Source organism: Paenibacillus sanfengchensis, from assembly GCF_036864765.1.
GTDB lineage: Bacteria > Bacillota > Bacilli > Paenibacillales > Paenibacillaceae > Fontibacillus > Fontibacillus sanfengchensis.
The window spans coordinates 115,344-346,029 of sequence record NZ_JBAGJC010000006.1 but is presented as its reverse complement, the minus strand read 5'-3'; the positions used below and the strand labels follow the sequence as shown (position 1 = coordinate 346,029).

188 protein-coding genes, 1 tRNA gene, 1 pseudogene and 5 riboswitches (2 of these 195 only partly in view) are annotated in these 230,686 nt (G+C 54.2%); of the genes and pseudogenes, 137 read left to right on the top strand and 53 right to left on the bottom strand.

Annotation, left to right across the window (positions count from 1 at the left end; translation table 11 throughout):
* Both V4U84_RS15845 and V4U84_RS15840 read left to right on the top strand, forming a co-directional pair.
* Window positions 1–296, top strand: the 3' portion of a protein-coding gene (locus tag V4U84_RS15845; RefSeq protein WP_334074315.1) for a LacI family DNA-binding transcriptional regulator. Its footprint begins 721 nt before the window's first position; the window shows 296 of its 1,017 coding nt (coding positions 722–1,017); its start codon lies beyond the left edge, outside the window; its stop codon occupies window positions 294–296.
* Between the two features lie 43 nt (window positions 297–339).
* Window positions 340–2,259, top strand: coding sequence for an LTA synthase family protein (locus V4U84_RS15840; RefSeq protein ID WP_334077514.1), 1,920 nt, complete (start codon window positions 340–342; stop codon window positions 2,257–2,259).
* 324 nt (window positions 2,260–2,583) lie between these two features.
* Here V4U84_RS15840 and V4U84_RS15835 read toward each other — a convergent pair whose 3' ends face one another.
* Complete coding sequence (locus V4U84_RS15835) at window positions 2,584–3,000, bottom strand: hypothetical protein (protein ID WP_334074317.1); 417 nt, start codon at window positions 2,998–3,000, stop codon at window positions 2,584–2,586.
* 217 nt (window positions 3,001–3,217) lie between these two features.
* Between V4U84_RS15835 and V4U84_RS15830 the strand changes: the two genes are divergently transcribed.
* From V4U84_RS15830 to V4U84_RS15810, 5 genes are all read left to right on the top strand, one after another.
* Window positions 3,218–6,310 carry a copper amine oxidase N-terminal domain-containing protein gene (locus tag V4U84_RS15830; RefSeq protein ID WP_334077513.1) on the top strand — a complete coding sequence of 1,031 codons (3,093 nt, stop codon included), beginning with the start codon at window positions 3,218–3,220 and terminating at the stop codon, window positions 6,308–6,310.
* A gap of 167 nt (window positions 6,311–6,477) precedes the next feature.
* Complete coding sequence (locus tag V4U84_RS15825; protein ID WP_334077512.1) at window positions 6,478–7,500, top strand: phosphotransferase; 1,023 nt, start codon at window positions 6,478–6,480, stop codon at window positions 7,498–7,500.
* A 20-nt stretch (window positions 7,501–7,520) separates the two neighbouring features.
* Entirely contained in the window at window positions 7,521–8,519 is a 999-nt protein-coding gene (locus V4U84_RS15820; RefSeq protein WP_334077511.1) for a glycosyltransferase, read from the top strand.
* A gap of 122 nt (window positions 8,520–8,641) precedes the next feature.
* Complete coding sequence (locus V4U84_RS15815) at window positions 8,642–9,550, top strand: polysaccharide deacetylase family protein (protein ID WP_334077510.1); 909 nt, start codon at window positions 8,642–8,644, stop codon at window positions 9,548–9,550.
* 24 nt (window positions 9,551–9,574) lie between these two features.
* Complete coding sequence (locus V4U84_RS15810; RefSeq protein ID WP_334077509.1) at window positions 9,575–10,900, top strand: MFS transporter; 1,326 nt, start codon at window positions 9,575–9,577, stop codon at window positions 10,898–10,900.
* On the opposite strand, the gene V4U84_RS15805 is transcribed toward V4U84_RS15810, so the two are convergent.
* Both V4U84_RS15805 and V4U84_RS15800 read right to left on the bottom strand, forming a co-directional pair.
* Window positions 10,861–11,745 carry a GNAT family N-acetyltransferase gene (locus V4U84_RS15805; protein WP_334077508.1) on the bottom strand — a complete coding sequence of 295 codons (885 nt, stop codon included), beginning with the start codon at window positions 11,743–11,745 and terminating at the stop codon, window positions 10,861–10,863. The genes V4U84_RS15810 and V4U84_RS15805 overlap by 40 nt on opposite strands.
* A gap of 178 nt (window positions 11,746–11,923) precedes the next feature.
* On the bottom strand, window positions 11,924–13,654 hold the full coding sequence (locus V4U84_RS15800; RefSeq protein WP_334074325.1) for a putative bifunctional diguanylate cyclase/phosphodiesterase: 1,731 nt from the start codon (window positions 13,652–13,654) through the stop codon (window positions 11,924–11,926).
* A 263-nt stretch (window positions 13,655–13,917) separates the two neighbouring features.
* On the opposite strand from V4U84_RS15800, the gene V4U84_RS15795 reads away from it, so the two are divergent.
* From V4U84_RS15795 to V4U84_RS15770, 6 genes are all read left to right on the top strand, one after another.
* Complete coding sequence (locus V4U84_RS15795; protein WP_334074375.1) at window positions 13,918–14,883, top strand: ABC transporter permease; 966 nt, start codon at window positions 13,918–13,920, stop codon at window positions 14,881–14,883.
* A 39-nt stretch (window positions 14,884–14,922) separates the two neighbouring features.
* Window positions 14,923–15,810, top strand: coding sequence for a carbohydrate ABC transporter permease (locus tag V4U84_RS15790; RefSeq protein WP_334074326.1), 888 nt, complete (start codon window positions 14,923–14,925; stop codon window positions 15,808–15,810).
* An 86-nt stretch (window positions 15,811–15,896) separates the two neighbouring features.
* The gene (locus tag V4U84_RS15785) at window positions 15,897–17,564 is read left to right on the top strand and encodes a type 2 periplasmic-binding domain-containing protein (protein WP_334077507.1); all 1,668 of its coding nucleotides are present in this window, start codon (window positions 15,897–15,899) and stop codon (window positions 17,562–17,564) included.
* A gap of 102 nt (window positions 17,565–17,666) precedes the next feature.
* The gene (locus V4U84_RS15780; protein WP_334077506.1) at window positions 17,667–19,559 is read left to right on the top strand and encodes a cache domain-containing sensor histidine kinase; all 1,893 of its coding nucleotides are present in this window, start codon (window positions 17,667–17,669) and stop codon (window positions 19,557–19,559) included.
* Entirely contained in the window at window positions 19,552–21,159 is a 1,608-nt protein-coding gene (locus V4U84_RS15775) for a response regulator (RefSeq protein WP_334077505.1), read from the top strand. The genes V4U84_RS15780 and V4U84_RS15775 overlap by 8 nt, the downstream gene beginning before the upstream one ends.
* A gap of 281 nt (window positions 21,160–21,440) precedes the next feature.
* Window positions 21,441–22,910 carry a glutamate synthase subunit beta gene (locus V4U84_RS15770; protein ID WP_334077504.1) on the top strand — a complete coding sequence of 490 codons (1,470 nt, stop codon included), beginning with the start codon at window positions 21,441–21,443 and terminating at the stop codon, window positions 22,908–22,910.
* A 730-nt stretch (window positions 22,911–23,640) separates the two neighbouring features.
* Here the strand turns inward: V4U84_RS15770 and V4U84_RS15765 are convergent.
* A complete protein-coding gene (locus tag V4U84_RS15765) occupies window positions 23,641–23,787 on the bottom strand; it encodes a hypothetical protein (protein WP_334074331.1) in 147 nt (48 codons plus the stop codon).
* A gap of 205 nt (window positions 23,788–23,992) precedes the next feature.
* On the opposite strand from V4U84_RS15765, the gene V4U84_RS15760 reads away from it, so the two are divergent.
* The 4 genes from V4U84_RS15760 (at window position 23,993) to V4U84_RS15745 (ending at window position 30,132) form a co-directional block, all read left to right on the top strand.
* Window positions 23,993–24,799, top strand: coding sequence for a formate/nitrite transporter family protein (locus tag V4U84_RS15760; protein ID WP_334074332.1), 807 nt, complete (start codon window positions 23,993–23,995; stop codon window positions 24,797–24,799).
* A 270-nt stretch (window positions 24,800–25,069) separates the two neighbouring features.
* Window positions 25,070–28,144, top strand: coding sequence for an EAL domain-containing protein (locus tag V4U84_RS15755; protein WP_334077503.1), 3,075 nt, complete (start codon window positions 25,070–25,072; stop codon window positions 28,142–28,144).
* Between the two features lie 102 nt (window positions 28,145–28,246).
* Window positions 28,247–29,176: a ribokinase gene (gene rbsK / locus V4U84_RS15750; RefSeq protein ID WP_334074334.1), complete on the top strand. Its 930-nt coding sequence runs from the start codon at window positions 28,247–28,249 to the stop codon at window positions 29,174–29,176.
* A gap of 38 nt (window positions 29,177–29,214) precedes the next feature.
* The gene (locus V4U84_RS15745; RefSeq protein WP_334074335.1) at window positions 29,215–30,132 is read left to right on the top strand and encodes a nucleoside hydrolase; all 918 of its coding nucleotides are present in this window, start codon (window positions 29,215–29,217) and stop codon (window positions 30,130–30,132) included.
* Between the two features lie 550 nt (window positions 30,133–30,682).
* On the opposite strand, the gene V4U84_RS15740 is transcribed toward V4U84_RS15745, so the two are convergent.
* A complete protein-coding gene (locus tag V4U84_RS15740) occupies window positions 30,683–31,864 on the bottom strand; it encodes an ROK family transcriptional regulator (protein ID WP_334074336.1) in 1,182 nt (393 codons plus the stop codon).
* Window positions 31,865–32,101: 237 nt separating this feature from the next.
* Here V4U84_RS15740 and xylA point away from each other — a divergent pair, with 237 nt between their 5' ends.
* From xylA to V4U84_RS15665, 15 genes are all read left to right on the top strand, one after another.
* Window positions 32,102–33,418 (top strand): xylose isomerase, encoded by a 1,317-nt coding sequence (gene xylA / locus V4U84_RS15735; RefSeq protein WP_334074337.1) that lies wholly within the window; start codon window positions 32,102–32,104, stop codon window positions 33,416–33,418.
* A 237-nt stretch (window positions 33,419–33,655) separates the two neighbouring features.
* The gene (gene xylB / locus V4U84_RS15730; RefSeq protein WP_334074376.1) at window positions 33,656–35,152 is read left to right on the top strand and encodes a xylulokinase; all 1,497 of its coding nucleotides are present in this window, start codon (window positions 33,656–33,658) and stop codon (window positions 35,150–35,152) included.
* Window positions 35,153–35,907: 755 nt separating this feature from the next.
* Window positions 35,908–37,737, top strand: coding sequence for a sensor histidine kinase (locus V4U84_RS15725; RefSeq protein WP_416367255.1), 1,830 nt, complete (start codon window positions 35,908–35,910; stop codon window positions 37,735–37,737).
* Window positions 37,730–39,244 (top strand): response regulator transcription factor, encoded by a 1,515-nt coding sequence (locus V4U84_RS15720; RefSeq protein WP_334074339.1) that lies wholly within the window; start codon window positions 37,730–37,732, stop codon window positions 39,242–39,244. Before V4U84_RS15725 ends, V4U84_RS15720 begins: the two co-directional genes overlap by 8 nt.
* A gap of 133 nt (window positions 39,245–39,377) precedes the next feature.
* Window positions 39,378–40,880 carry an ABC transporter substrate-binding protein gene (locus V4U84_RS15715; protein WP_334074340.1) on the top strand — a complete coding sequence of 501 codons (1,503 nt, stop codon included), beginning with the start codon at window positions 39,378–39,380 and terminating at the stop codon, window positions 40,878–40,880.
* 159 nt (window positions 40,881–41,039) lie between these two features.
* Window positions 41,040–41,930 (top strand): ABC transporter permease, encoded by an 891-nt coding sequence (locus V4U84_RS15710; RefSeq protein WP_334074377.1) that lies wholly within the window; start codon window positions 41,040–41,042, stop codon window positions 41,928–41,930.
* 22 nt (window positions 41,931–41,952) lie between these two features.
* Window positions 41,953–42,870, top strand: coding sequence for a carbohydrate ABC transporter permease (locus V4U84_RS15705; protein ID WP_334074341.1), 918 nt, complete (start codon window positions 41,953–41,955; stop codon window positions 42,868–42,870).
* A gap of 27 nt (window positions 42,871–42,897) precedes the next feature.
* A complete protein-coding gene (locus V4U84_RS15700; RefSeq protein WP_334077502.1) occupies window positions 42,898–45,192 on the top strand; it encodes a glycoside hydrolase family 3 N-terminal domain-containing protein in 2,295 nt (764 codons plus the stop codon).
* A 4-nt stretch (window positions 45,193–45,196) separates the two neighbouring features.
* The gene (locus V4U84_RS15695) at window positions 45,197–48,343 is read left to right on the top strand and encodes an alpha-mannosidase (RefSeq protein ID WP_334074343.1); all 3,147 of its coding nucleotides are present in this window, start codon (window positions 45,197–45,199) and stop codon (window positions 48,341–48,343) included.
* A gap of 1,083 nt (window positions 48,344–49,426) precedes the next feature.
* Window positions 49,427–50,746: a glycoside hydrolase family 125 protein gene (locus tag V4U84_RS15690; RefSeq protein ID WP_334074344.1), complete on the top strand. Its 1,320-nt coding sequence runs from the start codon at window positions 49,427–49,429 to the stop codon at window positions 50,744–50,746.
* A gap of 36 nt (window positions 50,747–50,782) precedes the next feature.
* Window positions 50,783–51,778 (top strand): glycoside hydrolase family 130 protein, encoded by a 996-nt coding sequence (locus V4U84_RS15685; protein WP_213509117.1) that lies wholly within the window; start codon window positions 50,783–50,785, stop codon window positions 51,776–51,778.
* A gap of 89 nt (window positions 51,779–51,867) precedes the next feature.
* Entirely contained in the window at window positions 51,868–54,603 is a 2,736-nt protein-coding gene (locus V4U84_RS15680; RefSeq protein WP_334077501.1) for an alpha-mannosidase, read from the top strand.
* 156 nt (window positions 54,604–54,759) lie between these two features.
* Window positions 54,760–55,185 carry a YvaD family protein gene (locus tag V4U84_RS15675; protein WP_334074347.1) on the top strand — a complete coding sequence of 142 codons (426 nt, stop codon included), beginning with the start codon at window positions 54,760–54,762 and terminating at the stop codon, window positions 55,183–55,185.
* A 4-nt stretch (window positions 55,186–55,189) separates the two neighbouring features.
* A complete protein-coding gene (locus V4U84_RS15670; protein ID WP_334077500.1) occupies window positions 55,190–55,738 on the top strand; it encodes a TetR/AcrR family transcriptional regulator in 549 nt (182 codons plus the stop codon).
* Window positions 55,739–55,830: 92 nt separating this feature from the next.
* A complete protein-coding gene (locus V4U84_RS15665; protein ID WP_334074349.1) occupies window positions 55,831–56,157 on the top strand; it encodes a DMT family transporter in 327 nt (108 codons plus the stop codon).
* A gap of 56 nt (window positions 56,158–56,213) precedes the next feature.
* Here the strand turns inward: V4U84_RS15665 and V4U84_RS15660 are convergent, their stop codons facing one another.
* The 3 genes from V4U84_RS15660 to V4U84_RS15650 form a co-directional block, all read right to left on the bottom strand.
* Window positions 56,214–57,074 carry a sugar phosphate isomerase/epimerase family protein gene (locus V4U84_RS15660; RefSeq protein ID WP_334074350.1) on the bottom strand — a complete coding sequence of 287 codons (861 nt, stop codon included), beginning with the start codon at window positions 57,072–57,074 and terminating at the stop codon, window positions 56,214–56,216.
* 267 nt (window positions 57,075–57,341) lie between these two features.
* A complete protein-coding gene (locus V4U84_RS15655) occupies window positions 57,342–58,217 on the bottom strand; it encodes a sugar phosphate isomerase/epimerase family protein (protein ID WP_334074917.1) in 876 nt (291 codons plus the stop codon).
* Between the two features lie 25 nt (window positions 58,218–58,242).
* Complete coding sequence (locus tag V4U84_RS15650) at window positions 58,243–59,301, bottom strand: Gfo/Idh/MocA family protein (protein WP_334074916.1); 1,059 nt, start codon at window positions 59,299–59,301, stop codon at window positions 58,243–58,245.
* Between the two features lie 131 nt (window positions 59,302–59,432).
* Between V4U84_RS15650 and V4U84_RS15645 the strand changes: the two genes are divergently transcribed.
* Window positions 59,433–60,293: a helix-turn-helix domain-containing protein gene (locus V4U84_RS15645; RefSeq protein WP_334074915.1), complete on the top strand. Its 861-nt coding sequence runs from the start codon at window positions 59,433–59,435 to the stop codon at window positions 60,291–60,293.
* Between the two features lie 8 nt (window positions 60,294–60,301).
* Here V4U84_RS15645 and V4U84_RS15640 read toward each other — a convergent pair whose 3' ends face one another.
* The gene (locus V4U84_RS15640; protein WP_334074914.1) at window positions 60,302–61,252 is read right to left on the bottom strand and encodes a helix-turn-helix transcriptional regulator; all 951 of its coding nucleotides are present in this window, start codon (window positions 61,250–61,252) and stop codon (window positions 60,302–60,304) included.
* A gap of 201 nt (window positions 61,253–61,453) precedes the next feature.
* Between V4U84_RS15640 and V4U84_RS15635 the strand changes: the two genes are divergently transcribed.
* The 5 genes from V4U84_RS15635 (at window position 61,454) to V4U84_RS15615 (ending at window position 67,537) form a co-directional block, all read left to right on the top strand.
* The gene (locus V4U84_RS15635; protein ID WP_334074913.1) at window positions 61,454–61,771 is read left to right on the top strand and encodes a thioredoxin family protein; all 318 of its coding nucleotides are present in this window, start codon (window positions 61,454–61,456) and stop codon (window positions 61,769–61,771) included.
* Between the two features lie 140 nt (window positions 61,772–61,911).
* A complete protein-coding gene (locus V4U84_RS15630; RefSeq protein WP_334074912.1) occupies window positions 61,912–63,021 on the top strand; it encodes a hypothetical protein in 1,110 nt (369 codons plus the stop codon).
* A gap of 522 nt (window positions 63,022–63,543) precedes the next feature.
* Window positions 63,544–64,422, top strand: a complete 879-nt coding sequence (locus V4U84_RS15625; protein WP_334074911.1) for a GNAT family N-acetyltransferase — start codon at window positions 63,544–63,546, stop codon at window positions 64,420–64,422.
* Between the two features lie 128 nt (window positions 64,423–64,550).
* Window positions 64,551–65,825, top strand: coding sequence for a glycosyl hydrolase family 28-related protein (locus V4U84_RS15620; RefSeq protein WP_334074910.1), 1,275 nt, complete (start codon window positions 64,551–64,553; stop codon window positions 65,823–65,825).
* A gap of 194 nt (window positions 65,826–66,019) precedes the next feature.
* On the top strand, window positions 66,020–67,537 hold the full coding sequence (locus V4U84_RS15615) for a sugar transferase (RefSeq protein WP_334074909.1): 1,518 nt from the start codon (window positions 66,020–66,022) through the stop codon (window positions 67,535–67,537).
* Here V4U84_RS15615 and V4U84_RS15610 read toward each other — a convergent pair.
* Window positions 67,473–68,780: a glycosyl hydrolase family 28-related protein gene (locus V4U84_RS15610; RefSeq protein ID WP_334074908.1), complete on the bottom strand. Its 1,308-nt coding sequence runs from the start codon at window positions 68,778–68,780 to the stop codon at window positions 67,473–67,475. The two genes, V4U84_RS15615 and V4U84_RS15610, sit on opposite strands and share 65 nt — an antisense overlap.
* A gap of 133 nt (window positions 68,781–68,913) precedes the next feature.
* On the opposite strand from V4U84_RS15610, the gene V4U84_RS15605 reads away from it, so the two are divergent.
* Window positions 68,914–69,897, top strand: coding sequence for an NAD-dependent epimerase/dehydratase family protein (locus V4U84_RS15605; protein ID WP_334077499.1), 984 nt, complete (start codon window positions 68,914–68,916; stop codon window positions 69,895–69,897).
* A 379-nt stretch (window positions 69,898–70,276) separates the two neighbouring features.
* Here the strand turns inward: V4U84_RS15605 and V4U84_RS15600 are convergent, their stop codons facing one another.
* Window positions 70,277–71,593: a hemolysin family protein gene (locus V4U84_RS15600; protein WP_334077498.1), complete on the bottom strand. Its 1,317-nt coding sequence runs from the start codon at window positions 71,591–71,593 to the stop codon at window positions 70,277–70,279.
* Between the two features lie 256 nt (window positions 71,594–71,849).
* Window positions 71,850–71,949, top strand: a riboswitch (purine riboswitch).
* 68 nt (window positions 71,950–72,017) lie between these two features.
* Here V4U84_RS15600 and V4U84_RS15595 point away from each other — a divergent pair.
* Together V4U84_RS15595 and V4U84_RS15590 are read left to right on the top strand one after the other, a co-directional pair.
* Window positions 72,018–73,454, top strand: coding sequence for an NAD(P)/FAD-dependent oxidoreductase (locus tag V4U84_RS15595; RefSeq protein WP_334077497.1), 1,437 nt, complete (start codon window positions 72,018–72,020; stop codon window positions 73,452–73,454).
* A 316-nt stretch (window positions 73,455–73,770) separates the two neighbouring features.
* On the top strand, window positions 73,771–77,220 hold the full coding sequence (locus V4U84_RS15590; RefSeq protein ID WP_334077496.1) for a DUF6359 domain-containing protein: 3,450 nt from the start codon (window positions 73,771–73,773) through the stop codon (window positions 77,218–77,220).
* 78 nt (window positions 77,221–77,298) lie between these two features.
* On the opposite strand, the gene V4U84_RS15585 is transcribed toward V4U84_RS15590, so the two are convergent.
* Window positions 77,299–77,874 (bottom strand): DUF2628 domain-containing protein, encoded by a 576-nt coding sequence (locus V4U84_RS15585; protein ID WP_334074902.1) that lies wholly within the window; start codon window positions 77,872–77,874, stop codon window positions 77,299–77,301.
* Between the two features lie 102 nt (window positions 77,875–77,976).
* Window positions 77,977–78,042: pseudogene (locus V4U84_RS26940) on the bottom strand (zinc-ribbon domain-containing protein); the annotation flags it as partial.
* A gap of 492 nt (window positions 78,043–78,534) precedes the next feature.
* Here V4U84_RS26940 and pulA point away from each other — a divergent pair.
* From pulA to V4U84_RS15545, 8 genes are all read left to right on the top strand, one after another.
* The gene (gene pulA, locus V4U84_RS15580) at window positions 78,535–80,496 is read left to right on the top strand and encodes a type I pullulanase (RefSeq protein ID WP_334074901.1); all 1,962 of its coding nucleotides are present in this window, start codon (window positions 78,535–78,537) and stop codon (window positions 80,494–80,496) included.
* Between the two features lie 98 nt (window positions 80,497–80,594).
* Window positions 80,595–82,634 (top strand): amylo-alpha-1,6-glucosidase, encoded by a 2,040-nt coding sequence (locus V4U84_RS15575; RefSeq protein ID WP_334077518.1) that lies wholly within the window; start codon window positions 80,595–80,597, stop codon window positions 82,632–82,634.
* A gap of 251 nt (window positions 82,635–82,885) precedes the next feature.
* Window positions 82,886–83,926 carry a zinc-dependent alcohol dehydrogenase gene (locus V4U84_RS15570; protein ID WP_334077495.1) on the top strand — a complete coding sequence of 347 codons (1,041 nt, stop codon included), beginning with the start codon at window positions 82,886–82,888 and terminating at the stop codon, window positions 83,924–83,926.
* A 38-nt stretch (window positions 83,927–83,964) separates the two neighbouring features.
* On the top strand, window positions 83,965–85,914 hold the full coding sequence (locus V4U84_RS15565) for an alpha-amylase family protein (protein WP_334077494.1): 1,950 nt from the start codon (window positions 83,965–83,967) through the stop codon (window positions 85,912–85,914).
* A gap of 22 nt (window positions 85,915–85,936) precedes the next feature.
* Window positions 85,937–87,079: a sugar ABC transporter substrate-binding protein gene (locus V4U84_RS15560; protein ID WP_334074898.1), complete on the top strand. Its 1,143-nt coding sequence runs from the start codon at window positions 85,937–85,939 to the stop codon at window positions 87,077–87,079.
* 31 nt (window positions 87,080–87,110) lie between these two features.
* On the top strand, window positions 87,111–87,770 hold the full coding sequence (locus tag V4U84_RS15555) for a RibD family protein (RefSeq protein ID WP_334074897.1): 660 nt from the start codon (window positions 87,111–87,113) through the stop codon (window positions 87,768–87,770).
* Between the two features lie 19 nt (window positions 87,771–87,789).
* A complete protein-coding gene (locus V4U84_RS15550) occupies window positions 87,790–89,151 on the top strand; it encodes an MATE family efflux transporter (protein ID WP_334077493.1) in 1,362 nt (453 codons plus the stop codon).
* A gap of 945 nt (window positions 89,152–90,096) precedes the next feature.
* Window positions 90,097–90,426 carry a hypothetical protein gene (locus tag V4U84_RS15545; RefSeq protein ID WP_334077492.1) on the top strand — a complete coding sequence of 110 codons (330 nt, stop codon included), beginning with the start codon at window positions 90,097–90,099 and terminating at the stop codon, window positions 90,424–90,426.
* An 89-nt stretch (window positions 90,427–90,515) separates the two neighbouring features.
* Here the strand turns inward: V4U84_RS15545 and V4U84_RS15540 are convergent, their stop codons facing one another.
* From V4U84_RS15540 to V4U84_RS15525, 4 genes are all read right to left on the bottom strand, one after another.
* Window positions 90,516–92,834: a glycoside hydrolase family 65 protein gene (locus V4U84_RS15540; protein ID WP_334074894.1), complete on the bottom strand. Its 2,319-nt coding sequence runs from the start codon at window positions 92,832–92,834 to the stop codon at window positions 90,516–90,518.
* 32 nt (window positions 92,835–92,866) lie between these two features.
* Entirely contained in the window at window positions 92,867–93,538 is a 672-nt protein-coding gene (pgmB, locus tag V4U84_RS15535) for a beta-phosphoglucomutase (protein ID WP_334074893.1), read from the bottom strand.
* A 108-nt stretch (window positions 93,539–93,646) separates the two neighbouring features.
* Window positions 93,647–94,684 (bottom strand): LacI family DNA-binding transcriptional regulator, encoded by a 1,038-nt coding sequence (locus V4U84_RS15530; protein ID WP_334074892.1) that lies wholly within the window; start codon window positions 94,682–94,684, stop codon window positions 93,647–93,649.
* A 150-nt stretch (window positions 94,685–94,834) separates the two neighbouring features.
* The gene (locus tag V4U84_RS15525) at window positions 94,835–96,580 is read right to left on the bottom strand and encodes an alpha-glycosidase (RefSeq protein WP_334077491.1); all 1,746 of its coding nucleotides are present in this window, start codon (window positions 96,578–96,580) and stop codon (window positions 94,835–94,837) included.
* A gap of 549 nt (window positions 96,581–97,129) precedes the next feature.
* Between V4U84_RS15525 and V4U84_RS15520 the strand changes: the two genes are divergently transcribed.
* From V4U84_RS15520 to V4U84_RS15500, 5 genes are all read left to right on the top strand, one after another.
* Window positions 97,130–98,449 (top strand): sugar ABC transporter substrate-binding protein, encoded by a 1,320-nt coding sequence (locus tag V4U84_RS15520; RefSeq protein WP_334077490.1) that lies wholly within the window; start codon window positions 97,130–97,132, stop codon window positions 98,447–98,449.
* A gap of 95 nt (window positions 98,450–98,544) precedes the next feature.
* Entirely contained in the window at window positions 98,545–99,846 is a 1,302-nt protein-coding gene (locus tag V4U84_RS15515) for a carbohydrate ABC transporter permease (protein WP_334074889.1), read from the top strand.
* The gene (locus V4U84_RS15510; protein WP_334074888.1) at window positions 99,843–100,688 is read left to right on the top strand and encodes a sugar ABC transporter permease; all 846 of its coding nucleotides are present in this window, start codon (window positions 99,843–99,845) and stop codon (window positions 100,686–100,688) included. Before V4U84_RS15515 ends, V4U84_RS15510 begins: the two co-directional genes overlap by 4 nt.
* A gap of 138 nt (window positions 100,689–100,826) precedes the next feature.
* A complete protein-coding gene (locus V4U84_RS15505) occupies window positions 100,827–102,914 on the top strand; it encodes a methyl-accepting chemotaxis protein (RefSeq protein ID WP_334077489.1) in 2,088 nt (695 codons plus the stop codon).
* 96 nt (window positions 102,915–103,010) lie between these two features.
* Entirely contained in the window at window positions 103,011–104,387 is a 1,377-nt protein-coding gene (locus tag V4U84_RS15500) for an MATE family efflux transporter (RefSeq protein WP_334074886.1), read from the top strand.
* A gap of 331 nt (window positions 104,388–104,718) precedes the next feature.
* Here V4U84_RS15500 and V4U84_RS15495 read toward each other — a convergent pair whose 3' ends face one another.
* Window positions 104,719–104,856, bottom strand: a complete 138-nt coding sequence (locus tag V4U84_RS15495; RefSeq protein ID WP_334074885.1) for a helix-turn-helix domain-containing protein — start codon at window positions 104,854–104,856, stop codon at window positions 104,719–104,721.
* A 303-nt stretch (window positions 104,857–105,159) separates the two neighbouring features.
* On the opposite strand from V4U84_RS15495, the gene V4U84_RS15490 reads away from it, so the two are divergent.
* From V4U84_RS15490 to V4U84_RS15475, 4 genes are all read left to right on the top strand, one after another.
* Entirely contained in the window at window positions 105,160–106,551 is a 1,392-nt protein-coding gene (locus V4U84_RS15490; protein WP_334074884.1) for an L-cystine transporter, read from the top strand.
* A gap of 731 nt (window positions 106,552–107,282) precedes the next feature.
* A complete protein-coding gene (locus tag V4U84_RS15485) occupies window positions 107,283–108,014 on the top strand; it encodes a prepilin peptidase (RefSeq protein WP_334077488.1) in 732 nt (243 codons plus the stop codon).
* 92 nt (window positions 108,015–108,106) lie between these two features.
* Window positions 108,107–108,541, top strand: coding sequence for an NfeD family protein (locus V4U84_RS15480; RefSeq protein WP_334077487.1), 435 nt, complete (start codon window positions 108,107–108,109; stop codon window positions 108,539–108,541).
* Window positions 108,541–109,473, top strand: a complete 933-nt coding sequence (locus tag V4U84_RS15475) for an SPFH domain-containing protein (protein ID WP_334074881.1) — start codon at window positions 108,541–108,543, stop codon at window positions 109,471–109,473. The genes V4U84_RS15480 and V4U84_RS15475 overlap by 1 nt, the downstream gene beginning before the upstream one ends.
* A gap of 47 nt (window positions 109,474–109,520) precedes the next feature.
* Here V4U84_RS15475 and V4U84_RS15470 read toward each other — a convergent pair whose 3' ends face one another.
* Both V4U84_RS15470 and V4U84_RS15465 read right to left on the bottom strand, forming a co-directional pair.
* Entirely contained in the window at window positions 109,521–110,192 is a 672-nt protein-coding gene (locus V4U84_RS15470; RefSeq protein WP_334077486.1) for a PspA/IM30 family protein, read from the bottom strand.
* A 48-nt stretch (window positions 110,193–110,240) separates the two neighbouring features.
* The gene (locus V4U84_RS15465) at window positions 110,241–110,465 is read right to left on the bottom strand and encodes a PspC domain-containing protein (protein WP_334074879.1); all 225 of its coding nucleotides are present in this window, start codon (window positions 110,463–110,465) and stop codon (window positions 110,241–110,243) included.
* A gap of 249 nt (window positions 110,466–110,714) precedes the next feature.
* Between V4U84_RS15465 and V4U84_RS15460 the strand changes: the two genes are divergently transcribed.
* The 3 genes from V4U84_RS15460 to V4U84_RS15450 all read left to right on the top strand — a co-directional run bounded on the left by V4U84_RS15460 (window position 110,715) and on the right by V4U84_RS15450 (window position 113,450).
* Window positions 110,715–111,269: a flavodoxin family protein gene (locus V4U84_RS15460; protein ID WP_334077485.1), complete on the top strand. Its 555-nt coding sequence runs from the start codon at window positions 110,715–110,717 to the stop codon at window positions 111,267–111,269.
* Between the two features lie 224 nt (window positions 111,270–111,493).
* A complete protein-coding gene (locus V4U84_RS15455) occupies window positions 111,494–112,231 on the top strand; it encodes a glycerophosphodiester phosphodiesterase (RefSeq protein ID WP_334074877.1) in 738 nt (245 codons plus the stop codon).
* Between the two features lie 4 nt (window positions 112,232–112,235).
* Window positions 112,236–113,450 carry an SLC45 family MFS transporter gene (locus tag V4U84_RS15450; protein ID WP_334074876.1) on the top strand — a complete coding sequence of 405 codons (1,215 nt, stop codon included), beginning with the start codon at window positions 112,236–112,238 and terminating at the stop codon, window positions 113,448–113,450.
* A 50-nt stretch (window positions 113,451–113,500) separates the two neighbouring features.
* On the opposite strand, the gene V4U84_RS15445 is transcribed toward V4U84_RS15450, so the two are convergent.
* Window positions 113,501–114,235, bottom strand: coding sequence for a YcnI family copper-binding membrane protein (locus V4U84_RS15445; protein ID WP_334077484.1), 735 nt, complete (start codon window positions 114,233–114,235; stop codon window positions 113,501–113,503).
* Window positions 114,236–114,284: 49 nt separating this feature from the next.
* Entirely contained in the window at window positions 114,285–115,988 is a 1,704-nt protein-coding gene (locus V4U84_RS15440) for a copper resistance protein CopC (protein ID WP_334077483.1), read from the bottom strand.
* 254 nt (window positions 115,989–116,242) lie between these two features.
* Between V4U84_RS15440 and V4U84_RS15435 the strand changes: the two genes are divergently transcribed.
* From V4U84_RS15435 to copZ, 8 genes are all read left to right on the top strand, one after another.
* Window positions 116,243–117,220: a diaminopimelate dehydrogenase gene (locus V4U84_RS15435; protein WP_334077482.1), complete on the top strand. Its 978-nt coding sequence runs from the start codon at window positions 116,243–116,245 to the stop codon at window positions 117,218–117,220.
* 712 nt (window positions 117,221–117,932) lie between these two features.
* Complete coding sequence (gene qoxA, locus V4U84_RS15430) at window positions 117,933–118,886, top strand: cytochrome aa3 quinol oxidase subunit II (RefSeq protein WP_334074872.1); 954 nt, start codon at window positions 117,933–117,935, stop codon at window positions 118,884–118,886.
* 24 nt (window positions 118,887–118,910) lie between these two features.
* Window positions 118,911–120,854 (top strand): cytochrome aa3 quinol oxidase subunit I, encoded by a 1,944-nt coding sequence (qoxB, locus tag V4U84_RS15425; RefSeq protein ID WP_334074871.1) that lies wholly within the window; start codon window positions 118,911–118,913, stop codon window positions 120,852–120,854.
* On the top strand, window positions 120,851–121,447 hold the full coding sequence (qoxC, locus tag V4U84_RS15420; RefSeq protein WP_148455435.1) for a cytochrome aa3 quinol oxidase subunit III: 597 nt from the start codon (window positions 120,851–120,853) through the stop codon (window positions 121,445–121,447). The genes qoxB and qoxC overlap by 4 nt, the downstream gene beginning before the upstream one ends.
* 1 nt (window position 121,448) lies before the next feature.
* Entirely contained in the window at window positions 121,449–121,733 is a 285-nt protein-coding gene (gene qoxD, locus V4U84_RS15415; RefSeq protein ID WP_334074870.1) for a cytochrome aa3 quinol oxidase subunit IV, read from the top strand.
* Window positions 121,734–122,360: 627 nt separating this feature from the next.
* Window positions 122,361–122,654: an RNA polymerase sigma factor gene (locus V4U84_RS15410; protein ID WP_334074869.1), complete on the top strand. Its 294-nt coding sequence runs from the start codon at window positions 122,361–122,363 to the stop codon at window positions 122,652–122,654.
* A 151-nt stretch (window positions 122,655–122,805) separates the two neighbouring features.
* The gene (locus tag V4U84_RS15405; protein ID WP_334074868.1) at window positions 122,806–123,159 is read left to right on the top strand and encodes a metal-sensitive transcriptional regulator; all 354 of its coding nucleotides are present in this window, start codon (window positions 122,806–122,808) and stop codon (window positions 123,157–123,159) included.
* A gap of 28 nt (window positions 123,160–123,187) precedes the next feature.
* Window positions 123,188–123,388, top strand: coding sequence for a copper chaperone CopZ (gene copZ, locus V4U84_RS15400; RefSeq protein WP_334074867.1), 201 nt, complete (start codon window positions 123,188–123,190; stop codon window positions 123,386–123,388).
* Window positions 123,389–123,493: 105 nt separating this feature from the next.
* Here copZ and V4U84_RS15395 read toward each other — a convergent pair whose 3' ends face one another.
* The 5 genes from V4U84_RS15395 to V4U84_RS15375 all read right to left on the bottom strand — a co-directional run bounded on the left by V4U84_RS15395 (window position 123,494) and on the right by V4U84_RS15375 (window position 127,414).
* Window positions 123,494–124,090, bottom strand: a complete 597-nt coding sequence (locus tag V4U84_RS15395; RefSeq protein ID WP_334074866.1) for a hypothetical protein — start codon at window positions 124,088–124,090, stop codon at window positions 123,494–123,496.
* A 3-nt stretch (window positions 124,091–124,093) separates the two neighbouring features.
* Entirely contained in the window at window positions 124,094–124,273 is a 180-nt protein-coding gene (locus V4U84_RS15390) for a type II toxin-antitoxin system antitoxin (RefSeq protein ID WP_334074865.1), read from the bottom strand.
* A gap of 18 nt (window positions 124,274–124,291) precedes the next feature.
* Window positions 124,292–125,143, bottom strand: a complete 852-nt coding sequence (locus V4U84_RS15385) for an SPFH domain-containing protein (RefSeq protein WP_334074864.1) — start codon at window positions 125,141–125,143, stop codon at window positions 124,292–124,294.
* 139 nt (window positions 125,144–125,282) lie between these two features.
* Window positions 125,283–125,897 carry a hypothetical protein gene (locus V4U84_RS15380; protein WP_334074863.1) on the bottom strand — a complete coding sequence of 205 codons (615 nt, stop codon included), beginning with the start codon at window positions 125,895–125,897 and terminating at the stop codon, window positions 125,283–125,285.
* 71 nt (window positions 125,898–125,968) lie between these two features.
* Entirely contained in the window at window positions 125,969–127,414 is a 1,446-nt protein-coding gene (locus V4U84_RS15375) for an aminotransferase-like domain-containing protein (RefSeq protein ID WP_334077481.1), read from the bottom strand.
* Window positions 127,415–127,589: 175 nt separating this feature from the next.
* Here V4U84_RS15375 and V4U84_RS15370 point away from each other — a divergent pair, with 175 nt between their 5' ends.
* The 3 genes from V4U84_RS15370 to nfsA all read left to right on the top strand — a co-directional run bounded on the left by V4U84_RS15370 (window position 127,590) and on the right by nfsA (window position 132,415).
* Window positions 127,590–128,207 (top strand): LysE/ArgO family amino acid transporter, encoded by a 618-nt coding sequence (locus V4U84_RS15370; protein ID WP_334074861.1) that lies wholly within the window; start codon window positions 127,590–127,592, stop codon window positions 128,205–128,207.
* An 863-nt stretch (window positions 128,208–129,070) separates the two neighbouring features.
* Window positions 129,071–131,500, top strand: a complete 2,430-nt coding sequence (locus V4U84_RS15365) for a heavy metal translocating P-type ATPase (protein WP_334077480.1) — start codon at window positions 129,071–129,073, stop codon at window positions 131,498–131,500.
* A gap of 168 nt (window positions 131,501–131,668) precedes the next feature.
* Complete coding sequence (gene nfsA, locus V4U84_RS15360) at window positions 131,669–132,415, top strand: oxygen-insensitive NADPH nitroreductase (protein ID WP_334077479.1); 747 nt, start codon at window positions 131,669–131,671, stop codon at window positions 132,413–132,415.
* 289 nt (window positions 132,416–132,704) lie between these two features.
* Here nfsA and V4U84_RS15355 read toward each other — a convergent pair whose 3' ends face one another.
* From V4U84_RS15355 to V4U84_RS15345, 3 genes are all read right to left on the bottom strand, one after another.
* Window positions 132,705–134,030, bottom strand: coding sequence for an MFS transporter (locus tag V4U84_RS15355; protein ID WP_334074858.1), 1,326 nt, complete (start codon window positions 134,028–134,030; stop codon window positions 132,705–132,707).
* Between the two features lie 150 nt (window positions 134,031–134,180).
* Window positions 134,181–134,765, bottom strand: coding sequence for a DUF2087 domain-containing protein (locus tag V4U84_RS15350; RefSeq protein ID WP_334077478.1), 585 nt, complete (start codon window positions 134,763–134,765; stop codon window positions 134,181–134,183).
* A gap of 106 nt (window positions 134,766–134,871) precedes the next feature.
* Entirely contained in the window at window positions 134,872–135,651 is a 780-nt protein-coding gene (locus V4U84_RS15345; protein WP_334077477.1) for a TatD family hydrolase, read from the bottom strand.
* 146 nt (window positions 135,652–135,797) lie between these two features.
* Between V4U84_RS15345 and V4U84_RS15340 the strand changes: the two genes are divergently transcribed.
* Window positions 135,798–136,412, top strand: coding sequence for an HD-GYP domain-containing protein (locus tag V4U84_RS15340; protein WP_334074855.1), 615 nt, complete (start codon window positions 135,798–135,800; stop codon window positions 136,410–136,412).
* A gap of 51 nt (window positions 136,413–136,463) precedes the next feature.
* On the opposite strand, the gene V4U84_RS15335 is transcribed toward V4U84_RS15340, so the two are convergent.
* From V4U84_RS15335 to V4U84_RS15320, 4 genes are read right to left on the bottom strand one after another with little or no spacing between them, the layout of a single operon-like run.
* The gene (locus V4U84_RS15335; RefSeq protein WP_334077476.1) at window positions 136,464–137,270 is read right to left on the bottom strand and encodes an ABC transporter ATP-binding protein; all 807 of its coding nucleotides are present in this window, start codon (window positions 137,268–137,270) and stop codon (window positions 136,464–136,466) included.
* 17 nt (window positions 137,271–137,287) lie between these two features.
* Window positions 137,288–138,058, bottom strand: coding sequence for an ABC transporter permease (locus tag V4U84_RS15330; protein WP_334077475.1), 771 nt, complete (start codon window positions 138,056–138,058; stop codon window positions 137,288–137,290).
* Window positions 138,055–138,348, bottom strand: coding sequence for a thiamine-binding protein (locus tag V4U84_RS15325; protein ID WP_334074927.1), 294 nt, complete (start codon window positions 138,346–138,348; stop codon window positions 138,055–138,057). Before V4U84_RS15325 ends, V4U84_RS15330 begins: the two co-directional genes overlap by 4 nt.
* A gap of 58 nt (window positions 138,349–138,406) precedes the next feature.
* The gene (locus tag V4U84_RS15320; protein WP_416367254.1) at window positions 138,407–139,441 is read right to left on the bottom strand and encodes an ABC transporter substrate-binding protein; all 1,035 of its coding nucleotides are present in this window, start codon (window positions 139,439–139,441) and stop codon (window positions 138,407–138,409) included.
* Between the two features lie 149 nt (window positions 139,442–139,590).
* Window positions 139,591–139,702: riboswitch (TPP riboswitch) on the bottom strand.
* 239 nt (window positions 139,703–139,941) lie between these two features.
* On the opposite strand from V4U84_RS15320, the gene V4U84_RS15315 reads away from it, so the two are divergent.
* Together V4U84_RS15315 and V4U84_RS15310 are read left to right on the top strand one after the other, a co-directional pair.
* Entirely contained in the window at window positions 139,942–140,142 is a 201-nt protein-coding gene (locus tag V4U84_RS15315; RefSeq protein WP_009223993.1) for a cold-shock protein, read from the top strand.
* A gap of 120 nt (window positions 140,143–140,262) precedes the next feature.
* Window positions 140,263–140,472 carry a cold-shock protein gene (locus V4U84_RS15310; RefSeq protein WP_334074851.1) on the top strand — a complete coding sequence of 70 codons (210 nt, stop codon included), beginning with the start codon at window positions 140,263–140,265 and terminating at the stop codon, window positions 140,470–140,472.
* Between the two features lie 453 nt (window positions 140,473–140,925).
* Here V4U84_RS15310 and V4U84_RS15305 read toward each other — a convergent pair whose 3' ends face one another.
* On the bottom strand, window positions 140,926–141,585 hold the full coding sequence (locus V4U84_RS15305) for a response regulator transcription factor (protein WP_334074850.1): 660 nt from the start codon (window positions 141,583–141,585) through the stop codon (window positions 140,926–140,928).
* Between the two features lie 54 nt (window positions 141,586–141,639).
* Complete coding sequence (locus V4U84_RS15300) at window positions 141,640–142,794, bottom strand: sensor histidine kinase (RefSeq protein WP_334074849.1); 1,155 nt, start codon at window positions 142,792–142,794, stop codon at window positions 141,640–141,642.
* Window positions 142,795–143,007: 213 nt separating this feature from the next.
* Between V4U84_RS15300 and V4U84_RS15295 the strand changes: the two genes are divergently transcribed.
* The 4 genes from V4U84_RS15295 (at window position 143,008) to V4U84_RS15280 (ending at window position 147,911) form a co-directional block, all read left to right on the top strand.
* Window positions 143,008–143,943 carry an ABC transporter ATP-binding protein gene (locus V4U84_RS15295; protein ID WP_334077473.1) on the top strand — a complete coding sequence of 312 codons (936 nt, stop codon included), beginning with the start codon at window positions 143,008–143,010 and terminating at the stop codon, window positions 143,941–143,943.
* 12 nt (window positions 143,944–143,955) lie between these two features.
* Window positions 143,956–145,131 (top strand): ABC transporter permease, encoded by a 1,176-nt coding sequence (locus V4U84_RS15290; protein ID WP_334077472.1) that lies wholly within the window; start codon window positions 143,956–143,958, stop codon window positions 145,129–145,131.
* On the top strand, window positions 145,124–146,263 hold the full coding sequence (locus V4U84_RS15285; RefSeq protein WP_334077471.1) for an ABC transporter permease: 1,140 nt from the start codon (window positions 145,124–145,126) through the stop codon (window positions 146,261–146,263). Before V4U84_RS15290 ends, V4U84_RS15285 begins: the two co-directional genes overlap by 8 nt.
* Window positions 146,264–146,441: 178 nt before the next feature.
* Window positions 146,442–147,911 (top strand): sensor domain-containing diguanylate cyclase, encoded by a 1,470-nt coding sequence (locus V4U84_RS15280; protein ID WP_334074845.1) that lies wholly within the window; start codon window positions 146,442–146,444, stop codon window positions 147,909–147,911.
* Here the strand turns inward: V4U84_RS15280 and V4U84_RS15275 are convergent.
* The gene (locus V4U84_RS15275) at window positions 147,908–148,399 is read right to left on the bottom strand and encodes a CcdC family protein (RefSeq protein ID WP_334074926.1); all 492 of its coding nucleotides are present in this window, start codon (window positions 148,397–148,399) and stop codon (window positions 147,908–147,910) included. The two genes, V4U84_RS15280 and V4U84_RS15275, sit on opposite strands and share 4 nt — an antisense overlap.
* A 126-nt stretch (window positions 148,400–148,525) precedes the next feature.
* Here V4U84_RS15275 and V4U84_RS15270 point away from each other — a divergent pair, with 126 nt between their 5' ends.
* From V4U84_RS15270 to V4U84_RS15245, 6 genes are all read left to right on the top strand, one after another.
* The gene (locus V4U84_RS15270) at window positions 148,526–149,017 is read left to right on the top strand and encodes an Rrf2 family transcriptional regulator (RefSeq protein ID WP_334074844.1); all 492 of its coding nucleotides are present in this window, start codon (window positions 148,526–148,528) and stop codon (window positions 149,015–149,017) included.
* A complete protein-coding gene (locus tag V4U84_RS15265) occupies window positions 148,989–150,044 on the top strand; it encodes a lactonase family protein (protein ID WP_334074843.1) in 1,056 nt (351 codons plus the stop codon). The genes V4U84_RS15270 and V4U84_RS15265 overlap by 29 nt, the downstream gene beginning before the upstream one ends.
* A 366-nt stretch (window positions 150,045–150,410) precedes the next feature.
* A complete protein-coding gene (locus tag V4U84_RS15260) occupies window positions 150,411–151,457 on the top strand; it encodes a sulfate ABC transporter substrate-binding protein (RefSeq protein ID WP_334074842.1) in 1,047 nt (348 codons plus the stop codon).
* 77 nt (window positions 151,458–151,534) lie between these two features.
* Complete coding sequence (cysT, locus tag V4U84_RS15255; RefSeq protein WP_334074841.1) at window positions 151,535–152,365, top strand: sulfate ABC transporter permease subunit CysT; 831 nt, start codon at window positions 151,535–151,537, stop codon at window positions 152,363–152,365.
* An 860-nt stretch (window positions 152,366–153,225) separates the two neighbouring features.
* Window positions 153,226–154,092, top strand: a complete 867-nt coding sequence (gene cysW / locus V4U84_RS15250) for a sulfate ABC transporter permease subunit CysW (protein ID WP_334074840.1) — start codon at window positions 153,226–153,228, stop codon at window positions 154,090–154,092.
* Window positions 154,093–154,148: 56 nt separating this feature from the next.
* Window positions 154,149–154,364, top strand: coding sequence for a YezD family protein (locus V4U84_RS15245; protein WP_334074839.1), 216 nt, complete (start codon window positions 154,149–154,151; stop codon window positions 154,362–154,364).
* A gap of 75 nt (window positions 154,365–154,439) precedes the next feature.
* Here the strand turns inward: V4U84_RS15245 and V4U84_RS15240 are convergent, their stop codons facing one another.
* Window positions 154,440–155,351, bottom strand: a complete 912-nt coding sequence (locus V4U84_RS15240) for a hypothetical protein (RefSeq protein ID WP_334077470.1) — start codon at window positions 155,349–155,351, stop codon at window positions 154,440–154,442.
* 148 nt (window positions 155,352–155,499) lie between these two features.
* On the opposite strand from V4U84_RS15240, the gene V4U84_RS15235 reads away from it, so the two are divergent.
* From V4U84_RS15235 to V4U84_RS15220, 4 genes are all read left to right on the top strand, one after another.
* Window positions 155,500–156,207 (top strand): DUF421 domain-containing protein, encoded by a 708-nt coding sequence (locus V4U84_RS15235; protein ID WP_334074837.1) that lies wholly within the window; start codon window positions 155,500–155,502, stop codon window positions 156,205–156,207.
* Window positions 156,208–156,220: 13 nt separating this feature from the next.
* Window positions 156,221–156,355, top strand: coding sequence for a hypothetical protein (locus V4U84_RS15230; protein ID WP_334074836.1), 135 nt, complete (start codon window positions 156,221–156,223; stop codon window positions 156,353–156,355).
* Between the two features lie 68 nt (window positions 156,356–156,423).
* Window positions 156,424–157,056: an NAD(P)-dependent oxidoreductase gene (locus V4U84_RS15225; RefSeq protein ID WP_334077469.1), complete on the top strand. Its 633-nt coding sequence runs from the start codon at window positions 156,424–156,426 to the stop codon at window positions 157,054–157,056.
* Window positions 157,057–157,396: 340 nt separating this feature from the next.
* Complete coding sequence (locus V4U84_RS15220; protein WP_334077468.1) at window positions 157,397–159,064, top strand: NAD(P)H-hydrate dehydratase; 1,668 nt, start codon at window positions 157,397–157,399, stop codon at window positions 159,062–159,064.
* 37 nt (window positions 159,065–159,101) lie between these two features.
* Here the strand turns inward: V4U84_RS15220 and V4U84_RS15215 are convergent, their stop codons facing one another.
* Window positions 159,102–160,001, bottom strand: a complete 900-nt coding sequence (locus tag V4U84_RS15215; protein ID WP_334074833.1) for an SDR family oxidoreductase — start codon at window positions 159,999–160,001, stop codon at window positions 159,102–159,104.
* A 213-nt stretch (window positions 160,002–160,214) separates the two neighbouring features.
* On the opposite strand from V4U84_RS15215, the gene ssuE reads away from it, so the two are divergent.
* The 14 genes from ssuE (at window position 160,215) to V4U84_RS15145 (ending at window position 176,865) form a co-directional block, all read left to right on the top strand.
* Window positions 160,215–160,772, top strand: a complete 558-nt coding sequence (gene ssuE, locus V4U84_RS15210; RefSeq protein WP_334074832.1) for an NADPH-dependent FMN reductase — start codon at window positions 160,215–160,217, stop codon at window positions 160,770–160,772.
* Window positions 160,773–160,867: 95 nt separating this feature from the next.
* Window positions 160,868–161,470 carry a P-loop nucleotide/nucleoside kinase family protein gene (locus V4U84_RS15205; RefSeq protein WP_334074831.1) on the top strand — a complete coding sequence of 201 codons (603 nt, stop codon included), beginning with the start codon at window positions 160,868–160,870 and terminating at the stop codon, window positions 161,468–161,470.
* Between the two features lie 118 nt (window positions 161,471–161,588).
* Entirely contained in the window at window positions 161,589–161,732 is a 144-nt protein-coding gene (locus V4U84_RS15200) for a hypothetical protein (protein WP_334074830.1), read from the top strand.
* 190 nt (window positions 161,733–161,922) lie between these two features.
* A complete protein-coding gene (locus V4U84_RS15195; RefSeq protein WP_334077467.1) occupies window positions 161,923–163,683 on the top strand; it encodes an ABC transporter ATP-binding protein in 1,761 nt (586 codons plus the stop codon).
* Window positions 163,664–165,553 (top strand): ABC transporter ATP-binding protein, encoded by a 1,890-nt coding sequence (locus V4U84_RS15190; protein WP_334074828.1) that lies wholly within the window; start codon window positions 163,664–163,666, stop codon window positions 165,551–165,553. The genes V4U84_RS15195 and V4U84_RS15190 overlap by 20 nt, the downstream gene beginning before the upstream one ends.
* Before the next feature lie 22 nt (window positions 165,554–165,575).
* On the top strand, window positions 165,576–166,295 hold the full coding sequence (locus tag V4U84_RS15185) for an AAA family ATPase (RefSeq protein ID WP_416367253.1): 720 nt from the start codon (window positions 165,576–165,578) through the stop codon (window positions 166,293–166,295).
* Between the two features lie 77 nt (window positions 166,296–166,372).
* Window positions 166,373–167,134 (top strand): class I SAM-dependent methyltransferase, encoded by a 762-nt coding sequence (locus V4U84_RS15180; protein WP_334074826.1) that lies wholly within the window; start codon window positions 166,373–166,375, stop codon window positions 167,132–167,134.
* Window positions 167,135–167,147: 13 nt separating this feature from the next.
* The gene (locus V4U84_RS15175; protein WP_334077465.1) at window positions 167,148–168,332 is read left to right on the top strand and encodes a DUF4272 domain-containing protein; all 1,185 of its coding nucleotides are present in this window, start codon (window positions 167,148–167,150) and stop codon (window positions 168,330–168,332) included.
* A gap of 258 nt (window positions 168,333–168,590) precedes the next feature.
* Window positions 168,591–170,513, top strand: coding sequence for a BglG family transcription antiterminator (locus V4U84_RS15170; protein WP_334074824.1), 1,923 nt, complete (start codon window positions 168,591–168,593; stop codon window positions 170,511–170,513).
* A 15-nt stretch (window positions 170,514–170,528) separates the two neighbouring features.
* A complete protein-coding gene (locus V4U84_RS15165) occupies window positions 170,529–170,867 on the top strand; it encodes a PTS lactose/cellobiose transporter subunit IIA (protein WP_334074823.1) in 339 nt (112 codons plus the stop codon).
* Window positions 170,868–171,176 carry a PTS sugar transporter subunit IIB gene (locus V4U84_RS15160; RefSeq protein WP_334074822.1) on the top strand — a complete coding sequence of 103 codons (309 nt, stop codon included), beginning with the start codon at window positions 170,868–170,870 and terminating at the stop codon, window positions 171,174–171,176. It begins immediately after the preceding gene.
* The gene (locus V4U84_RS15155) at window positions 171,177–172,472 is read left to right on the top strand and encodes a PTS sugar transporter subunit IIC (protein WP_334074821.1); all 1,296 of its coding nucleotides are present in this window, start codon (window positions 171,177–171,179) and stop codon (window positions 172,470–172,472) included.
* Between the two features lie 45 nt (window positions 172,473–172,517).
* Window positions 172,518–173,993: a glycoside hydrolase family 1 protein gene (locus V4U84_RS15150; protein WP_334077464.1), complete on the top strand. Its 1,476-nt coding sequence runs from the start codon at window positions 172,518–172,520 to the stop codon at window positions 173,991–173,993.
* A gap of 283 nt (window positions 173,994–174,276) precedes the next feature.
* Entirely contained in the window at window positions 174,277–176,865 is a 2,589-nt protein-coding gene (locus tag V4U84_RS15145) for a beta-mannosidase (protein WP_334077463.1), read from the top strand.
* Window positions 176,866–177,269: 404 nt separating this feature from the next.
* Here the strand turns inward: V4U84_RS15145 and V4U84_RS15140 are convergent, their stop codons facing one another.
* The 4 genes from V4U84_RS15140 to V4U84_RS15125 all read right to left on the bottom strand — a co-directional run bounded on the left by V4U84_RS15140 (window position 177,270) and on the right by V4U84_RS15125 (window position 183,364).
* Window positions 177,270–178,301, bottom strand: a complete 1,032-nt coding sequence (locus tag V4U84_RS15140; RefSeq protein WP_334074818.1) for a ribonucleotide-diphosphate reductase subunit beta — start codon at window positions 178,299–178,301, stop codon at window positions 177,270–177,272.
* A 61-nt stretch (window positions 178,302–178,362) separates the two neighbouring features.
* On the bottom strand, window positions 178,363–180,639 hold the full coding sequence (locus V4U84_RS15135) for a ribonucleoside-diphosphate reductase subunit alpha (protein ID WP_334077517.1): 2,277 nt from the start codon (window positions 180,637–180,639) through the stop codon (window positions 178,363–178,365).
* Between the two features lie 257 nt (window positions 180,640–180,896).
* Complete coding sequence (nrdG, locus tag V4U84_RS15130; RefSeq protein WP_334077462.1) at window positions 180,897–181,427, bottom strand: anaerobic ribonucleoside-triphosphate reductase activating protein; 531 nt, start codon at window positions 181,425–181,427, stop codon at window positions 180,897–180,899.
* Window positions 181,424–183,364 carry an anaerobic ribonucleoside triphosphate reductase gene (locus tag V4U84_RS15125; RefSeq protein ID WP_416367252.1) on the bottom strand — a complete coding sequence of 647 codons (1,941 nt, stop codon included), beginning with the start codon at window positions 183,362–183,364 and terminating at the stop codon, window positions 181,424–181,426. The genes nrdG and V4U84_RS15125 overlap by 4 nt, the downstream gene beginning before the upstream one ends.
* 232 nt (window positions 183,365–183,596) lie before the next feature.
* Window positions 183,597–183,839, bottom strand: a riboswitch (cobalamin riboswitch).
* A gap of 495 nt (window positions 183,840–184,334) precedes the next feature.
* On the opposite strand from V4U84_RS15125, the gene V4U84_RS15120 reads away from it, so the two are divergent.
* The 3 genes from V4U84_RS15120 (at window position 184,335) to V4U84_RS15110 (ending at window position 185,655) form a co-directional block, all read left to right on the top strand.
* Window positions 184,335–184,643, top strand: a complete 309-nt coding sequence (locus V4U84_RS15120; RefSeq protein ID WP_334074814.1) for an MTH1187 family thiamine-binding protein — start codon at window positions 184,335–184,337, stop codon at window positions 184,641–184,643.
* 107 nt (window positions 184,644–184,750) lie between these two features.
* Window positions 184,751–184,822 (top strand) — tRNA-Thr (locus V4U84_RS15115).
* A gap of 245 nt (window positions 184,823–185,067) precedes the next feature.
* Window positions 185,068–185,655 (top strand): hypothetical protein, encoded by a 588-nt coding sequence (locus tag V4U84_RS15110; RefSeq protein WP_334077460.1) that lies wholly within the window; start codon window positions 185,068–185,070, stop codon window positions 185,653–185,655.
* A gap of 422 nt (window positions 185,656–186,077) precedes the next feature.
* Here V4U84_RS15110 and nrdF read toward each other — a convergent pair whose 3' ends face one another.
* The 3 genes from nrdF to nrdI all read right to left on the bottom strand — a co-directional run bounded on the left by nrdF (window position 186,078) and on the right by nrdI (window position 189,535).
* A complete protein-coding gene (gene nrdF, locus V4U84_RS15105; RefSeq protein ID WP_334074812.1) occupies window positions 186,078–187,037 on the bottom strand; it encodes a class 1b ribonucleoside-diphosphate reductase subunit beta in 960 nt (319 codons plus the stop codon).
* A 67-nt stretch (window positions 187,038–187,104) separates the two neighbouring features.
* Window positions 187,105–189,189, bottom strand: a complete 2,085-nt coding sequence (nrdE, locus tag V4U84_RS15100) for a class 1b ribonucleoside-diphosphate reductase subunit alpha (protein ID WP_334074811.1) — start codon at window positions 189,187–189,189, stop codon at window positions 187,105–187,107.
* Window positions 189,176–189,535 carry a class Ib ribonucleoside-diphosphate reductase assembly flavoprotein NrdI gene (gene nrdI / locus V4U84_RS15095; RefSeq protein WP_334074810.1) on the bottom strand — a complete coding sequence of 120 codons (360 nt, stop codon included), beginning with the start codon at window positions 189,533–189,535 and terminating at the stop codon, window positions 189,176–189,178. The genes nrdE and nrdI overlap by 14 nt, the downstream gene beginning before the upstream one ends.
* Before the next feature lie 368 nt (window positions 189,536–189,903).
* Between nrdI and V4U84_RS15090 the strand changes: the two genes are divergently transcribed.
* From V4U84_RS15090 to V4U84_RS15050, 9 genes are all read left to right on the top strand, one after another.
* A complete protein-coding gene (locus tag V4U84_RS15090; protein WP_334074809.1) occupies window positions 189,904–190,842 on the top strand; it encodes a ring-cleaving dioxygenase in 939 nt (312 codons plus the stop codon).
* Window positions 190,843–190,988: 146 nt separating this feature from the next.
* A complete protein-coding gene (locus V4U84_RS15085) occupies window positions 190,989–191,588 on the top strand; it encodes a nitroreductase family protein (protein WP_334074808.1) in 600 nt (199 codons plus the stop codon).
* A gap of 172 nt (window positions 191,589–191,760) precedes the next feature.
* On the top strand, window positions 191,761–192,402 hold the full coding sequence (locus tag V4U84_RS15080) for a TetR/AcrR family transcriptional regulator (protein WP_334077459.1): 642 nt from the start codon (window positions 191,761–191,763) through the stop codon (window positions 192,400–192,402).
* A 35-nt stretch (window positions 192,403–192,437) separates the two neighbouring features.
* Entirely contained in the window at window positions 192,438–193,448 is a 1,011-nt protein-coding gene (locus tag V4U84_RS15075) for an ABC transporter permease (RefSeq protein ID WP_334077458.1), read from the top strand.
* Between the two features lie 28 nt (window positions 193,449–193,476).
* Entirely contained in the window at window positions 193,477–194,307 is an 831-nt protein-coding gene (locus tag V4U84_RS15070) for an ABC transporter permease (RefSeq protein WP_334074805.1), read from the top strand.
* Window positions 194,308–194,336: 29 nt separating this feature from the next.
* Complete coding sequence (locus V4U84_RS15065; RefSeq protein WP_334074804.1) at window positions 194,337–195,950, top strand: ABC transporter substrate-binding protein; 1,614 nt, start codon at window positions 194,337–194,339, stop codon at window positions 195,948–195,950.
* Between the two features lie 68 nt (window positions 195,951–196,018).
* Entirely contained in the window at window positions 196,019–197,008 is a 990-nt protein-coding gene (locus V4U84_RS15060; protein ID WP_334077457.1) for an ABC transporter ATP-binding protein, read from the top strand.
* Window positions 196,992–197,960, top strand: coding sequence for an ABC transporter ATP-binding protein (locus V4U84_RS15055; protein WP_334077456.1), 969 nt, complete (start codon window positions 196,992–196,994; stop codon window positions 197,958–197,960). The genes V4U84_RS15060 and V4U84_RS15055 overlap by 17 nt, the downstream gene beginning before the upstream one ends.
* A 22-nt stretch (window positions 197,961–197,982) precedes the next feature.
* Window positions 197,983–198,402 carry an OsmC family protein gene (locus V4U84_RS15050; RefSeq protein WP_334074801.1) on the top strand — a complete coding sequence of 140 codons (420 nt, stop codon included), beginning with the start codon at window positions 197,983–197,985 and terminating at the stop codon, window positions 198,400–198,402.
* A 137-nt stretch (window positions 198,403–198,539) separates the two neighbouring features.
* Here the strand turns inward: V4U84_RS15050 and V4U84_RS15045 are convergent, their stop codons facing one another.
* Entirely contained in the window at window positions 198,540–198,977 is a 438-nt protein-coding gene (locus tag V4U84_RS15045) for a hypothetical protein (protein WP_334077455.1), read from the bottom strand.
* Window positions 198,978–198,991: 14 nt separating this feature from the next.
* A complete protein-coding gene (locus tag V4U84_RS15040) occupies window positions 198,992–199,483 on the bottom strand; it encodes a hypothetical protein (protein ID WP_334077454.1) in 492 nt (163 codons plus the stop codon).
* 147 nt (window positions 199,484–199,630) lie between these two features.
* A riboswitch (cyclic di-AMP (ydaO/yuaA leader) is annotated at window positions 199,631–199,802 on the bottom strand.
* A gap of 508 nt (window positions 199,803–200,310) precedes the next feature.
* Window positions 200,311–200,474, top strand: a riboswitch (cyclic di-AMP (ydaO/yuaA leader).
* Window positions 200,475–200,589: 115 nt separating this feature from the next.
* Between V4U84_RS15040 and V4U84_RS15035 the strand changes: the two genes are divergently transcribed.
* The 7 genes from V4U84_RS15035 (at window position 200,590) to V4U84_RS15010 (ending at window position 208,240) form a co-directional block, all read left to right on the top strand.
* A complete protein-coding gene (locus V4U84_RS15035; protein ID WP_334077453.1) occupies window positions 200,590–200,994 on the top strand; it encodes a hypothetical protein in 405 nt (134 codons plus the stop codon).
* A 127-nt stretch (window positions 200,995–201,121) separates the two neighbouring features.
* Window positions 201,122–201,199 (top strand): K(+)-transporting ATPase subunit F, encoded by a 78-nt coding sequence (gene kdpF / locus V4U84_RS26935; RefSeq protein WP_416367251.1) that lies wholly within the window; start codon window positions 201,122–201,124, stop codon window positions 201,197–201,199.
* A 55-nt stretch (window positions 201,200–201,254) separates the two neighbouring features.
* Window positions 201,255–202,934, top strand: coding sequence for a potassium-transporting ATPase subunit KdpA (gene kdpA / locus V4U84_RS15030; RefSeq protein ID WP_334077452.1), 1,680 nt, complete (start codon window positions 201,255–201,257; stop codon window positions 202,932–202,934).
* Between the two features lie 23 nt (window positions 202,935–202,957).
* Window positions 202,958–204,991 (top strand): potassium-transporting ATPase subunit KdpB, encoded by a 2,034-nt coding sequence (gene kdpB / locus V4U84_RS15025; RefSeq protein WP_334077451.1) that lies wholly within the window; start codon window positions 202,958–202,960, stop codon window positions 204,989–204,991.
* A 53-nt stretch (window positions 204,992–205,044) separates the two neighbouring features.
* Window positions 205,045–205,659, top strand: a complete 615-nt coding sequence (gene kdpC, locus V4U84_RS15020; protein WP_334077450.1) for a potassium-transporting ATPase subunit KdpC — start codon at window positions 205,045–205,047, stop codon at window positions 205,657–205,659.
* Window positions 205,660–205,754: 95 nt separating this feature from the next.
* Window positions 205,755–205,901, top strand: coding sequence for a hypothetical protein (locus V4U84_RS15015; RefSeq protein ID WP_334077449.1), 147 nt, complete (start codon window positions 205,755–205,757; stop codon window positions 205,899–205,901).
* The gene (locus V4U84_RS15010; RefSeq protein WP_334077448.1) at window positions 205,898–208,240 is read left to right on the top strand and encodes a histidine kinase; all 2,343 of its coding nucleotides are present in this window, start codon (window positions 205,898–205,900) and stop codon (window positions 208,238–208,240) included. The genes V4U84_RS15015 and V4U84_RS15010 overlap by 4 nt, the downstream gene beginning before the upstream one ends.
* 207 nt (window positions 208,241–208,447) lie before the next feature.
* Here V4U84_RS15010 and V4U84_RS15005 read toward each other — a convergent pair whose 3' ends face one another.
* Both V4U84_RS15005 and V4U84_RS15000 read right to left on the bottom strand, forming a co-directional pair.
* On the bottom strand, window positions 208,448–208,906 hold the full coding sequence (locus V4U84_RS15005) for a hypothetical protein (RefSeq protein ID WP_334077447.1): 459 nt from the start codon (window positions 208,904–208,906) through the stop codon (window positions 208,448–208,450).
* A 61-nt stretch (window positions 208,907–208,967) separates the two neighbouring features.
* Window positions 208,968–209,411 (bottom strand): hypothetical protein, encoded by a 444-nt coding sequence (locus tag V4U84_RS15000; protein WP_334077446.1) that lies wholly within the window; start codon window positions 209,409–209,411, stop codon window positions 208,968–208,970.
* Between the two features lie 487 nt (window positions 209,412–209,898).
* Between V4U84_RS15000 and V4U84_RS14995 the strand changes: the two genes are divergently transcribed.
* Window positions 209,899–212,169, top strand: coding sequence for a heavy metal translocating P-type ATPase (locus V4U84_RS14995; protein ID WP_334077445.1), 2,271 nt, complete (start codon window positions 209,899–209,901; stop codon window positions 212,167–212,169).
* Between the two features lie 12 nt (window positions 212,170–212,181).
* Window positions 212,182–212,823, top strand: coding sequence for a class I SAM-dependent methyltransferase (locus tag V4U84_RS14990; RefSeq protein WP_334077444.1), 642 nt, complete (start codon window positions 212,182–212,184; stop codon window positions 212,821–212,823).
* A 407-nt stretch (window positions 212,824–213,230) separates the two neighbouring features.
* On the opposite strand, the gene V4U84_RS14985 is transcribed toward V4U84_RS14990, so the two are convergent.
* Window positions 213,231–213,599: an ArsR/SmtB family transcription factor gene (locus V4U84_RS14985; RefSeq protein WP_148455574.1), complete on the bottom strand. Its 369-nt coding sequence runs from the start codon at window positions 213,597–213,599 to the stop codon at window positions 213,231–213,233.
* A 472-nt stretch (window positions 213,600–214,071) separates the two neighbouring features.
* Here V4U84_RS14985 and V4U84_RS14980 point away from each other — a divergent pair, with 472 nt between their 5' ends.
* Both V4U84_RS14980 and V4U84_RS14975 read left to right on the top strand, forming a co-directional pair.
* The gene (locus V4U84_RS14980; RefSeq protein WP_334077443.1) at window positions 214,072–214,614 is read left to right on the top strand and encodes a CueP family metal-binding protein; all 543 of its coding nucleotides are present in this window, start codon (window positions 214,072–214,074) and stop codon (window positions 214,612–214,614) included.
* Between the two features lie 5 nt (window positions 214,615–214,619).
* On the top strand, window positions 214,620–215,105 hold the full coding sequence (locus tag V4U84_RS14975) for an NTF2 fold immunity protein (protein ID WP_334077442.1): 486 nt from the start codon (window positions 214,620–214,622) through the stop codon (window positions 215,103–215,105).
* Window positions 215,106–215,204: 99 nt separating this feature from the next.
* Here V4U84_RS14975 and V4U84_RS14970 read toward each other — a convergent pair whose 3' ends face one another.
* Window positions 215,205–221,114, bottom strand: coding sequence for an S-layer homology domain-containing protein (locus tag V4U84_RS14970; protein WP_334077441.1), 5,910 nt, complete (start codon window positions 221,112–221,114; stop codon window positions 215,205–215,207).
* A gap of 354 nt (window positions 221,115–221,468) precedes the next feature.
* On the opposite strand from V4U84_RS14970, the gene V4U84_RS14965 reads away from it, so the two are divergent.
* The 8 genes from V4U84_RS14965 to V4U84_RS14930 all read left to right on the top strand — a co-directional run bounded on the left by V4U84_RS14965 (window position 221,469) and on the right by V4U84_RS14930 (window position 227,798).
* Window positions 221,469–222,863, top strand: coding sequence for a right-handed parallel beta-helix repeat-containing protein (locus tag V4U84_RS14965; protein WP_334077440.1), 1,395 nt, complete (start codon window positions 221,469–221,471; stop codon window positions 222,861–222,863).
* Window positions 222,863–223,411: a nitrous oxide reductase accessory protein NosL gene (locus tag V4U84_RS14960; protein ID WP_334077439.1), complete on the top strand. Its 549-nt coding sequence runs from the start codon at window positions 222,863–222,865 to the stop codon at window positions 223,409–223,411. Before V4U84_RS14965 ends, V4U84_RS14960 begins: the two co-directional genes overlap by 1 nt.
* Entirely contained in the window at window positions 223,408–224,229 is an 822-nt protein-coding gene (locus tag V4U84_RS14955; RefSeq protein WP_334077438.1) for an ABC transporter permease, read from the top strand. The genes V4U84_RS14960 and V4U84_RS14955 overlap by 4 nt, the downstream gene beginning before the upstream one ends.
* On the top strand, window positions 224,222–224,965 hold the full coding sequence (locus tag V4U84_RS14950; protein ID WP_334074783.1) for an ABC transporter ATP-binding protein: 744 nt from the start codon (window positions 224,222–224,224) through the stop codon (window positions 224,963–224,965). Before V4U84_RS14955 ends, V4U84_RS14950 begins: the two co-directional genes overlap by 8 nt.
* Window positions 224,958–225,512 carry a TlpA family protein disulfide reductase gene (locus tag V4U84_RS14945; protein WP_334074782.1) on the top strand — a complete coding sequence of 185 codons (555 nt, stop codon included), beginning with the start codon at window positions 224,958–224,960 and terminating at the stop codon, window positions 225,510–225,512. Before V4U84_RS14950 ends, V4U84_RS14945 begins: the two co-directional genes overlap by 8 nt.
* A 99-nt stretch (window positions 225,513–225,611) precedes the next feature.
* Window positions 225,612–226,448 (top strand): sensor histidine kinase, encoded by an 837-nt coding sequence (locus V4U84_RS14940; protein WP_334074781.1) that lies wholly within the window; start codon window positions 225,612–225,614, stop codon window positions 226,446–226,448.
* Window position 226,449: 1 nt separating this feature from the next.
* The gene (locus tag V4U84_RS14935) at window positions 226,450–227,121 is read left to right on the top strand and encodes a response regulator transcription factor (RefSeq protein WP_334074780.1); all 672 of its coding nucleotides are present in this window, start codon (window positions 226,450–226,452) and stop codon (window positions 227,119–227,121) included.
* 404 nt (window positions 227,122–227,525) lie between these two features.
* On the top strand, window positions 227,526–227,798 hold the full coding sequence (locus tag V4U84_RS14930; protein WP_334074779.1) for a 2-thiouracil desulfurase family protein: 273 nt from the start codon (window positions 227,526–227,528) through the stop codon (window positions 227,796–227,798).
* 250 nt (window positions 227,799–228,048) lie between these two features.
* Here V4U84_RS14930 and V4U84_RS14925 read toward each other — a convergent pair whose 3' ends face one another.
* Complete coding sequence (locus V4U84_RS14925) at window positions 228,049–228,207, bottom strand: asparagine synthase (protein WP_334074778.1); 159 nt, start codon at window positions 228,205–228,207, stop codon at window positions 228,049–228,051.
* A gap of 213 nt (window positions 228,208–228,420) precedes the next feature.
* On the opposite strand from V4U84_RS14925, the gene V4U84_RS14920 reads away from it, so the two are divergent.
* The 3 genes from V4U84_RS14920 to V4U84_RS14910 form a co-directional block, all read left to right on the top strand.
* Window positions 228,421–229,302, top strand: a complete 882-nt coding sequence (locus V4U84_RS14920; RefSeq protein ID WP_334074777.1) for a carbohydrate ABC transporter permease — start codon at window positions 228,421–228,423, stop codon at window positions 229,300–229,302.
* On the top strand, window positions 229,302–230,138 hold the full coding sequence (locus V4U84_RS14915; protein WP_334074776.1) for a carbohydrate ABC transporter permease: 837 nt from the start codon (window positions 229,302–229,304) through the stop codon (window positions 230,136–230,138). Before V4U84_RS14920 ends, V4U84_RS14915 begins: the two co-directional genes overlap by 1 nt.
* Window positions 230,139–230,200: 62 nt before the next feature.
* Window positions 230,201–230,686, top strand: partial view of an ABC transporter substrate-binding protein gene (locus tag V4U84_RS14910; RefSeq protein ID WP_334074775.1) — the beginning only. The gene runs 777 nt beyond the window's last position; the window shows 486 of its 1,263 coding nt (coding positions 1–486); its start codon is at window positions 230,201–230,203; its stop codon lies off the right edge, out of view.

The following is a 230,686-nucleotide window of genomic DNA, read 5'->3' as shown; positions in this document are numbered from 1 at the left end:
CGATCATCTGCAGCTCGGACATAAGCGCCACAGGGGTGATGGAAGCCGCGGCGGAGGCCGGGCTGTCCATTCCCGGCGACCTGTCGGTTATCGGCTTCGACGATATCGAAATCTCGCGGTATACACAACCTCCGCTGACGACGGTACGGCAGGATCTGCAAACGATCGGCCGCGAGGCGATCGAGTACCTGGACCGTATGATCCGTATGCCCGACGCGCCGCCGCCGGAGCGGGTAGTGCCTACCGAGCTGATCATTCGTGGATCCTGCGGGCCTTGTCCCGAAGAATCCGTCTAGTTTTTCGGATTTACTATGTTATAGAGAAGAGATGATTGGAATCATGAGAAATCGCCTGTCTTCAAATCCGGGCAAATTTATACTGATTTTTATTCTATTGCTGTTCAAAATTGGTCTGATGCGCTTTTTCTTCTACGAAGGCTTCCATTGGAAAGGGCTGCCGTTAGAGGCATTGTCGATGCTTATGCTGCTGGGACTGGTTGATCTGCTGTTCTTTCCTTTGTCCAAAAAGAGTCCGGTTTACTGGAGCTTTAACTTTGTTTACTCCTTTATGCTTTTTGCCGCGACCTTGTATTTTGCCCACTTCGGCACGGTTCCGACCTATGCGGTGCTCAGCGAACTGAACCAGGTGCCGCAGGTGCGGGCCAGCGTCAATGCGCTGATTCGTCCCGAGCATTTCCTGTTCTTTGCCGATTTTGCGCTGCTTGCGATCGTGGCGGTGGTCCGGCGCATCCGCAAATACGCCGGAAGCCGCACGCTCCGTTTCCGCAGCAGTCCGGCCGGACCGGTTAGGAGCGGATGGCCGTGGAAGGCGGCGATGATCGGTATTCTGATCGTGGGGATGGGCGGATCCGCCCTTTCCGTCCGCGCCGGCGAGAAGATCGACAATGAGCTCGTTCGTGCCGAAACGGTGGGATTTTTGAACTTCCAGGCGGACGTCGCCCTCCGCAACTACGCAGAGGAGCGTATGATCGCCGAAGGCAATATCGAGGAGACGATCGGCAAAATCCAAAACCTTCAGGCCGGCTACCCTTACCGGGCGGCTGCCGGTGCTACCGGTCAGCCCGCTTATTTCGGGAAGGCTCAAGGGATGAACTTGATCGTCATCCAAATGGAATCTTTTCAGAATTTCGCGATCGGGTTGAAAGTAAACGGACAGGAAGTTACTCCTGTGCTGAACTCACTGATTAAGGAAGGCTTTTACTTTCCGAAAGTGTTCCAACAGATCGGGCCCGGCAACACCTCGGATGCGGAGTTTATGTCCAATACATCGATCTATCCCACTGCGGCCGTCGCTATGTCCAAGGGGTTCGGAAACCGGGAACTGCCGAGTCTGCCGCGTTTGCTGCAGCGTCATGGGTACGTTGCCAACACGTTCCATATTAATGATGTAACATTTTGGGATCGCAATCACCTGTATCCGGCTTTGAATTTTGACAAGTATTACGACAAGCCGTTTTATGAGAACGATCATTTCAATGACTTCGGGGCCTCCGACGAGGAGATGTACCGGGTGGGCATGGAAAAGCTGACCGAGCTTAAGAATCAGGGCAAGCCGTTCTATGCACAGTTTGTGACGACCTCCAGCCACTCGCCATTCGTCGTTCCGGAGGACAAGGTAAAGATCCAGCTGCCGGATTCCCTGAAAAGCACGAATCTGGGCAACTATCTAACCGCGTTGAATTACACGGATTATGCGATCGGCCAATTGATCCGGCAGTTGAAGGAATCCGGCATGTGGGATCATACGATGCTGGCGGCCTATGGCGACCATTTCGGGGTTCAGCCGAAAGAAACCGGAGCCGCGGAAATCCGGGAGAAGCTAGGTATTCCTTACGACGACGAGATCAGCCGGTTTAATATTCCGTTTATCGTCCATGTTCCCGGTCAGCCGGGGGGCATCGTTTCCGACGTAACCGGCGGACAGGTGGATATGATGCCGACGATAGCCAATCTTGTCGGCGTGTCTCTGAAGGACGAGAAGTTCACCGCGCTCGGACAGGACCTGCTCAATATCGACCAGAATGTAGTCGGAATGCGCTACTACCTGCCGACCGGTTCCTTTTTCAACGATGAGGTCATGTTTGTGCCCGGCCAGGGGTTTGAGGACGGAACCGCCGTGTCGCTGAAAACATTGGAGCCGGTGAGCGATTTTTCTCCTTACCGCCGTGATTACGATTACGTGACCCAACTGATGAAATTGTCGGATGAATATGTGAAACTGCTGCCGAAACGGCATTAAACCGCATAGTTTGGCTCGAATTAAAGGGAATTCTTCCCGTTAATTTGGTGCGTATGCGGCTGCAGAGGCGAATTAGCTGGAGAACCTCCCGCTAATTCGCCTGAAATTGTGTATATCGGCAATAGGGCCGCGAAATAGATGGAGCTTTTCCAGCTAAATCCGATCCAAGAGGCAAGCGCGATACATTAACGGGAGGTTTTCCCGTTAATGTGTAGACTCCGACGGTGGGACTTTATATTACAATTTACTTCAACCTATATAGCGTCATATAGCGTCAAAAAAAGGCCCCCTTAAACAATAGTTTAAGGGGGCCGCTTCTTTTCATCATCCCAATATTCGATAAGACTGCTCCGCACTGGCCCGAATGAGTTCCGGGACTTCCTTCATTTGCTCCAGGTAGGCGGTTTTGCTCAGCTGTCCCCGGGTAAACCGCTCCGTCAACTGCCTCTGCAATTGCTCGGTCTGAAGCCGAATGATGGCTTCGGGATCCGCTTGGCTGCCGGCGGCCACCTCCGTCAGCGACTGCCCCTCCAGCAGGGCGTCGTACAGCTCATGCTCCGTGGGCAAGCCAAGCGCGGCCAGCAGTCCATCTTCATCCGCTTGGCCGGGTTTGCCGCAATCGGTCAGTTTGGTGTAAGCCGCGGCTTGGCCTTGATTTTTGGAGAGGTGGCCGGAGTTTCCGGGAACGATGGTTATGACGCAGGCGATCGTGCCTACAATGACAAAATGTTTTATATTCATGAATTAAATTCCTTTCCCGCTTAAAGGTTTATGCAGCAAATCTTTATCCAGATTTACTACGTTTGAAATTCCTTTCCGTTTCATAATTACCCAGATTCGTTAGATAGCTAACCGGGTATTTTTATGGCGATATAAAAAAGACAGAAACTTTTGCGGGGGTTGTTGCGTCATATAGTCAGTAACATGAAAGCTTTTCATTTGACGGAGGGATGAAACTGTGAAGAAAATCTGGGCAACGCTCTTGGCGGCTGCATTGCTCGTTCCGACGCTGCCGTTAAACACGGCAAATGCGGCGAGGGCTATTTCCATTACAATTAACGGTTCACGCCTGGCGACCGATCAGGCGCCAGTGTCGGTAAAGGGTCGTGTTTTGCTGCCGCTTCGGGCGATTTTTGAAGCGCTGGACGCGTCGGTAGACTGGAATAAGTGGACCCAAACCGTGACGGCCAGCAAGAACGGCACAACCGTTGTGCTGAAGATGAAATCCAAAACGGCAACGATCAACAACGAGAAAGTAACGCTCGACGTTCCGGCGCAGGCCATTAAAGGAAGAACGATGGTTCCGGTCCGGTTTATCAGTGAAGCCCTCGGCGAACAGGTGGACTGGAACTCCAGTTCCAGAGTCGTTTCGATCGTAACGAGCGGAGGATACGAAAATCCCGAGCCGGACACGCTGAGCCCGGTATCCTACGTAACCTTGCGTGATGTAGGCAATGCGGGGGACGGACGCGATTTGGAAGTCAGCTTCTCGCGCTCCTCCACCGAATCCATGGTTGACCATTACCGCATTTTGATCGTGAAGGCGGCAAATGCGTCGAGATTTACCCAGAACGACGCCCAGCGGGTTTCGTCCAGCAATTACATGACGCTGCGGCCGAACGGTACCGACCCTTCCGTAACGCTCTCCTCCGGGGCGCGTGATGTGGATGGGGCAACGATCCAAAACAATCAGTCCTATGTGGCTTTTGTTTTGGCGGTAGGTAAAGGAAACGCCGGCAGTGCGCTTTCCGGCGAATCCGGCAGAATCACGTTGGGTACCGGCGAATCTGCAGATGCGGCCACAAATGTGAGCGCAACGGATATTAGCGACTACGGGGACGGCCGTGATTTAAGCGTAAGCTTCACCCGGCCGCAAAATGAGAGCAATATTTCTAATTATCGGATTTATATCGTAAAAACCAAGGATGCGGGCAACTTCAACCTGTCGACGGCGAATGGGCTGTCCAGCCAGTCTTATACGACAGTCAACAAGACTTCGACAAGCAACCGAACGCTCAGCGGCACGCTGTCTTCCTCAGCGCGGGACAGCTCCGGCGATCTGATCCGCAACGGAATCTCTTATACCGCGTTCGTCTTGTCGGTCAGCAACACCGGCTCGCTTTCCGACAAGCTGTCTTCCGGTTCGTCGTCATTCGTACTGGGAACGGGGAGCGTGGCGGCTCCGGTTATTACGAAGGTCGAGGATCTGTACGATCACGGCGATGGCCGCGACTTGCGGGTCAGCTTCACGAAGGTTTCGGATGAATCCAGAATCTCGGGCTACCGGATTTTTGTCGTCAAGAACAGCAGCAACTGGAACTTTGACCTTGCTCGGGCCAATGGAGTTTCCAGTTCGAATTACACATCGGTAAGCAAGACCGGTTATAACCAGAACCCAAGTCTGTCGTCATCCGCGCGGGATATCGACGGTGACTTGATCCGCACCGGCGTTGACTACCGCGTCTACGTTATGGCGGTCGGCAGCGGCACCAACGCGGGCAGCAACGCTTTGTCGGCGGCATCGAACACCGTTAAGCTGCTGAACAACTACAGCGTCGGCACCGTATCCAATCTGTCCGTGAGCGACGTCAATGACAATAACGACGGACGGGACCTGCTGGTTTCCTACACCCGGGCCTCCGACGAGTCGAACATCAGCCAATACCGCATCATGGTCGTGAAATCGTCCAAGGCCGGAAGCTTTACGCTGTCCAAGGCCAATGCGGTTTCCAGCAGCAACTATACGTTGGCTTATCCGGGCTCGAATTTTAATTCGGTCCTGTCTTCCGGAGCAAGAGATACCGACGGCGACCGCATTCAAAACGGGGTGAGCTATCGCGTATTCGTTCTGTCCGTAGGCCGCGGCAGCTACTCCGGCACCAATACGCTGTCCCGCGAATCTTCGGCGGTTACGCTCGGGAACAACTACAGCGTGGGAGCCGTATCCGGCATCACTGTGAATGATGTGAGCGACTATGGCGATGCCCGGGATATGCGGGTGAACTTCAACCGCGCGAGCGATGAGTCGAATATCGGCCACTATCGGGTGTTTGTGGTGAAGGCGTCGAAGGCCGGGCGTTTCGATCTCTCTGATGCGAATGATGTGTCGAGCGGCCGTTATACGCAGGTGAATAAAGCGGGCCGGGTTCTTGATGTGCCCCTGACGGCCTGGATGTCGGATGTGGATGGCGATGCGATCCGTAACGGAGTTTCTTACCGCGTCTATGTGCTTTCGGTAAGTAACAACAACTACGGTGGCAACAACGCGCTCTCTTCGCAAAACGGAGAAATTACGCTCTCCGACAGCTCGAACGCGCAAGGGGTGAGCGGCTTGTCCGCCGTAGCGGAAACGGCCAACAGCACCGGTACGGCCAGCGACATCAAAGTCAGCTTCACCAAGGCGGCGAATGAAAACAAAATCGCCGAATACCGGATTCTGGTTGTCCCATCGGCCCAGGCCGGCGGCTTCGATCTGCGGGCCGCGAACAATGTGACGGTTCCGGGCAATTACACCTCGTTGGCTCCGAACGGCCGTAACGTGACGGGCTATCCGGTACAGGGCGCGAATGATGTTTACGGCACGCCGATCAACGCGAACACAACCTATCAGGTGTTCGTCCTGTCGGTTGCCAGATCCGGCTCCGCATCGTCCAACGGCTTGTCGGCCGCTTCCAATCAGGTTAAATTGAACGCGGCGGCCCCTGTTCCGGTTCCGCAGGTGCCGAATGCCTTGTCCGTGGTAAGAGCGGCGAGTGACGTTGCCGTCAGCTTCGCGGAACCGGGGAATACGGCGAATATCGCTTACTATGTGGTCTTTGCCGTTCCGTCCGGCACACCGCTGAATGCCGGCACTGCTTTGAAATCGAGCGGTGTTCGTGTGGAAAAGGGCAGCCCTCAGACCGCTTTGAGCAACGATATCTCGGGAACTGCGCTGGATACGACGAGAAACGCCTATGATATTTATGTGCTTTCCGTTCCAGCCGATGCGGCAAAGGGAACTCCGACCTTGTCGGGCAATTTGGGGGCCACTAAGGTAACCCCGGCACCTTAAAACAAATAGCACGGCAAATGAGCGGCCCCGGTTACGGGGCCGCTTTTTTTGATAATGCGAAGATGTCCGAAGAGTACACGGTGAGACGATAGCTTTTACATTCATTTGACAATCCTTGGGATCGTTTTGTACGCTTATACAAACTAATTAAAATTCGAGGTAAATCCATGGTGCAATGGAGCGAATATGTCCGGGCGGACGGAACTCTGGACGGGGAGAAGGTTTGGCGGAGAGAGCCGCTTTATCAAGGGATGAACGGAAGATATGTGGAGCGGTTTTATCCGGAGAAGACGGGGCCGGGCTATATCTTTAAGCCGCTGACGAATGGGAAAAATCCGGAGCGGGAAGCCTGGATCTACCGGCACGTGCTGGATTCGTTCCCGCCGATCTATCCTCGGCTGCTGGCTTCCTCGGAGGAGGGGGCCGGTGAGGCCGGCTGGTCGATTTTCGAGGATCTGGGCCCGCTGCGGCATGAGTTCCGGCTGGAGCTTGCTCTGGAAGTAGTGAAGCGGATGGCCTGGTGGCATGCTTTTCCCGAGACGCACTGGCGGGGGCTGGGCAGCAGCGGTCCGAAACCGCCGATCGAACAGATTGCGGCCGACGTGGGTTCGAGGCGGGAAGAGATGGTCCTCCTCTTGAAAGAGGCCGGTCTTAGCCTTGATCCCGCCGTCCTGGACAAACTCATCTACGGCTTTACGGAGGGCACCTTTCTTTCGACGTTTCGGGTGCTCTCGCACGGCGACTTGCACTTGGGGAATTACGCCAAGGGGGCGAATGGCCGGCTGTATATTTTGGACTGGGAGCATGCGCACTTGAATAGTCCGTTTTGGGATTTGTACCATCTGATCGACATGTCACACCCCATGTTCCCGAAGAGACTCCGCAGATCCGAGCGCGAGAAGCTGCTCGATTACTACATCAAGCAGTCCGTTTACCATGGACGGAAGTGGGACGGGGAAGAATTTATCCAGGGATACTGCCGGTATGCCGCGCTGTTTTCCCTGTGGATGCTGCTGTTGATTAATGGTGATTTGGAGCGGGGAGACAGCGTGTGGCCCAAGGGTCGCTTGCTCGCACAATGGGCGGAAACCCTGGCGAATTTGTCCGGTTGCCTGGACCGGCTTTCCCTTGACGGCGGCGATGTGAAGGAACCGTCCGGCCGCCGCCGGGTCGTAGGTGGAGATATTTAAACGGAAGGACGATCGATAGAATGAAAAAGGTCGGATTAGTCATGCGGAAAATCCAGTTTTCCGAAGCCCAAGGCCCCCGCGTATTTGCGGAACGGCTCCGGAATATCGCCAAGGAGCTCGGCGTTGAGATCATTTTTATTTCGCCCGAGCGGCATGTCAGCGGCCACGACTGGATTCCGGGTTATGAGCACGAAAAAGGCGATCTCGTCAACTACGATATCGTGCTGGATCAAATTTACGCCGAGGGCATCGAGCATGTGATTTACACGGTGTCAGGCTTCACATTCCTCAATCTGTTCCTGCCCAAAAGCGTCCTGTTTCCCCACAGTTTTCCCGACCCGGCGCTGACCGGGTACGAAATGATGAAGCCGTTCTACAGCATCGTGGACAAGGCTATCGTGCAGACGGAGTTTTTGAAGCGGCAGATGGGTACGGTTTTCGGGGTTAACGAGGTGGATGTCATTCCGATCGGGTTCAGCGAGGAACTGGCGGCCAAGCACTACCGGCCGGACGCCGTGGTGGAGAATCGCATTCTCTGGATCGGCAGGGACGAGGAAAACCGGCGCCCGGATCTGGTCCTGGAATACGCGCGGCAAAATCCGGACAAAGAAGTGTTCATGGTGTTCGGAGGGATGCGCTACAAGGAAAGCATGCAGAAATATGAGATTCCCTCCAACGTCCGGCTGCGTTTTGCATTGAGTCAGGACGGAGTGTTCGAGCTGATGAATTCGGCCAAAGTCTACTGGAGCTGCTCGAAGTTCGACACGTTTGCGATGCCGCTGACCGAAGCGCTGGCGATGGGGAAAATCGTCGTGAAGCCGGAGCATCCTTGCTATGATCATATCAACTCCCGGCACGCTTTTGCGGGAAATGAGAAGAACTGGTTCGAACTGGTGAATATGGCTGCGGCCTCCCCCTTGAGGACGTCGACGGATAATCGGGATTACGCGTTTTCCCGTTTTTCCGCTACGGTCATGAAACAAGGGTACCGGGACTTTTTCGACCGGTGGCTGCGCTAAGCAGGAAATAAGGGAAAGGATGGCACATAAGATATGTTATGCGCTTATCGGCGTTCTTTTCCGATCACAAATGTAAGCGTTTTATTAAAGCGCCGATTGCGGCGAAAGCGGAGGGACAGGACATGACACTTGAGCAAAAATTGGGCTATGCGGCCGGGACCAGGCTGCTGATCGTGAACGCCGACGATTTCGGGATGTGTCACGCGGAAAATGCAGCGATCAAGCAGCTATTGGAGGAGGGGGCAATCACTTCCTCGACGCTGATGGTTCCGTGCGGATGGGCGAGAGACGCGGCGCGGTGGTGTGCGGCTTACCCGGATCCCGCCTTCTCGATCGGGGTGCATTTGACATTCACCAGCGAGTGGCAGGGGTATAAATGGGGGCCGGTAACCCGTGGGGGAGAGGTGGGCAGTATCGTCACGGAGGAGGGATTTTTCCCGGCGGATTGCGCCGCTTTCGAGCGTCAGGCCGACCCGGAACAGATCCGCCGGGAGATCGTCAGCCAGATTGAAATGGCCCGCTCCCTGGGCGTAGAGCCCACGCACCTCGACAATCACATGGGAAGCTTGTACGGCCTCGCCACCGGCCGGGGTTTTCTGGATATCGTTTTAGAAATATGCCGGGATTACGGGCTTCCCTTCCGTCTGCCGCGTTCGCTGCCGGGGATCGAGCGCATAGCGGCGAAGGCGGAGGAGTTGGCGGAGCAGGTTGCCGATATGGCAGACCGGATGGGCATCGTCATCCTGGACCAACTGATCGGACTTTCTTTCGGCAAACAGCCCGGGGAGACGTACGAGTCTTACAAAAAAGAAATGATCGGTGTACTCCGCACGCTCAAACCGGGAGTTTCCGAAATTATCCTGCACCCGGCCCTGGCGAATGAAGAATTGCGGGCCATCCACGGAGAATGGGAAAAAAGGCAGTGGGATTTCGATTTGTTCCGCGACCCCGAGATTAAGGAAACGTTGAGTCGGGAGGGGATTGCGCTGATCTCGTGGAAGGAACTGCAAAAGCTGCAGCGGCAGGCGTAATAACCGAAAAAGGGGGGAACTGGAGTGGAAAGGAAACCGGTCACGGGTACGGATATGAATTCGGCTGCAAGCCGCGCAAGGAAGCCGCTGTTCAGAAAGGCGGCCTACAGCTCGGGCAATTTATCGGTCAACCTGATCGCCCAGGCTTTTGCGACCTATCTGGTTTATTATTACGTCGATACGCTCGGCGTCCGCCCGGCCTGGATCAGTCTGGCGATGATCGGCCACGGCATCCTGGGAGCGGTGCTGAACCCCCTGATCGGACATCTGTCCGATCGAACCCGAACCCGCTTCGGCCGGCGGATTCCGTACATTGCCTTCGGTCTTCTCCCGCTCTGTGCGGTGTTCGCCTTGCTCTGGATGCCGCCGTCCGATCCGGCGTGGACGTTTCTCTACTTCGTCGCCATGGTGTTCCTTTACGATATTTTGTTCGTTATGGTGGTGCTGAACTACTCCGCGCTGTTTCCGGAAATGTATCAGAGCATCCGCGACCGGGCCTACGTTTCCTCATGGAGGCAGATGCTGGGCATCGTCGGCATGATCGTCGGCGTGGCGGTTCCGCCCCTGCTCTATCCGCTGCTTGGCTGGGAGGCCATGGGCATGATCTTTGGAGCGGTCGCCGTCTTATTCTTTGTGCTGTCGCTCTGGGGCAGCCGCGAAAATCCCCGGGCGGCTCAAAGCGCCTTTCGGTTAATGGAGGCCGTCAAGCATACGCTGGGCAACCGGGCCTTCGTCATGTACGTGCTTGGCAGCTTCCTGGTACAGTTTACGTTTGTGCTGCTCCCGGCGGGGATTCCGTTCTTCACAAAATATGTGCTGGTCCGGGAAGAAAGCTTCAACACGCTGCTGCTTGGCGCTATTTTTGTGACGGCGATCCCTTTTGTGTTCCTCTGGGGAAGGATCACCGAAAGGTTTGGCCCCCGACGCGGGGCGCTGGCTGCGGTTCTCTGCTACCTGGCCGCTTTGCTGCCGTTTGGCTTCATCCACGGCGGCACCGCGGCGATCATCACCGCGGCGGCGGTCGGGATCGGGCTGGCCGGGTTGATGGTACTGCTCGATGTGATGCTGTCGGAAGTGATCGACGCGGACGAACGAAAAACCGGTTTTCGCCGCGAAGGCATGTATTTCGGCATGAACGGGTTCATTGTACGATGGGGCGTTTCGCTGCAGGCGGCTGTGATGGGCATGGTTCTTGAAATGACGGGATACCGGGCCGATTCTCCCGTGCAGCCCCCTTCCGCCGTGACGGGCATCCAATGGATGCTGGGCGGTATTCCTGCTGCCGCCTTGCTCCTGGCGTTTTGTTTCTTTTATGCGTATCCGATCGGCAAAAAAACGTCCAGCCTGTAATAAGGTAAATGAATCGACGGCACGAATCCGAGATTTTGGGCCAGGGTATAGGAAGCTTCATTTTCTCTTCGGCAGGACCAGACCGGCTCAAGGCCGTTTTCGATGCAGTATGTGATCAAAGCTCGGCATACGCCAATCGCATACCCCTTCCCCCGGGCGTGCTCCAGGGTTTCTATGCCAATTTCCATTTGACGGCCGATGCGGAAGGCGGAGAATGCGGTCGAAACCGGCTCGTCATTCTGCATGAGGCTGAAGCCGATTCCTTCGGAGAGGAAGTGTTCCGCGTCGTTCCAGTAATGCTTCGGGCTGACCGTGCCGTTTAACATCTCGAATATAGCTGCGGATGTAGGCACGATGTCGAATCGTTTAGGAGAAGTTGGACCGGTTGCTTCGAAGGCTTTACGGTCGAAGGTGAAGTTGACTCGCGTGTTTTCCCGAATAGGTCTGAATCCGTCCCGGTCCGAAAGGTTGCCGAAACCGGAATCGAAACCGGAACCGGAACCTTCTTGCTGGGCGGAAGCCTCCGAGTTGATTAGATTCCTGATAAAGCGGTTCCAGCCGTCAGGAAATACCTGGAGCCATTCCGGATGCCTCCGGATATGTTCCGAGTCGATCAGGTAATTTTTCAGCGCCTGGAGAAAAGGAAGATGATCCGTGCTTCCGCAGAGCAGCGACATACCGTAGGGGTGGATGATGTAAAAGGCTGACGGGGAGCTTAAACGATCTACATAAATCGCCCCCTTTATTTTTCTCAAGACCACGGACTGGGCAAACAACGTATTGAAAGGGACCTGGCGAAGCGGCTCCAGCACCTTGTCATATTCCTCCACGTTCAATAGGTACATCCGTCTTTCCTCCTTTGAATAAAGCTATAGTTAAGAATTGATCATAAATAAAAGGCCGTTTCTGCACACCAATATTTATCACAAAACACAAAAACAGGCGTCTGCGGGTGAGCCGCAGGTGCCTGTTTTTATTAACGTATGTAGATCGCCCAGACTAGACCTCGCGGGTCCGGACGGATTAGGCAAACGGGCTTGCTTTGAGCATCTCTTCAACCGCCGCTTTGTCCACGGGACGGCTGTAGTAGAACCCTTGAATCTGATCGCATTCATGTTGACGGAGGAAGTCAAACTGCTCCTTTGTCTCTACCCCTTCCGCCAGCACGGTCAAACCGAGCGACTTCCCGAGCTGAATGATCGACTGCAGCAAGGAGTTGTCCCTTGGCGAGGACGGTGTATTCTCAATGAAGGTGCGGTCGATTTTGAGTACCTGTAGAGGCAATTCCTTCAAATAGTAAATGGAGGAGTACCCGGTGCCAAAGTCATCGATCGACAGGGAGATGCCCCGGTTTTTCAAGGAGTCCAGCCGATCCTTGATGAGAACCGGATCATTGAGCAGCGATTCGGTGACCTCCAGTTCCAGATATTGCGGCTCCAGACCCGTCTGCTTCAGTACCGTCTCCACGGTCCGGACAAATTCGGGGTGCTTGAACTGGACGGCGGATACGTTGACGGAAACCGGCAGCTTCGGATATCCCGTATCCTGCCATTTCTTGTTGGTCCGGCACGCCTCCCAAAGCACCCATTCCCCGAGCTCGACGATGAATCCGCTGTCCTCGGCGATCGGGATAAACGAGGCGGGGGAGATACGGCCTTCCGTCGGGTCGTTCCACCGAATCAGAGCCTCCAAACCGGTGAGGGCACCGGTGGACAAGTCGATTTTCGGCTGGTAATGCAGCTCGAATTCCGACTCGGCCAAGGCTTTTGGCAGCTTCTTCTCGATTTGTACGCGCTCCAGAAGTTTATCCATCAGGTAGTAGTCGAAATAGTGCGGATCGCTGAGCGATTCGCTCTTGGCTTCCTTCATCGCCAGTTCGGCATGCTTCAGGAGCTGCGGGACCTCCTTGCCGTCATCCGGAAATATGCTGACGCCCATGCCGAAGCCCATGCTGATTTCCTCTCCGAACATAGGGTAGGGTTTCTTGAGCCGGCCGCTTAAATCCGTCGCCATTCTATGGATCTGCAGCGGGTCGGAAAGCCGCGACAGCAAGATGATAAATTCGTCGGCAAAGCTGCGGCAGATCAGCGTTCCTTCGGGAAGACCGCCGCGGATCCGATTGGCGACGCCGATCAGCAGCTCGTTGCCCGCCGCTTCCCCGTAGCTTTCATTAATGTATCGAAACCGGTTTAAATTGACCCGTAAGATAGCCGCCGTTTTCTGTTCCTGCTCATTCAGAGCCAGTTCCGATTTGACGAACTCTTTAAAACGGTTCATATTCCAGAGGCCGGTTACCGGGTCGAAATTCGAGAGTTGGTGAATCTTTTGGTCGGAGGCGTTTCGTGCCTCCATCTCTTCAGTCACATCGAACTGAAGTCCGATGAAATACAAGGGCTTGCCGTCCTCCCCAAGGATGGGGCTGATGATAAACTGGTTCCAGAAGGTGGTACCGTCTTTCTTGTAGTTTTTGATCGTGACCGTGTCGGAACGTCCCTCACGGATCGCTTGACGGATGACGCTCAAATGCTCTTTATCCGTTTCCTCGCCTTGAAGAAAACGGCTGTTGCGCATAAGGACCTCCTCCCGGGGATATCCGGTGATCTGCTCGAAGCCCCGATTCACGTACACGAGCGGGTTGTCTTCCAAGTTCGGATCGGTAATGGCCAGGCCTACGCCCATCATATCGATGGAGCGCAGCAGCGCGGAAGAATTGATGATCGACTCGATTCGGGAATGATTGACATCCTTGTCCACTGTAAAGACCCCCTAGTAGTGAACCGTAATAATTAGGTTTGAAACTGATGATGTCCGGCTTACGGGAGTACATCCTATCTCCCATCATACATGCGGGCCAATCAGGAAATCAATGGATACTTTTTGCCCAGCCGAAAAATAAGCCCCCGATACGAAATCTGAAACCTTATCCCCGCCTTCAAATCCCTTTACAATAGATCTCGAGGAATATGTAAGTGCTTACAATTTTAGCGTTTTACCGCTTGGAGGTCAGAAGAATGGAAATGCCGCAATCTGCCCGGCCTGCCGCCGTGCCGCCGAAGGAGGCTCCGCCTTCCGCCGGACGCAAATGGCTGAAGAAGCTGTTCATGCAACGGCATCTGCAAATCATGGCGCTGCTCGGCGTCGCCTGGATGATCGTCTTCAACTATGTGCCGATGTACGGCATCATCATCGCATTTAAAGAGTTCAATATCGTCAAATCCATCGCCTCCGCGCCATGGGTAGGGTTTGAGCATTTTAAAGCGTTCTTTGGGGATGACAATTTCGTGAACGTCATGAGAAACACGCTGGGAATCAGTCTGATCAAGCTGATCATCGGATTTCCGCTGCCGATCCTGTTCGCTCTGTTTCTCAACGAAATCCGCGCCGTCCGGTTCAAAAAGGCGGTTCAAACGATCTCTTATCTGCCGCATTTTTTGTCCTGGGTCATTCTCGGCGGGATACTGACAACCTGGCTGGCGGACGTAGGGATTATCAACGATATTCTGCTGGCCTTGAACCTGATTCAAGAGCCGATTTCCTATCTGGCGGAGCCCAAGTACTTCTGGAGCATCATCATCGCTTCGGATATATGGAAAGAGCTCGGCTGGTCCGCCATCATTTATTTGGCCGCGATCTCCAGCGTCTCTCCGGAAATGTACGAGGCGGCTACGATCGACGGAGCGGGGCGCTTTCAGAAGATGTGGTACATTACTTTACCCTGTATCAAAGCGACGATTTCGATCCTGCTCATTCTGGCCGTCAGCGGCGTGCTGAACTCCAACTTCGACCAGATTCTGGTGCTGCGCAACACATTGAACGAGAGCGCCAGCAACGTGATCGACATCTACGTCTACCAGACGGGGATGCTGTCGGGACGCTATTCGTATTCCACGGCAGTCGGCTTGTTCAAGTCGGTCATTGCCTTGATCCTGCTGCTGCTGGCGAACCGGGTAACGAAGAAGCTCAACAATACATCGCTGTTCTGACGCCCGGAAGAGACCATTTTATGAAGGAGCCCTGAGAGCATGCTGACTTTAAAAAGAAAAACAAAAGGAGAAGCCTTCTTCGACCTGTTTAATACGATCGGAATGCTGATCATCTGTTTCGTTACCCTGTATCCGATCTGGTATGTTATCGTCAACTCCCTCAACGACGGGATGGACGGAATGCGGGGCGGAATTTACTGGTGGCCGCGCGTGTTCAGCTTCGAGAATTATACGGCGGTCGTCAAGAGCCCCGGCATTATGCTGGCGATGGGCATCACCGTGGCCAAGACGCTGCTCGGCACGCTGCTGCATGTGCTGTTTACGGCGATGGTGGCGTATGCCTTCTCCCGCAAAGACCTGATCGGCGGCAAAATCTACATTCTGCTCGGGACGATTACGATGTTTTTCGGCGGGGGACTTATCCCGACTTATCTTCTGATGAAAGATCTCCATTTGCTGGACAATTTCCTTATCTATATCATTCCGGCGATGTTCAGCTTTTTTGATCTCATCATATTTATGACCTTCTTCCGGGAAATTCCGGACGGTCTCGAAGAAGCCGCCAAAATCGACGGCGCCAACGACTGGGCCATCTTTCTTCGGGTCGTCCTGCCCGTGTCCATGCCGGTGGTGGCCACGATCGCTTTATTCCATGGGGTTTACCAGTGGAACGACTATTTTACCGGCGTTATCTACTTGAACAACATGGATCTCCAGCCGATCCAGACCTATTTGTATCGGGTCGTGGCCCAATCAAGCTCCAATCAGATGGTGGCGGCCATCCCGGGAGGCATCAGCAAGACCGTTACCTCGCAGTCGATCAAGCTGGCGACGATGGTGGTCACCACATTGCCGATCGTGTTCGTCTATCCTTTTTTGCAGCGGTATTTTGTCAAAGGGATGATGATTGGGTCCATTAAAGGCTAAGTCCGCCGGCTTTCTCACAGTAACCCCTCTTGCCGGATTCGGCCAGGGTTGCATATAATTTATTTTTACTGAAAAGGGGTAAGTGCATGAATGCGAAGAAGAAGACGAAAAACGTCCTGATGCTGTTATGCGCACTGATATTGGTTCTATCGGCCTGCTCTTCGGGCGGAAAAGAGGGAGCCTCGGGCGGAGCCAAGGGGAGCGCCCAGACGGCGGAGGAAGCCAAATTGACGGAGAACGATCCGGGCTGGAAGGTGGATACTTCGCCAATTACTTTTGACTGGTACATCAACTTCGCCTGGTTTCCGCATAAGTGGGGCGATGATCTGACCTCGCAATACGTCACCAAAAAAACGGGGGTCAGCGTCAATTTTATCGTCCCCGCCGGCAACGAAGCCGAGAAGATGAACGCGATGATCGCCTCCGGCAGCCTTCCCGACTTTATTACGCTGGGCTGGACTGAAGACGCTGTCAAAAAGATGATCGAAGGCGGTCTGGTGCTTCCGCTTAACGAGCTTGCGAAGCAATATGATCCGTATTTCTTTAAAGTGACCGATCCGGCGAAGGTATCCTGGTATACGCAGGAGGACGGCAACGTTTATGGATACCCGAACGCCTCGTCATCGCCGGAGGATTACAAAAAGTTCGGGGATAACATCAACTCCACCCAGACGTTCCTGGTCCGCAAGGATATGTACGAAGCGCTCGGCAAGCCCGACATGCGGACGACGGAAGGTTTTCTGAATGCGCTTGCGGCGGCGAAGGAGAAATTCCCGGATGTGAACGGACAACCGCTTATTCCGCTGGGGATGTACGATTTTCATGAAAAAGGCAACCCCTCGCTGGAGGCTTACCTGCAAAACTTCCTGGCCGTTCCTTACGAGAAGGACGGAAAGCTTTATGACCGGACGACCGATCCCGAATATATTGGATGGTTGAAGACGATGCGCCAGGCTAATGAAAAAGGCCTCCTTGCCAAGGACATCTTTATCGACAAGCGTCCGCAGATGGAAGAAAAAATCGCACAGGGCCGTTATTTTGCCATGCTATATGCCCGTACGGACCTGGCGGCACAGCAGAACGTGCTGTATGCCAACGATCCGAACTCGGTGTACATCGCCGTAGACGGGCCGGCCAACAGCAATTTGGATCAGCCGACGCTGTCCGGACCTTCGATCTCCGGCTGGACCGTGACGCTCATTTCCAAAAATGTCAAAGACAAAGCGCGGGCGATCCGCTTCCTGGATTACCTGATTTCGGAGGAGGGCCAGCGCGACACCTTCCTTGGCGAAAAGGGCGTAACCTGGGATACCGTCGACGGGAAGGATCAACTGCTGCCTGAGGTTGCCAAGCTGCGGGACACGGACCGTGACGCGTTCGACAAGAAATACGGGGCTTCCCATAAGTTCTGGATGCTGATGGATACCAATATTACACCTGCCTGGGAGCCGCCGGCCGTGGAGCCGTTCAAGCAGATGGTCGACTGGACGATCGGTAAAGCGAAAAGCTTCTCTCAGTTTGACCAGCTCGATCCGCAGGGCAATTCCGAGGAAGGTATCATTCATACAAAGATACTTCAGGAATGGGGCAAAGTACTGCCGAAACTCATCCTCTCCAAGTCGGATCAGGAGTTCGATCAAATCTGGAACAATTATCTGAAAAAACGCGAGGAAATCGGATACGCCAAAGTTCAGGAATATAAGCAGAAAAAATACGAGGAGAACGTGGCGAAACTGGCCGATTTCATAAAATAATTTGAAACAGTTTTCCAATAATTCAGGATATAAGCGGGGTTCCTTGTTACGGCTTGCCGGACGGGGGTCCCCTTTGTCCGTATTCCCGGGAGATACAGCGGCATGAAGGAAAGGATCAGCTCGGCCTTGGAGCCTCTTCTATACTGGATCGGAAGAAGATCGATGCAGAGCCGTCTTGTGGCGGCTTACATCGCTGTTTTCCTCTTACCCAGCATTGTGGTGTCCAACTACTTGTTCAATCAGATTCACGAGAATTATATCGAGGATGCGTTGAGAAAAAGCCAATTCACGATCGAGCTGGAGAAGACGCAGATTCAAAAACAGGTCGATGCGATGGAGCTTGCCGCGCAAATTTCCATCTCCAACCGCGATGTGATCGATTATCTGACCCTGGACCGCGAGCCGGGGACGAGCGACCTGATCGACTGGAACCGAGGAGCTTTTGCGGACTTCAGCCTGATTCAGTTCAATACGCCGCAAATCGTCCATTGGCGCCTGTTCACCGATAACCCTCTGGTCAATGAAATCTGGCCGACCGTGTTCCGCGAGAGCCGGATTCAAACCGAATCATGGTACAAGACTGTGAACGAGCTGGATGGCGGCCCGCTGTGGGTGTTTCAGAAGACCGACAAGGACATTATGAAAAGATTTACCTCCGAGCCCACGGAGAACGAGCCGAAGATCTCGCTTTTTCGCGAAATTACCGAAGGGCGCCATATCGGAATCGTCGACGTGGAGATGCTGCTGAAGGATTTTGCTCCCAGGGTGTATACGGAAATTACGGATAACGAGTCGCAGATGCTGCTTGCGGACGGGAGGGGAGAACTGTACCTGGATTCCGGACAGCGCCTGGTCGGAAGCGACAAAGCGATGCGGCGGAAGCTGGGGGAGCTTCTGCAGGGCAGCCTGGGAAGCAAGGGGGGAGAAGCCCGGTTCAAGCTCCAGGGCAAATCGTATCTGATTACGGTTTTGCCCGTCGAACGTATCGATGCCCGCTTGCTGAACGTCGTCTCATTGGAAGGAGCTCTGGACAACATCTCCCGATCCAGGAGCCAGATTATTGCCGCCAATGTCGTGTTAATCACGTTGTTGTCGGTGATCACCTATTTTTTGAATTCCTTTATTCTAAAAAATCTGCGCCGCTTGACCGAGGCGATGAAGCGGGTCCGCAAGGGCGAGTTTCATACCCCTATTCCCCGGATCCAGGGCAGCGGGGAGGTTGGTGAACTGGCGCACCATTTTAACAAGCTGATTCAGACGATCAACGAGCTGATCGCCCAGGGGATCCGCAAACAGGCGCTCACGAAGGAGGCCGAGCTTCGGACGCTGCATAACCAGATCGACTCGCATTTTTTGTACAATACGCTGGAGAATATTAAAATGTTGGCCGAAATGGAGGGCCAGCGGGCGATTTCCGACGCTCTGACCTCTCTCGGCGGGATGATGCGCTACAACTTCAAATGGTCGGGAGAGTACGTGAAACTTCGGGATGAGCTCAGGCATATTGAAAATTATACCGAAGTGATGAATATTCGCTTTGATGAACCGATCGTCTTGAAGGTGGAGGTTCCCGAGCCGTTTCTGGAGCTGGAGGTGCTGAAAATGTCGCTGCAGCCGATCGTCGAAAATGCGGTGAAACATGCCTGGACGGGGGAGGAACAGGAGGAGCGGGAGATAGGGATCCGCGTGGCCGAATGGGGGGACGGCGATGTCCGGATTTCGGTGACCGATAACGGGCAGGGTCTGGAACCCGAGGCCTTGGCGAGGTTGAACGCGGCGCTTGGCTCGGCCGGGGCCCGGGTGAAGGTTCCCGGCAGTTTCGGTCCGGAACCGAAGGATAGGGGCATCGGACTCCGCAACGTCCAGGAACGGGTCCGGATGTTTTTTGGCCTCCACTATGGCCTGGAAGTATTTAGCGAACGGGGAGAATATACGAGCGTAGTCATGATCATACCGAAGGCGCTTTTGACGGGAGGGGGAGGCAAGGATGGCTAAGTTGTTGATCGTCGATGACGAAAAGAATATCCGGTTCGGGCTGAAAGCGATGATCGAGCGGGATTTTCCCGGCAAGCATCTCGTGATGACCGCCAGGCAGGGGGCGGAAGCGTTGGAGCTGTACCGCGCGGAAGAGGCGGACATCATCATTACGGATATCCGCATGCCTGTGATGGACGGCATTACCCTGATCGAGAAGCTGGCGGAGAAAGCCCACCAGGGACCATCGGGCGGACGTCCTATCGTCATCATCCTCAGCGGATATGAGGACTTCGAGTATGCCAAAGCAGCCATACGGTATCAGGTGATGGACTACCTGCTGAAGCCGATTCGAAGAGACGAGTTGTTCGCCGCGCTTCGCAAAAGCGAGGAGGAATTGGGCAGGCGGGCCGAATGGGCCGAGCAGATCGCCGTTACCGAGGCGTACCGGGTCCAGTTGCAGTCCAAACGCCTGCAGGAAGTGCTCCTGCAAGAGGACTCGCCACCCGATACCGAAGTGCAACTTGGTGAGGAAATCGGTTTTGATCGTTACTCCACTCCTTTTGCTGTGGCGGTAATCACATATAAATATGAAGACGGGCTGCGCATGAAACGCGATGAGCTGCAACTGCTGGCGGAGCATATGCTTAGCAGCGTGAACGGGCTGATAAACGCTTCCTTTCAAGACCAGGAAGGGCGGGTCGTGCTGATTGGCGGACCGCAGCGGAAGTTTGCGGAAATGGCGAAGCTGGCCGAGGAAAAAGAACTGGACGGCCTGCTGATGGGCATCAGCGAAGAGGGAACCCGGCCGGAGGATATTTTGACTTGCTACCGCGAAGCCCGGGAGTCGCTGGATTATACGTTTATTTATCCCAAAACGCGGTTGATCTGGTACAGCGAACTTTCGGATGCCCGGATGAACTATCCGGTTCCGGAGGAGGAGATCCGCAAGCTCGGCAATATGCTGGGAACGAATCGGGGAAAAGAGATCGGCGAGCTGCTGCACGACATTTTCAAGCTTGACCGGTTGGCGGGCATCGATCTCGCATACCTGGAAGCTGTCGGCAAGCGCATCAACGAGCAGGTGTTGGATGAGGTGTTCCGGGTTTATGGCGAGGCTTCCGTCGAGGTCTTGAAGCTGTACCGGAAAGTGGGCAATATGGCCAGTTTTCGTCATTTTCATGATTATTACCGCTCGCTTAAACAGTTGCTTCTAAACCTGGATGAATATATCCGGGGCATCCGCTCCGCGCACAGCGGAAACGAGGAGATGAGGGCCGCGGTCGCCTATATCGAGGAAAATTACCATCGGACTTTGAACATGGCCATGGTCAGCAATTATGTTTCTTTGAACTACACTTATTTTAGCGAAGCCTTTAAGGCGTATACCGGAGAGAGCTTTGTGGTTTATCTGAAAAAAATCCGGATCGGCAAAGCCAAGGAAATGATCGGAACCGGGACGCTCAAGCTGTCGGAGATCGGAGCCGCCGTAGGCTTCGAGAATACAAAGCAGTTTTCCAAGGTCTTCAAGGAGCTCGAAGGCATCTCCCCGTACGAGTACAGGGGGAAATTGTTCGCCGGGCAGGAGAGATTGACCGGCTCGCCGGACAGCAAGCTTTAAGCTGGAAACCTTGACGTAATCGACAGGGCCGACCCAAGTCGCGGGGATCGACTTGGGTCGGCCTTTTTTGTGCGCCCGCTGCCGCGGTTGGCCACCTTCATAGGATGGCGGATATCGCTCGCCGGGAGAGGGAGTGATTTTCTTCATTCTGCGGGGACGGAGTTCGATGCTAACATAGTCGTAATTAACATGCGTGGTGATCTTTCATACCCGTAGGTTTTACCGCTTTATAGCAATAACGCAATGCCGAAGGCAAACGGGAAGAGGAGGACGAGGGTGGAATGGGAAAGGCAACGGGTTTTTTGGAGTATGAGCGCGAAGTTCCGGGTGATGTGCAGCCGCTTGCCCGGATTGATTCTTGGGATGAATTTACGGTTCCGCTGGGGGAAGAGCGGCTGCGGATGCAGGGGGCCCGCTGTATGGATTGCGGAACGCCCTTTTGTCATGCCGGGCGCATGCTTTCGGGGATGACCTCCGGGTGCCCCGTGCACAACCTGATTCCGGAATGGAATGACTTGGTCTATCGCGGCAACTGGAAAGAAGCGCTGAGACGCCTGCACAAGGCGAACAACTTCCCGGAATTCACCGGCCGTGTTTGCCCGGCGCCTTGCGAAGGGGCATGCACCGCGGGGAAGCACGGCTTGCCCGTCACGGTCAAAGCCATTGAGCGGGCGATCGTGGACCGGGGCTTCGCCGAAGGCTGGATCCGGCCGGAGCCGCCGGCGGCTCGCACCGGCAAAAAGGTAGCCGTCGTCGGCTCCGGCCCGGCGGGCCTCGCCTGCGCGGACCAGTTGAACCGGGCGGGTCACACGGTGACGGTGTTTGAACGGGCCGATCGGATCGGCGGCCTGCTGATGTACGGGATCCCGAACATGAAGCTGGACAAAGCGCTCGTAGAGCGGCGGGTGGACCTGCTGGCCGCGGAAGGGATCACCTTTGTAACCGGATGCGAGGTCGGCGCGGTGGTGACCCGCGAAGAGCTGACCGCGGATTTCGACGCGGTCGTCCTGTGCGGCGGAGCCACGCGGGCAAGAGATTTGGCGCTGGAGGGAAGGGAGCTGAACGGGATTCACCAGGCGATGGACTTCCTGACCGGGAATACGCGGAGCCTGCTGGACTCCGGTCTGGAGGACGGCCGGTACATTTCCGCCAAAGGGAAGGACGTCGTCGTCATCGGCGGAGGCGACACGGGGACGGATTGCGTGGCGACCGCGATCCGCCATGGCTGCCGCAGCGTCGTTCAGCTGGAGATTATGCCCCAGCCGCCTTTGCGCCGTCAGCCGGGGAATCCTTGGCCCGAGTGGCCGAAGGTGCTGAAGACCGATTACGGTCAGCAGGAGGCCGCGGCCCTCTTCGGCGGCGATCCCCGGCGCTACCTTACTTCAACCCGGCGGTTTGTCGGCGACGGCCACGGCCGTGTCGCCGGCGTCTGCACGGTTGAAGTCGAGTGGCAGGCGGCAGGCGACGGGCGCCCGGTTCCCGTGGAACGCGCGGGAACGGAGCGGGTGCTGCCGGCCGATCTGGTGCTGCTCGCGCTCGGCTTCACCGGCCCCGAGGACGGCCTCCTCGGAGCCTTGGGCATTGAGCGCGACGCCCGCACCAATGTCAAAACCGCGGACGGCCGGTACAGCACCAACGTGCCCGGCATTTTCGCGGCCGGCGACATGCGGCGCGGTCAGAGCCTCGTCGTCTGGGCCATCCAGGAGGGGCGCGAGGCCGCCCGGGAAGTGTGCCGCTTTTTGCAGGCTTGACCGGCCCGCTGTCCGCGGTCTGCTGCCTGTTGCCCGCAGCGTGCTCACAGATTTAACGGGAAAACCTCCCGTTAATTTCAAACTCTAAACCCGCGGCGAACAAATAGCTGGAAAATGTCCAGCTATTTCGTCCATGCGTGTCCAGTTCGGCCCATTTGGCACAAATTAGCGGGAGAAAATCCCGCTAATCCCCTCCCCATGGGCGATTTGAACCGGATTAACGGGAGGAATTCCCATTAATTGTCGGCCTCAGCCGTCTCGGCCGTCTCGGCCCGCTTGATCCCACCAAGAAGATGCGTTTGCACGGATGAGACAGATTAGTTAGTTGGAGTAACATGATAGGTTTGAGTATTAGCGAGCGGCTGAGGGCGTACGAGTTACGTAATGGATACGCGGCCGAGGAGAGATTTAACGGGAAAACCTCCCGTTAATTTCAGCCTCTAAACCCGCGGCGAACAAATAGCTGGAAAATGTCCAGCTATTTCGTCCATGCGTGTCCAGTTCGGCCCATTTGGCACAAATTAGCGGGAGAAAATCCCGCTAATCCTCTCCCCATGGGCGGTCTGAGCCGGATTAACGGGAGAAATTCCCGTTAAATCCCGGCCACTCCCACTCCCCGGCAATCCCCCGCCTCCCAGGCACAAAAAAACATCCGCCAAACCTGGCGCTCTCTCGCCTGGGGTACGGATGTTCTTCGTGGGATTGAAATTTCAATCGGATCCACTTCAATTTATTGGGGCTGCAGGTCGGCCTGCAGATAATTCAGCTTGCGGAGGATTTCCTTCTGCCATTTCACATCGCCCAAAGACGCTGCCAGGTTCAGCAGATCCAAATAATCGTCGATTTGAAGCGAGGATTTGCGGGTAGATAATTTCATGGGCGCCATGCTCCTTTGAGATGAAAGTAATCTGGGATGTTAATCCAAGTTTTTATTAATAATGAGAATCATTATCATATCTTAATTATCATTATGCACAATAATGGGCAAAAAGTAAATATCCATGTTTCATCCGGACATCGGGTGGGTTGACAGCCGCCCGGATATATGGAAAATGGGGAGAAATACTACATAGGGAGGCATTATGGAAACAGAGTCGCTGTTAAAAGTGGAGGAGCTTGCACTTAAAAAGTACAAAATCTTCAAGCAAAGCCAACTCCGTTATATTGCCAGAGCGATGCTGGCAAGCATGTTCATCGGATTCGGGGTAATCGTCGCCTTCAAGACAGGAAACTTTTTCTACCTCGAGCATTCTCCGCTGACGTATCCGATGGCGGCCGTTACGTTCGGAGCGGCGATTATTTTGATCGCCTACGGAGGAGGGGATCTTTTCACCGGGAACACCTTCTATTACACCTACGCAGCTTTGCGCAAAAAGCTGAAGTGGCTACAGGTGGTCAAGCTTTGGGTGCTTAGTTACGCGGGAAATATTTTGGGGGCGTGCACATTTGCGCTGCTCATTTATCTTACCGGTCTGTTTGCCGACACATCGGTCAACAGTTTTTTGTTAAGTGTGGTGGAGCACAAGATGAGCACCTCGACGTCAGAGTTGTTTTTCCGCGCGATTCTGTGTAATTGGTTGGTTTGTCTTGCCTTCTTTATCCCGATGTCCCTGCAGGGGGACGGTGCGAAAATGTTTGCGATGATGCTCTTCGTGTTTTGTTTCTTCATTTCCGGGTACGAGCACAGCATCGCCAACATGTGTACCTTTGCCATCGCGTTGGTGCTGAATCACCCGGGAACCATCTCCTTTGAGGGGGTCGTGCATAATTTGGTTCCGGTGACGATCGGCAATCTGATCGGCGGGGTACTGTTGATGGGATTTATGTACTATTTTGTGAATAAGCCGTTTTTGGAGGCCCAACAATCTTCGGAACCGGGGAAAAAATAGGCAGAATTTAAGGCCGTCCGTTGGCGATTAAGCGATGGGCGGTTTTTTTATGCGTGCCATTTGGCCGAAGTGCAAAGGGCTTACTTGTTTTTTTAATTGGGTAAAATATCCTATTTGTATATCCTTGAATATGTTAAAATTAAATGAAATAGGCGGATTATCCTGAAAAAATGCTTTCAGTTCCTGTTGTTACGGCTTGCAATCTCCGCTCCCTATTGGCTTTTTTTCGGCGGCCGGATGCAAGATCTCTAATATAAAGGGTGCATAATAATGAAGCGGATTGCATGGATGCTTGTTTTTGCGGTCATAATCACCTTTTCCCTTCCCCTTCCGGTCAATGGTTCCAGCAGCCGATATAATGTTTCCTATTCCTCCGAGTTGAACTATCCCCCGTTTAAATTTAACCAGCACGGCTACCCGTCGGGGTTTGATTTGGAACTGACCCGTCTGCTTTTTGAAGATGAGAGGTATTCGCTCTACTATACGTTCACCCCCTGGGATTCGGCCTATAATAAGCTTGTGAACGGGGAAGTCGATACCGTCGGGCTGTTAGCCATAAACCGGGAGCGGAAGCGGGAAATCCTCTTTTCCCGTCCCGTCATGCGTACTTACACGGGCATTTATGCCAAACGATCTTTGTATCAGGGCGAGAGCGAGAACGAGAGCGTGACGCCGAAGACACTGTCTAACTATAAAGTCGGTGTCGCGGCGGGCCATTACACCGAGCTACAGTTGAAAGAAGAGGCCGGACTGAGTGAATACCGTTCTTTTCCGACCGTGGAGGAAGGAATTAAGGCTTTGCGGGCGGGCTCGATCGACTTTCTTTTTGAGAATCAGCATGTTATGAACTACCTGATCGTCAAGGAAGGCCTGACCGGGGAGATCCGGCAGGTTGCCTATGACCTCTACCCCGTGGATATCGCCTATGGCATAAGCAAGGGCAAGCCCGAACTGGTGGACTACATTAATCATAGAATCGGGGATTTGCGGGGAAAGGCAAGTTATGAGACACTGTATCAGCGTTATTTTTTTACGCATTCCGAGTTTTATGCTGAACGAATTCGCAACAACTACATAGCTTTCGCCACGATTGCCGTTTTATTGTTCACAGTTGGTTGTATCCTGCTTAAGTTGTATATCAATCGTCTGCGGAGGACGATCCGCGGGGAACGGGAATTTTCGAGAGATGTGCTCGATCACGCGAATTTATTCGTTTGGGCGGTGCAAGAGGATAAGATGACGGTCCGCCTCAATGCTTATGCCGAACAGCTGACCGGGATTCGGGAACAGGACGCGATCGGCGTGAAGTACGATGAACTGCACGAGGTGAGGGCAAGGTTCGGAGAGCTGGTAGCCTTGCTCGATGAGGCGTTAACGATGAAATTTGTCGAAAATCGGGAGATGACGCTGATCGGCCAGAACGGGGCGTTCCCGCGTGCGTTTTTGTTTAGGACCTCGGTAATCCGCGGCTTGGGCGGAGATGCCGACGTTTTTATTGTGGCGGGGATGGATATTCAGGAGCGTAAAATATTTGAATACAAATTGCAGAACAGCTACGAAGAGTTGGAGGCGATCTACGAGCAGTTGGCGGCGTCCCAGGAAGAGCTTCGCTACAGCTATGATCAGCTCCTGGAGAACCAGCGAATGCTCCGGCGGAATGAAGAGCGTTACCGGCTGGTTACCGAAGCCTCCAACGGGGGGATTTGGGAGATCGATCTGGTTCGCAAGCGGCGTTATTATTCCCCGCGTTGGTTCGAGCTGTTGGGGTATACTTACGAGGATGAGGTAACCAGCGAAATGCTGGAGGATATCGTCCATCCCGATGATATTCGTAACTATGAACTGGAAATAACCAAGGCCAAGGAGAATGACAGGTCCCTGTTTGAATACGAGTACCGGCTGCGGATGAAGAATGGGGAATACCGCTGGTTTTTAGCCAGAGGTAAGGTTGTTTATAATGAAGCCGGAGAACCTTGCCGTATGACAGGCTCCCTCTCGGATATTCATGAGCTCAAGCAGTCCCAGGAGCGCTTGCAGCATTTGGCTTATCACGACGAGCTGAGCGATTTGCCGAACCGTTTGTATCTGCTCGAGGAATTGGAGTCGTTTTTCGCCGGACCGCAGAGGAAGGCGGCGCTCTTTTTCGTGGATACGGACAATTTCAAATACATAAACGATACGCTAGGGCATAAATTCGGAGACCGGCTGCTCAAGGAGGCGAGCTCCCGTCTGACTTCGCTCATTGCGGAAGAGGAGGCCATGCTGTTCCGTTTGGGCGGCGATGAATTTGTGATATTGCACAAAAACATCGAAACGACGGGACGGACGATTCTGCTGGCGGAGCGATTGCTGGAAGGGTTTAAGACCCCGTTTCACATCGACGGGAGCGATCTTTACGTCTCGATCAGCATCGGCATCTCCTTTTATCCGCAGCACGGGAACACCCCCGAAGAAATTTTAAAGAACGCCGATGTAGCTATGTATGCCGCCAAGGAGGCGGGAAAAGGAAAATATATGATCTTCGATCCCGCCTTTCTGCAGGCGTTTAACGACCGGGTGCTGCTGGAGAAGCATTTGCGGCAGGGGGTGAGCAACGGAGAGTTTCTGCTTTATTACCAGCCTCAGGTCAGTCTGAAGACCGGTATCATCGTCGGTTTCGAGGCGCTGATTCGTTGGAACAGCCCGGAGCTGGGGTTCGTTTCGCCGCTGGCCTTCATCAAAGTGGCCGAGGACAGCAGGCTGATCGTTCCCATCGGAGAGTGGGTCATTCTGCAGGCCTGCCGGTTCGCCAAGCGCTTGCAGAATGAAGGGCTGGGCCATTATAAAATCGCCGTCAATATTTCGGTGGTTCAGCTCCAGAAAGAGGATTTTGTCGATAAAGTCATGGAGGCCTTGTCAACAACGGGGCTTGCACCGCAGTATCTGGAGTTGGAAATTACGGAGTCGACGATCATTGAATCGTTCGACCGGCTGATCCCGAATTTGACCTATCTTTGCGCGCAAGGGATTCAAATCGCCCTCGACGATTTCGGCACCGGCTATTCTTCCTTGGGCTATCTGAAGCAGATGCCGATCACGACGCTGAAAATCGACAAAAGCTTCATCGAGCAAGTTCCGGCCAAGGATGACAAGCGTTCGCTGGCCCGGGCTATCGTGCTGATCGGGAGAAAAATGGGACTCCAGGTTATAGCCGAGGGAGTGGAGACCGAACAGCAGATTCGCCATGTGCAGCGCTCCAAATGCGATATGATTCAGGGTTACTTCATAAGCCAGCCGCTGCCTGAGGAAGAGGCGCTGGCGTTAGTGCGGAGTCATCCGGCCTATGATGTAGGCGGCATCGTGTGACGGATACGGCCGGTCTTGGACTGTCCGTCCGGTTGCGGTCAAAGGCCGTAGCCAGTATGATGGCCGTAAAGGGTTTCTATCATCCTTAGGGAGGATCAGGGAATGAGTTCAGAGATTGTGGTCATCGGAAGTTTAAATATGGATATGGTGGTACAGGTCGCCCGCAGACCGGAGCGCGGGGAAACCCTTTTGGGCAGCGGCTTTTTTACTAGCCCCGGGGGAAAAGGGGCGAACCAGGCCTACGCGGCAGGGAGGCTGGGAGCTTCCGTAGCGATGATCGGTAGAGTAGGGGATGACGTGTTTGCCGATCAATTGATACGAAATCTGCAGCAGGCCGGCGTCGACACAACTTGTATAGAGCGAGTGGAGGACGAATCGACGGGAGTCGCCTTGATCAACGTGGACCGGGAAGGGGACAACAGCATCGTCGTCGCGCCCGGGGCGAACTACCGGGTCACGCCGGAGTATGTGAGACGGCACGCAGCCACGATTGCCGCGGCCAAGCTGGTTATGGTTCAACTGGAAATTCCGCAGGAGTCGATTGCGGAGGCTATAGCTATCGCAGGGGAGAATAGCGTCCCCGTCATGCTGGATCCGGCGCCGGCCGGACAGCTTCCGGACGAGCTGCTCGCCAAGGTGCGGTATATCGTGCCGAATGAAAGCGAGATCGCGGTGCTCACCGGCGTGGAGGTCTCCGATGAACCGAGCGCCAGACAGGCTAGCGCGGTGCTTCGGGACAAAGGCATCGGAACCGTGTTTTCCAAGCTCGGCGGCAAAGGGGTCGTTGTGACGGCCGCGGACCAATCTTTCACGCTGCCGGGCTATCGGGTGGAAGCGGTGGACACGACGGCTGCCGGCGATGCTTTCGCCGGAGCCTTGGCGACAGCGCTAGTGGCGGGCAAGGATTTACGGGAGGCCACGGCGTTTGCCAATGCGGTCGGGGCCCTGACCGTGACCCGGGCAGGGGCGCAATCGTCCATGCCCGACCTTTCTGAAACCGAGGCGTTTATGAAAGAGGCCGGCAGTAAATAAGAGAATCGGAGAAATTACATCCTGGGAGGACTTGCACTTTGAAAAAAATCATTTTAGACGTAGATACCGGCGTGGATGACGCGATCGCCATCGCCTATGCGGCGCATTCGCCGGAGCTGGACTTGATCGGTTTGACCACCTGCTTCGGCAATATTACCGCGCCCGAGGCGACGCGCAATACGCTCGCGGTTGTGGAGTCTCTGGGCAAAAGCATCCCGGTCATCGAAGGGGCGAAAGAGACGCTGCGCCGGGGAGAGAAGAAGAAATACTCGCGGCATGTCCACGGGGAAGACGGGCTGGGGAACGCTTTGAAGGGAGAGCCTGCCGGGCGGGCGCAGCAAGGGCACGCCGCGGATTTCATCATCGAGCAGGTGAAGCGGTATCCCCATCAAGTCACGATCATTTCGGTCGGCCCGCTCACAAATTTGGCGCTGGCCCTGAAGAAGGAGCCGGTACTCGTATCGTTGATCCCCGAGGTCATCGTTATGGGCGGCGCCGTGACGGTGCCCGGCAACGTAACCCCATACGGGGAAGCCAATATTGTGGCCGATCCGGAGGCGGCCGCCGTCGTGTTCGGTTCGGGCCTGCCCCTGACGCTCGTCGGACTCGATGTGACGATGCAGACCTTGCTGCCGCGCACCCTTCTGGACGACTGGCGGGCTTCCGGCCGGCGGGACGCTTTGTTCCTGGCGGAGATGACGGAGTTTTACATGGAGTTTTACGAGTCCTGCTATCCGGGCATCGGCGGCTGCGGGCTGCATGATCCGCTGGCGGTCGGGGTGGCGGTCGACCCGTCGCTGGTCAAGATCGAGCCGATGCGGGTGACGGTCGTCACTGAAGGAGAAGAAACCGGCCGCACGGTCGGATCGCTTGAAGGCGGCCCGAAGATCGGCGTATGTACCGGCGTGGACGCCGAGCGGTTTCTCCAGCACTTTGCGGGGAGAATAGTGGGATAGAAGCAAAAAAGGTTGCCCCATAGAAAGGGGCAGCCTTTTTTAAGTTGGCTCAAAGGAGATAGCTGATTTTTGTGCACTTGCGTTGCATTAACCCTGACACATGATTACAACGGATCTTTATGCCTTAATCGACTTTAAAAAGCTTCGCAAAAGTACAGGTCTTTAAACAAGGTCCTGCAGTTAGGAAGTCTAACGGCCGTGAGAGCCGTTATGTTGCGATTGAGTAACGTATTGGGATTTTAACGGTCGTGTGGGCCGTTATTTACCTCCTTTTCGACCAAACCAGCCATGCTTATATGAAATAGGGGCCGTGGCGGCCGTTAAAATTCGGAGTCGGCGTAAACAGGGCAAATAACGGCTGTGGCGACCGTTAGAATGGTTTAGAGGTGAAGACGACGATCTGGTTTCGCCACGTTGCTTGCCGAAGCGGCGGATAGGCCCCAAACGGGTAGTACCAGGGATTGTTCGAAATTATCCGGTTCGGACCCTTCGTCCCTCAAACAGCTCCTTAAAAGTCTCTTCCTCCCGGGGACCATCATATTCCGGCGGGTTATGACGGCTCCCGGACACTGACGTCCGGATCGGTCAGAAAAGCCGTGATGGGCATCGAGGCGGCGCCGAGGGCGGTGGAGCGTATCCCGAGCTTGGCAAAATCGACATGCGTCTTTTTGCGGTGATAGGATAAGCTCCGGTTTTTGATCGTTTGCAGCATCGCCTCTTCAAAAAGCCCCCCCGCCAGCGACAGGCGGTTCCCGATGACGATGAGTTCGGGATTGAGAATGTTCACCAGGTTGGCCAGCCCGACGCCAAGCTGAGAGCCGATTTCGTTCAGCAGGTCAAGCGCCTGCTTGTCCCCTTGTTTGCCGGCGGCCAGGATCTGCTCCAGGCCGGGCGTATTATCTTTCCATACGCCGGCGGCCCGATCGAGCAGCGCCTTCTCTGAGGCGAGCGTCTCCCAACACCCGCGGTTGCCGCAGCGGCAGAGCGGGCCGTCCTCCGCGACGGTCATGTGGCCGACCTCGCCGGAGAAGTTGGAGGTGCCGCGGTACAGTGCACCGCCGACGATAATCCCCGAGCCGATCCCGACGCCGATGCTCAAATAGATCAGATTTTGCGAGTCACGGCCGGCGCCGTAGAGTTTTTCGCCGATGGCACCGGCATTGGCCTCGTTATCGATATGCAGGTTGCCGCCGAATTCCGCCGCAAGTGCCCCGGCCAGATCGACGTTGTCCCAGCCCAGGTTCGGCGCGGAGATGACGCGGCTGGTTTCGTCGACCAGCCCGGGAACCCCGATGCCGATGCCTACGATGCCATAGGGGGAGTCGGGAAGCTTACGGCCGAGCAACCGGATCGTTTTACCGATTTGCTCCACCACGTTCTCGGGGGTGAAATCCGTAAGAGGTACGTTTTTTTCCCGGATCACGTTCCCTTCCAGATCGACCAGGACGGCCAGCAGATCGCTGACCCGGATATCCACGCCAATCGCAAAGCCCGCTTGTTTATTAAAAAGCAGGAGCGTCGGCTTGCGCCCGCCGCTGGATTCTCCCGGGCCGATTTCGGTGACGAGGCGGCTGTCGATCAGCTCCGAGACAAGCGAAGAGACGGTGGCCTTGTTGAGGCCGATTCCGGCGGAAATATCCGCGCGCGACAGGGGCTGGCGCTGACGGATCGTGTCCAGCACGATGCTCTTGTTCATTTTTTTTATCAACTGCTGGTCGCCGGTAATTTTCATGGAAATCCTCCGTAATAGAAAGGCTGATATTTGCCATCATAACATAAAATAGAGTTGCTTACTGAATAACTTAGTTAGTTTACTAGACAAACTAAGTATAACGTGATACGATCTAGTTGAAAAGGGCATGATCCTGGCACAACCGGGTATCCTACCTTTGTCCAACATGAGAAAACTATTGTTGACAAGGTATTGTAAGGGCTTACTAAATTAAAATTATGCAGGGAGGACTCTAAGGTGAGTTATTTCAAGAACATCGGCAAGATCCAGTATGAAGGCGCAGGCTCCAACAACCCTCTAGCATTTAAACACTATAACGAAAATGAAGTGGTGCTCGGCAAATCTATGAAGGAGCATCTCCGCTTCGCGGTGGCTTACTGGCACACGCTGACGATGAACGGCAGCGACCCGTTCGGTCAAGGCAACATGATCCGTCCTTGGGAAACGGTATCGGGTCTGGATCTGGCGAAAGCCCGCGTGGAAGTGAACTTCGAATTCCTGGAGAAGCTTGGCGCACCGTACTATTGCTTCCATGACGTTGACGTGGCACCGGAAGGCGCAACGCTGCGCGAATCCAATCAAAACCTCGACGTGATCGTCGCCAAATTGAAAGAAGGTATGCAATCGACCGGCATCAAGCTGTTGTGGAACACGGCGAACATGTTCTCCAACCCGCGTTATGTCCATGGGGCGGCTACAACTTCGAACGCAGACGTATTTGCTTATGCTGCGGCACAAGTCAAGAAAGGTCTGGAAACCGCGGTTGAACTCGGCGCGGAGAACTATGTATTCTGGGGCGGCCGTGAAGGCTACGAATCCCTGCTGAATACGGACATGGGGCTGGAGCTCGACAACCTGGCGAGATTCTTCCAAATGGCCATCGACTACGCGAAGGAAATCGGCTTCAAGGGCCAATTCCTGATCGAGCCGAAACCGAAAGAGCCTACCAAGCACCAATATGATTTTGACGCGGCAACCACGATCGCATTCCTGCAAAAATATAGCTTGCAAGATCACTTCAAGCTCAACCTGGAAGCCAACCACGCGACCTTGGCGGGGCACACGTTCGAGCACGAACTGCGCGTAGCCCGCATTAACAATATGCTCGGTTCCATTGACGCGAACCAAGGCGACATGCTGCTCGGCTGGGATACCGACGAGTTCCCGACCGACCTGTACGCTGTTACGCTTGCGATGTATGAAATCCTTGAAAATGGCGGCCTGGGTTCCGGCGGCGTAAACTTCGACGCGAAGGTAAGACGTTCTTCTTTCGAGCCAGAAGATTTGTTCTACGCTCATATCGCCGGGATGGACACGTTCGCAAAAGGTCTGAAAGTTGCCGCCAAGATGAAAGAAGACAAGTTCATCGACGGCCTGATCGAAGAGCGCTACGCCAGCTTCAAGTCCGGGATCGGCGCGGACATCGTGGCCGGTAAAGCCAACTTCAAAACGCTGGAAGCTTACGCTTTGGAGCACAGCGATATCCGCAATAAGTCCAACCATCTGGAGCTTGTGAAGGCTCGCCTGAACGAATATATCTTCGGAACCAAATAAGCCCTCCGGCGATATGCCCGGCTGAAAATGACCTTGTAAAACGCAAAATGACAAAAAGGGACGGCTGCCGTCCCTTTTTGTCGATATTGGAGGCACGGGATTCGCGAGGGAAGGCGAAAAAGCCTTTAAGAGCGCCTGAAAAGCCTGATGTCCTAATGTAAGCAAAGGCAATGTAAGCAAAGGCACGAAGAGGACCGAAAAGGATTGAAAAGGAACGAAGGGAGAGCGGATTGCGATATGAAATATGTCATCGGGATCGACCTGGGCACAAGCTCGGTAAAAACGCTGCTGGTTAACAAGGAGGGGGAAATCAAAGGCGAAGCGACCGCTGCCTACCCGCTGATTCACGAGCGGCCGGGTTACAGCGAACAGAATCCGGAGGAATGGGTGAACGGAACCGTGGCTTGCCTGAAGCAATTGCTTCAGGAGAGCGGCGTGGAGCCGGAGGCGATCGAGGGGATTTCCTTCTCCGGCCAAATGCATGGACTTGTTCTGCTGGACGAACAAAATAATGTGCTGCGCCACGCCATGCTCTGGAACGATACCCGCACGACGCAGGAGTGCCGGGATATTGAAGCGAAGCTTGGCGATCGACTGCTCGACATTACGCGCAACGCGGCGCTGGAAGGGTTTACGCTGCCCAAGATCCTATGGGTACAAAAGCACGAGCCCGAGCTGTTCGCCAAGGCGGCGCGTTTCGTGCTGCCTAAGGACTACCTGCGCTACCGCATGACCGGGCGCGTACAGATGGAAATCTCCGATGCCGCCGGCACGCTGCTGCTGAACGTTCCGGAAGGAGCCTGGAGCGATGAGATCGCTCAGGCGTTCGGCCTTCCGGAAGGGTTCTGCCCGCCGCTGCTCGGCAGCGCGGAGGAAGCCGGCACGCTGCTGCCGGAATTCGCGCAGCAGTGCGGGCTGTCGCCGAACACCCGGGTGTTCGGCGGTGGCGCGGACAATGCCTGCGGCGCGGTCGGCGCCGGTATTGTCCGCCGGGGCGATGCGCTGTGCAGCATCGGCACCTCGGGCGTTGTCCTCACGTACGAAGAGGACAAGAGCAAAGACTTCGGCGGCAAGGTGCATTTCTTTAACCACGCTCATCCCGGAGCTTTTTACGCCATGGGTGTCACCCTGGCGGCGGGCTATTCCTTGAGCTGGTTCAAGGATTCCCTTGCCCCCGAGCTCAGCTTCGACGAGCTGCTGGCGCCGGTCGGCTCGCTTCCTCCGGGGGCGGAAGGCCTGCTCTTCACGCCGTACCTCGTCGGCGAGCGCACGCCGCATGCGGACAGCGTGATCCGCGGCAGCTTCATCGGCCTGTCCGGCACGCATCGCCGGGAGCATCTCGCCCGCGCGGTGATGGAGGGCATCACCTTCTCGCTGGCCGAGTCCGTCGAGCTGTTCCGCGAGGCCGGCATTTCCGTCGAGCGCGTCATCTCCATCGGCGGCGGGGCGAAGAATCCGGTCTGGTTGCAAATGCAGGCCGATATTTTCGGCACGCCGGTCGTTTCGCTGAAGAACGAGCAAGGCCCGGCGATGGGCGCGGCCATGATGGCGGCCGTCGGCAGCGGCTGGTTCGGCACCTTAAAGGAATGCGCCGACCGGTTTATCGGCTACGGGAAAACGTACGAGCCGATTCCGGCCAACGTAGAGACCTATGCCCGCCTGTTCAAGGTGTACCAGCAAGTTTACGCGGCAACTCGTTCGCTGAACAAAGGGCTGCAGGAATTCCGCGGCTAGTGCCTCATCAGACATCGTAGTAGGAGATGGGCCCACGGCGATCAAGGTGCCTAGCGCACCTTCCAACACTTCCAACTCCAAAAAGATGCAAATCTGCAGGTATTTAGGCCGATTCACGTGCGGATGCGAAAAAAGATGCAAATCTGCAGGAATTTCCAGCGATTTTAGAGAAACGAGCTGGTTTCGTCGAAAATGCCTGCAGAATTGCAGGCATTTTGAAATTCTTGTTCCGAACAGGAAAAAAACATGCAGATACGCAGGCATTCTATGTTATTAAGGTTTCTATTGGGGCAGCAGTTGCAATCGCATAAATAAAAAACGCGTACCTTGGCTCGAACGATGCCGGGAGTACGCGTTTTTTGAGGCCAGTTCATTAACGGGAAAACCTCCCGTTAATATTGCGTATTTCGCCTATGTGGGTACAATTAGGCGGAATTTCTCCAGCTAATTCGGCTCAAGTGGTGTGAGAGAGAGCCGCAGTTCCAAATTACCTGGAGATTTTCCAGGTAAATGCAAATCGCGTGTCTCCCGGCTCGAATTAACGGGAGTTTTTCCCGTTAAATCTCTCACGCCCGCCCCGGCGGGCCGGACAAAGCCAACGGCGGATTTTTTGGTCAGGTTAGATCATAAGGACGCACTCTGTCGATCTGCTTTGGCATAGCAGCCAATTTATTTCTATATGTGTGAAACCGCAACCTATGCTTGCCAGGCGTGTTATAATGCTCAATAATCGGACCGGCGGAAAGGGGCGCGAAATGATCGCAGGCGGCATTTACCGTAAATATTTTAAAAACAATCTGTTCATGAAAATCATTCTGTTCTTCTCCATGATCATGATCCTGACGATTATTACATTCTCCTATCTGATGTATCAGGTGATGTCGGAGGCCGTGGTCCAGCGGCAGATGGACGTTCAAAAAAGTGCAATCGAGAGCGTTTCCAATTATGTCGCCGGGAAGTACGAGTCGGTTCAGCGGATGCTGCGGGACATTTACCGCGACCGGGAGCTGGCTTACAATACGGCCTATTTTATGGAGCATCCCTATCAGGATTACGTCAGGTATCGGCTGGACCGTTTTTTCAGCGACACGGGGACGGGCTCCACAACGGATACGATCCAGTATTTCCGGAACCAGGTCGAGGATGATCGCGATATTATGAGCCTGATGCTGTACAGCGCGGATTTGCAGCAATTATACGTCTATAACAGCTTCAAACAATTTAAAATCGTATCCACGAACGCATCCCGGTCCTATGTTCCCGACGTCATGTACCTGGATGAGGACGCTAACGTATCGTTGCCGAATATCTGGATCCGCAAAACGATCGGCATGCCGGAAACGCCGATGTACTCGGTGCGGGTTCCCGTCAACAATAACCAGTCCTTGCGCAACATGGGGCAACTGGTCGTCTATTTCGACACGACCCGCGTGCAGAAGAGCCTGGAGCAATATAAGGACAACTTAAAGGGTCAGATTCTGGTCATCTCGGGCAAAGGCGATGTGTTGTTCGACAGCTCGGGGATGTATTACGGCCAGAAGTATCCGTATTTCGAGCAGGTGAATTCCGTTTATGACAACGGCACGGTGGGGAACGGGCTGATCGTGACGAAGCTGATGCAAAGCCAGGGCGGCTTTACCGTCCTTAGCACGGTGCCGGAAGAAGAACTGGCCAAGACGTACCGCGGTTTGCGGAATACCATCGTAACGATCAGCGCGATTTGCATCATGGTGGCGATCATCCTACCATCCCTGTTTATCAGCAATTTTGCCAAACGGACTTACGGGATCGTCCGCTTTACCCGCAAGGTGAGAAATGGAGATCTGACCGTGCGCATCGAGGATGACCGCGATGACGAGCTCGGGCTGATTTCCAAGAGCTTTAACAGCGTGCTCGACAACCTCAACGAGTACATTAACCGGGTATACAAAGCGGAAATCAAGCAAAAACAGGCTGAACTGAAAGCGCTTGAATCCCGGGTGAACCCGCACTTTTTGTACAATACGCTGGAAGTCATCCGTATGAGAGCCGTCTCCCAGGGGGCGAAGGATGTCGGCGAGATGATTTACAGCCTGTCGATGCTGTTCAAAAACTATGTGCAGCAAAAGCGGAACTACACGTTAAAAGATGAGCTGGAGGCCTGCAGACTTTATCTCGAACTGTTTCGGATCCGCTATAAGGACAGGCTGTCCTATAAGGTGAGCTGTGACAAAGAGCTGGAGACGAAGCCTGTGTTAAAAATGTCCCTGCAGCCGATCATCGAAAATTACATTATCCATGGCCTGCGGACAGACAGGGCGGATAACGCCGTTTCGATTTCCGTCGTTCCTTCCGGGGGAGGGATGATTCGTGCGGAGGTGAGGGACAACGGCCGGGGCATTTCGCCGGAAAGGCTGGAGGAAATCCGCCTGGGGCTCCAAAAGCCTGATGAATACGCGGAGTCCTTCGGTTTGCGCAGCATTCATGAGCGTTTGAAGCTGCTGTACGGGGAGGCCTGCGGGGTGGAAGTGAGCAGCGCAGAGGGCGAAGGAACGGCCGTGGTCGTGACTTTTCCCGAACTCGAGGAGGGAGACCGGAATGTATAAAGTATTTCTTGTGGACGACGAGCCTTTTATCATCGAAGGATTATACGATATCGTCGACTGGGCCGAACTGGGGATGGAGATCGTGGGTCATGCCGAGAACGGAAGCGCCGCTCTGCAGGCGCTTCGGGAGAAGCCGGCCGACATTCTCATTACCGATATTTCGATGCCGCAGATGACCGGCCTGGACCTGATTCGCGGGTCCCGGGAATTCAAGCCCGACCTGAAGGTGATCGTACTCAGTGGGTATGACGAATTTGCCTATTTGAAAGAAGGCATGGCGCTGGGCATCGAGAACTATCTGCTGAAGCCGATCAATCTGGAGGAATTCGCGGCTACCTTGACCGCGGTCCGGAACAAGCTGGATCTGACCCGCACTCATGAGGCCCTGAGCGAATACAGCACCCGCATCCTGCGGGACAATGTGATGCACCGGTGGATGTACAACCAGATCGGTACGGAGGAGTTCCAGGAAAGGGCCGATCTGTTGGGACTCAAGCTGGACAAGCCCTGGGTCCTCGTCTCCCTGCTGCGGGTTCGGCAGGCGTCCGCCGATATCTATAGCCGGGTCGAACGGGAGCTTAAGGGCAACCCGGAGATCGTTCCGTTCCGGGACAACGACGGGGATCTGGTGTTGCTGCATAATTTTGAGGAGCCCGACCGGGGGAGACGGGAGGCGGGTGAAGTCATCGACCGCCTGGCCGAAATGCTGTCCCTCTATCGTCCGCAAATCTCGCTCGGCAGCGTCGAAGAGAAGGAGGGATGCGCCTTTATCAGTTATGAGAACGCCAAGAAAGCCCAGGAATACTTCATGGTCTTTCCCGAACTTGAAGTAATCAGCCATGAGGAGCTAAAGGACCGGACCGAAAGGGCCCAGGCGTCCTCAATCGATTGGAGTGAGAGTTCCAGGCTGCTGCTTACCCGGGACAAGGAGGGGCTGGATGCCCTGATCGGCCGGGAGCTTTCCAGGCTTGGCGAACAGGGCGCGGCGACGCCGGCCTTCCTGCAGGAAATCGCCCTGGAGTGGATGCTCCGGTTCAAGATGCAACTGCAGGAAATCCGCCATACGGAAGACCCGGGACTATTTGCGGGCGGAATTGAAAGAATCCGGTCGGCCGATACGCTGGAGGAGTTGGCCGAGATTGTCAAAAAAACCGCCGCATCGGCCATTGATGCTCTGAACCGGGATGTAAAGAGCCCGGTCGTCCAGCAGGTGCTGAACACCATCCATGAGGGCTACAATCAGGACCTTTCACTCAAAACGCTGGGTAATACGTACAAAATTCATCCCGTGTACCTCGGGCAGCTTTTTCATAAGGAAGTCGGGGAGTCCTTTACCGAGTACATCAACCGATACCGCATCGAGAAGGCGAAGGAGATGCTGAAGTCGACGAACCAAAAAGTCCATGAAATTGCCCGTCAGGTCGGCTATTGGGAAGCCGGATATTTTTACAAGCAATTCAAGAAATATGTGGGGATATCTCCGACGGAGTTCAAAGGGCTGAGCTAGCGACCGTGTCGCCGGCAGGCTCTTTTCTTTATTTTGAACATGATTTATTTATTTTCTCTTCTATTTGAAAATGCTTTCATGTCATAAAGTAAAACTAGATTAAATGGTTCCACATCAAAAGGGAGGTTTACTCATGGGCAAAAAAAGAAAAAGCTTCTCCATGCTGCTGGCTTCATTGGTTGCGCTTACGTTAATTGTTAGCGCTTGCGGGGGCGGAAGCAAAACGGAGGGGAACAAAGCCGACAGTGCGGGATCGGGTAATTCGGCGAAAGCCGAGAAGCCGGTCGAATTGATCTGGTACACGATCGGTGCACCGCAAAAAGATTTGGATCGCGTGGTGGAAGAAGTCAACAAGTACACCAAGGAAAAAATCAACGCCACGATCGATATGAAAATGATCGACTACGGCGACTATACGCAAAAAATGCAGGTCATGGCCGCTTCCGGCGAGCCGATGGACATTATGTTCACATGCTCCTGGGCCTTCGATTACGTGCAAAACGCCCGCAAAGGCGCCTTCTTGGAACTGGACGATCTTCTTAACAAGTATGGCCAAGGTATCAAGGAAACGCTCGACCCGGCGTTCCTGGAAGGTTCCAAGGTTGACGGACACAACTATGCAATTCCGGCCAATAAAGAGCTTCCGGCTCAAGAAGTATGGCGCTTTAACAAAGAATTGCTGGATAAATACAAACTGGATATAACCAAAGCGACGACGCTGGAAAGTTTGGAGCCGATGCTTAAAGCGATTAAAGAAAACGAGCCGGACATTACGCCTTATGCGATGAAGAAAGACTTTATGCCGTTAATGCCGTTCGACTATGTCATCGAAAAGATGCCGATGGCCGTGTATCTCAATACCAAGGACTATAAAGTCGTTAACATTTTGGAAACCCCGGAAGCCAAAGCGGCTCTTGAAACCGTTCGCAAATACTACAAAGCTGGTTACATTTCTCCGGAAGTAGCGACCACGACTTCGGTGGAAGATTTGTTTAAATCCGGGAAATGGTTTATGGACCGCGCGTCTACCCAGCCGCTCGCCGATAACCTCTGGTCCGCCAGCTATGGCTACCCTGTCGTTTCCACACCGGCCGGTCAGCCTTACATCTTTAACTGGTCCGTCATGGGTTCCATGCAGGCGATTTCCGCCAATTCCGAGCATCCGGAGAAAGCGATGGAATTCCTGAATCTGCTGAACACCGACCCTTACTTGCGTAATTTGATCGATTCCGGGATCGAGGGCGTTCACTATGAAAAAGTGAACGACACCATGATCAAAAACCTGGCGGACGCCAAAAATTACGATATGCCGACGTTCTCACTCGGGAACATCATGATCACTTATTTGAACGAAGGCGATCCGGACAACAAATGGGATGAGTTCAAAAAATTCAACGCATCGGGCATCAACGCTCCGCTGCTGGGCTTCAACTTCGATACTTCCGCAGTGACGAATGAAATCGCCGCCGTACAGAATGCGAAGGAAGAATTCTGGTCTTCCCTGATGACGGGTACGGTCGATCCGAACGAGTACTTGCCGAAAGCAAACGAAAAACTGAAAGCGGCCGGTCTCGACAAAATCATCGCCGAAGCGCAAAAACAAATCGACGAGTGGAGAGCCGCAAACAACAAGTAAAAGGCATCATGGACTTGGAGGCATTGAAAAGATCGGGCGGGTGAAAAGCCTTACGCCCGGTCTTTTTCACACTCCGCCGCGATAAAATTTTAGCGATCAGGAGGGATTCGCGTGAAAAGGGTAGGCGGTTTTTTTCGGGATATCAATACAAATAAAGTCATGCTATTCATGGTTCTGCCGGGAGCGTTATGGTTCCTATTCTTTTCGTATCTGCCGATGTTCGGCACGATTATCGCCTTCAAGCAATACCGTTTTAGCCGGGACGGCTTCTGGGCCAGCATCGTCAACAGCAAATGGGTGGGCTGGGACAATTTCAAATTTTTGTTCAGCACGAACGATGCTTTTATCATTACGAGAAATACGCTGCTCTATAATATTGTCTTCATTTTCGTGGGACTGGTGTTATCCGTGCTGATGGCCGTGGTTTTGAGCGAGATTGCGAACAAGCGATTGGCAAAAATCTATCAGACGGGTATGTTTCTGCCGTACTTTTTATCCTGGGTTATCGTCGGCTATTTTGCTTTCAGCTTCCTCAGCGCCGACCGCGGGCTGCTGAATCAAGTTTTTAAATCCTTCGGTGCCGAGTCGATGCAGTGGTATTCCGACCCGAAAGTATGGCCATATATTCTGATTCTGGTCTATTTGTGGAAGGCTGTCGGCTACAACAGCGTCGTTTATCTGGCGGCGATCATGGGGATCGACAAATCCCTGTATGAAGCGGCGATGATCGACGGAGCCAGCAAATTCCAGCAAATCCGCAAGATCACGATTCCGCTGCTGATGCCGATCATTACGATCATGACCTTGCTGGCTGTCGGAAAAATCTTCTATGCGGATTTCGGGTTGTTCTTCCAGGTTCCCCGAGACTCCGGAGCACTCTATTCGGTGACGAACGTAATCGATACTTACGTTTACCGCGGGCTCAAAACTACCGGGGAGATCGGCATGAGTACGGCGGCGGGTTTGTACCAATCGGTTGTCGGTTTCATCTTGGTCATGACCTCCAACTATATCGTGCGCAAATACGACAAGGATAGCGCCTTGTTCTAATACACCGGAAGGAGTGAGTAACGTGTCAGCGAGAACTGTTAAAGTCCGCGATTTTCATCAGCTTTCAACGCCATGGAATGTGGTGTTCAATCTCATTGCCGGCATTTTTGCCTTTCTCTGCGTGTTTCCGTTTTTGTTCGTCGTCATTATTTCCTTCACCGACGAGGGCGTGCTGGCGCGCGACGGCTATAAGCTGATTCCGTCCCAATGGAGTCTTGAAGCTTACCGTTATGTGTTTCAAACGGGGGACACCCTGCTTCGTTCCTACGGCGTGACGATCTTTGTCACGGTGGTGGGGACGATGATCAGCTTGCTGTTCATTGCTTTCTATGCTTACGCCATCTCGCGCAAAAGCTTTAAATTCCGCAATTTTTTCGCCTTTTTCGCTTTCTTCACCATGTTGTTCAACGGCGGCCTGGTGCCGACGTACATCATCGTGACCCAATTGCTCGGTCTGAAGGATACGATTTGGGCTTTGATTTTGCCGCTTGCGGTCAACGCGTTTTACATCATGATTCTGCGGACGTTCTACAGCACGAGTGTGCCTGACGCCATTATTGAGTCGGGCAAAATCGACGGGGCGGGAGAATTCCGTATTTTCCTCAAGCTGGTGCTGCCGCTGTCCCTTCCGGGTCTGGCGACGATCGGTTTGTTCAGCACGTTGGGCTACTGGAACGACTGGTTTAACGCCCTGCTTTATATCGATAGCCCGAATCTGGTGCCGCTGCAATCCATGCTGATGCGGATCGAAACCAGTATGCAGTTCATTCTGCAAAATTCGCAGAACAGCTCGCTCAGCCTGGAGTCGCTGCGTTCGCTGCCTCAGGATACGTCGCGTATGGCGATGGTTGTGCTTGCGACGGGACCGATTATTTTTGCATATCCGTTCTTCCAGCGTTATTTCATTCAAGGTCTTACGGTAGGGGCAGTTAAAGAATAAGATCATCCGGAGGAGAGAGTGGAGACCATGATCTACAAAGACAAAACCAAACCGATTGGGGAGCGGGTGGAGCATCTGCTCGGTCTGATGACTTTGGAAGAGAAGGTCGGTCAGCTGATCCAGCCGTTCGGCTGGCAGACCTATGAGCATATAGACGGGAAAATAAAGCTTGCCGAGTCCTTCAAACAGCAGGTGGAGAACGGCGGAGTCGGCTCGCTGTACGGCGTGCTGCGGGCCGATCCGTGGACGGGCGTCACGCTGGAAAGCGGGCTGTCGCCGCGCCTCGGCGCGGAGGCGGTCAACGAGATTCAGCGCTATGCGATTGAGCATTCGCGCCTCGGGATTCCGATCCTGATCGGCGAGGAGTGCTCGCACGGCCATATGGCGATCGGGGCGACGGTATTCCCGGTGCCGCTGTCTCTCGGCAGCACCTGGAACGTGGACCTGTACCGGGAAATGTGCCGGGCGGTTGCCCGAGAAACCCGCAGCCAGGGCGGCGCGGTGACGTATTCCCCGGTGCTGGATGTCGTCCGCGACCCCCGGTGGGGGCGGACGGAAGAGTGCTTCGGGGAAGACGCCTATCTGGTCGGCCAAATGGCCGTGGCTTCGGTGGAAGGGCTGCAGGGGGAGCGGCTGGACGGCGAAGACAGCGTCGCCGCTACCCTGAAGCACTTCGTCGGCTACGGCAGCTCCGAAGGCGGCCGAAACGCCGGACCGGTGCATATGGGACGGCGGGAGCTGCTTGAAGTGGATCTGCTGCCGTTCCGCAAAGCCGTGGAGGCCGGCGCGGCCTCGATCATGCCGGCTTACAACGAAATCGACGGCGTGCCCTGCACGACCAACAAGGAATTGTTGGACGGGGTGCTGCGCGGCGAGTGGGGCTTTGACGGCATGGTCATCACGGACTGCGGCGCCATCGACATGCTGGCGTCCGGCCACGATTCGGCCGAAGACGGGCAGGATGCCGCGGTCCAGGCGATTGAGGCGGGCATCGATATGGAGATGTCCGGCGAAATGTTCGGCAAGTACCTGGTGGAAGCGGTTCGTAACGGCCGATTGGATACCGCCGTGGTGGACCAGGCGGCCCGCCGCGTGCTGGAGCTGAAATTCCGGCTCGGTCTGTTCGAGGCGCCTTATGCCGATCCGAATCGGGCCGAACAGGTCATCGGAAGCCGGGAGCACGTGGAGTTGGCCCGGAAAATCGCGGGCGAGGGCATCGTGCTGCTGAAGAATGAAGGCGGTGTGCTGCCGCTGTCGGCGGCGGGGAAGATCGCCGTCATCGGCCCGAACGCCGACACGGGCTACAATCAGCTCGGCGATTACACCTCCCCGCAGCCGCGGTCGAAGGTCACGACCGTGCTGGGCGGAATCCGCGGCAAGCTGGCGGATGCGCCGGAGCGGGTGCTGTACGCGCCGGGCTGCCGGATTAAAGGCGATTCGCGGGAAGGCTTTGAGCTTGCCTTGTCCTGCGCGGAGCAGGCCGATACCGTCATTATGGTCGTCGGCGGCTCCAGCGCGCGCGATTTCGGCGAAGGCAGCATCGATCTGAAGACAGGGGCCTCCAAGGTCACCGGAAATACCGAGAGCGACATGGACTGCGGCGAGGGGATCGACCGGCTGTCGCTGCGGCTGTCGGGAGTGCAACTGGAACTGATTCAGGAGGTCCATAAGCTGGGCAAGCCGCTGATCGTGGTATACATTAACGGCCGGCCGGTCACCGAGCCCTGGATCGACGAGCATGCCGATGCGATTCTGGAAGCCTGGTACCCCGGCCAGGAGGGCGGTCATGCCGTCGCCGACGTGCTGTTCGGGGATGTCAATCCGTCCGGCCGGCTAACGCTCTCCATTCCGAAGCATGTCGGCCAGCTTCCGGTGTATTACAACGGCAAGCGTTCGCGCGGCAAAAGATACCTGGAAGACGATTCGCAGCCTCGTTACCCGTTTGGTTACGGGCTGAGCTACACGGAATTCGGCTATGCGAATCTGATCGTACAGCCGGAGTGTATCCTGCCGGACGGGACGGCCAAGGTCACGGTGGACGTGACGAACACCGGAAGCCGGGCCGGAGCGGAGGTCGTGCAATTATACGTGACCGACGTGGCCAGCGCCGTGACGAGACCGGCCAAGGAGCTGAAGGGCTTCCGCAAAGTTTACTTGGCGCCCGGCGAATCGCGCCGGGTGGAGTTTACCGTCGGTGCGGAGGAACTGGAGTATATCGGCCGCGATTACAAGCCGGTCGTGGAGCCGGGGGAATTCCGGATTCATGTCGGCAGGCATGTGAATGATACATGGAGCGCCAAGCTCATCGTACGGGAGGGTTAAATCGATGGAACGGATTAAACGGTTTATTCGGGAGCTGTCGGAGTTGCAATGGCTGGAGCAGATCGCGCTGCGCGATTGGAAAATCACTACCTCCGCCTACCAGGTTCCCGGCAAGTACACTGCGGAAGCGGATTATCCGGCAGGCGGACAGTTCGAAAGATTTCCTAGCACGCAGGGGACGACGTATTTCTTTCGGACCCGGCTGTCGATTCCGGCCGGTTGGCGGGGCGGGCACGCCGGCCTGGTGTTTGCTTCCGGGGGCGAAGGACTGCTGCGAATCAACGGCAAATCGTTTCAGGGACTGGACCGGAATCATACGTTTGTAACATTGCCTTCCGAACCGGAGGAGCTCCCGCTGGAACTGGAAATCGAGCTGTTTGACCCGATCCCGGAGCCGGTCGATCCGCTCAACCAACAGGCGGTCATACAGCCGCCGATCTCCGCGATCGACAGCCGGCTTGTGCTGGTCAACCGGCCGGTACAGCAGCTTATGTACACGGCGACGGTGGTCCGCGATTCGGCCGTGCTGCTGCCCGAGCAGGATTTCCGGCGCACCCGGCTCTTTGAGGCGCTCTACGCCGCCATGGATGAGGTTGTGGCGCTGGATGGGGCGGCGATTCGCGAGGGCGGTGCCTTCGCTGGGGTGGAAGAGCGGCTTACCGCGCGCGTTAAAGCGATCGGCGGCAATGCCGAGGGGCTGATCCATATGGTCGGGCAATCCCATATCGATATCGCCTGGCTGTGGCCGGCCCGGGAAACGGTTCGCAAGGCGAGCCGCACCTTCTCGACGGTCGATGCCTTAATGCGCGAATATCCGGAGTACCGGTACGCCCAAAGCCAACCGCAGCTGTTCGCCTACCTGAAGGACAATGATCCCGATCTTTACGCGCGCGTGAAGGAGCGGATCAAGGAAGGGCGCATCGAACTGGTCGGCGGCATGTGGGTCGAGCCGGATTTGAACCTGCCGATCGGCGAATCGCTGATGCGCCAAATGCTGTACGGCCAGCGGTTCTATCTGGAAGAGTTCGGCCGGACTTCGGACATCGAGTGGCTGCCGGACACGTTCGGCTATTGCGCTTCGCTGCCGCAGATTTTGCGTCACGGCGGCGTGCGCTATTTTATGACGACCAAGCTTGGATGGAATGACACGAACGTGTTTCCGTACGATTTGTTCCATTGGGTCGGTATCGATGGGACGCCGATGCTGTCCTACTTGAACCATGGCGTCAATGAGAACACGCTGCCGAAAGATATCCATGATCATTGGCAATCTTACCGGGAAAAAGCCGCCCATCCCGAGCAAATGCTGCTCTACGGGCATGGCGACGGCGGGGGCGGCGTGACCCGCGAGATGCTGGAATATATCGACCGCGCCGGGCTGATGGTCGGCCAGCCGGCCAGCGCGTACAGCACGGCCGCGGCGTTCTTCGCAGGGATGGAGGCGGCGCGGCCGCAGCTTCCTTCCTGGCATGGCGACCTGTATCTGGAGCTGCATCGCGGCACGTACACGACGCACGGGCGAAACAAGCGGAACAACCGTAAAGCGGAAATCCTCTATCGCGAAGCGGAGGTTTGGAACACGCTGGCGGCTCCGGCGATGCCGGAGGAGCGGCGGCGCGAGGCTCAGGCCGCGCTGCATGGCGGGTGGAAGCTGATTTTGCTCAACCAGTTCCATGATATTATTCCCGGATCTGCGATTACGGAAGTGTACGAGACATCCGAGAAGGAATACGCGGAGATTTTCGATAAAGGCCGCGCCGGATTGGCACAGGGGCTGGAGGTCTTGGCCGGACAGGTGGACACGGTCGGCGAAGGCAAGCCTTATGTCATATTCAACAGCCTGGGGTGGGCCCGAGATGCAGTGGTTGAGATCCGGGATCATGGCCTTGGCGGGTATGCTGCCGCCTTTGATGAAACCGGCGGACGGCTTGATGCGGAGCTGGACCGGTTGTCCGGGACGGTTGGCGAAGAAGCCGCTGCCTGGGTCCGGGTGCCGGAAATCCCGGCTTTCGGCTACAAGACGATCTGGCTGAGAAGCGAGGCGGAGTCGGCGGAAGCTGTGGTATCGGCCGCGTCCCGGGAGCTGGGGGCGCAACTGAAGACGCAAACTTTCCCCGGCGTTTGGGAAACGGAGCATTACCGGCTCACGTTCAATGAACGCGGGGAAATCGTCAGCCTGCGGGATAAAGCGGCGGACCGGGAAATCGTGAAGCCGGGCGAAGCGGCCAACCGGTTTCATTTCTTCCATGACCGGCCGACGTTGTGGGACGCCTGGGACATCGACAGCCGTTACGAACAGCAGCCCGCCGGGCAGGCGGAACTGCTGGAGAGCAAGCTGGTTTCCAGCGGGCCGGTTCGGGATGTGCTGCGCTTCCGCTGGAGCATCGGCCAGTCGGAAATGACGCAGGACCTGATCCTGTACCATCATCACCGGCGGATCGACTTCCGCACCAAAGTCAACTGGAACGAAGCCCATAAGCTGCTGAAGGTCGGTTTTCCGATCGATGTCGTGACGGATAAAGCGACCTACGAAATTCCGTTCGGCGCGCTGGAGCGTCCCACCCACCGCAATACGAGCTGGGAGCAGGCGCAGTACGAGGTGTGCGGGCACCGGTTCGCTGACGTTTCGGAGCGGGGATATGGCGTCAGCCTGCTGAACGACTGCAAATACGGCTATGACGTGCAGGGAAGTACGATTCGCCTGTCCCTGCTGCGCGCGCCGAAGTGGCCGGACGAAACCGCCGATCTGGGCGAGCACGAGTTCACTTACTCGCTGTACCCGCATACCGGCGGTTGGCAGACGGCGCATACGGTACGCGCCGCGGCCGAACTGAACCACGAGCCGGCCGTGGTCGCCTGCGAAGCCCGGGAAGGCTCGCGGCCCCCGGTGCAATCGCTGGTCGGCTTCACGGGCGAGCACGCGGTGCTCGATACGGTCAAGCCGGCCGAAGACGGCAGCGGCGTCGTGCTGCGCTTCTATGAGTCCGCCGGCGGACGCGAGTGCGCGGAGCTGACCTGGAGCTTGCCGCACGGGCAAGTCTTCCGGTCCAACGCGCTGGAGCAGGAGCTGGAGCCGTTGAAGACGGACGGAGGGCGGATCAGGCTGGATTTCGCCCCTTACGAAATCAAGACCCTGAAAATAAAAAGCTAGGTGAGTCGAAAACCGGTAGACCGGTAATCAACTTTCCTTTGAAGCCGGGCATGTGGATAACGGCCTGGCGCGACGCTATTTTGTCGAATTTGGCTGATCGGTATGGAATAGCGGATTTTTAGGCACTAGCGATGCACTAACCCTAACATGAAAGAAGAGTATGGTTAAAAATGCGGGCCCTATCTTACGCATGGCGTAGTCCTGCTTTATTTCGGGAAATTTTCTTTTTTTCATCCAATATTCACCTGCATCGATATAATCGAGTATGAATTCCTGCAAAAGGTCAGGCTTTCCGGCTGGTACTAACGCCTGAGAGGAGTCTAACGGCTGTAGGAGCCGCTATTTAACGAAAAGTAGCCCTTTCGAAATTCTAACGGTCGTGAGCGCCGTTATTCCCCTGGATTCTCGCCTTAACAGCCTGTTTATGCGAAATAAGCGCCGTGGCGACCGTTAGAATGGGAAGTCGGCGTTTTTAGGACAAATAACGGCTGTGGCAACCGTTAGCGTTAAAATGCGCCGGCGGTTAGGGAAATGGGGCGCGCCGGATCCAACTCGCCATACCGAGGCGACAAGTTTCAAAATAGACAGCACCATGTCAGGTTTGATACAACTTCAGTGATTTTTAGGACCTTATTTTGGGGAAAAGTAGGCCAGACCCCGGTTTTTGAGCCCGCAACAAGGCAATAAGACTCTTTTGGGCCGCTATTATTCCCGCGGAGCCGAATCGGGCCGAAATAGCGTCTCAAAAAGCCGCTAACGCGGCGTACTAATCTTGAAATAGACAGCACCATGTCAGGTTTGATACTTAACGCAAAATAACGGGAATTCCTCCCGATAATAAGGTGCTCCGGTGGGTGCGGAGGAGAATTAGCTGGAAAACCTCCCGCTATTTTATCTGAAATAGGGGGGATCGGCGGCTGGGGTCGCATAATGGATGGCATTATTCCAGTTAAATCCGATCTAAGGATCCAGATTTGTAAAATAACGGGAGGTTTCCCGTTGAAGAACAACACTTCACCGGGCGCCTCTACACTTGCACTTTTCAATTCAACTTATTAACCACATAAAGGAGCGAACAGCCCCATGGAACAATTCAGACTCCCCAAAATACCGATGCCGCCGCTTGCGCTTCCGGCCGCCGTGCAGGACGTTTTGCGCGAAGCGGAGGAAAAGCTGGCCCACCGGCCCAAGCTGCTGAGGCTATTCAAAAACTGCTTTCCGAATACGCTGGAGACGACAACCAAGCTGCTGGACGACGGTACGACCTTCGTCATTACCGGAGATATCCCGGCTTGCTGGCTCCGCGATTCCGTGGAGCAGGTGATTCACTACGTGCCGCTGGCGAAGGAGGATCCGGATCTACAGCGGATTATCGCGGGGCTGATCAAACGCCATATCGAATACATTCATATCGATCCGTACGCCAACGCCTTTAACGAATCGGCCAATGATTGGCATTGGAATACGACTGATGAGACCGAGATGTCACCCTGGGTATGGGAGCGCAAATTCGAGATCGACTCGTTATGCTTCGTCGTCCGCCTGGCGTACACGTATTGGAAAGAGACGGGGCGTGCGGATATTTTTGACGCCGGGTTTAAAGCGGCCATGCGGCGGATTTATGAGCTGTTCAAAACCGAACAGCGTCACTTCGAACAGTCCCCGTACCGGTTCACCCGGAACAACGGAATTCCCGAGGACTCGCTGCGCAATGGAGGGCTGGGCATGCCGGTCAATTACACCGGGATGATCTGGTCGGGCTTCCGTTCCAGCGACGATGCCTGCGATTTCCATTACAACATTCCGGGCAATATGTTCGCGGTCGTGGCCCTGCGCCAAATGCAGGAGTTTGCCGAGTGGGTGTTCCGCGATCTGGCGTTCCTGGCCAAACTGAAAGAGCTGGAATTTGAGGTGGATCATGGCATTCAACTTTACGGCATCTACCGTCATCCGGAATTCGGACCGATCTACGCCTACGAAACCGACGGGTTCGGCAACTACTGCCTGATGGACGACGCCGGAACGCCGGGGTTAATGTCCATTCCGTACCTCGGCTATGTGGGGGCGGACGATCCGGTTTATCAAAATACGAGACGCTTTGCGCTGAGCAAGGAGAATCCGTTCTATTTCGAGGGCAAGGCGGCCCGGGGCATCGGAAGCCCGCACACGCCGAAGGACTATATCTGGCACATGGCTTTGTCCATGCAGGGCATTACGGCGCAGACCAAGGAAGAGAAGCTGGAGATGATCGCGATGCTGGAAGCGACCGACGCGGATACCGGGTATATGCATGAAGGCTTCCACGCGGACGATCCCCATACATTTACGCGCAAATGGTTTGCCTGGTCGAACAGCCTGTTCTCGCAGCTGGTGTACCGGGCGATGAAGGAAGGCATTGTGTAAGGTCTATAACTATTCCAGGAAAAAGGAGACTTGATCATGAGCAAAATTATTGGCGAATCCCTGAAAAATATCCCTTGGCAGGATAAACCCGAGGGCCTGAACGCCCCGGTTTGGCGCTATTCGCAAAACCCGATTATCGAGCGGCACGCGATCCCGAACTCGAACAGCGTGTTCAACTCGGCCGTCGTTCCTTTCGGTGACGGATTTGCCGGGGTGTTCCGCTGCGATTCCAGATCGGTGAGCATGGACATTTTTGCCGGCTTCAGCGACGATGGCGTAAATTGGACCATCAACCACGACCCGATCGTTTTTGAAGGGGACGAGGAAGTGATCAAGCGGGAGTACCGTTACGACCCGCGGGTCTGCAAAATCGGCGACCGCTATTACATCACCTGGTGCAACGGCTATCACGGCCCGACGATCGGCATCGCTTATACGACCGATTTCAAAACGTTCCACCAACTGGAAAACGCCTTTTTGCCGTATAACCGCAACGGGGTGCTGTTCCCGCGGAAAATCGGGGAGCGCTACGCCATGCTGAGCCGTCCGAGCGATACGGGCCACACGCCGTTCGGGGATATTTTTTACAGCGAGAGTCCCGATTTGACCTTCTGGGGCAAGCATCGCTATGTGATGGGGACGATCAACGGGGACGCTTCCGCCTGGCAGTCCAAAAAAATCGGCCCCGGACCGGTTCCGATCGAAACCGACCAAGGGTGGCTCCTGATCTACCACGGTGTCATCAATACCTGCAACGGGTTCGTGTACCGCATGGGCTGCGCGCTGCTGGACCTCGACAAGCCGTGGATCGTCAAAGCGCGGTCGCGCAACTACATCCTCGGTCCGGAAACGCTGTACGAATGCGTCGGAGACGTACCGAACGTAACTTTCCCTTGCGCCGCCCTGACGGACGCCGACACCGGGCGGATCGCGATTTACTATGGCTGCGCCGATACCGTGACCGGATTGGCCTTCACGACCGTGGATGAGCTGCTGAGCTACATGGAGCAATATCCGCTGGAAGAGGCGTAAATCTTAGCCCGCGGCAAGAAGATGCAAAAGTGCAGGAATTGAACCATACACAAACCAAATTCACGAGAAAGCGAGGGGACTCCATCCACATGGATAAAAAAAGAACGGCCCACCTTATTTCCCACACTCACTGGGACCGGGAATGGTACCTGCCTTATGAGAAGCACCATGTTCGGCTGGTCGCGTTGGTCGATGCTCTTTTGGACAAATTGGATCAAAGCGATGCTTTCAGGAGCTTCTATCTCGACGGGCAGACGATCATTCTGGAGGATTACCTCCAAGTGCGGCCTGAGAACAAGGAACGGCTGGAGAAGCATATCCGGAATGGCCGGATTCTGATCGGGCCCTGGTACATTTTGCAGGATGCGTTTTTGACGAGCGGCGAGGCCAATGTGCGCAACATGCAGATCGGCCGCCGGGATGCCAAAGCGTACGGGGAACCGGCCAAAATCGGTTATTTCCCCGACACGTTCGGTCTGGTCGGACAGACGCCGCAGCTGATGAAGCAGTCGGGCATCGACAACGTCTTTTTCGGGCGGGGCGTGAAGCCGACGGGCTTCAATAATACGGTTTCGGACGGAGGCTATGAGTCTTCCTTCTCCGAGCTGCTCTGGGAAGGCCCGGACGGCTCGAAGGTGCTGGGCATCCTGTTCGCCAACTGGTACTCCAACGGCAACGAGGTACCTGTGGACGAGGCGGAAGCCAAGCTGTACTGGGAGCGCAAGCTGGCGGATGCGGAGAAATACGCCTCCACGGGCGAACTGCTGTTTATGAACGGCTGCGATCACCAGCCGGTTCAGCTCGACCTGCCGGAGGCGCTGGAAACGGCGGCACGGCTTTATCCGGACACTGAGTTCGTGCATTCCAGTCTGCCGCAATATCTGCAGTCGCTGAAAGGTGCGATGGACCGGGAGTTGTCCACGGTCAAGGGCGAGCTGCGCAGCCAGCGGACGGACGGCTGGGGGACGCTGGTCAACACGGCCTCGGCGCGGGTGTATCTCAAGCAGATGAACCAGGAAGGGCAGGCCTTGTTGGAAAAAGTGGCCGAGCCGCTGGCTTCCTTCGCGCATCTGCTGGGTAAGGACTATCCGCATCACTTATTTACGTATGCGTGGAAAACGCTGATGCAAAACCACCCGCACGACAGTATCTGCGGCTGCAGCGTGGACGAGGTGCATCGCGAAATGGTTACGCGCTTTGCCAAGAGCCGCCATGTGGCGGAGGCGATCATCGACGACAGCAAGCGGGCGCTCGCCGAAGCGGTCGATACGTCGGGATTCGCCGCCTTTGGCGAAGATCCGCTCCCGCTGATCGCCATGAATACGACCGGTTGGACCCGGTCGGGCGTGATCGCGGTGGAGATCGATGCCGCCCGCCTGTACCTGCGGGACGGGCATGGCCTGGAGGAGACCGCCCGCCGGATGAGGGCGGTGGATCTGTCCGGCCGCGTCCTGGTGGACGACCGCGGCCGGGAGGTTGCCTGCACCGTGGAGGATCTGGGCCTGCTGTTCGGCTATGACCTGCCGGACGACCGGTTCCGCCAGCCGTACATGTGCCGCAAGGTGCGGATCACGTTCCGTGCAGAGGCGATTCCGGCGCTGGGGCTTCGCGCGTACGCTTGGGTGAAGCGGCCGCAGCGTGAGGAGGCGGTGCACGCCGGTTCGCTGCTTACGGGCCATCTTGTGATGGAGAACGAAGCGCTGCGGGTCGAAATCGCTGAGGACGGCTCGTTCTCCCTGAGCGATAAGGTGTCGGGACGCGTCTACCGGGATTTGGGCATTTATGAGAACACCGGGGATATCGGCAACGAGTATATGTACCGTCAGCCTGAGGCCGAAAGGCCGCTGACCACCCATGGCATCGCCGCGCAAATCCGTGTGCTGGAAGACAAGCCGTACCGCGCTGCTCTTGAAATCGTGCATGCCTGGGAAATTCCGGCTTCCGCCAATGAACTGCTGGACCAGGAGCAGCGGGAGCTGGTGTACTATCCTGAGCGCCAAGCCCAGCGCGCCAAGCGTCTCGTTCCGCTGGAGATTCGCACCGTGCTCTCCCTGGAGGCCGGCGGCAAAGGGGTGCGGATCGAGACGAAGCTGAACAATCAGGCGAAGGATCATCGGCTCAGAATGCTGTTCCCGACCGATTTGTCTGCCGCCAAACACCGCGCCGACTCGATGTTCGAAATTGCCGAGCGCGATAATGAGCCGGCTCCGGAATGGCAAAATCCGAGCAACACCCAGCATCAGCAGGCTTTCGTGGAGTTGAGCGACGGCGAAGCGGGGCTGGTCGTAGCCAATCTCGGCCTGAATGAATACGAGGTGCTGCGGGACGGCCGCAATACGATCGCCGTAACGCTGCTGCGGGCCGTCGGCGAACTGGGCGATTGGGGCCTGTTCCCGACGCCGGAGGCGCAATGCCTCGGCGAGCATACTTTCCGTCTGGAACTGATTCCTTATGGCGGCGGGGAGCAAGGGGCGTATGCCGCTTACGCCGAAGCCTATCAGTTCCAGGTCCCTTGGACGGCGGCCCAGACGGGGGCTCATGCCGGAAGCGTCGCGCCGTCATCGGCAGTGCTTCGCTGGGAAAGTGCGGAGCTGGCCTTCTCCTCGCTTAAAATCAACGAGGAGACGGGAGACATGATGCTGCGCTGGTTCAACATGAGCCGCCGCGGCTCCGAGCTCACGTTCAGCCCGGAGATTCCGGTCAAGCAATTATACAAAACGACCATTATGGAAGATGCGCATGCTCCATTGACCGGTAATCCGGTCGGCGGGCTATCCCTTCCGGTCGGGCCATGCGAGATTGTAACCATCGGCGTAAGGAGATAAGATAAGCCGAAATTGAAGCGTGGGATGTCAGAGGTTAGAGAACTCTTCTGACGGCCCGCGCTTTTTGTATTTCGTTGACAAAGGAAAAAGAAAAAGGTAGGATGGAAAACAAATAAACATTAACGTTTTCTGAGTTTTCCGGAAGGGACGAGAGCGATGCGAAGGAGTTTATCCTGGCTGATGTTGATGACCGACATCGGCTTCCTTATTTATTGGGCGGCCACCTTTTTGAAGTGGATTCCCAAGTCTTACGTTTATCAGGACTATAACAATCCGCTGTTGGTAGCCTGGAACTTGTCTTTTTTGCCGCTGGACTTATTCATATCGGTGACGGGGCTTATGTCGGTTGCGCTTTGGCGCAAAAGACGGCCCGCATGGAAGCCTCTGGCCTTGATCTCAATGGTGCTGACCTTCTGCTCGGGATTGCAAGCGATCGCTTTCTGGAGCTTCCGGGTTGATTTCGATCTGGTTTGGTGGGTGCCGAACTTGTTTTTGATGCTGTACCCGTGCGTCTTCATTCCGGGTCTGGTACGATCGGACCAGGCTGTCGAGAAGCCTACGAAAGAGAGAGGAGCGGCGTAATCCGATGAGGGAACGAATTCTGAGCGCGGCCAGGGAGGAATTGGCGTACCGGGGGCTGAAGTTCTCGGTCCGCGAGCTTACTGCGCGGCTCGGCATCAGCTCCAAGACGCTGTATCAGCATTTTGCTTCGAAGGAAGAATTGATCACGGCGATCACGCTGGCAGAGATCGAAGAGATGAAGAGAAGAGAGCTGGCCATCCGCGAGGATACATCTCTCACGGTTGCCGAGAAGCTGCGTGAGGCCCTGCTCGTGCTTCCCGGCAGTCTGGCGGTGAAGGACTTCCGTCTGCTGGATGATCTGCGGCGGAGCTATCCGGAAGCCTGGGAGCATGCCGAACGTTATCTCGTCGAGGGCTGGAGAGGCGTTGAGCAGCTTGTCGAGGAAGGCGTGCGCGAAGGGACGATCCGCCGTTTTGATTTGGATTTGCTGATTCAGATGTATGTGGGATCGACGCACAGGCTGCTGGAGGTGCGTTCTGAACGCATGACCTCCGGCGAAGCGTTAAGAAATATGGTCGATATTTTGCTGGACGGAATCCGGGTGAAGAACTAAGGCAGGGCGAGCCCCAAACCGGGGAGAAGGACAAACGGGGTAAGCCCGTCGAGGTCAGCAGAAGCAATATCTATTTCGAGGTGAAGGAAATAATGGCTTATATGTGGCTAGCTTTGGCTATTTTATTTGAAGTTTGCGGCACGACGTTTATGAAGCTGTCCGAAGGGTATACCCGAATTGGACCAACCATCGCGGTGGGCGTCTTTTATATTCTGTCATTTGGATCGCTGGGCATTTCACTGAAAAATCTCCAGGTGAGTATCGCCTATGCCATCTGGTCGGGGGTCGGCATGGTGCTGATCGCGGTCATCGGATTTCTGTTCTTTAAGGAGGACTTGAATTGGATGAAGGCCGTATGCTTGATGCTGATCATCGCCGGCGTCATGGGGCTCCAGTTCTCGGGAAATACGCACGGCTAAATAAAAACCGGTCCGGACTCCTCGTGGAAGGAAGCTCCGAACCGGTTTTGCGCGTTTTAGACTTCGTTCCAAATCCGTTTGACATTGTCAAAGGCGATTTTGGTACCGGTCAGACCATCTTCCATGCCTTCGTATTCAATCGACAGGAACCCGTTGTAACCGGAGCTTTTGATGGCCCGAAGAATCTCCCACAAATCGAGATCGCCGTGTCCGGCGATCGCGCCGCGGAGGTAGCTGCCCCCGGCGCTGCGGAACCAGCCCTCTCCCGGATTGCGGTAGGAAGGACGGATGTAAAAATCTTTAATGTGCACCATGGAGGCATATGGCAAATTGCTCTTCACCGCGGTTACGGGATTTTCGTCCACGCAAACGAAGTTGCCGACATCCAGCGTCGTTTTGAAGTTCGGACGGTCTACCGCATGGATCAGCGCCTGAACCCTGTCGCTGGCCTGGACATAGTAGCCGTGGTTCTCCACGCTGGTGGTGATGCCGTACTGTGCCGCATGGTCGGCGATGATCCGGCAGGCCGCCGCGGCCTTCTCCAAGTCCTCGTTAAAACGGACAATGGAAGTGTCTTCGCGGGAAGCGACGTCATGCCGCATCAGCTTGATACCGAGCCGGTTGACGCGGTCTACTTCGGCGATGACCCTGGCGATTTCCGCTTCGTATTCCGCCTCCGTTTTCATGACGAAATTGGCTCCGATGCAGTAGCCCGACATCTCCAGGCCCAAGGCTCGGGTTTTCTCCTTCAACTGCTCTTCCAGTTCCGGGGTACTATCGAAGTCAAAACCGAGATTAGGCACAATTTCAATGTGCTCCGCGCCGATTTCCGCGATCCATTCGGCGGCTTCCAGAATGTTCATCCGACCCTGGTGCATGGCTTGATATAAGCTGTACGAACTGATGCCCAGCTTCATAACGGATTCATCTCCCTGTTCTTAAGGATATTAAGATAGCGATTGAGAATTTCTGCAAATCTGCAGGCTTTTTCGAACGTATGGAGCTGTAATATCAAAATTCCTGCAAATCTGCATCTCTTTTTAGCGAAGAGGTCCCTTGCCGCAGAAATGGCCGAAAATTCCTGCACTTTTGCATCTTTTCGCCTTGCGGACCTTGATCCGGCGGGAAATTCCTGCAGATTTGCATCTTTTTCACTTGCCCGGGGGGAAGTCCGTGTCTCCCGCCTAGCGGAACGAGCGGATAAACGATACCGCCTTGGCGATATCCTCCGCCGGACGCTCGCCCACCTCGCGCTCGATCGTCAGGTAGCCGGTATAGCCGATTTCCTGCAATGCCGCGAAATAAGCCGGGAAATCGACGCTGCCCTCGCCGAGCGGAACCTCTTCGAAGGCGGCCCCGGAGGCGGCCATTTCGGCGATTTTTTGGTGATCCATCGCCTCGTAGCCGAGGTAGCCGTAAACCTCCTTCGGATCCACTTTCCGCAGCCGTTTGCCGTCCTTGACATGAGTGTGGACGATGTAATCGCGCAGCGTTTTGACGCCTTGGACCGGATCGTCGCCGGTGACCATCACCATGTTGGCCGGGTCGAAATTCACGGAGACGCCGTTTGTGCTGAGCGTGTCCAGGAAGCTTTTTAAATGAGCGGCCGGCTCCGGTCCGGTCTCGATCGCGAAGTAAGCGTTCATGCTTTTGGCGTACACGCCGAGTTCCTCGCAAGCGCGCTGCAGCGCCTCGTAAATACGGCTGTTTGGATCTTCCGGAACGATGCCGATATGCGTGGTGACGATGTTGGTGCCGAGCTCGACCGCCAGGTCGAGAATCCGCTTGGATTTTTCCACCTTGGCCGGATTGGCCTCCGCGTCCTGAAAACCGTGGCCGGCCAGATCGCCGCACAGCGCGGAAATTTCCAGGCCCAAGCCCGCGATGTAATCGCGCAGTTCCTTACGCTTGGCGGCGGTCAGAGCTGCGGGGTCCATCTCGCCGGAGACGGCGTAAATTTGCACCCCTTCCGCACCTACCGCTTTAGCCTGCTTCAATCCTTCCTTAACGCCAACGCCGAAGCTGTCCACAATTACGCCGATTTTATTTGGCAATTTCATATTCGTATCGCCTCCTCACCCGTCTCTAAAATTGAATTTCTCGGCCCGTTGCCGCGGACTCGTAAATGGCGTTCAAAATTTTGATCATTTCCACGCCGTCCTCCACCGGGCAGTTCGTCTCGTGCAGGCCGAGGCAGCTGTCGACAAAATGGTTGATCTCCCTGTCGAAACTCCCCTGAAACTCGAAGCCCGGACTGCTGATCTGCGGATCGATATTGATGATCGTGTTGTGCCGCTCGGTCACGATCGCCAACACCGGCTCGATTTCGGCGCCCCCCTTGTCGCCGTAGATGTTGATCTGCGCCGAGTTCTCCCGGGCATGGAGGGAGAAGCTGACGTCGACCAGCAGCGAAGCGCCGTTGTCGAAGCGGATCAGCGCGTTGGCCATATCCTCCACGGTATTGAAGGAAGCGTCGTAATCAGCCGCTTTGTAAAAATCGTAGTTTTCGATATGAGAGCGGTTGCCGAGCTTGTTGTACGTATTGCCGCTCACGGACTTCACTTTTGGTTTCCCCATCAGATACCAGCACAGGTCGATCACATGCACCCCGATATCGATCAGCGGGCCGCCGCCCGACCGTTCCTTATCCGCAAACCAGCCGCCGGGATTGCCCAAGCGCCGGACGAGGCTCGCCTTGGCAAAATAAATCTCCCCGAGATCCCCGGCATCGATAAACTTCTTCAACACGGCGATGTTGGAGGCGTGGCGGCGCACATAGCCGATCTGAAGCAGTTTCCCTGTTTCGCGGACGGCCCGCTCGATCCGGAGGGCTTCCTCCACCGTCTTGCACAACGGCTTTTCGCACAACACGTCCTTGCCCGCCTGCAGCGCCGCAATGCTGATTTCGGCGTGCGAATTGTTCCAGGTGCAAATGCTTACGGCCTGGACCTCCGGGTTGGCGAGCAGTTCCCGGTAATCGGTGTACACATGCGGGATATTGTATTTGGCCGCGGTGTCCCGCGCCCGGTCCTCCTTCAGGTCGCAGACGGCGACCAGCTCCGCTTTGGGGTTGGACAAATAAGCTTGCAGATGGGATTCCGAAATTGATCCATTGCCGATCAGGCCTACTTTCAGTGCGCTCATTGCGATCGCTTACATCCTTTCCTTACTTATGCAAGTCTGCTACAATGATACCGGCTGGATTGCATAAATTTGTTTTATTTGTTCAATTAACCATAATCTATCACAGTCGTAGTAAAGGGAGAATGTGCAGGATGACAAAGTATATGGATTATATGATCAGTCCTCATCCGATACGCGTCTTCGATCCGGCCGTCGATCCCAAGCGCTTGAAGCTCCAATCGCTGTCGATCGTCTCCGCCGGGCATTTGCCCGGAAGAACGTCGCAGCGCAGCGATTCCGAGTTCCGGGACTGGGCGTTCGTCGTCATTACCGCGGGAAGCGGGTATTACCAGGTGGGCGGCGGTGAAGTGAGACGGGTGGAGGCCGGTTCCTGGTTCTGTCTTTACCCCGGAGTGGAGTTCAATTACGGACCGGATACCGGAGGTTTTTGGGATGAGTACTATTTCACGGTAAAAGGGGAGAGGGTGGAGGAGTGGCTCCGGGATTGGCTGTTTGAGGTCGATGCGGTCAAAATTGTCTCTGTCGACGAAACGCTGCTGAACAAAATGGAGATGATGTTTATGCTGATCGACAGCGGCATACCGAGCAACCTGGACCGGGCGGCCCTGCTTCTGGAATCGCTGCTGTATGAACTTGTCTCCCAGGGAGACCGGGCGGAGGCGGGGAATCGGGGCAGGTTCGCCTTGAAAATCATCGAGGACCTGGGCCGCTCCCTATATGAGACCCCGAGCGCTTCCGAGCTTGCCGCCAGGCATCATATTTCCGTGTCCACGCTCCGCCGGGTCGTCCACGAATACACCGGCTACCCTTTGAATGAGTTTATCCACCGGCTGAAAACCGCCGAAGCGAGGAATATTTTGCTCAACACGGACATGAGCGTGAAGGAAATCGGCGAGGCGCTGGGGTACAAGGATATGTTTTATTTTTCCCGGGTTTTCAAACGAATTACCGGGGTATCGCCCCGCAGCTACCGCAGCCGAGTCGGAACGTGATACCCGGGCTATCGGTATTTGGCCGTCAATTCGGCCAGCTTCCGCTTGATTTCCTCGATCAGCTCAGGCGGTTCAAGGACGGTGGCTTCACTGCCCAATCCGATAAAAAAACTCGCCAAAAAAGGCACCTCCCCGAGCGGTATCGTGCCTTGCAGGTAGCCGGAACCGTCTTCCCGGAGATGAAGCGGGATGTGACGGCTCAGCTCGGCCTCGCACAGCTCCGCTCCCGTAGGGCTTAGTTCCACACGGATGTTGGTATCGTGGACTTTGGAGCGGATGCCGGCTTCCCAATTGTCCAGGTGAACTTCGCTTAAATCCAGGGGCGGGATTTCCGATGAAGGGGCGGCGGACAGAATCCTGTCGCAGCGGAACAACCGGAAATCCGCCCGTTGAAAGCAGTAAGCGGGGCAGTACCACAGACCGTTTTTGGCGTAGATGCCGACGGGTTGAATATCCCGGCAGTCTGGTTGGCCGTCGCCCGCCGGGGCGTACTCCACCCGGGTCACTTGCCGACGCACGGCGCTATCCAGCAGCAGCGGGAGGTAAGGGAAGCGGGAATTTCTCTCCGGCGTGACGAAATCGACGCGGTTTTTCATTTCGTCGATCCGGTCGCGGACATCGCCCGGCATGAAATGATAAAATTTCCCGAGCGCGGAGGCCGCCTCCGTCTCAAAGGGAAGATAAGCATAGTGGCGCAGCGCGTGACTGGCGAAAAAAATCGCGACGGCCTCTCCCTCGGTAAAGGCGATCGGCGGCAGCACACGCTCGTTTAACACTTGGTAGCCGCCGTGCGGACCGACCTCGGAGTATAGAGGGACGCCAAGCTCGCTCAGCTCCTGCAGATCCCGCAAAATGGTGCGGGAAGAGACGCCGAATTCCTCGGCCAGTTCACGGACCGTAAATTTGCGCTTCCGGTTGACGGTCATCATCAGCTCCATCAATCGTTTCGATTTGGGCAAGTCGGATCTCCTCCGCTATAGTTGGATTATTGATACGCATTGCAGATATGCAGGAATTCTATGATATCAAGGTTGTCTGAAGGGGCACTGGCTACTTCTTTAATCCAACCTAATAGCGATATTGGTTTTGCTATACGGTGACAATCTTTGTCACTATTATGGCGGTACTTAGACGGATTTGTAAAGAGAGGAGGAATGTGCGTGAACATTCCGGAAAGGTCGGAAAAAGAACTGCTGGCTCATCTCCAACAGGAGGCGGGAAACGATCCGGAAGCGGTATATTTTCATACGCCCCTGTGCGGAACGTGCGCCTTGGCGGAGCGGATGCTCGGAATCGTTCTGGAGACCGGGGCGGCGATGCCGGTCTCCAAAATCAACATCAACTTTGCGCCCGTACTGCGGGAGACATGGCGGATTTCCAGCGTGCCCTGCCTGGTGATCCTCGAAAACGGCCGTCCGGTCCGCATCGAGTACGCGCTTCATTCCGTGGTCGATCTGCACCGTTGGCTCAAGCGCTAAACCGCCTAACAAACGCCGGGTTTCCTTCGCGATAGACTTCTTCCGTGAAATCGGTGCGAGCTGGGCAAACACACAGGGCCGCTATCTCGCATAAGGTGTAAGGTATGAAACACCAGGTTAGGAGAGGAGTTGGATTCCGCATGACAAAGCGGGAGCTTCACTATTTTGCGCGGGGGAATACGGCGGCCGGCCTGTACAGTCTGGTCGATTCGGCGTTTCAGGGACTTTCGGCGATTTACGTATTAAAAGGTGTTCCGGGAGCGGCGGCCGGTTTGCTGAAGCATTTGGCTTCAACCATCGAAGGGAGCGGATGGAGCCTGCAATTGATTCATCAGCCGCTTGATGGCGATCTGCTTGAAGGCCTTACCATCGAGGAGTTGTCGGCGGGTTTTGTGGACGGCGAAGCTTGGCCCGAAGGTTTTGAGCCGGAAGGAGCGAAGCTGTCCTTTATCGATCTTCGAACGGCGTTCCGGGAGGAGATGCTCGCATCCGCCCGCGAAGAACTGCAAAGTCTGGAAGAAGAAATCGCAGGCCTGTACGAGGAGGCGTATGCGACATTTTTGCGGACACTGCGCATTCATGATGAATGGGAGAATTACTATATCGACCAATTGGATCGGGAAAAGATGAACCAATTGGCCGCCGAGTTTGCCGATACGCATTTGCCCGTCTTCGAAAACGCAGGCCCGGCCCGAATGACGCATCGGTTCCTCGGTGCGGCTACCTGGCGGGGAGCGGTCGATTTCGTCCTGAATTTGACGGATCGGCTGCGCACGCGGATTTATGTCAAGGGCCGGCCGGGCTCCGGAAAATCGACGCTGTTCCGGAAGCTCGCCGCGCTGGCCGAGGAGCGGGGGATCGGCACGGAGGTGTACCATTGCGGCTTCGACCCGAACAGCCTGGATATGCTCATCTTTCCGGAGCTGAGCCTGGCGATCTTTGACAGCACCGCGCCGCACGAGCATTTCCCTTCCCGCGAAGGCGACAGTATTCTCGATGTATATGAACTGGCGATTACGCCGGGAACGGACGAGAAATTCGAAGCCCCCCTGCGTGCGATCAAGGAACGCTATTCCGCGTCCATGAAGCAATCGATCTCCTTGCTGGCCGAAGTCAAAACCCGCCGGGAACGGCTTGAGCAAATTTACCGGGATGCTGCGGACGATAAGCTTGTCGCCGGCTTGCGGGATGAACTGAAGCGCGAATTGGACGCACTTGCCGAAGATGCTCCCAGTCTGGCGAAAAAGTGACTATATAGGTTGAACTATTGATTTGCCTATTAGACAAGTGTAAAGGGTTCTTTTCACACTCTTGGCCTACAGCTCATGGTTGGTTCAAATTAAAGGGAATTCTTCCCGTTAATTTGGTGCGTATGCGGCTGCAGAGGGGAATTAGCTGGAAAACCTCCCGGTAATTCGCCTGAAAATGTGTCTATCGGAAATTAGGCCGCGAAATAGATGGAGAATTTCCAGCTAAATCCGATTCAAGAACCAAGAGCGGTAGATTAACGGGAGGTTTTCCCGTTAGTGTGTAGACTCCGACGATGCGAGGGCGCTTTATATCTACAATTGTGGATGTTGGCAACGTATCTCCGAAACCATTTCATATCCTTGCCCAACGCCAATTCTTTAGTTCAACCTAGATAGCCGAAAATCCGCTCCCGCCAGCATGGTCGCTCTCGCGCATGAAGAGCCCGCTATAAACAAGGCGGGCTTTTTGCTATATTTAGGGATATACGGCTATTATCGATAGGTACATAAGGAGGGGTAAACATGGAAGAGCTTCGATATTATCGAGGTACGGAGTGCGAATGGCCGCTTCTGTTTGCCGCGTTTCAAGCGGGATTCTCCGATTATCTCATCCGGTTTCAATTGACGATGGAGCAGTTTGCCGACCGTTTTTTCGGCCCGGAAGGCAATGCGAGAGAGCACTCCTTCGTAGCGCTTAGAGGCGGCAAGCCTGTCGGCCTGGTCCTCGGAGGGATTCGGGAATACGAGGGAGTTCTCACGATGCGATGCGGGGCGTTGGCCGTCATTCCGGACGAACGCGGCCGGGGTGTCAGCCGCCGTTTGATGGAACTGCATCGTGAGGAAGCGGTGCTTCAGGGATGCCGTCAGCTGTATCTGGAAGTGATCGCGGGGAATGATCGGGCGATTGCTTTTTACGACAAACTCGGATACCGGAAAGTGTACGAACTGTCCTACTTTAGTTTGAACGATCCGGGCACTCTGGGACCGGTTGCCGATAAGGAGATGTCGGTCGGGAGAGCGGAGTGGGATACCTTTGAAGCGTGGGTAACGGAGCGGCGGTATTTTCACCTTAATTGGCAGAATGACCTGGACTATATCCGGAAAAGCAACACATTCTCATTTTTTAGCGCTTCCGTAAACGATGAGCCTGCGGGAATGCTGGCGATAAGTGGGGAGGGCCGGGTCTCGGTACTGCTGGTGGACCCTTCCTTCCGGTGCCGCGGGGCGGCAACATTGCTGCTGCGGACGGCCGCTCGCGAGCTGGATCTGTCCAGGCTCAGTGTTTCTATGGCTAATAACGCTTGGATGGAGGGCTTTTTGCAAGGGCAGGGATTTCAGCGAGAATCCCTTTTTCAGTATGAGATGTATTTGACCCTGCCGCCGGCGAGCCGAGTGGAATAATTTAAATTTGAGGTATATGCCCATTGCCCCTTGGTTCTCCCCGTTATTAAATAAGGATAGAGGATGTACAAAAAAATCGTTCTCAAGGGGGCCGGTAAGCCACATCCATGATGTTGGGGGGAAGGGCCATGATTGATGTAACGATGTTGGGAGCCCGGGGCAATGGCCGTACCGACGATTCGGCCGCCATTCAGAAGGCGCTGGATCAGGCGATGCGAAGCGGGGATACCGTTTATTTTCCCGGCGGCGTCTATATGATCCGTCCGGGCAAGGCGCTTCGGGTCTGCGGGAGGACCACGATTCAGGGAGACGGAAACACTTCTATTCTAAGGGCTTCCGCCGGGGGATTCGGTTGGGAACTGATGCGGGCGGCGGGCGATCAAATCGGGATTCGCGATCTCGTCCTCGACGGGAATAACCGGGTTAACCGGGTGCTGGTGATCGGCGGGGGCAGCCGCGAGGTGACGGTGGAGAATGTTGAGGTTACCCGTGCTACGCACAGTACAGATCCCGAAAGTGAGTATTACACCGGGATTGTAGCCGGCATCGTGATTTATGGAAACTCGGAGGCCATTTCCATTTCCGGCTGCAAGGTATCCCATGTCCAAGCGGTGAATCTTACGAGCGGCAGCCTGATCGCCAGAGGCATTTACGTAACGACCGCTTGGGGCAGCGCGGAGCGGGTTGCAAGGAATGTGACGATCAGCGCCAGCCACATTCATCATATCGGACCGGCGGACGACGGCGACGGCATCTATTATGAGGACCCCGCGTTGGACGGCGGACAGGGGAGCGAAGTGGGCAGCGCGATTTCCGGCAACCGGTTCGATCACTGCGCCAAACGGGCGATAAAAATCTATGCCGAAGGAATTACGACCCGCGACAACTTGATTACCAACTCTTATTTGAACAATAATTACTACATGGGCAGCAACAAGGGCAAGCTTGCGCCCGATATGTATTCGGCCATCAGCCTGTACGGCAACCACCAGCTTGTCGAAAGAAATTCGATCAACGGCAGCGGCAGCTTTTACGCGGCGATTGAGGTCGCCTCGGGCCAGGAGGTCCACGACATTAGAATTCAGAACAATCAAATCACTATGGGAGATCGCAGCGCCATAGCCGGAACGACAGGCATTCGCCTCGGAAATATCCGGGATTTTAAAATTCTCAACAACACGGTCAACAACGGGGAACGGGGAATCTGGACCTGGCAGAACGCGACCGGAGGGGAGATCCGGGGCAATATTCTCGTCCATAAAAGAGGCGGAGGCATTGACCTGAGCACCTATCTGCGGGGCTACGTTCAGAGAAACATCACCTGCTCGAACAACCGGATCCGGGCCTCCAAGTTCACCGTACAGACCTCTCCCACGAACCAGAACGTGGTTGTCAAACAATAGAAAATCATGCCTAATCCTTTTGGGAGCGACCCGGGGATTAGGCTTTTTTGCGTCTGGTGTTCCCGTTGTAAATTTCCAGTTTATGTCCATCTGCCGCGTCCGTTGTTGAAGCGAAGTTTTCCCGTTCTTGATTTTCATACCGTGCCGTATAGATAGAGAGAAAGCACCGATCGGATAAATGGAGGGGAAAAAGTTTGATCAAGTCATTGCGCACCAAAGGGCCGCGGGCGGGCCTTATTTTTCTGGACGGCCTATGGATTTACGCAAGCTGGACGGCGGTACTTCGGCTGACACCCGGGGGGGCGGCACCTCCCAGGGAGGAAGTTTTGCTGCTGATATCATGGACAGGGCTGGTTACGCTGCTGACCTTCTACCTGTTCAACTTGTATGACGCAACGGGTCGGCAGAAACCCGCGCATTTGGTGTGGAATCTGTTTCTGTCCCATGCCGCAGCGGCCGCAGGAGTTGTTGTGTTGCAAGAACTGCTGCAGACGGAGGAAGGCTTATACCCGCTGATCCTGGTTGCTTCGAGCCTTCAGCTCCTTCTTTCGTCCGGGTTTCGGGCACTATGGTTCTTTATCGGGTGGAGAAGATCGCGTCATAAAAAGACCGTCCTCCTCACGGGAATCCGCGAGGAGGATCTGGAATGCGCCCGGAAACTTGTACAGGGAGGGCGGCCTTGGCTGGAGATTCACAGCGTATTGCGGACGGGCGGGGAGGGGGACACCGGACGGCCGGGAATACTGCGCCGCCTGGAAGTCCTGCTGCTCGACGGCACCCGGGTGCTCCTGGTAGGTCCGGGCGTTCCGCCGGCCTTGCGCCAAGAAGCGGTGAGGCTGGCCGGCGCCCGGAACGTGGAGGTGCTAATGGTGCCGGAGCTTCTGGAGCTGTCCGTCCGGGGGGCGGAGCTGCAGCAGTTGGATGACCAACTGCTGTATTCGCTGCGGCCGCCCGGGTTGACCCGGACGGAGCGTTTCATCAAGCGCGGCGCGGATCTGGGACTTGCCGCGCTGCTCCTCATCGCGGCTTCCCCTCTGATGCTGCTGCTGCTCGTTGCTGTGCCGCTGACCTCCAAAGGGGGAGCGCTGTATGTGCAGGAACGGCTCGGCCTCCGGGGCAGGCCGTTTCCGCTGTTGAAGTTCCGCAGCATGGTGGACCGTGCGGAGGCGGGCACCGGGCCGGTTCTCGCCGGGGACGGCGACGAGCGCATTACCCGGCTCGGCCGATGGATGCGGGCGACCCGGCTGGACGAACTGCCGCAGCTGGTCAATGTACTGCTTGGCCATATGAGCCTCGTCGGGCCGAGGCCGGAGCGGGAGCATTTCGTCTCCCGATTCAGCGCCGAGCTGCCGCATTATGATGGCCGTATGGCCGTGAAGCCCGGGTTGACGGGATACGCTCAGGTGATGGCTTGTTACGCGACAACGGCGGCCGATAAACTGCGGTACGACCTGGCATATATCCATAATTACTCACTGCTGCTGGACCTGAAAATCCTCGTCCAGACGATCCGCGTCGTCTTGCAGCGGGAGCAGGCCAAGGGAGTGAGCGGGGCCGGGGCATCCCCTGCATCCTCCGCTTCCCCGGCATACGCCCCAACAGGGGCTTCCGCTGGTCTTTCCGCCGAAGTTCCCGGCGCTTCGGCCTTTATGGATTCCCGCGGGACTGTGCGGCTTCCGCCGGATAACGTATATCCGTTTCCGCATCGATAATGTCGTTGCCGCGGAATTGTTCGGCGCGGTCGATGGCGCCGCTTGGGAGAAAGAAGCCCGTATGCATGCCGCGAATCCGGTTTCCCGTCACGCGTGCGCCGCTGATTCGCCCGAGGCGGATGCCGGTGCCGTTGGCAGGAGGCTCGGAGGGGGCGCCGGGGGAGCTCGCGCCAATGTCATTATTTTCGATAATGATCCGGCTGAGGCTTCTTGTCCCGGCGTCCGCTTCGATGGCCGCGTAGAAGGTTCCGGCCCCGTCGATGATATTATTCGAGACGGTCACATCGCTGGCGTACACGGAGATGGCCGCATACATATCCTGGGGGATCCGGTCGGATTCCGGGAAGCGGTAGCGATTATTTCCGCGATAAGGATTCGTGATCACGTTATTTCGGACCAGGACGCCTGGGGCGGCGATTTTGATGCCCCGTTTGGCGCTGTAGGCAATCCGGTTGTTCTCGACAACGGAATCCGACAGCGGGGCACCGGGAGCGGCTTGGTCAAAGTGGATGGCATCCGCATCTTCGCGGGGGGTAATGTGGGAAATGCGATTTCCCGCAATCCGCACCTGGTTCGCCGGCGGGACTCCCGGATTGTTCCACACCATGATGCCGCGTGCCACAGGTGACGGATGGATTGCGGAAATATAGGAGATGGTGGAATTCTCCACCGTAACCTCCCGCGTCCCCCCATAGATCATGATCCCGCTGACTACGGCGGAATACAGAGGGCTGTGGGGATTGTCGGGCTGGCTCATTTGCCGGATGACGATGTCCCGAATCCGCACCCGCTCCGAGCCGGTATGGACGCCGATGCCGCGGATCAAACGGTAAGCGCCGTCAATGGTAATACCCTCGATGCTTATTCGCCGGCCCGTTACCGAGAGGGCTTCGTAGCCGGTTTGATCGGTACCCGGCAAGCCGAAACGAAGCACCGGTCTTCCCTGACCGATCAGCCGGATATGACTGCGCAGGGGCAGGGGGTGTTCGGGGTCGAGCAGGTAAGTCCCGGCCGGGATCAAGATGTCCGCCCCATGTTTGTGATTGGCGGCTTTTTGCAGAATGAGGCGGAAGGCAGCGGTATCGTCTGTGACTCCATCCCCCCGGGCTCCCGCCTCTTTCACATTCAGCACCAGCGGGGCATGAAGGTACCTGAGGACCGCCGGAACCGTTAAGGCCAACGCCGCCAAAAACGACAAGGCTATCAGAGCGGGCAGCCTCTTTGAAATCGGGCGTCGCTTCATATACTCTACCTCCCTCTTTGTTTTATCCCTATGAACCCAACGCATAAATTAGCCCTTCGGCACATAAAGTAGGAAACGGAAATATCGTGAATGGGCGCTTGGCAGCCGCCTATTTTAGAATGGAGAGTAGAAAATGATGAAGGTGCTTGTTACGGGAGGAGCGGGTTTTATCGGCAGTCATACGGTAAAACTATTACGCGAGCAAGGTTATCAAGTGGTCGTTGTCGACCGGCTGGCGGGGGCCCTGGTACCGGGAAAGGACGAGTCCGTCTCAATCTATCAATTGGACCTTGTATCCGAAAAGCTGGAGAGAGTCTTTGAGACGGAACGGCCGGACTGCGTGATCCATCTGGCTGCCCAGATCAGTGTGCAGCGGTCCTTGAAGGATCCTTGCCAGGATGCCGAAAGCAATATCATGGGGACGATCCATTTGCTGACGCAGTGCGTTCGTTACGGCGTGAAAAAACTGGTGTTCGCTTCCTCGGCGGCCGTATACGGTACGCCGGAATCCATCCCGATTCAAGAGACGGATAAGACGGATCCGCAATCCTTCTACGGCGTGTCGAAGCTGGTGGCCGAAAGGTATATTCACTCGTTCGCAGTCCAATACGGACTGGATTACGTCATTTTAAGGTACGCGAATGTCTATGGATTCAAAACAACCCGCTCCGGGGAAGACGGAGTTATTACTGCGTTCGTGGAGCGGATTTTAAGCGGACAGCCGCTGGAGATATTCGGCAGCGGGGAGCAGACGCGGGACTTCGTTCACGTGCAAGATGTGGCCCACGCCAACGTCCTGGCCATTCGAAACGGGAGCCGGGACATCGTCAATATCAGCGGTGGCGGCGGCATTTCACTGCTGGAAATCGTCGGGCTGCTGCGGGAACTGTCCGGTGTGGAGCCGGCGCTGCATTTTCTTCCGCCGCAGCCGGGGGATATCGGCCACAGTGTGATGTGCAACCGGAAAGCGGCGGAGAAGCTGAACTGGATGCCTTATTATACCCTGCGCGACGGTTTGCATACATTGCTCCGCCATGAGGTCCAATACAGAGAAGGACTGAACCGGAACCCCCCCGTCGTCCATCAACCGAAGCTGTCGGGAATTTCAGCCTTGTAAGCCCTCGGAACCGTCCGGTTTTCCGGACGGTTTCCGCCGTGCTATGATGCGGGACAAGGCGCCAAGGCGGTGATCGTCGCGATGGCCGTCCCGCTGGCCGCCGGAGCGGGGCGTTGGCTCGGGGAGAGCCTGCTGCAACTGCTGCGGGTGGTGATCGGCTCGCTGATCCGGCCTTCCGCGGCGGAAAGGCCGCCGCAAACCGTGCGCTGCAATACCTCTGGCCCTACGGCTGCCCGTCGTATTAGCGGCTGGCTTTTGGGCTATTACGTACACTGCCTGAATTTGCGGAAGCTTTTCCCGTTATTCGACCCCGCTCCAACACCAAAAAAGGTTGCCCCACACCAGCTATACGCTGCTGACAGGGCAACCTTTATTTATCTTAATCCTCGAGTTGCGGTGCGAGCTTGATGATTTCCAGCTTCCGGAACCGGTGCGGTTCTTTCTCCAGCAGTTTGAAACGAAGGCTTTGGTGCTCCAGCGTTTCCCCGACTTTCATTTCGGGGTGTCTGCCGTACAGCCAACCGCCGATCGTGTCGACATCCTCCGTGTCCAGGTTGGATAACAGCAGGTCATTGATCTGATTGACCGTAACCTTCCCATCGGCAATCAGATGGGTTTCGCTAAGCTGAACCAGCGGCTGTTCCTCTTCCTTGTCGAATTCGTCACGGATTTCGCCGACGATTTCCTCCAGGATGTCCTCGATGGTGACAAGACCGGCGGTGCCGCCGTACTCATCGATGAGGATGGCGATATGCGTGCCTTCCCGCTGCATCCGCTGCAGCAGTTCATTGACCGGCGTTACTTCCGACACGGCCATGACCGGCTGCAAAATCGAGGCCACTTCCAAGTCGGGATTATCCTCGTAAGCCAGGAAGAACTGTTTGGTGTTGATGGTGCCGATGACATTGTCCTTGCTCTGTTCGACGACGGGGAACCTGGTGTATTGCTGCTCCTTGATAATTTCAAGGTTTTCCTCCCGCGTTTTATCTGTATATAAGCACACCATATCGGTGCGCGGAACCATAATTTCCTTGGCGAGCAGGTTATCAAACGCGAAGATCCGGTTGACGTAACCATATTCGCTTTGATTGATTTTACCGCTCTCGAAACTTTCATTAATAATAATTTGCAGTTCTTCTTCCGAGTGGGCTTCTTCGTGCTCGGAAGCGGGTTTGATGCCGATCATCCTAACGAGTTGATTGGCCGAGCCGTTCAATGTCCAGATGAAGGGACGCATCACTTTAGTAAACAAAATGAGCGGCTTTGCGGTAAACATAGCCACGGCTTCCGCTTTACGGATGGCCACGGTTTTTGGCGCCAACTCACCGACTACAACGTGAAGATAAGTGATTACCACAAATGCGATGATGAAGGAAAGCACACCGCTTAATGCTTCAGGTATATGGAGGCTGTGAAACAGCGGGTGAAGGATTTGCTCCACCGTCGGTTCGCCCAGCCAACCGAGTCCAAGCGCCGTAATCGTAATTCCCAACTGGCAGGCGGATAAATATCCGTCAAGATTGGAGGTGACCTGCTTAACGGCCAACGCCTTCTTATGCCCTTCGGCAATCAATTGATCCACGCGGCTGCCCCGCACCCGGACGATCGCAAACTCCACCGCAACGAAAAATGCCGTCATGGCTATGAGAATCACGACCAAAACCAAATTAAATACCAAAAGCCTGTCACTGTCCATTCGCTACATCTACTCCTTTTTAATTAAAAATATGAATAAAGACATAAGTATATTATAAAGCATGTGAATTATTAATGCGAATGAGCAATGATAATTTCATAGCGAAAATTATGGATTAATGTTCGTGTTTTGGTCGTTTTCGTGGATTTTTATTAATGAAAAATCATATCTTATTTATGATAAACGAATATTGGTCAATTTATCTATTGACTTATTCGGTATTTTAACGCTATTATTACTAGCGTAACAGTGAGAACATAGATTTGCTTTTACGATTCGTATATCCTCAAAAATACGGTTTGAGGGTCTCTACAAGGAACCACAAATTCCTGGCTACGAACGGGTGCTTGCGCATACCTATTCGAAGTCGGGATTTTTTGCGTTTTCTGCAGACCATAACGAATTTCAGGAGGAAATTGAACTGATGAATAAATATGATGTCATCGTAGTCGGGGCCGGACCAGCGGGGATTTTTGCCTGTTATGAACTGACGCGGAAGGCGCCGCACTGGAAAGTGCTGCTGGTGGATAAAGGACATGACATATATCGTCGCCGCTGTCCGATTTTGGAGGAGAAGATTACGCTTTGTCCTCCCGCTGCCGGGAAAAAAGAGTTCGCCGGCTGTCTACCCGCGTGCTCCATTACAGCGGGCTTTGGGGGAGCCGGGGCTTACAGCGACGGCAAATTCAACATCACGACCGAGTTCGGCGGCTGGTTGACCGATTACATCGCTCCGTCCAAAGTGCTGGAGCTGATCCGGTATGTGGACGCGATCAATCTGGAGCATGGCGCCACACCGGTCATTACCGATCCGCTAACGGACGCGGTCAAGGGGATCGAGCAGCGCGGCTATGCCGCGGGCTTGAAGCTGCTCAGGGCTCAGGTCCGCCATCTTGGCACGGAACAGAATCTGGAGATTTTGAAATCGATCTATGAATACTTGAAAACCCGGATCGACATGATTTACAAGGCGGAAGTGGAGGACCTCATTACGGTTAAGGAGGATGGAGGTCATCGGGTTCAGGGCATCCTGCTGAAAAACGGGGATTCGTACGAGGCGAACAAGGTTATGGTAGCTCCGGGGCGGGACGGTTCGGCCTGGCTGACCGAAATTTTGAAGAAGCGCCGCTTGAAAATGTCGAACAATCAGGTCGATGTCGGCGTTCGCGTGGAAACGTCCGATGTGGTGATGCGGGAAATCAACGAGCATCTTTATGAAGGGAAGTTTATTTTCAACACCTCGGTGGGCACTAGAGTCCGGACGTTTTGCAGCAATCCGTCGGGGCACGTCGTCGTGGAGAACCACAGCGGGGTGATGGCCGCCAACGGGCACTCCTATAAAGATCCGGTTCTCGGCTCGCAAAATACGAATTTCGCGCTGCTCGTCTCGCATAAATTCACCGAGCCGTTCGACAAGCCGAACGAATACGCCAGAGAGATTTGTGAGCGGGCGAATGACCTTTCCAATGGCGGCGTGATCATACAGAAGTATGGGGACATTTTGCGGGGCCGGCGCTCGACGGCGGCCCGAATCGCCGAGGGATTTTTGGAGCCGACCTTGAAGGAGGCGGTACCCGGAGACCTCGGACTCGTTCTGCCTTATAATACGATGAAGAGCTTGATCGAAATGGTCGAAGCGCTCGACAAGGTTACCCCCGGAATCGCTTCCGAGCATACGCTGTTCTACGGCGTGGAGGCCAAATTCTATTCGGCCCGTCCGAAGCTGACGGAATCGCTGGAAACGGAAATCGCCGGGCTCTATTGCGGCGGGGACGGGGCCGGAATTACGCGCGGGCTGGCCCAAGCGGGAGCGGCCGGAGTCTGGATCGCCCGGGGAATGATGGAGCAGGCGGGAGTATAGCTGACAGCGCGGAGAAATAGAAGATGCGGGATTTAATGTAAGCGGAGGCGAAGGGGCCTCTGCTTTTTTGTTTTATTATCAGGAGTCCCCCGTCCCCGTTGCCCTCCGTGTTGACTCAATGGCTTGATGAATTACTGCAAATCTGCAGGTATATATGCAATCTTGGAGAAACGTTCGCTGATGATATTCGCGAAATTTGAGTTTGCGGCGCTCTTTTAACATGATTTTTACAAGTAGGAAATAGTGGGCAATTGTTAGAATTTTATGATTGTAAGGGAATTCATCCAACAATTGTTAAGGGAGGTATCGATTACGTATGAAGCGTGCAAGGAAAAGAAGGCGGTTAAACTGGTTACTGGTTATCACCATGCTCGTCACCAGCCTGGCCGGCGCCCTGCCGGCCGCGGCGGAAGAACCTAGCCAGCCTGGCCCGGCCCCGGCAGTAACCGCTCTGGATGCGCTGTCTCCGACGGCACCTGCACCGGAGCAAGGCGGAACGGATTTGTCCGAGTCCTCCGCAGGGACGAACGGCGCTTCTATTAGTGTGGAGGCGGCGATTGCCAAAGGAAACAGCGGGGAGCAGACCGTCGTTACCGGATATATCGTGGGGCATGCCACAGGATCGCTGACGGCGAATTTCAACGCGCCGTTCAGCAATGATTATAATTTGTTGCTGGCGGATACGCCGGAAGAACGGGATCTCGGCAAACTTGTTAATGTCCAGGTCCCATCCGGCCTGCGGGGCGATTTCGGATTGCAGGCCCACCCGGAGCTGATCGGCCGCCAAGTGACCGTCTCCGGTTCCTTGAACGCCTATAATAACTTCCCCGGATTGAAATCGGTGACCAAAATTGAGTTTCCCGGAGGGGAGCAGCCTGGAGGGGAGCAGCCGGGCGGAGAACAGCCGGGTGGGGAGCAACCTGGAGGCGAGCAGCCTGAAACGCCGACGCTTCCGGACGGAACGGGCAAAAAGGTGCTGTTCGACCATGCGCATGCTCAAACGGCGGGCGCAGCGGACTGGGTGATCGACGGCGCATTCTCCGATTTCGCCGACGGTCTCCGGGCGGCCGGATTCAAGGTGGATGCTTTGGATCGCCCTGTGCCTTTTACGTTCGGAGAAGCCGCCATCACCTATGATGTGCTGAAAGATTACGATGTCTTTATTTTGCCGGAAGCGAACATTCCTTTCAAAGCCTCCGAGCAGGCGGCGATCGTTCAATATGTGGAAAACGGCGGGGCCGTATTTTTCATTTCGGACCATTACAATGCCGACCGCAACAAAAACCGTTGGGACGCTTCGGAGGTGTTTAACGGCTACCGCCGCGGCGCTTACGAAAATCCGGCCAAAGGGATGAGCGCGGAGGAAGCGGACTCGCCGGCCATGCAGGAAGTAACCAGCTCCGACTGGTTGGCCGATCACTTTGGAGTGCGCTTCCGTTACAACGCCATTGGGGATGTCAACGCCAATGATATCGTGAGTCCGTCCCAATCGTTCGGCATCACGGCAGACGTGGAAGCGGTCGCCGTTCATGCCGGCTCGACGGTGGCGATTCTCGATCCCGAAAAAGCGAAGGGGATCGTCTATGTGCCGACGGGGATTCCGGCCTGGGGCAACGCGGTAGACAGCGGGGTTTACAACGGGGGAGGCCGTCCCGAAGGGCCTTATGCCGCGATCGGCAAGCTTGGCCTCGGTAAAGCCGCGTTCATCGGAGACTCTTCTCCGGTTGAGGACGCCACGCCGAAATATTTAAGGGAAGAGAACGGTCAAAAGAAGAAAACGTACGACGGGTTCAAAGAGGTCGACGACGGGGTTTTCCTGGTGCAGACGGTCAGATGGCTGGCCCATGACGAGAACTACACCTCTTTTGCCGAGATTCCGGGCATTGAACTGGATCAGCCTACTGTGCTCGGGCCGGAAGAAGAGCCGGTGGCATCCGTGGAGCCTAAGCCTGAGCCTTGGTCCGCGCCGGCGGCGGGGTATAAATGGTACGACCCGACCACGTTTAAGCCGGGTTCCTATGGCTCCAGCGAAACTCCGCAACCGCAGCCGGTGTATGGTTTCGTTCATCAATCCCAACTGCCGTCCAACGCAGAGTTTCAAATCCGGGTAACGGTGGACAATCTTTTGCCCGGACAGACCGTAAACGAGCTGAAAGCAGGGATTTATCTGGCCGGTGGCGCGCAAATTGCCCGCTTCAAAAACGCGGACGGCACGTGGTCGGATTATAACTATAGCCCGGCGTTTTCCCTGACGGGCGATGCCTTGGGCCATGCGGCCAAAGAGCTGACCGTGCAGTTCAAGCCCGGCCAGGCTGGTAATGCCAATCTGCGCCTGAAACAAGGAAGCGGCAATCTGCTGACGAAGGCGGTCACGATCGCCGATGTGAGCGCGGAGCCGCTTCCGGACGACAAGCCGCCGGTGCCGGAACTGGCTTCCATTGCGGAGGTTCGCCAGAAATTGGACGGAACGAAGGTTATGGTCGAGGGCGTGATTACTTCAGAACCGGGCGTGTTTGGCGGACAGGGGTTCTACGTTCAGGATGAAACCGCGGGCATTTACGTGTTCCAAACGGCTTCCGGGTACCATGCGGGCGATCTGGTGCGCATCAGTGCCGAAAAAACGGTTTATAACGGTGAGGTGGAACTGGAAAACCCGATTTTGATCGAGAAAAAAGGAACGGCCCCTTTGCCGGAGCCGATCGTTCAAAGCGGTGTGGACGAGACGAACCAGGGCCGCTTGATCACTTTGGAGAACGTCGCTATTCAAAATCTGGCGTCGGCTTCACCGGCGGGATCCTTTGAGTTTGACGCCGTCAAAGCGGATGGTTCGAGCGTCAAGGTGCGGATCGACGGAAGAACGGGGATCAGCCAGTCGGCCTTCAGCGAAGCTTACCCGGCGGGAACCCGCGTCAAGGTCACCGGGATCGCCGCGATTTTTAAAGGGGTTTATCAACTGAAGCCGCTCAGCCTGGATCATGTGGTCCATTTTGACAATGCGGCACCGGTTACCCGTGCGGAGCATAACGGAAAAGCCGGACAAAACGTATACAATAAAACTCAGGTTACCGTAGAGTGGGTGTCGGAGGACGAGGGCGGCAGCGGCCTGGATTATACGGAATACCGGGTGAATGGGGGAGCATGGGAGCGGGCCGCCGCTCCCCTCCTGCTTAACAATGACGGCAAGTATGTTATCGAGTACCGGTCGGTGGACAAGGCCGGAAACTTAGAAGAGAGCAAGACGCTTTATGTCAATGTAGACCGTCTGGGCCCTGAAGTAAGTATGACCGGAGAGAAGGCCGTGCTGCAGACGGAAGACAGCGTTCCTTTTACGGTATCGGTTGAGGATCGCGCGAGCGGTGTCAAGAAGTCCGTTTATTATCTGAACGGTAAAAAGATCGCGGATCCCAATCGGCTGCAGCCGTATTATCTCTCGGCCGGGAAGCATACGCTGAGCGTGACGGCCGCGGATGAACTGGGTCATAAGTCTTTTCAAAATTTCATTTTTGATGTGACGATGGACATCGACCATCTCGATGAGCTGGTTGACCTGGGGTTGGAGCAGAAGCGGATCAAGAAGAAGGATGTGGCCGATCTGCTGCAGGCCAAAGTAGCCGCGCTCCAAAAGGCGAAGACCAAAACGGAACGGCATATCCGCTTAAATGAATTAAAGCTGATCGTTCTTGCTCAATCCGGGAGAGGCATGAAATCCGAATTCTCCCTTCTGGTCTATGAGGATTTGAGATACATCGGCAAACAAGCGGGTTAATATCCGCAGCTTCGAGAAGCAGCTCTTTCAATATCAAAAACCGCAGCCCGGTTCAACACCGTGCTGCGGTTTTTTAGGCTAAACAGCTTTGGCCGCCACGGCGGTCGTTTCCACAGACTCCATCAGACTTGTCCCCTGCTCCATATTCCGGATTTCCTGGTTGATTTCTTTATAAATATGCGCCGAATAAAGCAGGAAGCTGACGATGCCGATCAGTACGGGAAGCACGGCGAGGGCGATGGGGATGTAAAGGCTGGTTTCGCCGGCGCTTTCGATTTTTTCCTTCCGCAGATCCGGGTATCTGTCGAAGCGAACGTTCAGGGAGCGGATTTTTCGCTGGGCGTGATGCAAATAAATCTGATTGGCAAAAGCCGCAAACACAACCTGCAGCACGAAATGGGCCGCGATGACCGTCCAGACCACCCCATTCGACAAATAATAGGCGGGAAAGGTCAGGGAACGGATCACATTTACCAGTAGGGATAAACAGACTAAGTAAAGCAAAAAGTACAAGTACAACCCTCTGTACAAAAGCCAGTATCCCCCGAACAGAAACGCGGGCCAGTTCCAGTGACGGTCCTCTCTCCATAGGAGCAGATAATCCTCGGCTCGTTTTCCGACAAAAAGAGTATAGTCCTCTTCGGAAGGTTCCACCGTATTCCTCGGGGTGGAATCAGCGTGATGGTGTGAGGGGGCCGAATGCTGGACAGGAGACAATCCGCCTTCCTCCTTTTCAAATTCCCGGGGTTTTACCGGAGTCCCGCAACTGACGCAAAATTTGTCGTCTTCGTATAAACCCTTGCCGCAATTCGAACAGTACATGGCATCCTCCGTTTGTCTAGAAGTAAATGATATAGTTCCAAAGTACTATTAATTGATATCGGAGATAGAGAAGAGAAAATGAAGATTTGGGGTAAAAAAACTTGGTGCATAATCATTTATGCAAACGATTGACCTAATTGAGAGGGCAATGGTATAATGCACCACATACCAGTTGGAGTAAACGTTTAAGTTAACCGGAGCATTCCGGCAAAGTGTCCCCTGGGCGGAGGCGGATGCAGGGGAACGCTCGAGGGGCTTGTTGCCATATGATGGGGGTAGGGGAACACGCGATTATTTCGGCATGTCTTAACGCAGTCCCTATTTTAAACAGCAACCGTTTTCATAGCCTGCTATAGTGATATAGCCCTCTTTGAAGGGGAGAAGCTTGTTCAGTAGATGAATAGTTTATCCAATAAGATTCATGGAAATGGACCTCCCTTACATGAAATAAGCCGTTTCGTGCGACAATTTATACGATTGGAGTGAATCCCATTGTCCGTACAGAAGGAAATTGACATTACATTCGATTACGGCGATCCCGAGGTTACCGAAGGCGTTTCCGTATTCGATCCCGAATTCGATGAGAAATATAATTATAAAGGCGACGATTTGGGGGCTGCGTATACCCGGGAGATGACGGTTTTCCGTCTTTGGGCGCCGACGGCCTCGGAAGCCTGGGTCGTGCTGTACGATTCTTGGAACAGCGAGCCGGATCAAACGATAAAAATGACGCGCGACCGGAAAGGAACCTGGGTTGCCGAGAAAGCCGGCGATCTTCACGGTGTTTACTACAATTACAAGGTGCGGATCGGATCGGATGTGAACGAGGCCGTCGATCCCTATGCCAAAGCTGTCGGCGTTAACGGGGACCGGGGCGTTGTCCTGGACCTCCGCCGGACCGACCCCGAACGCTGGTCCAGGGCGAAGCCGGCGTTTGCCTCTCCGGTGGATGCGGTGATCTATGAACTGCATATCCGGGACCTGTCCATGCACCCGGAGAGCGGGATTCGGCATAAGGGCAAATATTTGGGGCTGGCCGAGGCCGGCACGAAAGGTCCCGGTGGAATTCCCACCGGGCTGGACCACATCGCCGGGCTGGGCGTGACCCATGTGCAGCTTTTGCCGGTGTATGACTACTCCACCGAGAGCGTGGACGAAACCCGGCTGGATGAGCCCCATTACAATTGGGGGTATGATCCGAAGAACTTTAATGCTCCGGAGGGGTCGTACGCCACGGATCCCTACTCGCCGACAGCCCGGATCACGGAGCTGAAGCAGTGCATCCAAGCGCTGCATGACAAGGGGCTGCGGGTGATCATGGACGTCGTATACAACCATGTATACGACGGGTATCTGGTCAACTTCACGAAGCTGGTGCCGGGCTACTATCTTCGCCACAAACCGGACGGCACGTTTTCGAACGGTTCCTTCTGCGGGAATGAATGCGCGAGCGAGCGGCCGATGATGCGTAAATTGATCATTGACTCAATCCTGCACTGGAGACGGGAATACCATATCGACGGTTTCCGCTTCGACCTGATGGGACTCCTCGATGTGGATACGATGAAGGAAATCCGCCGCCGCGTCGATGAGATCGATCCGACGATTCTCTTGATTGGCGAAGGCTGGAACATGGACGGCAGCGTGCTCCCGGACGAACGGCGCGCCCATCAGGGGAACGCCTGGCAGCTTCCGGGAATCGGGCAATTCAACGACGGGATACGCGATGCGATCAAGGGCAGCAACTTTGAGGAGAAGGACAGAGGGTTTGTCAGTCAAGGGAGCGGCCTGGAGGACGGGATCAAGCGCGGGGTGGCTGGAGGCATTCGTTACGGCGAAGGCATCGGGCAATATGCGCGGGAGCCGGTGCAGTGCGTCAACTACGTGGAATGCCATGACAATCACACCCTCTGGGATAAACTGGCGCTTTCGGCCGAAGGGGCTTCCGGGGAGCAGCTCCGGCGGATGCACAGGCTGGCTTCCGCCATTGTGCTAACGAGCCAGGGTATTCCTTTTATACACGCCGGACAGGAATTTATGCGTTCCAAGAACGGGGTGGAGAACAGCTACAAATCGCCGGTGGAAATCAACCGCCTGGATTGGGCGCGCTGTGCGGAGCGGCAGAACGATGTGCTTTATGTGGCCAGCCTGATCAAACTGCGCCAATCCCATCCGGCCTTCCGGCTGCGTACGGCCGAGGAAATCCGGGAGCATCTGCGCTTTGAACCGGCTCCGGTGCAGGCGGTCGCTTACACGCTTCGGGACCATGCCGGCGGTGATCCCGATCGGCACCTGTATGTACTGTATAATGGCAATCCGGAGCCGGTCACCTTGGAGCTGCCGGATCTCGGCGCTTGGCAGGTTCACTATGGCGGCGAGTTTGTTCAAAGTTTGTCGGAGCGCAGTCTGACCGTACACGGCATCGGCATGGTCGTTTTACATGTGACCGACTGAACCGAAAAGGCATCCCCGGAATTCACGGGGGAGCCTTTTCATTACGTTTTTACGTAAACGTTTAAGTCATAAGGAATTGGGAGGAGAAGTTTGTGGGGATGGAAAGGGCTTATGTGTTGGGTAGACATGCCTGGCGTACTATCGAGGAAGGTAATGAACGGGAATGGCTGATCGGTAATGGCATCGGGGGATATGCGAGCCACTCCGTTCCCGGCGGCGGTTTCCGGATGTCCCATGGATATCTGGTGGCATCGCCCAAAGCACCCGTTAACCGGGTGCTCGTATTTACGAGAACCCAGGAACAGGTGACGATCGGCAGCAAAACCTATGATTTGACCTCGCAGCAGTATGTGAATTGGCAAAAAGATGGACAGCGTCATTTAAGACGCTTCGTCCTGAACACCGTTCCCGAATACGATTATCAGGTGGAAGACATCTCGATCCGAAAAACGATTGCTTTGGAATACGGACGCAATACGGCGGTTGTTTGCTATGAAGTTACCGGTGGCCGGGAGTCCGCGCTGCTAAACATCGTTCCGTTGTTCAATTTCCGTTCTCCCGGAGAGATTTCGGAGAAAGGGGGCCTCTCGTTCGAGACGGAGCTGACGGGGAACACATTGAAGCTTGTTCCCTCCAGCCAGCGGGAAACGACGATCTCTTTTATGGTATCCGAAGGAGACTATGTGGACAGATCCACATTCCCGGTGACGATGGCGACACCACCCTATTTATATGAAGAGGCCCACTATTACAAGTTCGAGAACCGGAATGGATTCATGGGGGTGGACAATCATTATACTCCTTATGAAATTCATGTTTCGCTGAAACCGTATGAACGAAAGACGTTTTACATAAAGTGTTCCATCGATTCGCTAGATAACAGAGACGGATTCGCGATCGTCCGCGAATACAGGAAGAGAATGGAAGGGTTGGTGGAACGGGCCGGTTACGGCAACCGGTTTGCCGATCGTTTGGTGGAGGCTGCGGATCACTTTATAGTGCAGCGGGAATCGACGGGCCTCAAAACCGTGCTTGCAGGCTACCCTTGGTTTACGGACTGGGGACGGGACACGATGATCGCATTGCAGGGGGTGACGCTGTCCACCAAGCGGTTCGAAGACGCCAGAGAAATTCTGGAATCCTTCTCGCGGTACCTGCGGAACGGATTAATTCCCAACATGTTTCCCGATGATGGCCAGGAACCGCTTTATAATACAGCCGATGCTTCGCTCTGGTATTTCCATGCCGTTCACGAGTATTTGCGATATACCGGAGGACCTGGGGATTACGACTTTATCGAGCAGAAGATTTACCCGACACTTAAGGAAATCCTCGCTGCCTATAAGACGGGAACCGACTTTTCGATCGGAATGGATGACGATGGCCTGATCCATGCGGGCAGTGGTTTGGATCAGGTGACCTGGATGGATGTGAGGGTCGGCGAATGGGTAGTCACGCCGCGCCACGGCAAACCGGTGGAAATCAACGCCCTATGGTACAACGCTCTCCGTGTCATGGCGGGATTGGCGAAGCGTTTTGGCGACATGGAGCCCTATGACGCCCTGGCGCACCGAGTGCAAGAATCCTTCAACCGCCGATTCTGGAATGAACAGGCGGGGTGTTTGTATGATGTGATCGATGTGAACGGGGACGAGAATGACGGCAAAATCCGGCCGAATCAAATCTGGGCGGTCTCGCTCCCGTATACGGCGCTGCCTCCCGAAAAGCAAAAGGCGGTCGTGGACACCGTTTATAAACATTTGTACACGCCTTACGGCTTGCGGTCGCTCTCTTTTGAAGACAAGGAATACAAGCCCCGATATATCGGCAAGCTTATCGATCGGGATGGGGCGTATCATATGGGAACCGTATGGGCTTTCCCGCTTGGCGCATTTATTACCGCCTACTGCAAGGTGAACGGCCACAGCCGGGAAGCTGTGCTTACAGCCAAAGCGATGTGCGAGGTGTTTGAGGATCATCTGCAGGACGGAGCCATCGGGGGGATTGCGGAAATCTTTGACGGAGAGTTTGCCTGCACGGGCCGGGGATGCTGCACTCAGGCCTGGAGCGTAGGCGAGATTTTGCGGGCGTACACCGAAGATATTCTGCCCTATTTATCCGAAAAAGACAGCAACTGATTCCGATACAGGATCAATGCCGCAAAATAAACTCTTAGTGAGGAGTGGAATTTTGCGGCTTTTTCAATTGGAGAGAAGGACAACATGGGCCACATCCACAATCCGCATTTTTATTTTTCTGATATTTTCTGAAAAAAACGAAATTCGACAATTTTCACCTTACTTTTACAGATATTAGTGATAATATGTGGTCGTAACGATTTGCGCAAACGTTTGAACTAATATGAAGTTACAGGGTGGAGGGGATTTCGATGCAGACGTTGATATGGACAGAACGCGAGCGATTGGAACTTATCGAGCAGGAGGACCCGTCGTGCCGCACTTCCGGGGAGGTAAAAGTAAAAATCGAACTGACGGGAATCTGCGGGACGGATCTCGCCGTAATCGCCGGGAAGGAGCGGGGGATGCCCGGTGTTATACGCGGCCATGAAGCCGTGGGGACCGTCGTGGAAACCGGTGCGGACGTAAAGAGGGTTCGGGTGGGAGACCGCATCGTTATCGACCCGAACCAGAGCTGCGGGGAATGCCGCTTTTGCCGGAAAGGGCAGTTGCATCTTTGCATAGGTCGTTCCGGACAAGGGATGCCAATTGCCGGGTTGAACCTTGCGGGCACGTTCGCCCCCTATTTCGTGACTCATGAGAACTTTGTGCACAGGCTGCCCGAAGGAATGAGCTGGGAAGCGGCCGTTTTGGTGGAGCCGCTCGCCTGTGTCCTGCACAATTTCAGGGCGGCGGGCGTTACCCGGGAAGATCGCGTGCTGGTTCTGGGCTCGGGTCCGATGGGTTTGCTGTGCCAAATCGTAGGTGGAGCGCTCGGCTGCTTCACGGTCGGGACGGAGGTTAACCCGTATCGCCTGTCTTTTGCGCGCCGGTTCTCGGAGCGGGTTGTCTCGCCGGAGGAACTGGGCGGCGCAGAGAACCCACGTTTTCCGCAATCCGGAAAGTTCGATGTGGTTATCGATACGGTCGGGACGCAAATGGACTTGGCCGAGCAATGGGTGGAGCGGGGCGGAAGAATCGTTCCCTTCGGGATTAACGGGAGTTATCAATATGTGCTGACTCCTACCCATTATGTGCAAAATGCCGTGAAAATCATCGGGGCTGGCGAATACCTGCATACTTTTGAGTCGGCGCTGCAGTTTGCGGCAGATCATCGCGAGCTCGCGTCTCTGGTCACCAAGCGCTATCCGCTAACCGAATACGAGTCGGCGATTCAGGAACTTTTGGGATATGAACTCTCCACCGGTGCGCGTCTGCCGGCCGAGACGATGAAAACGGTATTTGTGTTCTAGTCGCCAATATGAAGAATGCTGAAAGGGGATGGGGGGTTATGGCCCGCCAAGAACGCGTGAAATATCTTTACCGGTTTCTGGCTTCACACCGACCTAAGGAAATTCGGCCGATCTGGATACCTGAGATATGGAACGAATGCGGATATGCCGGTATCCTCGACACGAAGCGCGGGGAAATAGAAATAGATCCGGTGCCGTTTCTGTTGCATCATCTTAACTATTTGTTTCAACTGTCCGAATCGTACCCTTTTGAAGAGCAAAGTCTCGACCGCAGTGTCATCTACTCGTCCCTGGTCCGTTATTCCGCCGCATGGGACTACAACCATGACGGCCGCATTCAATCCGGCACTTTTCTTAGATTGATGATCCTGCTTCCGCTGTTGAAGAAGATGGGCGTCAATATATTGTATTTGCTGCCGGTTACAAGATACAGCCAAATGCATTGGAAGGGTGACATCGGCTCGCCCTACGCGATCCATAGTTTGTTCGAGCTTGATCCCGAACTGCACGATTCCTTGTTGGACGGTATCCCCGAATTTACGCTCCACGATGAAATGGCCGCACTCGTTGAAGCCAGTCATCTGCTGGGCATAAAAGTCGTGGTGGATTTTATCCCCAGGGTGACGGCGAGAGACAGCGAGGTTATCGAAGAGCATCCTGATTGGGTGTACTGGATCGGCAAGGAACATTTGGAAGGCTTTCGTCCTCCTCATATTTCCGAACTTGGTTTTTTCGAAGAATGCAGCCCGGACAAGCTCGAAACCATCTATCGCAGCAAGGAAACCGCGGCTTTTTTGTCCAAATTTTCGCCGCCGCCGAACGAATTGAATCCTCTGCTGTGGCAGTGTCTGAAACAACGTGCCCGGCAATCCGGAGAGCCGCTGTTGTCCCTGGTGGAGGAACATATGGGGATTACGACGGCGCCGGCTCATTCCGACTGGGTCAACGATGTTCAACCGATCTGGACGGATATTACGTTTTACAGGCTGTTCAAGGATATTGCGCCGCAAGTCCGGAACCTTGTGCCGCCGAATCAACCGCCGTATGTGTTGTTTGACACGATCAAATGCAATATGTATCCCGGAACGGAACCGAACCGGGACTTGTGGGACATGCTGGTGCAGGCCATTAAATTTAACCTACATGCATACGGTGTCGACGGGTTTCGAATCGATATCGGTCATGTCCTGCCTGTGCCTTTGCTGGAGGAGATGTTCCGGACGATTAAGGAGATCAGACCCAACGCCATCCTCATCAGTGAGGATTTGTTCAACCGCAACCACCGCAAAGCCGCGGGCACCGGCTATAATGTCATGCTCGGGAGCGGCTGGAAGATCATGACGGATATTTCGGTGGAAACGCTGCAGGCTTATCTTCAGGAGCTCCCCGAGCTGGCCATTCATGTATTCGCTTGTTCCGAAACGGCGGATACCCCGCGAATTACCAGTCGTGGAGGGATTCGGCTGGCACGGATGATGAGCGTCTTCAACAGTTTTTTGCCGAATGCCATCCCTTTTCTGACTACGGGAATCGAGATGAACGAAGAGCAGCCTCTGAACTGCGGTCTTGCCGATAATACGGGCGGTGCGGATATCCCGCGGGCTTTTTTCAACCGTCTGGCCATTAACTGGACACACCCGCAGCCCATGATTCCTTTGCTGAGCCGCTTGCATGCCGGCAAGAAGCAATTGGAGCATCTGATCCGTCCCCAAAACTTTTTTCTACCTGATGCCCAGGGAGAAGTATTGATGTACGCCTATCTGAAGGGGAGAGAATTGCTGGTGTGTTGCTTCAATCTAAGTGTCGAGGCTCCGCAGGAAATTCGTCTGAACGCGATCTATCCCGTATCGGACGGCTGGACAGTATGGAGCGATAGTCTGGCCGACCCGGAATTCGCCCTAGTGTCTACTGCCCAAGGCGGACGGGACTGGAGGATGCTGCAGCCCCACCAGGGCATCGTCTTTTACCATCCCCGAATCAAACCGTAAAGACAAAGGAGGTATCGTAAAAATGAGCTCGTACCTGAAAGAATTGGTCATTTGGCATGAATTTGACGGTCCGGGAGACACCTCCATTGAACTGTTGGAGCGCCTATGTCATGAATATTCCCGACAAACCGGTGTTCGGGTCATCCCCGAAGTGATGAATATTGTGGAACTGTCGGCACGGTTGAACCGCATCGGCGAAGGGGGAGCAGCGCCGCAGATGGCCCTGGTTCCGGCGGATATGGCCGGATTCGGGGGGAAAGCGAACTATTCCCGAGTGCCGGAGGAGTTGCTGTCGCTGGCAGCCTCTGACGGTTCGGACCTCTCGGGTTCCATGCGGTCCGAAGGAATCGCCTACGGCCTGCCGGTGCTGACGGGGAATCATCTGGTGTTGTATTGCAACCGGGAGATCTATCCCACCCCTCCGGCCTCGTGGGAAGAGATCGAAGCCGGGGGAAGCAGCTTGATCGATAAAGGACTGATCCCCATTGCCGCCGATCTCCTGGAGCCCTATTCGTTTATCCCGTTTTTGACGGCATTTGGAGGTTGGCCGATGCGGGGAGAAACTCCCTGTCTCGCCAAGAATGAGATGAAACGGGCGCTGCATTTTGTCCGCACACAGTCGGAGCGGGGACTTCTGGCCAGCATGAACGGTTCGACGGAACTGTTGGACAGGTTCATTGCCGGCGAAATCGGCGCGATCATTTGCGGAGAGTGGATCTATAACTATTTGGACCGGCAAATGAAACACAAGCTGGGCGTTGCTCCGCTCCCTTCCGTCCTGGGAAGGCCTTCGCTCTCCATGTCTTCGTCGATTGGGCTCGTTTTTCCCGGCCATTCGCTGGAGTCGGAACTCCGGGAGGAAATCTCCTCGTTTGCCGCCTTCATGCTCGGTGAAGAGAGCCAGACGAGATGGGGCACCGAGGTGCAGCGAATTCCCGTTCACAAGGGGGCGCGGGAGAAGGTGATACGCCAAGCCGGCGCCGATCGGGCGGCCCTGATCCAATTGTTGGAGAACAGCCGTCCCATGCCGATCGAGCCGGCCATGGCTTCCGTTTGGGAAGCGATCCGCGTCGGCCTGTGGTGCTTGATGAATGAAGGAGCTGACTCCGCCTATACTGTGATCGATCGTTATTTTCGGCAAATGGCCGATGTCGTTCAGGCCTAAAAACCAACTAAACGGAAATGAGGGAAAATCCATGAAGACGAGTGTATTTAGCCAAGTTTCAATCGACGGCAAACTGACGTTGGGGCCGGGTCAGTCCAGTAAGCCCTTGTTCAGCCTTTTTGACGGCCGGGATATGGAGTACATTCATAAATTTCGCGGAACCGTAGACGGGATTATGGTCGGAAAGAACACGATTGCTACGGATGACCCTTTTTTGACGAACCGGTATGAAGAGAATAAAAACCCGGTGCGTATCGTACCTACAAGAACGATGGACATCCCGCTGGACAGCCACGTGCTGGCGGATGGGGGACAAACCATACTCGTGACGACAGAACTGGGGAAGGATGAACGCAAGATCGAGCTGCTGCGGGAGCGGGGGAAAGAATGCCTGATTTGCGGTGAAGACAAGGTCGATTTCGTACAGTTGTTTTCCCTGCTGGAACAAAACTACGGGATTCACAGCCTGATGGTGGAGGGCGGCGGATTTCTGAATTGGCACGTGTTCAACGAGGACCTTGTCGACGAGATCATACTGATGCAGCTTCCGATCATTATCGGTGGGGCATCCAATATCACGCTGGTGGATGGTGAGGGCTATTCGCGACTGGATTTTACCAAAAAGTTCAAGGTTGTCGAAGTGCAGCCGAAGGATCATTACACCTTGCTGCGCTATTTGAAGGCGGTATGAATACGGGAGGACAGGTTGGATGAGCGATGAGTTGAGAAAGGATTTTTATAAAAATGTATATAAAATCGCCCTGCCAGTAACTTTACAAAGCCTGATTATGTCTTTGCTCACGCTCACGGACCAGTTGATGGTGGGACAGTTGGGCGATGTGGCCATCGCCTCCGTCGGGATGGCCACGAAAATATACGGAGTGATCTCCGTCGTGCTGGCCGGCCTTGCGGCGGGCGTTTCGATCTACGCGGCCCAGTTTTGGGGCAAACAGGACCGCAAGAGCATCTCCCAATTACTCGGGATCGGATTGGTAGCCGGGTTTGCACTGTCGTTCCTGTTTACGCTGCTTGTGCTTTTTGAGCCCCAGCTTTGTCTGAAATTGTTTACGACGGATGAGCGGATTCTGGGAGAAGGCTATATCTTTCTGCAGATCATCTCGCTAAGTTATGTACCGACATTGTTTACGATGATGTATTCCGCGATTCTCCGAAGCACGACGCACGTTAAATTGCCGATGTTCGTCAGTTTGTTTACAGTAGGGCTTAACATTGTGCTGAATTACATGCTGATCTTCGGTAATTGGGGATTTCCGGAACTGGGATTGAAGGGATCGGCCATCGCCACGTTAACCTCCAGAATCGCGGAGTGTTTGTTGATCATTGGAGCCGTCTACAAGTTCAAGCTTCCGGGTTCGGTCGATTTCGGCAGCCTGTTCGGGATTCCCAAGCCGCTCCTGAAGAAGTTCATTCAAACGACCTATCCCATCATCCTGACCGAATTTATCTGGGTGATGGGCGAGACGGCCTACGCTATGATCTATAGTCGGATGGGAACAACGGAAATGACGGCCATGACGATCACCTTCCCGCTGCAAGGCATCTGTATCGGCTTGCTGTCGGGCCTGGCCAGCGCTGGCGCGGTAATGGTCGGCAACAAGCTTGGGGCCGGGGAGGAAGAAACCGCCATGGAGTACGCCAAGCGTTTCATCGCTTTGGGGATTTCGGTTTCCCTTGCCGTCGGTCTGGTGATCGCCGCAGCTTCCCCTTGGTATGTTTCCTTCTTTAACATTTCAGGGGAGGCCCATCGCTTGGGGATTTACCTGGTTTGGGTATTTGCCGCTTTCTTGTGGGTCAAGGTCGGAAACATGATCATGGCCGGGGGGATTCTGAACAGCGGCGGAGACAGCAAGTTCGTATTCGCCATGGAATCGACGGCGACATGGCTGATCGGAGTTCCGTCAGGACTGCTGCTATCGTTTGTCTTCAAACAACCGGTCTATCTGGTGTATCTTGTGCTGTCCCTGGAGGAGGTTGTGCGCTTCGGGATCGGCATGTGGCGTATCCACTCCCGCAAATGGATCAAAAATTTGGTGAGCGATATTGCCGCGTAAGTAGCCGTTAGATTGCTTTCCCGAATGGGCGATATGGAACAGCCGCAGGATGAACGTGGGCAAGGCCTACATCCTGCGGCTTTTTTTCGTTTCTATATAGGTTGAACTAAAGAATTGGCGTTGGGGAAGGATATGAAATAGTTTCGGAGATACGTTGCCGACATCCATAATTGTAGATTTGAGCCCTACCGTCGGGAGTTTACATCATTAACGGGAAAATCTCCCGTTAATGTACCGCTCTTGGCTCTTCGATCGGATTTAGCTGGAAAAACTCCATCTATTTCGCGGCCCTATTGCCGATATACACAATTTCAGGCGAATTAGCGGGAGGTTCTCCAGCTAATTCGCCTCTGCAGCCGCATACGCACCAAATTAACGGGAAGAATTCCCTTTAATTCAAATGAGTTGCAGATGAAGAGTGTGAAAAGAACCCTCTATATCGCTGCCCATTGCCCCATTAGACATCGTAGTAGGAGAAAATGAAAATCCGCTGCGTCAATTATAATTTGGAGTGAGTGAGATACTCGAAAAGTACGCAGTCTCAAGCCCACAGACATCCAAACCCGTATTAAGCCCACGGCTATCAAGGTGCCTAGTGCACTACCAACTCCAAAAGATGCAAAATCTGCAGGAATTTCTAGCGATTTGGGAGAAACGAGCCTATGTCGTCGAAAATTCCTGCAGATTTGCAGGAATTCTTGTTAGTCAAGGTTGTCTGACGGGGCACTAGTATGCAAATCAATAGTTCAAAGTATATATATAACTCATTTTAGAGCGGAATGAACCTTTTTTATTGTTTGATTGTTATAAAAGTAACGTAACCGAGAGAGGGACGATGCTGAATATCCCGTCGGAAGCCGGAGCGCAGACAACATTGTAGAGGAGGTGGTCATTACCCCTACTCAAATCAGGCTGAACATACGGAATAAAGGACGAAAGGCACAGTTGCCGTATCAAAATTATCAGTTGGAAGTGGGCGGAAAAGTCCTCGAGGGTGGAATTTGGCTATCACCCGAGTCGGATTTGCCCATACTTCGCTTTGAACGAAATGCGGAACTGGTGATCATTCCGACGACCCCGATCGCCTTAATTGGCAAATACAAAGTGTACAGACACGAAGGAAATAAAACGCCGTTTCTTTTGAGCAATGTATCGACGAAACATCAGAATTTGACCACGCAAATCGGTGGATATCCGGTAAAATGGACCGTTTACTTGTTCTATTACACGACTGAAGATCCGGAAAAGGAAACGAGGGTAGAATTGCAGCCCTAGGTCTTGCTGAACCGCCCGGATGTTTATAACTGCGTCATTATTGTAAAAAAGGACAGATCCCAAATTCAACGGGAATCTGTCCTTTTTGCTTATACCGTAACCGACGCTCTTTGCGCCCGGATTTCGCCATGGGCGCCGACGGTGTAGCTGTTGTCGTAAATCCGGATCGCGGCCGGCACATCGGTCTCGTTCGTCACGATGATGCTCTCTTCGGTGACGTTGACATTCAGCGTCGCGCCGCGGAACATAACGTTGAAAGAGAACGACTTCCAGTGCGACGGAATGAACGGCTTGAGCACCAGTTCGTCGTTTCGGACGCGCAGACCCGCAAAGCCCTGAATAACGGACATCCAGGTCCCGGCCATGCTTGTCGTATGGCAGCCGTCCTCGGTGTCGTTGTTGTAGTTGTCCAGATCCAGCCGGGCGGTGCGCAGGTACATCTCGTATGCCTTCTCCTGGTAGCCGAGCTCGCAGGCGATTATCGTATGCAGGCAAGGGGAGAGGGAGGACTCGTGAACGGTGATCGGTTCGTAGAAATCGAAATTGCGTTTTTTCGTTTCCATATCGTATCGGTCGCCCAGGAAATACAGGCCCTGCAGCACGTCGGCCTGCTTGATGTAACAGGAGCGCAGGATCCGGTCCCACGACCAGTTCTGGTTCAGCGGTAGGTTCTCCGGCGGCAGTTCCTTGACCGGTACGATGTCCTTGTCGAGAAAGCCATCCTGCTGAAGGAAGACGCCCCGTTCCTCATCCACCGGGTAGTACATATTATCGATAATATGGCGCCATTTTGCGGTTTCTTCTTCCGTCAGCTTGAGCTTGTCGACCAGCTCCAGGTAGCGGGCGTTTTCGTTGGCCTTGAGGTAATCCAGCACCTCCAGCGTATACTCCAGCGTCCAGACCGCAATCCGGTTCGTGTACCAGTTGTTGTTGACGTTGTTTTCGTACTCGTTCGGCCCGGTAACCCCAAGGATGACGTACTTGCCTTTTGCGTTGGAGAAGTTCACGCGCTCTTCCCAGAAACGGGAGATTTCCGCGAGCACCTCCAGGCCGTACTGGCTCAGGTATGATTTATCCCCTGTATAATTCACATAGTTATAAATAGCGTAAGCGATCGCCCCGTTGCGGTGGATTTCCTCGAAAGTAATCTCCCATTCGTTGTGGCATTCTTCCCCGTTCATGGTTACCATCGGGTACAGCGCGCCTTTAGTAAAGCCGAGCTTGCGGGCGTTCTCCTTGGCCTTTTCGAGATGCTTGTAGCGGTAGATCAACAGATTGCGGGCGATGCCGGAATCCGCGGTGCTGAGATAGAACGGCACGCAATACGCCTCGGTATCCCAATAGGTGCTGCCGCCGTATTTTTCGCCGGTAAAGCCCTTCGGCCCGATGTTTAAGCGGTCGTCTTCCCCGGTATAAGTTTGGTTCAATTGGAAAATATTAAAACGGATGGCCTGCTGCGCCGATACATCGCCTTCGATAATGATGTCGCTGCCTTTCCATTTCTCGGTCCACGCCTCCGCCTGTTCGCGAAGGAGGGTATCGAAGCCGGCGGCGTACGCTTCAAGGAGCGCTTGTTTGCCGGCGTCGACGAGCTGTCCCAGCCCGTGGTTGCGGGAGGTAACGTTCGCGACGTATTTGTATAGCGTAAGGGTTTCGCCCTGTGCAATGTCAAAAGCGGCTTCCGCGGAAACGAATTTCTCGCGTTCGGACAAATACGGTTCAAACTCGAGCTTCTGCCCGTTCTTGAACACATCGAAAGTCATGATGGACGTAACGTGAAAATCCAGCTTCTTCGTCTTCAAGGTCAGATAGGACAGATCGGGTGCGGCCTGCTTCTCCACCTCAAGCCAGAACTTCTCGTCATAGTTGGAATCCTTGTTCTGCACATCCCCATCCAGGTAAGGCATGAAGCGGATACTGCCGGAGAAGTTCAGCGGCGTCACCGCATAGCGGATCGCCCCGATTTCCTGACGCTTCATACTGACGAAGCGGACGGCTTCGACCTGAACTTCTTTGCCGTCTTTCAGAACGGCCACAAAGCGGCGGGAGAGGTAGCCCTCCTTCATATTCAACTGGCGAACGAAGTCCTTTACCTCGCATTGGGCGAGATCAAGCGGGGTGCCGTTGATCAGAACGTGAATACCGATCCAGTTCGTGCTGTTGAGCACTTTGGCAAAATACTCCGGATATCCGTTCTTCCACCAGCCGACCCGGGTTTTGTCGGGATAGTAGACTCCGGCCATATAGCTTCCCTGGAGGGACGGGCCGCTGTACTGCTCCTCAAAATTGGCGCGCTGGCCCATATAACCGTTACCGATGCTGAAAATGCTCTCGGAAATTTCATGCAGGGCGGGATCAAACGACTCCTCAATAATCGACCATTCGTCCATTTTAAGATATTGTCTCATGTGTACCGGCTCCTTTTAAGTCATCTAATGAATTAAGATATGAAAAAAGCGGACATTTCTTGCTGCAGACGGGCAACCGTCATATTCTCCAGTGAAGGGATCACGAGATTGGCCCTGCCCAGCGTGGCCGGCGAACCGATACCGACACTGCGCATACCGGCCCTTTGAGCCGCTTCAATTCCCGCCTCGGCATCCTCAAAGACGACGCATTGTTCAGGCGGTATTCCCAGTCCGGCGGCGCCAAGCACAAACACTTCGGGATCCGGCTTGGCGCTGGACGTCTTGGTTCCGTCGATGATAATGTCGAAGTATGGGGTGAGCCCCGTGTTGTCGAGAATGGTCATGGCGTTTTTGCTGGCGGAGCCGAGGGCCACTTTTAAACCGCTTTCTCGGCAATCTTTAAGAAAATGAAGAGCTCCCGGCAAGATTTCCTCCGGGCCCATCTTCGAGATGGCCTCAACATACCAACTGTTTTTGCGCGCCGCCAGTTCCTGCTTCTCCGAATCGCTTCTTTGCAATTGGCCTATCGAAAGCAAAATATCGAGTGAGGCCATCCGGCTGACACCTTTTAGTCTCTCATTATCGGCTTGCGTAAATGCAAAGCCTAACTCGGCCGCCAGGCGTTTCCACGCTTCGTAATGGTACTTGGCGGTATCGACAAGTACACCGTCCAGATCAAAAAGACAAGCCTTAAGGGTACTCATGTAGTTTGTCTCCTTTCGTTGTGTTTAGCGCAAACGTTTGAACAAGCTGCAAAAAATAAAAGAAGCAAGCAATCTGCTTCAATTATTTTTTCAAGTGATGGTGCCCTATCATTTCTGCTTCGGCATATTGTACATGGACGATTCCCTGATCATTAAGCGATGGGGAATAATATGCCGCTTCCGGTAGCTGTTATCGTTGCTGTTCTTGATCGCTTGAATCAGAACTTGCGAGGCCGTATATCCCAAGTTGTAGATACCGATGTCTATACTGCTGAGCGGTGGCGTGGACAGCTCCGATAACGGAATATTGTTAAAGCTGACCAGACACAGATCTTTCGGTACACTGTAACCCAATTCATGGAGACCGCGCAGAACCCCAAACGAAACCACGTCGTCGATCAGAACGATCGCTGTCGGACGGTCCGGCAGATTCATGAAGAAAGACATGGCCCGGTAACCGCTGTCCTGCAAAAAATCCCCCTCAACAATCCACTCCGCTCGAGATTCCAAACCGGAATCGCGGAGGGCGTCCAGATAACCCGTCAGCCGATCTTGGGATACGATAAGCTCAGGAGGGCCGCTGACGAATCCGATTCGCTCATGTCCTAAGGAAATCAAGTGTTTGGTGGCATCGTAAGAAGCCTGTACGTTATCGTTATCGACCGATAAAATATCGGGATACTGTTCGCTGCGACCGATCAATACAAAGGGATGGCCGCCTTCATGCAGGAAATCGATAACAGGGTCATCTTTTCTCGAATAGAGAAGAATCACTCCGTCTACGCGGCGTCCATTCAGCAGTCTGGATGCACCCTCAACCTCTTCCTTTTCGTTCGCTCCGGAGCTGATCAGGACATCATAGCCGAGACGGCTCGCCTGGGTCACTATTCCGCGGATCAACTCCATGAAGAAAAAGTTGGAGAACAATTCTTCAGCCGACTTCGGAAGCATGATGCATATGCTGTTTGTCGTTTTGGATACGAGGCTTTTCGCCATGATGTTCGGATGGTATCCAAGCTGATCCATGATGTACTTTACTTTTCGCGAAGTTTCAGCACTGATTCTGGGATGATTGGACAGCACTCGGGACACTGTGGAGGGCGATACTCCGGCCTTTTTGGCGACGTCTTTTATAGTTACAGCCATAAAGAACCTCCTTGTGGAACCGTTTGCCTTACATTGTAATATTAATCGATACCTTGCGGAAAGTAAATAGACCCACGGTGGCATGGCCGATAGAAAGAAGGCCTGACCCCACTCGGACAGGAAGGGACAGGCCGTGTTCATTATGGTGCGTTATTTCGCTTCCGTTAATACAGCATACCCGTAAGCCGGAAGCCGGACGCTTAGTTTGCCGTTAAGCGCTTCCCAGGTTTCGCCGCTCAGCGTATCCCGCCATATTTTTGTGTCTGTGGTCAGTTCCAGGGTCTGGCCGGCATCGTAATTGTTCAGCAGCACAAGAACGCGCGCATCGTCGATTCTGCGCTCATAGGCCAGTCTGGACCCGTTTTTCTCCGCGAGAAGGAAACGGATGGAGCCGGTGCGCAGAGGAGTGAGTTGCTTTCGCAGGTCAATCAGGTTCCGGTAAAATGCAAACAAGTCATGGTCCTGCCGCTGCGGATCCCATTCCATGCACTTACGGCAATCGGGATCGGCTCCGCCGTCCAGGCCCACTTCGTCGCCGTAGTAAATGCAAGGCGTACCGTTGTAGGTGAACAGGAACATGGCGGCCAGTTTCATTTTGTTTTTGTTGCCTTCACAAAGGGTCAGCAGGCGCGGAGTATCGTGGCTGTCCAGCAGGTTGAACGTCACTTCGCTCGCCTGAAGCGGATAGCGGGAGATCTGCTGGCCGATGGCATTGGCGAATCCCAGTGCATCCAGTTTGCCGCGTACCACAAAATCGAGTACCGCTTCCGTGAACGGATAGTTCATGACGGCATCGAACTTGTCGCCTTGCAGCCAAGGGGAGGATTCATGCCAGATTTCGCCCAGAATGTAGGCTTCCGGGTTGGCATTTTTGACGACCTTGCGGAAATCCCGCCAGAATTCATGATCCACCTCGTTAGCGACATCAAGTCTCCAGCCGTCAATGCCCACCTCTTTGATCCAGAATTCCGCTACTTTAAGCAAATAAGCCTTAACTTCGGAATTTTTCGTATTCAGCTTCGGCATAAGCGGCTCAAAACCAAAGGTATCGTAGCTAGGAATACGGTCCTTCACCTCGAGCGGATACTGACGGATGTGGAACCAATCCTTATAGCGGGACTGCTCCCCTTTTTCCATGACATCCACAAAAGGGGCGAAGGTTTTGCCGGAATGATTGAACACGGCATCGAACAGAACGCGAATGCCTCGTTTGTGGCAGGCGGCAACCAATTTTTTGACCGTTTCGATATCGCCGAAATGCGGGTCGATGCGCATATAGTCGGCCGTATCGTATTTGTGGTTCGTCGTGGCTTCGAATAGCGGCGTGAAGTAAATCGCCGTAATTCCAAGCTCGCTCAAATGGTCGAGGTGATCGATTACTCCTTGCAGGTCGCCCCCAAAGAAGTTATCGCGCTCCGGTTTGCCGCCCCAGGGCAGCGCGCCTTCGGGGTCATTGCTCGGGTCGCCGTTGGCGAAGCGTTCGGGGAAGATCTGATAGAAGACCGCATCTTTTACCCAATCCGGCACGGTAAATACATCTCCCGGATTAATATACGGAAATTCAAACAACCGGTCCGGAATGACGGGGCGCTCGGGCGTGAATTCGCTTTCAGTCATCCATACCCGATCTTCCCCGGATTTCAGCAAAAAGCCGTACTTCAAACGGCGAAACGGCGGTTTGATCTCACAGGTCCAGTAGTCGAACAGCCCGTCGGAGATAAATTTCGTCATCGGGACCAGTTCTTTTGTCTCATCCCAGGCATATTTATCCCCGGCAAATGCATATACCTCGCTGAGATCGTTCTTTTTGGCCCGCAGGCGGAGATGAATCGTTTCCTGGTCGTAAGCGTAGCACCAGTTCAGTTGGGGACGATGGTAAACCGCTTCAAGAAGCATGAAATAATTCCTCCTTCACTAAGAGAATTTTTTAGCAACCAGAAAACACTGTTACGCAGCCAGGCTTATATCCCGTTATTTGCCGTTAGGATGTGCGAACTTGATTATAATATAAGGGACTAAACTAAACCGGGCACCGCGGAACAAGAAAAGGCACACCCGGGCTATTAAGCGAAGCCGAGGATGTACCTTGTGGATAACAGTGCCTTCAAGTTAGGATCGGTCAAGATTATAGCATTGTTCAAACAATTGCACAAGGCTCAAAACGAATCTTCAATTCGAGTTAAATTGCGATATAGGGAGCAAACAGGAGCATTTTCAAGCTATGCGGATAAAAGATCACAAAAACGATCTGTGCAAACGTTTTTACAAACTTCGCGGTGTGTTGTATGATAGTTTTAGATGTAAAGCGCTTTCCAGTCGAGGGAATCGATAAATCCCGCGAGATTACGACAAAAACTACATTTTTTCTCGACATTATGCGAAAACGTTTGCGCTTTTTCTTGGAAGTGAAAAGTTTCTATACAAAATCAGGAAGGGGTTCGCTTTATGAAAATGAAGAAAATGTTAGCGCTCATCGCATCTTTGTCCATGGTCGTATCCTTTACGGCTTGCAGCTCGGGCAGCAAAGGCGGCAATAGTGAGAGTGCGCCAGCTCCCGCAAATCAGACGACGGAGAATACGGGAGACGGCACAAAAACCGCCGAAGGTGAAATCGCTCCCGAAGAAGGGGCGGAACTGCTCATCTGGGAGAGCCGGGAGGAAAGAGTCTTCGCCGACGAACTGATCAAGCAATTTGAAGCCAAGTATGGCGTCAAGGTGAAGATCGAAGAAGTGGCGCCGACCGACCAGATCGGCCGACTGACGCAGGACGGCTCGGCAGGTCTTGCCGCCGATGTGTTGATCGTACCGCATGATCATATCGGGAATGCCGCGACTTCCGGGCTATTGCTGGCCAATGACGTTTTTGAAGAAGAAACCAAGAAGAATAATACGGAGCTCTCCATCCTGGGCGCGACTTTTGACAGTGTGCTGTACGGATACCCCAGAGCAGCCGAAACGCCAGCGTTGTATTATAATAAATCGCTTGTGAAGGAAGCGCCCAAGTCCTTTGAAGATGTAATCGCCTTCAGTAAAACATTTAACGATGTTAAAAAGAAAAAGTACGGGATTATGTGGGAGACCGGCAATATGTACTTTAACTATCCGTTTATTGCTTCCGGCGGAGGCTACCTGTTCGGGGACAACGGAACCAATAAGGATGATATTGGGGTGAATAATGCCGGAGCCCTGGAAAGTTTGAAAGTATACCAAAGCTTGAAGGAAATTCTCCCCATCAACAGCGGCGACATTAACCCGGACGTGAAGCGCGGTTTGTTTACCGCAGGGGATATCGCCATGGACATCAATGGCCCGTGGGAACTCGCCGGGTATAAAGCGGCTCTTGGAGATAAATTGGGGGTAGCTCCAGTTCCGACGATAGCTGGCAAAAAGGCCGTGACGTTCTCGGGAATCAAAATTTACGTGGTCAACTCGTTTACGAAGTATCCGAACGCGGCCAAACTTTTCGCCCATTTCGCCTCATCGAAGGAAGCACAGCTCTTGTTGAACGAGAAAGTCGGCTCCGTGCCGACGAATCTCGAAGCGCTTGAAACGGAGCAAGTCAAAAATGACGAATTCGTCTCCGCTTTTGCGGCCCAGATCGCATCTTCCCAGCCGATGCCGAGCATTCCGGAAATGTCCAATGCATGGGCACCGTTAAACGCCGCATTTCCTGAAATTTGGGACAGTGGAAAAGATCCTAAAGAAGCGATGGATAAAGCCGCTACGCAAATCAAGGACCTGAATAACGGGGTTTCCGCAGAATAACAGCAGATGCTGCTCCGCGAGAACTGGAAATTACCCGCCGCTGCCAGCGGCGGGTAATTTCCTCGGTTTCCCAAGGAGAGGAGAAGGTGAGGGCTATGAACAAACATCGTAATAACGCTACTATTCTATCGATATTGGGTATGGGATTGGGGCAGATTTATAACCGGCAGTTTATTAAAGGTATCATTTTTTTACTATTTGAAGTTGTCAGCGGATACTATTTCATCAATAACCTGGGCAGAACGTTCTGGGGAATCTTCACATTAGGCGAAGTCCCCAGACGATTGATTAAAGGGAAATGGGTCGACGGGGACGACTCTATCGTTATTTTGGTGACCAGTTTGATCACCCTGATTTTTTTGGCTATTTTTATAATCGTTTATGTGATGAACGTGAAGGATGCCAGAAATGTGGGAGGGGCTAGAGATCGGGGCAAAACGCCGAATAACTTCAAGGAGTCGGTACAATACGTTCTCGATTACAAGTTTGCCCAAGCGTTTTTGACAATTCCGGGCATCGGGATTTTGTTTTTTACCGTTATGCCGATCATTTTCATGGTGATGCTGGCGTTCACGAACTATTCCGCGCCCAAGCACATTCCGCCGGCCATGCTGGTTGACTGGGTAGGATTCGATACGTTCAAAAATCTGGTCGCCCTCAAAACCTGGAGCCATACGTTCTATGGCGTGCTGACCTGGACGATTATCTGGGCGATTTTATCTACCATCACCACCTATTTCGGCGGCATGCTTGTCGCCTTGCTGATCAATCAAAAAGGAATCAAGTTCAAGGGGCTATGGAGAACGATTTTGATTCTGCCGTATGCCATCCCGCAAATGATCTCGCTGCTTGTCATGAGAAATATGTTTAACGGCCAATTCGGGCCGATCAACCAATATCTCCAGTACTTCGGACTGGACGGATTGCCGTGGTTAACAGACCCGTTCTGGGCAAAAGTGACGGTTATCGTCGTGAATATGTGGGTGGGGATACCGGTCTCCATGCTGCTTATCATGGGGGTATTGACCACGATTCCAAAAGATTTGTACGAGGCGGCCGAGGTGGACGGGGCCACCGGATTCCAGAAATTCAGAATCATCACCCTGCCGATGATCCTGTTTACCACCGCACCGATTTTGATTACGCAGTTTGCCGGCAACATCAACAACTTTAATGCGATTTTCCTGTTGACCAACGGGAACCCGGTTAACGGGGACTATCAATATGCCGGCTCGACCGACCTGCTGGTTACGTGGCTCTATAAGCTGACGCTGGATCAAAGAAAATATAATATGGCCTCTGCCGTAGGCATTATTATCTTCCTGATCATCGCCTCACTCTCGATCTACAGCTATCGTCGGACCAAATCATTCAAAGAGGAGGACATGATCCAATGAGTGCGCGGAAAATAGGAAATGCCGTACGGCTAACTTCGAGTTACATTGTTCTGGTTGTTTTAGCGATATGCGCACTATATCCGGCCCTTTGGGTCATCCTAGGCTCGCTGCGGCCCGGAAGGGCGCTGTACAGTAAATCGCTGTTCCCGGAATCTCTTACCTTTGAGCATTACAGGGAATTGTTCACATCGCATACGATTTTGTTCGGGCAATGGTATATGAATACGCTAAAAGTGTCCATCTTCTCCACCATACTTGGCGTATTTCTTACGCTGCTCACAAGTTACGCCTTCTCGCGCTTCCGGTTTCGCGGCCGGAAAAACGGGTTGTCGGTTTTGCTGGTGTTAGGCATGTTTCCGGGTTTTATGAGCATGGTTGCCATCTTCCTGTTATTGCTTTCGATGAACATGCTCGATTCTCATTGGGCTCTCGTTATCGTTTATGCCGCCGGAGCGCCGATTGGAGGCACCTTCATCGCCAAGGGGTTTCTGGATACTATTCCAAGATCGCTTGATGAAGCGGCCAGAATCGACGGTGCCAGCAATTTCATGATATTCTGGAGAATTATTCTGCCGCTGTCCAAACCGATGTTAACCTACGTCGGATTAACTCAATTCGTCGGTCCGTGGGTTGACTTTATCTTTGCGCGTCTGGTGCTGCGTACCAAGGAAAACTGGACGGTCGCCGTCGGTATGTGGGACTTGGTCAATACGAATACAAATTCGAACTTTACGCTGTTTGCCGCCGGAGCGGTGCTGATCGCCGTACCGATTACCATCCTGTTTATGTTCCTGCAGCGGCTGCTTGTGGATGGCCTAACTTCCGGGGCAAGTAAAGGATAATCCAAAAATTTATATCTCCGTACAAATCAGTCATGAGGATATAGCTTCAGCCAAGCTGAGCAGCTATATCCTTTCTTTACATAGTTAAAATTAAATCGGTTCCAGTAACCAGTTCTATTCACTAGGGGGCAGAGACATATGAAGTTTGGCCGATTCCTTCAATTTAAGTCCGTTGGCATGAAGCTGTTTGTTATGGTATTTGGAGTCATTATGATTTTATCGGCAATCCTCGGATTAAGCTCGTACGTTATGTCGAAGGAGATTATCCGGGGCCAGGTCGGATCGGCGGCTTCCCAGGCCATCGAACAGGCTGCGGACAAGTTGGACTTCCTGTTTTCGGGCTATGAATCGATATCAAGGCAGATGGCGGTAGATCAAATCCTGAAGGAGGATTTGGAGACGGTCACGCGGCAAGATGTCGATATTATCCGAAAAACGGAGGCGGAAACGAGAATAAAAAACAAGCTCAACGCCATGAAAGGTTCGGACGAGCGCTTGATTGGCATTCGGCTGGTCAACAAGGATTTTTCCAACAATTACGCGACATCCGGGGCCAGCGGTACGCAGAGAAACGACGGGGTGGAAAGCCGGATCGCTGCGATTGCTCAAGCCGCCGGCAAGCCAGTCTGGATTCCTGGGCTAAAGAAAGGTTTTTTTGATACTTCGAATGAACCGACCATTACGATGGGAAGGGTTCTAAAGAATCTGAATCATCCGGAAGCGGAATTTGTCCTGCTGATTGAGATCAAGAGTGCGGCTTTGACCGAGACGCTGGCCAATTTGAAGCTCGGGGATTCCGGCCAGACCAACGTCCTTACGCCCGATAATACGATTGTACATGCGTCCCGTCCGGAATTGATCGAGACAAAGTCCGCCCTCGATTTGGCGGAAGCGCAGTTTTCCGGCAGTTCGGCCTCGTTCGCCGCGTCAGACGAACACGGGATTCGCCAACTGGTGGTTTACAAGCAGTTGGAGACCGCTCCCTGGCGGCTTATCGGATACGCTCCGGAAAGCGATTTTCTGAGTGCGGCGGACAAGCTGTTGTACGTTTCCTTGTTTGTGATGGGGTTGGCCATCATGGTCGCTTTGGGCATCGGGTATTATTTGTTCCGCAACGTCGGGAAGCCTTTGCAGAAGCTATCCCGGTTGATGGAGGAAGGAGAGCGGGGCAACCTGAAAGTCCGGGCGAATTTTAAAGGCCGGGACGAAATCGGCCGGCTCGGGCAAAGCTTCAATAAAATGTTGGAGCAAATCTCGTGGTTGGTGGAGCGGATTCAGCGGTCGACGCAGGAGCTGTGGCTGACCGCCGATACATTGGCCCAGGCCTCCCGGAATACGGCGACAACGGCAGGAGAGATTGCGGCCGCCACCGAAGAGATCGCCCAAGGATCCTCCAGCTTGGCGGAGGAGGCGGAGAAGGGAAACAGTTTGACGGACGAGATCGGCATGAAGATGGCCCAGGTCATCCATTTAACCGAACTGATGGATACTTCCGCCGGAAGGATCGTCCAGGTGAGTGAACAAGGGCAGGAGAATATGGGACGGCTGGTGGAGAAGACGGAAGACGTATCCCGGATGACCGCAAGGGTCGAGGAGAACTCCGGAAAATTAAGCCAAATCACCCTTTCAATCCGCGGCATTTTACAACCGATGATTGAAATGACCCGTCAAACTCAAATTTTGTCACTTAACGCCACCATAGAAGCTTCACGCGCCGGGGCTGCGGGAAAAGGCTTTTCGGTGATCGCGGAACAAATCCGCAAACTGTCGGTGCAATCCAACGATTCGATCCGGAACGTCTCCGCGATGACTGAAGAAATCCAGTCAGCCATTGAGAATACGGTAAACGTTCTTCAGGAAATAACACCGAAGTTTCGGGAACAACTCGAATCCGTAACATCCGCTTCCTCCATCTTTCGGGGCGTAGGCCGCGAAATGGATGGTTTTGCCCGAGAGCTGCAAAGCGCTTCCGCTTCCGTCGGCGAGTTAATGGGCGCTCAATTGGCTTTGCGGGATTTCGTCGCGAACGTAAGCTCCGTCGTACAGCAGAGCGGGGCTTCTACCGAGGAGGTGGCCTCCATGGCCTCGGGGCAATACCGTGTCAGTGAGGAGCTGGTCGGCCTGTCCCGCCGTTTGAAGGAACTGTCGGAATCGCTTAAGCAATCCTTGAATGTGTTTGAACTGAACTCAGGCGAGCAAGCGGACTCAAAAGATGAAGCCGAATGAGAAATAATGATTTTGTGCAAACGTTTTAACAAAACCGCCTCAATCATAGAATGGATTTAGATTGCATTTTGGGGGAAAGCCGCGGGTGAAGATAATTTGGAGAAAGAACAGGGAAACAAGAAGCTTTCGTTATTTGCTTTGACCTGGCCCATTTTTGTTGAAATGTTGCTCGGCATGCTGATGGGAAATATCGATACTTTAATGCTCAGCCGCTTTTCGGAAGAAGCGGTGGCCGCCGTCGGCGTAGCGAATCAAATTTTGTTCTTTGTGAACTTGATGTTCAACGTGGTGTCCGCGGGTACGAGCGTGCTCATTTCCCAAAATCTAGGGGCTGGGCGGGACAAGTCGGCATTGGAAGTCGCTTCGGTGGCCATCGTGCTCAATTTACTGTTCGGGATGTTGACCAGTTTGCTTCTGCTGGGAGCGGGACGTGCGATCTTTGGGTGGATGAATCTTCCCCAGGAGCTGGCTCCCTCCGCCTGGACCTACTTAATGATCACGGGCGGATTTGTGTTTGTTGAAGCGGTCAGGCTTACTTTAGCCACCATTATGCGAAGCTACGGACTGACGCGAGTTACCATGTATGTCGCTTTTGGAATAAACGCCGTACACCTGGCCGGGAATTATATCGCCCTGTATGGCTCCTTGGGTGCGCCTTTTTCGGGGGTATCGGGGGTTGCCATCTCCACCGTGCTGTCGCGGTTGGTCGGCTTGGCGTTTTTGTTCGTCGTGATCAAACTCAAGACGGACTTCAAGTGGCGGATGCGGGGGATCCATGCGAAAGACCTGCGGGAACATGCCGGAGGATTGTTCAAAATCGGCATCCCGACGGCGGGGGAAAGCTTTTTTTCCACCATGGCGCAAATTTGCATTACCTCTTTTATCGCGCTTTTGGGAACCCAGGCGCTCTCAGCCAAAATATACGCCCAAAATCTCGGAATGTTCAACAACCTGTTTACCTTGTCTTTGGCTTTGGCCACGGAGATCATGATCGGCAGGTACATTGGAGCCAAGCTATTTGACGAGACCTATAAGCGGGGAAAAAATTACGCCTGGTTCGCATCGTTGATCTCCGCGGGCTCCGCTTTGTTGATCGCTTCGTGTTCGGGTTTTCTGGTCGGGTTGTTCACCAACGATACGGACACGATCCGGCAAACGGTTCATTTATTGTGGCTTGCCGTTCTGCTGGAGGCCGGGCGCGCGGGGAACCTCATCCTTATCAACGCGCTGCGTGCGGCGGGCGACGTCAAAGTTCCGGTATATATCAGCGTCTCATCGGTTTGGATCATTAGCGTCTCCCTTTCCTACGTTCTAGGGGTGTATTTAGGCTGGGGCATGATTGGCGTGTATATCGCGTTTATCGCGGATGAGTGGGTGAAGACATGTTTGCTCCGGATCAGATGGAAATCGCGCCGCTGGGAGAGCATGAGCCTCATTGAGCGGGAGAAGGCCGCGGGTTACTCGCATTTTTAGAAGCTCCGTGGGCCAATTCAAGCTAGTAAGGCTCCGCTTCGCGACCCAACCCCCGCTAGAGCCCGCACACTTAGTCGCTTATTGACGGCTATTAACGGGAAAACCTCCCGTTAATTTTCCGCGCCTGGCCCTTGGCTCCGAAATAGCTGGAAAAAATCCAGCTATTTCGCGGTCCAACCGCCGATACACGATATTCCAGCCGAATTAGCGGGAGGTTTTCCCGCTAATTCACCTCTGCAGCCGTATAGAATCCTAATTAACGGGAGGAATTCCCGGTAATTGACTATCCCGCACCCTCCAGCACTTGAGATGTCCATTTTCTGCAACCCAATTATCCAATTCTTTTATATTCGTTGGGCGTCAGTCCGACCTCCTGCTTGAACAGCTTGGAGAAATACGAGTCATTGGCATAGTACGCTCGGTTGGCAATAGTGTATACCGACAAGTCGGTTGTCTCCAGCAGCCGCATGAAAGCCGGGTTTACCGTTTAAAAGGATAAACATAGTCCGAGGCTGACGGGACGCTTCTTGTAGAAGAGGTCCGCCAGCCTCGTTTTTTTGTTCGCGTATCCCACTGTTTTTCTTTGGTTCTTTGGGTAATAATAGTTAAAGTAACGATGTCCAAAAGAGTGGAAAAATGGCGTCCCATCAACGGGTTAGCAGTATACTAAAATTAATCCTATAAATTTACTTGCTTATGTGTTATGATACGTTCTGTAATCCGGGCGAACGCCCGGGAAACCCTTTTATAGACTTATGGGAGGAATCGAACGATGGAAACTTTGCAGATTATTATCAACGTCGCAGTCATGCTCGTATTGCTCGGCGTTCTCATTTGGATGCAGAAGAAGCATATCTCTTTTACGAAACGGGTATTTACCGGCCTCGGCCTGGGGCTCGTATTCGGCGTCATCCTTCAATTGCTTTACCCGGCCGACTCCGAAGTGCTGGCCAAATCGACGGACTGGTTCAACCTGGTCGGACGCGGGTATGTCGGTTTGCTGCAAATGGTGGTCGTTCCGCTGATCATGGTCTCGATCATTTCGGCGATTACCAAGCTGAAAGGCAAGCAGAATCTTGGTAAGATGAGCGCGCTGATCATCGCAGTCCTGCTGATTACGACCGCGATTGCGGCGACGGTCAGCATTGTCACCAGCCTTAGCTTCGACCTGAAGGCGATCGAAATTGAAGCGGGCGAAGCGGAACAAGCGCGGGGGGCGAAACTGGAGGAGCGCGTTGGCGAGGTGGCCGACAAGACGATTCCTCAACAGGTGCTCGATTTCATTCCTACGAATCCGTTTGCCGATATGACGGGCGCGCGCAGCACGTCTACGCTGGCCGTCGTTATTTTCTCCGCTTTCATCGGGGTAGCCGTTCTTGGTCTGGATAAAAAGAAACCGGAACAAGCGGATATGTTCCGCAAAATCGTCGAGGCCGTCTATGCGGTCGTCATGCGCATCGTTACGCTGGTCTTGCGCCTAACCCCGTACGGTATCCTGGCGCTGATTACGAATACGGTCGCGACGACGAATCCGGAGGAAATCCTCAAACTGATCAAATTCGTAGGGGCTTCCTACGTGGCTTTGATCGTCATGTTCATCATTCACCTGATTTTGCTGGCCCTGTTCGGCTACAATCCGGTGCAATATGTTAGAAAAGTGCTGCCTACGCTCGTATTTGCGTTTACTTCCCGTTCCAGTGCGGCTACGATTCCGCTGAACGTGGAGACGCAAACCAAACGCTTGGGCGTACCTGAGGGCATCGCCAACCTGTCGGCCTCGTTCGGGGCGACGATCGGCCAGAACGGCTGCGCCGGCATTTATCCGGCCATGCTGGCCGTGATGATCGCGCCGACGGTCGGGATCAACCCGCTCAGCTGGGATTTCATCCTCACGCTGATCCTGGTTGTCACGGTCAGCTCCTTCGGCGTAGCCGGGGTAGGCGGCGGCGCGACTTTCGCCTCGCTGATCGTCCTGTCCACGATGAACCTGCCGGTAGCTCTCGCCGGCCTGCTGATTTCCGTGGAGCCGTTGATCGACATGGGCCGTACCGCCCTGAACGTCAACGACTCGATCACGGCCGGCGTCATCACCGGCAAGGTGCTGGGCGAGAACGACACCGAAGTGTTCAAGCGCGATGTCGATCTGGACGTGGTTCAAGCGTAAGTTTAAACATAAGCTTGGGCTTAGGATGAGGAGATAGCATAATACAAAACCCCCGGGATAACCGGGGGTTTTGCGCTGTACGCGCATAGGCCAGCGGGAATTTCTGGGCAAGCCGTGCGGGTGAATAAGGACCTGATGCGGCGCTATTTTGGCGAATTCGGCTGGTCGGGGGGGATAGCCGACTTTTAGGCAATGACGTTGCATCGAACTTCCTTGATGCTGCCCATTTGGGGCCATTCCGCCGCTTCGGCAAGCAACATGTCGAGCTTAGATCGTCGTCTCCGCCTCTAAACCATGCTAACGGTCGCCACAGCCGTTATTTGCCCTGTTTGCGCTGAATCCAAATTCTAACGGCCGCCACGGCCCCTATTTCATATAAGTATGGCTGTTTTGGTCGAAATGAAGGTAAATAACGGTCCACACGACCGTTAAAATCCCATTACGTGATTCAATCGCAACATAACGGCTCTCACGGCCGTTAGACTTCCTAACTGCAGAACCTTGTTTAGAGGCCTGTACTTTTTTGCGAAGTTCTTTAAAAGCGATTAAGGCATCAAGCTCCGTTGTAATCATATGTCAGGATTAATGCAATGCTAGTGCCCAAAAGGCTCTTATTCATCTCCCTGGCTTTAAAAGACATCCCATTTACTTTTTTAACGGCTATTTGTCTAAAATAGGTTATAATTGAATTCAGTACATGAATTAAGTTGGGATGAAAGTGATAAATCGCCATGACGCTACTGACATCTATTATCATAATGTTCGCCGGGTATGCGCTAGGCGCATGCTGGAAAGCGGTCGGCCTTCGTCCGCCGCAGGCCAAGGAACCGCCTGGCCGTCCGTCCGTAGCGTCGCCCCCTTCGGCCTCGCCTCACGGCGGGCCGCCGGACCGCAAGCGCCGGCAGGAGGGGACGCGAATTCGGATTTTCCGCGGCTTCCCCGCGGCAGAGCTCGCCACAGCGCTGCTGTTCCTGTGGATGTATGCCCGGTTCGGGCTGACGGGCGAAGCGCTGGTTGGAGCGGCGCTGGTTAGCCTAGCCGTCATCGTGACCGTGACGGATCTGCGGTTCAGACGGATACCGAACAAGGTGCTGCTTGCTTTTCTACCAATACTGTTGATGCTGAGGCTAATCTTTCCGCTGGGTTCGGTTTGGACTCATTTGCTTGGCGCCTTCCTCGGCTTTGGGACGCTGATGATGATTGCCTGGCTGACGCGGGGCATCGGCATGGGGGATGTCAAGCTGTTCACGCTACTTGGCTGGGTGGTCGGCTTTCCTTATGTCATCGTCGCCTTTGTTCTGGCCTTTGTACTGGGAAGCCTGACGGGTGGCATACTGTGGGCGGCGGGTTTGCTGTCCGGCCCCAAATCGATCGCTTTTGCGCCATGGCTGGCGGCCGGAACGCTTGCGGCATTCGGATACGGAGCACAGATGGTGCAGGGTTACGTGACGTATTTCCACTAAATGGGCTCCATCTTCAGGGACGGTGTTGATACCTTTTCCGACCCGTCCCGTATATATAAACTATAATGCGGAAAGGTGGTGCATTTGACGGCATGGATGCATGGGGGCTTTGGTTGATAGCCGCAGGTGTTTTATTGGTTCTGGAAATGGTGACGCTAACATTTTATCTGCTTTGGCTTTGCGTTGGGGCGGTCGTTGCCGCGGGGGTCGCCTGGGTGGCTCCGGAAGCGTTTCTGGCGCAGGTGATCGCGGGGTGTCTGGTGGCCTTGGTGCTTACGATTTTCACTAAACCGCTCTCACGGAAGTTTCGGGCCGCCAAAGGATATGAGGATCCCGGCATCGAACTGATAGGAAGAGAGGGGATTGTGGTCGAACCGATCGAACAAGGCCAGTATGGAATCGTCAAAGTGGGAGGAGACACCTGGAGCGCCACCTCGACCCAAAATCTGGGGAGAGACGAGCGGGTCCGGGTGCTCAGACGAAGCAGTACAATCATCGAAGTCGAACGTTGGGAGGAATTTATTTAATGCAATTAGCGATTATTGCTGTTATCGTCGTCGTCGTTGTCGTATTTATTTCATTGACCGTCAAAATCGTGCCGCAGCAGCGGGTAGGGGTCGTTGAGCGGCTCGGGAAGTTCAACCGGCTGTTGACGCCGGGGCTTAACATTTTGATCCCGGTCATCGACCATGTCCGCTTGTATCATGACTTACGGATCCAGCAAGCGAACGTTCCGCCGCAGACCGTAATCACCAAGGATAATGTTCAGGTTCAGATCGATACGATTATCTTCTATCAGGTGGTTGGACCGGAGCAAGCCACTTACGGCATTTCCGATTACGTTTACGGGGTTCGCAATATCACGACGGCAACCCTGCGGCAAATTATCGGTAGGATGGAGCTGGACGAAACCTTGTCCGGTCGGGAAAAAATCTCGACGGATATCCGGATTGCCCTGGACGAGGCGACCGAAAAATGGGGCGTGCGGATCGAACGTGTTGAAGTTATCGACATCAAGCCGCCGCTGGATATCCAGGAAGCGATGGATAAACAAATGAAGGCCGAGCGGAGCAAGCGGGCTATGATTCTGGAGGCCGAGGCGGCCAAGCAGGATATGATTCTGCGCGCCGAAGGGGATAAGCAAAGTAAAATCCTGAAGGCCGAAGGGGACAAGGAAGCGCGCATCCGCGAGGCGGAAGGTTTGCGTCAGGCCCAAGAGCTGGAAGCGCTCGGTCAGGCCAAAGCGATTCAGGCCGTGGCCGAAGCCGAGCAGGCGCGGATCGAAATGCTGCGCAACGCGGCGCTCAATGAGCAGGTCCTGGCTTACCAATCCTTCGAAGCGTTGAAGGAAGTGGCGAAAGGTCCGGCGAACAAAGTGTTTCTTCCTTCCAGTGCCGTCGACACGCTGGGCAGCATCGGGGCGATCGGCGAACTTTTCAAAAGCAAGGACGGAAAATAAGTTTCTTGAACAAAAACCCCAACCACATCGCTGTGGTTGGGGTTTCTTTATTTATTGCGGGACTCCAGCTGTTCTTTCATCCGCCGCAGTTCTTCGTTCACGGCCGCGTCGGCCGGCTCCGCCGCTTGCGGGGATTTTCCGGCAGGGTAGGCGCGGCCGGAAAGCTGTGCGCCGGCTTCCCATTCGAGGATCTTCTCTTCCATCCGGTCGAAGCCCCGGGCCGCCGCGCCGTAGTCCAGGCCGTGGCTGAAGTTCGGCCGGTCCATTTGCTCGCGTTCCTCGACTTTGCGGGCCCGTACGGCCAACTCGTTGCGTTTCTCTTTGAGCCGGGCATACTCCTCTTTGCCTTCTTGCAGACGGAGCTCCAATTCTGTCACCCGTTCTCTGGCATCCGCGGCTTCGGCGGCGTATTGCTGCGCCTGCTCTTCATAGCGGATTTTAGCCGTCGTCGCCGCTCTTGCCGCAGCTTCGTCGCCGGCTTCCAACGCGGCCAGCGCCCGCAGCTCGCTTTGCTTCGCGTTCTCGGCGGCATCCTCGCTCTGACGCTGGCGGACGCTAGCGTTCATCCGCTGCTCTCGCAGCATATTTTCCGCGATATGGAGATCTTCCTCCAGGTTCCGCAAATACTGTCCGGTCATTAACACCGGATCCTCGAGTTTATTTAATACTTCATGCAGGGAGGCTTTTGTAATATTGGCGATACGGTTGAACAGACTCATAATGAATTCTCTCCTTTGATTTTTGAATGAGTAATTTAGGTTTTAGGATTAATAGTGGGTAAAAGGTTCGTCGAAACCGAATTCGCCGATCGGCTCTTTCGGCACGATCAGGCTGGCGATTAGATACAGGGCTACGGCGCTTCCTACGCTGCACAAGGCCACTACTACCGCAATCAGCCGGACGATGGTCGGATCCATGCCTAAGAACCGCGCTAGCCCGCCACACAGGCCGCTGATCTGCTTATCGGTGACCGAACGATACAATTTTCTCATGATTATAAAACTCCCTTTCTTTTTATGTGATGGTGAATTTGTTTTTCATATCCGTCGTTGATGTCTTTATTGTAGCTGGATTCCGGATGCGGGATAACGGGCCTGAGGCGGTTTGTGAACTGGACCTTGGTCGGGTCCCCCTCTCGGTCAGGGGACTGGGGGGTTATATTTCAGGCGTGGCGCGGCGTAGTATAACAATAAGTTAGAACACTTTGTTGCTGTGGGATATTAACGAAAGGAAGTGCGCGAATGAGTATTTTGCTGCTGCAAGGAAGCACACGGGAAAATGGGAACACGGAGCAATTGGTGCGCCTGGTGCTGGAGGGGATTCCTTACCGGGAAATTGCGCTTCGGGAGAAGCGGATTATGCCCATCCGGGATCAAAGACATGAGGAGGGCGGATTTGACGTTGTGGATGACGATTACGACGAGGTGATTTTGGAAGTGCTTCAGCATGAAACGCTCGTTTTTGCCACTCCGGTCTATTGGTACGGTGTCTCGGGCGTGATGAAAAATTTCATCGACCGGTGGTCGCAAAGCTTGCGGGACCCCCGGTTTGACTTTAAACAGGCGATGTCGCAGAAGAAGGCATATGTCATCGTCACCGGCGGCGATAATCCTCGGATCAAGGCCATGCCGCTCATTCAGCAGTTGAAATATACGTTTGACTTTATGGGCATGCCGCTCGAGGGGTATTTAATCGGCAAAGCGAGCAAGCCGGGAGAAATTCTGCAGGATACCCGGGCGGTCTGCGAGGCCGGATGGCTGAACGCCAGTTTGCAATCCTTGGTCATTCCGAGTTGAGGGTGGGAGCGGCGTGACCTGATATTAGAAATTACCGACTTATTGGGGGACTTTCCGCGCAGGTTGGCGGAGGTCTCCCGTTTTGGAATTAAAGTGTAAATTTTCAGCGGAAATGTATACGATAAGCGTTTTTCTTATATTGCTTTTACATAGCAGGATTATAGTTAGGAGATGGATAATATCTAGTTTGAGCAAAAAATAACGCACCTGAGGAGGACAATCCATTGCCTAATCCCATTAATTTTGCGCACCGCGGAGCCGCGGGGCATCGGCCGGAAAATACGATGGCATCCTTTACTTACGCCCTGGAGCTTGGAGCTACCGGGATCGAGACGGATGTACAGATGACGAAGGACGGACATTTGGTTCTGATTCACGATGAAACCTTGAAACGGACGGCGGGTACGCCGGAGTGGGTCAAGGACTTGACGCTGGAGGAAATTCGCACCCGCGATGCGGGATCTTGGTATCACGAAGATTTCAAGGGCGAGAAGATCCCTACGCTCGAAGAGCTGCTGGAGCTGACCCAAGGCACCGATACAGTGGTCAATCTGGAATTGAAGAACGGGGCGGTGCTCTACCCCGAAATCGAGCGGAAACTCATTGAGACCGTAAGAAAATATAAAATGTCGGAACAAGTCATCATTTCGAGCTTCAATCACTATTCCCTGTTCGAGTGCAAACAAATCGCTCCGGAAATCCGCACGGGGATTTTGTACGGGGAAGGCTTGTACGAGCCTTGGGCTTACGCCAAGACCGTAAAGGCCGACGCGCTTCATGCTTTCCATATGGCCGTCCGCCCGGAATTCGTGTCCGCGGCCGCCGCGGCGGGAATCGTCTACCATCCGTTCACGGTAAACGACAAACCGCTGATGTCCCGGATGATCGAGGCCGGCGTAGCCGGAATCATTACGGACTATCCGGACCGGTTGAATGAACTGTTGAACGCCGAAAGGAAGTGAATGGATGAGGAAAACATGGCTGCTGGGACTTGGCTTTTTCAGCATCAGCCTGACCTGGGCGCTTTATAATGCCTTCGTGCCGCTCTTTTTGGACGATTATTTGACCAGCGCGGCCCTGATCGGGTTTATGATGACGATCGACAATTACTTTGCGATGTTTCTGCAGCCATGGATCGGCCACCGGAGCGACAAAACCCATACCCGGTTCGGCCGCCGAATGCCGTACTTGCTGATCGGGATGCCGCTCGGCGCCGTCTTTGCAGTGTTGATTCCTTTTCATACCGGATTCGTTACCCTGGTGTTGTTCATGATGTTAATGAATCTGTCGATGAGCCTGTTTCGGGCTCCGACGGTGGCGCTTATGCCGGACATTACCCCGGAAAAACAACGCACGCGGGCGAACGGCATCATTAACTTTATGGGCGGCATCGGTTCGGTTCTGGCCTTCGGGGTGGGCTCGAAACTGTACGGGATCGGCTCGTACGTGCCGTTTCTGTTTGCGGGTATCACTATGCTGGTCTGCATGCTCGTCCTGAAAGCCGTGATCAAGGAGCCTGTACTGCTGGAAGCGGACGCGGCATCGGCCAATCCGGCTTCACCGGTGCGGATCAAGGATCAGTTGGATAAGACGACACTGTTTATCCTGGGGGCGATATTTTTCTGGTTTGTGGCGTACCAGGGCGTTGAGGCGCTGTTTACGTTATACGGAACCAAGCATGCGGGGATGAGCGACAGCGAGGCATCCTTTTCACTGACCTTTTTCTCCCTGGCCTTCCTGGTGTTCGCGCTGCCCAGCGGTTGGCTCGGGGCCAAATTCGGCAAGAAAAAAATCATTATGATCGGCGTGGGCGGACTGTTTCTTGTCTTCGGCTCGGTCGTCTTCGTGGAATCGGTGCTGCTGCTCCGAGTACTGCTGATCGTAGGCGGGATATTCTGGGCATGCATCAACATTAACTCGTACCCGTGGGTCATCTCGGCCGGGAAAGAGGAAAGCATCGGAACGCGAACGGGGATCTATTATTTTGTCTCTTCCCTGGCGGCCATTGTATCGCCGCCGCTGCTCGGCTGGGTCATCGATACGTTCGGCTACCCCGCGCTGTTCATCAGTGCTTCAACCGGGCTGCTGCTGGCGTTTCTCTGCCTGCTCGGGGCGGGCGCCGGCGAGAGAGTTAACGGTCATGATCCGGTAGACCAAACACCTATAACAGCGGGAAAATAAAAAATAGCTGGAAATGCTCCAGCTATTTTTTATTTTGTGTGAGCTTTTTGTCAGGACGTTCTCTTGCGCGAGCGAAGCGCCGCAAACAAGGCGGCCAGGGAAACGAGCAGCGCTGCCAACGAGAGGATCAGTGTGCCGATTTCGACGGCGGAAGTACCGCCATCTTGAGCCTCGTCCGGCGCGGCGGCCTTTGTCCCGGCATTTGCACCGGTACCTGCGCCTGTATCGGTATTTCCGCCCGCCGCGCCGGTTGCCCCCGCATCGCTGTCATGCCCATGAACGGCATGATCTTCTTCCGCGGCTCCGGCCGCGTCCGCCGTCACCTTAGTGATCGAGTGGGGGTTATCGGAGTCTTCCTCTCCGATCCATTCCACGATGCTGCCGTCGCTGTAGTATTGAAAAGCGTCCCAGGCGAGTGCGGAATCGCTGTCCGGGTTTTTGCCGACGAATTCAAATTGCTGAAATTCCCCCGGACCAATCCCTTTTCCTTCCGCCACCCAAGCAACTGCGGTGACCTGGCCGTCATCGTTTTTCGTCAGCTCCACCTTCCAATCGGGGACGGGCCGGTACTGCTTGAAATCCAGGCCTTCGGGAATTTTCAGGGAGACTTTGACGGTGGGAATGTCTTTTTCCACCGGCACTTTGATGCTGTACGTTTCCCAGGCGCCCGGCGCAGAGGTTCCGGGTTTAACGGTGACATGCGCGCTGGCCCATCCGGCAAACAGCGTAAAACCGAGCAGGACGGTTGCGCAACTTAACGAGAAACGGGAGAAGAATTTTTTCATGGAATTGAACTCCTTCTGTTCTATATTGAAAAGCTAAATGTATCCAAATTTATATAGGATCGACTTTTAGTGTAAAATCGTGGTCCATCGTGTCCAGGCTTTTAAGCAGAATATGAACGCGAACGTTCCAATTTCCCTCCATCGTGATCAATCCCCGGCCTTCCGGGTGTGCTCCGGGGAGGACAACTTCAATGGTTCCCATGTCCATCTCTTGGGAGGTGAGCTGTAAGGTGATCTGCTCGATATCTTCGATGGGCTGCCCTTGAAGGTCCGTCAGGCTCACTTTAAATTGATTTTGCCCTACGGTGGCAGGAGTGACATCCAGGGTCATCCGGTAGCCGGACACGGCTGCCTCCAGATGCCCCGGCTGCTGAAGCGTGGCCGAGGAGGCGGGCGGCTGGCCGTTTAGCAGGGCGGCAAGCAGCAGAACGGACGCCCCCAAGCCCAACTCGGCCCATAAGGTCGCCTTCGGCCGGCGGGCACGCCGGCGGCCCCGGATGAACCCGGAAAGGGCGAGAAGGAGCATTGGCAGAAGCAGGACGATTTTGGCCAGCAGGGTTCGGCCATAGCTTGTACTCCATAGCGAATTCAAATCCGGAATATGGAGGAAAGCACCGTAGATGCCGGAGGCGAGCAGTACCGTGACGCAGACTGCGGCCGCGGTGGAGAAGCGCTGGAGCGTCTCCCAGTAAAGCCCGGACGGCTGGCCCATACCCGGAGCAGGCGAATTTTCTCTTGCCGCGAGCGGCAGCAAACAGGCGACGGAGAGAAGCCCTCCGAGCCAGAGGGAGGAAGCGGACAAGTGCAGGTAATCGGCCAGAATCGCCAAGCTTTTGGGGCCGACCCCCGCCGCGTGCCCGAGAAACGCTTTGGATAGAAGCAGCGCTTGACTGCAGATGACAGCCGCCCCCGCGAGGAACCGCTCCAATCCCTTTGTGCCGGCCTTGCGTTTGTGCCCTACCTTTATGCCGGTCCATGTAATCGCCGTTAAAAGGAGCAAAAGTAACATTTGAACCTTCCAGACGGTGCCGAAAGCCGTTAGATTCAGCGTCTGCCAGAGTGCTCCGCCATGCAGCAATCCCTGAAAGTCGCCTTCATAAGAAAATGCTTGCAGCGGCAATGTAATAAGAAGGCTGATTCCGCTTCCCGCCAGGCCGGCAACCAGCAGGGACCGGCTCCTTTGAACAAGCCTGGATGCTCCAATATCCAGCGAGCCGCGGGGAAGCAGGGCCAAGTGGAAAAGCAGTGTCCCGGAATAGAGCGTCATACCGATATACCAAAGCCAGCGCACCACAAGGGCAGCCGTCCCCGGCGCGGCGGTGGAAGTATCCGAATTCGGCGGCGTCCGGACGGCAGCGCTTGGTTCATCCCCAACTTGAAATAGAATCGTTCCTTTCACCGGATGGCCGTCGCTGGATACGACCCTCCATTTAAGCGTGTAGGCTCCTTCGGGCAATCCCTGCTTCAGGCTGGCCGTCAGCTTGTCCGGTCGCTTGTTATCCAGTTGTGGGCTGCCTTGAACGGCTTGCTCTCCCTTTGGCCCCAGTACTTCCAGGGACGAAAAAGCGGGCTCGATCGGCTCGTTAAACTGAACATAGACGGATTCTGGAGGAGCTTGCAGCGTGGAGCCCGAGGCCGGATACGAGCCTACGACTGAGGCATGGGCGGCAGCCGGAATCGGGATAGCGCATGCCCCAAATCCGCAAACCCAAATAACCAACAACGTATATTTCCAAAGTTTCGAATAACCCAAACTCACACCACCTAGATTTGTCAGTGATTAATGTCACAATTAATTAGTTTACTATTTCTTTTTGAGTTTTATATAGCTCTAATTTACGTAAAATAACCAGAATTCCCCGTTGATATGTCTAATTTGTGACACATCATCCCCGTTTGAACCGCCAGAGTGATGTTTATTTCTTCACTTGACGTGTTAGATATTTTAAATTTCACTGGAGTGCGTTAAAATGGTAAACATATTTGAATTGGAGGAGGAAACGTTTAGTGGCAGCGAACATCAAGGTGGGTATCGTAGGGTACGGAAATTTGGGTCGCGGTGTGGAAAAGGCGATCAAGCAAAACCCGGACATCGAATTGAAAGCGATCTTTTCCAGAAGACAACCGGATGAAGTGGCAGCGGCGAACGGCGTTGTACATATCTCCGAGATTGAGAAATACAAAGGTGATATTGACGTTATGATTCTTTGCGGCGGGTCGGCTACGGATTTGCCGGAACAAGGACCGGAGCTGGCGGCTTTGTTCAATACGGTGGATAGCTTTGATACGCATGCCAAAATTCCTGAGTATTTTGAGAAAGTGAATGCGGCGGCCGTCAAAGGCGGCAATGTCAGCGTCATCTCCACCGGTTGGGACCCGGGACTGTTTTCGTTGAACCGCCTGCTGGCGGAAGCGGTGCTTCCTGAAGGTAAAGAATACACCTTCTGGGGCAAAGGGGTCAGCCAAGGCCACTCGGATGCCATCCGGCGAGTTCAGGGCGTGAAGAACGGCGTGCAGTATACGATTCCGGTCGAGTCCGCCGTAGAGCGTGTCCGCAGCGGGGAAAATCCCGAGCTGAGCACGAGAGAGAAGCATTTGCGCGATTGTTACGTCGTGGCGGAAGAAGGCGCCGATCTGGCGGCCATCGAACGCGAAATCAAAGAAATGCCTAACTATTTTGCCGATTATGATACTACGGTTCATTTTATCAGCGAAGAAGAACTCAAGAAGAACCACTCGGCGATGCCGCACGGGGGTACGGTGCTGCGCAGCGGCCGGACGGGCGAAAACAGCAAGCAAATTATCGAATTTGGCCTCAAGCTCGACAGCAACCCTGAATTTACGGCAAGCGTACTGGTGGCTTACGCGCGCGCCGTGTACAAGCTGTCCAATGCGGGACAAACCGGGGCGAAAACGGTATTCGACATTCCGTTCGGCTTGTTGTCTCCGAAATCCCCGGAACAGCTGCGTAAAGAATTGTTGTAACGCTGCAAAAAGATGTCAGCCAGCCGGCAAAACCGGTTGGCTTTTTTATGTTGTAGATATAAAGTGTCACCTTCGACGTAGGCGTCTCCACACTAACGGGAAAACCTCCCGTTAATGCACCGCTCTTGGCCCTTGAGCCGGATTTAGCTGGAGAAGCTCCATCTATTTCGTGGCTCAATGGCCGATATGCACAATTTCAGGTGGATTAGCGGGAGATTTTCCAGCTAAATCGCCTCTACAGCCGCATAGGCACCGATTTAACGAGAGGAATTCCCTTTAATTTGAACCAAACCATGAGCTGTAGGCCAAGAGTGCGAAAAGCCCCCTCACCCGACTGTCCAATAGGCAAATCAATAGTTCAATCTATATAGCAAGCATAAATAAGAAAATTTAGTAAGTGATTATTATCACTAACTATCGTATTTATATGACAATTTTGCGAACTGTGACTTGTTTTGAGATCATTGTGAACAATTATCAAAATCGCTGATTTTGCCGGAATTCGAGTTGAAACGGGCTTAAATCGGGATTGTGTTGGCAAAACGCATGACAGGTGCATGTCCTAATTGTAAAAATATTGAAAAAATGTCTAACTCTATGAATTGTTTAAATTTCCGGACTTTCCTAACATAATTCTTAAACGATTACTATTAAAAATCATCCCGCCTGCTCGTGATGAGCTTTACCAATTAGAAAGGGGTATCGGAAACCTATGAAAAGGAAAGGATTGCTGCTTGCTGTATTTACAGCTCTTCTTGTCCTCCTGACCGGGTGTGAGTCTCTAGCGGTCTTAAACCCGAAAGGACCTGTGGCCAAGACACAATCTAACGTCATCATCTTTTCCATGCTTGTAATGGCACTGATCTTGCTGGTTGTTTATGTGCTCTACATTTACATGCTTACCAAATACCGCGCTTCCAAAGCGGCTCCGGACTATGAACCGCCTCATGTCGAGGGAAGCAAGTGGCTGGAGATCACTTGGATCGCCATTCCGGTCATTATCGTTACAATCTTGTCCGTAGTTACGGTGAAGAGCACGGCCGCGGTCGAGACGGTGCCGGAAGGATATGAAGATCAAAAGCCGCTGGTCATCTATGCGGCATCCTCCAACTGGAAATGGCACTTCAGTTATCCGGAAGAGGGGATCGAGACGGTAAACTATGTCAACATCCCGACGAATCGTCCGGTCGAATTTAGATTGTACGCTTACGGACCGATTACAAGCTTCTGGATTCCGCAACTCGGCGGACAGAAGTATGCGATGAGCGATATGGTCAATAAGCTGAATCTGGTTGCCGAGCACCCGGGTTCGTATATGGGCAAGAACTCGAACTTCTCGGGCGAAGGCTTTGCTCACATGGAATTCGAGGCGTTGGCTATGTCGCCCGGCGAGTACGACGAATGGGTGAAGGAAGTCAAAGAGACGGCATCCGCACTGACGGAGCAGGAATTCGATTCGCTCCTCAAGGAAAGCCATGTCGGAAGAAAGACTTACACCTCCACGCATTTGGAATTCAGACCGGCACCTGAGGGCGAAAATGCCGGCCATAACCATGGTGACAGCGAAGAGACGGACCATTCCGATCATTCGGAAATGGATCACTCCGAGATGAATATGGACCATTCGGAAACAGAAGACGCCGGGCATGAATCGCACGGCCACTAACTAACGGAAGGGAGCTAGCTACAGATGAAATGGGACGAATTTTTCGTCACTGGAGAACCGATGATCTACGGCGCCATGGTCAGCATTGTGGTCGCCACGCTAGCGATCATCATCGGGCTCACCTATTTTAAAAAATGGGGCTACTTGTGGCGCGAATGGTTGACGACCGTTGACCATAAGCGTATCGGCATAATGTATATCATCGCCGCCTTATTGATGCTGTTCCGCGGCGGTGTCGACGGACTCCTAATGCGGGCCCAACTGGCGGTTCCGGAAAACGGGCTTCTGGACGGGCAGCATTACAACGAGATTTTTACGACCCATGGGGTTATTATGATTCTGTTTATGGCGATGCCTTTTGTCATCGGGCTGATGAACGTCGTCATTCCCCTCCAAATCGGAGCGCGTGACGTGGCGTTCCCGCGGTTGAATGCGGTCAGCTTCTGGCTCTTCTTCGCCGGGGCGATGCTGTTCAACATTTCCTTCGTCATCGGGGGCTCCCCGGACGCAGGCTGGACCGCTTACTTCCCGCTGGCGAGCATCGAATTTAGCCCCACCGTCGGCAACAACTACTATTCCATCGCGCTTCAGATCGCGGGGATCGGTACGCTGATGACAGGCGTAAACTTTATCGCTACGATTCTGAAAATGCGTGCGCCGGGCATGACCCTGATGCGCATGCCGATGTTCACCTGGTCGGTGCTCATCACTTGCGTCATCATCCTGTTCGCCTTCCCGGTCCTGACCGTGGCGCTGGCGCTTATGATGTTCGACCGCATGTTCGGCTCACAATTTTTCACGATGGCGAACGGCGGGATGGATATGCTCTGGGCCAACCTGTTCTGGGTTTGGGGGCACCCTGAGGTTTATATTGTTATCCTTCCTGCCTTCGGGATATACAGTGAAATTATCTCTACTTTCTCGCGCAAAAATCTGTACGGCTACAAATCCATGGTATGGAGTATGATCGTGATTTCCCTCCTTTCCTTCGTCGTATGGGCGCATCACTTCTACACGATGGGTCACGGGGTTATGGTCAACGGGATCTTCTCGATCACCACGATGGCGATTGCCATTCCTACCGGGGTTAAAATATTCAACTGGCTATTCACGCTGCAAAAAGGCCGAATCGAGTTTACGACGCCGATGCTGTACTCGCTCGCCTTTATTCCGATCTTTACGATCGGCGGCGTAACCGGCGTTATGCTCGCGATGGCGAGCGCCGATTATCAGTACCACAATACGATGTTCCTGGTAGCGCATTTCCACTATGTGCTGATTCCGGGTACGGTGTTTGCGGTCATCGCCGGTTTCTACTACTGGTTCCCGAAATTGTTCGGGTTCCGGCTTAACGAGCGCCAAGGCAAGCTGGCCTTCTGGACCATTGCCATCAGCTTTAACGTAACGTTCCTGCCGCTGTTCTTCCTCGGCCTTAAGGGGATGACGCGCCGGATGTACACCTACTCGGAAAGCACGGGCTTCGGTCCGCTGAACCTGATCGCCTCGATTGGCGCGGTAGGCCTGGCCATCGGTTTTGTGCTGCTGGTGTACAACATTTACTGGAGCTTCCGTTACGCGCCAAGAGATACGACGGGCGATCCGTGGAATGCCCGGACCTTGGAATGGAGTACGCATAGCCCGGTACCGGAGTACAACTTTGCGGTTGTGCCGAAGGTAAACGGACTGGATCCGTTCTGGGAAGCTAAAAAGGGCGGCCCTGCGCTCTACGAAGACAAAATTGAAGAGATTCATATGCCGAATAACAGCGGTCAGCCGGTTATTCTGGGGATTATATTCTTCTTCTTCGGATTTTTCATGGTATTCAGTTGGTGGGTACCGGCCATCGTCGCCGGCATCGGCGTTCTGGTCATGCTGGCGGTACGTTCGTTCGAACGCGACCACGGCCGGCATATCCCGGTCAAGGAAATTCTGGAGACGGAGTCAAAATTGCGGGGTGAACAGGTATGAAATTAGATAATACGCTGCCGTTGGAGTACCGTTCGGAAGAGAACAGCAACCGTATTTTCGGCTTCTGGCTGTTCCTCGGCGCGGAAATCGTATTGTTCTCGACGCTGTTTGCCGTGTACCTTACGCTCTGGAACCGTACCGGCAACGGACCGTCGGGGCATGAAATCTTTGAGATCGGACCGGTGTTGATCGAAACCTTCCTGCTGCTTACCAGCAGCTTCACCATCGGTCTGGCCATCAACAGTATGCGGCAGGGTTTCAAGAAGGCCACCCTGGTGTTTTTCCTGATTACCTTGCTGCTCGGCCTCGGGTTCCTCGGGGTGGAGATCATGGAGTTTGTAACCTATGTGCATGAAGGTGCAACCCTCCAGACAAGCGCGTTTTTGTCCAGCTTGTTCGTATTGCTCGGGACACACGGGGCTCACGTTACGCTGGGTCTGCTGTGGGGCGGAGGACTGATGCTGCAAATCAAGCGCGAAGGGTTCACGCTCGATACGGCGAACAAATCGTTCATCTTCTCGCTGTACTGGCACTTCCTCGACGTGGTCTGGATTTTCATCTTCAGCTTTGTCTACTTGAAAGGACTGATGTGACATGAAAAAACTGTTCCCGCTTCACCACGTCATGGGATATCTGTTCTCGCTGGTCCTGTCCGTGGTCGCGCTGTCCGTCGTTTTCTGGGATATGTCCCCTGCGGTAGGCATGACCATCCTGTTGATTTCCGCCACGATCCAAATGGGCGTGCAACTCTTCCTGTTCATGCACATCGGCGAGAGCGGCTCCAAGAAGGCGTTGTACACCAATATCGCTTACGCCTTGTTCGTCGGTCTGGTCACAGTGTTCGGAACCCTGCTTACGATGATTTGGGGATACCAATAAGATACAAAATCATATCCAAGTTTAAATGTAACGCCGCACCTCTTGGTTGAAGAGAGTGCGGCATTTTTTTTGTGCAAAATCCGTCGGGGTGGGTCGAGTGGGCAATTAACTGGAATTCTTCCCGTTATTTTGGTGGCTATATGGATGAATGGGCGGATTAGCTGGAAAAATACCCGCTAATTTTCCCGAAATATTGACGACCGACGTTTGAGGCGCGAAATAAAGGGAGGTTTTCCCGCTAAATCGAAGCGATGGTCCTAACGCTGAAGATTAACGGGAGATTTTCCCGTTAATATAGTTGCAGGACCGTCTTCATTGCGACGGCTAAGCAACTGTGCCGGGCCAAGGGCGCCTTGATTCCGACATATATCATATGGGTTCGAAATCAGCGACGATCCGCTCCCTTACGGATGAATTTTCGAATTTAAATCCACTGTTCGAAGAAGTATGATTTTGTCATCATAATAATATGACCAAACAAGCGTATTACTTGACACCTTTCGGGGATTTACCTGCAAGGGTGTTTTTTTCATTTTTACCGTTAAAAGGATCCGAGCAGGTGTCCCTTTCCCCGGAGTAGAAGTGTCATATTACCTAAAGGAAAAAAAGCGGGGAGGTCTTGAAAGGTTGGATCCCATCGAAGAGTATATCAGGCGCGTCCGGGCCGGGGAGGTGGATCGCTTTGAGCAGATATATATTTATTGCTGCCGAATGCTCGGCTGCACGCAAGATGCCCAGGATGCGGTTCAGGAAATATTCATCAAAGCGTTTACGAAAATTCGTTCGTTTGAGGCAAAGGCAACCTTCTCATCCTGGTTGTACAAGATCGCCTACCATCATTGCCTCAATATGCTGCGCAAAAGAAACATCCGTCTCCGGATAGGACGCCTGATGTCGTCGGTTTCGACAAAAAAATATTAGGCGGCAAGGGATAACAAACGAAGGTTAGAAAAAAGCCGGAAGGGGAAAATAAAGGGAGAGAGAAAATTAAATCTTTACATACCCCCATAGGGTATTTTATAATAAGTTTGTAAGTACGGGATGAAGACGAACACGGAAAGGGGATGGATGAATGGCTGCGAATACCAAGCCTGAGCATGCCGGCCATGAAGGGGCTGAGGATGCCTGCTCCGGTCATGAAGGAACTGTGCGGCACAGCCATCATTCGGCTGCGGTCAAGAATAATCTGACAAGCCGGCTTAATCGGATTGAGGGCCAGATCCGCGGGATCAAAGGCATGATCGAGAAGGACACCTATTGCGATGATGTGCTGAACCAGATTGCAGCCGTGCAATCCGCATTGAACAGTGTCGGGAAGCTGCTGTTGGAAGGGCATATGAAGAGTTGTCTGATCGAGCGCATTCAGGCCGGTGAGACCGAAGTTGTGGATGAACTGTTAACCACGGTCAATAAATTGATGAAATAAACTACTAATCCATCAGGAGGAATATGAAATGGCAAACATTACTCTGCAAGTTGAAGGCATGTCTTGCAACCACTGCGTAAATTCCGTGGAGGGAGCCGTAAAAGAACTTGGGGCGACGGCCAAAGTCGATCTTTCTGCAAAGAGCGTAACCGTTTCTTATGATGAGAACAAAATCACCCTAGAAGCCATCAAAGAAGCCATCGAAGACCAAGGATACGACGTGGTATAAGGCACACCCGTTCTGTCGCTTGAAATATACCCCTGGCAGGTATTATTGGTGGGGTAAAAAAACTCCCTTGAATCCATCCGATTCAAGGGAGTTTTCAATTAGGTCTCATTTCTCGCGGACAAATCCGTGTTCGTGAAGCGCCTCAATAAAATGCAAAGCCACCTTGACACCTGCCTCAAGAAAGGCGAGATCAGGCTTCTTGCTGAGCCCGGACACGGTCAGTATCCCCCGGCTCCCCTTGATCCGCAGCTTTACGCGGGCGCCGGGGAGGTGCTCCAAAGCCTCGTACAGCCCTTCCTGCTTCAGAATCAGGCGAAGCAATCCGGGATGGGTGGCCTTCGCGTGGTACGTCTTGTTCATGGCCGAATGGGGGAGCGAAGCGGAACGCAATTCCGGATGAAAAGGCAGGGCCAGCGGATGCTTGGAGCGCTTAAGGCTAAACTCAAGTTTCCGCCTTGGCATGAAGCAGAATTTCACGGCGGAGGACCATTGTTTCGAAGAATCAGAGCCCGCATCGGCCAAAGTCACATAGAGTGCTCCGATACCCTGTTTTAACTCTTTGCGGACATGCTGGCCGGTATATTTCCAGCCTTTAAATGAAGTCCGCACGTAGACGCCGCTGTGCGTTTCCGCGTATTGCTGCAGCAAAGCCTGGGATTTCGATACCCACCAAGGTTTGTTTAACTTTTTAACCGTATGCATCGCTTAATCCTCCTTACGGGACGTCCCCTTCGGAGAAGGAAGGCGTCCCTCTTTCCGCAATGCCTCCCGGAGCAGATATTCGATATGACCGTTCACGCTTCGGAATTCGTCAGCCGCCCAGCGCTCCAAAGCTGCATAAAGAGTAGGGTCCAGGCGCAGCGGAAAGCTTTTTTTGGTTGCCATTTGCCTATCGCGCCAGCATTAGTACAGCGTGCTCGTATTGATGACCGGCTGGGCGGAACGGTCGGATACGACGGCGACGAGGAGATTGTTGATCATAGCGGCTTTCCGTTCATCGTCCAACTCAACGAGATTGTCGTTTTGCAGTCTTTGAATCGCCATTTGCACCATGGTCACGGCACCGTCGACGATTTTCTCGCGGGCGGCGATAATGGCTTCGGCTTGCTGACGCTGCAGCATCGCACTGGCGATCTCCGTCGAATAGGCCAGGTGGGTCAGGCGCGATTCAATTACTTTTACCCCCGCGATGGACAGCCTGTTCTGGAGTTCATCCGTCAGCTCCAGGGCGATCTCCTCCGAGTTGGCGCGCAGGGAAAAACCGGTGCCGTCGGGCTGATCGTAAGGATATTTGCTGGCGACGTGGCGCAGCGCCGTTTCGCTTTGAATCTCCACGAACGTTTCATATTCATCCACTTCGAAGAGCGCCTTGGCGGAATCGACCACCGAGAACACGACGACCGCGGCGATCTCGATCGGATTCCCGTTGACGTCATTGACCTTCAGCTTGGCACTGTTAAAGTTGCGGACGCGCAAGGATACTCTTTTGCGGGTGGAAAAAGGCACGGCCAGATAGAACCCGCTCTTCCGAATGACGCCAAGATAGCGTCCGAAAAAGGTGACGACATTCGCCTGGTTCGGCTGCACGATCGTCAACCCGGTCAACAGCACGAAGCCGATCACACAGGCTACAATGCCTGCCACCATCGGCAGAGTGATCTCAAGCGAAATCAGATAAGCGCCCGCGCCCATCAGGGCCAGGATAAGCAGCACCGCGACAAAACCGTTCACGTACGATAATTCCTTTTCTTTCATAACTGACACTCCTTAATGTATATATTGTTTTGATATTTGTATGATATCACTTTTAGTATTTATTGTAAATTGGTAATTAAAAAAACAGGCACCTTCTGCCTGTTCCGGCAGGGTACCCGTTCTTTAAGGGATCATCCTATTAACTGATCCAAGTCATTTCGGACTCGGTAACACTCCAAGCCCCCTCTTTAAGCTCCAGTGTAATCTTTGCCCCGATAGCCCCCTTACCGGACCGGTACTTCGAGCCTTCGATCACGGCGGAGTTCTCCCCGAGCTCCACTTTTTTAATTTTTAGCAAAATACCTTGCAGCACCATTGTTTCCTTGAACTCGGGCTCTTCTTTTTTGAGTTCCTCCATTGTGGCGTCCCGGACGTCCACATCCCCGAAGGCAAACGATGAAAGGAGGTGCTCTCTGTCCGCATCGGTTAATTGCGGGAGGTCGCTCAGATCGAGGGCGATGTACTTCATTTCCGAATTAAGCGCCTCGTCCATGGAAAACATCGCTTCAAAAGCAAGGCGATAGAGTTCACCGGCCGATCTGTGCGTGTCCTGATCGCCGTCGGGAACGGCGGCTGTGGCCGGTTTCGTCCCGCCAGCGGTTTCTTCCGCCTTCGGCTGATGCGTTCTATCCGATTCACCTGCCAATGGCGGAGCCTGGACCGCGGGTTCGGCGGGTTTATCGCCACCGCAGCCGGTCAGCGCAAAAAACAATCCCAACAGGCAGACGGCCGCTCTTGCACGATTTAGGGTCACTGTCGGATCCCTCCTTTTTAGGATAGACGCTTGGAGAGGGGGAGAAGTTGCTTTTGCGTCAGCCTCCAAGCCTATAACTTGGCCACGATGCCGGCAAGGCGGGCGATGCCGCTCTCCAGTTCATCCAAGGAGGCGTACGAGTAGGAGAGTCTTAGGCAGTTGCCGGCTTCCCGGTCATACAGATGTCCGGGGTTTATGAGTATGCCCTGCTTTAAAGCCGCATCGAACAGCTTGCGCGGGGCCGCCGCTTGTTTTAGGCGCAGCCAAATATAGAAGCCGCCGGCGGGCACGTTCCAGTCGGCCAGCCCGGCAAAATGCCGGTCCAACGCCTCGGCGGCGATTTGTCTGCGGAAGCGCAGGGCGCTGCGCAGGCGGTCGAGGTGTTCGTCGTAGATGCCGCTGGACAGCCACTCCGCCGCCATCCGCTGGGAGAAGGCGCTGGAGCCGTAGTCGCTCTGCATTTTGATGTCGGCCAGGCGCTCAATGACCGGCTGGGGCCCGGCGATCCAGCCGATGCGCAGGCCGGGGCTGAGCGTCTTCGACAGGCTGCCGAGGTAAAGGACGCTGCCGCTTGAATCCCCGGCTTTCAGCGGAGCCGGGGGCGGCTCGTCCAGCCACAGATCCCGGTAGACGTCATCCTCCAGCACCGGCAGGCCCGCCGCCTGGCAGGCTTCCAGCAGCCGGGCGCGGCGGGGCTCGCTCATCACGGTCCCCGTCGGATTATGGAACGTGGGAATCGTATAGAGCAGCGAGCCGCCATACTGCCGGGCGTAAGGAGCGACCAGTTCGGGGCGAAGCCCCTGGTCGTCCATCGGCACGCCCTGCAGCCTCATGCCGGCCGATTGGAACACGGGCACGGAGTATAAATAGGACGGCCGTTCGAGCAGGATTACCGATCCGCGCCGCAAAAGGCCGACCGAAATCAGCTGCAGGGCCTGGAGCGCGCCGGAAACGATCAGGATCGATTCCGGGGAGATGGCCAGGCCCTGGTTTTTTAAGCGGGCGGCAAGGATTTCGCGCAGCCCGGGGTCGCCCTTCGGCTCGCCGTAGCCGAGCTCGGGGACGCGGTCCGCCATCCGCTTGAGGAGGCGGCCCATCTCCGGCCTCGGCAGCAGCTCCGGCGCCAGCTCGCCGGTGCCGAGGCGGAGCATGCCCGGGCGGAATTCCGCCCGGTTGATTTCCTGCACGGCCGGCAGGTTGGGACGGTGAATTCCCGCACTGACGTAGGAATTCCAGTCCGGCGGCGGGGCGGAGGTCAGCACGCCCCACGTCCGGTTCGCGACGCGCGTTCCGCCGCCGCGTCCCGTCTCGACCATGCCGGCGGCGGCAAGCTCGTCCATCGCGGCGACCACGGTGCTGCGGTTGACGCCGAAGCGGGCGGCCAGCTCGCGCTGGGACGGGATCCGCATCCCGACCGGCCATTCGCCGCCTGCGATTTTGTCGCGGAGATATTCGAAGATTTGCGTGTGCAGCGGAATCCCGGAGCGGCGGTTCGGCTGCCAGGAAGTAGGCTCCACATAGATCAGCTCCTTTTATGAAGAAGACACGACAGTTTTCTTCATTATACAGTTTGGTTGGTTCAACATCCATCCAAATGGATGGAGCCAGATCATCGCCGGGCGGTTACAATAACCAAGGGGTCTATGATCCCGGGAGGAATGACCATCAAAGAGAGAAGGGAAGAGAGAGGCGATGTTGACGGCGTTCATTCACGGTTTTGTTCTTGCTCTCGGCCTGATTTTGCCGCTGGGGGTTCAAAACGTATTCATATTTAATCAAGGGGCATCCGGAAAAAGGTGGACGCGGGCGCTTCCCGCGGTCATTACCGCTTCGGTATGCGATACGATGCTGATTCTGCTGGCGGTCCTCGGGGTATCCCTGATTGTCCTCACGCTGGAGTGGTTAAAAGTTATTCTTTTCATCGGTGGGGCCTGCTTTATGTTATACATGGGCTGGTCGATTTGGAGAAGCTCTCCTTCGGGGAACCCGGAAGGGAGCAAGGGCCTGCCCGCCAAGCAGCAGGTGTTGTTCGCCATGTCGGTGTCCCTGCTGAATCCGCATGCGATTCTCGATACGATCGGCGTGATCGGAACCAGTTCCCTAAGCTATGAGGGGGGAGGGAAAGCGGTTTTTGCCTTGGCGGCGATCCTGGTATCCTGGCTTTGGTTTGTCGGCCTGGCCCTGGCCGGCCGCCTCGTTGGCGGGCTGGACGGAAACGGCACGCTGCTTAAGCGGATCAATCAGGTTTCGGCCCTGGTGGTGTGGGGTATGGCGATATATTTACTGCTCGGGCTTCTAACTTCTATATAGTTTGAACTATTGATTTGCATACTAGTGCCCCGTCAGACAACCTTGAGCCTTGAGTAGCATAGAATTCCTGCATATCTGCAGGATTTTTCCTGTTCGGAACAAAAATTTGAGGATTCCTGCAATTCTGCAGGAATTTTCGACGAAATAGGCCCGTTTCTCTAAAATCGCTAGAAATACCTGCAGATTTGCATCTTTTGGAGTTGGAAGTGCGCTAGGTACCTTGATAGTCTAGCCGTGGGCTTGATACGGATTTGGATGTCTGTGGGCGTGAGACTACTTAATTATCGAGCACCTCACTCCAAATCATAGTTGAAGCAGCGGATTCTCATTTTCCCCCACTACGCTGTCCGATGGGGCACTAGATAGCGGGGGAAAGGGTTCTTTGTTTCGAATTAAAGGGAATTCCTCCCGTTAATTTGCTGCGTATGCGGCTGCTTAGACCAATTACCCGGAAAAACTCCCGCTAATTCGCCTGAAATTGTGTATATCGGCAATAGGGCCGCGAAATAGATGGAGCTTTTCCAGCTAAATCCGATCGAAGAGCCAAGAGCGGTACATTAACGGGAGATTTTCCCGTTAATAATGTAGACTCCGACGGTGGTGGGCACCATTTCATATCCTTGCCCAACGCCAATTCTTTAGTTCAACCTATATAGGTTAGGGGGCGGGCATACTAAAAGGAATCAGGCAGCTTTTTCTCATTCGGAGACAGGTGCTTTCTTTTTCCGATGGCGATATCGCTCCTTTGAAAAAGTGCTGGGGATGATTAATAATTTATCTGTTGACATACACAGGGGGGGTATAATATGATGGAGACAAATCCTTTATACCCCTCGGGGGTATTATGCGAAGGGGAGTTTGATATGAGTAGCGGTGAAGGTTCAAAACAACAACAAACCACCTTACAGATTACAGGCATGACCTGTGCCGCGTGCGCCAATCGGATCGAAAAGGGGCTGAGCAAGCTGGAGGGAGTTTCTCAAGCCACAGTAAATTTTGCGCTCGAACAAGCGGCGATTACTTTTGATCCAAGCAAAACCGATCCGTCACAAATGGAACAGAAGATTCAGGCGTTAGGCTATGGCACGGTCGGGGAGTCCGCGGATTTTCAAATAACGGGCATGACCTGTGCCGCCTGCGCGGCGCGAATCGAAAAAGGACTGAACAAATTGCCGGGCGTGACGAAAGCGACGGTGAATCTGGCCCTGGAGACGGCGCATGTCGAATATAATCCGGCGGAGGTCACCCCAACCGACATGATTCAGAAGGTTGAAAAGATCGGCTATAAAGCGGCGCTAAAAGGTGAGAAGAAGGAAGCCGGGGATCACCGGCAGAAAGAAATCAAACGCCAGAAACTCAAATTGCTGGTTTCGGCTCTTCTGTCTTTTCCGCTGCTCTGGGCTATGGTCAGCCACTTTTCATTCACTTCGTTCATCTGGCTTCCGGACCTGTTCATGAATCCGTGGTTCCAACTTGCTCTAGCTACGCCGGTCCAGTTTATCATCGGCAGTCAATTCTACATTGGAGCCTACAAGGCGCTCAGAAACGGCAGCGCGAACATGGATGTATTGGTTGCATTGGGGACTTCGGCCGCCTATTTCTACAGTCTTTACCAGACGATCGAAACGATAAACGCGCATGGACATCACCAGGTCGACCTTTACTATGAAACGAGCGCCGTTTTGATTACATTAATTTTGCTGGGCAAGCTTTTTGAAGCACTTGCCAAGGGCAGATCCTCGGAAGCCATCAAGACCCTAATGGGACTGCAAGCCAAATCCGCCACGGTCATTAGAGCGGGTCAAGAGATGGTCGTGCCGGTTGAACAGGTTTTGGCCGGCGATGTTGTTGTAGTGAAGCCGGGAGAGAAGATCCCTGTCGACGGCGAGGTCGTTCACGGTACTTCATCCGTGGATGAGTCCATGTTGACCGGGGAGAGTATTCCGGTTGAGAAGCGCGCGGGGGATAAGGTGATTGGCGCGACGATCAATAAAAATGGGATGCTGCAAATTCAGGCAACCAAGGTGGGCAAAGAAACAGCGCTTGCGCAAATCATTAAAGTGGTGGAAGAGGCCCAAGGCTCTAAAGCCCCGATTCAACGGATTGCCGATATCATTTCAGGGATTTTTGTCCCGATTGTCGTGGGAATTGCCATTGTAACCTTCCTTGTTTGGTATTTTGTGGTGGAACCGGGAAGCTTCGCCAGTGCGCTCGAAAAAGCTATTGCCGTCTTGGTTATCGCCTGCCCGTGTGCCCTTGGCTTGGCAACCCCAACCTCGATTATGGCCGGTTCCGGCCGCGCCGCCGAACTTGGGGTACTCTTCAAAGGCGGCGAGCATCTGGAGGCCACGCATCGGATTGAGGCGATCGTTTTGGATAAAACAGGGACCGTAACCAAAGGAAAACCCGAACTGACCGATGTTATCGCTGAAAATGGGATGGATGAGCGGGCGTTCTTGCGGCTTATTGGCGCGGCGGAAAAAAACTCCGAGCATCCTCTGGCCGAAGCCATTGTTGCGGGGATTCAGGAAAAAGGGATCGAGCTGCCGCCATCGGAGCAATTTGAGGCGATTACGGGCTATGGGATTCGCGCGATGGTCGACGGACTCGAATTGCATATCGGGACCCGCAGGCTGATGCAGAAGTACGGTATCCAGGCAGACAGCGCATTCGGCAAGATGAATCGATTGGAGGAGACGGGAAAGACAGCGATGCTCGTCGCCATAGAGGGTCAATATGCCGGCATGGTCGCCGTGGCCGATACGATAAAAGAGACTTCCAAAGAAGCGGTGAAACGCTTAAAAGATCTTGGTATTGATGTCATCATGATTACCGGCGATAATGAACGGACCGCGAAGGCCATTGCGGCTCAGGCGGGAATCGATAAGGTGTTGGCGGAGGTTCTGCCGGAGGGCAAGGCTGCCGAGGTGAAAAAGCTTCAGGAGTCCGGGAAGAAAGTAGCGATGGTCGGAGACGGCATTAATGATGCGCCCGCCTTAGCTACGGCGGACATCGGTATGGCGATAGGGACCGGTACGGATGTGGCTATGGAAGCTGCGGATGTAACGCTCATGAGAGGAGACTTGAACAGCATTCCGGACGCCATATTTATGAGCAAAAAGACGATGTCGAACATCAAACAGAATTTGTTCTGGGCGTTAGCCTATAACGTCATTGGAATTCCCGTTGCGGCGCTTGGGTTCTTGGCTCCATGGCTAGCCGGGGCGGCTATGGCACTGAGTTCGGTTTCCGTTGTGTTAAATGCCTTAAGACTTCAAAGAGTCAAATTATAAAAGACGGCAAGCGGCCCGTTCATTAGCTTAAAAAGTTAATGAACGGCCGGTTTTTAATAAGGATAATATACACGTTTGCAGAGAAGATATAAAATCATAATGGAATTCATCGGGGCAGTATGAATTTTTGACCTTGATTTATTATGTTGGGATTGGGAGTGAAAGCGAATGAATGAAGTGATTAATCTGCTGAAGAATCATCGTTCGATCCGAAAATACAGCGACCGTCCGGTCGGCCGGGAACAAGTGGAGGAGATCGTCGCCGCGGCGCAGATGGCGTCCAGTTCCAGCAACGTCCAGGCTTACAGCGTCATCGCTGTCACCGAGGAAGACAGGAAGGACAAGCTGGCGGAACTGTGCGGCAGCCAGACCTACATTGCGGAGTGCCCGGTATTTTTGGTTTGGTGCGCGGATCTTTCCCGGTTGAAATCGGCGGCGGAACGCCATCTTCCGGCGGGAACCGAGACCTATGAGGGCGCGGTGGAAAATTTCATCGTAGCGACGGTCGATGCGGCCTTGGCGGCGCAGAACGGGGCGGTCGCCGCGGAATCGCTGGGGCTCGGCATCGTGTACATCGGCGGCATCCGCAACCGGAGTGAGGAGGTGGCCGAACTGCTGGGGCTGCCGGAACTGATCTACCCCGTATTCGGCATGTGCGTCGGCTATTCGGACCAGGAGCCGGGCCTCCGGCCCCGCCTGCCGCTGGAGGCGGTCTTGCACTGGAACGGCTATGACGCCGAACGCTCGGAAGCAGGGGTGAAAGCCTACGATGAGACGATGGTGAAGTATTTGCGGGACCGGACCGGCGGTATGAAGGACACCCCTTGGTCCGTATTGATGGCGGAGAAGCTCGCGCAGCCGGCCCGGCTTCATATGCGGGAGTTTTTGCGGCGGCGCGGCTTTGGACTGAAGTAAAGTCATAATCCCTTTGCTTTGCAACAGCCCTGCTATTTCCCTAGCCGCCCACCGCATTAGCGGCCTTTTGGGGTGCTATTTCGGCCCGATTCGCTTCCGGGGGGACAATAGCGGTGAAAAAAGCCCTTATTGGACTGCTGCGGGCCCCGAAGTCAGGGGTTGGCCCGCTTTTTTCCCAAATAAGACCTCAATAAGCCGCTATTTCACATCGTTCAGCTGAATTCGACAAAATAGCGCCGCAAAGGGCCCCTATTCATCTGCCTGGCGTCAAAGAAATGGAAGAAGCCCGCTAATGTCCGGACGCTCCGGTATCCCCCGTCCTGTCGGCGGAGACGGGAGTGGCGCGGAGCGTACGGGAGGCGCTGTACACGGCGGCGAATATAGCTCCAGTGACCGTAAGCAGCCCCCCTCCTATCAGGCCGAGCATACGGGGGGACAGGACATCCAGCAAAAAACCGCCGAGAAGCATCGCCACCCCCATGATCGTATTTTGCAGCGTGGCCAGCATCCCCATAAATCTCCCTCGAATTTTATCGGGTACGAGCGTCATCAGGATCGTCTGGTTGCAGGCGTTCCCGATTCCTGAGCATATCGCCGTTCCCGCCAGCAGAACCATCAGCAGACCAAACGATCCGCTTTGGCTGATCAATATATGGCATATCCCTTCCAGCAGCAGGGTCAGGACTGCGGCGGCCTTGATCCGCCGGGCAAATCGGCCCGTCAGCGCGGATCCGGCGACCAGCCCGGCACCGAGCGCTCCGTACAGCAGCCCGATCCCGAGATCGCCCATGTGAAACACTTCCACCGCATAGACGCTGAGCAAAATATTGAAGATGCCGTCTCCGACCGGCCAGACCGCAAAAATGATCAGCATCAGCCGGAGGAAGGGCGAGCGGGCGAGCAGCCCGCGGAAGGCGGCGACGGTTGGCGAGGCGGCGGCCGGGGCCGAAGCCGAAGCTGGCGCGGCGAAGCCGTCAGCGCTCTCGTCTGCGGCGGCCTGACCCGGGCCGTGGGCGCAGCCGCTGTCCGGCGAGGAGCCGCTGAGCCGCGGCAGCCGGGCAAGCAGCAGGGCGGCGGCCAGGAAGGACAACGCGTTGAGGAGGAAGGGGACCTCCATGCCGAATTTAGCGGCCACGAAGCCGCCGCTGACCGAGCCTCCGATCAGCACGAGGCCGGTCATGACCTCTTCGAGGCTGTTAACCTGAAGCAGACGATCCTTCCGAACCAGGCGGGGGATCGCCGACATGCGGGCCGGGGCGTAGACGGCTTCCCCTGCGGACAATAGAAAGGAGCTTGCGTAGATCAACCATACGTCCGCGGCCTCGCGGACCAGCAGCGGCGTCAGCGCAAAGACAGCCCGAATCAGGTCCGTGGCGATCATCACCCGCTTATTGGAGAAACGGTCGGCGAGCATGCCGCCGAGCGGCCCAAACATCAAATAAGGGATAAGTCTGACGCCAAAGGTGATGCCGATCGCAAGGCCCGAACCGGTCAGCGTCAACAAGAGGCCAAGCACGGCAACCTGGCTGAAGCGGTCCCCCATGCCGTTCACGATTCCGGCCGTGAACAGTCTTGCATAGTCTTTTTCTTGTCGCAGAACGGTCCAGGGGTTCATAATGATGTTTATCCTCCATAATTGATCGATTTTATTAACATCTAATTTTATGAAAATCTAATTAGTTAACAAAAAAAGAGAGCAGGCAGGCTCCAAGCCGCATATCCCGCTCGATGATCCATCTCTATTCCCGCGCCCGATCGGCACCTGTCAGGGCTTCTCCCACAGTTCCGGCGGATTCAGCTCATAAATGCCGTCTTCCCGGTACATATACTGGTGCATAATGAATTCCCGGCGAATCGTGGCAAAGTCCTCGTGAAATTTTAGAATGTATTCGTTAATTTCCTTCTCGGCATATTTTCGGTGCGGCTCCAAGCCCTGGATCAAATGCTCAAGCACCATGCGCTTCTTCTTTTGCTGAGCGGGCAGATGCTTTAAACGGCCGTCTTTGGTAAAAAAATTGCGAATCACCGCCATGCGGTCCAATGTCTTGTCACCCCCCGGATCCCCGCTTTCGTCGGCGCCCCCGTCTCCGACGGTTAATATGGCCCGGGCCTGCAAAGCGAGGCTTTTTTCGTTGAGATAAAAATAAATCGTATTCTTATCCCGGCGTTCGTAAATTAGATCGGCTTCGCGCAATTTGGTCATGTGGTGGGTTACCGTGGGCGGCGAGACCCCCAACTTGCCCGCCAAAGCTTGCCCGTGAAGCGGGCCGTTCTTGAGAAGCGCGATGATCCGGATTCGCGTCACGTCGCCTACCGCTTTATGAAATTGAACGAGACGGTCGAGCTGCATGTGCGATGGCCTCCTTTTTTTGATGCTCAACTAATTAGATATATATCGAATTATTTCACGCGGAATAGCGATTGTCAATAGTCATCGCTTCCGCAGGTTTTGCTTTTTATATCCGATAAAAAGCCCGGGTGTTCTCCGTTAACCTGTCCGCGGCCTCCCCGTAGGAGAGTCCCAGCAGACGGCCCCAAGCCTTCGCTACCTCGTTAACCATGTCCGGCCGCGTGGTCTGTCCGACAAAAGGACCTTCAAATGGCCAAGGGCCATCGGTTTCGGCCATCACGAGGTCCCGGGGATAGTAGCGGGCCAACTCGGCGATTTCGGCTTCGTACAAAAGGTCGGGGGTAAAAGAAATAAGGTATCCCTGTTCGGCCATCCGGCGAATGGTGGGCTTGGCACCCTTGAACCAGTGAAAGTGCGCCTTGGCGATGCCGTGCCGATCCAGGAGATCGCACGCCAGTTTGGCGTCCTCATAAACGGCATGGAGCACGACCGGTTTATCGAGGCGCTTCGCGAGCCCAAGCAGCCGGTCCAGCAGGGAAATATACGGCTCCAGGGGAAAGGCTTCCCCGCGCTTTTCCTTTTCCTTCCGGGTGTAATAGGGCAGCCCGATTTCACCGATCGCGACCATTCGGGAGGCATGCGCTTCTATCCATTGGACCAGCCTCGCTTCGGCTTCGGGCGAAGGAAGGGGTTGCTCCGGATGAAAGCCGAAGGCGGGGTGGATGAGTCCGGGGTACTGGTCCGACAGAGCCAGGTTGCTCCGGCAGGAATCCAGATGCATGGAGACGCCGACCAATCCGTCGATCCCTCGTTGTTGCGCTTCCCGCAGCAGATCGTCTCTGGCGGACTTCTCATATAAATCCAAGTGAATATGGGCATCCATCATCACGAATTCCTCCTTATTGCCGGTTAATTATGAAAAAATATTATTTTTAGGAATGTTATCACTTTATTCCTAGTCAGTTCGCAACTTTTGACCTATAATGTTAATGATGCATGTCAGGACTTCCAAGTTTTAGGAGGCGTAAGCCGGTGAACGATTCAGACCTACATATTGAACGCTTAAAGCTAGACCAAGAACCGGATGCCGCGATGTGGCTGCGGATATTGCTTCATAAGCACCCGCATGTCTATTATCATTCTTCGAGGGTAGCCATGCTGGCCGAGAAAATCGCGGAGCCTCTTGAATTGAGTGATGAGGAGAAGAGACAGCTGGTAAGGGGCTGTTTTCTTCACGATATCGGAAAATCAGTTATCCCCAGGGAAATCCTGACGCAAAGAGAACCCTTCACCAGCAGCCAGTGGGCTTTGATTAAACAGCATCCGATTATCGGAGCCAGGATGGCGGAGAGCAATCCCGGGTTTTCCAAGGAAATCGTGAAGATCATTCGGCATCACCATGAAAGGTGGGACGGCAAAGGGTATCCCGACGGATTAAGCGGCGAGGAAATTCCTTTGGGCGCCCGCATCTGTGCGGTGATCGACGCTTTTGATTCAATGACCTCCAACAAGGTGTATCGGCGGAGCATCCAGGTGAGCGAAGCCAGGCTGGAGTTGATTCGGTATGCCAATATTCAGTTCGATCCGGACGTCGTTCATGCCATTGTCAAGCTCCCTATTGAAACATTAAGCATCTTTTCGCTCTAATTGCATTTTACATAATAGCTTAAGGCCAAAGTGACCGGAGGAACACCGCCGTCAGTTTGGCCTTTTGCGTTGCTCTTCCCTCATTTGAATGCCAATTTCCTTCCTGAGTCTCAAAAAGGCGGGATCCTCCGTCAGCTCCTCCCGACGAGGCCGGGGAAAAGGGACCTCTATCCGGTGAAGCACCCGGGCCGGACGATTGGAGAGCAAATAAATCGTGTCCGACATCATCAGCGCCTCCTCGATACTGTGCGTGATGAGGATGACCGAGCGGCGCCGGGTCTCCCACAGATCAAGCAGCCAGTGCTGCATCTCCGTACGAGTCAGCTCATCCAGAGAACTGAAGGGCTCGTCCAGGCACATCACTTCCTGGGGAGCCAACAGCCCGCGCAGAAAAGCGGCCCGCTGCTGCATGCCGCCCGAAAGCATGTGCGGATAGGCTTTCTCAAAGCCGCCGAGTCCTGCTTTGACCAGCCATTCCTTGGCTTCGGCCAGGGCTTCCTTGTCAGCGCCGCCCGAAATTTCCCGGGCCAGCAGGACGTTATCGAGCGTAGTCCGCCAAGGGAAGAGGGCTGGCTTTTGCGGCACATAGCTGATCAGGCCCCGCTGCCCGGTGACTTCCGTTCCGCCGGCCATCACGCTTCCCGCGTCGGGCTTCAGCAGCCCGCCGATGACATGAAACAGCGTGCTTTTGCCGCAGCCCGACGGGCCGATGATCGAGACGAATTCTCCTTCGGCCACGGAGAGGGATACTCCGTTAAGGACGGGAAGGCTCTTCCGGCGCTCCCGAAAAGAGAGGGTGAGTTCCCGGACCTCCAGTGCGGGCGGCGGGGAGAGCGGCGATTTTTCCGTGTACGTCATTTGTTTGGCACCTCTTTCTAATTGTCATCGCCCGCGGACTTGTAGCGCACGAGCCATTTTTCCAGCAGGGCGACGAGGGTGAACATGGCCAGGCTGACGGCCACGATAATGGCGATGGCCACGAAAATCCGGTCCGTGCGGAAGGAAGCCTTCTGCAGCATCATATAATAGCCGATGCCTTTCTCGGCGCCGACCCATTCGGCGATGACCGCGCCCATGACGCTGTAAGTGGCGGCTATTTTGATACCGGACAGCATGGAAGGGACCGCATGAGGGATCTCCAGCTTGCGGAAAATTTCGCCCCGGCTCGCCCCCGTCATCCGCATATAGTCGAGCATCACGCGGTCGGTTCGGGTCAGTCCGTCCATCGCCGCCACGGCGACCGGAAAGAAGCAGACGAGCGTAATGACGATAATTTTGGGCAGGATGCCGAAACCGAACCAGATCATAAGTAATGGAGCCAGCGCGATGGTGGGCACATTCTGGCTGAGAATGATGAGCGGGTACAGCGATGATTTTAAAAACGGGACGTAATGGAGCACAAAAGCGACCAGCAGACCGACTCCCGTTCCTATCGCAAAGCCGAGAATCATGAGTTCCAGCGTGGCCCGCGTATGCTCCCACAGTCCCGACGAGTTGGCGGCGGCCTCCCTGGCGATATCGGACGGACTCGGGAGGATCCACTCTTCGATATGAAACAGGGAGGTCGCCATTTGCCACAGGACTAAAAACAGGATGACCGCCACTAAGGGCGGCCATGTGCTGTTCCAGAGCCGGCGAAGCTTCATGGACGATATTTCTCGGTCAGCTTGTCCATGCTGACGCCTTTCGGATTATAGGAAATTTTGATCTGCGAAATAATGCCGGTGCTCCCGAAATCGATAACCGCCTCGTTCATTTGCTTGACGATCGAGAGCAGCTCATCCAGCTCGCCTTCCATGGTCGTTTCGAGCGGGTTGACCTGATACTTGACCCCGGAAGCCTGAATGACCTCGATGGCGCGGTCCACGTAAGGGATCACATCCTCGCCGTTGGGGGTTTTGGGAATGATTTGAATGCTGAGCAATGCGTTTGGCATCATATTTCATCCTCTCCGTTTATTTTATTTATAGGTTGGGTGCTCCTGATTTCCTGTTTTAAGATTCCGGTAAAAACTCGTTCGTAAACGCCTTGTCCGTGTCGAGCGGTTTTTCGAGCAATCCGAATTTCTGCATCCAGTCGGAGTAATTTTGCCAAACCTCTTTCTTTTGTTCTCCCCAGCGGGCGGCATCCTCCTGGTATTTCGGACTCAGCCATTTTTGACTGGCCACAACCAGATCCTTGTCCAGGTCCGGCACGGCTTTCAGCAGCATTTCCGCGGATTCCTCCGGATGCTCGATCGCATAACGGTAGCCTTTGGAGGTGGCGCGCATGAAGGCTTTGACCAGCTCCGGATCATCCGAGATCGTTTTCTCGTTCGTCACGATCACGGGGGTGTAGTAATCCAGCTGTTCCGAATAGTCTTTCACATACTGCATATCCAGCGGTTCGCCGCGCAGCTCGGCTTCAATGCCGGTCCAGGCATAGAAGATCCAGGCGAAATCGATATCCCGTTTGACCGCGGTAAAATAATCGGCTTCTCCCATGTTGACGAACTTGACCTTGCCGACGTCGGCGCCGCTTTGGTCCATAATCGATTTCATGACGGCTTCCTCCACCGGGGAGCCCCAGCCGCCGTAGGTTTTGCCTTCAAAGTCCTTAGGGGTCTTAATCCCTTTATCGACAGGCGCGGCAAAGCCCGAGGTGTTATGCTGGATGACCGCGGCGATGGAGACCAGCGGAACGCCCTGGATTCGCCCTTGGGTAACGTTCTCTTGCACGCTCACTCCGAAAGGGACCTCCCCCGACGCGACCATGGCGTCGGCGCCTCCGGTCCCCGGCAGAACGATATCCACGTTCAGCCCTTCCTCTTTGTAGTAGCCCTGCTCTTTGGCTACGTAAAGGCCGGTATGGTTCGTGTTCGGGCTCCAGTCGAGCACGATTTTGACGTCGCGCGGCTTTTCAGCCGTGTTCGGGCCAGATGCGGCCGAGCCGGTCTTCGCGGTTTTGCCGGCGTTTTGTCCGCAAGCCGTCAGGGCCAGCAGGAGGGCGCATACGGCAAGCAGTGCCCATGTTCTTTGCTTCACAGAAATTCTCTCCTTTATATGGATTTTGAATTTCCGCAGTCACGTTCGTGTGAAGTTCCGAATTATCTGAAATGGTGGCGTCCCAATTTTTCCCACAGGCAGAAAAAAAGCGCCCCGGATCGGGACGCGTAGGTATCATGGCAAATGACGATAAGCCCATGCTAAAGCATTCTTCCTACGCTGGCATTACCCAGATCAGGTTTAAGGGTCAGTATCTTGCGGGATACAATCTCAGCCGGCCTTTTTCCAGCTCCCCTGAACTATAGACTGCGGATTACAATAGTCATTATAGACGCGGGCCCGGTTTATGTCCAGTTTAGGTAAAGGCTTTCTTTTTGATTTGCTTTTTGGTTCGGGTGAGAGTATAATAAAATCAATTGAAGTTTTAAGAAGTGATATTCACGTATTGAAAAGGGTGTCAATTTTTAAAATGAACTTTTTTCAATATGTGAATTTTTTTATGTAAAAAAGGAGCATGTTAATCTTTAAACAGGAGGTAATTTACCATGGAAACTGGAACAGTAAAATGGTTCAACGCAGAAAAAGGCTTCGGCTTTATCGAAGTTGAAGGCGGAAACGATGTTTTCGTTCATTTCAGCGCGATCACAGGCGAAGGCTTCAAAACGCTTGACGAAGGCCAACGTGTACAATTTAACGTTGTTCAAGGCAACCGCGGACCGCAAGCCGAGAATGTCGTAAAACTGTAATGCAGGCATGGGCTGCTCTTAACGCGTGCGTTAAGAGCAGTTTTTATTTTTCCCCAAACGGCATATAGTTTAAAAGTTCCGGGATCTCGCTGAAGCCAAACTAATATCTAGGAGGTAACCATGAACTACCGTAAAAAAACGATTGAAGAAATTCCTGAGGAGAACACACCGGTATGGTCTTGCGTGAGTGAGGATTGCAACGGATGGATGAGGGATAACTTTGCGTTTAATTATGTTCCGGTATGTCCGTTGTGCTCCTCGGAAATGGCGAAAGGGATGAAGATGCTCCCGCAGCTGATCAACACCAATGCCGTGAAAGTGGACCGGTAATTACGTTCCAACCTGATATAGCATGCGATAAAAGCCGCCTCCCGCGGATTTGGGGGAGCGGCTTTTGCGTTTTTGAGTCCGCTGGCTGCCCGCTTCCGCCATGATCAGGGCAGAGGGGCGCTTCCGGCGGCTAGCCTCCTTTGGAAGCCAACCGGGCAGGTGAATAAGGTAGGCCCCGGCTTAGGCCTGAGCCGAAAATTTCTAACGGAAGCCATAGCCGCTATTTCGCCCATGAAGGGGGATTTCAGATTCTAACGGACGCAGCAGCCGCTATTTCAGTAAAATGAGGTCATTTCGGCGGGAAATTGGACAAATAGGCGCTAATATTTCCGTTAGAATTCCGAAAGTGCGGATCCCCGCGAAATAGCGTCTATGATGTCCATTAGAGCCAGCGCGCGGCACGTTGTTCATCCGGCCCTAGTAGGCCGAGATTCGGCTGGGCGGTGTAGCCAGCTAAGCCCCGCTGCGGCCCTTCCAGTACAGGATTGCAAGCTGGGTGCGATCCCGGACTTCGAGCTTGCCGAGAATGTCGGTCACATAATTTTTAACCGTTCCCTCGCTCAGAAACAGCTGGCCGGCGATTTCCTTGTTGGACAGGCCGTCGGCGATCAGGCGGAGCACATTGTGCTCGGTCGCCGTTAAACCGGCACGTTGGAGCCTGTCGTCGGCGGGAGGTGCGGGAGTGGGGCGCAGCAGGCCGGTGAGCTTCCTGGCGATTTCCGGATGGATCAGCATGTTCCCGCCATGAACGGTTTTGATGCCCTGAATGATCCGGTCGGGCGGAATGTTTTTGAGCAGATAGCCGCTAGCTCCGTTGCGAAGCGCCTCCAGAATGAATTCATCATCATCAAAGGTCGTCAGCATGAGTACCGCGACGTCCGGGAAGAGCGCCTTGATTCTTTTCGTTCCTTCGACTCCATTGCATTCCGGCATGCGGATATCCATCAAAACCACGTCCGGAACCGTTCCGCCGTTCCGTAGCCGCTCGACGGCTTCGGCTCCGTTCCCCGCCGAACCGATCACTTCGATGTCCGGATCCATGCCGATGAGCAGGGTCAAGCTTTCCCGGATAAAAGGATCGTCGTCCACAATGAATAAAGTTAAGTTGGCCATATCGGTCCTCCCCTTTTACGATAACTTCTCTTCGGTGTCTATATGTACCGTGCCCTAAACCATTTCCGCCCGCTGCGCCACCGGCAGTTTCGTAATTACCGTGAACATCGGTTCTAAAACGATGTCCAGACTGCCGCCCGCCAAGGCGCAGCGCTCTTTCATCCCCCGCATGCCCAGGCCGCCGGATTGCGGCGGAATCCGTCCGGGAAGGGCGCCGTCGTTGCTTACTGTCATGGTGATTTCGCGGGCATCATAGGTGATTACGATTTCGACCGTTTCGGGCCGTCCATGTTTCAGCGCATTGGTGATGGCCTCCCGGGCGTTTTTGTACAGGATCAGCTCTTGGCTGGGATATAAGGAGTAAGGATCTCCTTCCAGAGTTAGCCGGGTCCGGACTCCGGTTTCTCTGCCGATCTCCTCCAGCATTTGGCGCAAGGAAAGGATTCCTGCGGCTTCCCCGGCGGGCCTGATCCGGCGGACCGCGGCTCTCATCTCATCGAGTCCGGAGGCCAACTGGTCGCGGATTTGCAGCAGCAGGCTCATCCCTTTCTCCGGATTGCCGGGAATGACCTGCAGGGCGGCTTCCATCATCATCTTGGCCCGGATCAGGCGATGACCGACCTCATCATGCAGCTCCCGGGAAATTCTGTTGCGCTCCTCGGTCTGCGCGGCTCCTTCGACCTGCTTGGTGAAGAGCAGTAGGCGTTTTCTCGCTTCGTCCAGTTCATAGTGTTTTTTTCGCAAATCATCAAATTGAAGATCGGCATGCTGCTTAGTCAGGGCGGAGTGCCGCAGGAGGGACAGAAGAACGGCCATGGCGAGCAGAAGCAAATTACCCGTCACGGCCCATTCCAGGGATTGGCCTCTCACGGCGTAGTTGTAGGCCAGCAGGTGCAAGCCCGCCAGCGTATATCGCCATCCGGCGCGAGGCAATTGGAAGTACAGCAGTACCGGGCTAGCGGCGACAAGGCTTATAATACCGCCATAAACATGACCCAACCACGACGCATACAGAATCAGCAGGGTGGAAAGCCCCGTCAGCGGAGTTACCCGGGAGGTAAACCGGGAGGCCACAAACAGGTTAAGCAAGATGAGAACCTGCAGCAAGTACTTGCCGTAGCCCCCTTCCTCGGGCAGCAAGTAAATATGAAAGAAGCAAGGAATCAAGGTGAAGCCGAGGATGAAGATGAACAGGGAGTTTTTTGGCATGCGGTTCCATTCCTATCTTTCGGGATTCCTGCGGATTTCGCTGGCTTCATTATAGCACAGCCGTTTTTGAGGAGAGGCGGGCCGGCATGAATCTGATGAGGAGGTGACTTTCGTCACCCTCAGGTCATGACGATCCGTACCTTCGCGGGGAAAGGGGGGCTGATAGAATAATACTCAAGAAACGGCAACGACACAGGAAGGTAGGGGAGCCGCATGGCATTGGTTGAGGTGAAAGACGCTATTAAGCGTTATGGAGATAAGCTGTCCGTAGACCATCTAAGCTTAACGATCGAGGAGGGAGAGATTTTCGGGCTTCTGGGTCCGAACGGCGCGGGAAAAAGCACAACCATCAATATGATGGTCGGTTTGCTGCGGATGGATCAGGGGGATATCCGTATCGACGGTTTCTCGGTCAAGGAGAAACCGCTTGAGGTGAAACGGAGAATCGGACTGGTGCCGCAAGATTTGGCGCTTTACGAGTCGATGCCCGCCGCCGACAACGTAGCTTTCTTCGGCAGATTGTACGGTCTGCGCGGCCGGGAGTTAAAGGCGCGGATATCGGAGGCGCTGGCCTTCGTCGGTCTGGAAGACCGGGCCAGGGAGCTGCCGAAGACATTTTCCGGCGGCATGAAGCGGCGGCTTAATATCGCTTGCGCGATCATGCACCGCCCCAAGCTGATTATTATGGATGAGCCGACCGTGGGGATTGACCCGCAGTCGCGAAATCATATTTTGGATTCGGTCAGGGAACTGAACCGGATGGGCTCGACCGTCATTTACACGAGCCATTACATGGAGGAGGTCTCGGCGATTTGCGACCGGGTAGCCATTGTGGATCAGGGGCATGTGATTGCTTGCGGGACGCAGAATGAGCTGAGAGAACGCGTCTCCGGCGAGGAGAAGATCAGGATGAAAGCGACCGGCATCGGCGAAGAAGTCCTTGCGGAACTGCGGTTGCACCCCAGAATCACGCGTGTGCTCCACCAGGAGCAGGAACTGGAACTGTACACTTTTTCATCGCAGAACGATCTTCAGGATATTTTGTACATCTGCGCCAAGCATGACGCCGTGATTCATTCCGTGGTTTGCGAACAACCGACGCTGGAGACGCTGTTCCTGAACCTGACCGGGCGCAAGCTGCGGGACTAGGGGGCAACTAGCATGAAATTACTAACGATAATCGCGTTTGAAGTTCGAAAACTGATTCGCGCCAGGGTTGTGCTGTTCAATTTGTTTCTTCTTCCCTTGCTGCTGATCTTCATTTTGGGAAATGCCCTGTCGCCGATGTTCGATTCGGGATCGGATAAAACCCTGGAGCAGGTCAACGTCAAGCTGGTGAGGTCCGCGGCCGAAGGAGGCACGGATTTGGGGCTGGACGCCTTTCTGGTCAATCCGGAAATCAAGGAAACTTTGCGTATCGACAAAGCGGCGAACCGCGCCGAGGCGGAAGCGTCGCTTCGTTCGGGGAATAGCGATTTTGCCGTTGTGATTCCGGGGGATTTTGAAGCGAAGGTCACCCGGGGGGAAGCGGCGAAATGGGAGTATATTTTGGGGAAGGATCAACTGAAGAATCATGTCGCGGAAATGATTTTTGACGCTTATCTGGATGAAGTGAACCGAACGCAAGCTTCGGCGATCGTGCTTGGACCCGAAGCTGTAACGGCGGCGATGAGGCAGGTTCAACAGGCCGGGGACCCAACGTTTGTGGAGATGGCGCCGCTCAGTGAACAAGGGGAGTCCTATTCCGCCTTTCAATATTACGCCGTCTCGATGCTGATCATGTTTCTTCTTTACTCCGGGCTCATGGTCAACGAAAGCTTGCGAAGCGAAATCGACAATCGGACGTTGTACCGTTTGGGCTCCATGCCGATCGGCGGGCTGCCGATTTTTGCAGGAAAAATCATCGGGAACGGATTGGTTACCTCGCTTCAAGCGACGGTGATTATCCTCGGTACCTCCTGGCTCTACGGTGTGGAGTGGGGAAATCATCCGTTCTATCTGGCGGCGATTTGCGGATTGGTTATTCTTTGCTCCATGATGCTCGCTGTGATCGTATCTCTTTGGAGCAAGTCGGGGGCGACCGCCAGGACGCTGGTCCAAGTGGTCGCGATTCTGATGACGTTTTTGAGCGGGGGTTTTCAGCCGATTCCGGTGGATCTGATTCAAAGGCTCGAAGACTTTACGGTCAACCATTGGGCGATGCAGGGTTTGCTCCGTATTATGCTGGGAGCCGACCCGGCGATTATAGGGCATCATATCCTGATGCTCGGCATCTTCGGCGGCGTCCTGATGCTGATCGGCATAATTACGTACCGGAAGGCGGGTTACCATGAATAGTTTGACCATAGCCTGGAATATGATCAGGCAGACCGTCGGGACCAAAAAGGGAATGATCATGCATATCCTTCTGCCCTGCATCGTTATTTCCCTGGCTGTTGCCTTGCTCGGACAAGAGCGGCCCCTCGGCGTTCAAATCGTATATGTGAATCAAGACACCGGTAAAGCCGGAGCGTATTTGCTGGAGGAGTTGGCCGCGAAGCCAAATTATTCGCTGAAGGAAGTGGGGAGCGAAGATGCTTTGCGGGAAGAGGTTACCGAAAATCGGGCGGAGGCGGGCTTTATGATCCCATCCGGCTTTACGGATCTCCTTTTGGCCGGGCAGAAACCGAAATTGCCCATGTATGAATTAAAAATGAGCGAGGGGACATACACGCTCCGGTTGACTTTGGAGGAACTGGCGCGGGGAGCGGCGGCCATGGCCGGACTGGTGTCTGCGTCACAACCGGACGTCTTTGGAGCCGTTTTGGACCAGACGAGAAAACATGCCGTCAGTCCCGACAAGACCGACCTGCAGTTGTATCCCAAGCCCGGTTTGAATGTGGTCACCGGCTTTACGCTGATGTTTCTGATGAGTCTGGTCGGCAGCACCGTCGGCAAGATCCTGGAGGAACGCCGCCGCCGGACCATGGCCAGGATGTACAGCGCACCGGTCAGAGCCTGGGAAATCACACTGGGTCATTTTCTGGGCAGTTTCACCGTCGGTATTTCGCAAATTGCCCTTGTTTTGATCTTCAGCGGCTATGTGCTGAAATATGATTATGATGTGCCTATGCTGCTTCATTTCATCGTGCTGGCCGCCTTTATGCTCGTAGCGATGGGCATTGCCAGCGCGGTGGCGGGAATAATGCGGAATCCGCAAAATGTCGGGATGCTGAACAGCCTGATCATCACGCCGACCTGCATGCTCGGGGGATGTTTTTGGCCGATCTCCTATATGCCGGAATTCATGCAAAAAGCCGCGAATTTCGTGCCGCAAAAATGGGCCATCGAGGCGGTGGAGAAACTTTCGGCGGGAGGGGGGCTGGGCACCATCACATTACCGCTCCTGATTTTAGGCCTGATGGCCCTGATCCTGCTTGCCATTGGCTCCTCGATTCTTCGGCCGGCGGAGGCAAATGTAACAGGGTAGACCCAAAATATGCAGGGCTGTTCGCGCGTTGATTAATCCCGCGCGGACAGCCTGTTTCGGTTATTTTGACCCGTTTGCGGCGATTTGGAGAAAAAAGATTGCAAGTGTTCACAAAATCTACTATCTTGGAACTATTATAGACAACAAAGAACTTGCATCTAGAGGAGGGGGTCTTCCCATGCATAGCGATTTTAAAGTGGGATCCCAGATAACGGACATTCCCTCCAACCGAAATCAGCGGAGGCTTGCCCTGCTGCTGGCATCTTTGATTTCCGTGATGTCCTTGACAGCTCTTCCGTTCGGTACGATGATCCTTCCTTCTTTCGAACCCTTTTTGCCGATCCTGATTTCCTGGTTCATCTTCGGGGATCTGCTGACCGCGTTCATTCTATTCAGCCAATTTCGGGCCTCCGGCGTACCGTCCCTTCTCGTCATTTCCTGCACCTATCTATTTACCGGATTAATTACCGCACTGCATATATTAACCTTTCCCGGCGTGTTTTCGGAGGAGGGGATGCTTGGCGCGAATAACCAATCGGCAGGCTGGCTATGGATTTTTTGGCATGGAGGCTTTCCGGTCGGAATTTTGATATATTTATTTGTAGGGGTTCGATATCCGCAGCCGCTGGAGTCGAAAACGGACATTTCCTTTTATACGGCGCTAGGGCTGTTTTTGACATTGCTATCGGTATGCCTGTCGTTCCAGCTCGCTACCGAAGGAGCCGATTTGATGCCCCGCATTATCGATTTCGGAAGCTACAGGCATATTGTGGATTCGGGGATCGGTCCTGTTTTGGGAGGGCTGAATTTACTTGTTCTGGTGCTGGTGATTTTGCGTTTTCGGACAAGAAGCGTACTGCACCTCTGGATTGCCATTGCCCTGCTGGCGTTGTTCCTCGACATTCTTCTCACCGTATTCGCCGGAACCCGGTACACATTGGGATGGTATTTGGCCCGGATCAATTCGGTGATTTCGGCGACGGTCGTCCTCTGCTCGGTTGTAAGCGAGGTCAACAGGCTGTTCGTCCGTCTCTCGGACCAGCATAAGCAATTGCTCGAATCCGGGAGGCAACTGGAAAGAGCGAATGAGGAATTGTTCCGGCTGTCGAGCCTTGACGGCTTGACGGAGATTCCGAATCGCCGGAGACTGGACGAAATCATTTCCTGGGAGCTGGTGTTTCCCGAGGAGCGGCAGACGCCGCTTTCGCTGCTCATCCTTGATGTGGACTGCTTCAAAGCCTATAACGACCACTATGGACATTTGGGCGGGGACCAGGTGTTGAAGAAGATCGCCCGGACGATTTCGGCGGAAGTGAAGCCTTATTTTGGATTTGCCGCAAGGTACGGAGGCGAGGAATTCGCGGTGTTGCTATCCGGCCTCGATGTCCAGGGGACGTTTGCCGTGGCGGAGCGGATCAGGAACGCTGTGGAACGGCTGGAGATCGGTCATGCCGGATTACCCGCGGGCGGGAGGGTGACGATCAGCATCGGCGGTCACTGTCTTGCCCCGTTTCAAGGCATCGATCAGGACGAACTGATTTACTTAGCCGATCAATGCCTCTACGAGGCAAAAGATGAGGGGAGAAACCGCAGCATCGTCAAAGGGTGGTCCCGGGAGATCGGCGAGGCGCTGAGCGTGGGAAGTTAAGCTTGCCGGGGAGTTCCGGTGATATCCCGGTATTTCTTCAGCATGAATAAACGCCAGCGCAGAATCATTCCGTAAGCGAGAATGAAGAAGACGGAGCCTGTCTGCAATACGGAAATATACTGCTCGACCACTTCGTGCAAGGCGAGGCGCAGCACCAGCAGGCCAATAAGAATATACGCGAATCCGGGAGAGCGCTGGGCATACACTTCGCCGCCGATGACTTCAAAGCGGGTCGTCCGGTTCAGCGGATAGGAGAACACAAACCATCCTACGGCGAAGGCGATGAACGCCCACGAAAGAGGGATGCGCATCTCCGGGGCGACAAACATAGCGAAGCCTGTGGTCATGCCGAGCGGCGGGATGACGATCTTTTTGACCGTCACGGGTTTTCGGCTGGCCTTCAGGCGAATGATCAGGACGGAGACCGCCATCAGGGCGGCGCCGATCGTTAAGACCAAATGCATATAAGCAGAACTGAAAATGTTCATCATATGAAGTTCCTTTCCGTTCTAGTTAAGCCAGAACATTATACCATACTCCCGCCGGTGCAAAAAATCCGCTGCCCCTTTATTCACCGTTCATGTTTCAAATTTGCCTAGGGAGGGGGAAAAAATATGAACAGCGAATTTACCATCGCCGTCCATTGCCTTCTGTTTCTTTACACCAAGGAAGACAAGATGGCCAACAGCGAACAGATTGCCTGCAGTGTATCCACTCACCCCGCACGGGTCCGGAAAGTGCTGAGCTTGCTGCGCAAGCAAGGGCTCGTGGCTACCAAGGAGGGGGCTCGCGGCGGCTACCAGCTGAACAAGACGCTGGAAGAGATTACGCTTGGCGATTTATACCGGTTGTTTGCACGCGGCTCATTGCAGCCGGGCTGGTGTTCGGGCAACGAAAAGTCGCCCTGTCAGGTATCCTCCAATATTCATTCCGCGATGGAGCTTATTTTTAACCGCGGCGAGGATTGCTTGGAGTCCTATTTTAACGGGATCGCGTTATCCGAGGTGCATCGGCTCTTGAACCGGAGCAGCCCGGAGGAAGCCGGCGATCGAATCGAGAGAGGAGCGAAAAGAGAGCATGAATGTTGGGAACTCAAAGAAAACTGAGCTGCTTTTTTATTTGGGGTCTTATGCTGCTGAATCGGAGCCGGGGATTCACCTTGCCGGCTTGAACGCGGAGACGGAAGAATTGCGGTGGATTGAGAGCACCTCGGGAATCCGGAATCCGTCATTTCTCGTATTGAATCCGGAAGGGACGCGGCTGTACGCGGTAAGCGAACAGGCGCAGGGAGCCGTGGTCAGCTATGCCGTCCGGACGGAAGGCGGGCTGGAACAATTGAATTCGGCGCCGACGGAAGGGGCGGACCCTTGTCACTTGTCTCTCTCATCGGACGGCGGCTTGCTCGCGGCCAATTATTCCAGCGGGCATGTGAACCGTTATGCGCTGGATGAACGCGGAGCCGTGGGGGAGTTGACCGCGCTTGTGCAGCACGTGGGCCAGGGATTCCGCCAGGACCGGCAGGAAGCAGCGCATGCGCATAGTGCGGTACCCAGTGCCACGGGCGATTATGTTTATGTATCCGACCTGGGGCTCGATCAGGTAGTGTATTACCGCGTGGAAAACGGAAAGCTCTCCACCGAAGGGGAGATCAAGCTGCCGCCGGGCTCCGGTCCGCGCCATTTTGCGTTTCACCCGAACGGTGTTCACGCGTACGGCATCAATGAATTGAACAATACGCTCACGGTTTATGCGTATAATCCGGTTCAGGGGCATTTGCAGATTTTGCAGCATGTTTCCACGCTGCCTGAAGGGTTTGGCGGTGAGAACTATCCCGCCGATGTGCACCTCTCTCCGGACGGCCGCTATCTGTACGGCTCCAACCGCGGCCATGACAGCATCGTCAAATTTGCGGTCCATCCGGACACCGGAATGCTGGAGGCGCTGGAGTGGACGGAGACCGGAGGCAAGTGGCCGCGCAATTTCGCGATTCTGGAAAACTATGCGCTGGTGGCCAATCAATATTCGGACAACGTGGTCCTGTTTCGCAGAAATTCGGATACGGGGAGCCTGAAGTCGACAGGACGGGAACTGAAGATCAAGCAGCCTTCCTGCATCGAGCCGGTTCGATCGTAATGCACGGAAACGGAAGAGCATAAACACAGACGAAGAAAAAAACCTGGGGCATTGCCCCAGGTTTTTCGCATTTGGACAGGGACAGAAATTCCCATTCTGAGTACATTATGGTATGGGCGATCTTCAAAAAAAGGTTTGACAACCGAACCCCGGGGCATTTAAAATAGCACCATAACATACTAAACAGGTAGGAATAATTAAAAATGGTTCTCGCCGTACGGACGGAGGAACGCTCTACTTGCCAAGGCAGACACGAGTAGCGGCTCGGTCGGACCTAAACGGCGGGAGCGTTTCTCCGCTTTTTTTGCCGAAAAAGAGGGGTTGCCCGGCAGACGAAGGACGGAAATAAAGGGGAGGAGTGATCCGATGAGCAAGGCGAAGACAAAGGGTGTTCTGTTGAGTTTGGTGTTGGCGATGTCGGTATTTCTCGGGGCCTGCGGTTCGGATTCCGGGGAGAAAACGAGCGGTGGAGCGGGGGAGACCTTGGAGCTCTTGAACGTATCCTACGACCCTACCCGCGAGCTGTATGAGAGCTTTAATAAAGCCTTTGCCGCCCACTGGGAGAAAGAGAAGGGGCAGAAGGTGGAAATCAAGCAGTCTCATGGCGGGTCCGGCAAGCAAAGCCGCGCGGTGATCGACGGTCTTGAAGCCGACGTTGTAACTTTGGCCCTCGGCTACGATATCGATGCCATTCAGAAGAGCGGCCTGATCGATGAAGGCTGGCAGAAGGAGTACGACAAGAACAGCGCGCCGTATACATCCACGATCGTGTTCCTCGTCCGCAAAGGAAACCCGAAGGGTATCCAGGACTGGAACGATCTGATCAAGGAGGGCGTGGAGGTCGTCACCCCGAACCCGCAAACTTCCGGCGGAGCAAGATGGAACTACTTGGCGGCTTGGGGCTATGCGCTGCATCAAAACAACAACGACGAGGCGAAAGCCCAGGAGTTCGTGAAGCAGTTGTATGAGCATGTCAAGGTTTTGGATAGCGGGGCACGCGGTTCAACGACGACTTTCGTCGAGCGGGGACTCGGCGATGTCCTGCTGGCCTGGGAGAATGAGGCCTGGTTATCCGTAAAAGAACTCGGCCCCGACAAATTCGATATCGTTTACCCTTCCGAAAGTATTTTGGCGGAGCCGCCTGTGGCGGTCGTGGACAAAAACGTCGACAAACGCGGAAAGCGCGAGGTGGCCGAGGCCTACCTGAAGTACTTGTATTCGGAGGAAGGGCAGACGATCGCAGCGGAGAACTATTACCGCCCGACGCTGGACAGCGTAAAGGCGAAATATGCCGACCAGTTTCCTGAGATCAAGCTATTCACGATCGATGAAGTCTTCGGAGGCTGGGCGGAGGCGCAAGAGAAGCACTTCAGTGACGGGGGGATTTTCTCCCAAATATACTTAGCCAAATAACCGACCGTTGATGACGGAGGTGCGTTCCGGAAGGGAACGTCAAACCCGAGGACGCGAGAAGAAAGGATGAAAATTTCATGCAAACTGGCGCCACCAAGCGCGGCGTGCTGCCCGGCTTCGGACTTTCGATGGGCTACAGCGTACTCTACCTGAGTCTTGTGGTACTCATTCCGTTATCGGCACTGCTGCTGAACTCTACGGGACTGACCTGGGGGAAATTTTGGGAGGTGGCCACCGATCCGCGCGTGCTGGCATCTTACAGGGTCAGTTTACTGACCGCCGCGGCGGCCGGACTGATCGACACCGTACTGGGATTGCTGCTTGCCTGGGTTTTGGTCAGATACGATTTTCCCGGAAAAAAGATTTTCGACGCCATGATCGATCTGCCGTTTGCTCTCCCTACCGCGGTAGCGGGGGTCTCGCTTACGGCGATCTATTCGCAGAACGGCTGGATCGGCTCGCTGTTCGAACCGCTGGGAATCCGGCTGGCTTTTTCACCGATCGGCATCACGCTCGCCTTGATGTTCATCGGCATACCATTCGTCGTTCGAACCGTTCAACCGGTGCTGCAGGATCTCGATGCCGAGGTGGAGGAAGCGGCGGCCACGCTGGGCGCCAGCCGGCTGCGAACCTTCCGCTCCGTCGTTCTGCCGGAGCTGCTGCCGCCCCTGCTGACCGGATTTGCGCTTGCCTTTTCGCGCGGCATCGGCGAATACGGCTCCGTTGTTTTTATATCCGGCAACATGCCGATGAAGACGGAAATCGCCCCGCTCTTGATCATGTCCAAGCTGGAGCAGTTCGATTACGCGGGAGCTACGGCCGTAGCCCTGCTGTTGCTGCTGATCTCGTTTGTACTGATGCTGCTCATAAATACCCTTCAACGCAGGGTGCGTAAAACCGCCCGCTAGGAATGAAGCCGGCGGACGGATGGGGAGAAAAGCCCTCGCTGTCGCTGCAATAGCGGCCTTTTGGGTTCCTTTAGGGCCTTATTTTTGGGAAAAGCGGGCAGAAACCTGATTTCGGGACCCGCACCAGAGCAATATGCCCCTTTTGGGCCGCTATTTTTCCCGCGAAAGCGAACCGGGCCGAAATAACGGCCCAAAACGCACTGGCATTGCAACCTTACAGGGTGCTACTTATTTTGAAACTTGTCGCCTCGGTGTGGCGAGTTGGATCCGGCGTGCCCCATTTCCCTGACCGCCGTCGCATGAGCAGCCTTGCAAGAAAGACAAAAATTAACGTTAACGGTTGCCACAGCCGTTATTTGTCCTGAAAACGCCGATTTCCCATTCTAACGGTCGCCACGGCGCTTATTTTCGCATAAACAGGCTGTTAAGGCGAGAATCCAGGAGAATAACGGCGCTCACGACCGTTAGAATTTCGAAAGGGCTACTTTTCGTTAAATAGCGGCTGACACAACCGTTAAACTCCTCTCAGGCGTTAGTACCAGCCGGAAAGCCTGACCTTTTGCAGGAATTCATACTCGATCGCTAGTGCCCAAAACGCCGCTATTATAGTGGGCGGCAAGAGGGATTGTGGATAGGCAGCACCATGTCAGGTTTAATGCAACGCCAGTGCGTAAAAGGCTCTTATCACGATTCACCAACCTAGCTTTCAAAGGGAAAACGGGCTCCGCCGAATAAGATAAGGTGTTGGTCTGGAATTGCAGATATGCTGCAGAAATTCAATGTAAAAACAAAACAAGGTTGTCTGATGGGGCACTAGTGCATCACTTTTAATTGATTTCTCTACAAAGGAGGTTAAACGCATGGCCGGTTCCGTACCGCTCGCGTCAACGAAGGCGTCCGCCGGAAGAAGCCCGGTGACCCGATCGTCCGGCCCCATGAAATGGGTCCTGATCGGGCTGGCTGTCCTTGTTCTGCTGTGGCTGATCGTTTTACCGCTGGCCGTGGTGTTGATCGAATCCTTGAAAAAGGGCTTCGGCGTTTATATGGAGGCGATCACCGACCCTGCCGCTCTTTCCGCCTTGCGGCTAACCCTGTTGGTGGCGGTCATCACCGTTCCCCTGAACACGATCTTCGGGGTGGCCGCGGCCTGGGCGATCACCAAATTTCATTTTCGCGGGAAGCAGTTGCTCGTAACGTTGATCGATCTGCCCTTTGCCGTGTCCCCGGTGATCGGAGGGCTCATTTACGTCCTCGTTTACGGGACTCACGGCTGGTTTGGCCCATGGCTGCAGGAACATGATTTAAAAGTGATTTTCGCACTGCCGGGGATTATTTTGGCCACGCTGTTCGTGACGTTTCCGTTTGTGGCCCGGGAGCTGATTCCGCTGATGGAGGATCAGGGGCTGCAGGAAGAGGAGGCCGCCGTTACACTGGGGGCCCGGGGCTTTCGTATCTTCTGGAAAGTCACCCTGCCCAATATCAAATGGGGGCTCCTGTACGGCATTATATTGTGCAACGCCAGAGCGATGGGGGAGTTTGGAGCGGTTTCGGTCGTATCGGGACATATTCGCGGCGAGACCAACACGCTTCCCCTCCACGTGGAGATTTTGTATAACGAGTACCAGTTTTCCGCGTCCTTTGCCGTAGCATCCCTGCTGCTTTTGCTGGCGCTCGTTACGCTGCTGCTCAAAAGCTGGTTTACGCGGAAAAGCCGGCATCAGGGCTAACCCCATTCATTGGCTTAAACGTTCAGGACCTTAATCGGGAATAGGAGGGCTGCATCATGGCGAAGCCGTTAAAAGTGGATCAGATTTGGCTGGAACGCATCGCGGGACTGCTCAATGAAATGGAATTCGGGTCGCTGAACATTGTCGTTCATGAAGGACAAATCGTTCAAGTCGAGCGGACCGAACGCAAACGGTATGAGCTGGGGAGCGGGGGGCAGGGCAAATCGGCCCCGGCGCCCCGCCATGCGGCCAAGTCATTGCGCAGATCCTGATTCGGACCCGAATGGAAAAAAGCCTCCTCCCACGTTTGTTGTGGGAGGAGGCTTTTGCTATTGGGGCGAGTTCGTCTATTTCGTATCGTTCCCTGCCGGGCTTTTGGCCGCGGTCTCCGGTTCCGTCTCGGTTGATAGCGATGCCTGCCCTTCCGGCAGCGCCTGGTAATGACCGGCGAACGGACGGGATTTTCGCGGCTTGGTGCCCGTCAAGCGAAACCCCGCCAGAAACAGAAGCAACTGAAGGGTCAGGACGAAAGGGGCAAAGGACGGATTCACAAGATGAAGCAAAAACAGGGCGGAGATCAAAACCGACCATAACCGGTGCAATACCGCCCCCGAGCCCGGACGGTTACCTCCCATGACCACGGGATACAGCAGCGCCAGGGAGAACAGAGCGGATCCGAACAGCGACCATGCGGAAATGACCGCCTCTCCTTCATTCCCGACCGCGATTTCTCCGTTCAAGGCTCGCAGCAGCCAACTGAACAGGTAGAGCAGCGCCGCAGCGAACAAAAACGGAACGCCCGGGCGGACCTGTCGCCAAAACGCCTGCCCCCATCCCGGGCTTTCGGTATGCCGCAGCAGCTTGTCCCGCTCCGCACACATGCGGTCGTTCTCCCGTTCCAGCGTTTTAAGCAGCCGGGGAAGGCGGGCCAGGTCCCGCTCCCCGGCGTATGTGGAGATTTGCGCCATCGCATCCTCCGAAAGGTAGGGGGCGGCGCGGCAGGCGAGAAGCCGATCCAGCAGCAGCCGCTCCTCCGCCTGCGAAAGCTCCGTCCGCGCATGCAGATGGATCAGAGCGCTTTCCGCGGCGGCATAGAGCTTCAGGCTCGCATCAAGCCGGCGCAGCCGAGCCTGCTCCCGGCGCCTGAAGCTAAGCGCCGAGACCCCGTACAGGCCAAGAAAGAGAGCGAGCGCCAAAGATGCGGTTATGGCGGCGGGGCTGAGATCCCGCAGCCAATATAACCAGTCCGACAGTGACAAAAGATATCACCCTTTCGATATTCCTACCTTCCACTATTGCATAGGATTGGGACGAATTTCAAGCGTCATGGAGAAAACGGAGGCCCCTTTTTTACCCGCCCGGAAAAATGGGTAAATAGATGGCATTACCGGTCAGGGGGGATCGCCGATGGAACTGGGACAAATCGCATTAAAACTGGTGGTCGGGTTTATCGGATTATGGCTGCTGACGCGTCTGCTGGGCAAAAAGGAAATCTCCCAGCTCACCCCGTTTGACTTCGTTTCTTCGTTGATGCTAAGCGAGTTGGTGGGGAATACGGTCTACCAGGAGGACGCGAAGTTTTTGCACCTGTTGTTCGCCTTGTTTTTATGGGGAGGCTTGTCCTATTTGTTTGAGAAAATAACGCAGCATGCCAAGCGGGCACGCGGGTATTTGGACGGAAAACCGTCGATTCTGATCCGGGACGGGGAAGTCGATTTGAAGGAGCTGCGCAAAAACAGCCTGGACTTTGACCAGCTCCGGATGCTGCTGAGGCAGCATGACGTATTCTTCATCGGCGAGGTCGCTTATGCTATATTTGAAGCAAACGGAACGCTCAGCGTGATGAAGAAGCCGGAAGAAGAGACCGTGAAACGGGGGGACCTCGGCTTGGAATCGGAGAAGCCCGGTCTTTCTTACGCGCTGGTCGAAGAGGGAGAAATCAACCTCGATACCTTGCGGCTGATCGGCAAGCAGGAGGATTGGCTCCGCCGGCAGCTCCGGCGGCAGGGCTGCAGCGATATCAAACAGGTGGCTTATGCGGAATGGAAAGATGGCGAAGGGCTGTACATTTTGCGGCATAAGCAGGGCTCGTTTCGGGAACCGGCCAAAGAGTAGGAGGACAACAAGAATGGAAGACAAAAAGAAGCTGAAAATCGTTCATGAGGCTCCTTCCCTGGAGGATTATCTATCTGGCATTAAGGCGGCAGGCCGGGTTATCGGGGACGGAGGATGTTTCATTCGCAAGGCATGTATTTATGGTTGAAATCCTGAGGGTTCGGCGCATACTATTGGAGGATTTTTCATAAAGCGAGGAAAGGGCGGTGTTTCGTTATGAAGATTGCTATTTTCGGAAGTACGGGAACGATCGGGAAAGCGTTATTGGAAGAGGCCTTGCAGCGGGGGCATGAGGTTACCGCTGTCGTGCGGGATCCGGGCAAGCTGGCGGCCGGCCGGGAAAGACTGCGGGTGCGGACGGGGGATATTTTGATGCCCGATTCCATCGCGGCCGCGGTGGAGGGCTGCGATGTGGTGATCAGCGCCTACGGGCCGCGCTTCGGCGAGGAGAGCCAGCTGTCGGAGGCGACTCGCTCCCTGATCGAAGGCGCCCGAAACGGCGGAGTCCGCCGGCTAATCGCCGTCGGCGGCGCCGGAGGGCTGGAGGTCGCGCCCGGGATGAAGCTGATGGAAACGCCGGAATTTCCGGAGGAGATCCTTCCGCTCGCCCGCGCGCACGAAGACGCATACCACATATATCGGGACTCCGATATCGTCTGGACGGTGCTCAGCCCCGCCGCGATCATCGAGCCGGGCAAACGGACCGGCCAATTCCGCATCGGCATGAACCAACTCGTCGTGGACGAGCGCGACCAAAGCCACATCTCGGTCGAGGATTACGCGGTGGCCATGCTCGACGAAGCGGAGGACCCGCAGTTTATCCAGGCCCGGTTTACGGTGGCTTATTAGCCGCTTATTCGCTTATTTGGATGTAGGCCGGGGAGAGAAGATCACTGCGTTGAATGAACGGGCCTTGGGTGGCAGGAATGTAAAAAGATGCGAAAATGCAGGGATTTCGGGCGGAAGATAGGCTCGTGAAATGAAAAGATGCAAATGTGCAGGAATTTTTTGAGGATTGGGAGCTATGCGGGTGCTTCGTGTCAAAAACCTGCAGAGGATATGCAGGAATTCCCAAATAATTGGCCGACCTCGCAAAAAATTCATGCATTTTTGCAGGAATTCCGTTCCGCGGCATGTGAGTCTGAGCGGGCAAACGGCAAGAAGTTGGGAGTAAAAAGGGGAGCGAAGGATGAAATTCGTAACATCGGAGCAAATGAGGGAAATGGACCGCTATGCGATGGAAGAGCTGGGCCTTCCGGCTATGGTGCTGATGGAAAACGCCGGGCGGGCGATTGCGGAGGAGGTGCTGCGATTTTGCGTGGAGCGCAGCGGCGGTTCCTGCGGTACCGGCGGCGAAGGCGGTCTCCGGGATGCTTCGCGCCTCCGAGAGACCGAGTCCATCCGGGAGGGAGACCCCGAAACGGGCCTGGACCTGTCCCGGGAGCACTGGCTGATCCTCGTCGGAAAGGGCAACAACGGCGGGGACGGACTCGTCTGCGCGCGGCATTTGGCCGACGCCGGAATGGCGGTCAGCCTTCTGTATGCCGAGCCGCCCGAGCAGCTGCGGGGGGAAGCCGCGGCTCAGTATCAAATCGTCCGGGCGCTCGGGCTGCCGGGGACGGTGTATGACCCGGAGCGCGGCGGGGCGGATTTGCTGGAGTGGGCGCAGGGCGGGGATTCCATGGGCCGGGGAGCCAGAGTTACCGGCCTCGTGGACGCCCTGCTCGGCACCGGCACGAAGGGAGCGCCGCGTGCGGGTTACGCTTCCCTGATCCGGGAAGCGAACGCCAGCGGTCTGCCGATCATCTCGGCAGACCTGCCGAGCGGGCTGGACGCCGATACGGGCGCGGTCCACGATCCGTGCATCCGGGCCCGGGTCACGGTCAGCCTCGCCTTTTTGAAGGCGGGGCTGACGCAGTATCCGGGGGCCCGGGCCGCCGGGGACGTGGTGGTCCGCTATATCGGCATCCCCCGCGCTCTGCCGCCGGGGATGAAGCCGGCGGGCACGGTTTTGACGGAGGCGGTGCTGCGAGGCGAGCTCGGCGCCGACCCGGGCCGCCGGCGCGAGCCCGACGGCCATAAGGGCACCTACGGGCACGTGCTGCTGGCCGCAGGCAGCCTGCCCATGAGCGGCGCCGGCCTGCTGGCCGCCAAGGCCGCGCTGCGCGCCGGGTGCGGCCTCGCCACGTGGGCGCTGCCGGCGGCGCTGCTGCCGCCCCTGCTCGGGGCTGTGCCCGAGCTGATGCTGGCGCCGGTCGCCGACGGCGGCTCCGGCGCTTGGAACCCGGCCGCAGCGGGCGAAGTGCTGCGGCTGCTGGAGGCGCGCGATGTGCTAGCCGTCGGCCCGGGGCTCGGCCGCTTCCCGGGCGAGGGCGCTTACTTGCGCGCCCTGTGGGAGGGCGCGGCGCGTCCCCTGGTCGTGGACGCGGACGCCCTGAACATCCTCGCCGCCTCCGGCTTCGCGGCGTGGCCCCGCCGAGATGCGGCGACGGTGCTTACGCCGCATCCCGGCGAGATGGCCCGCTTGACCGGCCTGACGACGGCCGAGGTCCAGCGGGACCGGATCGGCGTCGCCCGCAGGTTCGCCGCCGGGCATGGCCTCACGCTCGTCCTGAAGGGCGCGCGTACGGTCGTCGCGGCCCCGGACGGCCGCGTGTTCGTCAACGTCACCGGCCATCCCGGGATGGCGACGGGCGGAACCGGCGATTGCCTGACCGGCATCATCGCCGGCCTGCTGGCCCAGGGCCTGGACGCGGCCCAGGCCGCCGCGCTCGGCGTGTATCTGCACGGCCGGGCCGCCGCCCTACGCGCCAATCCCGCCTCTCTGCTGGCGGGCGATATCCTGGACGCGCTGTAGGGGTTTGGCGGCGGCCTGTGCCGCTGCTGCGCCACCCTTACGCGGTGACCATCGCTCCGCCGTTGACGTGCAGCGTTTCGCCGACGGTGAAGGACGAATCGTCGCTCGCCAGGTAGACATACGCGGGGGCCAGCTCGAACGGCTGGGCCGCGCGTTTGATCGGCGCATCCGTGCCGAAGACAGCGACCTCCGAGGCCGGGAAAGAGGCCGGAATCAGCGGCGTCCAGACGGACCCGGGGGCCACGGCATTGACGCGGATGCCGCAGTCGATTAGGGAGAGGGCCAGGGAGCGGGTGAACGTCACGATGGCGCCCTTGGTCGCGGAATAGTCAATCAGCTCTTTATGGCCTTGGTAGGCCGTAATCGATGCCGTATTGATGATTGAGCTTCCCGGTTTCAGGCAGGGCAAAGCCGCCTGGACCATGAAAAAGAACGGGAATACATTGGTTTGAAACGTCTGGTACAGTTGGGCCTCGGAGATCGCGGCGATGCTTTTTTGCGGATACTGCACCGCATGGTTGTTAACAAGTACGTCAAGCCGTCCGAAACAGCGCAGTGTTTCTTGAACGACGGCTTCGCAGTTCCGCTTTAGGCGCAGATCGATTTGCAGAGGCAGGCAACGCTGCCCGAGCTCCTCAATCCTCTGTTTGGTCGCGAGGGCGTCCGAGGTTTCCCACAGGTAGGGAATGACGAGATCGGCCCCTTCCTTGGCAAAAGCGATCGCCACCGCGCGGCCGATCCCGCTGTCTCCGCCGGTTACGATGGCCACCTTGCCCTTCAGCTTGCCGCTGCCGCGGTACTCCGGGTTTTCGGAAATCGGTTTGGGATGCATCAGGCTTTCCAACCCCGGCTGAACGGGCTGGTGCTGCGGCGGGAAAGCGATCGGCTGCTCGGTGCACACCGTTTTCCGGCCGACATAAGGATATACGGGAATCATCGATTTTTCAGGCTCCTCCCTGGGTGGGTTTTTTTGAAGCGAAAACACGCATATGTCTTATGGGTATGCATCCGCCCAGAAAAGGGTGTTCCGACCCGGGTACAATTGACTTTTCATTAAAATATTGATAGCATTTTTTAAAATTATACTGATTTTATCGGATTTATATAGTGCGAGGCATATCTTGGCGCAAAGAAAAGGAGGGCTATGACATTGGCCAAAGTAACGGTGATTAACGGAACCCCTACGCCGGGCTCCAGATTGACGGCGGTCGTTTCCCTGGCGGAGGAACTGCTGGTAAAGGAAGGCTTTGAGGTCAACCATGTGAACGTGTCGGAGCTGCCGCCGGAGGATTTGATACATACCAAATTTGAAAGCGAGGCGATCGTGAAAGCGAACGCGCTCGTTGCCGGAGCCGATGCCGTCATTGTGGCCAGCCCCGTCTATAAGGCTTCGTACACGGGCGTACTGAAGACGTTCCTGGATCTGATCCCGCAAAAAGGCCTGGCCGGCAAAATCATTCTTCCGCTCTTTATCGGAGGAAGTCTGGCGCACCTTTTGTCCATCGATTATTCGTTGAAACCGGTATTGTCGGCGCTGGGAGCCCGGCATATTTTGGGCGGCGTTTACACGGTCGATTCCCAAGTGGCGCGGACGGAGCAGGGCGGTTTTGAGATCGCGGAGGAGTTGAAGGAACGGTTGGAGAACAACGTCAAAGAATTGGCGGAAGAGACGCGGCGCCGGATTGCATCGGCCAACCTCCCTTCGTAGCATCGCCGGTCGATATTATGTTCGTCTGATGCGGACAATGGTCGAAAATGTCCATCCAAATGTGGACAAATCATATACAGGGGGACTATGAGGAGATGCAAAAACCAAAACAAAAACTCGTGTTTTTTGTGGGTGTTGCCGGAACGGGCAAAACGACAGTGGCGAGAAAGCTGGCCGAACGGATGCAGGCGGCTTTTCTGGACCGCGATACGGTTGGAGGACGGTTTGTCGAAAAAATCCTGGAGATGAACGGTCTGGACGTGAATGACCGGGACTCCGATTTTTACAAGAAGCATCTGCGCGATCTGGAATATGACACGACGAAAGACATTTGCATTGAAAATCTCGCCGCGGGACAAAGTGTATTTATGATTTCGCCGTTTACGGCCGAGTTGAAGAATAAGGCCTGGATCGAGGAAGTGCTGGCCGCCGCGGGAAAAACAAAGGAAGACGTGGACGTGAAGGTCGTCGTCGTCGCTTTGAAGGACATGGAGACGCAGAAGGAACGGATCATCGACCGTCAAACCGAGCGGGACACCTGGAAGCTGGAGCATTGGGACGATTTCAAGCACCGCGTGCAATTCGTGCCTGAGGTCAACTGGGATATTCCCGAATCGTCGGTTTTCGTGTTCGATAACAGCGGTGAATTGACCGACGAGAAGGTGGACAGCGTATACGGATTCGTCACCGGGAAGTAGTGCCTGCGGCCCGTTTGCTTTAAAATGTAACGTGCGCCACAAAAATCCTTTTTTGACCTCTGTAATATGGCTATTGGAGCGATTGCTCCAAACCAAAACCAATAGGAGGCAAAAAACGATGAAAATCACCAAAAGGGCAGCAAGCTTGTTGTTTTCCGTCCTAGTATTTATGGCAACCTTTGCGGTCTACGATACAACTAACTATGAAGATTTTGATAGGGATTACGCTTTTACCTTAACTACTCAAACGACCCATCCCTAACTCGAAAGAGGCGGCCAGCTTGACTGGCCGCCTCTTTATTTTACGAAATGATGGAAGTACGCCGGGCGTCGTCCGTACACTTTCGCGTTTATATGATCTATAATAGAACACATATTTAGGGATCGGTTACAGAGATCGGTTACAGTCGGAGAAGGCGCTTTTCGGGCGGGGGCGGCAAGGAGGGGCGTTCATGACATTTATATTTTCCTACATAAAGAAGTACCGGGTGGCCGCGATTTCGGCGATCTGTATGATGTTGATCGAGCTGGCGGTGGAATTGGTCCAGCCGATGATTATTTCCAAAATAATCGATGACGGTATTCGCCAACGCGAGCTTTCCGTCGCCTGGACGTGGGGCGGCATTCTGCTCGGAAGCGCCGTGCTCGCTTTCGCGGCAGGGATATGCAGCTCGTTTTTGGCTTCCCATGCCAGCCAGGGCTTCGGTTACGACCTTCGGGACAGGCTGTACGAGAAAGTGCAGCGTTTATCCTATCCGGTGTTCGGCAAGTTTGCCGCTTCTTCGCTCATCACCCGGTTGACCGGGGATGTTACCCAATTGCAGGAAATGGTCTTTATGAGCCTGAGATTTGCGACCCGCGTACCGTTGGTGGTGCTCGGGAGCATGGTTATGGCGCTGGTGGTTCACGTCAAGCTCGGATTGTTCCTGACGGTGCTGGTCCCTTTGATGCTGGTGTTTGTCATGCGGATGATCCGGCGGACCACGCTCCTGTTTCGGGTCGTACAGAAGCGGATGGATGCGCTGAACGGCGTCATTCAGGAGAATATGACAGGGATGCGCCTCATCCGGGTATTCGTACGGCGGGATCAGGAAACGGGCCGCTTTCAGAAGCGCAGCTCCGAGCTGATGGAAGGAACGGTTTCCGCGCTGCGCCTGGCCGAAACGACTATGCCGTTTCTGCTGTTCGTCATGAACGCAGGGATTCTGGCCGTGCTGTGGTTCGGCCAGATCGACATCGCCGCCGGAAGCGCCACGGTCGGCGAGGTGGTCGCCGTCGCGAATTATTCGCTGCGCACGATCGGCGCTCTGTCCGCGCTGTCGTGGATCATGACGGTGTATTCGCGGGCTTCGGCTTCGGCGCAGCGCACCGGGGAGGTGCTGGCCGCGGAAGACCCGGAGGCGGAGGCGAATCTTGCGGTCGGCGGCGGTAAACGCCCGGATTCCGGGAAAGCGCCGCTGCGGGGCGAACTGGAATTTGAGCGCGTCGGCTTTCGCTACCCGGGCAGCGACCTCAGGGTGCTGGAGGAGATTTCTTTTCGTCTGCGTGCGGGACAGCGTGCCGCGATCCTTGGCGCGACCGGCTCCGGCAAAACGTCGCTGGTCCAGCTGGTGCCGCGTCTGTACGAACCGGATGAAGGCGTAATCCGGATCGACGGGGAGGACATTCGCCGGATCGGCAGTTCCCGGCTGCGCGGCGGTATCGGATATGTGCCGCAGGAAGTGATTTTGTTCTCCGGCACGGTGCGGGAGAACATCGCCTGGGGCCGCGAGGACGCCATGCTGGAGCAAATCCGGGAAGCCGCGCGGCAGGCGCAGATTCATGAGACGATCGAGTCGCTGCCGCACGGCTACGACACGATGCTGGGACAGCGCGGCGTCAACCTGTCCGGCGGCCAGAAGCAGCGCCTCTCGATCGCCCGGGCGCTGGTTCGAAAGCCGTCCATTCTCATTCTGGACGACAGTACCAGCGCCCTCGATACGCGGACGGAGGCCGCCCTACTGCAGGAGCTGGACCGTTTGTCCTGCACGACGCTCCTGATTACGCAGAAGGTCGGCACGACGGCCTCGGCCGATCTGATCCTGCTGCTGGACGAAGGTCGGCTGATCGCCAGCGGGACGCACGCGGAGCTGCTGGCGGACTCGCCGTTATACCGGCGTATCGTGGAATCCCAGCAGGGAAAGGGGGATACGCATGTTCAAGGTATTTCTTGAGCCGTTTCGCCATCCGTATCCCAAAGAGGTGATCGAGCGGGGCGGCGAAGGACAGGGGCGCCGAAAGCCGACAGCCAAAGCGAAGGACTGGTCGGGGACGCTCGGCCGGATCTGGCATTATCTTGCCCGGCGTAAGGGCAAGCTGGCGCTGGTCCTGCTGATGGTCGTCTTCAGCTCCGGTCTCGCGCTGCTCGGCCCTTACCTGCTCGGCGTCGCCGTCGATCATTACCTCGAAGGGAGCGGGGGACGGCCTTGGATGCTTTTTCTGACCGGGCTTGCGCTGGTGTATGCCGGTTCGTCCCTGACCAGCTGGCTGCAAAATATCTGGATGATCGAGATCGCCCAGGAGACGGTGTACCGCTTAAGGACCGATTTGTTTGCCAAGCTGCATCGTCTGCCGATTCCTTACTACGGCAAAAGACAACAGGGTGAAATTATGAGCCGGGTCACGAACGATATCGATAACGTCAGCTCCACACTGAACAGCTCGGCGATCCAGATTTTTTCCAGCGTACTGACCCTGGTGGGGACGATCACGGTGATGCTGCTCTTAAGCCCGATCCTTACGCTGCTCACGTTCCTGGTCGTGCCGCTGATGGCGCTGGGCATGCGCTGGATCACCCGGCGGACGGGGCCGCTGTACAAGCAGCGGCAGCGGGATCTCGGCCATTTGAACGGCTATATCGAGGAAACGCTGTCCGGCCAGCGGATCATCAAGGCGTTCTCCCAGGAGGAGCGCGTTATTCGGGATTTCCGGGAGCGCAATGCCTCGATCCGGCGGTCGGGATTCTGGGCCCAGACGATTTCCGGCTTCATTCCGAAGCTGATGAACGGGCTCAACAATCTGAGCTTCGCCCTGGTGGCCGGAATCGGCGGCGTGCTGGCGATCCGCGGTGCGGTAACCGTCGGCGTGATTATCGTCTTCGTCGAGTATGCCCGGCAGTTTACCCGGCCGCTGAACGACCTGGCCAACCAGTGGAACACACTGCTGTCGGCCATCGCCGGGGCCGAGCGGGTATTCGAGGTGCTGGACGAGGAGGAGGAGTCCCGGGATGAGAAGGAGGCGGCCGAGCTTAAAGAGGTGAAGGGGGAGGTTGTTTTCAGGAACGTGACGTTCTCCTATGAAAAGAATGGGGAAGCCGCCACGCTGAAGGAAATCAGCTTCACGGCCCGGCCGGGTGAAATGGTCGCGCTCGTCGGTCCGACCGGTGCCGGCAAAACGACGCTCATTCAACTGCTCTCCCGCTTCTATGACCCCGATTCGGGAACAATTGCGCTCGACGGGCGCGACCTGATCTCGGTGACCCGCGACAGCCTGCGCCGCCATATGGCCTTCGTACTGCAGGATTCGTTCCTGTTTCAGGGCACGATCCGGGAAAATATCCGCTTCGGCCGGCTGAACGCGACCGATGCCGAGGTAGAGGAGGCCGCGAAGCTGGCTAACGCGCATTCCTTCATCACCCGCCTCGCGGACGGCTACGACAAGATTCTCGGCGTCGGCGGGGAGGGGATCAGCCAAGGGCAGAAGCAGTTGCTGGCTATCGCCCGCGCGATTTTGGCCGATCCGTCGATCCTGGTGCTCGACGAGGCGACGAGCAGCATCGACACGGTGACGGAGATCAAAATTCAGGAAGGGCTGCAGCGCCTGATGGCGGGGCGGACGAGTTTCGTAATCGCCCACCGGCTGAATACGATCCGCGAGGCCGACAAAATCCTGGTACTGCAAGGCGGCCGGCTGATCGAGCAGGGGAACCATGAATCATTGCTGGCCGAGGGCGGGTTTTACAGCCGGCTGTATCAAGGCTATTTGGAGGACCGCGCGTCCAAAACGGAGGAACCGACAGGAGGCAAACCGAGTGGACTTGTTTGAAGTGCAGGCTTATTTAAGAAGCATGCTGCTGCTGAGGGAGGAGGTCCCTTCCTTTTCGCGCTACCCGTTTGAGCTGCCTGCGGTCGCGTCGCTGGAGAGGCTTGATTTTCACCCGAAGGTCACGTATATCGTCGGGGAGAACGGGATGGGCAAATCTACGCTGCTGGAGGCGATCGCGGTGGCGCTTGGCTTTAATCCCGAAGGGGGCTCGCTGAACTTTACGTTCTCCACGGCGCCGACCCATTCGGAATTATACCGCTATCTCCGTCCGATTCGCGGTGCCCGCAAGCCTCGGGACGGGTTCTTTTTTCGGGCGGAGAGCTATTACAATCTAGCGACGGCTATTGATGAACTTGACCGGGAGCCGACATGGGCGCCCCTCATTATCGACTCTTACGGCGGAAAATCGCTTCACATGATGTCGCATGGGGAATCGTTCTTCGCCGCCTTCCTGAATCGGTTCGGCGGAAGCGGGCTGTATATTATGGACGAGCCGGAGGCCGCTTTGTCGCCGTTTCGTCAAATGGCCATGCTGTCGCGAATCCATGAGCTGGTCGGCAAGCGTTCCCAGTTCATTATCTCCACGCACTCGCCGATCCTGATGGCCTACCCCGACAGCCTGATCTACCAACTGACCGGGGAGGGAATCCGCCGGGTGGATTTGGAGGAGACCGATCACTATGTGATCATGAAGGAATTTTTGAACAACCGGGAAAAGATGCTGGGCGAACTCTTGGATTAAGCGCGGCGCACATAACAAGAGCTAGATAGGATTGTAGAATCTAAAGGCCCGATTGATAGATATGGGGTGAGTGAGATATGGCTTTGAATCTGGAAGAATTAAAAACCTCCTGGAAGTTGGAGGAGCAACAAGGCTTCGAAGGTTGGGATTTCTCGGGGCTCAACGGACGCATGGGGGAGGAGCCGCTTCCTTGGGATTACAGGAAGGTGGTGCTTGCTTTGATGCAAGCCGAAACCGTGATGCTCGACATGGGGACGGGCGGGGGCGAGTTCCTGTTGTCGCTGAATCCTCCGCCAGGCCAAACGTATGCCACGGAAGCTTATCTTCCCAACTTTGAACTTTGCCGCAAAAAACTGCCGGAATACGGCATCGATGTGCGCCTGGTTCACGACGATAACGATCTGCCCTTTAAGGACGGCATGTTTGATCTCGTGATCAACCGGCATGAATCGTTCAGCGCCGGGGAGGTGTTCCGCCTTTTGAAGCCGGGCGGCGTTCTTGTGACCCAGCAGGTCGGCGGCCAAAATAACCGGGAGTTGTCCCGTTTTTTACTGGGCGGGGATCGGATGGTCACCGACGCGGAGTTCGATTTGAACCGGACGGCGCGTCTCCTGGAGGAAGCCGGGTTTACGGTAACGGAGCGGCGGGAGTATTATCCGGAGCTCCGCTTTCACGATATCGGCGCTCTGGTGCGTTTCGCCAGGATTATCGAATGGGAGTTTCCGGACTTCTCCGTGGACCGCTGCTTCGAGCCGCTTTGCCGGCTGCAGGGGCAGTTGGCGGAGCGCGGGTACATTACCAGCCGGGAACACCGTTTTTTTATCACAGCGCATAAATAAGGAGGATAATATATTGGCTTATTTTACGATCTTTGCTTCCCGCAATTATAATCATGATCTGGACGAACTGATCCAGGAGGTATTCCGGGACAAATTTAAAATCACCGGTTCGGCGGAAGGAACCCGTCAGGTGGAGATTCAGCCAAAGGGTTGGTTTAGCCGCAACAAAATCACGATCCGGGTGGCCGACGAGGAAACGGACCCGGCTTATTTCGAGAACAATGTCCCGGGGATGATGGGCTTCTATCAGGCGATTCCGTTTGAGGACGACGATTTGCAGTATCGCGTGATGGTGCAAATTTCCGTCATTAATACGATGCTGGCCATTGAAACGGAAAAAGACATCCGTCAGGAGGATCTCCAGTTGTTTGTCCAGCTGGCCGGCAAGGTGGGCGGCATCTGCTTCCTGCCCGACGGGACACTGCTCGACCTGGACGGGCGGGCCATCGTCACACCCGACGGCAAGTCGGGTCCGGCAGAGTTCAGCCCCCGCGCCTGCACCAAAAAAGTAAGAGGAGAAGACCGCTCCACGCCGGAGGGCCTGGCAAGAAAGCAAAGATCCCTGGCAGCCATTAAAGAGAAGGGGATCCCGATTCTTGAAACGCTGCCGGAGCTCCCTCCTCTGGAAGAACTGCGGGTAAAATCGCGGGACGAGATCGCGCGCAGAGCCGTAGCCCTGCTCATCGTCATCCAGTATGCCTGCGACATCGCCCAGGATGGCGATCTGCGGGAATCGAAGGAGTTCGTTCTGGAGATGCTGGACAAATTCGGTGTAGCGGACGAACTGACCGCAGCCGAGCGGGATTTGCTGGAGCAGCCGGAACCCGAATCCCAGGATGCCATTAACATCACTTGGCAGTATGAAGCTTACTGGGCGTTGCTCTGGGCGCTGGGACTGCTGGATGAGCTGGGCCATCCCGATGAAACGTGCGACTGCGATTTTGCCATTAACGTAGTGGCGAGTTGTGAATCGTTCGGCGAGTTCCTGGCAAAAACAACGCTGCGCCGTCCGGAGGAAATCCTGGACGAGGCGGACAAGCTCTACCGTCTGCATTGGGCCTGCGTGAACGAGCGCATCAAGGGCCAGCCGGCGCCGGCGGGCATGAATGAAAGCATTGTCCTGGAGCGCCGACGGGCGCTGTTCTGGATGCTCAGCTATCGTGACGAAGCCTGGGACGACATTAGCATGGATACATGAACCCATTGGACCTGCCCGTAGGGCGGGTCTTTTTTTGATATGATAGAGCAGGCGTGACGGACGGGGAGTGATAAGCAATTAGCGGGAAAACGTCCTGTTAATTTGGACGACCCTGTGCTTGGTTTATTATCCTGTGGTTTTTGCCATTCTAAATTGCAGAATCCAAACTGTTCATTATTGCAAGCATCTCCTACTATAGAGCTATAACCAGCTGAGTTGCTTCATCAGATACTAGTATCGCAAATGAGGGATTTCATCATGAGGGAACGCAAGATTGTCGACCTTCTGACCGGCAGTCAAGTCCCGGTTAAAATGAGCGAGCTGACACTTGAGCTTGGTCTCGCGGAACGTACGGTCAGAGAGCTGATCCGAAGCCTGAACAAAGAGGGCGAGAAAAACGGCTTTCACATTCGAATGATTCGTGGTCAAGGCTACCGTCTGGAGATGACGGACGAAACGCGCTTTAAGGCCTATCGGCTGCAAATGAAAGAAGACAGGAGAAACAACGTCGATCTCAACAACAAGACGGCGAGGCAGCAGTATTTGCTGTTTTATCTGTTCCAAAACAATTCATTTCAGTCGATGGAGCGGTTGGCCGACGAGATCGGCGTCAGCCGTTCCACGATCATCGTCGACTTGAAGGAAGTGGAGCAGCGAATCGAGCCGTTTGGGCTCAAGCTGAGCCGTAAAGCACACTACGGCATGAAGATCGAGGGCGACGAGCAGAACTTTCGGAAAGCCTTTTCCCACTTTATTTTAAACGACCGGCAGACGGTAAAGCAGTCCGAGGATTTTCAGCAGTTTCGTCGGGGCTTCGACGCTAAAAGGCTCAAAGCCCGCCTGCTGAAGCTGTTGAAGGATAACGGGCTGGACATTTCCGATGTCTATTTGAATAACATTGTGACCCATCTGTTTATTTTGTTGTACCGGGTCTCGCGCAGCAACCTGATCGTGGCCGACCAAATGATGCCGCGCAATCCCGAGCCGGTATATCAAAAGATCGCCAGGGACGTGGCGAAATGGATTGCCGCTGAATATGCCATTTCCCTGCCCCAGGACGAGGTCGAGTATTTGGCGCTCCATTTGTCGGGGAAGACGATCGTCCAGAATATCGGGGATGAGGAAAAAGAGGAGCTTAGAATCGGGATGAGCCGTATCCTCCAGACGCTGGACCATGAATTTTTGACGGAATTCAACCGGGACGACGAACTGAGGGAAGCGCTGCTGATGCATATGTTTCCGCTGCTGAACCGGCTGTACTACAATCTCCAACTGAAAAATCCGCTGGTGGAAGACGTATATAGCGAATACGCCAACGTTTTCGTCATTTCATTCCGGTTTGCGGAAATCATCGAGGAGAAGTACGGTTTCAAAATGTCCCGGGACGAGGCGGGGTACGTCGCTCTACATTTCGCTACCCATCTGGAGCGGATGAAACAGCAAAAGCTGGAGCAGTTCCGGCGCATCGCCGTCGTGTGTTCTTCGGGCGGGGGGAGCGCTCATCTGATCCGGCTGAAACTGGAATCGATTTTTCCCAAAGCTTCGGTAATTACGGCTTCCATCACGGAGCTGGACGAGCTGCAGGACCAGCCGCTGGATTTGATCCTGACCACGATCCCGCTGGAGGACGAGGTTTATAAGAAACCGATCATTCATATCAAGCAGTGGCTGGACGATCAGGAAATCCAGCGGATCAAGGAAATGATCTCCCTGCAGATCCATCCCGCGCATTCTTCGTACAAATTGAAGGATTTTAAAGATCTGTTTCATCGGGAGCTGTTTCATTTGTCCGGACCGGACGATTATCTGGAACTGCTGAAACGGCGCTGCGAAGAGGTAGTCGCCGCGGGATATTCGGCCTCCGACTTCACGGAACAGGTGTTGTTCAGGGAGCACAAATTTACGACCATCTACAAAAGCGGCGTGGCGGGTCCCCATCCGATGCGCATGGGCGCGATCAAGGACTGCATTAACGTTACCGTGCTCGAGAAGCCCATTGTTTACGACGACAAGCCGGTGCAGATCATTTTCCTGATTAATTTGCGCCCGGGGCAATTGTTTCTCCACAGGGAGATCAGCAAGCTTCTGCTGTTGATCATGGAAAAAGAGGATATCCGCGATAAATTGCTGCATGTCGAAACTTACGAACAATTTATTACCCTTATAGAAAATTTATTATAGGAGCGGTTGAACCATATGGATTATGAACAAACGGTTATGCAAATCATCGCCAGCAGCGGCGAAGCTAGAAGCCTTAGCTTGAAGGCGGTCCGGATCGCGCGCGAAGGCAAGCTGGAGGAAGCCGAAGAATTGGTCAAGCAGGCGAAGGAAAAGCTCAAGGACGCGCACAAAGTCCAAACCAAGCTGATTCAAGCCGAGGGACGCGGGGAGAAAACGGAAGTGACCATGCTGATGATCCACGCGCAGGACCATTTGATGAACGCGCTCACCGTGCGTGAATTGATTGTGGAACTGATCGAAGAAATTAAAGCGCGTCTTGCGCTGCAACAACAAGTGGAAGGAATGGTGAAATAAATGAAGAAAATTTTGCTTGCCTGTGCCGGAGGTTTTTCGACAAGTATGCTGGTGGAGCGGATGAAGGAAGCGGCGAGAGCCCAAAACATCGAGGTGTTGATCGACGCCGCCGCCGAGAGTGACATTGCGGCGCAAGCGCCTTTTGACATCATTATGCTCGGGCCGCAAATGGGGCATGCCGAAGAGGAATTGGCAGAGGCTTACCCGCAGATCCCGGTAACGACCATCGATATGGCTGATTACGGGATGATGAACGGAGAGAAAGTGTTGGCTACGGCTTTCGAATTGATGGAGAAGGGAGCAAAATAAATGGCAGGGGGCGCTGAATGGAGAGTTAAAATCCAGAAAATCAGCAACAAAGTGCAGAAAAACATCTACATCAGCTCAATCTCCAACGGGCTGATGGCCCTGATGCCGATCCTCATCCTGGGCGCGATATTCTCTTTGATTAACGCGCTCAAGATCGAGGCGTATCAGAACTTTCTTACCAGCAGTGGTCTGAAAACGTTTACTTCGATGCCGATGACAGTGACGACCGATCTGATCGCAATTTATGCCACGTTTTCCATCGCTTACAATTTTGCGACGCAAAAGAAACAGCAGGGTTTTTCGGCCGGAATTTTGTCCCTGATGGGATTCTTCCTCGTCACTCCGAAAGGCATGCTGGATGACGGGGCGACGGCCGCGCTCGGCTACTCCTGGCTTGGGGCGAAAGGGTTGTTTGTCGCTATCATTGTCGCCTTGTTGGTAGGCACGGTGTACGTCTTCGTATTGGAGAAAAAATTCTATATCAAGATGCCGAAGGGTGTTCCGCCAACCGTGGAAAAATCGTTCGCGGCCCTGACTCCCGGGTTTCTTGTCGCGATCTTTCTGCTCGTCTTGTCCGCCATCTTCAGCGCGACTCCGTACGGGAATATGCACGAGTTTGTCTTCAATATCATTCAGGCGCCGTTGACCAGTCTGGGCGGAACCTGGTGGGCTATGCTGGTCTGCGTGTTCGTAATCCATCTGCTGTGGTTTTTCGGCGTGCACGGAACGCTGGTCGTCTATTCGGTGGTCGGTCCGATTTGGGTAACGCTCGGATTGGAAAATTTGGAAGCGTATCAACAGGGGCTCGAAGGTACGAATATTGTCGGCTCGCCGTTCTTTCCCGTCTATGTGCTGGTCGGGGGGGCCGGGGCCACGCTCGGGCTGATTATCTCGATGCTGTTCGCCAAGTCCAAACGATATAAAACGCTGGGACGGCTGGCGATCGTGCCAAGCTTTATCGGCGTGAACGAGCCGGTCATTTTCGGGCTGCCGCTGGTGCTGAACCTGCGTCTGATGATTCCTTTTATCGTGACGCCGATTATTACGAGCGGCCTGGCCATCCTGCTGACCGCCCTGGGCATCTTGCCCGTCCTTAACGGCGTGCAGGTTCCGCTCGGGATTCCGATCATTTTCAACGGCTGGATGACGGGCGGTTGGCGCGTCGGTTTGTTCCAAATCGTGCTGATTGCCATCAGCGTGGTCATGTACTATCCGTTCTTTAAAAAGGCCGATGCTGAGGCGCTGGCCGAGGAGCAGGCGGCTGAGGCAAAAGAGCTGGCTGCGGCCAAGGCTTAGAACAACAAGCTTAATATAATTATGACAAGGCGGTGAGGCTCGTTTATGGCGAGTGCATTTCCGAAACATTTTTTGTGGGGCGGGGCGGTTGCGGCCAATCAGGTCGAAGGCGCTTATAACACGGACGGAAAAGGGCTGTCGACCGCCGATGTCGTCCGCTATGTCCCTCCCGAAGAGCGCGGGAGCCTGGATGAACTGCTAGGCATGAGCCGGGCCCGGCTGGAGGAAGCGATTGCGGATACGGAAGGCAATTATCCCAAACGGCGGGGGATCGATTTCTACCACCGTTATAAGGAAGATATCGCGCTGTTTGCGGAAATGGGCTTCAAGGTGTTCCGGTTGTCGATCTCCTGGCCGCGCATTTTTCCCAACGGGGACGATGACATTCCGAACGAGGCGGGACTTGCGTTTTACGACCGGGTGTTTGATGAACTGCTGAAGCACGGGATTGAGCCGCTCGTGACCATCTCCCATTACGAAATGCCGGTAGAACTGGTCCGGAGTTATAACGGCTGGGCTTCCAGAAAGCTGATCGATCTGTTCGTCCGCTATGCGGAAGTGTTGTTTCAGCGCTATAAAGGTAAGGTCAAATACTGGCTGACTTTCAACGAAATTAACTGTACCTTGAAGGCGCCATTTCTGGGCGCCGGTGTGATTGTGGAAGGGGAGGCCAATCCGAAGCAAACCGCTTTTCAGGCGCTGCATCACCAGTTCGTGGCCAGCGCCCTGGCAGTCAAACGCTGCCGGGAATTGGACGGCGAGGCGAAAATCGGCTGCATGCTGGCGCGCAAGCTGATTTACCCGTACACCTGTCATCCGCTGGATGTCCTGAAAGCCCAGGAGGAAAACCAGATGGCGCAGTTTTGTACGGACGTCCAGGTACTCGGCGCTTACCCTTCGTTTATTAAGCGATACTGGGAAGAACACGGCGTAGCCATCGACATGCTGCCCGGGGATGAGGCGATCCTGCGGGAAAATCCCGTCGATTATCTGTCATTCAGCTATTACATGTCGGTGACGACCAGCGCCGATCCCGAAGGTGCGGTTCGGAACGGGGCGGCGCAAGCGGCGGGCAATCTGTCGGCCGGGCTGGCAAACCCTTATCTGGAGTCCTCGGAGTGGGGATGGCAGATCGACCCGGTTGGCCTGCGCATCGTCCTGAAGGAGATGTACGACCGCTACCGGATCCCGTTGTTCGTGGTGGAAAACGGGCTCGGCGCGGTCGATCGGATCGAGGAGGACGGAACGATCAGGGACGATTACCGGATCGAATATTTTGCCCGGCATATCGAGCAAATGGGCGAAGCGATCAAGGACGGAGTGGAGCTCTGGGGCTACACGAGCTGGGGCTGCATCGACCTGGTCTCCGCCTCCACCTCCGAGATGAGAAAAAGATACGGATTTATCTATGTGGATCAGGACGACGTGGGGAACGGGAGCTTGGAGCGAATCCGTAAAAAGAGCTTTTACTGGTACAAGAAAGTCATCGCTTCCCATGGGGAAGATCTTGAAAACCAATAAATCAGTACGGGGCTGTCCATCGCAGTATTGAACTGCGCTTGGGCAGCCTCGTTTTTATTGTCGGCGGCTGCTTTGGAGCTATGTGGCGGCTCGACCAGTTTATTTTCATGAGCCGCTTTTTTTGGACGGTTCTTCCACTCTATGGTATTTTTACGATATGCCCGTTTTTGTGGCTCCTGATCAGCGGTTTCAAAACGAATAGGATTTCTGCAACCGTCCGTTTGGGCTTTCCCGAAGCTGGCTGTGGAGGGTTATATGAATACGACGGAAGGGGAGATGGGGAATGGAATGGAGATGGAGTAAAGAGCTGGACGGGCCATGGAAAATCCAGCATTTCGAGCCGGGGGAGAAGCCGGCGCTGGAACTGGCCGCTCCGGGATTGGACGACCGTTTCTGGATCGGCGCCGACGTCCCGGGGGACGTCCATTCGGCTTTGATGAAGCGGGACATAATCGATCCGCCTTACTATGGACATAACGATGCCAAATGCCGGTGGATCGAGCGCAAGGAATGGTGGTACAGGACTAATTTTACGTTGGACGAAAAACCGGACCCTGCCGCCGGAGAGCGCGCCGAGCTGGTATTCGAAGGCCTGGATACGTTCGCGGCCGTGTTCGTGAACGGCCATGAAGTCGGGAAGACCGCCAACATGCTGATGTCCCATACGTTTGATGTAACGCGAATCGTGCGCAGCGGATGGAACTCGCTGGCCGTAAAGTTCGATCCGATTCATTTGCATCACCGGGACAAGGAGCAGTTCGAATGGTCTTCCTATACCAAGGAACGGCCTTGGCTGCGCAAGGCGGCGATGAATTTCGGCTGGGATTGGGGGCCGCGGCTGGTCACGGTGGGAGTCTGGGGCAAAGTCCGCCTGGAGCTGCGGAAGCTGGCCAAGCTGGAAAGCGTATACGCTTATACGGCCTCGGTGACGGAGGATCGCAGCGAGGCGGTTCTCGCGGTCGAGGCGGAGACGAGAGTCTTGGCGACCGGCGTCCGTGCGGAAATCGAGGTGAGGCTGCGCGATGCGGACGGGCATGTTGTCGCTGAGGCCGTACAGCCGGTAGAGGAGAGTCGGAAGTCGCTCTACACGGGCAGACGGGCCAAGGCCGCCGCGGAGCTGCGGATTCCCGCTCCCCGGATGTGGTGGACGCATGATCTCGGCGAACCGTATCTCTACCGTCTCGAGGTGGTACTCCGGGCGGAAGGCCGCGAGGTCGACCGGTACGCGCAGGCTTTCGGCATCCGGACGGTGGAACTGGCTTTGCGGGACGAGGCGGGCAACCGCTCGTTCACTTTTGTGCTGAACGGGATAAAGCTTTACGCCAAAGGGGCCAATTGGATTCCGGCCGACCAGATGATCGGCGCGATCCCGGAGGAGAGGTACCGCGAACTGGTGGAGCTGTCCGTGCAGGGGCATATGAATATGCTTCGCGTCTGGGCGGGGGGCATTTACGAGAAGGATATTTTTTACGAGGAATGCGACCGTCAGGGCGTGCTGGTATGGCAGGATTTTGCGTTCGCCAACGCGCTTTTTCCCGACTTTAACCGGGATTTCATGGAAAATGTCAGGCAAGAGGTGGCCGATAATGTACGCCGCTTGCGAAACCGGGCTTCCCTGGCGCTCTGGTGCGGGAACAACGAGATCGACTGGCTGTACGACATGAAATCGGCCGGCGGGGATATTACCGGTCCGTTTTACGGCGAGAGCATATACCATGAGTTGATCCCGGAGCTGTTGGAAGAGTTGGATCCGGTGCGGCCCTATTGGCCTTCCTCGCCTTACGGCGCGGAGGACGGCTTTGACGCCAACGATCCGGGGACGGGGGACCGCCACAACTGGCAGGTCTGGCACGGTTCCGTTTACCCCCGGATGTACGGCGAGCCACCGCGGCTCGACTACAGCATGCAGGGCGTGACGTTCAAAAATTACAAGCAGGACTTCGCGCTGTTCAGCAGCGAGTTCGGGATGCACGCCTCCGCCAACCGCTTCACTTTGGAGCGGAACATTCCGGCGGGCGAATTTTATTGGGGCAGCCCGGAGATGGCGTACCGGAACAAAGATACGAACCATCAGAAGGGGATTCTGCTGATGGAAAGCTTCACGGAAATCCCCCGGGATATCGAGGAATACATGAACTTCTCGATGCTGACGCAGGCGGAGGGGCTGAAATACGGCATCGAGCATTACCGCCGCTTAAAGCCGCGGAACAGCGGGGCGCTGGTCTGGCAACTGAACGACAGCTGGCCGGGAACCAGTTGGTCCATGATCGACTATGAGCTGCTGCCGAAGGCTTCGTATTATTATGGACGGACCTTTTTTCATCCGCTGCTGCTGTCACTGGAGCATGAACCGGGGGAGCCGCTGAAGGTATGGGTGGTCAACGACACGCTGGAGACTTTGAAAGGAGCGGTAACCCTGAAGGTTTACCGTCTGGATGGGGGTGGCCTCGTATCGGAGACGGCGTTTGACGTCGAGGCCGTTGGTCCCGGCTCGGCGCTGCTGCTGAGCGAGCTTTCCGAACCGGAGGCGCTGGCCGGAGCTGCGTCTCCCGAGGAAGTGATGGTCGAGCTCACCGCCCAGGGCTTCGGCGCGCCGGCGAACCGCTATTACCTGCGGGACCCGAAGGATCTCCGGCTGCCGAAGGCTTCGCTTGCGGCGGAGACCGACCGGGAGGCCGGCACGGTAACGGTGACGGCGTCCGGCCGGGGCGCGGCCCGGCTGGTGAAGCTGGAGCTGCCGCTGGGGCGGGTCCGCTACAGCGACAACTACTTCGATCTGCTGCCGGGCGAGAGCCGGATCGTGGAGGTGCGGCATCCGGAGGGTCTGCCGCTGCCGTGGGAACAGCTGCGGGTCAGCGCGCTGAACGCATAAAAAAGGTTGACCGGGTGGGGGGCAGGCCTCCTCCGGTCAACCTTTTTTCAATTGGAGCAAATAACGGGAGAACCTCCCGTTATATTGGAACATTTCGCCCTCGGGGAGGAAATTAGCGGGAATTCCTCCCGCTAATGCCGTCCATAAAGGGCCAAATGCGACGTAGCGCCCGGATTAACGGGAGTTTTTCCCGTTAATTGCTCACCGCTTGCTCCCAGGCCGGAATTACCGGGAGTTTTTCCCGTTAATTTCTCCGCATGGCCCCGCGAAGTTCCGCACCAGCGGCACCACCCCCTGGCAGCCCCGGCGCTCTTTTTTTCGCCTAGGCCCAGGCCCAGGCAGCTCTGCATGACGACGCCTGGCTGGCCGCACCATCTCGGCCGTCCGGGGCACTCCCGCCCGCTTTACAGGTCGTCAAACCCGTTGTCGTCGCCGACCTTCCCGTAGTTGCGGGACTTGGCTTCGAAAAAGTCCGTTTTGGTCGCGTTCAGCGCTTCGTCCGAGAACGGCTTGATCCAAGGCATGCAGTTGACGTCCACACCTGCGTAGCCTTTTTCCAGGCCCATCAGGGTGAGGCGTTTGTTGGCGATGTATTTGATGTAGTCGGACAGTTCGTTCAGGTCGATGCCGCGAACTTCTTTCAGGGTATAATGCGCCCAGTTGGTTTCAAGCTGCACGGCACGGTCGATCGTGCGGTAAACGTAGTCTATGTTTTCCTTGGTGTTCAGCTCCGGATAGTCGGTCAGCAGCTGTTTGAACACTTCGGCAAAGAAATAGCAGTGCTGGTTCTCGTCGCGTTGAATGTACGAGATCATTTGGCTCGTGCCCATCATCTTCTGGTCGCGGGCCAGATTGTAGAAGAAGGCGAACGTACTGTAGAAGAAGATGCCTTCAAGAATCAGGTCGGCCACGAGCGCTTGGAAGAACGACTGCGGCGTCGGTTCGTCGCGGAAGTTTTGATAGATATCGGAAATAAACTTGTTCCGTTCAAGCAGAACCGGATCATGCTTCCAGTATTCGAAAATCTCCTTCTGCTCCTGCTCGGATACGATGGAGGAGAGCACGTAGGAGTACGACTGGTTGTGCACGACTTCCTGCTGGCCGATAATCGCCGAGATCGCCTCCAGCGAGGAGTCGGTAAAGTACCGCTTCACATCGCCGACGAACATCGTCTGCATCGAGTCCAGGACGGCGAGCAGAGAGATATTGATTTTGAACGTGCGCTGTTCCTCCGGATCGAGCCCCACGAATTGCTGGGCATCCTTGTTCATCGGAATTTCGTCCGCGATCCAGTGGTTCAGGAGCAGGACTTTATACAATTTATACATGTGCGGCATGCGGATATCGTTCCAGTTGAGTATCCCCGAGCATTCCCCGCCGATGATGCGCGTGGATTTGTTCGGCGCCTCCGTGTTAAAAATCGTTTGCAGTTGCATGGATTTTCATCTCCTTGATTATTTTGAAAACCGCCCGGGCCGGCTTCGCTTCCCGCGCTTCTTATGAAGCGCAGGACTCGCATTCCTCGATCGTCAGGGCGCGGCTGCGCACATAGTACGTCGATTTCAGGCCGGCTTTCCAGGCGTGCAGGTGCAGGTCCAGGAATTCGCTCGCCTTGATGTCCGGGCGAACGTAGAAGTTGAAGCTTTGCCCCTGGTCCACGTGGCGCTGGCGGGCGGAAGCCATGTTGATCGACGCGTGCTGGTCGACCAGGAACGCCGTCTTGTAGTACCAGATCGTCTTTTCGGACAGATCCGGCGCCGGGTTGGCGATTTTGTACGTCGTCTTCTCTTCGTACGAGAGCAGCTCATACAGCGGATCGATGCTGGCCGTGGAGCCGGCGATGATCGAGGTCGAACCGTTCGGCGCGATCGCGAACATCCAGGCGTTGCGCACGCCGTTTTCGCGGACCAGCTCGGCCAGTTCCTTCCATTGCTCAGTCGTTACGAACTTGCCTTCGCGGGAGCCGTCGGTATAGCCGCGATAGGAAAAGTACTTGCCGTTTTCCCAATCGGAGCCGGCGAACTTCGGATAGCGCCCTTTTTCCTTGGCGAGCTCCATGCTGGATTTGACCAGCAGGTAGTTGATTTTTTCGTAAAGGGCATCGTTGTAAGCCACAGCTTCGTCGGATTCCCAACGGATGCCTTCCAGAGCCAGCAAGTGATGGAGCCCGAAGGTGCCGAGGCCGATCGCGCGGTATTGGCTGTTGGTGTACTGCGCTTGCAGCACTTCAATGTTGTTGATGTCGATGACGTTGTCGAGCATCCGCGTCTGGATCGGTACCAGGCGCTCCAGGACGCCGGCCGGCACGGCACGGGCCAGGTGGATCGAATTCAGGTTACATACGACGAAATCGCCCGGGATTTTGGAGACGATGATCCGCGTTTGTCCGTCTTTCGTGATCAGCTCTTCTTTTTCCACCACGGTCGGCGTCTGGTTCTGCATGATCTCCGTGCACAGGTTGGACGAATAGATCATGCCGTGCGCCCGGTTCGGGTTGGCGCGGTTGACGGTGTCGCGGTAGAACATATACGGCGTGCCCGTTTCGAGCTGGGACTTCATAATGCGCTTCATGATATCGATCGCAGGCATCGTGATTCGCGGAAGCGTCGGATGGTTGACGGCCTCCTCGTATTTTTCGCGGAACGAGCCTTTGCCGAACTCTTCGTCGTAGAAATCCTCCAGGCCGAGTGCACGGCCGTTCTCATCTTTCCAGCCCATCGTCTTCTTCACTTCATGCGGACAGAACAAATTCCATTCGCCGCGCTCTTCGACCATTTCCATGAACAGATCGGGCAGGCAAACGCCGTGGAACACGTCATGGGCGCGCATCCGCTCATCCCCGTTGTTCAGCTTGAGGTCGAGGAAAGCGAGAATATCTTTATGGAAAACGTCGAGATAGACCGCGATCGCGCCCTTGCGCGTACCGAGCTGATCGACGCTGACGGCGGTGTTGTTCAGCTGGCGAATCCAGGGGATGACGCCGGAACTGGTGTTTTTATGACCGCGGATGTCGGAGCCGCGGGCCCGCACCTTGCCCAGGTAGACGCCGATACCGCCGCCCATTTTGCTGAGCCGGGCCACGTCGGTGTTGGAATCGAAGATGCCTTCCAGCGAATCGTCGACGGTGTCGATAAAGCAGCTGGACAGCTGGCCGGCGACCTTTTTGCCCGCGTTGGACATCGTCGGCGTCGCGGCTGTCATGTAGATGTTGCTCATGGCCCAGTAAGCTTCTTTAACGAGCTCCATGCGCTTTTCCGCAGGCTCTTGGTGCATCAGGTACATGGCGATGATCATGTAACGTTCCTGCGGAAGTTCCATCGTCCGGCCTTCGAAGTCGGTGGCCAGGTAACGCTCGGCCAACGTCAGCAGTCCGATATAGTCGAACAGCAGGTCGCGGGACGGGTCGATCGTCTCGCCCAGTTCCTCAATTTGCTCTTTGGTGTAGCACTCCAACAGCTCCTCGCGGTAGATGCCGGTTTTGCACAGCTCGACGATCAGGTGATGGAACGATCCGTATGGCTCTTCCGGATACGCTTTATAGCGGCGGTTGACGGCCGCTTTTTTGTAGAGCGAGGTCAGCAGCGCGCGGGCGGCTGCGAATTTCCACTCCGGCTCTTCTTTTGTCACAAGTTCGAGCGCCGACATGGTGAACGCGTTGCTGATTTCTTCGCCGGTGACTTCGTCGCGTCTCAGTTTGGCGTTGACGCCGCGCAAAAGACGCTCCTTGTCCAAGGTATGTAGTTCGTGCAGAATGCGATCGGCGTAGACGCCCAGGCGTTCGCTGTCAAACGCGAGCTGGCGGTTGTTGGGTTTATTTACGAGCAGTGGCATGAGTAAATTCCTCGCTTTCTGAGCATGGGTTGTTGCCCGGATCGGATCTCTCCGTCAGGCATTAAATCTACAAATTTTAATTCTAAAATTGAAAATATTCAGGAGAAAAGGGGCGCCCTGGAAAGGACGCCGTTGGCACTATTTTGAAAAGGTCTATAAAAATTATCACAGACCATAAATTATACTAGAAACTTAATAAGCTAGAAAGAGAAAGTTGGTTCCCAGAGCACCGCTTTTCCGGAAGCAAGACTTTGCGGAATGTCGATCAGTCTCTGGTTCGAGCTGCCCCGGTATAGCAGGGAGGGGTCGCGCAGTTCCTCGACAAAGCGCCCGTCTACCAACACCTGGCAGCGTTCCAGCAGGCGGAATTCGGGCGACCCGGCCTCCGCGTGCTCCGGCGAGGTCAATTCCTCATAGGTATAGCCGCTGTAAATCCAGATCGGGACCGGGCCGGCTTCCCCGCGGAGACGGTCGACAAACGCGCCGACTTCCGTCGCGGAGAAAAACGGATCCCCGCCCAGAAGGCTTACCCCGCTCAGCAGCGGGTTGTTTGCAATATCGGCGATGATCTCCGCCTCCCGTTCGGGCGTCAGCGGCTCGCCGTAATTGAAGTTCCAGGTGGCTGCGCTGAAGCAGCCTTTGCAGTAATGGCGGCAGCCGCTGATAAAGATGGCGGCGCGGAGGCCTTCGCCTTCATTGATGGATTCCGGGTAGTAGCCGCAGATGTTCATGCGTCGTGCTTGACCCGGTCCCGGACCTCCGCCTGTTTGGCCGCGTTAAAGCGGGTTTGGAAGTCGCCGGTCAAATAGCCGGTGACGCGGCGCAGGCGGCGGATATGGACATCGTTCTCGTGACTGCCGCAGGAAGGGCAGTTCGCGCCGATAATCCCTTCAAAACCGCAGGCGGAGCAGCGGTCGATCGGATGGTTGATGCTGAAATAGCTGACCTGCTGCGAAAGCGCGTATTGGACGATCTTCAGGAACGCCGCCGGATTGCTGCGGGCGTTGCCGTTCAATTCGATATAGGAGATCGCTCCGGCGTTGCACAGGCCGTGGAACTGCGCTTCGAGCTCGATTTTTTTGGCGGCGCTGAGTTTGTAATACACCGGAATGTGGAAGGAGTTCGTATAATACTCGCGTTCCACAACGCCCGGCACAGTACCGTAAAAGGCGCGGTCGCGTTTCGTGAACTTCCCGGACAGCCCCTCCGCCGGGGTGGCGAACAGGGTGATGTTCAGGTTGTGAACTTCACTCATCCGGTCGCAGTAGTCGCGCATGTAGGCGATCAAATCGTAAGCTTTTTTGTAGACCGCTTCATCCTCGCCATGGTGCTTGCCGTACATCGCCTTCATGCACTCCGCAAGACCGATGAAGCCGAGGGAAAGGCTGCCGTGCTTCAGCAGTTCTCCGACCGCGTCATCCGGACCGAGCTGTTCGCCGCCTTCCCATACCCCTTCACGCATCATAAAGTCCGAGGCTTTGGCTTTTTGGGCGGACTGGATCTGGAAGCGGTGCAGCAGGCCTTCCAGAGCAATGTCCAGGTAGTGGTCCAGCTCCCGGTAGAATCCGCGCTCATCGGCTTCCTTCCGCCGGCCCAGCGCGATCCCGTGCTCCAGTCCGAGCTTGACGAGATTCAGCGTATTAAAGGAAAGATTACCTTTGCCGGACAGGCGGTTCCGGCCGAACCGGTCGCTCAGCACGCGCGTGCGGCAGCCCATAGTGGCGAATTCAGTATCCGGATTCTGCGGATCGTAATGCATCAGATTCAGCGGTGCGTCCAGATTGGCGAAGTTCGGATAGAGCCGCTTGGCCGAGCATTCGGCCGCCATCAGGAACAGCTCGTAATTCGGTTCGCCCGGATTCTGGTTGATGCCCTGTTTACACTTGAAGATTTGGATCGGAAAAATCGGCGTCTCCCCGCTGCCGAGTCCCCGCATTGTCGCGGACAGCAGCGAACGGATAACGAGCTGGCCTTCCGGCGAAGTGCAGGTGCCGTAGTTGATGCTGGTGAACGGGATTTGCCCGCCCGCGCGGCTCGACATCGTATTGAGATTGTGGATCAGACTTTCCGCGCCCTGGAGCGTTTCGGTTTCGGTTTCTTTTAACGCGTATCGGAAAGATTTCGGGAACCGCTCCCGGAGATCGCTGCGGCTCATGGTCACCTCACCGCCGAGGTCGGCGGCCGGATCGCCTTCTTCCAAATAATCCAGCCCTTTGCGGAAGTATTTGGCGAAGGACTTGGCCACATAAGGGGCCAGGTCAAAATCGAGCATGTTGGCGGAGACGCCGCCGTATTGGCTGTTTTGCTGCGACTGGAAAATAATCGCGACGAGCGCCATCGCCGTCATGATCGAATTCGGCGGTCTGACACTGCCGTTGCCGGTATTGAAGCCCTCACGGAGCAGTTTGGCAAACGGGATAAAAATGCAGTTCGTCGTGCCGATGGCGTATTGATCGAGGTCGTGCACATAGACCACATTATCTTGGATCGCTTGAACGAGCCGCGCAGGCATCACGAAATGGTTGGCGTACCATTTGGCGTATTCGCTGCCGAACTTGCTCATTTTGCCCGAGAAGCTTTCCCCGTTCAAATTGGCGTTTTCGCGCAGGACTTCCAAATTGGAGCTGGATACGATTTCCTCGCCCAGATTAATAACTTCATCCAGCATTTGTTCCTTGGAGGTACCTTTATTTGTATTTGTAGTGAAATGGTTGAGCAGTGCCATGATAAAATCTCCTTCCGATTCACAATTAGAAATAAAAAAGCATTTCCACCCCCAAAGAGGTCGAAAATGCCCGGTTGCGCTCTTTGAAAACAGCACGTCGCCTTTGCGGCGCGCCAGAATGACTTATATGTATGGCGGCAAGCGGACACCTTGGCCTGTACCTCGCAGGGCTACTCGGGTGCCATCCAGACGGGCAGGTCTCCTGGCTTCCGGACCTTCCGGCTCCTTCCCGCGGACAATGGCGTCTGCAGTGGCATATGCCGGAGGATGCTGATCTATAGCTAGTGAGACCCGGGGGATCGCACTCTCTATAAAGCTTCCGGTTACAGTGGCGGGACCGCAGCGGATTTGCACCGCACTTCCCTATTAAGCCCCGGCATCGTGCTTGTGCCGGTTCACCCGTCTGTACACTATATTTGGTTGATGTTGTATCATAATAACCCAATATATTGTGTTTGTAAACGGGCGGATAACAGAATTTGAATTTGAAAAACAGCTGAAAAACAGTCGAAAGCAATCAGGATGCGGGGAATCGGGGACGAAAAAAAATAGTAGATTTTGAGGCAAGATTGTGGCGATGATGAGGTAAGCGTTTGCTAGTTTGGGAGGGGAGTAAGCGGGGGCGGAGGGGAGTCCGTTGTCTGCTTGCGGTGGGTTGTTTCGGGTGGAGGTGCACTAACGCGTAACGGAAATAATAGCCACTACTGTGTCCGATAAAAATGGAGACCGGCCGTTTTGGCGCAAATAGCGGTTATAGTTTGCGTTAGATAAAATCGGAGGTTCGATTGCCCACCGCAGAGCGAGTCTTTATCACAAGCGACGGACCTTTCGACCTTTACCGATTGAATTCCGGGTCCCGAACTTGTTACAATAAATAAAAAATCCGGTTAGCGGAACAACGGGAGGTTGTCACATGGCGATCGCGGAAGTTACGGTCATTCCGATCGGTACAGGTTCCACCAGTCTGAGTTCATATGTTGCCGAGCTGCAGCGGGTACTTGAAAAGCAGGAAGGAGTCCAATGCACCCTGACTTCGATGAGTACGATTATCGAGGGGCCGCTCGATCGAATTTTTACGGCGATTCGGGCGATCCATGAGGCTCCGTTTCAATCCGGGGCCCAGCGCGTTTCCACTTCGGTTAAAATCGATGACCGGCGGGACAAAGAGAGCTCCTCGGAGCAGAAGCTGCGGTCTGTGCAGGATAAACTCGGTTCATCCTAACCCTGTTGCAGCCAAGCAAATGGTTGGTTTAATTACCAGACATTGGCCCTTGCAATATTTTTAAAACGGAGTATAATAATTTTTGTTTCACTTTACCAAGTGATTCTGCTGGTGTAGCTCAGGGGTAGAGCAACGCACTCGTAATGCGTAGGTCGGGGGTTCAATTCCCTTCACCAGCATCTTTCATAACTCAAGCACAGCGCGGCTTCCGAGGTTTTCGGGGGGGGGCGCGTTTTTTTTTTGCGTGAAAAGACAAACTTCAAATATTCTTCTAACGGTTTAAAATCCTATCAAGTTCTCAAGTTCTCTTTATGATGGGATTCATTCCGGAGGGAACTGTCTTACGGATTAAATACTTGAAACTATCAACCTTCGTGGCTGATAATAGGTATAGGTAGAATTATTTTCCAAAGGGGAGCTATTGATGAAGAAGAATTTCATAACGGGCGCGGTGTCTGGTTTGGTTGTTGGTGCGCTGCTTTTCGGAGGAGTTCCGACTTTTGCCGCGGCAGTTAAATCGATCATGGGCGCGAAGGTAACGGGAGTCTATGCGGTTGAGCAGGACGGCAAGATGATCGCTGAAGCGGCGGTTATCAACGGTTCTACATACGCTCCGGTGCGGGCAATCGCGGAAGCTACGGGGACCTCGCTCGATGTAAAGGGGAAGACGATCGTATTGGAAGGAACAGGAGGCACAACGGCTCCGGCTCCTGCGCAAGAGGGGAGTGCGTTAACTCCGGAGGCTAAATGGACCAATCAAATAAACAAGCTTACAGAGGAAATTAACGGCTTAAATGTAAAAATTAATGCCGAAAAAGAAGCTATAAAGGGTTACGAAGAACGGATCAAGGCCGAAGAAGCCGCCAAGGTTAAATTACCTGGCGGAGTCGAAGCGATCGAAGCGAACATTGCGGAAAGCCAGCATCTCATCGATAAGTACCGGGAGAAGATAAATGCAGCCAACGCACAAATCGCGGAGCTGCAGAAGAAGATCGACGCGAGCAAGAAATAAACTAGACGCACAAACCGAAAGGGCCCGCAACTGCGCGGGCTCTTTTGGTTGTGTGACTAACCGGAGAGGGTTCTTTCGCACTCTTGACCTGCAACTAATGGTTTGGTTCGAATTAAAGGGAATTCTTCCCGTTAATTTGGTACGTATACGGCTGCAGAGGGAAATTAGCTGGAAAAACTCCCGCTAATTCGCCTGAAATTGTGTATATCGGCAATAGGGCCGCGAAATAGATGGAGCTTTTCCAGCTAAATCCGATCCAAGAGCCAAGAGCGGTACATTAACAGGAGATTTTCCCGTTAATGATGTGGACTCCGGCGGTGGGGCTTTATATTGACATTGTGGATATTGGCAACGTATCTCCGAAACCAGTTCACATTCTTGCCCAACGCCAGTTCTTTAGTTCAACCTATACAAAACGAATTTCAAAAAATGAAATCATCGTCCGTTAAAGGCTCTACATTCAAAGCCCGGACATAGCCATTGCCTTTCTTGGAGAAGAAATCATGTTGTTTAGTATGGGTACTGATGCCGTTGAACACTATCGGATTGACTTCTTCATCTTCAAATAAGGGGTCGAAACCAAGGTTCATCATTGCCTTGTTAGCGTTGTACCGCAAGAAAACTTTAACATCGTCCACTAAATTGATTGAAGTATATATCTCCTCGGTGTACTGCTCTTCATTATCGTGCAAGAAATGCAGTAACGTTACCAGGGAGTTGTACACTTCCTGTTGTTCTTCCTCGTTCAGTTCAGAGTAAATTTCCTGGGCCAATACCCCGACATAAACACCGTGAATGCTTTCATCACGCAATATTAGGTCGATAATCTCTCCGCTGCATGTAAGTTTTCCTTGACCCGCCAAATAGAGCGGGTAGAAAAATCCGCTGTAAAACAAATAACTTTCCAGCAACACAGATGAGGCCATGGCGAAATAAAGATCTTTTTTAGTATTGATGTTGTTATAGTATTGCTGAATCGTTTGCGCTTTAGTTTGGAGATGCTTATTTTCTTCCACCCAGCGGAATACACTATCAATTTCTTCCGTGGAAGCCAGAGTTGTAAAAATACTGCTGTACGATTTAGCATGGATTTGTTCCATCATGGCCATGAACCCCAGTACAGCCTTGCGCTGCAAACCGTCCACATGCTCCAAGATCTGCGGCATGCCTACGCCACCCTGGATGGTATCAAGCAAAGTTAAGCCGCCCAACACCTTCATATAAGCTTCTTTTTCTTGATTACTGAGTGTCATCCAGGTCATTTTGTCGTCGGACAAAGGGATTTCATCATCTGTCCAAAATTGCATTATATTTTGATTCCAAAACATAAGCGTGAAGTCATCATCTGGGCGGTTCCAATTGACCGCTTGAATTCCTGGCATTGGATAATCTCCCCTTCTTTGTGATAGAGCTGAAACTAATTAACCGATAAGTCAACTGCTTTAGGTATTAGACCGAGCAGGTTAGGCATTCTTCCACGGACAGCTTTTTGGTACGCGTATAGTACAGCGATTTTAAACCTTTATGTGCAGCATACAGATAGCAACGTGCCAGCTGTCGGGTAGTAACATCACTGTTAACATGTAGAACCGTCGAAATTCCCTGGTCTATGTGAGGTTGAATTTCTGCAATCAAATCTATGACCTTGAATTGATCCATTTGATACGCCGACTTATAGAAGAAGATATTATCCTTTTGCAGGTAAGGCATTGGATAATAGGTTGTGGAGTTAGCGTATGTGCGTGTTTCAACTTGCTCTACGATAGGCATAACGCTGGATGTCGCATTTTGGATATAGGAAATGCTGGCGGTTGGTGCAATGGCCAAACGGTAAGCATGGTACAAGCCGTTTTTCATTACGTTCTCTTTCAGCGTACTCCAATCTTCCGGTCCCGGTATATCAATCCCGGCGAACAGTTCCCGCACTCGTGGTGTTGTCGGCCGGTAGTCCGTTCGGAGATAACGTTCAAAATATACCCCTGTTGCGTATTCTGACTCTTCAAATCCGTAAAAACGTTGTCCAGTTGCCTTGGCAATCTCCATACTTTTCTCCAGTGAATGATAGTTCATGATCATGAAGAAGGTTCGCACAAAATCTCTGGCTTCCTGGCTCTCATACGCGATTTTGTTCTTCGCAAAGAAACCATGCAGGTTCATCGCGCCGAGACCCACCGAATGCATTTCACGATTTGCCTTGGCAACACCCGGCGCATTCTCTACATGGGTCATATCGCTGACTGCGGTCAGCGCGATCATCCCCTCGTGAACGGATTCCTTGATTTTTTTGTGTTCCATGACATTTGCAATATTCAAGGAAGCCAGATTGCAACTTATATCTCTGCGTATGGTGTCTGGCTGACCATAATCCGCAATTTCGGACGTCTCCTGAAGCTGAAAAATCTCGGTACACAGATTCGACATCTTAATTTGACCCACATTTTTGAGAGCATGTGCCTGATTTGCGTTGCTCTTGTTAACAATATACGGATAACCGGATTCAAGCTGGGTCATTGCGATTTTCGTTAACATGTCGCGGGCGCTCATCACTGCTTTTTTGGTAACACGGTCATCAGCGACCAGCGTATCGTACATGGTATCAAGGTCCATGTCGTCAAGATGCATGCCATACGCCTTGTATACACTATAAGGCGCAAAAACGTACATTGGCTCATTGTGTTGCGCTAATTGATAAAAACGGTTTGGAACAATCAGACCGATAGAGAGGGTCTTCAGTCGAATTCTCTCGTCAGCGTTAATTTTTTTACTATCAAGGAACTCTATAACATCCCATCCGAAAATATTATAGTAGGCTGCACCCGAGCCTTTGCGCTGGCCCATCTGATCCGCGTAGGAGAAACTGTCTTCCATCAACTTAAGGACAGGCATAATTCCTTTTGCCGCCCCTTCGACACCTTTGATTGCTTCTCCGCGGGCCCGCAGTTTAGATAGATTGACCGCTACACCGCCACCAATTTTGGATAACTGCATGCATGTGTTTAAGACATAATTGATCGAATTTAGCGAATCGTCCATTTCAAGCAGGAAGCAGGACACCATTTCTCCACGGCGGCTTTTTCCGGCATTAAGAAAGGTCGGGGTTGCGGGCTGTAGCCGCTGTTCCATCATCGCTCGTGCGAGTATACGGGCTGTGTCACCGTCACCACGTCCCAAATGGAGAGCTACAGCCGCTACCCGATCCGGATAATGCTCAAGGTACAACTTACGATCATTACTCTTCAGTGCATAGTCGGTATAAAATTTGGATACCGCCATGTAGGAAGGGAACTTGAAGTTATAGCTATGAGTGATATTAAACAATTCTAAAATTTCTTCGGAGGAATAGTTTTTATAAAAATCTTCATAAAAGTCATTTTCAATCATATACCGTACTTGTTCTTCAAAATTGGCAAATTCCAGACTTCTGGTTGCCACTTCCTTCATAAATTCATCTACTGCTTCCAGGTCTTTTTCTAACTGAAAAAAACCGTCAGAATCCCGTTTCATTAACATGTTGTTCAATTCAATATGTCGCAATTCGATTTACCTCCTGTTTGAAGCGCTCTACATCGGTCGAAGTCCCGGATAACTCAAATTTACTGAGGATGGGGACATGATACAGATCCGAGATCAAGTCTGCGCTTTTTGCAAATTTTTCCCCCCAGTTACGATTGCCGCTGGCAGCCACACCAACAAGATGGTCAGCATTGTGCTGCAAAAAGGAAGATACCTTGTTCGGTATCTGGCCAAATCCTGTTGTATATGTAATGAGTACATAGGGTTCATTTATCGTCATTTGATCTTCAATTTGAACCGCCGGGAGTTTAAGCTTGGATATAAATCTTTTTACGTTGCCGGTCTTCGAATCATAGGCAATTAGCATCGTAGGGTCCTCCTTAAATTCTATAAAATAAAGTAGAACACTATATTTAGTCGACTTCATCCATTTTATAACTATATATAGAATTGTCAATTGCAATGTTGAATAAATCAGGTAGTGATGATGCATTTTATATTTTAAAAAAAGTTGTTGACATTTGAATAGAAAAGGTTATAAAATTACCTCAATATCAAATATCTCAATATTAAGATTCGTGATATTAAGTGACTTGAAGGGTTGCTTAATTAACTGTCAGGCAAGATAAAGGACAATATTCGTTGGATCGTTTTTTTCTAAAATATCTTTATATTAAGAGTTATTGATTCGGAATTGTAGGTCGATTTTATTTATCTAAAATAGGAGGAATAAAAATGAGTAAAAAAACAATGGGTATCCACCATATTACCGCTATTGTCGGACACCCTCAAGAAAATGTGGATTTTTATGCCGGTGTATTAGGGCTTCGCTTAGTTAAAAAAACGGTCAATTTCGATGACCCAGGTACATATCACTTGTACTTCGGTGATCAAGGCGGCAGACCTGGGACGATTATTACCTTCTTTCCATGGGCTAATGCTTATAAGGGAACTATCGGCGATGGGCAAGTAGGGGTTACTTCTTATGTTGTGCCTAAGGGTGCAATAAGCTTTTGGGAAAACCGGCTAAAGCATTTTGAAGTTCCTTTCTCTAAAATCGAACGCTTTGGTGAGCAATATTTGGAATTTGACGATCCTCACGGACTCCATCTGGAAATTGTGGAACGAGAAGCAGGAGAGCCTAATATGTGGAATTTCGGCGGCATTACCTCCGATGTTGCCATTAAAGGCTTTGGGGGAGCGACCCTGCTGTCTGCACAACCGGAAAAAACCGCTGAATTGTTGGAGAAAGTCATGGGACTTGAATTCATAGGCAAAGAGGGAGATATTGCACGGTATCACTCTTCCGCCGACATCGGCAATGTGATAGACCTCAAACTTTCTCCAGTGGGCAGGGGTCAAATGGGTGTTGGTACGGTTCATCATATAGCATGGCGTGCAAAGGACAATGAAGATCAATTGGATTGGCAAAAATATGTTGCTGAACATGGCTATGGAGTCACGGCTGTTCGTGACCGGAACTACTTTAATGCCATTTACTTTAGGGAGCATGGGGAAATTCTGTTTGAGATCGCCACAGATCCTCCAGGGTTCGCACATGATGAAACATTTGAAACCATGGGGAAAGATTTGAAGTTGCCTATTCAGTACGAGCCTCATAGAGCTGAAATCGAAAAGGTCCTGCTCCCATTTGAGGTAAGAGAGCTGGACTAACTGACGAAGGGGTGGATTTGTTTGATTGCTTATATTGGGATACTCGTCTTCAAAGTTACGGTGTGAATTATAATAATTCTGTACGCTTTGGGGAAAAATATCTCCAATGAATATGGAAAGAAGAACAATTTCAGGAGGTTTTGTTCATGGCAAAAGATCTTTATACAGCTTTACAGGAGAGACGTTCGTATTACGGGATCAATAAAAATGTAAATATCTCTGATGCGAGAATTAAAGAGATCGTAGAATTTGCTGTTAAATACACACCTTCAGCTTTTAATTCCCAAACGGCCCGCGTTCTTGTACTTTCAGGCGCTGCACATGATAAACTTTGGGATATTACGACTGAAACTTTGAAGAAAGTGGTTGGAGATGGAGATTTCTCGGGGACCCAACAAAAAATGGATTCCTTTAAAGCGGGTTATGGTACCGTATTGTTCTTTGAAGATGAGGCGGTAGTTAAATCCCTCCAAGAACAATTTGCTTTGTACGCCGATAACTTCCCGATTTGGTCTAACCAATCATCCGGTATGCTTCAACTGGTTGTATGGACGGCTTTGGAGTCTGAGGGACTGGGTGCTTCTCTGCAACATTATAACCCTTTAATTGATGACCAGGTTAAGAAGGAATGGAATGTTCCTGGGAATTGGAAACTGATTGCTCAGATGCCGTTTGGTAATCCAACTGCTCAACCCGGTGATAAAGAATTCCAACCGCTTGAAGATCGCGTGAAATTCTATAGCTGATATTTCAAGGGAGAAAAACCAGTTTCAATTTTGAAACTGGTTTTTTTGTCATGTACTCCTTATGTGCAAGTAAGTTGAAGACTTGAATTTCTGTTATTTCGAGGCGTTGACAAAAACCGACTAAACCTATATGATATTAAAACGAACTGACTGACCAGTCAATCTGGAGGGGATGATTTCCATCGTAAACGTAAATCAGTCTAGACTACGGGATGCGAGAAAATCTCAATTGATGGATATAGCCGTTGAGAGATTTGCCAAATACGGGTATCAGAATACTAAAATTTCTGACATCGTCAAGGATGCCGGAGTGGCGCAGGGTACGTTCTATTGGTATTTCAAGAGTAAAGAAGCTATAGCCCTGGAAATCATTGAGTCTGGCCGAGAAGCATTACTTACGGTGATCAAGAGAGGTTACCGGACTGAAGGCGGCTCTGTTCAGGAAATGGTTCAGGGGTCTGGGCGCCTGCTGGCGAATATTTTTAGATTTGCCCAGGAGCATCGGTATTTCATGGAGCTGCTGCTCACCGGCAATGGAGAAGAGGAGGCCATTCGAAATGCGTTTCGTGAAACGCGCATCGAAATGGAGGAGTCCTTCAGGCGAAATATTGAACGCGCCGTCGAGCTGGGGATGCTGCCGATATCAACAGACATACATATAAGAGCGGCGCTGCTGATGAGTCTGATTGAGGGGATTGTTGCAAGATGGCTGTTTGGTCCTAATCCTGCGGATTCCAACCTGGCTGAACTTACGGTGGATGAGTTGGCGGCGGAAGCCGTTCATTTCGAGTTTTTCGGATTGCTTGGGATATGACAGGTTCAGACAGCGGAGAAGGAGGATGATGTGAGTTGCTGAAGTACGGGCTTAGACGTATAGCCATGATGATTCCAAGTATCGCGGGTATCGTCATGATCACGTTCATCTTAACGAGAATTTTGCCGGGTGATCCGGCGCTGATGATTACAGGGGAACAAGCGCTGCCGGAGTTTGTGGACAAGGTTAGAGAAGAGTATGGCTTCAATCAACCGCTGTATATCCAGCTGTGGGATTACATCAAGCAGCTCTTCAGGGGGGATTTGGGATTTGCCTGGCATACGGGGCACTCGGTTGCATCCGATTTTATCTCGCGTTTTCCGGCTACTTTGGAGCTTACACTGGCAAGCATGTTTATAGCTTTAATTGTAGCCATTCCACTAGGCATTGCGGCGGCTTCCAGGCAAAACTCGATTTTTGATCATATCGCCAGGGTGCTTTCTTTTATCGGTTCATCGGTTCCTATTTTCTGGCTGGGCTTGCTGCTTATTACGTTATTCTACTCCAAGCTCGGGTGGCTGCCCGCTCCTATAGGACGTATTAGCGGCGGCATTAACCCGCCAACCCATATAACGGGCTTGTATGTGCTGGATAGCTTGCTAAGCTGGGACATGATCGCGCTGAAGAGCTCACTTCATCATCTGATTCTACCGGCGATTTGCATGAGTATGGGTACGATGGCTATTGTTACAAAAATGGTCCGGGCGAGCATGCTGGAGGTCATACGGCAGGATTTTATGAGGACAGCCAAAGCAAAGGGATTATCGGGCAGAGCCGTTATTTACAGACATGGTCTTATTAATTCTTTGATACCTTCTTTGACGGTAATCGGACTGCAATTTGGCGCACTGCTTGGCGGAGCCGTTATTACGGAGACGATCTTTGTGTGGCCGGGAATCGGGAATTATGTGACGGAATCGATTCTTTCCGCGGACTATGCCCCCATTCAGGCGATGACACTGATAAGTGCCATATTGTATGGATTCATTAATCTTATTGTCGAATTGTTATATGGGGTTCTTGATCCCCGGGTGAGATATGAATAGTTCATTCAGACAATCATGGACAAGCTTCATGAGAAAGATTACAGCGAAAAAACTGTTGCTTCTCGGTTTAACCCTAGTTTTTGTATGGGTGATATTGGCATTGTTAGCCCCCTGGATCGCTCCGTTTGGACCCGATGAAATACGGACAGAGGACAAGCTCCAGCCCCCGAATATGGTGCATTGGTTCGGTACGGATAATTTCGGCAGAGATATCTTCAGCCGCATTTTGTACGGGGCGCGAGTCACGATTTGGACAGGGCTTGTAGCGATAGGCATAGCTAGTGTGGTCGGGATTCCGCTCGGCGCTATCGCCGGTTATTTTGGAGGGAAAATCGGTAATCTCATCATGAGGTTCATGGATATTTTGCTCGCTTTTCCGTCGCTGATATTGGCCATGGCGCTTGCGGCATCGATCGGTCCCGGTTTATTTGGCGCATTGCTGGCGGTCGGGATCGTCGCTATACCGGAATTCGCCCGTTTAATGTACGGCCAGACCGTGGTGATTAAAGAGAAAGAATTTATTGAAGCAAGCAGAGCGCTGGGGGTGCGGCACTCCTCGATTATTTTTCAGCATATTCTACCGAACGCCTTGGCACCGGTCGTTGTGCAAATCACGCTCGGTTTGGGATCGGCCGTTCTAATTACGTCAAGCCTCAGCTTTCTTGGTCTCGGTGTTAAGCCGCCGACGGCGGAATGGGGAGCTATGATCTCCTATGGCCGTGATTATATTATTTCGGGCGAGTGGTGGATGACCGTGTTCCCAGGCGCAGCTATCGCCACAACCATTTTCGGATTCATTTTGCTTGGAGACGGATTGCGTGACGTTCTTGATCCGCATGGCCAATCCTCCAACAAATAATTAACAACTATAGATTAGGGGTGGAAGACATGAAAAAAAGTAAATTGATTATCCTCATTTCGGCATTGCTGGTATTGGCGCTTGCATCGGGATGCGCGCAAAGCTCCAATCCAAAGCCAGGTGCAGGCAATAAAACGGCAACGAATGCGGAGAACTCCACCGGGACGGATGCCGCGGCGGGAAAAACCATCACGATCGCTTATTCGCAAGGGGCCGGTCAAACGATGGACCCGCATGACGCGGCCGATTTGACCTCGGCTTCCTATGCGTTTGCTCTGTACGATACGCTTGTAACGAGCGCCACGGAAGAAGCCGATGGCAAAACGGTGGGACGTACCGATAAAGTCGTTCCTTCCCTGGCCGAATCCTGGAAAATTTCCGATGATTTAACCACCTATACGTTCACGCTCCGGGACGGAGCCAAGTTCCAAAGCGGGAACCCCGTCAATGCGGATGCCGTCGTGTATTCGTTCGAGCGGGTACAAACCAAAGGCGAAGGCGGGAGCCTATATAAACTGGCAAATATTCAATCCGTTACGAAAATCGATGACAAGACTGTAGAATTCAAGCTGGGTGCGCCTAACCATTTGTTCCTGAAATATCTGGCAACCTTCACGTTCTCCATCGTTGACCCATCGGTGGCCAAGGATCAACCGGATGATTATTTGACTCAACATTCCGCGGGCTCCGGAGCATTTAAACTTGAAAAATGGGATCCCGCTACCGAAGCTGTATTTGTCGCCAATAAAGATTACTGGAATGGTGCGCCCAAGGTTGACAAAGTTATCGTTAAATATGTAGCGGAGGCATCCAACCGCGAATTGTTCCTTGAAAAAGGTGAGGTTGACGTAGCGCTCGACATCCCGGCCAAAGACGTTGAGAGCTTGTCGAAGAAAGACAACATTACGATCAGCTCGGAATCCTCCAACCGGATCGTATATCTTGGCATGAATGCGAATTTCAAGCCATTCGACCAGTTGAAGGTGAGACAGGCCATAAACTATGTGATTGATCAGAACAAGTTGATTCAGGACGTTGCCTTCGGACAAGCATCTCCGCTGAAAAGCTCGATCTCCAGCAAATCTCCGGATTTTACTTCCGAGGGAAATGAGTATGAATACAACACGGAAAAAGCTAAACAATTGATTAAAGAAGCGGGCTATGAGAAAGGATTTACCTTTGACCTGACCGTGAACTCCTCTACTCAAGATTATGAAGACATCGCGGTTCTGCTTAAAGCTGAGCTTGAGAAAATCGGGGTAACCTTAAACATTAACAAAGTAGCGCCGGCACAATACCGCGAGCTGATCAACAATAAAAAAGCGGCGGCTTATCTGGGCAAATATACGTCGCTGGTCAACGATCCATCCTATCATTACGGATTCCTGCTGGATAGTAAAGGGGCTTCCAACTACACGGGTTACAGCAGCAAAGTCGTTGATGACCTGTTGGCGAAGGCGAATGTCGAGCCGGATGATGCGAAGCGTTCGGAACTGTACAAACAGGTACAAAAACAGGTTACGGCGGATTCTCCATGGGCGTACCTGTATGAAAGCAATTTGATTGTGGGCATCAGCAAGGGCGTAAATGGGTACATCTTCTACCCGGATGAGATCATTCGCTTCAGCTCATTGTACAAATAAGAAGCAGGACCCCCGAGCCGAAGGGCGCAGGGGGTCTTACCTACTTTAATTCATCAGGGGAGGCCGCTATGACAAAGCTCTTGGAAATAGACCAACTGTCTATCGACTTCGCCAATGGTTCGGGCCCGATTCGGGTAGTAAACGGTGTGCGCTTGGAGCTTGAGGCAGGAGAGACGCTTGGGCTTGTCGGGGAATCCGGCAGCGGGAAAAGTGTGACCTCGTTATCCATTATGCGGCTGCTTCCTCAGGGTTTGGCCAAGGTGGCGGAAGGTGATATTCGTTACCGTGGACAAAGTCTGCTGGACATGACCGAGTCCGAAATGCAAAAGGTGCGGGGCAATCAGATTGCCACGATCTTTCAGGAGCCGATGACGGCCTTGAACCCTGTCTTTAAGATCGGCCGTCAAGTTAGAGAATCGATACGGCAGCACTTGAAAAAGAGTAAAAGAGAGGCCCATAAAGAAGCTATTGCTTTGCTTGGCGAAGTTGGCATATCCGCGCCGGAACAAATTATGGAGGCCTATCCGCACCAGCTGTCAGGGGGGATGCGGCAGCGCGTGATGATCGCGATGGCGATGGCCTCCAATCCGGAAATCCTGATCGCGGATGAGCCGACAACCGCCTTGGACGTCACGATTCAGGCGCAAATTCTGGAGCTGATGAAGAAACTCCAGAAGGAGCGGGGAACCGCGATCATTTTTATTACGCATGACCTTGGAGTCGTGGCTGAAATGTGTGACCGGGTAGCGGTCATGTATGCCGGTCAAATCGTGGAGCAGGGCGATGTTCGGACAATATTCAAGGAGCCGAAGCATCCTTATACCATCGGCCTCTTGAATTCGATGCCTCAATTCTCAGGAGAGATGAAGCGCTTGGAGGCCATATCCGGACAGGTACCTCATCCTTCGGAATATTTGCCGGGCTGCCGCTTTGCTCAGCGGTGCCCTTCCAGAATGGATTTGTGCGAGAGCGAAGAGCCCGCGCTTTACGATTTTGGCAATCAGCATAGATGCAAGTGCCATCTCTATAGGGGGGATACGGATGCGGCCCATTCTTGAGATCAAAGATTTAAAGAAGCATTATCCCGTAAAGACGGGGCTGTTCGGCCGGGTGACCGGCGCTGCCAAATCCCTCGACGGCGTATCCTTTGCGATTGAAAAAGGCGAGACGTTCGCCATCGTAGGGGAGTCGGGTTCGGGAAAAACCACCTTGGGCAAAACCGTGCTTAGATTAATAGAGCCTACTTCCGGAAGCATCCTGTTCGACGGGACGGATATTACGCAGCTCGGTACGGAGTCGATGAGAAAGCTCAAGACCGATATGCAAATGGTATTTCAGGACCCGTTCGGCTCCCTTGATCCGAAATGGACCGTTCGTCGTATTTTGGAGGAGCCGCTGCGTACCCATTTTAAATTACCGCCAGAAGAGCTCGTGAAAAAGGTGGACGATATTCTCGAGGTGGTAGGGCTGACGGCAAAACATGCCTCGAGATATCCGCACGAACTGTCGGGCGGTCAGCGGCAGAGAGTGGGGATCGCTCGGGCGCTGATTCTTGAACCTAAATTTATCGTTTTCGATGAACCGGTGTCGGCGCTGGATGTATCGATACAAGCCCAGGTTCTGACCTTGCTGGAGGATCTGCAGAGCCGCCTGTCGCTTACCTATCTGTTCATTTCCCATGACTTGTCGGTTGTCCGGTACATTAGCGATCAGGTCGGGGTTATGTATCTGGGCAAAATGATGGAGATTGGCCCCTCGGAAGAGCTGTTCACGAATCCGCTTCATCCCTATACAAAGGCGCTGATTTCGGCTATTCCCGAGCCGGATATGGACAAGCGAAGGGAGCGGATTGTTCTGTCCGGAGAGGTGCCGAGTCCGCGCAAACCGCCTTCAGGCTGCGTTTTTCATACCCGTTGTCCTCACGCTATGCCAGAGTGCGGCAACGTTCAGCCAGAATGGCAAAAAGTATCCGAAAATCGTTATACAGCTTGTCATTTATATCATAAATAGAAAAAGAAGGTAGGTTAACAACATGCAAGTAACGACAACTTGGCAGGGGAAAAAGTTTTTTCAAGCAGAGGGTCCTTCCGGCTACAAAGTGAATATGGACGCAACTCCGCAATGGGGAGGAGAGGGCAACGGCGCTTCGCCCGTGGAGGTATTATTGGCAAGCTTGGCGGGGTGTATTGGCATTGATGTAACGATGATTCTGGAGAACTTCCTGTCTTCTATTGAAAAGATTGAGATTGTAACGAACGGAGTCCGCAAGGAAGAGCCCCCCAAAGGATTTGCCTCGATCGAGCTGATCTTTAAGGTAGACGGCGATATTCCCGATTACCGGATTTGGAAGGCCATTGAACTCGGGACTTCGAAATATTGTTCCGTATCGGACTCGTTAAATGCGACGATTACACACAGACTCATTCTGAATGGCGTGGAAGTGTTTAAATAAGAACGACGGAAATGGAGGATACTCATAGTCTGGACACTTAGAAAAAAAGTGCCGGGACTGTGGGTATCTTTTTGTCTACTGATGAGAGCATCGGAGTCATATATGATGGTTGGAGCGAAAGCGATTCTGGGTTTTTCTTATAATATCGAAAAATACGCTATAGATTCATGAATCAACTGTGCTGCGTTCCACGGGCGGTTGCTGAAGAGGCTTCTCTTATATTCGGCTCCGGCCGCTGCTTTGAGGCGGGACTGCCTGGACAGAGCGGTGTCCAGCAAGGCGGATCGGACCAATGCCAGTTGTCCCGGGAGCCATTCCGAGCCTTTGGAACGAACAATTTCCAAGGCTTCTTCTACCGATTGGTTTCGGATGGACCGCAAAAAATCCCCCCATTTAATCAAGTCGAACCCTTTGCCGTCCGTAGAGACAGGACAAGCGCCGAAACCGCTGCAGTCTCCGCAGGAAAGTTTCAGGATGCAATACCAGCATTCTTGGGAGCCCCGGGCGGCAATAACAAAAGATGGAGGTCCACTAAAGGCGAACAGTTCAATTCGCGTTAGTCTATTGTTATTCATCTCCGTAACCCTCCTCAACCGTTCAACCAATTAAAATCGACATGATGCATGTTCTCAGCCTTGTGAATATAGCTTCGGATTTCCGTTTCGTTTTCGCAAACGGCAGAATGCTCCAGCCATACGGCGTATTTTGTTTTGTGAACAAAGGTTAAATGAGCGGGAAACGACGCTTGCAATTTCAGCACATACCAGCCCGGAGGTATCCGGAGCCAAGGTTTTCGAAAAGCTGCCAGAAGCGGAAGGCGCAAGCGCGCCGACCAATCTTGTTCCTGCTGTTGTTTCCTGAATTCCCGGTAGATCTCGTGCAAAACCTCTATATCCGTGCATTCTTGACAGGGTGCCGGTGCGCCGAACTGGCGGAATATCCCGATCTTGTTGTCGCCGAAACCATAACCTACGATAAATCTTTGCCCGTGTTCTTCATACCAGAACGCTCCAAAATACAGGTAACGCAAGCTAACCGGGTCCAGAAGATTCCGATGCGATCCCCAATAATAAGTCCTCATGTCGATCCTCATCCTCCCATAGGGTTAAAATGTTTAAAAGCTCGTTTGTCCGCATGCTTACAACAAAAAAACCGCCGACAGAGAATAAACCCCTGCAGCGGTTTGTGCGGACGGGCAAAATGCCCCGACGCAAAAGCACGGAAATCAAGGTTCTCTCTGCTGCGCTTACGAGGTTAGCTGTCGGATTCGGGCGGTGAGAGTCGCCCTACCTTACGAGACCGATAACGTCTCACTTCGGATTCACCCCAAGTTGGACCGAATTTGCGGTCCGATGGTTCCCCCGCTTCCCGCCATAACGGGAATTCAGCGTTCATACAAGTCGAAGAATTCACGGTTCTAACTATAATTCAGGTCCGTATAAAAAAGGGGTAAATAAACCGCCCACGGGTGTAAAAAAACCGTAAAAATGATGAAAAGCCTTGTAAACATGAGTATTTGCGAGGAAAAAAAAGAGTTTCCATTTTGATAACGCTGCCTTTATCCTAGAACTCCTTATTTCAGTGGATACTCATGCTACAGCGTTTTACAATCATTTTGTCAAGGAGTAAGATACGGTCCATGAATTGAATTGCTATTCGATTCTAATGGAGCTGCCGATCCAAAACGGGGAGTCAACGGACCGAAGCTTGTGTGGGAGCAAGCCGATCGGAACCGGGAACGAAATCGTTCGTTCACGACTCGATCAGCGAAGACGGGCGTCTCTCACCGCCTGTAAATGTCAGCTAACCCGTAGATAAAGGATCGTGTGCTATTGAGGGAGAGGATGAATCAATCGGTTATTCATAGTTTTTTCTGCCACAGTCTCGGAAAACTGTGACTTACAATAATCTTTTAAAACGCTGAATCCTTGGAAGACTCAAGGAACGGGGGAACCAACGAAACCGCGCTCGGTTTCATGGGGTGAATCACTCGGCACTCTCAAATGCCTGGTGTAGGGCGACTCTCACGCCCGAATCCGACAGCTAACCTCGTAAGCGTATGGAGAGGCAACATTTTGTCGCGGGCCGATCAGGACGAAAGCGTCATGAGCGAGAAGCCGCGGAAAAGGTTCCTCTTTTCCAAGGCTTCTTTTTGTTGCCTTTTTCCTTGATTCGGAGGAGGAGCGCATGGAGAAAAGCCGTATTTTAGTGGCCGCTTCGAATAAAGCGGGGAGAAACTTCATTCGGTTGCTTATGTACCAAAAAATTCCGGTAGCAGCCTTAACCAATAACAAAAGGGAAGAAAAGCTGCTGAGGGAAATCGGAGTGAATGAGATTTTGCGTGTAAGTACTACCCGTAATAAGGTGGGTGAGATACCTGTATTTCCGATCGGGCGAGTTTTCATTTTTGAGTCCAGTCTACCGCTGAGCTGCCAGTATTTACAGTTTGTTGCCCGGTTTTCCAGCAAGGCGATAACTGTTGTGACGACCATGTGGCATCCCGAGGCGATTTATAAAAAACTCGGTGCTTCCTATGTGATATACACAAAAAACGGGGAAGTCGGGTTTCTACTCAGCGATCTGACTGATTAATTATTTGGAGGAGTGTCGTAATGCTGGATATTTGGATGGGACTAACGTTAGCCGCAGCCTTCGCGCTTGTGATCGGATTTGTCGTTTGGTGCGGGAAAACGGTAGCGGACTCGGGAGGCGAACACGAATGACGATCGTGTTGATGTTTACGCTCGTATTGCTGATCTATTTGATCTATGCCTTACTTCATCCGGAAAAGTTTTAACGAGTGTTTAATCTTTATCTTTTTTATAGCGGCAATACCAGGGAGGAACGGTCAAATGGATATATTGCAAATCGGAATTGTGATCGGCATTTTGCTGCTGATTGCCAAACCGCTTGGAAATTATTTGTTTTATGTTTTTTCTAACGAACCCAATCGCACGGATAAAATATTCGGATGGGCCGAGAAGCCCATTTATGCGGTCATCGGGCTGAAGCGCCGCCCGGGCATGAGCTGGAAACGCTACGCGATCAGCTTCGTCGCGACCAACTTTGTGCTCGTCGCGGTAAGTTATTTACTGTTGCGGATACAGAGCGGCTTGCCGCTTAATCCGAACGATATCGGGAATATGGAACCTACGCTGGTGCTAAACACGGTTATCAGCTTTATCACGAACACAAACCTGCAGCATTACAGCGGCGAGACGGGGCTGACATATTTCTCGCAAATGGCCGTCATCATGATGATGATGTTCACGTCGGCGGCTACGGGCCTTTCGGTCGCGGTCGCGTTTGTCCGGGGCATTACGAGCAAAGGCAAGACGCTGGGCAACTTCTTTGAGGATTTCGTCAAGGCGCATACGCGGGTTTTCTTCCCGTTGGCATTGATCGTCACTTTGGTGCTGGTCGCGCTGCAGGTTCCGCAGACGCTCCATCCGACACTGGCGGTAACGACACTGGAAGGAGCTGCGCAGCAAATTGCGATCGGGCCTGTCGCTTCACTGGAGTCGATCAAACATCTGGGCACCAACGGCGGCGGCTTTTTCGGCGCCAACTCGTCGCACCCGTTTGAGAATCCGAACCCGTTGACCAATGTAATCGAGATTCTGTCGATGTGGTGCTTGTCCGCGGCGCTGCCTTTCATGTACGGCAGATTTGCGAAGAGCCGCAAGCAGGGCTGGGTTATTTTCTCGGCAATGATGGTTCTGTTCCTTGTGTTCCTTACGATCGCCTATACGGCGGAAACAAGCGGAAATCCGGCGCTGAATGCGCTGGGCATCGACGCTTCGCAGGGCAGTATGGAGGGGAAAGAGGTGCGTTTCGGCATAGCCCAATCCGCCCTGTTTACCACCGTGACGACGGCGGCGACGACCGGTTCGGTCAACAACATGCACGATACGCTGACCCCGCTCGGCGGTCTGGTGCCATTAGCGGAGATGATGCTGAACGTCGTATTCGGCGGCAAAGGCGTCGGGCTGATCAATATGCTGATGTACGCGATACTGGCCGTGTTCATCTGCGGACTGATGGTCGGCCGTACGCCGGAATTCCTGGGCCGCAAGATCGAGCCGCGGGAGATGAAGCTCATCGCGATTGCGATATTGGCGCACCCGTTCATTATTCTGGCGCCGGCGGCGCTTGCCTTCCTGACCGATCTCGGTAAGGGCGCGATTACAAATGCCGGCTTTCACGGAATCACGCAGGTGCTGTATGAATACACCTCGTCAGCCGCAAACAACGGCTCCGGCTTTGAGGGATTGGCGGACAATACGCCATTCTGGAATATAACGACCGGCCTTGTGATGTTTTTCGGGCGTTATATATCGATGATCGCGATGCTCGCCGTCGCCGGATCGTTGACGCGTAAGCAATGGGTGCCGGAGACGATCGGCACGTTCCGAACGGATAACGCCCTGTTTACCGGTCTTCTGATCGGCACCGTCATTTTGATCGGCGCGCTGACTTTCCTGCCGGTGATTGTCCTGGGGCCAATCGCTGAGCATCTGACGATTCGTTAAGTAAGAAATGGGGAGAAATGGCCATGAACGAAAAACGTAAAAAAAGCATGTTCTCCGGTCCGCTTGTTGCGCAAGCCCTGAAGGCGAGCGTCGTCAAGCTGAATCCGGCCGTCATGATGAAAAATCCCGTGATGTTCGTCGTTGAGGTTGGCACGATCATCGTACTGTTAATGACGGTATTTCCCGGTTACTTCCATGCGGAGGACCGTATCGGCTTCAACCTCACCGTGTTTGTGATTCTGTTGTTTACGGTACTGTTCGCCAATTTCGCGGAAGCACTGGCGGAGGGGAGAGGCAAGGCTCAAGCCGATACGTTGAAGCGGACGAAACAAGAGATCACCGCGAATAAAGTGGTTGGGCAAGGCGTTAAAACCGTGCCTTCAACGGAGCTGCGCAAGGGGGACATCGTCATCGTTTCCCAAGGGGAGATGATTCCCGGCGACGGGGAAGTGATCGAAGGGCTCGCCTCCGTCGACGAGTCGGCGATCACCGGCGAATCGGCGCCGGTGATCAAGGAAGCCGGCGGCGATTTCAATTCGGTCACCGGCGGGACGCGCGTCATTAGCGACCGCATCAAGGTGAGAATTACCAGCGATCCCGGTGATACGTTCATCGACCGGATGATTGCGCTTGTCGAAGGTGCGAAACGCCAGAAGACGCCGAACGAAATCGCGCTTAGTACGCTGTTGATCAGTTTGACGATTATTTTTCTGATCGTTGTGGTGACGCTCGGGCCGATCGCTTCTTATGTGAATATTCAATTGGAAATCCCGGTACTCATTGCACTGCTGGTCTGTTTGATCCCGACGACGATCGGGGGTCTGCTGTCGGCCATAGGCATCGCGGGCATGGACCGGGTGACGCAGTTCAACGTGCTGGCGATGTCCGGTAAAGCCGTCGAGGCCGCGGGCGATATTAATACGATGATCTTGGATAAAACCGGAACGATTACCTTCGGGAACCGGATGGCCAGCGACATCGTACCGGTCGGAGGCGCTAGCCTGGATGAGGCGGCCGCTTGGGCGGCGGTATCTTCCGTACAGGACGAAACCCCGGAAGGCCGCTCCGTACTGGAATGGATGAAGAAGAACGAAAAGACCTATGACAGGGCGCTCGGCGAGGATGGCAGCTTTGTTGAATTCAAAGCGGAAACTCGAATGAGCGGCATCGATCTGAAGGACGGACGTAAGGTTCGCAAAGGAGCGGTAGACGCCATCCGCAAATGGGTGGCCGCCCAAGGCGGGGGGATTCCGGACGAGTTGGAGAAACAGGCCAATCGCATCGCGTCGGAAGGCGGAACGCCGTTGGCCGTGGCGGTCGATAAACAAGTCTTTGGCGTCATATATTTGAAGGATACGGTGAAGCCCGGCATGCGCGAACGGTTTGATCAACTGCGCGCCATGGGCATCAAAACAATTATGTGCACCGGCGACAATCCGCTGACGGCGGCAACCATCGCCAGGGAAGCGGGCGTCGATGATTTTATCGCCGAGAGCAAGCCGGAGGATAAGATCGCCGTGATCCGCCGGGAGCAGGCCGAAGGCAAGCTGGTCGCGATGACCGGCGATGGCACGAACGACGCGCCGGCGTTGGCGCAAGCCGATGTCGGGCTGGCGATGAACAGCGGGACGACCGCGGCTAAGGAAGCGGCCAATATGGTCGATCTCGATTCCGACCCGTCGAAAATTATCGAGGTGGTGGCGATCGGCAAGCAGTTGCTGATGACGCGCGGCGCTTTGACCACGTTCAGTATCGCCAACGACATTGCCAAATATTTTGCGATCATTCCGGCGATGTTCATGCTGGCCATTCCGGAAATGGAAGCCTTGAACATTATGAAGCTCGGCTCGCCGCTTTCGGCCGTGCTATCGGCGCTCATTTTTAACGCTATTATCATCCCGCTGTTGATTCCGCTGGCGATGAAGGGTGTCGCCTACCGGCCGATGAGCGCATCGCGGCTGCTTAGCCGCAACTTGCTCGTTTACGGCTTGGGCGGTGTGATCGCCCCGTTCGTCGGGATCAAGTTGATTGATCTGATCGTTCATATGTGGATCTGATCTTTGCCATTCGCACGGCAAATTAAATATAAATATGAAAGAAGGAAACGGCTATGAGTACCATTGCGCAAGAAGAACAGGCTGGGCGCTCCGGGGGAGCGGTTTTCTGGATAGCTTTGCGCGTCGCTCTGTTGTTCATCATCTTATGCGGTATTGTATATCCGCTCGTCAGCACGGGCCTCGCGCAACTGCTGTTTCCCCACCAGTCCAACGGCAGCTTATTGAAGGATAAGGACGGCAGCGTGGTTGGTTCGGAATTGATCGGGCAATCGTTCACCGATCCAAGTTATTTTCAAGGACGCGTATCCAGCATCGATTACAAGGCGGAGGCGTCCGGTTCCAACAACTATGCGCCTTCGAATCCGGATATGCTTGCCCGCACGAAAGCTTCAATCGACCAGTGGCGCCGGGATAACCCGGATGTACCGATCGAGCAATTGCCGCTCGCTCTCGTTACCAACTCGGGGTCGGGACTCGACCCGCACATTACGCCGCAATCGGCGCTGGTGCAGGTGCCGCGAATCAGCAAGCTAACCGGTATTTCCGCGGCCGAGCTGGAAACGCTGGTGGGCGAATATACGGAGGACCGCGACCTGGGCGTATTCGGTGACAAACGGGTCAACGTACTGAAACTCAATTTGGCGTTGAAAGAAAAGTTGGGTAAATAACGCTGTGACAGGCCCTGTCCGCCCATTTTCCGGGAGACGGGGCGGTCGCATTTTTTCCGGCAGGTTCGATATTCAAGAAAAACGAGGTGATCCAATTGCCTAGACGGGTCGTCATTCCGGACGCCTTTGATCCGTGCAATCTGTGCCAGCCGGACAGGCTTAATGCGGCCGTGCCGCAATTTTTGGAAGGAAAACGGGTGGTCCGGCCATTGACAACGTACCGGGAGGTGGCCAACAAGTGACCGAGTTTAAGCGAAAAACGCCGGATGAAATCTTACGATCGATTTTGCAGTTGCGGAAGGGACGGCTTAAAATTATCATTGGCCCGGTTAGCGGTTCCGGCAAGACGTATCATATGCTGCATGAAGGGAAGCTGCTGAAGCAGCAGGGAATCGATGTGGTCATTTGCGCGATCTCGACTATGCAGCGGTCTGAAACCGTACAACAAACGATGGAACTGGAGCGTGTGCCGAGCATCCATTGGCGGAAAGAAGGCAAGGAGTACAAAGATTTGCCGCTTGACGCGATTGTGGCCCGCAATCCGGAGGTGCTGCTGGTTGACGGCCTCGCTCATCGCAACCGTAAGGGGGCGAAGTTTAAGACGCGGCTGGAGGACATTCGATACTTGATGGAGCAAGGGATCAGCATTATTACGACAATCAACGTCTACGAGTTGGATGGGGTGGACGCGATCGTCCTTAAACGGACGGGGATTCGGGCGGAAGAAACGGTACCTTCCGATACGTTGGAGCTTGCCGACGAAGTTCGGCTGATTGATGTGTCCCCGGAGACGATGTTGAAGCGGATTGACGAAGGCATTCTGGGGGATCAGACGCATCCCGCGATGGCCCGCCGCGGCAATCTTGGCGTGCTGCGGGAAATTTCGCTGCGGCTGATGGCGGAAGGGGTTAACGATTCGCTTGAGAAGCATCGCGAAGAGCTCGGACTGCTTGGTCCGTCGGGCGCGGCGGAGCGGATCCTTGTTTCGGCGCAATATCACTGGAACGGATCGCTTTATGTGCGAAGGGGGCAGCAAATCGCCAAAAGATTGAACGGCGACATGATTGTAGTAACGTTTGTCCTCCCCGAGCGGAAATTATCGAAGGATCAGCAAATGTTCAAACGCTCCATTCGCAAGCTGGCGGAGAAGGTGGATGCCAGATTCGAGGAGCTTCCCATACTGCATCTGCGCAAGCTTCCGTCCATGCTCGTACGTTATGCCATCCAAAACAACGTCACCCGCATCGTGATGGGCCATTCCAAAAAAAGCCGCTGGCAGGAACGCTGGCAAGGCTCCATTGCAGGCAGGGTGCTGCGAAAAATGCGGAATGTGGACGTGTTTCTGATGGCGGACCGCGCCGAGTATGAAGGGGAGCGAATCCTGCCGATCAAACCGAAATCGAGCGGAGGGGCGGAGCCGTTCCGGAGGCTTAGTCCCAAGGAAATCGAAAAGGAAATCCAAACGATCCGGCGCGGCACATTTAAAGTTTATATCGGAGCTGCTCCCGGGGTAGGCAAGACCTTTAAAATGCTGCAAGAAGGCAACCGTCTGCTTGGCAAAGGAATCGATGTCGTAATCGGTTTATTGGAGACGCACGGCAGGAAAGAAACGGCGGAACAGATAGGCCAATTGCCGCTTATTCCGCGGGTGAACATGGTCTATCAATCAGCGCAGCTTGATGAAATGGATACGGAGGCCATTATCGCGCGTCATCCCGAAGTCGTGCTTGTCGATGAACTCGCGCATACGAATATCCCCGGCAGCCGCAATAAGAAAAGATATGAGGATGTAATCCGCCTGCTGGAAAGCGGCATTTCTGTCATTTCAACAATCAACGTACAGCATCTGGAAAGTCTCAATGACGCGGTGCAGCAGTTGACCGGTGTCCGCGTGCGCGAGACGGTGCCCGATGCCATTCTGAAAATGGCGGATGAGGTCGAACTGATCGATGTGACGCCGCAAATGTTGCAACAGCGGATGCGGGACGGCAAAATTTATGCTTCCGAAAAAGTGGATCAGGCGCTGGGTTCATTTTTTAAAATCGGCAATTTGATCGCTTTGCGCGAACTGGCACTCCGCGAAATTGCCGATGATGTGGATGAACGCTTGGAAGCGTGGGACCGGAATACCTCTCTCCGCGGGCCATGGCATCGGCAAGAGGTAATCTTCGTCTGTGTGGATACAAGTCCACGAGCGGAGCGGTTAATTCGGCGCGGGTTCCGCATTGCCCACCGGCTCAAGGCGGAATGGCATGTCCATTATGTGCATTGTGCCGGCGCCCTGTCCGATGCCGATAATAAGCGGTTGGAGACGCTTCGTCAATTATGCGAGCGGCTTGGAGGCAAGATGGAGGTGGCCGGGCTTGGCAACCATAGGAACACCGGTGAAGCGTTGCTCCAACGGATGCAGGAAGTGCGCGCCACCCAATTGATTATCGGCCAATCCCGCAGGCCGCTATGGTACTCGCTGATGAAGGAAACGGTTGTTCATTTCATGCTGCGCCGCGCTCGCTGGGTCGACATGTTGATCGTGGCCGACTTCGATCCGACGGTTACCGAGGAAGGTTTGCAGTCGATTTGAGAAACAGTCTCTATTTCTAGCTATTTTCGCGATATGGTGGATACTCGCAACTGATGTTGCATCCAACCCGGCACGGTGTGGCGGGGAGGGGGCCGAGGTCAGGGTTTTGCCCGCTTTTTCCCAAACTAAGGCCCTAAAATCCGCTATTCCGCACCGCCCAGCCGAATCTGACAAAATAGAGCCGCAGCAGGCTCTTATTCGCTCGATTTATGGTTTCTGTTTATCGTCAACATAAATCCAGTTGGCCTTGGAGATGGTATCCATACCTAATGATTCCATGTTGGCAACGGCCTCTTTAAGCTCTTCGCTAAATTTACTCTCTTTGAGATCTGAACTCGCCTCGATGGCGGTTTGATCCTTATTTTTAAAAGCCAAATCATAATAAGAGATATTTCCATCCGAATTGTTCAATTCCATTCGCAGATCTTCTTTCTTGTTGTTCACTAACTTATAAGTAAAAGTGGTCTCCACTCCATTAAAGACTTGAGTGAAGGAATCCCTTCCGATATAGATATCATAGCTAATGTCCGGCTGCTTGGTGTCTGTTGCCTTCCAGTGTCCTAAAAGTTTGTCGGTACTATTTACATGCCCGCAACCGGATAAAATAACAAAAATAGAAATACCAAAAACGAAAGCCATAATAAGCTTATACTTGTTTCGTAACATCCTAATTTAGCCCCCAAATAAATGAATTGTATGAATAGTTTAACAAAGCGATCGTCGGGTTTTACTTACTCGGTTTATACACGGCGACAGCTTCAAAATACAAATGCTTCATCTCATCCTCTTGTATATCGGCAGAAAGTTCTTTGAACCAATCTTCTTGGAGGTCTTCCTCCGTTAAAATAGTTGATCTCCATAGGGACAAGCCGATCTTTGGATATTTATAAGTGTAGCCTATTTCAGGTTCATTACGATCGTAGGGAGATATTTGATCTATCATGCTAACTAGTTCTGACGCTTTTGTATTGAATAAATCAAAATCACCATACACACATTTAAATTGATCGTTCGCTCCATAGCCAATTTCGATAAAATCGACTTTATGATCTTCATCGTAGGAAATATTAAGACCGTCGTATGACATCATAGCGGCCTCCGCCTGGGTTTGGGTCATCCCTATTTTCACGGTTCCAATTGATTCCCCAGGTACAATGTTCAAAATCTCCAAAGTAATCCTACCTCCAAATTTTTATATAGGTTGAACTATTGATTTGCATATTAGACAGCGCGGTGTTCAAATTAAAGGGAATTCTTCCCGTTAATTCGGTGCGTATGCGGCTGCAGAGGCGAATTAGCTGGAAAACCTCCCGCTAATTCGCCTGAAATGGTGTATATCGGCCATAGGGCCGCGAAATAGATGGAGCTTTTCCAGCTAAATCCGATCCAAGAGACAAGAGCGGTACATTAACGGGAGATTTTCCCGTTAATGATGTAGACTCCCACGGTGGGTGGGGCGTCAACCTATATATAATCAAGATTTTTCCGGTACTGTTTTAGCAGCAGCATCTTTCATTATATTCTTTTTTTAGAAATATGAAAAATTCATGGTTGACGTTGTTTCGGATGATTGACAGGGAACCATAAAAATGAAATAATTTATATATGATCAATCATTCATATGTTATTCGTTTTTCTCGGAAGGATGGGATTAGAATATGGAGACGGGTGCCGGTACAGCCAAACGGAAATTTCTGCTGGAAGGTCTGGATTGCGCCAACTGCGCCATGAAAATTGAGAACGGAATCCAGAAGATTGACGGAGTGTCATCCTGTTCGGTGAACTTCGTAAATAAAACGCTAACGATGGAAATGGCCATGGAGCGGTCCGAGGAGATCATGGATTTGGCCAGGAAAAAAATCCGCACGCTGGAGCCTGACGTCAGAGTAGTGGAGCAGGGAACGGCGGGGGCGCAGGCGGGAAGCCGGCAAGGGAGGTCCGCTAAACCTGGCGGCGCGCATAACCACGGCCACGATCATACTCACGACCATGATTACGCTCATGATCACGCTCATGAACACGGCACGGAAGCGGCGGATGACGGTCACGGCCATTCCCATGATCACGGCGCGCAAAGCATCAGAACCATGGCCGTCCGTCTGGTTGCCGGTCTTGTCATCGGGGCGGCGGCATTGGGGTTGTCTCTTGGCTGGGAGCTTGAGCTGCTTCTGTACCTCGCTGTGTATCTTATCGTGGGCGGGGATATCGTACTCAAGGCGCTGAAGAATATCGTCAGAGGCCGGGTGTTCGACGAATACTTCCTGATGTCGATCGCGACCATCGGCGCCTTTGTGATCGGTGAGTATCCCGAAGGCGTAGCCGTCATGCTTTTTTACCAGGTCGGAGAACTGTTCCAAAGCATCGCGGTTAACCGGTCGCGGAAATCGATCAGCGCGTTGATGGACATCAGACCCGATTTCGCCAATTTGAAATCCGGCGACGAAATTCTACGCGTGAGTCCGGAGGAGGTGCAGATCGGCGATTGGATCGTGGTGCGGCCGGGGGAAAAGGTGCCTCTTGACGGCAAAGTCATTGAGGGAAGCTCGGCCATGGATACTTCCGCGCTGACCGGGGAGTCCATGCCGCGCGAAGTGGCGGCGGGCGATGACGTGCTGAGCGGATTCATCAACAAAAACGGGGTTTTGACGATCAAGGTGACCAAGGAATTCGGCGAGTCGACCGTGGCCAAGATTCTCGATCTGGTGGAGAACGCCAGCAGCAAAAAGGCGCCGACGGAAAATTTTATTACGAAGTTCGCCCGCTACTATACACCGTTTGTCGTCATTGTCGCCGTTTTGCTGGCCGTTCTGCCTCCGCTGATCCTCAGCGGCGCGACGTTCGCGGATTGGGTCTATCGGGCTCTGGTCTTCCTGGTCATTTCTTGTCCTTGCGCCCTGGTGGTTTCGATTCCTCTCGGCTTCTTCGGCGGCATCGGAGCCGCTTCCAAGAACGGCGTGCTGGTTAAGGGCAGTAATTACCTGGAAGCGTTGAATGACGTCAAATATGTCGTCTTCGACAAAACGGGTACGCTGACCAAAGGCGCGTTTCAAGTAGGCGGCATTTATCCGCAAAACGGTTGGACCGAGCAGGAGCTGCTGCGTCAGGCCGCTTTTGCCGAAATGCACTCCACCCATCCGATTGCGCAATCCATTCGGGAAGCGTATGGGCAGGAATTGAATGAAGCGCTACTTGCGAATTACAACGAAATATCAGGATACGGAATCCAGGTTATGTTCGAAGGCAGGGAAGTGCTTGCCGGGAACGCCAAGCTCATGAAGCGAGAGAATATTAAATTCACCGCGCCAACCGAGTTGGGGACCATTGTGCATGTCGCGATCGATAAACAGTATGCCGGCTATCTGGTCATTGCCGATGAGGTCAAGGAAGATGCGGCGAAAGCGATCCGCTCCTTAAAGCGCCTGGGCGTGAAGAAGATTGTGATGCTGACGGGCGACATCAAGGCGGTGGGGGAGGATATCGGCAAAAAGCTGGGCGTGGACGAAGTCCGGGCCGAGCTGCTGCCTCAGCATAAGGTGGAGGAACTGGAAAAGATCGACCGCGAGAAATCGCGGAAGGAAAAGATCGTGTTCGTCGGCGACGGGATCAACGACACTCCGGTTCTGGCCAGAGCCGATGTCGGCGTGGCCATGGGCGGCCTCGGGTCCGACGCGGCGATTGAAGCCGCCGATATCGTCATCATGACCGACGAGCCTTCCAAGCTGAGCTCGGCGATTTATATCGCAAAGAGAACCCGGCGGATCGTATGGCAGAACATTATTTTTGCCCTGCTCATCAAGGCGGTCTTCCTGCTCCTGGGCGCCTTCGGGATTGCTACAATGTGGGAAGCGGTGTTCTCGGACGTGGGCGTGACCCTGCTGGCCGTTCTCAATGCCATGCGCGTCATGAAGATCAAACCCAATTTGGAATAGGGGATGCGGTAAGTGAACAATCGCTGGAATAAGCTGATTTATCGGGCGTTGTCCCCTTTCTATGATGCTTTGTTCGACACGGGCCCTTTCGCCCGGGCGAGAAAAAGAGTGTTTGCCGATCTTGCTCCGATGCCGGGCCAACGCGTGCTGCTGGTTGGGGTGGGAACGGGCGCTGACCTTCGCTTTTTCTGCGGAAAGGAGCTTGAAGTAACCGCCGTCGACATTTCGCCGGTGATGCTCACTAAAGCGAAATCGAAGGCAAGCGGGAACGAGAATATCCGCTTTATGGAGATGGATGCGCAGGACCTGCGTTTTGCCGACCAATCCTTTGATTTGGTGATCGCAAGCCTGATTCTGTCGGTAGTGCCCGACGAACACAAATGTATGTTGGAGCTCGTTCGCGTTACGAAGGAACGGGGGAGGATCGTCGTATTCGACAAATTCAAACCCGGGGAGAACGAAATGTCGCTGCCCATGCGGTTGCTGCGGCCACTTATCGCCGTATTGGGAACCGATATCGGCCGGGATTATCAGGCTATACTTGAACCTCATCTTGGCGGGTTATGGATTCAGGAAGACAGCCCCGCCATGTTTGGAGAAATGTATCGTAAAATCGTGCTTCAGCGGCGAGCTTCGGCAGAACTCCGACTTTGATCCGGATTGAAGCGCGTAGACCGGGCGCTAACTTAACAAGGACTGTCCCGCATGTGAGGGGCAGTCCTTGTTTTTGAACAGCGCCTTGAACGAATCTATATAGGTTGAACTATTGATTTGCATATTAGACAGCGGTGTAAAGGGTACCTGCAACTTATGGGTTGGTTCGAATTAAAGGGAATTCCTCCCGCTAATTTGATGCGTATGCGGCTATAGAGGCGAATTAGCTGGAAAACCTCCCGCTAATTCGCCTGAAATGGTGTATGTCAGCAATAGGGCCGCAAAATAGATGGAGCTTTTCCAGCTAAATCCGATCGAAGAGCCAAGAGCGGTAGATTAACAGGAAATTTTCCCGTTAATGGTGTAGACTCCGGCGGTGGGACCTTATATCCACAATTGCCCCCGCATCATCCATGGTTGGTGTGCTGGAGGGTTTGCAGAAAAATCTGCTCAATATGCGCGTCGTCGAGCGAATAATAGACCGTTTTTCCGACTTTGCGCCGTTTCACGATCCTCATGTTGCGTAGGTAACGAAGCTGGTGGGAAACGGCCGATTGCCCCATTTCCAGGAGGACCGTCAAGTCGTGCACGCACAGTTCCCTTTTCAGCAGGGCGCCGATGATTTTGACGCGGGTCGGATCGCTGAACGCTTTGAACCAATCGGCAAATTGAACGGCCGCCTGGTCATCGATTAACTCCGCCTTGATCGCATCCAAATCCACCGTTCCCGAGCAGCTCGTATCGCATTCTTCCGTTATATTTATAGATCGTGTCATGGATGATCACCTTTCCGCTGGGCGTTTCCATCATTATATCAAAAAGGACGAATTAAACGAAATTATTACTATTAAACTTCTTCAGAAGTTAAGCGATATTGCCTGCTTATTAACGGGAAAACCTCCCGTTAAATTACCGCAATTGGCCCCTCAATCGGATATAACCGGAAAAACTCCATCTATTACGCGGTGCCAGCGCCTATATCCCCTATTTCGGATTGAATAGCGGGAGGTTTTCCAGCTAATTCACCTCTGCTCCCGCATAGGCAGCTAATTATCGGGAAGATTTCCTGTTAATTAGGGATACAGCCTTTTTTCCGGCAATTATACACAAAACCAGAGAGAACGGCGAAAACCCGGGGAATCCGCAAAGGAAAACAAGCCAACAAAAGTGCGAATTATGCATTTGCAAAAATGGCCGCCCACGGGTGAAAATAGAGGGGACGATACTATAAGGGAAGGATGAACCGGAGTGCAGCGGAATAAACGTGTGTTGGCTTTTGGAGGTTTGATCGTGGCGGTTGCGGGAGTCTCTCTATTTTTATCCCAAAATGCAAAGAATCCCACCCGTGAAGTACAAGACAATCGTGAGATTAAGGAAATCGTGCAAAGATATAGTGCCTGGAAGGATGCTTCCGAATCGGCGTCCATTACCTCGCACCAACTCATTGTGTCGGACGGGGGAAAGGAAGTTGTCTACGACCTGCCCGAGCGAGAATTTTTTGTTTCCGTCGCGCCGTATAAGCAGAATACACATCCTTGTCAAATTCACAGTTTGACGGGCTGCCAAGGGGAATTGGCGAATGAGGAGTTTAACGTCCGCATTGCCGATTCAAACGGAAATATCGTGTTGGATGAAGTAAAGATGTCCGGGTCGAATGGGTTTATCGACTTGTGGCTGCCGCGAGACCAAACCTATCAAGTTATTATCAAGCAAGACGGGAAGAAAGCGGAGTCCACCATTTCTACGTTTAAAAACGATGATACCTGTGTTACAACCATGCAGTTGGTGTAATGTCGATGAGCTTTATGGATGCTTGGGAGGAATTGTTCGCAGAGCAGCAGCGGGAACGAGATCGGCTTCGCGTTAATCAAATCACGATGAATGTCACATCTAAAAAAAAGAGCAAAAGCAGAGTACACCATAAGGCAACGACTATCGAATATGGGCTGGTGGAACGTGATATAGACGATGAGCGCTTAATCGGAAGATATGAGCTTTATTTCGCCGATCGGGACACTCTAATTCAGCGAGGCCGGGTGGGAGCGGATATGGCTTTTGGTGAACTTCCGGATGAACATGCAGCCGCTAACGCCATCTTCCCCTATTTGGCGGAGCATTACGCTTCTATCTTGGAGGAATCCCCTTTCGCGATCAGCTATAACCCTATTGCGGAAGCTTGGATTATCGAGGGAACGCTGCCTCCGGGATGCCTGGGCGGGGTAATCTATATTGCTCTGGCGAAGGAAAATGGAAAGCTGCTCATGATGTATGGGACCAGATAATACGCACCTTTCGCCTTGAAAGAGATGTTCCTTCACGCAAAAACGGCCTTACCCTTGGTTTCGCAAGGGTAAGGCTGTTTCGGTTTAAATGGGGTTCAACTACAGGCCGGCGATGAAATTGTATACCGCCCGAGCCGCCTGAGCACGGTTGGTTTTCGCTTGCGGCTCCAGCCGGCTGTCGCCCGTGCCTTGGATTATTCCGGCCTTCAACATGGCTTCCATGGCGGGCCCGGCGTATCCGGCTATCTCGGAGGCATCCCGGAACGCCTGGGTCCCGTTAGTCTCGCTGCCGGAAGGCAGCTTCGTGCCGGACAACTCCGCAATTCGGTGGAGCATCACCATCATGTCTTGACGGGTAATTCCGGCTTCCGGACGGAAGCGGTTATCGCCTTCGCCTTTCACCAGCCCCAGCCGCTTCGCTTCCGCCAGGTACGGAGTATAGTACTTGTTCCCCGCATCGGCAAAATTGGCTGCCGCACCGGTGCCCGGGGATTTGTATCCGAAGGCGTTCATCGCCATGATCAGGAAATCCGCCCGGCTGACTTCGGCTTCCGGCCGGAAGTTTTCGGCTCCCGTCCCTTTGACGATATCGCGGGCCGACAAGTAGTTGACCGCCGCGAAATACCAGTCGTTCGCCTTCACGTCCGTGTACGGCACCGTTTTATAAGCTGCGGCGAACGTACCGAAGTGATTCGTGCGGAAGACCATGGACCGGGTCTGCTTGTCGTACCGGCCGTTGACTACAGCTTGAGCCGTCCCGTCCTCCTGAATCGCCAGGATCACCAGATTGTCCGGCTGTTCTCCGGCTGCCGGCGTATAAGGCAGGGAGATGACAACCTCCGTTTTGCCGTTGGCCCATTCGGCCGCAGCGCCTCCGATCCGGAGGGACAGATCGACCGCCGGTCTGGTGCCGACCCCCCCGCGGACCGGGGAGGCGATGCTATCGCGTTCTGCCCGTCCAATGACAAGCTCCGCGTATTCGCCGGCATTTGGCAGATGCGCCAGCATATCGGAGGGTACCGTTACGGTCGCTGCGGGAGTAACTACACGGTAACGGTCATTACCGTGATCTCTGTTCAGCAATTCGGAAGGCAGGCGCAGGACAACGTCCCCGTTATGCCGTTTCCCCTGCGCGTCCAGTTCGATCGATACCGTGCGGATTCCGTTGTCTGCCGCTGCCTGGATCAGCGCCCGATTCAGCGCATTTGCATCCGGCGAGGCCACCGCTTGGTCTTCCTCAATCTTGGTAGGGGCGACCACGGTTCCCGGGGCCGGGGTCTGGACCGATGGAGATGTGGTTCCCTGCGTACCTCCCGGAGTGCCGCCCGTTATACCGCCCGAACCCGTTCCCGGGCTCTTCCCGGAGTTGCCGGAGTTGCCGCCACCGCCGCTGCCCGGATTTGTCCCCGGGTTACCGCCGGGATTCTCCCCGTCTCCGCCGCCCGGCTTAGGCGTCCCGGCCGTAAAGCGGTAAATCGGGCTCAGCCGCTCGGCGCCGTATTCGTCCGTAAGCTGCATGTACCAGTAGTAGGTATGGTCCAGCTGCAGATTTTTCCAAACGGCCGACGCTTCCGAACCGGAAAGCAGGTCCGTTTGTTCGCCGATCACCCGGTCCTTGAAGACATTCAGGGCAAAGTAATCGGTGGCGACACGTTTTGTCGTATCGCGGAAAGCAAACGGCTCGGTAAAGTCCTCGATCGCGTCATCGAAAAAGTTGTAATCGTCCAGATAGGGCGAATACGTTTCCACATCGAGCGTTCCCGCCGACGGATCAAATTTCAGCAGGCGCAAATAGCCGCTGCCCCCGCTTGGTCCGCCCTGATAATCCGCCAGCATTTCAATGACCTGGCGGGTGGAACCGTCCGGATTCTGCACCGTCTTCACCACACGATTGGCGGCATGGTAATGGCCGCTCAGTACGAGCTGGACATTCGGGTTCGGCGCAATGACCTGATCGAAGACGTTTTGCGCCATATTGGACAACGTGCCGTTCGTCTCCAGATAGGCGTGCATCCCGACAATCGCGATGCGGTCCGCATGTTTCTTCAGCACTTCGTTGGCCCAGGCGATCGTTTCCGGTGTGTCCTCCAGACCGAAACCGATGTACAGGAAGATGAAATCATGACCGCCGAACGAATAGAGATCGTAGTGGTTTCTGTTATTGTCCATTTGTCCGCCGTACCACAGATTATTCTCGTACCGGTCGGCGCCTACATACTTTCCGTAGTTGGTATAATCCACGCCGTCGGTAATGACGTCATGATTCCCGGCAAGCACCCCGTAAGGCACTCCGGCCTCGTCCAGCTTGTCCAGGTTGCGGTCGGCAACCTTCCACTGGGCTTCGTCATTCGCTTTGTTGACGATATCGCCGGTATGAATGGCGTAGCTGAACGTTCCCCGACGGTACTGATCGACGATCCAGTCGCCCATCGTATCAAAGATTTCCGGATAGGACTCGGCGTAATATTGCGTATCCGTGAACCAAAGGATCGTAAACGGATCGTTGACGCCTTTCACTTCGTCCTGCACCATCGCCTGGATCCGCCCATCCCGGACGAAACGGGACGGCTCGACTTTGGCGGTAAGCTCGATATCGCTCTCCTTCGCGTCTCCGGTTGCCGATTTCAGCGCGGCCCATTTGCCCGCTTCGTGATCCCAGGCATACAGCGTAACGATTCGGCCCGGCAGTGTGCGGCCTTTCCAGTATAGTTCGGCCGTATCGCCAGGCTGCAGTTCTTGTTCCAACTCGATCTCGAACCGGTGATACGGGAATCCGGAATCGGTGTCCGATACCAGATATTCGCCGTCCGGTTTGGCGATCCGCGCTTTTTCGTCGGTCGACAGGCCCGCCTCTCCCTCGGGAGTCAACACCAGCGGAGGTTCGCGGTCGGCCACGTTCCGGTAACCGGCGATTCCTTCAGTGCGAACGAAATCGTACTTGTCGGCTTCGAGGAACCGTACATCCAACTTGTCCCCGCTCGGGTCGGAGACGTGAGCGCGCAGCGTCGCGTCCGTCGGAACGTTGATGGCAAAATCCGCAGGCGCAACTTCGCCCGGAGCAAGCGGCTGCTCTTCGCCGATAACGAAGGCGCGTTCCATAACGGCGGTGTTGCCCGCTCCGTCATACACGGTAACCTTAAGCCGATGCTCGCCCGTCGTCAGAACCGTGGAAGAAGTGGCGTAAGGCAGTTCGATTTTCGTACCGTCCAGTTCGGCTTCCGTCTTTTGAATGCCGGTCAGATTATCGGATGCGACAACGTTCAATGTTACGGCGCCCTTCAGCGCCTGCCCTTCCTCGACCGGGAGGTTGTCGCCGGCCACGACGGCTTCGATGACGGGATCGGTGTTGTCGACCATAATGTCGAAGGCTTCCAATTCGTCGTTTCCAATCGTCATGGCGAGCGGATAGACGCCGTCTTCCAGCTTTTCCGTGTCCAGTTCCACGTACCGGGCCGTATACTTCTCTTCCGGCACGGCGAAGTGGAAATCGCTGACCATCGGTTTGTTCGGATTGCTGCCGTAATCGGCATCCCCGAACCCGTAATAGGTGTCTTCCCGGTAATCTACCGTCGTTTGGCTGCGGTTGCCCAAATAATTAATGACCTGGTCCGGTTTGACCACCGAACCGTCGGGCAGAACCAGATGCACATTCATCACTTCGAAGTCATCGTGGTTGTTGATGCCGAACACTTTATCGTGCTCGCTTACTTGATAAGGAGCGTTCTCGTTGCCCGTATGCACGGATACCACAGAGCCGGTGACGAGCAGATCCGGTGTCATCGGGAAAATGGACCAGGCCCCGTCGGAATATTTGGGCAGGATACGGGTGAAAAAGGACGGCTGGCCCGACGAATCCAAGGCGCTCGCCGAAGCCTGATAAATCTGGTCGACTCCCCGCGTCTGCATTCCCAACTGCACGGTGCCCGGAAGGGCCTTGCGCATCGGCAGCGGCTGGCCGTCCAAACGGACCTCGATTTGATCCTGCGCGCTGCGCCCGTAAGCGTAGAACGCGGCCTTGTCTTTGAACATGCTGCCCGCTTCAATCGACAAGCCCGGCTCCGGCAGTTCGTTTCCGGCTCCCGTTTCGTTCACGGTCAGCAGGCCGCCCCGCGAATTGTAAGGAACGCGCGTCCGGTTGCCGGACTCGTCCTGCGCTTCGATAATGTATCGATAAGCCCCTTTTTCGGGGAAGGCGATCGTTCCGCTATAGACATACTTGCCGCCGTCCCGGGACAGCAGCTTCAGCGGCTCTTTGCCGGTGTAGACGGTCGCCTCGTTCGTTGCGGGTCCGTACATCACTTCCGCTCTCGCGAGCGGCTCGTTGCTGACCAATTTTACGGCGTAGGGCTCGTTTTGACCCAAATTATAAACCGTCTGCTCATGCTCGAGGACCGGAGCGGTCACATCCACGCCGTTCACGGACGGAACCTGCCCCGGGTCGATGTTGCCCGGATTCGCATACATCCGGTTGTCCAGACGTTTCATGATATGTCCGGATTCCGGATAAGTGTAGCGCACCACGGCATTGCGTACGTCATTGACCAGTCTGTCGGGACTGTCCGGTGTGCTCGGATCGTACCAGGCCTCCACCAGGTAGCGGTCCGGCTGTTCCGGACTCGACAGCGCCAGGCCGCGCTGCAGCGAATTCGGCAGGTTAAATTCCGACGGCTTCGAATTGTCGTAGAAGATCACATCGCTGTCTTCCAGCGTAGAGTTAAAGTGCAGATTAAAATCCGCCGTCGTCGTATACCCTTGTCCGTTGGCTATCGCTTCCTTGGCGAACCAGATGACCGCCGCGCTGTACGGTTCGATGGCCGTGTGCTGCGGGATGGTCCACTGCTTCGGCGCGGTATTCCCCGGATAAAGGTACCACAAACGGTAATCCTTCAGGTCCAGCGTCTCGTTCGAGTTGTTGTAAATTTCCACATATTCATATTGATTGCCGCTTCCCCAGCGATAATCGCCTGCCGGATTCGGAAGGATTTCCGTGATCAAAAGACGGGGGACTTCCGCATCCACGGTGCCGCTTAGGGATGTTACGTACTCCTGGGACCGGGACGTTTCGATTCCGTCCGAAGCTTCAATATAATAATACAATTTGTCCCCGGACAGTTGAGCGGAGGGAACTGCGCCTTCATAAGCGTCTCCGCCGGTATTCTGCATCGGAGCTTCCGCGAACGGACTGTTCGCGACGGACTTATAGAACAGTTTGACCTGCAGCGGGTCTCCGTCCTCATCGTAAACGCTTGCCGTCACTGTCACATCCTTCGTACGGTCGGCTGAAGCCGCCGGAGCATGGGCAATGGCCGGGGCATGATTCGCCACGGAGACCAACTGTCCGGGCTCGGTTACGCCGGCGGAAGGCAGCGCCTCCCGGGCATAAGCGACCATGGCGGCACCGCTGGAGGGCAGTTGGAGATGGAGGCTTTTGCCGTCACCGACATCGTCCGCGGTGTAATACACCTCGCTGATAATGGCGGTATTGTCATCTTTGCGGGTCACGTACAGGCCGCGGTCCGTGTTATTAAGGCCGTCCTGCCCGCTAAGATTGAACACCGGAATTCCGTCCGGCACGCCGTGATAGCGTCTGAAGTCCGCCTCGGTCAAATTGGCGGCCGCTCCGGTGATGGAGGAGCCGGTGCGCTTTACCCAAAGCACGGCCGGACTACCCGCAGGAATAATAACATCGTTCTGGCTGCCGTATGCCGCATCCGTAACGGTAACGTTCAAATCCTTCGTGCCGGTATTGTAGTTGTACCGGATTTTATACTCCTCGTTGAATGATATCTCCCGGTCCGAGGCGTTATAAATCTCCACGAACTCGAACAGATCCGCTCCGCCGGCTCCCTCAATCTCATTTTGATTGGAGCGGTCGTCGGGATACACTTCCGTAATGAATACACCCGTTTCGGGCGCCGCTGCCGCCTTGCTCACCGGCGCAGGCTGGAAGAACTGCGCGCATAGCATGCTGCAAGTTAAAAGACCGGCTAACCACTGCTGTTTCCTCATGTTATCCTCCCTATGCCTTTTTTACCTTAAAGAGCATAGCCGAGGGAGGTAAGAAGGATGTCAAATGAAGTCGATAATTATGTAAATTTATACAAAACTCTGTTTTTGTATTCATGTAAAAAGCGATTGGTTATAGAAGGAATTATTTTGCAATTGCGCTCTGAGGACAGGACTTTTCAAGAGTTACTTTTTTAATGAATGTCATTAAAAAGTCACAATTATCCTCGTGTTCCCCGGAAATACCCCCCGTGAGGGCTATACGAAGTGATGAATGTTATAGCTTAATATATCGGTGAAAGTGGTTCCATTTTTGGAATGGGGAAAATCCAAGGATCGGAGTAGGTTTATGAAATTATGAACGGGAAGCGCTGGATGTTGGTGTGTCTATGTTTTGCCGCGGCCTGTTGGATCAGCCAGTTGTACATGGGGGATTCGAGCCAAGCTGCCCAAGCCGTCCAAGACAAAAAGCCTCCGATCCCGCTCCAGGAACTGGTGGATCGGGCGCGGCCGGGCGAGATTGTCCGGCTTAAGGCGGGGGACTATGCGGGCCCTGTCGTCATCGACAAAAAGCTGGTCCTCCAGGGGGAGGACGGAACTTTGCTCGTACATGATAGCCGGGGGCCTGCCATTACGGTGAAGTCCGAGGGCGTGGAAATCCGGGGTCTTGCTATCCGGCAGAAGGCGGAGGGGGAAGGCTCGGCGGCGGTACTCGTCCGCGCGGACAAGGCGGTCCTGCGGGAGTTGGACATCCGAACTCGCGGGTCCGGCATTTTGCTGCGCGAAGCGAGCGGCGGACGAATTGAGGATAACGTCATTACATGGGACAGGGCCGGGGCTAGACTCAGTCTTGGGCAGAAGGGTAACGGAATCGATCTTTACGGTTCACCTGACAACCGAATGATTCGCAATGAAATTCGGAACATGAAGGACGGAATTTACCTGGAGAACAGCCGGGGCCTTACCATCGAGAAAAACAGGATTTACGGCTCGCGTTACGGTATTCACTGCATGTACATCGACGGCTCCCGGATCGCGGGGAACCGGGGGGAATCGAACTTTACCGGTGCGATGATCATGGGAGTCAAGGATATCGTTCTATCCGACAACGTGTTCACCAAACAAAGCCAAAATGTTCATGCCCAAGGCATCCTGCTGTATGATGTGCGGACCTCGCTGATCGAAGGGAACAGGGTCGACGGGAACCGCGTGGGAATTTATCTCGAGCGATCCAGCGATAATGAGCTGCGGGATAACGCGGTTTACCGGAACTTCATCGGCATCCAGTTTGCGGATGCGGAACAAAACCGGATTCACGGGAACGATTTCGTAGCCAATGTGATCGAAGCGGAGGCGACGCAAAGCGGGGAGAACCAAATCGAACGGAATTATTGGGACTCCTTTGAGGGACTGGATCTGGACGGTGACGGGTTTAGTGAGACTGAATACGCAATGAACCCGTTTTACAAAAACCTGATTTCCCGGACTCCGGCCTTTCAGTTGTTCTTTCAGTCGCCCGGCATGACGTTCCTGAGCGATATGGTGGAGGAAGATCGGAAGCGATGGGCTAGGGATGGTTCGCCGTCGATGCATCTTCTTCACCCGGATCTTGACCCTGCGCTGGAGCGGGAGCAGGATCCGGCCGTGGAGCAGCGGGAACGGATTCCGGAGAAAGCGTTTATGCTGATCATCGCTTCCATGCTGTTTGCGGGATCGCTGGTCGTCATTATTTATTCGAGAGGAGCAAAATGATGAAAAAGGGATTTTTCGCTTTAGCGCTATTGACCGTGGTGTTGGTTATGCTGGCGGGCTGCGGGAGCAAAACGTATCAGCCGCAGGCCGTTAATGAAGATGTCGACGTTTGCGTGATCTGCAACATGCAGGTGAAGGATGACGCCTTTGCCACCCAGATCGTGCTGAAGGACGGGAAAAGCTTGAAATTCGACGATATCGGATGCATGAACGAGTGGAAGCGGAAGAACGATACGTCCCAGATCGGGATGGACTTTGTGCGAGATTACAATGATAAGGAATGGATCGAATTCAAAAAGGCGACCTACGTCTATGACGCCACCATTCGTACCCCGATGGCTTACGGGATTGTCAGCTTTAAGGACAAGGCTTCCGCAGAGGCATTTGTAGCCGAACAGGGGGTTGGGCAAATCATGAGCGCCGGGGAGCTGGCGAATCATACCTGGAAACAAAGCAAGGAAATGATGGAAATGCCGGGTCATATGGAGCATGGCGAAGAACACGAAGAAGGACACGGACAAGAGCAAGGAGAAGGACATGGATCATGACGGACCTGCTGCAAGTGGCCAAAAAGGAAATTAAAATCGGCTTTCGCAATCCATGGGCTTATTCCTTTTTATTGCTGTTCTCGGTGTTCAGCCTTAGCTTGCTGCTTGTAAATTCGCAAAACCGGATCGGCGGCTATTCGGGGGTTACCGGCTCCATGCTGAACTTGATCTTGTATCTGCTTCCCCTGATGGCCCTTTTTTTGGGCTCGTTTTCCCTGACGGCGGAAAAAGAGGAAGGAAGCTGGCAATTGCTCTCCACCTATCCGTTAGGAACGGTCCCGTTTCTGCTAGGCAAATATGCCGGGCTGTCGATCGTCCTGCTAACCATCCTCTCCTTCGGGTACGGGCTGATGGGGCTGGTTACCGTGCTGCTCGGAAAAGCGTTTGAAGTCGATACGTATTTGCTGTTCTTCATTTTTTCCTGCGGCCTGGTTTTGTTGTATCTGGCGCTCGCTTTATGGATTGGGGCCTTGTCCAAAAACCGTTGGCAGGCGATGACCATTTCCGTCATGGTATGGTTCTTTACCGTCATCGGCTGGACGACTCTGCTGATCGCAGTCTTGGGCTTGCTGCCCTACTTATGGATCAAACCGGTGCTGACTGTGCTGACACTGCTGAATCCGGCGGAATTTGTGCGTCTGTTCGTCGTCGTGAAGCTGGGCGGTGGTTCGGTGCTGGGAGCGGAATATTATCAATGGGTCGGCTGGATTCAAAAACCGGGCGGAAGTCTGCTGTTTGCCCTGCTATTTATCGTTTGGGCGGCTTGTGCGATTTCCGGCGTTTGCCGGATTTGGGAAAGGGGGAGGACACGTGGCTGAGCCCCTGGTCATCGTCAATAAAATTAACAAGTGCATCAAAGGGCAGCGGCTGGTGGCGGATATCTCTTTCGAGCTTGGAGCCGGCCAAATCGTCGGGCTTTGCGGCGGCAACGGCGCGGGAAAAAGCACCGTGCTGCGCATGGTGGCGGGGATTCTCCAGCCAACCTCGGGGGGCATTCGTATAAACGGCTTGGAGTGGAAAAAGGAGCGGAAACGGTTTTCGGAGCAGATCGGGTATATGCCGGACGATTTTCAGTTTCCGCAAGGTATGACGGCGGCCGAGATGCTGTCCTTCTGGGCCGGCTTGCGCAAGCTTCCCGCAGCAAGCGTACAGGAGGTCCTGGCGCTGGTGGGACTCGAGGACAAGCGGCACAAAGCCGTCGCTACGTTCTCCAAAGGGATGCGGCAGCGGGTGCTTTTCGCGCAGGCCATTCTGGCGAAACCGCCCCTGCTCATTATGGATGAGCCCACCAACGGGATGGATCCCTACTGGATCGGCGAGTTTATGGAACTGCTCAAGCAGATGAAACGTCAAGGGCAAACGGTGCTTTTTTCCACGCATCAACTGGAGCTCGCCGAGGAGCTCGCAGATTATGTCTTGTTTTTGAACTCCGGCCGAGTTTGCGGGGAAGGCCCTGTGGAGGTTTTTCGCAAAATGTACGGCGCACTGCCTCTTCATGCGGCCTTCCGGCACAGCCTGGGGCTGGATCCCGGGGGGAGGATTGCGGATGAATAAGGCTCTGAACAAGCGAAGGAATTCTTTTCTTGCGGCTGGAATACTCGCTTTGGTTTTGATTGCCGCGGGATGGGTTCTCTTGACGAATCTCTCCGGAAATGAGGGACAGTCGCAGTCCGGCAGGTTAACGGTTGGCAGCGCGGCGCCGGATTTTCAGGCTGTTGATATGGAGGGCGAAAAGGTGCCATTGTCCGATTACCGGGGGAAGGTGGTTGTCCTTAACTTTTGGGCCTCCTGGTGCGGTCCCTGCGTGAACGAAATGCCGCTCATCGACCGCGTCCGGCAATCGAATATCCCAGGCATGGAAGTATTGTATATCAATGTCGGTGAGTCGAAAGGAACGGTGCGCGAGTTTTTGACTCTGCATAAGTTTAATTTTCCCGCCCTGATTGATGCCACAGGGAAATTAGCAGGTCTTTACAAAGTGACTGGGCTGCCGGTGACTTACGTTCTTGACCCAGATGGAGACATCGCCCGGGTAGCCGTCGGAGAGATCCGCAGTGAGGAGCAGTTTCAAGCTTATATCGATGCCGCCAAAGAGGATTAATTCTGCATTTAATCCTCTTTGCTGCGCGCGGAACTTGTGGTTTGATACATTTAGGACATGAATCCCATGATATAAATCGCGAAACGGAGGAGTTGCAACTTGACCTATAAACAGATCAAATGGATGATTTTGTTCATTCCCACGCTGATCGTGGGGTTATGGGAATATGTGCGGCATCAGTTCCTGTTATCCTATATTTCCATGGATCTGGGCAACTGGCTGACGCCGTTGTTGGTCTATCTGGTCAGTGTGACCCTGCTGACTCAGCTGTTCTCCATGCTGGAAAAAATCCAGTCCGAACTGCAGGCCGAACGGGCCCAAAAAGCCGCTTTGGAGGCGCGCGAACAGCTGGCCAAAGAGCTTCATGACGGAATCTCCCAATCGCTGTTTTTGTTGTCCGTCAAAGCGGACCGCCTGGAGTATACGGAAGACCAGGCGAAGTTTGAGGAGGAGCTGTATAAAATCAGAAAAACGGTCCACGAAGTGAACCGCTATGTAAGACAAGCCATCGCCAACCTGAAATACGCCCCCGTCCCGGAGGACGAGTCGCCTTTTTTCGCCACCTTGGAGGATAAAGTCAAACAAACGGCGGGTGAGGTTCTCATCCCGATGGACATCCGGTGGGAGATCCCGGAGGACGCTTTTTCGCCCAAAGAGAAGGTGGAGCTTCTGGCTTGCATCCGTGAAGCCGTCGTCAATATTCAGAAGCATGCCCGGGCGGGAAAAGGATGGATTTACGCGGGCGGGACCCGAAGCGAATGGAAGGTGGAAATTAAGGACGATGGGCGCGGGTTCCAGGGGAATCCTTTTGAATCCAGGGGCAGTTACGGGCTTAGCATCATGAAGGAACGGGCGGAAGCGATGGGCTGGCGGCTCCGGATCCGAACGGAGGAACTGACGACGCTGGAACTGGAAAAGACGGGAGGAGGCGCATGAAATGAAGACGCGCGTGCTTGTTGTGGACGATCACGCCCACGCGAGGGAGGCGATCTGCGAAATTCTGGCGATGGATGACCAGTTTGAAGTCATCGGTGTGGTCAAAAGCGGCCAGGAGGCGATCGAGTTTACCGAACAGTGGATGCCCGACCTGATTCTGATGGATATTCAGATGCCGGGGATGGATGGTTTGGCGGCGACACAGCGGATCAAGCTGAGCTTTCCTTATGTCAAGATCGTCATGATTACTGTCTCGGATGATATGTTTCATTTGCTTGAGGCTTTAAAGCGGGGGGCCCAAGGGTATCTGCTCAAAAATCTGGCGCCTTCGACCTGGATGGATTATCTGCGCTCCATCGTCAACGAAGAAGCCCCCTTGAGCCGGGAGCTGGCCTTCGAAATTTTGAAGGACGTTTCTCTATCGAATAAGCGGGAAGTCGCCGGGGCCCTGACTCATCGGGAAAAGGAAATTTTGGGTCAGGTGGCCAACGGCCTCACAAACAAGGAGATTGGCGAAATGCTCAGTATTTCCGAGCATACGGTCAAAAACCACCTGAAAAACATCCTCCAGAAGCTGCAGGTGCAGAATCGGGTGCAGTTGACAAGGTATGCCTTGGAGCAAGGGCTGGTTGCCGGAAAGGGCGGTTTTAAAGGGGACAGGGAAGCTGACTAGGGTGCAGTACCGGCTGGAGACGGCAAGTCGTAGAAGCGATCGACGGCATCGTTCATTATCCGGTCGTAAACGGCGATAGTCCACCGTTTTGCCATGCTCCTGTTTCTTTTGCGGGGGATGATAACCGTAATGAAAAATAATCCCATAGCGCGCTTTTATATCCCAGTTGATGCGGTAGGTTGAACTAAAGAATTGACATACACACTTAACCATTCTACTAACGGGAAAACCTCCCGTTAATTTACCGCTCTTGACCCATGGATCCGAATTAACTGGAAAAACTCCATCTATTTCGCGGCTCAACCGCCGATATACGTAATTTCAGGCGAATTAACGGGAGGTTTTCCAGGTAATTGGCCCTATAGCCGCAAAGGCACCAAATTAACGGGAAGAAATCCCGTTAATTGAACAAAGAATTAGCGGAAGGGCAGGCCGTGGCGTTGTGCCCCGGGCTCCTTGGCGGATTTGCGACGCCGCGAGAACCGGCGGAAATTGTCGGCGGCACCGGAGAGGACGTTCTGCTCGACAAAGCCCGGGTGCTAACGAAATCCGGCGAGAACGCTACGGATATGGATGGGAAGGGGGCCGAGGGGGGAGCGCCTTGCCAAAGAGGCCGCCGCCACGGCCGCCGTGCCGAAGGAATTCCGCCCGTCGTGCGGGAGCGCCATGATTTATGACGGCCGCTTTGCCAACGGCGGAGTGCCGGCAACGGAGTTACGGACGTCTTGATCGAACGGGAAAGGATACCGGTCGTCTCCGAGAATGGATCGGTGAAATCATCGATGGGGAATAACAGCGGTTGGCGTTATGATCTTATGCCATCATGCCCAGGCTTGCGGTAATAAATCACGCAGGCTTTTTTTATTTATGGATAAAACGCATCAAAAAGTCCGGAAGCCCTAAGCCCCCGGACATCCTCCAACTAGGCTAGCGGTGCTCGATCAGATCGATCGCGCCGAGCACAAGGTGGGCCAGGCCAAATCCGAGAGCCCCGGTTGCAGCAAGCTTATACTTGCTTCCAAGCAGTGATGCGGCAGAAGCGGACACTACAGCTCCAAGAACGGTAGGAATCAAACCTTCACGCATGCGTAACACCCCTTTGGACTGGTTTGGAAAGACAACGTTATTTTGGGAAGGCTGGGGGCCATTTATACATCGGGCCAGATTCAAAGCTTTAACCGATAGGGTAAAAAGAGGGCAAAACAGTTGTATAAGTTGAACTATTGATCCAGAATCATTTCACACTCTTGCCTATCGCTAAATTGCTAGTTCAACTTATACAGTCAAGGGGGAAAGAGCATGAAACGGAGAAAAACGTCCCAACTGACGCAACAGCTCGTGTTTGTTGGACCCTCCACGATATTTTTCGTCCTGATCGTGGCCGTTCCGTTTTTTCTCGGCTTATATTACGCCTTTACGGACTGGAACGGGATTTCGAGGCAGGCTGATGTTGTCGGCGTCCGCAATTTCGTCCATATTTTCACCAAGGATCCGGCCTTTCTGAATTCTTTCTGGTTTACGGCCAAATTTACCGTGCTCGGTGTCATTCTCACGAATGTGGTGGGCTTCGCGCTGGCGTATTTTTTAACGAAGCGTTTGTACACGCGGAACGTGATGCGGACGGTCTTCTTTATGCCGCACGTCATTGGAGGCTTGCTGCTGGGGTTCATCTGGCAGTTCATTTTTGTCCGGGGGTTCGCTTCCATCGGCGGGGCGACCGGAATTCCCTTCTTCCAGCTGCCGTGGCTGGGGACGGAAGCCACCTCATTCTGGGCGATCGTGATCGTGTTCGTGTGGCAAAATGCAGGTTACCTTATGGTCATCTACATATCCGCCATCAACAATGTGCCGAAAAATCTGATCGAAGCGGCCAAGGTCGACGGGGCCGGACGCAGGCAGGTGCTGAGGCATGTCATTGTCCCTTTGGTCATGCCGGCGGTCACGGTCTGCCTATTCCTGGCGATTTCCTGGTCGTTCAAACTGTTCGACCTGAACTTGTCCCTGACCAAAGGGGGGCCGTACAAATCGACCGAGTCGGTGGCGCTGAACATCTACAATGAGGCGTTTACAATCAGCCGTTTCGGCATGGGCTCGGCCAAAGCCATTATTTTCTTCATTATCGTGGCGTTGATCTCGATTCTTCAGGTCCGGGCGACCAAGCGCAGGGAGGTTGAACTGTGATGGATACAGCCAAACGTTACCGTGGCGGCATGCTGCTGGTCGAGGCGCTTTTGATCCTCGGCGGACTGGTGTTTCTCGTTCCTTTTTACTTCCTGGTGGTGAACTCGGTAAAAACCTTCGGGGAGATTCTCAGCGACGCGGCCGGATGGCCCGCCGTACCCCAATGGAGCAACTATGCGGAAGCCTGGGACAAAACCTCGTTCCCGAAGGCGTTCGGCAACTCGCTGCTCATTACGATAGCCAGCAATTTACTGCTCGTGCTGATGTGCTCGATGGCCGCTTACCGGATGGCCCGCAAGCCGACGGGATATAACCGTTTCTTGTATGCGGCCTTCGTCGCCGCTATGGTCATTCCTTTCCAGGCCATTATGATTCCGCTGGTCAAGGTGTCCAGCCTGCTCGGCCTCATGAACTCGACCTGGGGACTGATCGTCTGTTACCTCGGCTTCGGCGCGCCGCTGACGGTATTCCTGCTGCACGGCTTCGTCAAGTCGGTACCCGTGGACATCGAAGAAGCGGGGCGGGTCGACGGCTGTTCGGCGTACGGCATTTTCTTCCGCATCATTCTGCCGCTGATGCAGCCGATCGCGGTGACGGTCATCATCTTGAACACGCTCTGGATCTGGAACGACTACCTGATGCCTTCGCTTATTTTGCAGAAACCCGAGCTGTATACGATTCCGATCGAGACCTTCGCCTTCTTCGGCCAATACACCAAGCAGTGGGACCTGGCGTTGCCGGCCCTGGTGCTCGGAATCACGCCGATCGTGATCTTTTTCCTGACCATGCAAAAATACATTATCGAAGGCATCGCGCAAGGTTCGGTTAAGGGGTAACCGGGGGCCGGGCGATTCGATAAAGAGATCGACAAGAGTGGTGGAAGGAGAGTGAGTCAGACATGAGAAGGGGTAAACAGGCACTGCTCCTGCTGGTGATGGCGCTGCTCGTCGCCGGTTGCGGCAAAAGCGGTCCGGACATGGACGGAGGACGCAAGGTGCTGCATATTTTTCAATTTAAAGTGGAGATTGCGGAAGCGATGGAACGCCTGAAGGCGGAATATGAAAAAGAGCATCCGGACATCAAGCTCGACATTCAGACGGTAGGCGGAGGCAGTGATTATGGCGCTTCATTACGGTCGAAATTCGCCTCCGGCGAAGAACCGGATATTTTCAATATCGGCGGCTACACGGAAATGGAGATGTGGCAGGAGTATCTGGAAGACTTGACGGACGAACCGTGGGTAAAGGACGTCAAAAAGATCGCCCTGGAGCCGATGACCAAGGACGGCAGGCTGTATGGCATGCCGGTGAACTTGGAGGGATACGGGTTTATTTACAATAAGGATCTGTTCGCCAAAGCCGGTATCAAGGAAAAGCCGGTCACG

Excerpts from the sequence above, each read along its gene's own strand:
- V4U84_RS15840 (WP_334077514.1), top strand. The coding sequence starts at position 340 with ATGAGAAATCGCCTGTCTTCAAATCCGGGCAAATTTATACTGATTTTT.
- V4U84_RS15835 (WP_334074317.1), bottom strand. The coding sequence starts at position 3,000 with ATGAATATAAAACATTTTGTCATTGTAGGCACGATCGCCTGCGTCATA.
- V4U84_RS15825 (WP_334077512.1), top strand. The coding sequence starts at position 6,478 with ATGGTGCAATGGAGCGAATATGTCCGGGCGGACGGAACTCTGGACGGG.
- V4U84_RS15820 (WP_334077511.1), top strand. The coding sequence starts at position 7,521 with ATGAAAAAGGTCGGATTAGTCATGCGGAAAATCCAGTTTTCCGAAGCC.
- V4U84_RS15815 (WP_334077510.1), top strand. The coding sequence starts at position 8,642 with ATGACACTTGAGCAAAAATTGGGCTATGCGGCCGGGACCAGGCTGCTG.
- V4U84_RS15805 (WP_334077508.1), bottom strand. The coding sequence starts at position 11,745 with ATGTACCTATTGAACGTGGAGGAATATGACAAGGTGCTGGAGCCGCTT.
- V4U84_RS15795 (WP_334074375.1), top strand. The coding sequence starts at position 13,918 with ATGCCGCAATCTGCCCGGCCTGCCGCCGTGCCGCCGAAGGAGGCTCCG.
- V4U84_RS15790 (WP_334074326.1), top strand. The coding sequence starts at position 14,923 with ATGCTGACTTTAAAAAGAAAAACAAAAGGAGAAGCCTTCTTCGACCTG.
- V4U84_RS15785 (WP_334077507.1), top strand. The coding sequence starts at position 15,897 with ATGAATGCGAAGAAGAAGACGAAAAACGTCCTGATGCTGTTATGCGCA.
- V4U84_RS15780 (WP_334077506.1), top strand. The coding sequence starts at position 17,667 with ATGAAGGAAAGGATCAGCTCGGCCTTGGAGCCTCTTCTATACTGGATC.
- V4U84_RS15775 (WP_334077505.1), top strand. The coding sequence starts at position 19,552 with ATGGCTAAGTTGTTGATCGTCGATGACGAAAAGAATATCCGGTTCGGG.
- V4U84_RS15770 (WP_334077504.1), top strand. The coding sequence starts at position 21,441 with ATGGGAAAGGCAACGGGTTTTTTGGAGTATGAGCGCGAAGTTCCGGGT.
- V4U84_RS15765 (WP_334074331.1), bottom strand. The coding sequence starts at position 23,787 with ATGAAATTATCTACCCGCAAATCCTCGCTTCAAATCGACGATTATTTG.
- V4U84_RS15760 (WP_334074332.1), top strand. The coding sequence starts at position 23,993 with ATGGAAACAGAGTCGCTGTTAAAAGTGGAGGAGCTTGCACTTAAAAAG.
- V4U84_RS15755 (WP_334077503.1), top strand. The coding sequence starts at position 25,070 with ATGAAGCGGATTGCATGGATGCTTGTTTTTGCGGTCATAATCACCTTT.
- rbsK (WP_334074334.1), top strand. The coding sequence starts at position 28,247 with ATGAGTTCAGAGATTGTGGTCATCGGAAGTTTAAATATGGATATGGTG.
- V4U84_RS15740 (WP_334074336.1), bottom strand. The coding sequence starts at position 31,864 with ATGAAAATTACCGGCGACCAGCAGTTGATAAAAAAAATGAACAAGAGC.
- xylB (WP_334074376.1), top strand. The coding sequence starts at position 33,656 with ATGAAATATGTCATCGGGATCGACCTGGGCACAAGCTCGGTAAAAACG.
- V4U84_RS15725 (WP_416367255.1), top strand. The coding sequence starts at position 35,908 with ATGATCGCAGGCGGCATTTACCGTAAATATTTTAAAAACAATCTGTTC.
- V4U84_RS15720 (WP_334074339.1), top strand. The coding sequence starts at position 37,730 with ATGTATAAAGTATTTCTTGTGGACGACGAGCCTTTTATCATCGAAGGA.
- V4U84_RS15715 (WP_334074340.1), top strand. The coding sequence starts at position 39,378 with ATGGGCAAAAAAAGAAAAAGCTTCTCCATGCTGCTGGCTTCATTGGTT.
- V4U84_RS15710 (WP_334074377.1), top strand. The coding sequence starts at position 41,040 with ATGCTATTCATGGTTCTGCCGGGAGCGTTATGGTTCCTATTCTTTTCG.
- V4U84_RS15700 (WP_334077502.1), top strand. The coding sequence starts at position 42,898 with ATGATCTACAAAGACAAAACCAAACCGATTGGGGAGCGGGTGGAGCAT.
- V4U84_RS15695 (WP_334074343.1), top strand. The coding sequence starts at position 45,197 with ATGGAACGGATTAAACGGTTTATTCGGGAGCTGTCGGAGTTGCAATGG.
- V4U84_RS15690 (WP_334074344.1), top strand. The coding sequence starts at position 49,427 with ATGGAACAATTCAGACTCCCCAAAATACCGATGCCGCCGCTTGCGCTT.
- V4U84_RS15685 (WP_213509117.1), top strand. The coding sequence starts at position 50,783 with ATGAGCAAAATTATTGGCGAATCCCTGAAAAATATCCCTTGGCAGGAT.
- V4U84_RS15680 (WP_334077501.1), top strand. The coding sequence starts at position 51,868 with ATGGATAAAAAAAGAACGGCCCACCTTATTTCCCACACTCACTGGGAC.
- V4U84_RS15675 (WP_334074347.1), top strand. The coding sequence starts at position 54,760 with ATGCGAAGGAGTTTATCCTGGCTGATGTTGATGACCGACATCGGCTTC.
- V4U84_RS15670 (WP_334077500.1), top strand. The coding sequence starts at position 55,190 with ATGAGGGAACGAATTCTGAGCGCGGCCAGGGAGGAATTGGCGTACCGG.
- V4U84_RS15665 (WP_334074349.1), top strand. The coding sequence starts at position 55,831 with ATGGCTTATATGTGGCTAGCTTTGGCTATTTTATTTGAAGTTTGCGGC.
- V4U84_RS15660 (WP_334074350.1), bottom strand. The coding sequence starts at position 57,074 with ATGAAGCTGGGCATCAGTTCGTACAGCTTATATCAAGCCATGCACCAG.
- V4U84_RS15655 (WP_334074917.1), bottom strand. The coding sequence starts at position 58,217 with ATGAAATTGCCAAATAAAATCGGCGTAATTGTGGACAGCTTCGGCGTT.
- V4U84_RS15650 (WP_334074916.1), bottom strand. The coding sequence starts at position 59,301 with ATGAGCGCACTGAAAGTAGGCCTGATCGGCAATGGATCAATTTCGGAA.
- V4U84_RS15645 (WP_334074915.1), top strand. The coding sequence starts at position 59,433 with ATGACAAAGTATATGGATTATATGATCAGTCCTCATCCGATACGCGTC.
- V4U84_RS15630 (WP_334074912.1), top strand. The coding sequence starts at position 61,912 with ATGACAAAGCGGGAGCTTCACTATTTTGCGCGGGGGAATACGGCGGCC.
- V4U84_RS15625 (WP_334074911.1), top strand. The coding sequence starts at position 63,544 with ATGGAAGAGCTTCGATATTATCGAGGTACGGAGTGCGAATGGCCGCTT.
- V4U84_RS15620 (WP_334074910.1), top strand. The coding sequence starts at position 64,551 with ATGATTGATGTAACGATGTTGGGAGCCCGGGGCAATGGCCGTACCGAC.
- V4U84_RS15610 (WP_334074908.1), bottom strand. The coding sequence starts at position 68,780 with ATGAAGCGACGCCCGATTTCAAAGAGGCTGCCCGCTCTGATAGCCTTG.
- V4U84_RS15605 (WP_334077499.1), top strand. The coding sequence starts at position 68,914 with ATGATGAAGGTGCTTGTTACGGGAGGAGCGGGTTTTATCGGCAGTCAT.
- V4U84_RS15600 (WP_334077498.1), bottom strand. The coding sequence starts at position 71,593 with ATGGACAGTGACAGGCTTTTGGTATTTAATTTGGTTTTGGTCGTGATT.
- V4U84_RS15595 (WP_334077497.1), top strand. The coding sequence starts at position 72,018 with ATGAATAAATATGATGTCATCGTAGTCGGGGCCGGACCAGCGGGGATT.
- V4U84_RS15590 (WP_334077496.1), top strand. The coding sequence starts at position 73,771 with ATGAAGCGTGCAAGGAAAAGAAGGCGGTTAAACTGGTTACTGGTTATC.
- V4U84_RS15575 (WP_334077518.1), top strand. The coding sequence starts at position 80,595 with ATGGAAAGGGCTTATGTGTTGGGTAGACATGCCTGGCGTACTATCGAG.
- V4U84_RS15570 (WP_334077495.1), top strand. The coding sequence starts at position 82,886 with ATGCAGACGTTGATATGGACAGAACGCGAGCGATTGGAACTTATCGAG.
- V4U84_RS15565 (WP_334077494.1), top strand. The coding sequence starts at position 83,965 with ATGGCCCGCCAAGAACGCGTGAAATATCTTTACCGGTTTCTGGCTTCA.
- V4U84_RS15560 (WP_334074898.1), top strand. The coding sequence starts at position 85,937 with ATGAGCTCGTACCTGAAAGAATTGGTCATTTGGCATGAATTTGACGGT.
- V4U84_RS15555 (WP_334074897.1), top strand. The coding sequence starts at position 87,111 with ATGAAGACGAGTGTATTTAGCCAAGTTTCAATCGACGGCAAACTGACG.
- V4U84_RS15550 (WP_334077493.1), top strand. The coding sequence starts at position 87,790 with ATGAGCGATGAGTTGAGAAAGGATTTTTATAAAAATGTATATAAAATC.
- V4U84_RS15540 (WP_334074894.1), bottom strand. The coding sequence starts at position 92,834 with ATGAGACAATATCTTAAAATGGACGAATGGTCGATTATTGAGGAGTCG.
- pgmB (WP_334074893.1), bottom strand. The coding sequence starts at position 93,538 with ATGAGTACCCTTAAGGCTTGTCTTTTTGATCTGGACGGTGTACTTGTC.
- V4U84_RS15530 (WP_334074892.1), bottom strand. The coding sequence starts at position 94,684 with ATGGCTGTAACTATAAAAGACGTCGCCAAAAAGGCCGGAGTATCGCCC.
- V4U84_RS15525 (WP_334077491.1), bottom strand. The coding sequence starts at position 96,580 with ATGCTTCTTGAAGCGGTTTACCATCGTCCCCAACTGAACTGGTGCTAC.
- V4U84_RS15520 (WP_334077490.1), top strand. The coding sequence starts at position 97,130 with ATGAAAATGAAGAAAATGTTAGCGCTCATCGCATCTTTGTCCATGGTC.
- V4U84_RS15515 (WP_334074889.1), top strand. The coding sequence starts at position 98,545 with ATGAACAAACATCGTAATAACGCTACTATTCTATCGATATTGGGTATG.
- V4U84_RS15510 (WP_334074888.1), top strand. The coding sequence starts at position 99,843 with ATGAGTGCGCGGAAAATAGGAAATGCCGTACGGCTAACTTCGAGTTAC.
- V4U84_RS15505 (WP_334077489.1), top strand. The coding sequence starts at position 100,827 with ATGAAGTTTGGCCGATTCCTTCAATTTAAGTCCGTTGGCATGAAGCTG.
- V4U84_RS15495 (WP_334074885.1), bottom strand. The coding sequence starts at position 104,856 with ATGCGGCTGCTGGAGACAACCGACTTGTCGGTATACACTATTGCCAAC.
- V4U84_RS15490 (WP_334074884.1), top strand. The coding sequence starts at position 105,160 with ATGGAAACTTTGCAGATTATTATCAACGTCGCAGTCATGCTCGTATTG.
- V4U84_RS15485 (WP_334077488.1), top strand. The coding sequence starts at position 107,283 with ATGACGCTACTGACATCTATTATCATAATGTTCGCCGGGTATGCGCTA.
- V4U84_RS15480 (WP_334077487.1), top strand. The coding sequence starts at position 108,107 with ATGGATGCATGGGGGCTTTGGTTGATAGCCGCAGGTGTTTTATTGGTT.
- V4U84_RS15475 (WP_334074881.1), top strand. The coding sequence starts at position 108,541 with ATGCAATTAGCGATTATTGCTGTTATCGTCGTCGTCGTTGTCGTATTT.
- V4U84_RS15470 (WP_334077486.1), bottom strand. The coding sequence starts at position 110,192 with ATGAGTCTGTTCAACCGTATCGCCAATATTACAAAAGCCTCCCTGCAT.
- V4U84_RS15465 (WP_334074879.1), bottom strand. The coding sequence starts at position 110,465 with ATGAGAAAATTGTATCGTTCGGTCACCGATAAGCAGATCAGCGGCCTG.
- V4U84_RS15460 (WP_334077485.1), top strand. The coding sequence starts at position 110,715 with ATGAGTATTTTGCTGCTGCAAGGAAGCACACGGGAAAATGGGAACACG.
- V4U84_RS15450 (WP_334074876.1), top strand. The coding sequence starts at position 112,236 with ATGAGGAAAACATGGCTGCTGGGACTTGGCTTTTTCAGCATCAGCCTG.
- V4U84_RS15445 (WP_334077484.1), bottom strand. The coding sequence starts at position 114,235 with ATGAAAAAATTCTTCTCCCGTTTCTCGTTAAGTTGCGCAACCGTCCTG.
- qoxA (WP_334074872.1), top strand. The coding sequence starts at position 117,933 with ATGAAAAGGAAAGGATTGCTGCTTGCTGTATTTACAGCTCTTCTTGTC.
- qoxB (WP_334074871.1), top strand. The coding sequence starts at position 118,911 with ATGAAATGGGACGAATTTTTCGTCACTGGAGAACCGATGATCTACGGC.
- qoxC (WP_148455435.1), top strand. The coding sequence starts at position 120,851 with ATGAAATTAGATAATACGCTGCCGTTGGAGTACCGTTCGGAAGAGAAC.
- qoxD (WP_334074870.1), top strand. The coding sequence starts at position 121,449 with ATGAAAAAACTGTTCCCGCTTCACCACGTCATGGGATATCTGTTCTCG.
- V4U84_RS15405 (WP_334074868.1), top strand. The coding sequence starts at position 122,806 with ATGGCTGCGAATACCAAGCCTGAGCATGCCGGCCATGAAGGGGCTGAG.
- copZ (WP_334074867.1), top strand. The coding sequence starts at position 123,188 with ATGGCAAACATTACTCTGCAAGTTGAAGGCATGTCTTGCAACCACTGC.
- V4U84_RS15395 (WP_334074866.1), bottom strand. The coding sequence starts at position 124,090 with ATGCATACGGTTAAAAAGTTAAACAAACCTTGGTGGGTATCGAAATCC.
- V4U84_RS15390 (WP_334074865.1), bottom strand. The coding sequence starts at position 124,273 with ATGGCAACCAAAAAAAGCTTTCCGCTGCGCCTGGACCCTACTCTTTAT.
- V4U84_RS15385 (WP_334074864.1), bottom strand. The coding sequence starts at position 125,143 with ATGAAAGAAAAGGAATTATCGTACGTGAACGGTTTTGTCGCGGTGCTG.
- V4U84_RS15370 (WP_334074861.1), top strand. The coding sequence starts at position 127,590 with ATGTTGACGGCGTTCATTCACGGTTTTGTTCTTGCTCTCGGCCTGATT.
- V4U84_RS15365 (WP_334077480.1), top strand. The coding sequence starts at position 129,071 with ATGAGTAGCGGTGAAGGTTCAAAACAACAACAAACCACCTTACAGATT.
- nfsA (WP_334077479.1), top strand. The coding sequence starts at position 131,669 with ATGAATGAAGTGATTAATCTGCTGAAGAATCATCGTTCGATCCGAAAA.
- V4U84_RS15355 (WP_334074858.1), bottom strand. The coding sequence starts at position 134,030 with ATGAACCCCTGGACCGTTCTGCGACAAGAAAAAGACTATGCAAGACTG.
- V4U84_RS15350 (WP_334077478.1), bottom strand. The coding sequence starts at position 134,765 with ATGCAGCTCGACCGTCTCGTTCAATTTCATAAAGCGGTAGGCGACGTG.
- V4U84_RS15345 (WP_334077477.1), bottom strand. The coding sequence starts at position 135,651 with ATGATGGATGCCCATATTCACTTGGATTTATATGAGAAGTCCGCCAGA.
- V4U84_RS15335 (WP_334077476.1), bottom strand. The coding sequence starts at position 137,270 with ATGACGTACACGGAAAAATCGCCGCTCTCCCCGCCGCCCGCACTGGAG.
- V4U84_RS15330 (WP_334077475.1), bottom strand. The coding sequence starts at position 138,058 with ATGAAGCTTCGCCGGCTCTGGAACAGCACATGGCCGCCCTTAGTGGCG.
- V4U84_RS15325 (WP_334074927.1), bottom strand. The coding sequence starts at position 138,348 with ATGCCAAACGCATTGCTCAGCATTCAAATCATTCCCAAAACCCCCAAC.
- V4U84_RS15315 (WP_009223993.1), top strand. The coding sequence starts at position 139,942 with ATGGAAACTGGAACAGTAAAATGGTTCAACGCAGAAAAAGGCTTCGGC.
- V4U84_RS15310 (WP_334074851.1), top strand. The coding sequence starts at position 140,263 with ATGAACTACCGTAAAAAAACGATTGAAGAAATTCCTGAGGAGAACACA.
- V4U84_RS15305 (WP_334074850.1), bottom strand. The coding sequence starts at position 141,585 with ATGGCCAACTTAACTTTATTCATTGTGGACGACGATCCTTTTATCCGG.
- V4U84_RS15300 (WP_334074849.1), bottom strand. The coding sequence starts at position 142,794 with ATGCCAAAAAACTCCCTGTTCATCTTCATCCTCGGCTTCACCTTGATT.
- V4U84_RS15295 (WP_334077473.1), top strand. The coding sequence starts at position 143,008 with ATGGCATTGGTTGAGGTGAAAGACGCTATTAAGCGTTATGGAGATAAG.
- V4U84_RS15290 (WP_334077472.1), top strand. The coding sequence starts at position 143,956 with ATGAAATTACTAACGATAATCGCGTTTGAAGTTCGAAAACTGATTCGC.
- V4U84_RS15285 (WP_334077471.1), top strand. The coding sequence starts at position 145,124 with ATGAATAGTTTGACCATAGCCTGGAATATGATCAGGCAGACCGTCGGG.
- V4U84_RS15280 (WP_334074845.1), top strand. The coding sequence starts at position 146,442 with ATGCATAGCGATTTTAAAGTGGGATCCCAGATAACGGACATTCCCTCC.
- V4U84_RS15275 (WP_334074926.1), bottom strand. The coding sequence starts at position 148,399 with ATGAACATTTTCAGTTCTGCTTATATGCATTTGGTCTTAACGATCGGC.
- V4U84_RS15270 (WP_334074844.1), top strand. The coding sequence starts at position 148,526 with ATGAACAGCGAATTTACCATCGCCGTCCATTGCCTTCTGTTTCTTTAC.
- V4U84_RS15265 (WP_334074843.1), top strand. The coding sequence starts at position 148,989 with ATGAATGTTGGGAACTCAAAGAAAACTGAGCTGCTTTTTTATTTGGGG.
- V4U84_RS15260 (WP_334074842.1), top strand. The coding sequence starts at position 150,411 with ATGAGCAAGGCGAAGACAAAGGGTGTTCTGTTGAGTTTGGTGTTGGCG.
- cysT (WP_334074841.1), top strand. The coding sequence starts at position 151,535 with ATGCAAACTGGCGCCACCAAGCGCGGCGTGCTGCCCGGCTTCGGACTT.
- cysW (WP_334074840.1), top strand. The coding sequence starts at position 153,226 with ATGGCCGGTTCCGTACCGCTCGCGTCAACGAAGGCGTCCGCCGGAAGA.
- V4U84_RS15245 (WP_334074839.1), top strand. The coding sequence starts at position 154,149 with ATGGCGAAGCCGTTAAAAGTGGATCAGATTTGGCTGGAACGCATCGCG.
- V4U84_RS15235 (WP_334074837.1), top strand. The coding sequence starts at position 155,500 with ATGGAACTGGGACAAATCGCATTAAAACTGGTGGTCGGGTTTATCGGA.
- V4U84_RS15230 (WP_334074836.1), top strand. The coding sequence starts at position 156,221 with ATGGAAGACAAAAAGAAGCTGAAAATCGTTCATGAGGCTCCTTCCCTG.
- V4U84_RS15225 (WP_334077469.1), top strand. The coding sequence starts at position 156,424 with ATGAAGATTGCTATTTTCGGAAGTACGGGAACGATCGGGAAAGCGTTA.
- V4U84_RS15220 (WP_334077468.1), top strand. The coding sequence starts at position 157,397 with ATGAAATTCGTAACATCGGAGCAAATGAGGGAAATGGACCGCTATGCG.
- V4U84_RS15215 (WP_334074833.1), bottom strand. The coding sequence starts at position 160,001 with ATGATTCCCGTATATCCTTATGTCGGCCGGAAAACGGTGTGCACCGAG.
- V4U84_RS15205 (WP_334074831.1), top strand. The coding sequence starts at position 160,868 with ATGCAAAAACCAAAACAAAAACTCGTGTTTTTTGTGGGTGTTGCCGGA.
- V4U84_RS15200 (WP_334074830.1), top strand. The coding sequence starts at position 161,589 with ATGAAAATCACCAAAAGGGCAGCAAGCTTGTTGTTTTCCGTCCTAGTA.
- V4U84_RS15195 (WP_334077467.1), top strand. The coding sequence starts at position 161,923 with ATGACATTTATATTTTCCTACATAAAGAAGTACCGGGTGGCCGCGATT.
- V4U84_RS15190 (WP_334074828.1), top strand. The coding sequence starts at position 163,664 with ATGTTCAAGGTATTTCTTGAGCCGTTTCGCCATCCGTATCCCAAAGAG.
- V4U84_RS15185 (WP_416367253.1), top strand. The coding sequence starts at position 165,576 with ATGCTGCTGCTGAGGGAGGAGGTCCCTTCCTTTTCGCGCTACCCGTTT.
- V4U84_RS15180 (WP_334074826.1), top strand. The coding sequence starts at position 166,373 with ATGGCTTTGAATCTGGAAGAATTAAAAACCTCCTGGAAGTTGGAGGAG.
- V4U84_RS15170 (WP_334074824.1), top strand. The coding sequence starts at position 168,591 with ATGAGGGAACGCAAGATTGTCGACCTTCTGACCGGCAGTCAAGTCCCG.
- V4U84_RS15165 (WP_334074823.1), top strand. The coding sequence starts at position 170,529 with ATGGATTATGAACAAACGGTTATGCAAATCATCGCCAGCAGCGGCGAA.
- V4U84_RS15160 (WP_334074822.1), top strand. The coding sequence starts at position 170,868 with ATGAAGAAAATTTTGCTTGCCTGTGCCGGAGGTTTTTCGACAAGTATG.
- V4U84_RS15155 (WP_334074821.1), top strand. The coding sequence starts at position 171,177 with ATGGCAGGGGGCGCTGAATGGAGAGTTAAAATCCAGAAAATCAGCAAC.
- V4U84_RS15150 (WP_334077464.1), top strand. The coding sequence starts at position 172,518 with ATGGCGAGTGCATTTCCGAAACATTTTTTGTGGGGCGGGGCGGTTGCG.
- V4U84_RS15145 (WP_334077463.1), top strand. The coding sequence starts at position 174,277 with ATGGAATGGAGATGGAGTAAAGAGCTGGACGGGCCATGGAAAATCCAG.
- V4U84_RS15140 (WP_334074818.1), bottom strand. The coding sequence starts at position 178,301 with ATGCAACTGCAAACGATTTTTAACACGGAGGCGCCGAACAAATCCACG.
- nrdG (WP_334077462.1), bottom strand. The coding sequence starts at position 181,427 with ATGAACATCTGCGGCTACTACCCGGAATCCATCAATGAAGGCGAAGGC.
- V4U84_RS15125 (WP_416367252.1), bottom strand. The coding sequence starts at position 183,364 with ATGCTGGATGAAGTTATTAATCTGGGCGAGGAAATCGTATCCAGCTCC.
- V4U84_RS15120 (WP_334074814.1), top strand. The coding sequence starts at position 184,335 with ATGGCGATCGCGGAAGTTACGGTCATTCCGATCGGTACAGGTTCCACC.
- V4U84_RS15110 (WP_334077460.1), top strand. The coding sequence starts at position 185,068 with ATGAAGAAGAATTTCATAACGGGCGCGGTGTCTGGTTTGGTTGTTGGT.
- nrdF (WP_334074812.1), bottom strand. The coding sequence starts at position 187,037 with ATGCCAGGAATTCAAGCGGTCAATTGGAACCGCCCAGATGATGACTTC.
- nrdI (WP_334074810.1), bottom strand. The coding sequence starts at position 189,535 with ATGCTAATTGCCTATGATTCGAAGACCGGCAACGTAAAAAGATTTATA.
- V4U84_RS15090 (WP_334074809.1), top strand. The coding sequence starts at position 189,904 with ATGAGTAAAAAAACAATGGGTATCCACCATATTACCGCTATTGTCGGA.
- V4U84_RS15085 (WP_334074808.1), top strand. The coding sequence starts at position 190,989 with ATGGCAAAAGATCTTTATACAGCTTTACAGGAGAGACGTTCGTATTAC.
- V4U84_RS15080 (WP_334077459.1), top strand. The coding sequence starts at position 191,761 with ATGATTTCCATCGTAAACGTAAATCAGTCTAGACTACGGGATGCGAGA.
- V4U84_RS15070 (WP_334074805.1), top strand. The coding sequence starts at position 193,477 with ATGAGAAAGATTACAGCGAAAAAACTGTTGCTTCTCGGTTTAACCCTA.
- V4U84_RS15065 (WP_334074804.1), top strand. The coding sequence starts at position 194,337 with ATGAAAAAAAGTAAATTGATTATCCTCATTTCGGCATTGCTGGTATTG.
- V4U84_RS15060 (WP_334077457.1), top strand. The coding sequence starts at position 196,019 with ATGACAAAGCTCTTGGAAATAGACCAACTGTCTATCGACTTCGCCAAT.
- V4U84_RS15055 (WP_334077456.1), top strand. The coding sequence starts at position 196,992 with ATGCGGCCCATTCTTGAGATCAAAGATTTAAAGAAGCATTATCCCGTA.
- V4U84_RS15050 (WP_334074801.1), top strand. The coding sequence starts at position 197,983 with ATGCAAGTAACGACAACTTGGCAGGGGAAAAAGTTTTTTCAAGCAGAG.
- V4U84_RS15045 (WP_334077455.1), bottom strand. The coding sequence starts at position 198,977 with ATGAATAACAATAGACTAACGCGAATTGAACTGTTCGCCTTTAGTGGA.
- V4U84_RS15040 (WP_334077454.1), bottom strand. The coding sequence starts at position 199,483 with ATGAGGACTTATTATTGGGGATCGCATCGGAATCTTCTGGACCCGGTT.
- V4U84_RS15035 (WP_334077453.1), top strand. The coding sequence starts at position 200,590 with ATGGAGAAAAGCCGTATTTTAGTGGCCGCTTCGAATAAAGCGGGGAGA.
- kdpF (WP_416367251.1), top strand. The coding sequence starts at position 201,122 with ATGACGATCGTGTTGATGTTTACGCTCGTATTGCTGATCTATTTGATC.
- kdpA (WP_334077452.1), top strand. The coding sequence starts at position 201,255 with ATGGATATATTGCAAATCGGAATTGTGATCGGCATTTTGCTGCTGATT.
- kdpB (WP_334077451.1), top strand. The coding sequence starts at position 202,958 with ATGAACGAAAAACGTAAAAAAAGCATGTTCTCCGGTCCGCTTGTTGCG.
- kdpC (WP_334077450.1), top strand. The coding sequence starts at position 205,045 with ATGAGTACCATTGCGCAAGAAGAACAGGCTGGGCGCTCCGGGGGAGCG.
- V4U84_RS15005 (WP_334077447.1), bottom strand. The coding sequence starts at position 208,906 with ATGTTACGAAACAAGTATAAGCTTATTATGGCTTTCGTTTTTGGTATT.
- V4U84_RS14995 (WP_334077445.1), top strand. The coding sequence starts at position 209,899 with ATGGAGACGGGTGCCGGTACAGCCAAACGGAAATTTCTGCTGGAAGGT.
- V4U84_RS14985 (WP_148455574.1), bottom strand. The coding sequence starts at position 213,599 with ATGACACGATCTATAAATATAACGGAAGAATGCGATACGAGCTGCTCG.
- V4U84_RS14975 (WP_334077442.1), top strand. The coding sequence starts at position 214,620 with ATGAGCTTTATGGATGCTTGGGAGGAATTGTTCGCAGAGCAGCAGCGG.
- V4U84_RS14970 (WP_334077441.1), bottom strand. The coding sequence starts at position 221,114 with ATGAGGAAACAGCAGTGGTTAGCCGGTCTTTTAACTTGCAGCATGCTA.
- V4U84_RS14965 (WP_334077440.1), top strand. The coding sequence starts at position 221,469 with ATGAACGGGAAGCGCTGGATGTTGGTGTGTCTATGTTTTGCCGCGGCC.
- V4U84_RS14960 (WP_334077439.1), top strand. The coding sequence starts at position 222,863 with ATGAAAAAGGGATTTTTCGCTTTAGCGCTATTGACCGTGGTGTTGGTT.
- V4U84_RS14955 (WP_334077438.1), top strand. The coding sequence starts at position 223,408 with ATGACGGACCTGCTGCAAGTGGCCAAAAAGGAAATTAAAATCGGCTTT.
- V4U84_RS14945 (WP_334074782.1), top strand. The coding sequence starts at position 224,958 with ATGAATAAGGCTCTGAACAAGCGAAGGAATTCTTTTCTTGCGGCTGGA.
- V4U84_RS14935 (WP_334074780.1), top strand. The coding sequence starts at position 226,450 with ATGAAGACGCGCGTGCTTGTTGTGGACGATCACGCCCACGCGAGGGAG.
- V4U84_RS14925 (WP_334074778.1), bottom strand. The coding sequence starts at position 228,207 with ATGCGTGAAGGTTTGATTCCTACCGTTCTTGGAGCTGTAGTGTCCGCT.
- V4U84_RS14920 (WP_334074777.1), top strand. The coding sequence starts at position 228,421 with ATGAAACGGAGAAAAACGTCCCAACTGACGCAACAGCTCGTGTTTGTT.
- V4U84_RS14915 (WP_334074776.1), top strand. The coding sequence starts at position 229,302 with ATGGATACAGCCAAACGTTACCGTGGCGGCATGCTGCTGGTCGAGGCG.